At 65.7% G+C, this 221,411-nt stretch carries 222 protein-coding genes, 4 tRNA genes and 1 pseudogene (2 of these 227 running past the window's edge); 91 read left to right on the forward strand and 136 right to left on the reverse strand.

All coding sequences use genetic code 11. The annotated features are described in order from the left end of the window. Nucleotides 1–958: the 5' portion of a glycoside hydrolase family 16 protein gene (locus tag JQ617_RS16630; RefSeq protein WP_212027228.1), read on the reverse strand. 44 nt of this gene lie to the left of the window's left edge; 958 of the gene's 1,002 nt are visible here — the first part of the coding sequence; its start codon is at nt 956–958; its stop codon lies off the left edge, out of view. A gap of 256 nt (nt 959–1,214) precedes the next feature. On the opposite strand from JQ617_RS16630, the gene JQ617_RS16635 reads away from it, so the two are divergent. After that, nucleotides 1,215–2,456: a glycosyltransferase family 87 protein gene (locus tag JQ617_RS16635; RefSeq protein ID WP_212027229.1), complete on the forward strand. Its 1,242-nt coding sequence runs from the start codon at nt 1,215–1,217 to the stop codon at nt 2,454–2,456. On the opposite strand, the pseudogene JQ617_RS16640 reads toward JQ617_RS16635, so the two are convergent. Further along, nucleotides 2,453–3,327: pseudogene (locus JQ617_RS16640) on the reverse strand (DMT family transporter). The gene JQ617_RS16635 and the pseudogene JQ617_RS16640 sit on opposite strands and share 4 nt — an antisense overlap. Before the next feature lie 157 nt (nt 3,328–3,484). Between JQ617_RS16640 and JQ617_RS16645 the strand changes: the two are divergent. The 3 genes from JQ617_RS16645 (at nt 3,485) to JQ617_RS16655 (ending at nt 6,535) form a co-directional block, all read left to right on the forward strand. After that, nucleotides 3,485–3,706 (forward strand): dodecin, encoded by a 222-nt coding sequence (locus JQ617_RS16645; protein WP_063694685.1) that lies wholly within the window; start codon nt 3,485–3,487, stop codon nt 3,704–3,706. 164 nt (nt 3,707–3,870) lie between these two features. Continuing rightward, nucleotides 3,871–5,775 carry a sensor domain-containing diguanylate cyclase gene (locus JQ617_RS16650; protein ID WP_212027230.1) on the forward strand — a complete coding sequence of 635 codons (1,905 nt, stop codon included), beginning with the start codon at nt 3,871–3,873 and terminating at the stop codon, nt 5,773–5,775. A 112-nt stretch (nt 5,776–5,887) separates the two neighbouring features. Then, nucleotides 5,888–6,535 carry an HAD family hydrolase gene (locus tag JQ617_RS16655; protein ID WP_212027444.1) on the forward strand — a complete coding sequence of 216 codons (648 nt, stop codon included), beginning with the start codon at nt 5,888–5,890 and terminating at the stop codon, nt 6,533–6,535. A 102-nt stretch (nt 6,536–6,637) separates the two neighbouring features. Here the strand turns inward: JQ617_RS16655 and JQ617_RS16660 are convergent, their stop codons facing one another. The 6 genes from JQ617_RS16660 to JQ617_RS16685 form a co-directional block, all read right to left on the reverse strand. After that, nucleotides 6,638–7,606 (reverse strand): ABC transporter ATP-binding protein, encoded by a 969-nt coding sequence (locus tag JQ617_RS16660; protein WP_212027231.1) that lies wholly within the window; start codon nt 7,604–7,606, stop codon nt 6,638–6,640. Then, nucleotides 7,603–8,598 (reverse strand): ABC transporter ATP-binding protein, encoded by a 996-nt coding sequence (locus tag JQ617_RS16665; protein ID WP_212027232.1) that lies wholly within the window; start codon nt 8,596–8,598, stop codon nt 7,603–7,605. Before JQ617_RS16665 ends, JQ617_RS16660 begins: the two co-directional genes overlap by 4 nt. Next, nucleotides 8,598–9,515 carry an ABC transporter permease gene (locus tag JQ617_RS16670; protein WP_212027233.1) on the reverse strand — a complete coding sequence of 306 codons (918 nt, stop codon included), beginning with the start codon at nt 9,513–9,515 and terminating at the stop codon, nt 8,598–8,600. Before JQ617_RS16670 ends, JQ617_RS16665 begins: the two co-directional genes overlap by 1 nt. Next, entirely contained in the window at nt 9,481–10,440 is a 960-nt protein-coding gene (locus JQ617_RS16675; protein ID WP_063694690.1) for an ABC transporter permease, read from the reverse strand. The genes JQ617_RS16670 and JQ617_RS16675 overlap by 35 nt, the downstream gene beginning before the upstream one ends. Nucleotides 10,441–10,469: 29 nt before the next feature. Continuing rightward, a complete protein-coding gene (locus JQ617_RS16680; protein ID WP_212027234.1) occupies nt 10,470–12,260 on the reverse strand; it encodes a peptide ABC transporter substrate-binding protein in 1,791 nt (596 codons plus the stop codon). A 261-nt stretch (nt 12,261–12,521) separates the two neighbouring features. Further along, complete coding sequence (locus tag JQ617_RS16685) at nt 12,522–13,940, reverse strand: M20 family metallopeptidase (RefSeq protein ID WP_212027235.1); 1,419 nt, start codon at nt 13,938–13,940, stop codon at nt 12,522–12,524. 287 nt (nt 13,941–14,227) lie between these two features. On the opposite strand from JQ617_RS16685, the gene JQ617_RS16690 reads away from it, so the two are divergent. The 3 genes from JQ617_RS16690 (at nt 14,228) to JQ617_RS16700 (ending at nt 16,620) form a co-directional block, all read left to right on the forward strand. Next, nucleotides 14,228–15,199 (forward strand): S1C family serine protease, encoded by a 972-nt coding sequence (locus JQ617_RS16690; protein WP_145669945.1) that lies wholly within the window; start codon nt 14,228–14,230, stop codon nt 15,197–15,199. Nucleotides 15,200–15,260: 61 nt separating this feature from the next. Continuing rightward, on the forward strand, nt 15,261–16,331 hold the full coding sequence (locus JQ617_RS16695) for a carboxylesterase family protein (RefSeq protein ID WP_212027236.1): 1,071 nt from the start codon (nt 15,261–15,263) through the stop codon (nt 16,329–16,331). A gap of 82 nt (nt 16,332–16,413) precedes the next feature. After that, nucleotides 16,414–16,620 carry a hypothetical protein gene (locus JQ617_RS16700; protein ID WP_145669949.1) on the forward strand — a complete coding sequence of 69 codons (207 nt, stop codon included), beginning with the start codon at nt 16,414–16,416 and terminating at the stop codon, nt 16,618–16,620. Nucleotides 16,621–16,695: 75 nt separating this feature from the next. On the opposite strand, the gene JQ617_RS16705 is transcribed toward JQ617_RS16700, so the two are convergent. The 3 genes from JQ617_RS16705 to JQ617_RS16715 all read right to left on the reverse strand — a co-directional run bounded on the left by JQ617_RS16705 (nt 16,696) and on the right by JQ617_RS16715 (nt 18,453). Beyond that, nucleotides 16,696–17,358 (reverse strand): DsbA family protein, encoded by a 663-nt coding sequence (locus tag JQ617_RS16705; RefSeq protein ID WP_212027237.1) that lies wholly within the window; start codon nt 17,356–17,358, stop codon nt 16,696–16,698. A gap of 177 nt (nt 17,359–17,535) precedes the next feature. Then, a complete protein-coding gene (locus JQ617_RS16710; protein WP_212027238.1) occupies nt 17,536–18,021 on the reverse strand; it encodes a PaaI family thioesterase in 486 nt (161 codons plus the stop codon). A gap of 3 nt (nt 18,022–18,024) precedes the next feature. After that, a complete protein-coding gene (locus JQ617_RS16715; RefSeq protein ID WP_212027239.1) occupies nt 18,025–18,453 on the reverse strand; it encodes an acyl-CoA thioesterase in 429 nt (142 codons plus the stop codon). Nucleotides 18,454–18,553: 100 nt separating this feature from the next. Between JQ617_RS16715 and JQ617_RS16720 the strand changes: the two genes are divergently transcribed. Then, entirely contained in the window at nt 18,554–19,102 is a 549-nt protein-coding gene (locus tag JQ617_RS16720; RefSeq protein ID WP_212027240.1) for a TetR/AcrR family transcriptional regulator, read from the forward strand. Between the two features lie 65 nt (nt 19,103–19,167). Here JQ617_RS16720 and JQ617_RS16725 read toward each other — a convergent pair whose 3' ends face one another. Beyond that, nucleotides 19,168–19,659, reverse strand: coding sequence for a hypothetical protein (locus tag JQ617_RS16725; RefSeq protein ID WP_063694699.1), 492 nt, complete (start codon nt 19,657–19,659; stop codon nt 19,168–19,170). 224 nt (nt 19,660–19,883) lie between these two features. On the opposite strand from JQ617_RS16725, the gene JQ617_RS16730 reads away from it, so the two are divergent. Beyond that, a complete protein-coding gene (locus tag JQ617_RS16730; RefSeq protein WP_063694700.1) occupies nt 19,884–20,156 on the forward strand; it encodes a PsiF family protein in 273 nt (90 codons plus the stop codon). Nucleotides 20,157–20,257: 101 nt separating this feature from the next. After that, nucleotides 20,258–21,343, forward strand: a complete 1,086-nt coding sequence (locus JQ617_RS16735) for an AbrB family transcriptional regulator (RefSeq protein WP_212027241.1) — start codon at nt 20,258–20,260, stop codon at nt 21,341–21,343. Between the two features lie 3 nt (nt 21,344–21,346). On the opposite strand, the gene JQ617_RS16740 is transcribed toward JQ617_RS16735, so the two are convergent. Then, entirely contained in the window at nt 21,347–21,886 is a 540-nt protein-coding gene (locus JQ617_RS16740; RefSeq protein WP_212027242.1) for a disulfide bond formation protein B, read from the reverse strand. A gap of 164 nt (nt 21,887–22,050) precedes the next feature. Between JQ617_RS16740 and JQ617_RS16745 the strand changes: the two genes are divergently transcribed. Then, nucleotides 22,051–22,135: transfer RNA gene (locus JQ617_RS16745), tRNA-Leu, on the forward strand. 146 nt (nt 22,136–22,281) lie between these two features. Continuing rightward, on the forward strand, nt 22,282–22,584 hold the full coding sequence (locus tag JQ617_RS16750; protein WP_212027243.1) for a hypothetical protein: 303 nt from the start codon (nt 22,282–22,284) through the stop codon (nt 22,582–22,584). A gap of 34 nt (nt 22,585–22,618) precedes the next feature. On the opposite strand, the gene JQ617_RS16755 is transcribed toward JQ617_RS16750, so the two are convergent. Then, nucleotides 22,619–23,080, reverse strand: a complete 462-nt coding sequence (locus JQ617_RS16755; protein WP_212027244.1) for a DUF6314 family protein — start codon at nt 23,078–23,080, stop codon at nt 22,619–22,621. Nucleotides 23,081–23,204: 124 nt separating this feature from the next. Here JQ617_RS16755 and JQ617_RS16760 point away from each other — a divergent pair, with 124 nt between their 5' ends. Beyond that, complete coding sequence (locus tag JQ617_RS16760) at nt 23,205–23,438, forward strand: hypothetical protein (protein WP_212027245.1); 234 nt, start codon at nt 23,205–23,207, stop codon at nt 23,436–23,438. Between the two features lie 7 nt (nt 23,439–23,445). Here JQ617_RS16760 and JQ617_RS16765 read toward each other — a convergent pair whose 3' ends face one another. Continuing rightward, nucleotides 23,446–24,405, reverse strand: a complete 960-nt coding sequence (locus JQ617_RS16765; protein ID WP_212027246.1) for a helix-turn-helix transcriptional regulator — start codon at nt 24,403–24,405, stop codon at nt 23,446–23,448. 295 nt (nt 24,406–24,700) lie between these two features. On the opposite strand from JQ617_RS16765, the gene JQ617_RS16770 reads away from it, so the two are divergent. The 4 genes from JQ617_RS16770 to JQ617_RS16785 all read left to right on the forward strand — a co-directional run bounded on the left by JQ617_RS16770 (nt 24,701) and on the right by JQ617_RS16785 (nt 28,012). After that, nucleotides 24,701–24,943 (forward strand): hypothetical protein, encoded by a 243-nt coding sequence (locus tag JQ617_RS16770; RefSeq protein ID WP_063693651.1) that lies wholly within the window; start codon nt 24,701–24,703, stop codon nt 24,941–24,943. 25 nt (nt 24,944–24,968) lie between these two features. Beyond that, nucleotides 24,969–25,217, forward strand: coding sequence for a GCG_CRPN prefix-to-repeats domain-containing protein (locus JQ617_RS16775; protein WP_212027247.1), 249 nt, complete (start codon nt 24,969–24,971; stop codon nt 25,215–25,217). A gap of 192 nt (nt 25,218–25,409) precedes the next feature. Next, nucleotides 25,410–26,093 (forward strand): response regulator transcription factor, encoded by a 684-nt coding sequence (locus JQ617_RS16780; protein WP_212027248.1) that lies wholly within the window; start codon nt 25,410–25,412, stop codon nt 26,091–26,093. Then, the gene (locus JQ617_RS16785; protein ID WP_212027249.1) at nt 26,090–28,012 is read left to right on the forward strand and encodes a sensor histidine kinase; all 1,923 of its coding nucleotides are present in this window, start codon (nt 26,090–26,092) and stop codon (nt 28,010–28,012) included. Before JQ617_RS16780 ends, JQ617_RS16785 begins: the two co-directional genes overlap by 4 nt. A gap of 133 nt (nt 28,013–28,145) precedes the next feature. Here the strand turns inward: JQ617_RS16785 and JQ617_RS16790 are convergent, their stop codons facing one another. Beyond that, nucleotides 28,146–28,436 (reverse strand): hypothetical protein, encoded by a 291-nt coding sequence (locus JQ617_RS16790; RefSeq protein WP_212027250.1) that lies wholly within the window; start codon nt 28,434–28,436, stop codon nt 28,146–28,148. A gap of 236 nt (nt 28,437–28,672) precedes the next feature. Between JQ617_RS16790 and JQ617_RS16795 the strand changes: the two genes are divergently transcribed. Further along, complete coding sequence (locus tag JQ617_RS16795) at nt 28,673–28,897, forward strand: cysteine rich repeat-containing protein (RefSeq protein WP_212027251.1); 225 nt, start codon at nt 28,673–28,675, stop codon at nt 28,895–28,897. A gap of 54 nt (nt 28,898–28,951) precedes the next feature. Here JQ617_RS16795 and JQ617_RS16800 read toward each other — a convergent pair whose 3' ends face one another. The 4 genes from JQ617_RS16800 to JQ617_RS16815 all read right to left on the reverse strand — a co-directional run bounded on the left by JQ617_RS16800 (nt 28,952) and on the right by JQ617_RS16815 (nt 32,027). Continuing rightward, nucleotides 28,952–29,644: a hypothetical protein gene (locus tag JQ617_RS16800; protein WP_212027252.1), complete on the reverse strand. Its 693-nt coding sequence runs from the start codon at nt 29,642–29,644 to the stop codon at nt 28,952–28,954. 142 nt (nt 29,645–29,786) lie between these two features. Then, complete coding sequence (locus tag JQ617_RS16805) at nt 29,787–30,512, reverse strand: hypothetical protein (RefSeq protein WP_212027253.1); 726 nt, start codon at nt 30,510–30,512, stop codon at nt 29,787–29,789. 131 nt (nt 30,513–30,643) lie between these two features. Continuing rightward, nucleotides 30,644–30,892, reverse strand: a complete 249-nt coding sequence (locus JQ617_RS16810) for a hypothetical protein (RefSeq protein WP_063693639.1) — start codon at nt 30,890–30,892, stop codon at nt 30,644–30,646. Nucleotides 30,893–31,061: 169 nt separating this feature from the next. Next, nucleotides 31,062–32,027, reverse strand: coding sequence for an NAD(P)H-dependent flavin oxidoreductase (locus tag JQ617_RS16815; RefSeq protein ID WP_212027254.1), 966 nt, complete (start codon nt 32,025–32,027; stop codon nt 31,062–31,064). Nucleotides 32,028–32,133: 106 nt separating this feature from the next. Here JQ617_RS16815 and JQ617_RS16820 point away from each other — a divergent pair, with 106 nt between their 5' ends. Continuing rightward, nucleotides 32,134–33,696 carry an AMP-binding protein gene (locus JQ617_RS16820; protein ID WP_212027255.1) on the forward strand — a complete coding sequence of 521 codons (1,563 nt, stop codon included), beginning with the start codon at nt 32,134–32,136 and terminating at the stop codon, nt 33,694–33,696. 533 nt (nt 33,697–34,229) lie between these two features. On the opposite strand, the gene JQ617_RS16825 is transcribed toward JQ617_RS16820, so the two are convergent. The 7 genes from JQ617_RS16825 to JQ617_RS16855 all read right to left on the reverse strand — a co-directional run bounded on the left by JQ617_RS16825 (nt 34,230) and on the right by JQ617_RS16855 (nt 39,948). Then, nucleotides 34,230–35,003, reverse strand: a complete 774-nt coding sequence (locus tag JQ617_RS16825; RefSeq protein WP_212027256.1) for a thioesterase family protein — start codon at nt 35,001–35,003, stop codon at nt 34,230–34,232. 145 nt (nt 35,004–35,148) lie between these two features. Beyond that, nucleotides 35,149–36,117, reverse strand: a complete 969-nt coding sequence (locus tag JQ617_RS16830) for an NAD(P)H-dependent flavin oxidoreductase (RefSeq protein ID WP_212027257.1) — start codon at nt 36,115–36,117, stop codon at nt 35,149–35,151. A 264-nt stretch (nt 36,118–36,381) separates the two neighbouring features. Further along, complete coding sequence (locus JQ617_RS16835; RefSeq protein WP_063693627.1) at nt 36,382–37,782, reverse strand: aspartate ammonia-lyase; 1,401 nt, start codon at nt 37,780–37,782, stop codon at nt 36,382–36,384. A gap of 36 nt (nt 37,783–37,818) precedes the next feature. Then, nucleotides 37,819–38,358 (reverse strand): hypothetical protein, encoded by a 540-nt coding sequence (locus JQ617_RS16840; protein WP_212027258.1) that lies wholly within the window; start codon nt 38,356–38,358, stop codon nt 37,819–37,821. 46 nt (nt 38,359–38,404) lie between these two features. Beyond that, nucleotides 38,405–39,007, reverse strand: coding sequence for a YqaA family protein (locus JQ617_RS16845; protein ID WP_212027259.1), 603 nt, complete (start codon nt 39,005–39,007; stop codon nt 38,405–38,407). Nucleotides 39,008–39,043: 36 nt separating this feature from the next. Next, nucleotides 39,044–39,448 carry a phosphoribosyl-ATP diphosphatase gene (gene hisE / locus JQ617_RS16850; RefSeq protein WP_212027260.1) on the reverse strand — a complete coding sequence of 135 codons (405 nt, stop codon included), beginning with the start codon at nt 39,446–39,448 and terminating at the stop codon, nt 39,044–39,046. Nucleotides 39,449–39,579: 131 nt separating this feature from the next. Beyond that, on the reverse strand, nt 39,580–39,948 hold the full coding sequence (locus JQ617_RS16855) for a hypothetical protein (protein WP_212027261.1): 369 nt from the start codon (nt 39,946–39,948) through the stop codon (nt 39,580–39,582). 228 nt (nt 39,949–40,176) lie between these two features. Here JQ617_RS16855 and JQ617_RS16860 point away from each other — a divergent pair, with 228 nt between their 5' ends. The 6 genes from JQ617_RS16860 to JQ617_RS16885 all read left to right on the forward strand — a co-directional run bounded on the left by JQ617_RS16860 (nt 40,177) and on the right by JQ617_RS16885 (nt 47,811). Next, nucleotides 40,177–41,226 carry an ABC transporter substrate-binding protein gene (locus JQ617_RS16860; protein WP_212027262.1) on the forward strand — a complete coding sequence of 350 codons (1,050 nt, stop codon included), beginning with the start codon at nt 40,177–40,179 and terminating at the stop codon, nt 41,224–41,226. A gap of 84 nt (nt 41,227–41,310) precedes the next feature. Further along, nucleotides 41,311–43,107: a glucan ABC transporter ATP-binding protein/ permease gene (locus tag JQ617_RS16865; protein ID WP_212027263.1), complete on the forward strand. Its 1,797-nt coding sequence runs from the start codon at nt 41,311–41,313 to the stop codon at nt 43,105–43,107. Nucleotides 43,108–43,295: 188 nt separating this feature from the next. Further along, the gene (locus JQ617_RS16870) at nt 43,296–44,747 is read left to right on the forward strand and encodes a D-alanyl-D-alanine carboxypeptidase family protein (protein WP_212027264.1); all 1,452 of its coding nucleotides are present in this window, start codon (nt 43,296–43,298) and stop codon (nt 44,745–44,747) included. Between the two features lie 193 nt (nt 44,748–44,940). Beyond that, nucleotides 44,941–46,626: a long-chain fatty acid--CoA ligase gene (locus tag JQ617_RS16875; RefSeq protein WP_212027265.1), complete on the forward strand. Its 1,686-nt coding sequence runs from the start codon at nt 44,941–44,943 to the stop codon at nt 46,624–46,626. Between the two features lie 15 nt (nt 46,627–46,641). Further along, complete coding sequence (locus JQ617_RS16880) at nt 46,642–47,217, forward strand: DUF924 family protein (RefSeq protein WP_212027266.1); 576 nt, start codon at nt 46,642–46,644, stop codon at nt 47,215–47,217. 108 nt (nt 47,218–47,325) lie between these two features. Next, nucleotides 47,326–47,811 (forward strand): peroxiredoxin, encoded by a 486-nt coding sequence (locus JQ617_RS16885; RefSeq protein WP_008543132.1) that lies wholly within the window; start codon nt 47,326–47,328, stop codon nt 47,809–47,811. Between the two features lie 174 nt (nt 47,812–47,985). On the opposite strand, the gene rnhA is transcribed toward JQ617_RS16885, so the two are convergent. The 3 genes from rnhA to ispH are packed head-to-tail and all read right to left on the reverse strand — an operon-like array spanning nt 47,986 to nt 50,405. Further along, nucleotides 47,986–48,450, reverse strand: a complete 465-nt coding sequence (gene rnhA, locus JQ617_RS16890; protein WP_212027267.1) for a ribonuclease HI — start codon at nt 48,448–48,450, stop codon at nt 47,986–47,988. Beyond that, nucleotides 48,447–49,430: a homoserine kinase gene (locus JQ617_RS16895; protein WP_212027268.1), complete on the reverse strand. Its 984-nt coding sequence runs from the start codon at nt 49,428–49,430 to the stop codon at nt 48,447–48,449. Before JQ617_RS16895 ends, rnhA begins: the two co-directional genes overlap by 4 nt. A gap of 6 nt (nt 49,431–49,436) precedes the next feature. Beyond that, a complete protein-coding gene (gene ispH, locus JQ617_RS16900; protein ID WP_212027269.1) occupies nt 49,437–50,405 on the reverse strand; it encodes a 4-hydroxy-3-methylbut-2-enyl diphosphate reductase in 969 nt (322 codons plus the stop codon). Between the two features lie 254 nt (nt 50,406–50,659). On the opposite strand from ispH, the gene JQ617_RS16905 reads away from it, so the two are divergent. Then, on the forward strand, nt 50,660–51,355 hold the full coding sequence (locus JQ617_RS16905; protein ID WP_212027270.1) for a DUF1013 domain-containing protein: 696 nt from the start codon (nt 50,660–50,662) through the stop codon (nt 51,353–51,355). 104 nt (nt 51,356–51,459) lie between these two features. On the opposite strand, the gene JQ617_RS16910 is transcribed toward JQ617_RS16905, so the two are convergent. From JQ617_RS16910 to JQ617_RS16930, 5 genes are all read right to left on the reverse strand, one after another. Next, entirely contained in the window at nt 51,460–52,206 is a 747-nt protein-coding gene (locus JQ617_RS16910; protein ID WP_212027271.1) for an OmpW/AlkL family protein, read from the reverse strand. A gap of 191 nt (nt 52,207–52,397) precedes the next feature. Next, on the reverse strand, nt 52,398–52,667 hold the full coding sequence (locus JQ617_RS16915; protein ID WP_145666821.1) for a hypothetical protein: 270 nt from the start codon (nt 52,665–52,667) through the stop codon (nt 52,398–52,400). A 176-nt stretch (nt 52,668–52,843) separates the two neighbouring features. Next, nucleotides 52,844–54,754, reverse strand: coding sequence for a propionyl-CoA synthetase (locus JQ617_RS16920; protein ID WP_212027272.1), 1,911 nt, complete (start codon nt 54,752–54,754; stop codon nt 52,844–52,846). A 338-nt stretch (nt 54,755–55,092) separates the two neighbouring features. Further along, nucleotides 55,093–56,478, reverse strand: a complete 1,386-nt coding sequence (locus JQ617_RS16925; RefSeq protein ID WP_212027273.1) for a tetratricopeptide repeat protein — start codon at nt 56,476–56,478, stop codon at nt 55,093–55,095. A 187-nt stretch (nt 56,479–56,665) separates the two neighbouring features. Continuing rightward, a complete protein-coding gene (locus JQ617_RS16930; protein ID WP_212027274.1) occupies nt 56,666–57,430 on the reverse strand; it encodes a tetratricopeptide repeat protein in 765 nt (254 codons plus the stop codon). Nucleotides 57,431–57,500: 70 nt separating this feature from the next. Between JQ617_RS16930 and JQ617_RS16935 the strand changes: the two genes are divergently transcribed. Continuing rightward, the gene (locus tag JQ617_RS16935; RefSeq protein ID WP_212027275.1) at nt 57,501–59,078 is read left to right on the forward strand and encodes a cation:proton antiporter; all 1,578 of its coding nucleotides are present in this window, start codon (nt 57,501–57,503) and stop codon (nt 59,076–59,078) included. A gap of 94 nt (nt 59,079–59,172) precedes the next feature. Continuing rightward, nucleotides 59,173–59,943, forward strand: a complete 771-nt coding sequence (locus JQ617_RS16940) for a hypothetical protein (protein ID WP_212027276.1) — start codon at nt 59,173–59,175, stop codon at nt 59,941–59,943. Nucleotides 59,944–60,016: 73 nt separating this feature from the next. Here the strand turns inward: JQ617_RS16940 and JQ617_RS16945 are convergent, their stop codons facing one another. The 5 genes from JQ617_RS16945 to JQ617_RS16965 form a co-directional block, all read right to left on the reverse strand. After that, nucleotides 60,017–60,823: an SDR family NAD(P)-dependent oxidoreductase gene (locus JQ617_RS16945; protein WP_212027277.1), complete on the reverse strand. Its 807-nt coding sequence runs from the start codon at nt 60,821–60,823 to the stop codon at nt 60,017–60,019. A gap of 89 nt (nt 60,824–60,912) precedes the next feature. Then, nucleotides 60,913–61,290: a DUF1850 domain-containing protein gene (locus JQ617_RS16950; protein WP_349630622.1), complete on the reverse strand. Its 378-nt coding sequence runs from the start codon at nt 61,288–61,290 to the stop codon at nt 60,913–60,915. Next, entirely contained in the window at nt 61,287–63,404 is a 2,118-nt protein-coding gene (locus JQ617_RS16955) for a TRAP transporter permease (protein WP_212027278.1), read from the reverse strand. The genes JQ617_RS16950 and JQ617_RS16955 overlap by 4 nt, the downstream gene beginning before the upstream one ends. A 202-nt stretch (nt 63,405–63,606) precedes the next feature. After that, the gene (locus tag JQ617_RS16960; protein WP_212027279.1) at nt 63,607–64,554 is read right to left on the reverse strand and encodes a TAXI family TRAP transporter solute-binding subunit; all 948 of its coding nucleotides are present in this window, start codon (nt 64,552–64,554) and stop codon (nt 63,607–63,609) included. A 373-nt stretch (nt 64,555–64,927) separates the two neighbouring features. Further along, entirely contained in the window at nt 64,928–65,407 is a 480-nt protein-coding gene (locus JQ617_RS16965) for a hypothetical protein (protein ID WP_063693563.1), read from the reverse strand. A gap of 195 nt (nt 65,408–65,602) precedes the next feature. Here JQ617_RS16965 and JQ617_RS16970 point away from each other — a divergent pair, with 195 nt between their 5' ends. Beyond that, nucleotides 65,603–65,905, forward strand: coding sequence for a hypothetical protein (locus tag JQ617_RS16970; protein WP_212027280.1), 303 nt, complete (start codon nt 65,603–65,605; stop codon nt 65,903–65,905). A 134-nt stretch (nt 65,906–66,039) separates the two neighbouring features. Here the strand turns inward: JQ617_RS16970 and JQ617_RS16975 are convergent, their stop codons facing one another. Both JQ617_RS16975 and JQ617_RS16980 read right to left on the reverse strand, forming a co-directional pair. Then, nucleotides 66,040–67,254 (reverse strand): hypothetical protein, encoded by a 1,215-nt coding sequence (locus JQ617_RS16975; RefSeq protein ID WP_212027281.1) that lies wholly within the window; start codon nt 67,252–67,254, stop codon nt 66,040–66,042. Between the two features lie 73 nt (nt 67,255–67,327). Next, the gene (locus tag JQ617_RS16980; protein WP_502754882.1) at nt 67,328–67,957 is read right to left on the reverse strand and encodes an NUDIX hydrolase; all 630 of its coding nucleotides are present in this window, start codon (nt 67,955–67,957) and stop codon (nt 67,328–67,330) included. Nucleotides 67,958–68,024: 67 nt separating this feature from the next. Between JQ617_RS16980 and JQ617_RS16985 the strand changes: the two genes are divergently transcribed. Next, nucleotides 68,025–68,450, forward strand: coding sequence for a PaaI family thioesterase (locus JQ617_RS16985; protein ID WP_212027283.1), 426 nt, complete (start codon nt 68,025–68,027; stop codon nt 68,448–68,450). Between the two features lie 100 nt (nt 68,451–68,550). Here the strand turns inward: JQ617_RS16985 and JQ617_RS16990 are convergent, their stop codons facing one another. Continuing rightward, complete coding sequence (locus tag JQ617_RS16990; RefSeq protein ID WP_212027284.1) at nt 68,551–68,688, reverse strand: hypothetical protein; 138 nt, start codon at nt 68,686–68,688, stop codon at nt 68,551–68,553. Between JQ617_RS16990 and JQ617_RS16995 the strand changes: the two genes are divergently transcribed. The 6 genes from JQ617_RS16995 to JQ617_RS17020 all read left to right on the forward strand — a co-directional run bounded on the left by JQ617_RS16995 (nt 68,687) and on the right by JQ617_RS17020 (nt 75,438). Further along, nucleotides 68,687–69,697 (forward strand): aldo/keto reductase, encoded by a 1,011-nt coding sequence (locus tag JQ617_RS16995; protein ID WP_212027285.1) that lies wholly within the window; start codon nt 68,687–68,689, stop codon nt 69,695–69,697. The two genes, JQ617_RS16990 and JQ617_RS16995, sit on opposite strands and share 2 nt — an antisense overlap. Before the next feature lie 15 nt (nt 69,698–69,712). Next, nucleotides 69,713–71,026: a tetratricopeptide repeat protein gene (locus tag JQ617_RS17000; protein ID WP_212027286.1), complete on the forward strand. Its 1,314-nt coding sequence runs from the start codon at nt 69,713–69,715 to the stop codon at nt 71,024–71,026. Nucleotides 71,027–71,057: 31 nt separating this feature from the next. Continuing rightward, nucleotides 71,058–71,876: a CoA transferase subunit A gene (locus tag JQ617_RS17005; protein ID WP_212027287.1), complete on the forward strand. Its 819-nt coding sequence runs from the start codon at nt 71,058–71,060 to the stop codon at nt 71,874–71,876. 4 nt (nt 71,877–71,880) lie between these two features. Continuing rightward, nucleotides 71,881–72,624 carry a CoA transferase gene (locus JQ617_RS17010; protein ID WP_212027288.1) on the forward strand — a complete coding sequence of 248 codons (744 nt, stop codon included), beginning with the start codon at nt 71,881–71,883 and terminating at the stop codon, nt 72,622–72,624. Nucleotides 72,625–72,837: 213 nt separating this feature from the next. Continuing rightward, the gene (locus tag JQ617_RS17015) at nt 72,838–73,440 is read left to right on the forward strand and encodes a hypothetical protein (protein WP_212027289.1); all 603 of its coding nucleotides are present in this window, start codon (nt 72,838–72,840) and stop codon (nt 73,438–73,440) included. Between the two features lie 141 nt (nt 73,441–73,581). After that, nucleotides 73,582–75,438 (forward strand): sensor histidine kinase, encoded by a 1,857-nt coding sequence (locus JQ617_RS17020; RefSeq protein WP_212027290.1) that lies wholly within the window; start codon nt 73,582–73,584, stop codon nt 75,436–75,438. Between the two features lie 34 nt (nt 75,439–75,472). Here JQ617_RS17020 and JQ617_RS17025 read toward each other — a convergent pair whose 3' ends face one another. Both JQ617_RS17025 and JQ617_RS17030 read right to left on the reverse strand, forming a co-directional pair. Beyond that, on the reverse strand, nt 75,473–77,056 hold the full coding sequence (locus tag JQ617_RS17025) for an oleate hydratase (RefSeq protein ID WP_349630623.1): 1,584 nt from the start codon (nt 77,054–77,056) through the stop codon (nt 75,473–75,475). Between the two features lie 81 nt (nt 77,057–77,137). Beyond that, entirely contained in the window at nt 77,138–78,952 is a 1,815-nt protein-coding gene (locus JQ617_RS17030; RefSeq protein ID WP_212027292.1) for an AMP-dependent synthetase/ligase, read from the reverse strand. Nucleotides 78,953–79,064: 112 nt separating this feature from the next. Here JQ617_RS17030 and JQ617_RS17035 point away from each other — a divergent pair, with 112 nt between their 5' ends. From JQ617_RS17035 to JQ617_RS17045, 3 genes are all read left to right on the forward strand, one after another. Next, on the forward strand, nt 79,065–79,412 hold the full coding sequence (locus tag JQ617_RS17035) for a DUF3088 domain-containing protein (RefSeq protein WP_212027293.1): 348 nt from the start codon (nt 79,065–79,067) through the stop codon (nt 79,410–79,412). 166 nt (nt 79,413–79,578) lie between these two features. Beyond that, nucleotides 79,579–80,148, forward strand: coding sequence for a cysteine hydrolase family protein (locus JQ617_RS17040; protein ID WP_212027294.1), 570 nt, complete (start codon nt 79,579–79,581; stop codon nt 80,146–80,148). Between the two features lie 162 nt (nt 80,149–80,310). After that, nucleotides 80,311–80,625 (forward strand): hypothetical protein, encoded by a 315-nt coding sequence (locus tag JQ617_RS17045; RefSeq protein ID WP_212027295.1) that lies wholly within the window; start codon nt 80,311–80,313, stop codon nt 80,623–80,625. 79 nt (nt 80,626–80,704) lie between these two features. On the opposite strand, the gene JQ617_RS17050 is transcribed toward JQ617_RS17045, so the two are convergent. From JQ617_RS17050 to JQ617_RS17060, 3 genes are read right to left on the reverse strand one after another with little or no spacing between them, the layout of a single operon-like run. Further along, nucleotides 80,705–81,976 carry a flavin monoamine oxidase family protein gene (locus JQ617_RS17050; RefSeq protein WP_212027296.1) on the reverse strand — a complete coding sequence of 424 codons (1,272 nt, stop codon included), beginning with the start codon at nt 81,974–81,976 and terminating at the stop codon, nt 80,705–80,707. Between the two features lie 10 nt (nt 81,977–81,986). Then, nucleotides 81,987–82,697, reverse strand: a complete 711-nt coding sequence (locus tag JQ617_RS17055) for a RibD family protein (protein WP_212027297.1) — start codon at nt 82,695–82,697, stop codon at nt 81,987–81,989. 20 nt (nt 82,698–82,717) lie between these two features. Next, nucleotides 82,718–83,380: an FABP family protein gene (locus tag JQ617_RS17060; protein WP_212027298.1), complete on the reverse strand. Its 663-nt coding sequence runs from the start codon at nt 83,378–83,380 to the stop codon at nt 82,718–82,720. A 137-nt stretch (nt 83,381–83,517) separates the two neighbouring features. On the opposite strand from JQ617_RS17060, the gene JQ617_RS17065 reads away from it, so the two are divergent. Then, nucleotides 83,518–85,638, forward strand: coding sequence for a hybrid sensor histidine kinase/response regulator (locus JQ617_RS17065; RefSeq protein ID WP_212027299.1), 2,121 nt, complete (start codon nt 83,518–83,520; stop codon nt 85,636–85,638). Between the two features lie 87 nt (nt 85,639–85,725). On the opposite strand, the gene JQ617_RS17070 is transcribed toward JQ617_RS17065, so the two are convergent. After that, entirely contained in the window at nt 85,726–85,905 is a 180-nt protein-coding gene (locus JQ617_RS17070) for a hypothetical protein (RefSeq protein ID WP_212027300.1), read from the reverse strand. 137 nt (nt 85,906–86,042) lie between these two features. Beyond that, on the reverse strand, nt 86,043–86,549 hold the full coding sequence (locus JQ617_RS17075; RefSeq protein ID WP_212027301.1) for a hypothetical protein: 507 nt from the start codon (nt 86,547–86,549) through the stop codon (nt 86,043–86,045). A 274-nt stretch (nt 86,550–86,823) separates the two neighbouring features. On the opposite strand from JQ617_RS17075, the gene JQ617_RS17080 reads away from it, so the two are divergent. The 5 genes from JQ617_RS17080 (at nt 86,824) to JQ617_RS17100 (ending at nt 92,033) form a co-directional block, all read left to right on the forward strand. Further along, entirely contained in the window at nt 86,824–87,642 is an 819-nt protein-coding gene (locus JQ617_RS17080; RefSeq protein WP_212027302.1) for an AfsR/SARP family transcriptional regulator, read from the forward strand. Between the two features lie 207 nt (nt 87,643–87,849). Then, nucleotides 87,850–88,107 (forward strand): hypothetical protein, encoded by a 258-nt coding sequence (locus JQ617_RS17085; RefSeq protein ID WP_212027303.1) that lies wholly within the window; start codon nt 87,850–87,852, stop codon nt 88,105–88,107. Nucleotides 88,108–88,120: 13 nt separating this feature from the next. After that, nucleotides 88,121–89,419: a hypothetical protein gene (locus tag JQ617_RS17090; RefSeq protein ID WP_212027304.1), complete on the forward strand. Its 1,299-nt coding sequence runs from the start codon at nt 88,121–88,123 to the stop codon at nt 89,417–89,419. 192 nt (nt 89,420–89,611) lie between these two features. Then, nucleotides 89,612–91,285 (forward strand): TIGR02594 family protein, encoded by a 1,674-nt coding sequence (locus JQ617_RS17095; RefSeq protein ID WP_212027305.1) that lies wholly within the window; start codon nt 89,612–89,614, stop codon nt 91,283–91,285. A 31-nt stretch (nt 91,286–91,316) separates the two neighbouring features. Further along, a complete protein-coding gene (locus tag JQ617_RS17100) occupies nt 91,317–92,033 on the forward strand; it encodes a hypothetical protein (protein ID WP_212027306.1) in 717 nt (238 codons plus the stop codon). A 62-nt stretch (nt 92,034–92,095) separates the two neighbouring features. On the opposite strand, the gene JQ617_RS17105 is transcribed toward JQ617_RS17100, so the two are convergent. From JQ617_RS17105 to JQ617_RS17150, 10 genes are all read right to left on the reverse strand, one after another. Beyond that, on the reverse strand, nt 92,096–92,344 hold the full coding sequence (locus tag JQ617_RS17105) for a hypothetical protein (RefSeq protein WP_063693523.1): 249 nt from the start codon (nt 92,342–92,344) through the stop codon (nt 92,096–92,098). A 175-nt stretch (nt 92,345–92,519) separates the two neighbouring features. Continuing rightward, nucleotides 92,520–92,595: transfer RNA gene (locus JQ617_RS17110), tRNA-Phe, on the reverse strand. A gap of 175 nt (nt 92,596–92,770) precedes the next feature. Further along, the gene (gene yacG / locus JQ617_RS17115; RefSeq protein ID WP_063693503.1) at nt 92,771–92,953 is read right to left on the reverse strand and encodes a DNA gyrase inhibitor YacG; all 183 of its coding nucleotides are present in this window, start codon (nt 92,951–92,953) and stop codon (nt 92,771–92,773) included. Between the two features lie 156 nt (nt 92,954–93,109). Further along, on the reverse strand, nt 93,110–93,739 hold the full coding sequence (locus tag JQ617_RS17120; protein ID WP_063693500.1) for a Maf-like protein: 630 nt from the start codon (nt 93,737–93,739) through the stop codon (nt 93,110–93,112). 155 nt (nt 93,740–93,894) lie between these two features. Next, on the reverse strand, nt 93,895–94,362 hold the full coding sequence (locus tag JQ617_RS17125) for an arsenate-mycothiol transferase ArsC (RefSeq protein WP_212027307.1): 468 nt from the start codon (nt 94,360–94,362) through the stop codon (nt 93,895–93,897). Between the two features lie 6 nt (nt 94,363–94,368). Further along, the gene (locus JQ617_RS17130; protein WP_063693493.1) at nt 94,369–94,866 is read right to left on the reverse strand and encodes a UPF0262 family protein; all 498 of its coding nucleotides are present in this window, start codon (nt 94,864–94,866) and stop codon (nt 94,369–94,371) included. Beyond that, nucleotides 94,863–96,158 (reverse strand): histidinol dehydrogenase, encoded by a 1,296-nt coding sequence (gene hisD, locus JQ617_RS17135; RefSeq protein ID WP_212027308.1) that lies wholly within the window; start codon nt 96,156–96,158, stop codon nt 94,863–94,865. The genes JQ617_RS17130 and hisD overlap by 4 nt, the downstream gene beginning before the upstream one ends. A 151-nt stretch (nt 96,159–96,309) precedes the next feature. Next, entirely contained in the window at nt 96,310–96,759 is a 450-nt protein-coding gene (locus tag JQ617_RS17140) for a DUF2948 family protein (RefSeq protein ID WP_212027309.1), read from the reverse strand. A gap of 81 nt (nt 96,760–96,840) precedes the next feature. Next, nucleotides 96,841–97,500 carry an NAD-dependent epimerase/dehydratase family protein gene (locus JQ617_RS17145; RefSeq protein WP_212027310.1) on the reverse strand — a complete coding sequence of 220 codons (660 nt, stop codon included), beginning with the start codon at nt 97,498–97,500 and terminating at the stop codon, nt 96,841–96,843. 26 nt (nt 97,501–97,526) lie between these two features. Beyond that, nucleotides 97,527–98,465, reverse strand: coding sequence for an SDR family oxidoreductase (locus JQ617_RS17150; RefSeq protein WP_212027311.1), 939 nt, complete (start codon nt 98,463–98,465; stop codon nt 97,527–97,529). A gap of 84 nt (nt 98,466–98,549) precedes the next feature. Between JQ617_RS17150 and JQ617_RS17155 the strand changes: the two genes are divergently transcribed. After that, nucleotides 98,550–99,191 (forward strand): TetR/AcrR family transcriptional regulator, encoded by a 642-nt coding sequence (locus JQ617_RS17155; RefSeq protein WP_212027312.1) that lies wholly within the window; start codon nt 98,550–98,552, stop codon nt 99,189–99,191. Between the two features lie 182 nt (nt 99,192–99,373). Here the strand turns inward: JQ617_RS17155 and JQ617_RS17160 are convergent, their stop codons facing one another. The 5 genes from JQ617_RS17160 to JQ617_RS17180 form a co-directional block, all read right to left on the reverse strand. After that, entirely contained in the window at nt 99,374–100,198 is an 825-nt protein-coding gene (locus JQ617_RS17160; RefSeq protein WP_212027313.1) for an alpha/beta fold hydrolase, read from the reverse strand. Nucleotides 100,199–100,313: 115 nt separating this feature from the next. Then, nucleotides 100,314–100,823, reverse strand: coding sequence for a hypothetical protein (locus tag JQ617_RS17165; RefSeq protein ID WP_212027314.1), 510 nt, complete (start codon nt 100,821–100,823; stop codon nt 100,314–100,316). Between the two features lie 303 nt (nt 100,824–101,126). Further along, nucleotides 101,127–101,435, reverse strand: coding sequence for an EthD family reductase (locus JQ617_RS17170; RefSeq protein WP_212027315.1), 309 nt, complete (start codon nt 101,433–101,435; stop codon nt 101,127–101,129). Nucleotides 101,436–101,651: 216 nt separating this feature from the next. Next, on the reverse strand, nt 101,652–103,358 hold the full coding sequence (locus tag JQ617_RS17175; RefSeq protein WP_212027446.1) for an FAD-dependent oxidoreductase: 1,707 nt from the start codon (nt 103,356–103,358) through the stop codon (nt 101,652–101,654). 53 nt (nt 103,359–103,411) lie between these two features. Further along, on the reverse strand, nt 103,412–103,597 hold the full coding sequence (locus JQ617_RS17180) for a hypothetical protein (RefSeq protein ID WP_212027316.1): 186 nt from the start codon (nt 103,595–103,597) through the stop codon (nt 103,412–103,414). A gap of 318 nt (nt 103,598–103,915) precedes the next feature. Here JQ617_RS17180 and JQ617_RS17185 point away from each other — a divergent pair. Next, nucleotides 103,916–103,990: transfer RNA gene (locus JQ617_RS17185), tRNA-Thr, on the forward strand. A 1,844-nt stretch (nt 103,991–105,834) separates the two neighbouring features. On the opposite strand, the gene JQ617_RS17190 is transcribed toward JQ617_RS17185, so the two are convergent. From JQ617_RS17190 to JQ617_RS17210, 5 genes are all read right to left on the reverse strand, one after another. Continuing rightward, nucleotides 105,835–106,293 carry a WapI family immunity protein gene (locus tag JQ617_RS17190; protein ID WP_212027317.1) on the reverse strand — a complete coding sequence of 153 codons (459 nt, stop codon included), beginning with the start codon at nt 106,291–106,293 and terminating at the stop codon, nt 105,835–105,837. A gap of 143 nt (nt 106,294–106,436) precedes the next feature. After that, nucleotides 106,437–106,913 carry a cyclic nucleotide-binding domain-containing protein gene (locus JQ617_RS17195; RefSeq protein WP_212027318.1) on the reverse strand — a complete coding sequence of 159 codons (477 nt, stop codon included), beginning with the start codon at nt 106,911–106,913 and terminating at the stop codon, nt 106,437–106,439. 171 nt (nt 106,914–107,084) lie between these two features. After that, nucleotides 107,085–107,723, reverse strand: coding sequence for a ferric reductase-like transmembrane domain-containing protein (locus tag JQ617_RS17200; protein WP_212027319.1), 639 nt, complete (start codon nt 107,721–107,723; stop codon nt 107,085–107,087). A 10-nt stretch (nt 107,724–107,733) separates the two neighbouring features. After that, nucleotides 107,734–108,237, reverse strand: a complete 504-nt coding sequence (locus JQ617_RS17205) for a peptidase associated/transthyretin-like domain-containing protein (RefSeq protein WP_212027320.1) — start codon at nt 108,235–108,237, stop codon at nt 107,734–107,736. A 196-nt stretch (nt 108,238–108,433) separates the two neighbouring features. Further along, nucleotides 108,434–108,610, reverse strand: a complete 177-nt coding sequence (locus JQ617_RS17210; RefSeq protein ID WP_186467634.1) for a hypothetical protein — start codon at nt 108,608–108,610, stop codon at nt 108,434–108,436. Nucleotides 108,611–108,868: 258 nt separating this feature from the next. On the opposite strand from JQ617_RS17210, the gene JQ617_RS17215 reads away from it, so the two are divergent. Beyond that, the gene (locus JQ617_RS17215) at nt 108,869–109,876 is read left to right on the forward strand and encodes an LLM class flavin-dependent oxidoreductase (protein ID WP_212027321.1); all 1,008 of its coding nucleotides are present in this window, start codon (nt 108,869–108,871) and stop codon (nt 109,874–109,876) included. Nucleotides 109,877–109,895: 19 nt separating this feature from the next. On the opposite strand, the gene JQ617_RS17220 is transcribed toward JQ617_RS17215, so the two are convergent. Genes JQ617_RS17220 through JQ617_RS17250 form a run of 7 tightly spaced genes read right to left on the reverse strand, consistent with a single transcriptional unit; the run spans nt 109,896 to nt 116,225 of the window. Next, on the reverse strand, nt 109,896–111,581 hold the full coding sequence (locus JQ617_RS17220; protein WP_212027322.1) for a tannase/feruloyl esterase family alpha/beta hydrolase: 1,686 nt from the start codon (nt 111,579–111,581) through the stop codon (nt 109,896–109,898). 27 nt (nt 111,582–111,608) lie between these two features. Then, nucleotides 111,609–112,484, reverse strand: a complete 876-nt coding sequence (locus tag JQ617_RS17225; RefSeq protein WP_212027323.1) for an amidohydrolase family protein — start codon at nt 112,482–112,484, stop codon at nt 111,609–111,611. Between the two features lie 12 nt (nt 112,485–112,496). Then, complete coding sequence (locus tag JQ617_RS17230; protein WP_212027324.1) at nt 112,497–112,892, reverse strand: RidA family protein; 396 nt, start codon at nt 112,890–112,892, stop codon at nt 112,497–112,499. A gap of 24 nt (nt 112,893–112,916) precedes the next feature. Beyond that, nucleotides 112,917–113,720 carry a 2-oxo-hept-4-ene-1,7-dioate hydratase gene (gene hpaH, locus JQ617_RS17235; protein WP_212027325.1) on the reverse strand — a complete coding sequence of 268 codons (804 nt, stop codon included), beginning with the start codon at nt 113,718–113,720 and terminating at the stop codon, nt 112,917–112,919. Nucleotides 113,721–113,723: 3 nt separating this feature from the next. Continuing rightward, on the reverse strand, nt 113,724–114,584 hold the full coding sequence (locus JQ617_RS17240) for a fumarylacetoacetate hydrolase family protein (protein WP_212027326.1): 861 nt from the start codon (nt 114,582–114,584) through the stop codon (nt 113,724–113,726). Nucleotides 114,585–114,637: 53 nt separating this feature from the next. Then, complete coding sequence (locus tag JQ617_RS17245) at nt 114,638–115,255, reverse strand: flavin reductase family protein (protein WP_212027327.1); 618 nt, start codon at nt 115,253–115,255, stop codon at nt 114,638–114,640. 4 nt (nt 115,256–115,259) lie between these two features. Beyond that, nucleotides 115,260–116,225, reverse strand: a complete 966-nt coding sequence (locus JQ617_RS17250; RefSeq protein ID WP_212027328.1) for a Bug family tripartite tricarboxylate transporter substrate binding protein — start codon at nt 116,223–116,225, stop codon at nt 115,260–115,262. A gap of 131 nt (nt 116,226–116,356) precedes the next feature. On the opposite strand from JQ617_RS17250, the gene JQ617_RS17255 reads away from it, so the two are divergent. From JQ617_RS17255 to JQ617_RS17265, 3 genes are all read left to right on the forward strand, one after another. Further along, nucleotides 116,357–117,148: an IclR family transcriptional regulator gene (locus JQ617_RS17255; protein WP_212027329.1), complete on the forward strand. Its 792-nt coding sequence runs from the start codon at nt 116,357–116,359 to the stop codon at nt 117,146–117,148. A 220-nt stretch (nt 117,149–117,368) separates the two neighbouring features. Next, nucleotides 117,369–118,664, forward strand: a complete 1,296-nt coding sequence (locus tag JQ617_RS17260; RefSeq protein ID WP_212027330.1) for an O-acetylhomoserine aminocarboxypropyltransferase — start codon at nt 117,369–117,371, stop codon at nt 118,662–118,664. A 4-nt stretch (nt 118,665–118,668) separates the two neighbouring features. Next, nucleotides 118,669–119,451 carry an alpha/beta fold hydrolase gene (locus JQ617_RS17265; RefSeq protein WP_212027331.1) on the forward strand — a complete coding sequence of 261 codons (783 nt, stop codon included), beginning with the start codon at nt 118,669–118,671 and terminating at the stop codon, nt 119,449–119,451. Between the two features lie 142 nt (nt 119,452–119,593). Here the strand turns inward: JQ617_RS17265 and JQ617_RS17270 are convergent, their stop codons facing one another. Together JQ617_RS17270 and JQ617_RS17275 are read right to left on the reverse strand one after the other, a co-directional pair. Beyond that, nucleotides 119,594–120,547, reverse strand: coding sequence for a sulfonate ABC transporter substrate-binding protein (locus JQ617_RS17270; protein ID WP_212027332.1), 954 nt, complete (start codon nt 120,545–120,547; stop codon nt 119,594–119,596). 20 nt (nt 120,548–120,567) lie between these two features. Further along, on the reverse strand, nt 120,568–120,789 hold the full coding sequence (locus tag JQ617_RS17275) for a hypothetical protein (protein WP_212027333.1): 222 nt from the start codon (nt 120,787–120,789) through the stop codon (nt 120,568–120,570). On the opposite strand from JQ617_RS17275, the gene JQ617_RS17280 reads away from it, so the two are divergent. Both JQ617_RS17280 and JQ617_RS17285 read left to right on the forward strand, forming a co-directional pair. Beyond that, a complete protein-coding gene (locus tag JQ617_RS17280) occupies nt 120,788–120,946 on the forward strand; it encodes a hypothetical protein (RefSeq protein ID WP_212027334.1) in 159 nt (52 codons plus the stop codon). The genes JQ617_RS17275 and JQ617_RS17280 overlap by 2 nt on opposite strands. A gap of 248 nt (nt 120,947–121,194) precedes the next feature. Then, entirely contained in the window at nt 121,195–121,926 is a 732-nt protein-coding gene (locus JQ617_RS17285; protein WP_212027335.1) for an SDR family NAD(P)-dependent oxidoreductase, read from the forward strand. A gap of 418 nt (nt 121,927–122,344) precedes the next feature. Here JQ617_RS17285 and JQ617_RS17290 read toward each other — a convergent pair whose 3' ends face one another. From JQ617_RS17290 to phnG, 9 genes are all read right to left on the reverse strand, one after another. After that, nucleotides 122,345–122,956 carry a pyridoxamine 5'-phosphate oxidase family protein gene (locus JQ617_RS17290; protein WP_212027336.1) on the reverse strand — a complete coding sequence of 204 codons (612 nt, stop codon included), beginning with the start codon at nt 122,954–122,956 and terminating at the stop codon, nt 122,345–122,347. An 83-nt stretch (nt 122,957–123,039) separates the two neighbouring features. After that, nucleotides 123,040–123,636, reverse strand: coding sequence for a phosphonate metabolism protein/1,5-bisphosphokinase (PRPP-forming) PhnN (phnN, locus tag JQ617_RS17295; protein ID WP_212027337.1), 597 nt, complete (start codon nt 123,634–123,636; stop codon nt 123,040–123,042). Continuing rightward, complete coding sequence (locus JQ617_RS17300) at nt 123,633–124,790, reverse strand: alpha-D-ribose 1-methylphosphonate 5-triphosphate diphosphatase (protein ID WP_212027338.1); 1,158 nt, start codon at nt 124,788–124,790, stop codon at nt 123,633–123,635. The genes phnN and JQ617_RS17300 overlap by 4 nt, the downstream gene beginning before the upstream one ends. Before the next feature lie 12 nt (nt 124,791–124,802). Continuing rightward, nucleotides 124,803–125,501, reverse strand: a complete 699-nt coding sequence (gene phnL, locus JQ617_RS17305) for a phosphonate C-P lyase system protein PhnL (RefSeq protein WP_186467635.1) — start codon at nt 125,499–125,501, stop codon at nt 124,803–124,805. A gap of 8 nt (nt 125,502–125,509) precedes the next feature. Continuing rightward, nucleotides 125,510–126,307 (reverse strand): phosphonate C-P lyase system protein PhnK, encoded by a 798-nt coding sequence (gene phnK, locus JQ617_RS17310; RefSeq protein WP_212027339.1) that lies wholly within the window; start codon nt 126,305–126,307, stop codon nt 125,510–125,512. Then, nucleotides 126,300–127,196, reverse strand: a complete 897-nt coding sequence (locus JQ617_RS17315) for an alpha-D-ribose 1-methylphosphonate 5-phosphate C-P-lyase PhnJ (RefSeq protein WP_212027340.1) — start codon at nt 127,194–127,196, stop codon at nt 126,300–126,302. Before JQ617_RS17315 ends, phnK begins: the two co-directional genes overlap by 8 nt. After that, nucleotides 127,193–128,296 carry a carbon-phosphorus lyase complex subunit gene (locus JQ617_RS17320; RefSeq protein WP_212027341.1) on the reverse strand — a complete coding sequence of 368 codons (1,104 nt, stop codon included), beginning with the start codon at nt 128,294–128,296 and terminating at the stop codon, nt 127,193–127,195. The genes JQ617_RS17315 and JQ617_RS17320 overlap by 4 nt, the downstream gene beginning before the upstream one ends. Before the next feature lie 4 nt (nt 128,297–128,300). Next, nucleotides 128,301–128,909, reverse strand: coding sequence for a phosphonate C-P lyase system protein PhnH (phnH, locus tag JQ617_RS17325; RefSeq protein ID WP_212027342.1), 609 nt, complete (start codon nt 128,907–128,909; stop codon nt 128,301–128,303). Between the two features lie 4 nt (nt 128,910–128,913). Then, a complete protein-coding gene (gene phnG / locus JQ617_RS17330) occupies nt 128,914–129,378 on the reverse strand; it encodes a phosphonate C-P lyase system protein PhnG (RefSeq protein WP_212027447.1) in 465 nt (154 codons plus the stop codon). A gap of 119 nt (nt 129,379–129,497) precedes the next feature. Between phnG and phnF the strand changes: the two genes are divergently transcribed. Continuing rightward, nucleotides 129,498–130,226, forward strand: a complete 729-nt coding sequence (gene phnF / locus JQ617_RS17335) for a phosphonate metabolism transcriptional regulator PhnF (protein ID WP_212027343.1) — start codon at nt 129,498–129,500, stop codon at nt 130,224–130,226. Between the two features lie 195 nt (nt 130,227–130,421). Here phnF and phnE (JQ617_RS17340) read toward each other — a convergent pair whose 3' ends face one another. From phnE (JQ617_RS17340) to phnC, 4 genes are all read right to left on the reverse strand, one after another. Next, on the reverse strand, nt 130,422–131,270 hold the full coding sequence (gene phnE, locus JQ617_RS17340) for a phosphonate ABC transporter, permease protein PhnE (RefSeq protein ID WP_212027344.1): 849 nt from the start codon (nt 131,268–131,270) through the stop codon (nt 130,422–130,424). Then, nucleotides 131,267–132,151: a phosphonate ABC transporter, permease protein PhnE gene (gene phnE / locus JQ617_RS17345; RefSeq protein WP_212027345.1), complete on the reverse strand. Its 885-nt coding sequence runs from the start codon at nt 132,149–132,151 to the stop codon at nt 131,267–131,269. Before phnE (JQ617_RS17345) ends, phnE (JQ617_RS17340) begins: the two co-directional genes overlap by 4 nt. A gap of 77 nt (nt 132,152–132,228) precedes the next feature. Continuing rightward, a complete protein-coding gene (gene phnD / locus JQ617_RS17350; protein ID WP_212027346.1) occupies nt 132,229–133,164 on the reverse strand; it encodes a phosphonate ABC transporter substrate-binding protein in 936 nt (311 codons plus the stop codon). A 65-nt stretch (nt 133,165–133,229) separates the two neighbouring features. Further along, nucleotides 133,230–134,039 (reverse strand): phosphonate ABC transporter ATP-binding protein, encoded by an 810-nt coding sequence (phnC, locus tag JQ617_RS17355; RefSeq protein WP_063693381.1) that lies wholly within the window; start codon nt 134,037–134,039, stop codon nt 133,230–133,232. A 176-nt stretch (nt 134,040–134,215) separates the two neighbouring features. Here phnC and JQ617_RS17360 point away from each other — a divergent pair, with 176 nt between their 5' ends. Genes JQ617_RS17360 through JQ617_RS17370 form a run of 3 tightly spaced genes read left to right on the forward strand, consistent with a single transcriptional unit; the run spans nt 134,216 to nt 136,785 of the window. After that, nucleotides 134,216–134,878, forward strand: coding sequence for an LbetaH domain-containing protein (locus tag JQ617_RS17360; protein WP_212027347.1), 663 nt, complete (start codon nt 134,216–134,218; stop codon nt 134,876–134,878). Further along, nucleotides 134,875–136,068, forward strand: coding sequence for an alpha-D-ribose 1-methylphosphonate 5-triphosphate diphosphatase (locus tag JQ617_RS17365; RefSeq protein ID WP_212027348.1), 1,194 nt, complete (start codon nt 134,875–134,877; stop codon nt 136,066–136,068). The genes JQ617_RS17360 and JQ617_RS17365 overlap by 4 nt, the downstream gene beginning before the upstream one ends. 18 nt (nt 136,069–136,086) lie before the next feature. Continuing rightward, nucleotides 136,087–136,785 carry a DUF1045 domain-containing protein gene (locus JQ617_RS17370; protein WP_212027349.1) on the forward strand — a complete coding sequence of 233 codons (699 nt, stop codon included), beginning with the start codon at nt 136,087–136,089 and terminating at the stop codon, nt 136,783–136,785. 118 nt (nt 136,786–136,903) lie between these two features. Here JQ617_RS17370 and JQ617_RS17375 read toward each other — a convergent pair whose 3' ends face one another. The 7 genes from JQ617_RS17375 to JQ617_RS17405 form a co-directional block, all read right to left on the reverse strand. After that, complete coding sequence (locus JQ617_RS17375; RefSeq protein WP_212027350.1) at nt 136,904–137,497, reverse strand: hypothetical protein; 594 nt, start codon at nt 137,495–137,497, stop codon at nt 136,904–136,906. An 83-nt stretch (nt 137,498–137,580) separates the two neighbouring features. Then, a complete protein-coding gene (locus JQ617_RS17380) occupies nt 137,581–138,981 on the reverse strand; it encodes a selenium-binding protein SBP56-related protein (RefSeq protein WP_212027351.1) in 1,401 nt (466 codons plus the stop codon). 389 nt (nt 138,982–139,370) lie between these two features. Further along, nucleotides 139,371–140,309: a dihydrodipicolinate synthase family protein gene (locus tag JQ617_RS17385; protein ID WP_212027352.1), complete on the reverse strand. Its 939-nt coding sequence runs from the start codon at nt 140,307–140,309 to the stop codon at nt 139,371–139,373. Nucleotides 140,310–140,431: 122 nt separating this feature from the next. Further along, nucleotides 140,432–142,513 carry a methyl-accepting chemotaxis protein gene (locus tag JQ617_RS17390; protein WP_212027353.1) on the reverse strand — a complete coding sequence of 694 codons (2,082 nt, stop codon included), beginning with the start codon at nt 142,511–142,513 and terminating at the stop codon, nt 140,432–140,434. Nucleotides 142,514–142,636: 123 nt separating this feature from the next. After that, nucleotides 142,637–143,407, reverse strand: coding sequence for an enoyl-CoA hydratase (locus tag JQ617_RS17395; RefSeq protein ID WP_212027354.1), 771 nt, complete (start codon nt 143,405–143,407; stop codon nt 142,637–142,639). A gap of 10 nt (nt 143,408–143,417) precedes the next feature. Beyond that, nucleotides 143,418–143,873, reverse strand: coding sequence for a MarR family winged helix-turn-helix transcriptional regulator (locus JQ617_RS17400; RefSeq protein ID WP_212027355.1), 456 nt, complete (start codon nt 143,871–143,873; stop codon nt 143,418–143,420). A gap of 47 nt (nt 143,874–143,920) precedes the next feature. Further along, entirely contained in the window at nt 143,921–144,580 is a 660-nt protein-coding gene (locus JQ617_RS17405; RefSeq protein WP_212027356.1) for a TetR/AcrR family transcriptional regulator, read from the reverse strand. A gap of 90 nt (nt 144,581–144,670) precedes the next feature. Here JQ617_RS17405 and JQ617_RS17410 point away from each other — a divergent pair, with 90 nt between their 5' ends. Beyond that, on the forward strand, nt 144,671–145,921 hold the full coding sequence (locus tag JQ617_RS17410) for an HlyD family secretion protein (protein ID WP_212027357.1): 1,251 nt from the start codon (nt 144,671–144,673) through the stop codon (nt 145,919–145,921). Next, nucleotides 145,863–147,488, forward strand: coding sequence for an MDR family MFS transporter (locus tag JQ617_RS17415; protein WP_212027358.1), 1,626 nt, complete (start codon nt 145,863–145,865; stop codon nt 147,486–147,488). Before JQ617_RS17410 ends, JQ617_RS17415 begins: the two co-directional genes overlap by 59 nt. 114 nt (nt 147,489–147,602) lie before the next feature. On the opposite strand, the gene JQ617_RS17420 is transcribed toward JQ617_RS17415, so the two are convergent. The 5 genes from JQ617_RS17420 to JQ617_RS17440 all read right to left on the reverse strand — a co-directional run bounded on the left by JQ617_RS17420 (nt 147,603) and on the right by JQ617_RS17440 (nt 154,730). Continuing rightward, on the reverse strand, nt 147,603–149,264 hold the full coding sequence (locus JQ617_RS17420; protein WP_212027359.1) for a tannase/feruloyl esterase family alpha/beta hydrolase: 1,662 nt from the start codon (nt 149,262–149,264) through the stop codon (nt 147,603–147,605). A gap of 89 nt (nt 149,265–149,353) precedes the next feature. Next, a complete protein-coding gene (locus JQ617_RS17425) occupies nt 149,354–150,808 on the reverse strand; it encodes a GntP family permease (protein ID WP_212027360.1) in 1,455 nt (484 codons plus the stop codon). Between the two features lie 3 nt (nt 150,809–150,811). Continuing rightward, nucleotides 150,812–151,831 carry a patatin-like phospholipase family protein gene (locus JQ617_RS17430; RefSeq protein WP_212027361.1) on the reverse strand — a complete coding sequence of 340 codons (1,020 nt, stop codon included), beginning with the start codon at nt 151,829–151,831 and terminating at the stop codon, nt 150,812–150,814. 109 nt (nt 151,832–151,940) lie between these two features. Further along, complete coding sequence (serA, locus tag JQ617_RS17435; protein ID WP_212027362.1) at nt 151,941–153,185, reverse strand: phosphoglycerate dehydrogenase; 1,245 nt, start codon at nt 153,183–153,185, stop codon at nt 151,941–151,943. A 312-nt stretch (nt 153,186–153,497) separates the two neighbouring features. Beyond that, nucleotides 153,498–154,730: a rhodanese-like domain-containing protein gene (locus JQ617_RS17440; protein ID WP_212027363.1), complete on the reverse strand. Its 1,233-nt coding sequence runs from the start codon at nt 154,728–154,730 to the stop codon at nt 153,498–153,500. A gap of 182 nt (nt 154,731–154,912) precedes the next feature. Between JQ617_RS17440 and JQ617_RS17445 the strand changes: the two genes are divergently transcribed. After that, nucleotides 154,913–155,578, forward strand: a complete 666-nt coding sequence (locus JQ617_RS17445) for a hypothetical protein (protein ID WP_212027364.1) — start codon at nt 154,913–154,915, stop codon at nt 155,576–155,578. Between the two features lie 57 nt (nt 155,579–155,635). Here JQ617_RS17445 and JQ617_RS17450 read toward each other — a convergent pair whose 3' ends face one another. From JQ617_RS17450 to JQ617_RS17465, 4 genes are all read right to left on the reverse strand, one after another. Further along, nucleotides 155,636–156,829, reverse strand: coding sequence for a PepSY-associated TM helix domain-containing protein (locus JQ617_RS17450; RefSeq protein ID WP_212027365.1), 1,194 nt, complete (start codon nt 156,827–156,829; stop codon nt 155,636–155,638). Beyond that, on the reverse strand, nt 156,822–157,850 hold the full coding sequence (locus tag JQ617_RS17455; RefSeq protein WP_212027366.1) for an extracellular solute-binding protein: 1,029 nt from the start codon (nt 157,848–157,850) through the stop codon (nt 156,822–156,824). The genes JQ617_RS17450 and JQ617_RS17455 overlap by 8 nt, the downstream gene beginning before the upstream one ends. A 2-nt stretch (nt 157,851–157,852) precedes the next feature. Next, entirely contained in the window at nt 157,853–160,189 is a 2,337-nt protein-coding gene (locus tag JQ617_RS17460) for a TonB-dependent siderophore receptor (RefSeq protein WP_212027448.1), read from the reverse strand. 199 nt (nt 160,190–160,388) lie between these two features. Continuing rightward, complete coding sequence (locus tag JQ617_RS17465) at nt 160,389–161,273, reverse strand: dihydrodipicolinate synthase family protein (RefSeq protein WP_212027367.1); 885 nt, start codon at nt 161,271–161,273, stop codon at nt 160,389–160,391. Between the two features lie 169 nt (nt 161,274–161,442). Between JQ617_RS17465 and JQ617_RS17470 the strand changes: the two genes are divergently transcribed. Next, entirely contained in the window at nt 161,443–162,855 is a 1,413-nt protein-coding gene (locus JQ617_RS17470) for an FAD-binding oxidoreductase (protein WP_212027368.1), read from the forward strand. 12 nt (nt 162,856–162,867) lie between these two features. Beyond that, entirely contained in the window at nt 162,868–163,548 is a 681-nt protein-coding gene (locus JQ617_RS17475) for a GntR family transcriptional regulator (protein ID WP_212027369.1), read from the forward strand. A 5-nt stretch (nt 163,549–163,553) separates the two neighbouring features. Here JQ617_RS17475 and JQ617_RS17480 read toward each other — a convergent pair whose 3' ends face one another. From JQ617_RS17480 to JQ617_RS17490, 3 genes are all read right to left on the reverse strand, one after another. Continuing rightward, nucleotides 163,554–163,718 (reverse strand): hypothetical protein, encoded by a 165-nt coding sequence (locus JQ617_RS17480; RefSeq protein ID WP_212027370.1) that lies wholly within the window; start codon nt 163,716–163,718, stop codon nt 163,554–163,556. Nucleotides 163,719–163,879: 161 nt separating this feature from the next. Beyond that, nucleotides 163,880–164,824, reverse strand: a complete 945-nt coding sequence (locus JQ617_RS17485; protein ID WP_212027371.1) for a DMT family transporter — start codon at nt 164,822–164,824, stop codon at nt 163,880–163,882. Between the two features lie 68 nt (nt 164,825–164,892). Next, nucleotides 164,893–165,078, reverse strand: a complete 186-nt coding sequence (locus JQ617_RS17490) for a hypothetical protein (RefSeq protein ID WP_212027372.1) — start codon at nt 165,076–165,078, stop codon at nt 164,893–164,895. A gap of 156 nt (nt 165,079–165,234) precedes the next feature. Here JQ617_RS17490 and JQ617_RS17495 point away from each other — a divergent pair, with 156 nt between their 5' ends. Both JQ617_RS17495 and JQ617_RS17500 read left to right on the forward strand, forming a co-directional pair. After that, nucleotides 165,235–166,101, forward strand: a complete 867-nt coding sequence (locus JQ617_RS17495) for a beta-keto acid cleavage family enzyme (RefSeq protein WP_212027373.1) — start codon at nt 165,235–165,237, stop codon at nt 166,099–166,101. An 84-nt stretch (nt 166,102–166,185) separates the two neighbouring features. Beyond that, entirely contained in the window at nt 166,186–168,207 is a 2,022-nt protein-coding gene (locus tag JQ617_RS17500) for a YgiQ family radical SAM protein (protein WP_063693303.1), read from the forward strand. Nucleotides 168,208–168,223: 16 nt separating this feature from the next. Here JQ617_RS17500 and JQ617_RS17505 read toward each other — a convergent pair whose 3' ends face one another. Beyond that, nucleotides 168,224–168,517 carry a DUF718 domain-containing protein gene (locus JQ617_RS17505; RefSeq protein WP_212027374.1) on the reverse strand — a complete coding sequence of 98 codons (294 nt, stop codon included), beginning with the start codon at nt 168,515–168,517 and terminating at the stop codon, nt 168,224–168,226. A gap of 281 nt (nt 168,518–168,798) precedes the next feature. On the opposite strand from JQ617_RS17505, the gene JQ617_RS17510 reads away from it, so the two are divergent. Together JQ617_RS17510 and JQ617_RS17515 are read left to right on the forward strand one after the other, a co-directional pair. Then, complete coding sequence (locus JQ617_RS17510; RefSeq protein ID WP_212027375.1) at nt 168,799–169,257, forward strand: Rrf2 family transcriptional regulator; 459 nt, start codon at nt 168,799–168,801, stop codon at nt 169,255–169,257. Continuing rightward, complete coding sequence (locus JQ617_RS17515; protein ID WP_212027376.1) at nt 169,257–169,967, forward strand: class I SAM-dependent methyltransferase; 711 nt, start codon at nt 169,257–169,259, stop codon at nt 169,965–169,967. Before JQ617_RS17510 ends, JQ617_RS17515 begins: the two co-directional genes overlap by 1 nt. A 58-nt stretch (nt 169,968–170,025) precedes the next feature. Here JQ617_RS17515 and JQ617_RS17520 read toward each other — a convergent pair whose 3' ends face one another. After that, entirely contained in the window at nt 170,026–170,361 is a 336-nt protein-coding gene (locus JQ617_RS17520; protein WP_249157148.1) for a hypothetical protein, read from the reverse strand. Between the two features lie 174 nt (nt 170,362–170,535). On the opposite strand from JQ617_RS17520, the gene JQ617_RS17525 reads away from it, so the two are divergent. Both JQ617_RS17525 and JQ617_RS17530 read left to right on the forward strand, forming a co-directional pair. Then, the gene (locus JQ617_RS17525; RefSeq protein ID WP_212027377.1) at nt 170,536–171,654 is read left to right on the forward strand and encodes an AraC family transcriptional regulator; all 1,119 of its coding nucleotides are present in this window, start codon (nt 170,536–170,538) and stop codon (nt 171,652–171,654) included. Between the two features lie 9 nt (nt 171,655–171,663). Next, nucleotides 171,664–172,686, forward strand: coding sequence for an LLM class flavin-dependent oxidoreductase (locus tag JQ617_RS17530; RefSeq protein WP_212027378.1), 1,023 nt, complete (start codon nt 171,664–171,666; stop codon nt 172,684–172,686). 39 nt (nt 172,687–172,725) lie between these two features. On the opposite strand, the gene JQ617_RS17535 is transcribed toward JQ617_RS17530, so the two are convergent. Continuing rightward, a complete protein-coding gene (locus JQ617_RS17535) occupies nt 172,726–173,568 on the reverse strand; it encodes a hypothetical protein (RefSeq protein ID WP_212027379.1) in 843 nt (280 codons plus the stop codon). A gap of 438 nt (nt 173,569–174,006) precedes the next feature. Here JQ617_RS17535 and JQ617_RS17540 point away from each other — a divergent pair, with 438 nt between their 5' ends. From JQ617_RS17540 to JQ617_RS17550, 3 genes are read left to right on the forward strand one after another with little or no spacing between them, the layout of a single operon-like run. After that, the gene (locus JQ617_RS17540; protein ID WP_212027380.1) at nt 174,007–174,543 is read left to right on the forward strand and encodes a hypothetical protein; all 537 of its coding nucleotides are present in this window, start codon (nt 174,007–174,009) and stop codon (nt 174,541–174,543) included. A gap of 59 nt (nt 174,544–174,602) precedes the next feature. Beyond that, the gene (locus tag JQ617_RS17545) at nt 174,603–174,956 is read left to right on the forward strand and encodes a hypothetical protein (protein WP_212027381.1); all 354 of its coding nucleotides are present in this window, start codon (nt 174,603–174,605) and stop codon (nt 174,954–174,956) included. A gap of 39 nt (nt 174,957–174,995) precedes the next feature. Continuing rightward, on the forward strand, nt 174,996–175,424 hold the full coding sequence (locus JQ617_RS17550; RefSeq protein WP_212027382.1) for a hypothetical protein: 429 nt from the start codon (nt 174,996–174,998) through the stop codon (nt 175,422–175,424). Between the two features lie 67 nt (nt 175,425–175,491). Here JQ617_RS17550 and JQ617_RS17555 read toward each other — a convergent pair whose 3' ends face one another. Together JQ617_RS17555 and JQ617_RS17560 are read right to left on the reverse strand one after the other, a co-directional pair. Then, nucleotides 175,492–175,947, reverse strand: coding sequence for a hypothetical protein (locus JQ617_RS17555; protein WP_212027383.1), 456 nt, complete (start codon nt 175,945–175,947; stop codon nt 175,492–175,494). A gap of 10 nt (nt 175,948–175,957) precedes the next feature. Continuing rightward, entirely contained in the window at nt 175,958–176,176 is a 219-nt protein-coding gene (locus JQ617_RS17560) for a hypothetical protein (protein WP_212027384.1), read from the reverse strand. A gap of 214 nt (nt 176,177–176,390) precedes the next feature. Here JQ617_RS17560 and JQ617_RS17565 point away from each other — a divergent pair, with 214 nt between their 5' ends. After that, nucleotides 176,391–176,717, forward strand: coding sequence for a hypothetical protein (locus JQ617_RS17565; RefSeq protein ID WP_212027385.1), 327 nt, complete (start codon nt 176,391–176,393; stop codon nt 176,715–176,717). Nucleotides 176,718–176,738: 21 nt separating this feature from the next. On the opposite strand, the gene JQ617_RS17570 is transcribed toward JQ617_RS17565, so the two are convergent. From JQ617_RS17570 to JQ617_RS17590, 5 genes are all read right to left on the reverse strand, one after another. Continuing rightward, nucleotides 176,739–177,782 (reverse strand): zinc-binding dehydrogenase, encoded by a 1,044-nt coding sequence (locus tag JQ617_RS17570; RefSeq protein WP_212027386.1) that lies wholly within the window; start codon nt 177,780–177,782, stop codon nt 176,739–176,741. A 13-nt stretch (nt 177,783–177,795) separates the two neighbouring features. Further along, nucleotides 177,796–178,461: a class I SAM-dependent methyltransferase gene (locus JQ617_RS17575; RefSeq protein WP_249157149.1), complete on the reverse strand. Its 666-nt coding sequence runs from the start codon at nt 178,459–178,461 to the stop codon at nt 177,796–177,798. Nucleotides 178,462–178,600: 139 nt separating this feature from the next. Further along, nucleotides 178,601–179,626 (reverse strand): tripartite tricarboxylate transporter substrate binding protein, encoded by a 1,026-nt coding sequence (locus tag JQ617_RS17580; RefSeq protein ID WP_212027450.1) that lies wholly within the window; start codon nt 179,624–179,626, stop codon nt 178,601–178,603. 22 nt (nt 179,627–179,648) lie between these two features. Next, nucleotides 179,649–181,736 carry an acetate--CoA ligase family protein gene (locus JQ617_RS17585; RefSeq protein WP_212027388.1) on the reverse strand — a complete coding sequence of 696 codons (2,088 nt, stop codon included), beginning with the start codon at nt 181,734–181,736 and terminating at the stop codon, nt 179,649–179,651. Between the two features lie 3 nt (nt 181,737–181,739). Then, entirely contained in the window at nt 181,740–182,531 is a 792-nt protein-coding gene (locus tag JQ617_RS17590) for an enoyl-CoA hydratase/isomerase family protein (RefSeq protein ID WP_063693273.1), read from the reverse strand. Between the two features lie 195 nt (nt 182,532–182,726). Here JQ617_RS17590 and JQ617_RS17595 point away from each other — a divergent pair, with 195 nt between their 5' ends. Further along, a complete protein-coding gene (locus JQ617_RS17595) occupies nt 182,727–183,503 on the forward strand; it encodes an IclR family transcriptional regulator (protein ID WP_212027389.1) in 777 nt (258 codons plus the stop codon). 9 nt (nt 183,504–183,512) lie between these two features. Here the strand turns inward: JQ617_RS17595 and JQ617_RS17600 are convergent, their stop codons facing one another. Continuing rightward, nucleotides 183,513–184,415: a hypothetical protein gene (locus JQ617_RS17600; RefSeq protein WP_212027390.1), complete on the reverse strand. Its 903-nt coding sequence runs from the start codon at nt 184,413–184,415 to the stop codon at nt 183,513–183,515. A 103-nt stretch (nt 184,416–184,518) separates the two neighbouring features. Next, nucleotides 184,519–185,232, reverse strand: coding sequence for a tetratricopeptide repeat protein (locus JQ617_RS17605; RefSeq protein WP_212027391.1), 714 nt, complete (start codon nt 185,230–185,232; stop codon nt 184,519–184,521). Between the two features lie 397 nt (nt 185,233–185,629). Here JQ617_RS17605 and JQ617_RS17610 point away from each other — a divergent pair, with 397 nt between their 5' ends. The 4 genes from JQ617_RS17610 (at nt 185,630) to JQ617_RS17625 (ending at nt 192,011) form a co-directional block, all read left to right on the forward strand. Then, nucleotides 185,630–190,453, forward strand: a complete 4,824-nt coding sequence (locus JQ617_RS17610; RefSeq protein ID WP_212027392.1) for an NAD-glutamate dehydrogenase — start codon at nt 185,630–185,632, stop codon at nt 190,451–190,453. A 69-nt stretch (nt 190,454–190,522) separates the two neighbouring features. Next, complete coding sequence (locus tag JQ617_RS17615) at nt 190,523–190,843, forward strand: hypothetical protein (RefSeq protein WP_145667121.1); 321 nt, start codon at nt 190,523–190,525, stop codon at nt 190,841–190,843. A gap of 211 nt (nt 190,844–191,054) precedes the next feature. Then, nucleotides 191,055–191,525, forward strand: a complete 471-nt coding sequence (locus JQ617_RS17620) for an aminoacyl-tRNA deacylase (protein ID WP_212027393.1) — start codon at nt 191,055–191,057, stop codon at nt 191,523–191,525. Nucleotides 191,526–191,594: 69 nt separating this feature from the next. Continuing rightward, the gene (locus tag JQ617_RS17625; RefSeq protein ID WP_145667126.1) at nt 191,595–192,011 is read left to right on the forward strand and encodes a CBS domain-containing protein; all 417 of its coding nucleotides are present in this window, start codon (nt 191,595–191,597) and stop codon (nt 192,009–192,011) included. 102 nt (nt 192,012–192,113) lie between these two features. Here the strand turns inward: JQ617_RS17625 and JQ617_RS17630 are convergent, their stop codons facing one another. Next, a complete protein-coding gene (locus JQ617_RS17630; RefSeq protein ID WP_212027394.1) occupies nt 192,114–192,488 on the reverse strand; it encodes a hypothetical protein in 375 nt (124 codons plus the stop codon). Nucleotides 192,489–192,691: 203 nt separating this feature from the next. After that, nucleotides 192,692–193,330: a response regulator transcription factor gene (locus tag JQ617_RS17635; protein ID WP_212027395.1), complete on the reverse strand. Its 639-nt coding sequence runs from the start codon at nt 193,328–193,330 to the stop codon at nt 192,692–192,694. A 289-nt stretch (nt 193,331–193,619) separates the two neighbouring features. Between JQ617_RS17635 and JQ617_RS17640 the strand changes: the two genes are divergently transcribed. Continuing rightward, nucleotides 193,620–193,985: a response regulator transcription factor gene (locus JQ617_RS17640; RefSeq protein WP_212027396.1), complete on the forward strand. Its 366-nt coding sequence runs from the start codon at nt 193,620–193,622 to the stop codon at nt 193,983–193,985. A gap of 1 nt (nt 193,986) precedes the next feature. On the opposite strand, the gene JQ617_RS17645 is transcribed toward JQ617_RS17640, so the two are convergent. The 4 genes from JQ617_RS17645 to JQ617_RS17660 all read right to left on the reverse strand — a co-directional run bounded on the left by JQ617_RS17645 (nt 193,987) and on the right by JQ617_RS17660 (nt 203,159). Next, nucleotides 193,987–199,506, reverse strand: coding sequence for a trifunctional serine/threonine-protein kinase/ATP-binding protein/sensor histidine kinase (locus tag JQ617_RS17645; protein ID WP_502754883.1), 5,520 nt, complete (start codon nt 199,504–199,506; stop codon nt 193,987–193,989). 347 nt (nt 199,507–199,853) lie between these two features. Further along, on the reverse strand, nt 199,854–201,245 hold the full coding sequence (locus JQ617_RS17650; protein WP_349630625.1) for an ABC transporter substrate-binding protein: 1,392 nt from the start codon (nt 201,243–201,245) through the stop codon (nt 199,854–199,856). Nucleotides 201,246–201,317: 72 nt separating this feature from the next. Next, nucleotides 201,318–201,394 (reverse strand) — tRNA-Arg (locus tag JQ617_RS17655). Between the two features lie 265 nt (nt 201,395–201,659). Continuing rightward, entirely contained in the window at nt 201,660–203,159 is a 1,500-nt protein-coding gene (locus tag JQ617_RS17660) for an ATP-binding protein (protein WP_212027398.1), read from the reverse strand. A gap of 347 nt (nt 203,160–203,506) precedes the next feature. On the opposite strand from JQ617_RS17660, the gene rpmH reads away from it, so the two are divergent. From rpmH to dapE, 11 genes are all read left to right on the forward strand, one after another. Continuing rightward, nucleotides 203,507–203,641 (forward strand): 50S ribosomal protein L34, encoded by a 135-nt coding sequence (rpmH, locus tag JQ617_RS17665; protein ID WP_008542748.1) that lies wholly within the window; start codon nt 203,507–203,509, stop codon nt 203,639–203,641. A gap of 27 nt (nt 203,642–203,668) precedes the next feature. After that, the gene (gene rnpA, locus JQ617_RS17670; RefSeq protein ID WP_212027399.1) at nt 203,669–204,094 is read left to right on the forward strand and encodes a ribonuclease P protein component; all 426 of its coding nucleotides are present in this window, start codon (nt 203,669–203,671) and stop codon (nt 204,092–204,094) included. A 16-nt stretch (nt 204,095–204,110) separates the two neighbouring features. After that, nucleotides 204,111–205,964 carry a membrane protein insertase YidC gene (gene yidC / locus JQ617_RS17675; protein WP_212027400.1) on the forward strand — a complete coding sequence of 618 codons (1,854 nt, stop codon included), beginning with the start codon at nt 204,111–204,113 and terminating at the stop codon, nt 205,962–205,964. Between the two features lie 167 nt (nt 205,965–206,131). Continuing rightward, on the forward strand, nt 206,132–206,785 hold the full coding sequence (yihA, locus tag JQ617_RS17680; protein WP_063693244.1) for a ribosome biogenesis GTP-binding protein YihA/YsxC: 654 nt from the start codon (nt 206,132–206,134) through the stop codon (nt 206,783–206,785). Beyond that, nucleotides 206,785–207,150: a DUF423 domain-containing protein gene (locus JQ617_RS17685; RefSeq protein ID WP_186467659.1), complete on the forward strand. Its 366-nt coding sequence runs from the start codon at nt 206,785–206,787 to the stop codon at nt 207,148–207,150. Before yihA ends, JQ617_RS17685 begins: the two co-directional genes overlap by 1 nt. A 206-nt stretch (nt 207,151–207,356) precedes the next feature. Next, entirely contained in the window at nt 207,357–208,244 is an 888-nt protein-coding gene (gene argB / locus JQ617_RS17690; RefSeq protein WP_063693238.1) for an acetylglutamate kinase, read from the forward strand. Between the two features lie 149 nt (nt 208,245–208,393). Next, complete coding sequence (locus JQ617_RS17695; protein ID WP_212027452.1) at nt 208,394–209,380, forward strand: DUF1036 domain-containing protein; 987 nt, start codon at nt 208,394–208,396, stop codon at nt 209,378–209,380. Between the two features lie 174 nt (nt 209,381–209,554). Then, complete coding sequence (locus JQ617_RS17700) at nt 209,555–210,280, forward strand: pyrimidine 5'-nucleotidase (RefSeq protein WP_212027401.1); 726 nt, start codon at nt 209,555–209,557, stop codon at nt 210,278–210,280. Between the two features lie 173 nt (nt 210,281–210,453). Further along, a complete protein-coding gene (dapD, locus tag JQ617_RS17705) occupies nt 210,454–211,299 on the forward strand; it encodes a 2,3,4,5-tetrahydropyridine-2,6-dicarboxylate N-succinyltransferase (protein ID WP_212027402.1) in 846 nt (281 codons plus the stop codon). A gap of 227 nt (nt 211,300–211,526) precedes the next feature. After that, a complete protein-coding gene (locus tag JQ617_RS17710; protein ID WP_212027403.1) occupies nt 211,527–212,180 on the forward strand; it encodes a DUF805 domain-containing protein in 654 nt (217 codons plus the stop codon). After that, a complete protein-coding gene (dapE, locus tag JQ617_RS17715) occupies nt 212,177–213,343 on the forward strand; it encodes a succinyl-diaminopimelate desuccinylase (RefSeq protein WP_212027404.1) in 1,167 nt (388 codons plus the stop codon). The genes JQ617_RS17710 and dapE overlap by 4 nt, the downstream gene beginning before the upstream one ends. Before the next feature lie 190 nt (nt 213,344–213,533). Here the strand turns inward: dapE and truA are convergent, their stop codons facing one another. The 3 genes from truA to def all read right to left on the reverse strand — a co-directional run bounded on the left by truA (nt 213,534) and on the right by def (nt 215,972). Next, a complete protein-coding gene (gene truA / locus JQ617_RS17720; protein ID WP_212027405.1) occupies nt 213,534–214,271 on the reverse strand; it encodes a tRNA pseudouridine(38-40) synthase TruA in 738 nt (245 codons plus the stop codon). 113 nt (nt 214,272–214,384) lie between these two features. Continuing rightward, nucleotides 214,385–215,308, reverse strand: coding sequence for a methionyl-tRNA formyltransferase (gene fmt / locus JQ617_RS17725; RefSeq protein WP_212027406.1), 924 nt, complete (start codon nt 215,306–215,308; stop codon nt 214,385–214,387). A 139-nt stretch (nt 215,309–215,447) separates the two neighbouring features. Then, a complete protein-coding gene (def, locus tag JQ617_RS17730; protein WP_212027407.1) occupies nt 215,448–215,972 on the reverse strand; it encodes a peptide deformylase in 525 nt (174 codons plus the stop codon). 171 nt (nt 215,973–216,143) lie between these two features. On the opposite strand from def, the gene JQ617_RS17735 reads away from it, so the two are divergent. Together JQ617_RS17735 and JQ617_RS17740 are read left to right on the forward strand one after the other, a co-directional pair. Beyond that, on the forward strand, nt 216,144–217,343 hold the full coding sequence (locus tag JQ617_RS17735; protein ID WP_212027408.1) for a DNA recombination protein RmuC: 1,200 nt from the start codon (nt 216,144–216,146) through the stop codon (nt 217,341–217,343). 177 nt (nt 217,344–217,520) lie between these two features. Next, nucleotides 217,521–218,885, forward strand: a complete 1,365-nt coding sequence (locus JQ617_RS17740) for an AmpG family muropeptide MFS transporter (protein ID WP_212027409.1) — start codon at nt 217,521–217,523, stop codon at nt 218,883–218,885. A 152-nt stretch (nt 218,886–219,037) separates the two neighbouring features. Here the strand turns inward: JQ617_RS17740 and JQ617_RS17745 are convergent, their stop codons facing one another. From JQ617_RS17745 to JQ617_RS17760, 4 genes are all read right to left on the reverse strand, one after another. Further along, complete coding sequence (locus tag JQ617_RS17745; protein ID WP_212027410.1) at nt 219,038–219,475, reverse strand: hypothetical protein; 438 nt, start codon at nt 219,473–219,475, stop codon at nt 219,038–219,040. Between the two features lie 26 nt (nt 219,476–219,501). Then, on the reverse strand, nt 219,502–220,104 hold the full coding sequence (gene recR, locus JQ617_RS17750) for a recombination mediator RecR (protein ID WP_027561562.1): 603 nt from the start codon (nt 220,102–220,104) through the stop codon (nt 219,502–219,504). 1 nt (nt 220,105) lies between these two features. Further along, nucleotides 220,106–220,435, reverse strand: coding sequence for a YbaB/EbfC family nucleoid-associated protein (locus JQ617_RS17755; protein ID WP_063693207.1), 330 nt, complete (start codon nt 220,433–220,435; stop codon nt 220,106–220,108). 112 nt (nt 220,436–220,547) lie between these two features. Next, nucleotides 220,548–221,411: the final stretch of a DNA polymerase III subunit gamma/tau gene (locus JQ617_RS17760; RefSeq protein ID WP_212027411.1), read on the reverse strand. 975 nt of this gene lie beyond the right edge of the window; the window shows 864 of its 1,839 coding nt (coding positions 976–1,839); its start codon lies beyond the right edge, outside the window — the gene reads right to left on this strand; its stop codon occupies nt 220,548–220,550.

Here is a 221,411-nt window from a genome sequence, read left to right on the forward strand (position 1 = left end):
GGTCGATCTCGAAGGCGACGCTCGGCGGCGATTCCGCGTCGACCGGCCCGACACCGACAAAGAATTTCGATCCGATCGCGAGATTGACGATCATGTACATGGGATCGTCGAAGCCGATCGGCACCTTGATGTCGGAGACCGGCCGGCGGTCGATGAAATAGACCAGGCGATCCTCCGCCCACAGCACACCGTAATTGTGGAAGGTGCTCGACGCATCGCCGACCGAAAAATCGAAGCCGCAAGACTGGATCTTCTGGGTCGACGGGATCCGCCAATGCGTGGTCATGACCAGATCGCCCGGCCGCTCGCCGCGCCCCTCCAGCACGTCGACCTCCGGCGGCCAGCCGCCGTCGTCCGCCAGCATCCAGAACGCCGGCCACACCGCATGGCCGACCGGGACCTTGGCGCGGATCTCGAAATAGCCGTGCTTCTGCGCGAACGTGCCTTGTGTCGTCAGGATCCCGGAAATGTAGTCGTTGTTGAACAGCACCGATTTCAATTCCGGCGGCGTGCGGCTGGCAACGATCGACAATACGCCGTCCTTGACCTTGAACGGATCGAGCCCGAGCGGCGCGGCGCCGCGCCCGGCGTAGCGCGGATCGACATAGATCTGCTGCTCGCCATTGGCGCTGGTCTTGCGCTTGAAGTCGGAACCGTCACCGCCCCAATAGCGTGCCTCCGGCCACGCCGCGCCGCCGGCATAATGCGGCACCCAACGCCCCGTCGCGAGCGGGTGCTCGTCGAAATCATCGTTGAACGTCCGGCGCAGCGACAGGAACGCGAGCGAGGTGGAATTGACCGTCTCCAGCTTGCGGCACTCGATCGTGGAGGGATCGGTGGTGATCTGCAGCGACATCGTGCCAGGCGCATCGCCGAGATCGTCCTGCGCGGCGACAGGTGCCGTCACGGCCGACAGACCGATCGCGACCAGAGCGCCCTTCGTCCAACGGTCGATCATCGCTGCACATCGCACATTTAAGGAAGCGCGCCGAAATTACCTCGCCTGTCCCTGAACCGGCAAGCGCACCCGGCCGACGCCCGCGGGCGATTTCGAAAAGGCATCGCGACTGATCGCGCGAGTCCGGGGGCGGCACCACCCGCCAAAATCCTTCCGGATTCGTTACCGTCCCTTAAGGCTCCAATGGCAGTTTGGCAGGGATCTGCGGACCTGCCCGCCCGGCCGACAATCCGTCAGGTACGAGGTTGCAGCCGCCATGCTGGCCGACACACTGGAACAGGTTCAGCTCTCGCCGTCGAAGCGGGCGACCTATGTGCGTCTGGTGCTGGCCGCGCTGACGGCGATCGTCGCTTTCAAGACGTTCTGGTTCGCCCGCTGGGGCGGCTGGGCCGACCGTGAGCTCGCCGATTTCGACGCCTTCCACATCGTCGCGCAGCGCGTCTGGCGCGGCGACCTCGACCAGGTCTATCACTTCGCGGCGCTGCTGAAGATGCAGCTCGAGGCCGCCGGCGGCGCGACCGGCTTCATGCCCTGGACCTATCCGCCGCAATACGCTCTCCTGCTCGCGCCGCTCGCCTTCCTGCCGGTCGGGCTCGCCTATCTCCTGTTCGCGGCCGGCACCCTCGCGCTCTATCTCGCGGTGCTGCGCAGGATCGCGGATGTGAATTTCGCGCATGTGCTGGTGATCCTGTTTCCGGCGCTGGCGATCACCATCGGCTCCGGGCAGAACGGCTTTCTCACCGGCGCGCTGATCGCGCTCGTCTGCCTCAACGTCGAACGGCGGCAGCTTCTCGCAGGCCTTGCCCTCGGCGTGATGGTGATCAAGCCGCATCTTGCCATAGCCGTCGGCGTCTATCTGCTGGCGACGCGGCGCTGGATCGCGCTCGCGACGGCTACAGCCGTCGTACTGGCGAGCTCGCTGCTCTGCACGCTCCTGTTCGGCTGGCAGATCTGGACGGCGTGGCTGGGCGCGATCAAGGAATCGGCGAGCTATCTCGAGCAGGGCTTCTATCCGCTCTATCGCATGGTCTCGGCCTATGCGGCGCTCTACCAAGCCGGCCTTTCGGCCAACTTCTCCTTTTGGGGACAGGTGATCGTTGCGGCGCTGGCCTTGTGCGCGGTCCTGTTCGCCACGGCACGCGCCACGTCATCCAGTTTCGCACTCGGCATCGCGGTGACGGTGTCGGTGATGATCAGCCCTTACGCCTATGATTACGACCTGCCGATGCTGGGGATCGGTCTTGGATTGATCCTGCCCGATCTCGCCGGGCTGGCGAGCCCGCGCATGCGGAGCTGGATGTACGGGTTGATCCTGCTCGCCGGCGCCTATGGGTTGCTGCAATCGGCTCGGCTTGCCGTGCAGAAGCCCGGTCAGGACTTTGCGCCCGCCTTGGGCGGCTTCGCGCTGATGGCGCTGCTGCTTCTCCTGCTGGGATTGCTGTGGAGACAAGCACAACTCGCACCGGCTTCGCCGCAAGCCGCGCAACAGCGCCTCTAGGCCCGCTGCAATGCCAGCGTCACGCCGCCGAGCGTGAGCGCCATCGCCATCCATTCGCGATAGCCCAACGGCTCGCCCAGGATGATCGCGGCGGAGATCACGCCGATACAATCAGCATGCCGGTCGAGGCGGTGGTCGGCGGCAGGCGGCGCAACGTCTCGAACCAGGTGACGTAGCAGAGGCCCATCGGCACCAGCGTCATATAGACGAAACATCCCAGTCCCAGCGGGGTGATCGCCGAAACATTGGGATGCTCGAACAGCACGCCGAGAACCAGCATGGTGACGCAGCCGAGCCCGACCTGCCAGGCGACGACGACCAGCGGCGGCATCGGCAGCGGCTTGCGGTTGAGCACATTGCCGAGCGCGAACAGGATGGCGCAGGACAGAGCAAGTGCAATTCCGAGCAGCTTGTCGGCGCTGAATGCAAAGCCGTTGCCGCTCAGCAGCAGCGCAACACCGGCGACGCCGAGGACGAGCCCGCAAACATCCCGCAGGGTCGGCCGCGTGTGCAGCACCGGCCAGGCGAACAGCATGGCCTAGATCGGCATGGTGTAGGCGAGCAGCGCACCTTCGCTCACGGTCACGTATTTCATCGCGACCGTGCCGAGCCCCATCCAGGCGAAGACATTGGTGAGGGTCGCAAACAGCAGCCGCGGGATTGCCTCGCGCGGCACGGCGAACGACTCCTTCCGGCTCAGCGCGAGGCCCCCGAGAATGAGCGAGGCACAGACGCCGGCAAGCCCGCGGGCGAACAAGGGCGGCCACTGCTGCAGCAACAGCTTCATCAGCGGCCAGTTCAGCGCCCAGCCGAACGCGGTCACGCAGAGGCAGAGAGAGCCGATCGTCCTGTCGCGCCGCGCCGAATCCATGCCCCGCGCTTAGCAGCTAGACGCTGGCCACTCCACCTCGGCTGGTGCATGCTGGCCATCGCCGGACACGGAACCCGGCGCACAGGTGCCCGTTCACAGTGAGGCCCGACCGCGGGAGCGGTATCCAGGCCTGCCACAGCACAAGGGGAGACACCTCATGCCCACAGCCGAGAAGGATCACGTCTACAAGATCCTGGAACTGGTCGGATCATCCGAGACCTCGATCGAGGATGCGATCAAGAACGCGGTCGGCCGCGCCGCCAAGACCGTCCGCGACATGAAATGGTTCGAGGTGGTGCAGACGCGCGGCCATATCGAGAACAACACCGTGCGACATTATCAGGTGACGCTGCGCGTCGGATTTACCCTGGAGGGATGACGCAGCCGACGCGAGGCGCCATCGCCGCGCCACGGCCTGGCTAACGTCCGCCGGCGCGGGTGGCGACGCTCCGGTTGAGTACGGAACGCGCACAATCAGCGCGGAAGTTGCAACGGGCCGTTAAGGCCAAGGTGAGAGGTTTGCTCCGATTTGGAGCAAGCCCGATGGCCACGAGCCGGGAACTCGGCAAGACGCGCCTTCCGCTCTCGGCGGCGGGATTCGTCGTGCTGATTTGCCTGGCAATCCTCGGCTTGAGCGCCTGGCGCGAATGGGAATCGCGCAATGCCGAACTCAGGAACGCCGAGACCGACGTCGCCAATCTGGCACACTCGCTGGTCCAGCACGCGGACGATACGTTCGAGCTCGCCGACACGATCCTGGTCGGGCTGGTCCACCGTCTCGAACTCGACGGGATGGGCCCCGATACGATCGCGAAGCTCCAGACCTATCTGCCGACCCGCAAATCAACGGACCGCGTCCGCGGTATCTTCGTCTATGACGAGACCGGCCGCTGGCTCGCCACCACCGAGCAAATCGATTTCTCCAAATTCAACAACAGCGACCGCGAATATTTCCGGCAGCACCGCGACTCCCCGGACAAGGGCACGCTGATCGGACGACCCGTCAAGAGCCGTTCCGGCGGCCAGTGGGTCATCACTGCGTCGCGCCGGATCGACCGGCCCGACGGCAGCTTCGCCGGTGTCGCCCTGCTCACGATCGACGTCGCCTACTTCGTCAAATTCTACGAGCGTTTCGACGTCGGGCCGAACGGCTCGGCGTCGCTGCTGAACAATGACGGCATCATGCTGGCGCGCAGCCGCGACGAAAGCGGCGTCTTCGTCGGGCGCGACCTTTCGAACGCGCCGTTGTTTAGGGAGTGGAAAAGCCGGCCGGCAGCAGCCGTCTACTATTTCAAGTCGCCGCTCGATAGCGTGCAGCGGCTGAGCTACTACCAGCGCAGCAGCCGATATCCGCTGATGGTGCTAGCAAGCAAGTCGCAAGACGATGTGCTGGCGCCCTGGCGACGTGCGGCGGTCACGCGCGTGACCTTCGTCCTCGGCCTCGTCCTGTTGATCGCGGTGATCGGCTACTATCTGGTCCGACAGCTGTTGCAGCGGCAGCGCATGGCACAGGCGCTGGTCGCCAACGAAGCACAATTCCGCCTGCTCGCCGAGCAATCCAGCGACATGGTGACCCGGATCGGGCTGGACAACCGCCTGCTCTACGTCTCTCCGTCATGCCGACGCATGATCGGCTGGTCGTCCGACGAGCTTCTCGGCACGTCGGCCGTGGCCGGCATCCACGAGGAGGACATGGAACGGGTCGAGCAGACCATCACCGCGCTGAAGAACGGCGAAGCCGAGGAGGCGAGATTCGTCTACCGCCAACGCCATCGCGAGAAGGGCGATATCTGGGTCGAAGCGGCCCTGCACGTGACACGCGCCTCCGACAGCGGCGAGATCGACGGCGTCGTTGCGGTCGTGCGCGACATGACCGAGCAAAAGGATCTTCAGGACAAGCTCGCCGCACTTGCGGCGACCGACGGCCTCACCGGCCTTGCCAACCGGCGCGCCTTCGATGAACGCCTCGTGGACGAATGGGCCCGTGCCCGGCGCGACGGCACGCAGCTCTCGCTTCTCTTGATCGACGTCGATCATTTCAAGAAGTTCAACGACCATTACGGACATCTGGCGGGCGACGGGTGCCTCCGCGCGCTGGGCCGGATCCTATCCGACCACGCCAGGCGTCCGGCCGACCTCGCGGCGCGCTACGGCGGCGAGGAGTTCGCCATGCTGCTGCCGAACACCGGCCCGGACGGCTGCGCCGAGGTCGGCGAAGCGATTCGAAGGGCGCTGCACGATCTCGCCATGCTGCATGCGCAAAACCCGCCCTCTCGCCTGGTGACCGTCAGTGTGGGCGCCGCCGCAAGCCTCCCAACGGAAACCACTGCGGACTCGAGCACGCTGGTCGCGGCCGCTGACCGCGCGCTCTACGCCGCCAAGGATAGCGGCCGTGACCGGCTGGTGATGTCGGGACAGGTCGTGTCCTGGCCCGCGAAGACCGCGTGACGGGGAGGACCGCTCACCAGACGTAGCTGACACTGCGCCGCGCAACAACCGTAGAGACGGTCCAGGGTTTGTCCTCGGTATTCAAGCCGGATATGACTGCAGTCACGGCCGGATCTTCGGCCAATCCGAGAGTGTTGCCGTGACTGATGCAATGAAGCTTGTCCTGTTCGACATGGACAACGTGCTCTGCGACTATGACAGGGCAAAGCGCGTCGCCTGCCTGGCAGAGCTGGCGGGAACGACCACCGCGTTCGTCCACGCGGCGATCTGGGAGAGCGGCTTCGAGGCGCTCGGCGATTCCGGCGCGCTCGACGCTGCCGACTATCTGCGGGGCTTTGGCGAACGCATCGGCTATGCGCTGTCGCTCGGCGAATGGGTGGAGGCGCGGCGGCGTTCGATGCAGGCCGATCTCGCCATGCTGGAGATGGCCCGCCGCCTGGGCGAGACCGTCGATGTTGCCGTCCTGACCAACAACACCACGCTGGTCGCCGATCATATCGACACGCTGTTGCCGGACTTGCGGCCGCTGTTCGGCGCGAAAATCTACGCCTCCGCCCAATTCAAGACGGCGAAGCCGGACCCGGACTGCTATCGCCGCTGCCTGTCGGAGCTGCGGGTGGCGCCGGAGCACGTCCTGTTCGTCGACGATCTCGCCGCCAATGTCGCGGGAGCGCGCGAGGCGGGGCTGTTCGCGCATCACCACACGTCGGTGGAGGCGTTCAGGCAGGCGCTTTCAGCGCACGGCCTGTTTCCGCGATGAAGATGCCCGGGGTGGGCAAAGGCGCGTCGCGCCGTGCCCATCGTCCGTCGCATGAAAATGGTGGGCACGCTTGCGCTTTGCCCACGCTGCGAGGTCAGCACACTAAGCCAAGTGGCACGCCACGAAGTGTCCGCCCGCCCCTTCCTTCAGCTCGGGTGCGCTTTCCGCGCAGCGCGGCTGGGCGATCGGGCAGCGGGTATGGAAGTGGCAGCCCGACGGCGGCTTCATCGGGCTCGGCACGTCGCCCTTGAGGCGAATGCGCTCGCGCTTGAGCTTTGGGTCGGGCACCGGCACCGCCGACAGCAGCGCCCTGGTGTAGGGATGCTGCGGGTTGCGGTAGAGGTCGCTGGCCTTGGCGAGCTCGACGATGCGTCCGAGATACATCACCGCCACGCGGTCGGAGATGTGCTCGACCACCGAGAGGTCGTGCGCGACAAACAAATAAGTGAGGTTCAGCTCGGCCTGGAGGTCCTCCAGCAGGTTGATGACCTGGGCCTGAATCGAGACGTCGAGCGCGGAGACCGGCTCGTCGCAGACGATCAGCTTCGGCTCGACCGCGAGCGCGCGCGCGATCACGATGCGCTGGCGCTGGCCGCCGGAGAATTCGTGCGGATAGCGCCGCATGTGCTCGGCCTTGAGCCCGACCTTCACGAGCAGGCCCGCAACGCGGTCCTCCCGCTCCTTGGCGGAGGATGCGAGATTGTGGATGGTGAAGGCCTCGCCGAGAATGGCGCCGACCGTCATGCGCGGATTGAGCGAGGCGAACGGATCCTGGAACACCAGCTGCATGTTCCGGCGCATCGCGCGCAGGTCGGTGCCGCTGAGCTCGCGCACGTTCTGGCCGTCGAAGGTGACCTCGCCATCGGTAGGCTCGATCAGGCGCAGCACGCAGCGGCCCGTGGTGGACTTGCCGCAGCCGGATTCGCCGACGAGACCGAGCGTCTCGCCGCGATTGACCGAGAACGACACGCCGTCGACGGCGTAGACCGTCCCGACCTGGCGCGACAACACGCCACCGAGCACGGGGAAATGTTTCTTCAGGCCGCTGACGCGGAGCAAGGGTTCGCTCATGAGGCGGCTCCCAACTGCGCATCTCCCAGGTGACAGGCCATCCGATGGCCGGGCTTGACCTCGCGGAGCAGCGGCTCCTTCTCGATGCAGACGTCCATGGCAAACTTGCAGCGCGGCGCAAAGCGGCAGCCGACCGGCGGGTTGATCAGGATCGGCACCGAGCCGCCGATCGCCTCGAGCCGCGTCTTGTGCTCGCTGTCGAGGTCGATGCGCGGGATCGAGCGGATCAGGCCCTGGGTGTAGGGATGGCGGGGATCGCCGAAGAGATCATCGACCGGCGCCTCCTCCACCACCTTGCCGGCATACATCACGACGACGCGCTGCGCGGTCTCGGCGACGACGCCCATGGCATGGGTGATCAGCATCACCGCCATGCCGAAGCGCTCCTTCATGTCCTGCAGCAGGTCGAGGATCTGCGCCTGGATGGTGACGTCGAGCGCGGTGGTCGGCTCGTCGGCGATGATCAGCTTCGGCTTGCAGGCGAGCGCCATCGCGATCATCACGCGCTGGCGCATGCCGCCGGAGAACTGGTGCGGGTAATTGTGCACCCGGCCTTCGGCGTTGGGGATCTGCACCAGCTTCAGCATCTCGACGGTGCGCTCGAGCGCCTGCTTCCTGGTCAGCCCCTCATGGCGGCGCAGGCTCTCAGCGATCTGCTCGCCGATGGTGAGCACCGGATTGAGCGAGGTCATCGGCTCCTGGAAGATGAAGCCGATCTCCTTGGCGCGGATATCGTCGAGCTCGTTGCTCGTGAGCGGCACGAGATCGCGGCCCTCGAAAATGATCTGGCCGGCCGCAATGCGCCCCGGCGGCATCGCGATCAGCTTGAGGATCGACATTGCCGTCACGGTCTTGCCGCAGCCGGATTCGCCGACGACGCAGAGCGTTTCGCCCTTGTTGATGGTGATGTCGACGCCGTCGACGGCCTGGAGGATGCCATCGTCGGTGGAGAAGTGGGTCTTGAGACCCTTGATCTCGAGCAGCGGTGCCATCAGATCACCCGCCGCGCGTCGAGCGCGTCCCGCAGACCGTCGCCGATGAAGTTGATGGCGACCACCGCGATGAAGATCGCGCCGCCCGGGAACAGCGCCCAGTGCGGACCGATATCGAGGAAGTCCTTGGCGTCGAACAGCAGCCGCCCCCATGTCGGTGTATCCGGCGGAAAGCCGAGGCCGAGGAAGGACAGCGTCGATTCCGCGATGATGGCGGCGGCGACGTCGATGGTGCCGGCGATGATCACCGGACCGAGCGCATTGGGCAGGATGTGCCGCACCACCTGGCGCACCGGGCTTGCGCCGAGCGCGCGGGCGGCCTCGACGAACTCCTTTTCGCGGATCGAGAGGAATTGCGCGCGCACGAGACGCGCGACCGGCATCCAGCGCAGGCCGCCGATCACGAGCACGATCAGGACGAAGATGCCGCCCTCGGCCCCGAACACCTGCTTCAGCCCGTCCCGGAAGAGATAGATCAGCAGCAGCAGCAGCGGCAGTTGCGGCAGCGACAGGAACAGATCGGTGAGCCACATCAAGCCATGGCCGAGCGCGCCGCGCGACATGCCGGCGAGCGCGCCGATCAGGACGCCGATGAAGACCGACACCAGCATCGCGGCAAGGCCGACCGCAAGCGAGATGCGGCCGCCATAGATCATCCGCGCCAGGATATCCTGACCAAGATCATCGGTCCCGAAGGGATGCGCAAGCGAGGGCCCCTGCATGCCGGCGATCACGTCGATGTCGTTGATCTTGACGCGCCAGACGAACGGCCCGACCACGACGGCGAGGATGAGAACGAGGAGCAGGAAGGCGCTCACCACGGCGAGCTTGTGGCGGCTGTAGCGCCGCCACATCTCGCGCCATGGCGAGTAGACGCCCCGCTCAGCGGAGGGAGATGCGAGGGTCAAGCCAGCCATAAAGGACGTCCGCGATGAGGTTGAACAGCACCACGAGGCACGCGAAGACGAAGGTGACGGCCATCACCACCGGCGTGTCGTTGGAAAGGATGGAGGAGATCAGCAGCGAGCCGATGCCGGGAATGCGGAAGATCTGCTCGGTGACGATGGCGCCGCCGAACACGGCGGGCATCTGGAGCGCGATCAGCGTGACCACCGGGATCATGGCGTTGCGCATCACGTGCTTGACGATGACCGTGGCCTGTCCGAGGCCCTTGGCCCGCGCCGTGGTGACGTAGTCGAGCCTGATGACATCGAGCATCGCCGAGCGCACGAAGCGCGTCATCGACGCCGCCTGGAACAGGCCGAGCACCGCCACCGGCATGATCGCCTGCCGGATCATCTCGAGCACCCAGTGGATGCCGGTCGCCTTGACGTCCGTGGTGTAGACGAAAGGCAGCCAGTCCAGCGTCACCGAGAAGATCAGGATGAACAGCAGGCCGGTGAAGAAGGTCGGCAGAGAGAACCCGATGAAGGCGAACGTGTTCGCGATCTGGTCGAACAGCGAATAGGGCTTCGTCGCCGCATAGACGCCGACGGGAATCGCGACCAGGAGCGCCAGGATCTGCGCCGAGCCGATCACATAGAGCGTGGCCGGCAGGCGCTGGAGGATCAGCGTATCGACGTTCATCCGGCTGACGAAGGAGAAACCCCAGTCGCCGTGCATCATGGCGTTGAGCCAATGCAGGTAACGGAGATAGATCGGATCATCGAGGCCGAACTTGGCCCGAAGCGCGGCCTGCACTTCGGGCGGCACGTTCGGATTTGTCGCCAGCTCCGAGAACGGATCGCCGGGCGCGAGCGCGAGCACGACGAACAGCACGACCGAGATTCCGAGCAAGCTCGGAATCGCGATCAGCAGGCGACGCAGGACGTACTGACTCATTGGGGAGGATCCCGTCTAGAGCTGGGGGATCATTCCTCGCGGTACCAGTCGTGCAGATTGTCGGTTTCGTTGGCCCAGCCGCTGATAATCGGGCGCAGATTGTTGGCCGCCGCCTCCACCTTCAGCCGGTGCTGCACCGGAATGAACACGGTGTCCTGGAACATCAGATCGTTGGCCTTGATGTAATGCGAGGCGCGCTTGACCGGATCCATTTCGCTTTCGGCGGCCTCGATCGCAGCGTCGTACTCCTTGTTGACCCAGCGCGGGAAGTTCGTTCCCTGCCACTTGTTCTCCTTGGTGGCGACGTTGGTCGACAGATAGCGGCGCATGTGCTGCGACGGGTCCGGCTGGCTCAGCGGGATCTGGAACATCTCGAGGTCAGCGTAGAAATGCGCGTAGGTGTCGGGGTTGGCGACGTCGGAAGAGAAGAACACGGAGGCCACCACCGACTTCAGCTCGACGTCGATACCAGCCTTCTGGCAAGCCTGCTTGATGATCGCCTGCGTCTTCTGACGCGGCCCGTTGATCGAGGTCTGGTAGAGCAGCTTCAGCTTCTTGCCGTCCTTTTCGCGGATGCCGTCCGCGCCCGGCTTCCAGCCGGCGTCGTCGAGCAGCTTCGAGGCTTTCTCGATGCTGAACTCCCAGGAGGTGTTCTTCGAGACGAATTTCTCCGGGCCGTTGAGGAAGTTGGCAGTCGTGCGGCCGGCGCGGCCGTAGATCGCCTTCTTCACCGACTCGCGATCGACCAGCATCGACAGCGCCTTGCGGACCGCGGGATCGGAGAACAGCGGGTGCTTGGTCTTCATCGACGAGCGCTCGCCGTCCACCTCGGTGTTCGGATCGGTGAAATTGAGAGCGATGAACTCGGTGTCGCCGCCCACGGCGTAGATGGTCTTGCCCTTGCCGCCCTTCTCCAGGCGCAGCAGCACGTCGTCCTCGACCTGGATGTTCCAGCCGAAATCATATTCGCCGGTCTGGATCACCGCACGCGCGGCCGAGACGGCGTCGCCGCCGCCCTTCATCTCGACCGTGTCGAAATAAGGCCGGTTCGGCATGTGGTAGTCGGGATTGAGCTGGCCGCGGACGAGATCGCCCGGCTTGAACTCGACGAACTTGTAGGGACCGGTGCCAACCGGCGAGAGGTTGGTCGGCGCCTCCCGCGATTTGGACCCCTTGTAGTCCGCGAACAGATGCTTGGGGATGATGGTGTTGGGCGCGCCGACGAAGGCGTCGGCCCAGAACGGCGTCGGCTTGTTGAAGCGGATGCGGACCGTGAGATCGTCCACCTTCTCGACCGTGATGTCGCGATGCGTCGCGATCGTCAGCGCCGAGGTCGCCGGGTCCTTCGCGTATTCCCAGTTGAACACGACGTCGTCGGCGGTGAACGGCTTGCCGTCATGCCATTTGACGCCGGGCTTCAGCTTCCATGTCACCGACTTGCCGTCGGCGGTCAGGCCGCCGTTCTCGAGCGAGGGGATTTCCGCCGCCAGCACCAGCTTCATGTTGCCGTCCGGATCCCAGCAGGCCAGCGGCTCATAAAACAGGCGGGAGCCGTCCTGGTCCTTGGTGCCGGTGGCGAAATGTGGATTGAGCAGGGTCGGGCCCTGCCACCACAGCAGCTTCAGCGCACCGCCGCCGCCGCGCTTGGTCGGCTTGTAGACCTGGGCACCTTCCGCCATGGCGACGCCGCCAAGCGCGAGGATCTGGTTGGCGAGGGGGGCGGTGAGGCCGACCGCGGCCATGCGCTTGATGAAGGCGCGGCGATCCATCCGCCCGTCCTTCACCTCACCGATCATCGAACGCAGTTCTTTATCCAGCATGGTTGTCCCCCGTCTGGTTCCCGTATGGATGCAGGCGGCCGCGAGCGGCCGCCGGGTTTTCTCTGACAGTAGATGGCACACCGAATAGGCTGCCCGTCAACTGCGACCGTGTGTGTGCAAACGGTGTTCTGGCTGTCCGTTGGGCAAAACTTTGTTTCGCAGCCCAACCGTTCGGCAATCCGGCGTCAAAACACGCCGGATTCCACGTTGCACTGCAGAAAATTTGTTCGCCGGATCAGACGAAAGTATCGAGGCGAAATTCTACGCCACGGACATAGTCAGCGGCGGCTCCACGTGGTCCGGCAACGGACACACGTAAGGCGTCTTGGTCGTCCGCTTTTGCAGGTCCGCCTTGGCGGCCTTGATCAGCTCCGGTTCCGTGAGCGCCTTGATACCGAGCCCGGCCATCGCCTTGGCCGCCTGCACCATGGCCTTGTGGGCGTGCGGGCTCTTGCCTTGCGCCACCACCTGCCAGGTGTGGAAGGGCGTGCCGATCGCAACCGTCGGTGCGTGAACCTGCACGGTCGGCACCACCCAGCTGACGTCGCCGACGTCGGTCGAGCCGACAAGCGGGTTGCGCTTGGCATCGAGCGGCACCAGGAAGTCGGCCAGCGGCCGATCGGTCTGCTCCATGCCGATCGCGTAATAGACCGAGGCGATGTCCTTGTCGCTCAGCGTCGCGCGGATCTGGGCGGCGAAGCCCTTGTCCGTATCGTCGAAATGCGGCGGTCCGAGCTCTTCCATCACCCGGTGCAGCGCCTGCTCCAGCGGCGTGTTCGGCAGGATGTTGGAGACCGCCGAGATGATCTTCATCTCGACCTTGGTCTCGGTCATCAGCGCCGCGCCCTCGGCGATCTTGCTGACGCGTCCGACCAGCTCGTTCATGCCGGGCAGATCGCGGGCACGGATCGAATAGCGCACGCGCGCATGCGCCTGCACCACGTTGGGCGCGATGCCGCCGGTGTCGAGCAGCGCGTAATGCACGCGGGCATCGCTCGGCATGTGCTCGCGCATGTAGTTCACGCCGACATTCATCAGCTCCACGGCATCGAGCGCGGAGCGGCCGAGATGCGGCGAGGCGGCCGCATGCGAGGTGCGGCCGGTGAAGATGAAGTCCGCGCGCGTGTTGGCGAGCGACGGCGTCACCGCCACTTCCCAGAAACTGTGCGGATGCCAGGTGATGGCGATGTCGGCGTCCTCGAACGCGCCGGAGCGCACCATGAACGCCTTGGCCGCGCCGCCTTCTTCGGCGGGGCAGCCGTAATAGCGCACGCGGCCCGGCACCTTGTTCGCGGCGAGCCAGTCCTTGACCGCGGTCGCGGCGAGCAGCGCGGCGGAGCCGAGCAGATTGTGACCGCAGCCATGGCCATGGCCGCCGGTTTCGACCGGACGATGTTCCGCAACGCCCGCCTCCTGGCTGAGACCCGGCAGCGCGTCGTATTCACCCATGAAGGCGATGACCGGCCCGCCCTCGCCCCATTCGCCCATCAGCGCGGTCGGGATGCCCGCAACGTTCTCGGTGATGCGGAAGCCCTGATGGCGCAACTCGGCGAGATGCTCGGCGGCGGACCGCGCTTCGGTGTAACACACCTCGGGCATGCCCCAGACCTTGTCGCTGAGGTCGATGAAACGCGCCTTGATCGTGTCGACGCCACGCCAGATGTCGCTGCGGTTATCCATGCTTCGGTCCGTGATCTCTTGGTCAAACGAAGCGGCAATGGTTAGCAGCTTCATTGCGGCCCGCCTAGCACCTCGCGGGACGGCAGCCATGCAGCCGGTGCCGGATCACGCCGGTCATCTGCCTGTGACCAAGGCGTTTCCGTGCCTTTCCAATATTTCACACGGCGTTCTCTGCAATAGTTGGCGAACGAGGCTTTCAAGACGGCCATCTCCGGCATAAATTATGCGTGCTTCGAGGCGTCGTCCTGCCAGCTGTGGCGACCCAATTGCTCAGCGAGGAGAACTCCATGCCCGCTCTGACCGAATGGAGAGTGCCGCCGGCCAATCAGCCGCGAGCGAGCGATTACGGCTTCGATCTCGACCGCGCGCTCGCCTCCGTCGTGGGCCTGCACGCCATCATCCCGCCGGACGCTTTCAGCGCCGAAACATTGGGCACCGAGCGTGCCGGCAACGGCGTCGTGATCGACGACGGGCTGGTGCTGACGATCGGCTATCTCATCACCGAAGCGGAATCGGTGTGGCTGCACCTCGCCGACGGGCGGGTCGTCGAGGGGCATGCACTCGGATTCGATTCCGTCACCGGCTTCGGCCTGGTGCAGGCGCTCGGCCGTCTCGACGTCGAGCCCTTGCCGCTCGGCAACTCGGCCGACACGCGTGTCGGCGACCGCGTCGTGGTCGGCGGCGCCGGCGGCCGCACCCGATCGGTGGCGAGCCAGATCGTCGCCAAGCAGGAATTCGCCGGCTACTGGGAATATCTGCTGGATGAAGCCGTCTTCACCTATCCCGCGCACCCGAACTGGGGCGGCACCGGCCTCCTCAACGAGCGCGGCGAGCTGATCGGCATCGGCTCGCTCCAGCTCGAGCGTGAGCGCGACGGCAAGGCCGAGCACGTCAACATGATCGTTCCGATCGACCTGCTGAAACCGATCCTCGAGGACCTGCGCAAGTTCGGCCGCGTCAACAAGCCGTCGCGGCCCTGGCTCGGGCTCTACTCGACCGAAATCGACAATCGCGTGGTGGTGATCGGCATCTCCGCCAACGGCCCGGCGGCCCGCGCCGAGCTCAAGACCGGCGACGTCATCCTAGCCGTCGACGGCGAGAAGGTCACGAGCCAGACCGCCTTCTACAAGAAGATGTGGGCGCTGGGCGCCGCCGGCGTCGACGTGCCGCTGACGGTGCATCATGAAGGCGTCACCTTCGACGTCACGGTGACCTCGACCGACCGCTTCAAGCTGTTGAAGGCGCCGAAGCTGCACTGATCCCGCGCCGAAGAACGCGACCAAGGGAAGCCGCCAAGGGAAGTCGCCAAGGGAAGCTGCAATGAGCGAGGCCGTGATCGACGACATCGTGGCCGTGCTGCCGCCGCTGCTCAATGCCCTTGAAGCGCTCGGCTTCTTTCAGCGGCATCTGCACCCGCCGGCCTTCGCCTCGGTGATAAATGCGATCGGCACGCCGGACGAAGCATTGCAGAAGGCACACACGGCGATCGGAGACTGGCCGGAACAATTCGCCGGGCTGCGCGAACGGCTCGACCGCGCCTGCAGCGAGACGCTCGCCGCGTTCGCCGGCATTCGCGAGGTCGAGCGCGGCAATGGCGATCTCGTCGCCGTGTTCCGCGCGCTGCGCCACGTCCCGCGCGCGCAGGAGGCGCTGTATCCGCTGGCGATGCAGTTTCCGCCGGTGAGCAGCTTCTTCCTCAACGACGCCAATCGCGAGAACGGCGACCTGCTCTCGCGGCTGGAAGTCGGCGCAGGCGAGCACACCGGCATCTTACACGACCACAACGAGCCCGGCAGCCGCGGCGGCTTCTCGGTCTACGTGCCCGAATATTACAGGCCCGATCGCGCCATGCCGCTGGTGATGGCGCTGCATGGCGGCAGCGGCAACGGCCGCGGCTTCCTGTGGAGCTGGCTGCGCGACGCGCGCAGCGTCGGCGCGATCCTGGTGGCCCCGACCGCAACCGGGCCGACCTGGGCGCTGATGGGCGACGACGCCGACACGCCAAACCTGATGCGCATCCTCGAGGCGGTGCGCAGCCGCTGGAGCATCGACGCTTCCCGCATGCTTCTGACCGGCATGAGCGACGGCGGCACCTTGTGCTACGTCACCGGCCTCGACGGCGCCTCGCCCTTCACGCATCTTGCGCCGGTTTCGGCGACCTTCCATCCGCTGATGGCGGAGATGGCGGATGCCGAGCGAATGCGGGGCCTGCCGGTTTTCATCACCCACGGCAAGCTCGACTGGATGTTTCCGGTGCAGACCGCACGTCAGACCCAGGCCGCGCTCTCCGCTGCCGGCGCTGACGTCACCTACCGCGAAATCGACGATCTCAGCCACACTTATCCGCGCGAGATCAACGCGAAGCTGCTGCAATGGCTGAATGGGGAATGAACGACCCGTCCATAGATGCGCCGCATGGCCGCGGAACCATCGCACGGTGCCGACGTTATCGGCGCGTCACCGGAGGTTCGCTATGAGAACGTTTTTTGGAATGATTTTGGGCGCCTTGCTTCTTGCCGGCGGCGTCTATGTCTACGACTCCATGCAGACCTCGTCCGTCGCCAATGGCGAGGTCGCGACGACCAATCGCACCATCGTGAACTGGGATGTCGCCAAGGCCGATTGGGACGCGCTGCGTGATCGCGCGCACAAGGACTGGGTCCGCATCTCGCAGAAATAACGTCCCCGACAAATGAACAAGGCGCCGTCGCGGATCCGCGGCGGCGCTTTTGTGTTGGCGGCAATCGATGCCGCGTCAGTTCATCTTGGCCTTGCGGGCATCGGCGATGACCTGCTCGAACTCGGTCATGCTGAGCACGCCGGGCACGCGGTACTTGCCGACGATGAAGGACGGCGTGCCGCGGAAGCCGAAAGCCTCGGCCTGGTCGTTGTTGCGCTTGAGGAGCGCATCGATGTCGCTGCCGTGGCCGGCGAGATCGCGCTTCAGGCGGTCCATGTCGACGCCGGCGGCCGCGAGCAGCTCGTTGATGCGCGGCTCGGTCAGGCGTGAGCTGACGCCCATCATGGCGTCATGGGCCTGATGGTACTTGTCCTGGTATTTCGCCGCGAGTGCGATCCGCGCCGCCGTGACCGACACCGGCCCGAGGATCGGCCAGTCCTTCATCACCAGCCGCACCTTGCCGTCGTCCTGGACGACCTGGCGCAGCTCGGGCTCGAGCTTGCGGCAATAGGGACAATTGTAGTCGGACCATTCGACAATGGTGATGTTGCCGTCGGGATTGCCGGCGACGGGCGTATCGGGATCGCGAAGCACCTTGGTTTCGGTCAGCACCTCGTCATCATCGGCGGCTGCCAGAGCAGAGGTGATGCCGCCGGCCGCGAGCGCGCCCGCCCCGATCAGAGTCAGCGCCGAACGCCGCGTCGTCACCAGGCGGCTCTTGTTTCCAGATCCAGTCATATCTCGTCCCGTTTCGGTCCCATCCTCGCCAAATACGGCTCAGGACCGGGAATTGTTACCCACCATATAGAGTGTCGCGGCGGCGATGTCATCGCACCAGCAGAGTGGCCGCGAGCGGGACCAGAAACGAGGCCTGCGAGCATGACCGCGGCATCCGGGAATGCGGCGGCAGGCGTGTCAATCGCCGCGCCGGGCGGGGGACATGCGCGGCGTCTGCGGTGCCTCGCGGGGCAGCATCGCCATCAGCGTTCCGCTCATAGTGGCAATCAGCGTGGTCTTGCCATCGTGCTCGGCGAACGCCCTGGCCTCGCAGAACGTGAGCGTGCGGCCGGGCTTGACCACCTCAGCCTTGAACACGAACCGCTCGCCGCGGGCAGGGGCCAGCAGCGTGGTCTTGAACTCGACGGTGAGGATGTCGGCCTCCTCCGGCATCAGGGTGAAGGCGGCGACGCCGCAGGCATTGTCGAGCCCCGCCGTGATGATGCCGGCATGAATAAAGCCGTTCTGCTGCGTGAAGGCGGCAGAATGCAGCATCGCCAGCTCGACCTCGCCCGGCGAGAGACGAACGATCATGACGCCGAGCGTGCGCATCGCCGGCTGGGCGTCGAACATGGCAATTGTCGCCGCACGGTAGCCCGGGCTTTTCGGCTCGAACGCGGCCATGGCTCAGACCTCGGCGGGCTCGGCGAGATGCCTCATCGCGATCTCGCGAATGACATCGGTGAACGGCGCGGACTTGCGCAGCTGGCGGTCCATATGCACGCCCGTGATCTCGCATGTCGCGGCGATCTCGCCGGTCTCTGCATTCCGCATGTCGTGCCGGAAGCGGATCGACTTGTCGCGAATCTCGAGCAGGTGGCTGCGGATCTCGACGATGTCGCCGGCAAGCAGTTCGCGCTTGTAGGCGATGTTCTGCTGGACCGCGGCCATGCCGCGCCCGGAGCTGCGCAGGTAGCTCGGCGTCAGCCCGAGACGGGCGAACAGATTCCAGTTGGCTTCGTCGAATTTGCCGACATACCACATGATGTTCATGTGGCCGACATGGTCGCATTGCCACGGATAGACCGTGCCGCGATAGCTCGCCTCCTGCTCCATCGGCAATCCTCCCGCTTTTTCATTTTTGATACGGTAGCGTATCAGGCGCGTCCTGCGTTAGCAATACGGCACCGTATCAAGAACCGGTGAGGTTTCCTCCATGAGCGACGGCAAGGGCGATGTCTGGGTCGAGGCGGGATTTGCCGAGCTCGCCCGCTCGGGCGTCGAGGGTGTCAGGGTCGAGGTGCTCGCCAAGAATCTCGGCGTCACCAAGGGCGGCTTCTACCGCCGCTTCGCCGATCGCGCCGCGCTGCTCGGGGCCATGCTGGAACGCTGGCGCGAGGGGCGCGCGGCGTCGATCGCGCAGCAGACGAGCCTCGACGGGCAGGCACCGCGCGAACGGCTGAAGGCGGTGATCCAGCTCTATTCCGAGCGGCTCAACCCGGAAGGCATGGCGATCGAGCTCGCGATCCGGCAATGGGCTCGCTCGGACGAGAATGCCGCGGCGGCCGTGGCGAGCGTCGATGCGGCGCGGCTCAAGCACGTTGCCGAGCTCTATCGCGCGACCGGCCTCGACGCCGAGGCGGCGGAGGCGCAGGCCTTCCTGTTCTATTGCTTCATCTTCGGCCAGAGCCTGCTGTTCGTCGAGCGCGGGCCGCGCAAGCGCTCGCAACTCGTGGCGAAATCGGCCGAGAAGTTGTTGGACTAGGCGATCGGGACCAACGAAAATGGCCGGAGCGGTGCTCCGGCCATCGCGTCACGTCGCCTCGAAGCTCAGGCCGCGCCCTTCAGCTTCTTGTTGCATTCGCTGTAATAGCCGCCGCCCTTCTCGATCCACTTCATGCCGCCATTTCCGTTGGTGGTCTTGTTGGCATTGTACTGATCGACGCAGGTGTGCAGGCGGGCCTTGCCGGCGGACTCCTTGGCGTATTTCGGATCGACCGCGTTCGGATAGATCGCGGGGCCGGCCGGCAGCGTCGGCGCCGCAGCGGGGGCCGCCTCCTTCTTGGCCTGCTTCGGTTCGGCGGGAGCCGCAGGCGCGGCCGGAGCCGCGGCGGTCGGCGCAGCGGCAGGGGTCGCATCGGCACCGCACTGGGCCTTGCGGAAGTCATTCCACTTCATGGTGCCGAGCGAGCCGTCCTTCTTGGCGGCCTGGTATTTCGCGCTGCACTCCTGCGAGGTCAGAGCCTGGGCCGGCGCGGAGACGGCCAGCATGGCGAAGCCCGACACCGCAACCGCACACAACAATTTTGCTTGAATGGTCATCCGTTGTCTCCTCCTTGGTCTTCCCATGACCTTCCCCTGGACTTTCCCTTGGGGAAGTGAAACGAGGATTGCTATCCTAGCGTGCCGCCCGCTCGCGACAAGGAAGCGACGGCTTTCGCCGCAAAAATATAGTGATCGCGCCGTTCAAATCATTCATGTCGCGTTCAGCATCGCGAGCCGACGTTCCCAGCTCTTCGCAATTCCCCCAAGAAGAGTGCAACATCATGACCCTCGCCTCTCGCCTCGCTGCCGTCGCTCTCGCCTCCCTGCTCGCCTCCGGCGCCGCCTTCGCGCAGGCCACCGCGCCTGCCGCCAAGACCGATGCCGCCGCCACCGCCGACAAGAAGGCGCCGAAGGAGCGCTCGGCCGAGTCGCTCGAATGCTCCAAGCAGGCGGACGCCAAGGGGCTGAAGGGCAAGGAGCGCAAGAAATTCCGCCGCGAGTGCATGAAGGAAGCGAAGGCCGGCACCGCTGCGCCCGCTGCCGACAAGAAGTAAATCCGTCGCAATACGGTTCGCGAGCATCTGCGAGAGGCGTGCGCATTGCGGCATGACGTAGCCGCAATTGTGCGCCTCTCGCTGATTTGCGATAAGGTGGCGTGAAGCAAATCACCGCCTCCCTGCCCATCGAATGGCCAAGCCGTGCCAAGATCCTGAGCACGGTGGAGACGCTTGCCATCGGCACCGCCGGCGGTCTCGTATTTCTCTTCGCACACCTTCCCGGCGGCCTGATCTCGGGCTCGATGATCGCGGTCGGCATCGCCGCGATCGCCGGCCGCCAGCTGTCGTTGCCGCCGATCCTGACCCAGACCGTGCTGGTGCTGCTCGGCATCTCGCTGGGCTCGGTGGTCTCGCGCCATCTGATCCAGCAGGTCAGCGCCTACCCCCTCACCATCGGGTTGCTCGCACTCGCCACGTTCTGCTCGACCTTCGGCTCGAGCTATTACCTCCAGCGCATCCATGGCTGGGACCGCACCTCGGCCTTCCTTGCCGGCAGCCCCGGCGCGCTGTCGCAGATCACGATCCTGGCGGTCGAGCGCGGCGCCGACCTGCCGGGCATCGCGGTGGTGCAGACCATGCGCGTCATCATCCTCACGGCGGCGCTGCCGATGGTGCTCGCGATCGCGGGCGTGGCGCCTTCCGCCGCGCCGTCGCTGACGAGTACGATCGCCTCGCCACTCGGGCTCGCGGCGCTGGTCGCTGCCTCACTGGCCGCGGCGCTCGTTCTGCGGCTGATCAAGTTTCCGGCGAGCTGGATGTTCGGCGCCATGATCGGCTCCAGCGTGCTGCACGGCGCCGGCTGGGTCGAGGGCGGCCTGCCGGACTGGGTGCGCGGCGTGGCCCTGGTCGGCATCGGCGCTCTGATCGGCAGCCGCTTCGCGAAGATGCGGATCAAAACGCTTGCCGGTCACATCAACGCGGCGCTGGGCTCGTTCGCGGTCGCGATCGCCGTCTCCGCCATCTTCGTCGGCATCGTCGCCCTCGCCACGCAGGTGAAATTCTCCGACGTCGTCGTCGCCTTCGCACCGGGTGCGATGGACGCGATGCTGGCGCTGGCCCTGACGCTGCACATCGACCCGATCTTCGTCGGCGCCCATCATCTGTCGCGCTTCGTGTTCGTCACGATCGCAACGCCGGGCATCGTGCACCTGTTCGGGCGCACGCAGGATGATGTGGATGATTGAAGTCTAGCGCTTCGCCGTCCGCACAAATCCCCACGCGGCGATCGCCGCCATCAACAGTGAGATCAGCACGTTGTAGCCGGCGAGCGAGAGGCCGAGGAAGCGCCACTGCACCTCGTCGCAGCGGACCACCTTCACGGTATCGAGCTTCGAGAGCAGATCAGCAGCGTTGCCGAGATTGATGACGGGACCGGAGCAGTCGGTCGGCCCCTTCCAGAATCCCCATTCGACGCCGGAGTGATAGGTGCCGAGGCCGGCATTGGCGAGCGTCGCCAGTACGAGGATCGCGAGCCCCGCCAGCAGCAGCGGCCGTGGCGCGCCGCTCCGGGCAGCAAGCGCCGTGAGCGCACCGACCGGGATGACGAGGTAGTAGGCGTAGCGCTGCTCCAGGCACAGCGGACAGGGCAGGATCTCCAGCACGAGCTGGAAGAACCAGGCGCCCGCGATGGTCGCTGCCGCGATCAGGGTGACCGCAAGCGAGGCGGCCAGCGCGGGGCGGGTGGCCGCCGGCTTGAACGCAGGTACTGCAGCACTCTGGGTGGTCACGGCAGCCTCTTTCCGATCGGTCGCGCTCCCATGCCTCTAGCCCCGGCCCAGGCGGCTGTCGAGAACGGCCGGCATCACTTTGGCGCGGGTTGACCCCGCCATGCCCATGGCTATAGTCCGCCGGCTTCGCGACGCCCTCCCCTTAAGGAAGGGGCCGACCGAGGGCCCCTGTGGCGGAACTGGTAGACGCGCTCGACTCAAAATCGAGTTCCGCAAGGAGTGCTGGTTCGATTCCGGCCAGGGGCACCACGCTTCGCCCTTCGGGCTTCGCGTGGCGCGGCCCTAGCGAAAGCGCACGACGGTCTCGGCATGGCTGAAGCGCTCCCCCGCCCTAGCAACCGTCACATCCCCACTGTATAAGCCGGTAGCTTCTTCTGTAGCTGAAGGAGCTCATCATGAACGACCTGCACGCGTGGCTTTCCGAACAGCACCACGGCCTGCGCACCTTCCGGACATTTCAGCAAAAGCTCGAGACGATCGGCCGGGACGATCCCGCCCAACGCGGCCTGTGCCGTGTGTTGAGCAGTCTTGTCGGCAGCTATGTCGAGGCCTTCGACGAGGCCCCGCTGCCGGTCGAGGTCGCTGACGGCGCCTATCAGCGCCTGCTGGCGCTGGTCGCGAGCATCGATGTCCACGGCAACTCCGACCGCCGGCTCGCCGACATCAACCGCGTGGCGGAGAGCGAGCTCTGGCAGTGAAGGGCGGCCCGCCGTCGCCATCGCGCCGGCCTGGTCACGCCAGACGTGTGTAGGTCGTGTCCATCGTGTAGTCCTTGGCTGGACCCGACACCACATGGCGGACGACGAACGTTCGATCCGGCAGAAACATGTAGGCCGATCGATACTCGTCGCGCCTGCAAAGATGGCGCGCATGTCCGCTCAGCCCTCCCCCGGCTGATGCGGACAGTGAAATCTCGTGAAACAGCCGCGGTGGGTCTTCCTTGAAGAAGACCTTGAATCCTCCGTCGCTGCGGCTGAAGACATATTCACGCTCGGCCTTAACCGTGGTGCCGTTCGCAAGCTTCAGATCTCCCTGCTCGCGATAGGCCAGCCATTCCCTGTCCAGTGGCGTGAAGGTCGCGATGCCTTGCATCGTGGCCTGGCTTTGGATGACCCGGTTGAGGGACCACGAGCCGATCAGCTCTTGCGTGATTTGACCGATGTCACCCCAACCTTCGATCGTGGCTTCGTTCATTTTTCCAGGCCTGCGCGTTAACCAACCGATCCGGCCTGACAGGATCAGGCAGCCGGGAATTCGACTTCAGCAAGCCGATACCTATATCCTACCGCAACGAATGGTGACGCAGCGAGCAGCTTTGATGGCCAGGAGACGCACGAGCGAAGCGGACGCCGACGACCTCCCCCGCTTCTTCGTCTGGGTCCGGGGCCTCGACGGCCCCGAGCCGCAGAAGTGGATGACGATGGATTTCGGCGTCGGTGACTGGAAGCGGCCGCTCGTGCTGGCCTTTCTGGAGCTGCCGGAGGGCGAGCGGCATCTGCCGTTGTCGGCGCTGGCGCGGCGCTATCCGCCGCCGCGGGTGGACGTCTTGTAGGCAGGTCTCACTTCCCCCGCGCCGCGGTCGGCGTCAGCCCGAACCGGCGGCGGAAGCAGCGGTTGAAATAAGACAGATCGTTGAAGCCGCAGGCGAAGGCGATGTCGCTGATGCGGCCCTCGCGATGCGTGAGCAGGTCGGCCGCCTTGCGCAGGCGGAGCTCGTTGAGACGGGTGGTGAAGCCGGCGCCGGCCTCGAACAGCAGCTCGTTGACATAGCGCTCGGAGAGGCCGGCGGCAGCGGCAAGCTTCTGCGCGGAAAAATCCGGTTCGTGGAAACGCGCCTGAAGGATCAACATCACCGCCTTGAGCCGCACCGCACGCAAGCCGCGCCGGCGCGCAGCGGCGGCGATATCGTTGCGGGCGCCGAGACCGATCGCCGTGAGATCGAGCAGGTGGGCGGCGATGGCCATGCCGGCCTCGTCCGCGGCGACGGGATGGTGCAGCAGGAGATCGCTGTAGTCCATTGCCAGCGTCAGCGCGCCGCCCGGCTCGAGCTCGCAGCCGACGAGATCGTCGACGTCGGGCACCATCGCACGCAGCGTATCGACCGGAAGATGCACGTTGGTGAAGCGCTTGTGGCTGGCGCCGTCGGCGGCGAAGAACGGCTCGTCCAGCTTGAGCAGCACCATCGATCCCGGCCGCATGGTGAACTCACGCCCGCGATGGATCACTTGCGACGGGCGGTCTCCCGTATTGCGCGCAAGGCAAAAGCGGTCGTCGCCGGTCTCGATCACCTGGCGCTTCTCGCGACGCACCGTGACGAAGCTGCCGTCGCAGCGCCCGAGCATGGTGGTGCCGATGTGGATCGAGTTCATCGACGCGCGAAACGGCACGTCCGATGCCGGGTCCAGCTCGCCGGTGTTGGAGAAATGCTCGAACAATTCGGCGAAGCGGATGAAGCGCTGCCGGTCGGACAAGTCTTGCGGCAGCATGTCGGTCGAGAGCGACTTTCGGGTGACGGACATCGAAAGGACTTCCAGGAAGGCTTTTTTCGAAAAAACGTCGTGCACGAAACCGGCCGAACATCGCGGGCAGGACATGAATGCACGCTGAAGGCGACCGCGACAGGCTATCAGCACGCCAACGTGAATCAAGCTGCGCCGGTCAGTCCAAGCCGGCGGGCGTCCAGCGCCGAACAGTCCAAGACGAGGCGCGCGCGCCACCCCTATTCAGGCGGCGGATGCGGCAGCCCGCCACAGACGGGACCGAATCCGGGCAACCGGGCGGCCCGGCCTGACGCCCGCTGGAGGAGACGATCATATGCGAACCTCTCTACCCCGCAGCCTCGTGCTCGGCGGCGCCATCGCGACCAGCCTCTGCGTCGGTTACGCGCTCGGCGCGCAGCCCCACATGGACGAAGCCATTGCGATCCTGCAGTCGGCTCGCGTCGAGCTCGGCAAGGCCGAGCCCAACAAGGGCGGCCACCGCGAGAAGGCGATCGGACTGATCGACCAGGCGATCGGCGAAGTGCGCGCCGGCATCGCGTTTGCCGCCGGCCGCTGACGCAACGGCATCGGGAGAACCAGACATGATGCGTATCGTGTTCGTTGCATGCCTCGCGCTCGGCGCGATCACAGGCTCTGCCCAGGCCATGCCGCTGGCTTCGCTCACCGGCGGGAACGGCGACATCGTCGCGGTCGCCGGCGGTTGCGGCAAGGGCTGGCACCGCGGCCCCTATGGCGGCTGCCTGCGAAACTACGCCAACCCCGCCGCGCATGCCTGCCCTCGCGGCTACCATATCGGTCCCGGCGGCGCATGCCGCGGCAACGGCCGGTAAGGACTGAGCGACCTCTCCCCGCGTTGCGGGGAGAGGCGACCTCGGAAACGGCCCACTCCCGCCAGGACGCCGATCCACAACGGACACGAGGGATGCCTGACCGCCCCCATGATTATGGGTGTCGCGGCTAGCGCGCCGCGGCTAAACTTGGCCTTGCGCCGCGGGGGACACGCGGGTGCGGGACGATGAAGCATGAGCGAACAGGGCGAGACGGGTGAGACCGTCACCATCCTCCTCGTCGAGGATGATGCGCCGACCTGCTGGCGGCTCCAGGACGCGCTGGTCAAGGCCGGCTACGAGGTGCGCAGCGCCGGCACGCTGGCCGAGGCCCGCACCGCACTGGCCGGTGCCCCGCCGCGCGTGCTGCTCACCGATCTCAGGCTTCCCGACGGCCACGGCGTCGAGCTGATCCGCGAGGTCCGGCAGCGCTTTCCCGACACCGAGATCATGGTGATCTCGGCGCTCGGCGACGAGGAAAGCGTGATCTCGGCGATCACCGTCGGCGCCACCGGCTATCTGCTCAAGGACGCCTTCCCCACCGACATCGCCACCACCGTGCGCGATCTCGTCGCCGGCCATTCCCCGATCTCGGCCTCGATCGCCCGCTTCATCGTGCGCCGGACGCAAGGCGCCGCGCAGAGTTCGGCCGGAGCGGCGCCGGGTCCGGCGCTCAACACGGCGAAGCTGACCCCGCGCGAGATTGACATCCTCTGGGGCATCGCAAAGGGCTTCAGCTATGCCGAGATCGCCAGCCATCTCGGCCTGTCCAGGCAGACCGTGCCCGGGCACATCAAGAACATCTACCGCAAGCTCGAGGTGCACACGCGCAGCGAAGCGGTGTTCGAGGCGGTGCAGCAGGGCCTGATCAAGCTGTGAGCGAGATCGCGGCGAAGGCCCCCACCCGTCCGCGGCGCCGGCTCATCGTGTCGCGGCTGGTGCCTTATCTGCTGCTCCAGGCGCTGATCGTGATCGCGACCATCCTCGGGCTGCGGCTGCTCCAGCCCAGCGACCCCGAAGATTTTGCGCTGAGCCAGTTTTCGCTGCGCGAGGACGGCGTGACACGCCCCGTAACGCTGCCGCACTTCACCTCGTCGCGCTATTCGCTGGCAAATCCTCCGCTCTACGCCGGCGCCTTCACCTTCAGAAGCGCCGATGCGGGAGCCGGTTGGTCCGTGTATCTGCCGCGCTTCAGCAACGCCGTGGAGGTCGCCGTCAACGGCGTCGTCGTGCTCGACTCCCGCCGCGATGCTAATGCCAACCGGCCGGATCGCAACACGCCGCAGATCGCGGTCATTCCCGCCTCGCTGCTGCGTGACGGCAGCAACGAGATCACGGTACGGCTGTTCGTGTGGGGGCCGCTCAAGGGCTTTCTCGACACCGTCTATGTCGGACCGGACGCGGCCCTGCGTCCGTCCTACGAGACGCGCACGCTGCTGTTCGTGACGCTGCAGGTAGCGTTCTCCGCCTGGCAGTCGATCCTCGCCGTCATCCTCGCGATCATGTGGCTGATGCGGCGGCGCGAGCCGGTCTATGGCGTACTGGCCGTCGCGATGGTGCTCGGAGTGATCCAGGCATTCATCCCACCGCCGGTGCCGCCGGCCGCCGTATCGCGGCTTGCCGCGGTGCTGCTCGCGTCCGCGCCGACCGAGAGCGCGCTGATCGTCGCCTTCGGCGTGCTGTTCTTCGGCTGGCGCTGGCCGCGTTACGGCATGCTGCTGTTCGCGCCGGGCCTCATCGTGTTCGTGGTCGGCCTGATCGCCGGCCCCCCGCTGCCGCGCATTCTGTTTCTCGTGCTCGGCATTCCCACCGTCGGGATCTGCCTGTTCCTGATGGCCTGCGTGACCGCGACCGCGGTGGTACGGCGGCAGGATGCCGCCAGCTTCACGATCGGCTGCGCGGTGACCATCGTGCTGACCTGCTGGGTCCACGACATGCTGTCGGTGTTCGAGATCGTTACCAATGAACGCATCTTCGTCTCGCGCCTGTCCTATTCGGCGATGCTGGTCGCGATCGGTGCAGGGCTGACCTGGCGCTTCGCCCGCGCGCTGAACCAGGTCGACAGCTTTGCCGGGCAATTGGTGACACGGGTGCGCGAGGCCGAGGAGCGGCTAAAGGCGAGCTTCGCCCGCGAGGAGGAGCGCGCCCGCGCGGCCGCGCTCGCCAATGAGCGCACAAGGCTGATGCGCGATCTGCACGACGGCCTCGGCGGCCAGCTCGTCAGCATCGTCGCGCTGTCCGAGCGCGGCCATGAGGGCGCGACCATCACGGACGCCGCGCGCGCGGCGTTGAAGGATCTGCGCCTCGTCATCGATTCCATGGACGACATCGGTGGCGACCTCATGCTCGCGCTCGGCTCCTGGCGCGAGCGGGCGACGGCGCAATTGCGGCCGCACGACATCGCGCTCGACTGGCGTGTGGCAACGCCGCAAGGCGTGCCGCTGCATCCCGAGCTCAGGCCATGGCACGTGATCCAGATCGTGCGGATCCTCGACGAAGCCGTGACCAATGCCGTCAAGCACGCACAGGCCCGCAACATCGCGGTCACCATCGAGACGCTCGACGGAGCTCAGGGACCGTATGGCGTGATCAGCGTAACCGACGACGGCTGTGGTTTCGCGCGAGCCGAGAACGGCGAGGCCGCCGGCGCGAGCCAGACCGCACGGGGCCTGCGCAACATGAAAAGCCGCGCCGCACGCTGTGGTGCGATGCTCGACCTCAGCTCGGATGCCCAGGGCACGCGGGTGCGGCTGCAATTGCCGCAGGTCTTTCCCGACAGCGACGCTGCCGGGGGCTGAAAAGCCCCCTCTCCGAACGTGTGGGACGCGCGGAGAGAGGGAACGGGCGGGATTGTCTGCCTGCGGAGGACGGGGGGTTCGTCCGCAGCTCCTGCGCCCGAAACGATGCAATCAACTCAATCGAACGAGACCGTCAGCGAACACCGACGCGATTGACCGGACCGCCGCGATTCATCGGCGTGCCCGCGCGCACGCCGACGCCGGGCGCACCGACGCCGGGAGTCGCAACCGCAGCCGCCGCGACCGGTGCTCGCGGCGCGACCACCACCGCCGCCGTCGGCCGCACCACGCAGCCCTTGGGCACGCCGACCGTCTTGCAATAGACCACCGCCTGGGCCGGGCTCGTGCCCAGCGACACCATCGCCGCACCCGCCAGCACCATGACCGTCAGCCCGGCACCCAGCGCTCCCGTTGTTTTCGACATTCTTGCTCTCCTGCTTCCCGTTCGGCGCCCGATGCAATTCACCGGGTCTCGCAGCCGACGTGCAGCCTGAATGGCAAAATGCGGCGCGCGGATACATGCCATGAAGATGGGGGTGCGGCGGCCGAGGCGGCGCGCCGATGCCATGAACATGGCATGGACCGCTACCCGCCCTTCGCGACATGGTCCGCCCGCTTGATCCCGAACGGGACGTCCGACAATTCCAAAAGAGGTGCTTTATGAAGATTTCGGTTCTTGCCGCGCTGCTGCTTGCCGCCACCGCCCTGCCCGCCGCAGCGCAATCCGGTCCGACGCCGCAGGAGCAGATGGCCTGCCGCAGCGATGCCAGCAAGTTCTGCGCCGAGCACATCGGCAAGCCGCCGCAGATGAATGCCTGCCTGCGCGAGAACAAGTCGAAGCTTTCGGATGGCTGCCGCAAGGTCGTGGAGTCACACGGCGGCTGATCGTTACGAAAGCAATCGCGCGCTCAGCGAGGAAGCTGGGCGCGCCGACATACGCTAATCGTCGTCGGCCCCGAACAGCCTGATCTGCGGGAAGCCGCTGCGCGGGCGGTTCGCATAATCACGCGACTCGGAATCTTCACGAACGTTGCGGGCCACGTCGTCCCAATCGGTACGGTCGCGCATGGCGCGCGGGTCGCGGGACTCATAGTACCGACGCTCGGCCCAGCGCTCGCGCCGCTCGGTCCGGCGCCGCTCACTCGCGGCGCGCTTCACGTCGGAGTCTCTCGCCTTGGCATAGGCGTCCTTGGCAGAGGCGTTGTCGGACGAGGAGGGCTGGCTCGTCGAAGCCTGCTGCTCGGCAGGTTTCCCAGATGATGCCGGTGCCGGTTTCGGCGGCTCGACCGCGGCCGCCTGCGAAGGCGGCGGCGCTGGCGGTTCGGCGTTCGCCTGGGTGGCCTGCGTGTCGGGCTTTGCGGCTTCAGGTTTCGCTTCGGCCTGGGCCGGCGCAGCGACGACCGTGCCGAAAGCCTGCGATCCCGTCAGATATTGCACGCGCTCGGACGGCGTATTGGTCTGGGCCGGCGCGCTGGCGGCATCCGTGCGCTGCGCCATCTTGCTGGCATCCGCACCCTGCTTGGGCGCGATCGGATTCATGATGTTGCCGGCAACGATGCCGCCGCCGAGACCAATGGCAATGGCCACGATGATAGTTCCGGCACCGACGAAATAGGCTGTCGAGGCGCGCATTGATCCACTCCCTCTTTCGAGGCGGGCAACGCGCGGCGATTACCAGATGTTCCTGATAGCTTGGGGTTCCACGAGCGCGATGCGACCCATCGCGCTTCGGCTCATGCCTTGAGCATCGATCCGTTCAGGAAACCGGCCCGTGTCAGATCTGCTGCGCGACCTTCTCGAGCCCGATGAGGCGGGCGAGCTTGCGCACTTCTTCCTTCTGATCGTCACGCAGCTGGAACAGCAGCGGCATCGCGGCCGACTTCAACTGCTGCACCTCGTCGCAATTCGGGTCGATCTGCGCGCTGGGCGGCGCGTTCGGATTCGACAACTTGTTCGCCTGCATCCTGCGCGCGACGTTGCGCAGCGCGGTCTCGACCGAAGGCCAGTAATATTCCTGCGACGACGACAGCTTCAGGCGATCCTTGATGCCCGAGATCTGGACGTCGGAGAGCAGCGAATAGGATTTCTGCGGCTGCGGCTTGGCGGCGACCTTCGGCTTGGCCGGGACCTCGACGGCGGGAACTTCGGCCGCGGCGGGAGCCTCGTTGACGCCGGCCGACGAACCCTTCTTCGGCAGCGGGAAATCGGACGGCGTTGCGGCGGCAAAGGCCTGGCGCAGCGGCTCGGTCAAGACCGGCGCCTGGGCAAGCCTGTCCGCGGGCACCTGGACCGGCTCGATCGCGGCCGAGGCCAAAGCCAGCGTCGGAACCAGACGATCGGCCTTGGCGGCACGGTTGGTGGCAAGCGGCTTGGCCGGCGGGGCTTCGGTGATCATCTCGGCGCTGACGCTGGGGACGCTGTCGCGGCCGAGAATGGCGGTGGTGGCGGCCCCAAGGACGAGGAAACAGGTCAGCACAACGATGGTGATGGCTTTGGACAAACGTCCCTCCGCGTCCGACTTCAAGTCCATGTGATCACTGCCGTAAAACTGGGCGGTAAATAAGGCTTAACCGTGCCATGGCAGCGGCAATCGCGCGGACTGCGGCGACATCGCCGAAAACTCCAATGAAATCAGGCAGCTGCCGCCAGGTCGTAGGCGTCCTGGATGTCGGCGACGATCTCGGAGGCTTCCCAGACGGCGCGCGGCTCGACCGATTGCAGCGTCACCGTCCAGTTGCCGCCGCGGCGGGTGCGGGGGACGCTGACGATGTCGAAGCGCACGTTGCGGCACAGTGGATGGCGGGCCAGCGCATGGGCGACGCGGACGCGGATCTCATCCAGCGATGCCGCCGTCTTGGCGTTGAGATAGTCGAAGTCCATCGCCTGTCCCTCTCGTCCTGATTGGCGGCCGTGAGGGGGATTGTTGGCTGGCCTTGGTTAATCCGCCGTTAAGTGAGCCGGGCCCGAGGCATGCGGAATTAACTGTGATCGATGCGATGGTGTCGGCCCTCCCTCCCCCCGTTGTCGCGGGGCGAGCTGCAGGAAGCACCTATCGCCCGCCCGCCTCGCGATACTCCGCGATGGTCCGCGCAACGAGATCGCCGGCCGCCGGCACGTCGGTCACGCCCGAGGTCGAGTGCCCGCCGCTCCAGATGTCGCGCCAGCGCTTTGGCCGGTTCTCGCGCGCGGCGACGTCGATATCCTTGGCGATGTCGATCGCGCCGCGCGCCGGCAAGTCATCAGGGTCGAGGCCCGCAGCGACGATCGACGGCCTCAGCATGCTGGTCCGAAGGCCCGTGAAGGCGGTGGTCAGCAGGATGTCGTCCGCGCTGCTCTCGACCAGCATCCGCTTGTGACGGTCGTCGGCCATGCTCTCGCGCGTCGCGATGAACTTGGTGCCCATGTAGCCGAGATCGCAGCCGAGCACCTCGGCGGCACGCAAGCTGCGGCCGTCGCTGATGCCGCCCGCGAGCACGATGATGCCGTCGTAGAATGCGCGCACCGCGCGGACGAAGGCGAACGGGTTGAGCCAGCCGGTCTGCCCGCCCGCGCCTGCGGTGAGCAGCACGAGCCCGTCGGCCCCAGCGTCCGCGGCGCGCTCGGCGTGGCGGATCGTGGCGACGTCCGCCAGCACCAGCGCACCGGCATCATGCAGCGGCTTCAAGACCGGCCCCGGCGAGCCGACCGAGGTGATGACGATCTCCGGCTTGTGCCGCAGCAGCGCGGCGAGATCCTGCTCGAGCCGCACATTGGAGCGGTGCACGATCAGGTTCGGGCAGAGCGGCGCCGCCCTGCGGCCGGCCTGTTGTTCGTGCTGCAGCAGCCGCGCTTCGATCTCACCGAGCCACGCATCGAGCTGTTCCGTGCTGCGGCAATTCGCGGTGGGGAAGCTGCCGATCACGCCGCTCCCGCAGGCCGCGACCATGAGCTCGACGCCCGATACGAGAAACATCGGCGCTGCGATCAGCGGCAGGGCGAGACGATCGCCGAAAATTTGCAGTCGGTCTGATGTCACGCATGCCTCCCTCGCGCGGGCTGTCGTTTCCTCCCGCATTCCCTGTGCTAGCGTTGCGACAAACATTGGCACGTCAGAAGCCGATGACAAAGCAACGAGGAAACATATGGCCGATCCGCTCCATGCATCGTCCCCGACTTGCGCGCAGACGCTACGCGCGCTGTCGCGCTATCCCGGCCGCACCGCTTTCGCCTGGCCCGGGGGATCGCTGAGCTATCAGGGCACGATCGACCTGATCGGGCGGATCCAGGGCGTGTTCATGCGGCTCGGCTTGCAGCCCGGCGCGCGCGTCGCCTTCCTCACCGCAAACCGCGCCGACACCTGGTGCGCCGGCGTCGCCGCGCAATTGTCGCGCCTCTGCATCACCTGGCTGCATCCGCTGGGATCGCAGAGCGACCAGCTGTTCCAGCTCGAGGATTCCGAAGCCGAGATGCTGGTGGTCGATGCCGCCGCTTTCCGCGATCGCGGCGGCGAGCTCGCTGCCAAAGCGAGCATGCTCAAGGCGGTCTTCACCATGGGCCCCGCCGATTACGGCGTCGATCTCTTGCAGGCCATCGAGATCGAAGGCCACGCCAGCCCGCTCTGCCTCGCCGGGCCCGACGATCTCTCCACGCTCAATTACACCGGCGGCACGACCGGCAAATCCAAGGGCGCGCTGCGCTATCACCGCGAAAACAGCGGGGCTGCCGGCGCGATCCTCGCAGACTTCGAAATCCCTGAAGGTGCGCGCTATCTCACCGTCGCCCCGATCAGCCATGTCGCCGGCACGAAAGTGCTGCCGACCCTGATGCGCGGCGGCACCGTGCACATGCTGAAAGGCTTCGATCCCGAAGCCGTGCTGGCCACGATCGCGCGCGAGCGCATCAACTTCACGCTGTTCGTGCCGACCATGATCTACGTGCTGCTCGATCACCCCGCGCTGGGCAGGACCGACCTGTCCTCGCTCGAGCTCGTGCTCTATGGCGCGTCCGCGATGTCGCCGAGCCGGCTGGTCGAAGGCATCGAACGCATCGGCCCGGTGTTCTCGCAGCTCTACGGCCAGACCGAATGCTATCCGATCTCCGTGCTGCGCAAGAGGGATCACGATCCCAAGACGCCGGAGCTGTTCCTGTCCTGCGGCTTCCCGATCGCGGCCTGCGAAGTCAAGCTGCTCGACGAGGACGACCAGGAGGTGAAGACGGGCGAGGCCGGCGAGATCTGCGTACGCGCGCCGCATGCGATGGCGGAATACTGGAAGCGGCCCGACATCACCGCCGAGACGCTGAAGAACGGCTGGGTCCACACCGGCGACATCGCGCGCAAGGACGAGCGCGGCTACATGTTCATCCTCGACCGCAAGAAGGACATGATCGTCTCAGGCGGCTTCAACATCTTTCCGCGCGAGGTCGAGGACGTGCTGTCGCAACACGCCGACGTCGCGATGGTCGCAGTGGTCGGCATTCCCGACGAGAAATGGGGCGAGGCCGTTACCGCCGTCGTCGTCCCGCGCGAGGGCGCCACGCCCGATGCCGATGAGCTGATCAATCTCGTCAGGTCACGCAAGGGCTCGGCCCATGCGCCCAAGCAGATCCAGTTCGTCAGGCAGCTGCCGATGACCGGCGTCGGCAAGGTGGACAAGAAGGTACTCCGTGCGGGCTTCTGGAGCGGACGGGACCGGATGGTGGGTTAAATACCCCGGGATTTCACGGGCGCGTTGTGGCCCCGGCACCACAGCGCGCCACGGAGTGCACGCCGGCGCTGCCCGCCCGATTGCCCGCGAATCAGGGAATCAACTAGACCCGCTGACGGGGCTGGGAAGCGGAGTAAGGCATGAGAGTCGCTTCCCTGGAAAGTGCAGTCGCCGCGGTTACGTTGATCACGGCTATCATCGTGGTGCTGTGGGAGATCAAGATCTTCTACGGTTTGTGAACTGGCAGGATGCAGCGTCGCACACGGCCAAGCATCCCTTCCGCGGCGGCGGAAGCCTGCCGTTCAATTGGAAGGAGCCATTACGGGCTCCACCGTCACGCTCAAGACTTCTCGATCACCAGACCCGACGACACAACAGGTGTCATCGCCCGGCTTGACCCGGCGGTCCAGTACTCCGAGACGGCTGTGATTGAGCGATAGGCCGCGGCGTACTGGATGCTCCGCCTTCGCGAGGCATGACAGAGAGAACGAGGCGGGGACGTCGCGCTCCTCTTCGCCCGGCGCGCTATTGCCCTACCGCTTCTCGATCACCAGGCTCTGCACCGCGCGGCCGAAATAGCCCTGTCGGTCGGCAAGCCGCGACATCGCAAGGCCCGCGCCATCGGGGCCGATCCAGGAATCGCCGTCGAGCAGGATCCACTCGCCGACCGGCTGGCGCGCAAAGCTCACGGTGAGATCGGCGTTGATGTAGGTCCAGGCGCGGAAGTCGAGCGTCGAGGCGGTGCCGTTGGAGAAGTCGGCCGCGACCACGGCGCGCATCGCCTGCGAGATGGCTTCGCCTTCGATCAGCGGATGATCGACGCGAAACCAGATCGCGCCGGCGCCGGCCTGGCCGAAGCGGCCGCGCGCGGCGCGCATCGAGACCGACCGCACGAACGGACTGGTGGCGGCGTGACCGTCCTCGACCAGCGAGTCCTCCGGCGCGGGCAGCGTGACGGGCAGTTCCTTGACGTCATCCGGCAACGCCTGCGCCTGAGCCTTGATCTTGAGCACGGTGGCGCCGACGACCTGCACGCCGTCGGCGAGCAGCTTGATTCCGCAGAGCTGGATCTTGCGGCCCTCGCGCAGCACTTCGGTGGCGATCGTGAGCGGCGCCACCGGCACCGGACGCATCAGGTCGATGGTCACGCGCGCGATGTTCATCGGCACTTGTGTCGGAACGCGCTCGGCCGCCCATGTCACCAGCGACGCCGGCGCCGACCCGTGCTGCATGCGTCGGTCCCAGGGACCTGCGGCATCCGGGCTGGTGACGACGTTGTTGCCGTCGACGCGGTAGATGGGGGGCATGTTTGTTCGCTATCTCGGCTGGCGTTCCCCGGACGCAGCGCAGCGCCAAAGCGGTGCGCTGCTGGGCCGGGGTCCATCGTTGCAATGGGTCCCGGCTCTGCGCAGCAGCGTTACACGCTGCAGCGCGTCCGGGACACGAGAGCGATCACAACGGCGGATCGATCGCTTCGTCGTATTCCTTCTTGAAGCGCGCGATCATCTCGGCGGCACCGACGATGCCCTCGACGCTGCCGATGCCCTGGCCGGAGCCCCAGATCTCCTTCCAGGCCTTCGGCTTGGCGCGCTCGCCGGAGGCGTCGGTGCCGAAATTCATCTTGGAGGGATCGGAGGTCGGCAGGTTTTCCGGATCCATGCCGGCGGCGAGGATCGAGGGCTTCAGATAGTTGCCGTGCACGCCGGTGAAGAGGTTGGAATAGACGATGTCGTCGGCCGTCGAGCCCGCGATCATCTCCTTGTACTTCTCGACCGCGTTGGCCTCCTTGGTCGCGATGAAGGCCGAACCGATATAGGCGAAGTCGGCGCCGAGGATGCGCGCGGCGCGGATCGCCTTGCCGTTGCCGATGGCGCCCGACAGTGCGATCGGACCGTCGAACCATCTGCGCGTTTCGGCGACGAAGGCCAGCGGCGAGATGGTGCCGGCATGGCCGCCGGCGCCGGCCGCGACCAGGATCAGGCCGTCGGCGCCCTTCTCGATCGCCTTGTGTGCAAACTTCTGGTTGATCACGTCGTGGAAGACGATGCCGCCCCAGTCGTGCACGGCCTGGTTCAGCTCCTCGCGCGCGCCGAGCGAGGAGATGACCATCGGCACCTTGTACTTGGCGCAAAGCTGCATGTCGTGATCGAGCCGGTTGTTCGACTTGTGCACGATCTGGTTGACTGCGAACGGGGCCGAGGGCCGTTCCGGATGCGCGCGGTCATGGGCCGCGAGTTCTTCGGTGATCCGCGCCAGCCATTCGTCGAGCAGTTCGGGCGGCCGCGCGTTCAGCGCCGGAAACGAGCCGACCACACCCGCCTTGCACTGCGCGATCACCAGATCGGGCACCGAGATGATGAAGAGCGGCGAGCCGATCACGGGGATCGACAGGCGCCCCTTGAACAAGGCGGGCATGGACATTGCGGAACGATCCTCTTCTGGCGGTCAAATCGACGTCGGGAGCCATACCAACAAGGCAATCTTTCCACTGTCAAGTATTGCGTTTTGGCGCCGCAGCGGAAGCCGTTACCGCAATTCCAAGCAGCGGAATTCCGGTAGCTATGGCCTCTCCGTCATTGCGAGCGAAGCGAAGCAATCCAGTCTCTTTTCCGTGGAGACGGTCTGGATTGCTTCGTCGCAAGGGCTCCTCGCAATGACGAGGCGAGAGTTGCGGATCACCACGACCTACCCGATCAAATCCGGATTGATGAGCCGCTCGAACGAGAACATCTCGTCCCATTTCTCCTGCGTCAGCAGCTTGCGCTCGACCACGACGATCTGGTGCAGCGACTTGCCGCTCTTGTAGCCCTCGCGCGCGATCTCGGCGCATTGCTTGTAGCCGAGCAGCGGCTTCAGCACCGTGACGATGCCGAGCGAGTTGAGCACCATGTTGCGGGTATGCTCCTCGTTGGCGGTGATGCCGACGACGCAATTCTCGCGCAGGCTGTTGACCGCGCGCTCCATGGTGCGGATCGAGAAGAACAGCGCGAATGAAATCACCGGCTCCATCACGTTGAGCTGGAGCTGGCCGGCGCTTGCGGCGAGCGTCACCGTGGTGTCGAGGCCGATGACGAGGAAGCTGGTCTGGTTGACGACTTCAGGGATGACCGGATTGACCTTGCCCGGCATGATCGAGGAGCCCGGCTGCAACTGCGGCAGGTTGATCTCGTTGAAGCCGGCGCGCGGGCCCGACGCCAGCAGACGGATGTCGTTGCAGATCTTCGTCAGCTTGCTCGCGGTGCGCTTCAACACGCCAGAGAGCTGCACATAGGCGCCGGTGTCCGAGGTTGCCTCGACGAGGTCGCCGGCCAGGATGAAATCGACGCCGGTGAGCGCGCTCAGATGCCGGACCGCGAGTTTTGGATAGCCGACCGCTGCGGTGACGGAGGTGCCGATCGCGGTGGCGCCGAGATTGATCTCGCGCAGCAGCGCCCGCGCCTCGGAGATGCGATCGACCTCCTCGCCGATCGTCGTGCCCCAGCCGCGGAATTCGGCGCCGAGCGACATCGGCACGGCGTCCTGCAGATGCGTGCGGCCCATCTTGAGCACGCGGTCGAACTCACGCCCCTTGGCAAAGAACGCCTCCTGCAGCTGGCGCAGCGCGGTCATGTAGCTCTCGAGCCGCAGGATCAGCGCGAGGCGGAAGGCCGTCGGATAGGTGTCGTTGGTGGACTGGCCGTAATTGACGTGGTCGTTGGGGCTGACGTGCTGATAGTCGCCCTTCTTGAAGCCGAGCGATTCCAGCGCGAGGTTGGCGATCACCTCGTTGGCGTTCATGTTGGTCGAGGTGCCGGCGCCGCCCTGGATGAAGTCGGTGACGAACTGATCCATCATGTCGCCGGCGATGACGCGGTCGCAGCCGAGGATGATCGCGTCGGCCACCTTGGCGTCGACCGCCCCGAGGTCGCGGTTGGCCATCGCGGCGGCCTTCTTCACGTAACCGAGCGCCTTCACGAAGTAAGGCTCCTGGTTCATGGGAATGCCGGTGATGTGGAAGTTCTCCTTCCCCCGGATGGTCTGGACGCCGTAGTAGATGTCGTCGGCGATCTCACGCTGTCCGAGGAAGTCCTGCTCCGTACGGCTCATGGGCACTCCTTGTTGCATGCGCGCGACGTCGTCACGTCAGTTCTGGCACAGCGCGCTGGTCACGAAAGTGTCGGTGCGGCAATCGTCCGGTTTGCGTTGCCTGCCCGGGATGAGAACCTTGGCCGAGCATTTCTCGGCGGAGTCGGCGTTGACGCCCTTGCCTTCCTTGTAGCCCTTGCTCTGGCAGAGCTGGTCGGCGGCCTGCTTGCAGTCGGGCGCACCGTTCGACGAGGCCGGGCAGGCTACGCGCCCCGACACCATGGTCGAGGGTTTGGCCAGTCGCGACAGGTCATTCATGGTCTCGCCGGGGCTTTTGATCGGCGGCAGGATCGAGGGCAGCTTGTCGAACAGCTTGCCCATTTCGTTGATCAGCCCGGGATTTTCCTCGCGCTCCGGCTGCGCCGATGAAGCCGGCGTCGACGGCGGAGGCGCGGCCTGCTGCCCCTGCTCCCGCAGACCGAGCGACGGCGGCGACGATTGCGGCCATCCCGCCCCGCCGGCACCGAGCAGGATCAGCGCCGCGACTGACATCAGCGTCCCGAGCCGCACGGCCGGATTGCCGGATCGAACCATCATGATGGCAACCGTAGCCGAAGCCGGCGCGGCGGCAAAGCGCAGACGTTTAGATCAGCTTGACCGCCACCACGAAGCCGAGCACCAGCACGACGGCGCCGAGCGTGACCCACAGCCCCAGATGCTCCTCGAGCTTGTGCCGGATCCAGTCGCCGTAGCGGTTGAGCAGGATCGCCACGATGAAGAAGCGTCCACCGCGCGCGACGATCGAGCACAGAATGAAGAGAATGAGATTGTAGCCGGCAAAGCCCGAGGTGATGGTGACGAGCTTGTAGGGGATCGGCGTCAGGCCCTTGAGCAGGATGATCACCGCGCCCCACTCCGCATAGGAGGCGCGGAAGGCATCGACCTTGTCGCCGAGGCCGTAGACCTGGATCAGCCAGTGACCGACCGAGTCGAACAGCAGCGCGCCGATGGCGTAGCCGAGCAGGCCGCCGAGCACCGATGTGACCGTGCAGACCGCGGCATAGACCCAGGCGCGCTGCGGGCGCGCCAGTGACATCGGGATCAGCATCACATCCGGCGGGACCGGAAAGAAGGAGCTTTCTGCGAAAGCCACGGCTCCCATGATCCAGAGCGCGTAGGGCTTGTGGGCGGCGTCGATGCACCAGTTGTAGATACGTTTCAGCATGGCGCCGCGATGAAGCACCATAGGACGGATTTGTCCATCGCGAGTTTTGTGAAGCTTTTAATGGCGCTTTCGGGCCGTGCGGCTCTCGAGCGCGACAATTGGCCGCCTGGCCGCGACGCGCGGTGACGCAACTTTGGGCAGCTTCATCTGTGATTTCGGCAGCTTCTCGGCAATGCCGAGCATGTCTTCCCGCCGTGTCATCTCGCGCCAGACGTCCTCGGGACGCACGCCGGCCGAAGCCCACAGCACGGTGAGATTATAGAGCAGGTCCGCGCTTTCCCGGATCACGGCCTCACTGTCGCCGTTGACCGCATCGATCACGACTTCGATGGCCTCTTCGGCCAGTTTCTTCGCCATTTTGGAGGGTCCGCGCTGAAACAGGCGCGCGGTGCGCGATGTTGCCGGATCAAGATCCCTGGCCGCGAGCACAGCCAGATATAGCCGCTCAAGCGAATCACTCATGGTACTAAAAACTACTCTAAACCAATGGCGAGCGCGTTAACGCCCGGCAATAAAGGCGAAAACAGGCCGGTGCGGCAAGCGCGACGGCCTGTTTTGGTCAACCTTTGGTAGCCAGGGGCTGCTAGCCAAGCCTAGTAGCAGTTCTGGTAGTAGCCCTGGCCGCAGAGCTCGGACGGGGCGGTGCCGCCATAGCGCTGATACTGGTAGTTCGGGCCCGGGCCGTAATAGGGGCCGTAGGCAGGGGCACTGTAATAGGCGGGACCGCCGTAATAGCCGTAGCCCGGACCGTAGTCATAGGCATAGGAGTCGCGGGTCGCAGCGATGGCGAGACCGGTGCCGATGGCTGCGAAAGCGGCTGCGGCCGCGGCACCGCCACCACCGCCATGCCAGTGGCGGCCACCTGCGTAAGAGGCCGTCGGAGCAGCCGCGGTCAGCGCCAGCACCGCAGCCGTCGCGAAGATGGCCTTACGGCCGGTAAGGCTCGAAAATCTGTCAAACATGTCCTGGACCCTCCTTGGGACCTCGAATGGTGCCTTTGAGACAGGCTCATGTCTCTCAAACACCTGTCACCTAAGTTAGGTTCCCCAACCCCAACGCAAGCTGAACGAGGTTGCGTAACGATGCCGCAACCGCTGCTCATCCGCCGTTCATGTTGACGCGCGCACGGTCCAAGCCGGCCGGCGCTGCGAGCGTCACGAACCACAACAATGCGGGACCGGCGCAAATCGATGTCACGATTCAGGACGATCATTCTTCGCAGCCTGCTGGCCCTTGCGATCCCGCTCGCCGCGCTGGCTGCACGCGATGCTACAGCGGCCGAGAGCGCCGCGCCTTCCACGGCGATCCACTTCACCTTCGACCGTCCCATCGATTCGAGCATGGCGCCGTTCTTCCTGGCCGCGAAGGACGGCAAGTTCGGCGCCGAGCGTCTCAACGTGTCCTTCAACATCGCGCCCGGATCGCCGGAGGCGCTTGCGCGTGTAGCCAAGGGCGACAGTGAGCTCGCACTGGTCGACATCAACGAGCTGATCCGCTTCCGCGACAAGGAGGATGCCGCACCGATCAAGGCGGTGTTCGTGCTGTTCAACCGCGCGCCCTACGCCATCGTGGCGCGCAGGAGCCGCGGCATCAACCTGCTGCCCGACCTCGACGGCAAGACCGTCGGCGTCGCCGACGGTGATCTGACGATGCGGCTATGGCCGGCGATCACGCAGCAGAACAACATCAACACCTCGCGGGTGAAATTCCACAAGATCAGCGCCGCGGTGCGCGAGCCGATCCTGTCCGCGGGGCAGGTCGATGCGGTCGCCGGCTTCAGCTATCTTTCGGCGGTGAACCTGCGCGACCGCGGCGTGCCCGGCGGTGATCTCGTCGTGCTGCGCTTCGCCGATTACGGCTGCGAGGCCTATGGCTTCGCGGTGGTGGCCAACCCCGCCTTCGCCGCGGCGAAGCCGGATGCGGTGAAGGGATTCGTCCGCGCCTTGATCGCAGGCATCAACGCGACGGCCAAGGAGCCGGCGCGCGCGGCGGAAGAGGCCGCAAGCCGCATCGACGATGGCGACCGCGATCTCGAGCTGGAGCGCCTGCGCATCGTGCTCACCGACAACATCCTGACCGACGAGGTCAGGCGCAACGGCCTCGGCGGCATCGACCCGGCGCGCCTGGAGCGTTCGTTCGACCAGATCGCCAAGGACTTCAAATTCCGCAAGCGGCCGTCAGCCGGCGATATCTTCGACGACCAGTTCCTGCCGCCGGTGGAGAGCCGGCTCGTCAATTGAGCAAAACCGGAAGCTTCCGCTGTATCTCGCAGGCGATCCCGGCTTAGAATACGAGCCCCATCAGCTGCCCGAGTTGCCGTCCGCATGTCCATCCTCCGTCTCTACACCCGCGTTCTCGAACTGCTCGGCAAGGAGGCGCGCCTGGGCTGGCTGCTCGCGATCGCCAATCTCTTGCTGGCGGCCTCGCAATTCGCAGAGCCCGTGCTGTTCGGCCGGATCGTCGACGTGCTCTCCGGCAAGTCGGTGGCGGGTTCCAGCTCGGCCTGGCCGTTCCTGGCCGCCTGGGTGGCGTTCGGCCTGTTCACGATCGCTTGCAGCGCGCTGGTCGCGCTGCAAGCCGACCGGCTCTCGCACCGCCAGCGCCAGGCGGTGCTGACCGACTATTTCGAGCACATCCTGCAGCTGCCGCTAACCTTCCACTCCGGCACCCATTCGGGCCGGCTGATGAAGGTGATGCTCAACGGCACCGACGCGCTGTGGCGGCTCTGGCTCGGCTTTTTCCGCGAGCACTTCGCCGCGATCCTCTCGGTCGTGGTGCTGCTGCCGCTGTCGCTGTATCTGAACTGGCGGCTCGCGATCCTGCTGTTCGTGCTCTGCATCGTCTTCACGGCGCTGACGACCTTCGTGGTGCGCAAGACCTTCGGCATGCAGATGGAGGTGGAGGAGCACTATAGCGAGCTCTCCGCCCGCGCCTCCGACGCGCTCGGCAATGTCGCGCTGGTGCAGAGCTTCGTGCGCGTCGAGTCCGAGGTGAAGGGACTGCGCTCGGTCGCCGACGATCTGCTCGCCGCGCAGATGCCGGTGCTGTCCTGGTGGGCGCTGGTCACCGTGATCACGCGCGCCTCGACCACCATCACGGTGCTGGCGATCTTCACGCTCGGCATCGCCCTGCACGACCAGGGGCTGACCTCGGTCGGCGAGATCGTGATGTTCGTGAGCTTCGCGACCATGCTGATCCAGAAGCTCGAGCAGGTCGTGAGCTTCATCAACAACGTGTTCATGGAGGCCCCGCGCCTACGCGAGTTCTTCAACGTGCTCGATGCCGTGCCGGCGGTGCACGACCGTCCCGACGCGATCGATGCGGGGCGCCTGTCCGGTCTCGTCGAGTTCAACGACGTCACCTTCTCCTACGACGGCAAGCGCCCGGCGATCGAGGACCTCACCTTCACCGCCCTGCCCGGCCAGACCATCGCGCTGGTCGGCCCGACCGGCGCCGGCAAGTCCACCGCGATCGCGCTGCTGCATCGCGCCTTCGATCCGCAATCCGGGATCATCAGGATCGACGGCATGGACGTGCGCGGCGTGACGCTGACCTCGCTGCGGCGGAACATCGGCGTCGTGTTCCAGGAAGCGCTGCTGTTCAACCGCTCGATCGAGGAGAATCTGCGCGTCGGCAAGCCGGACGCGACCGAGGCCGAGATGCGGAAAGCGGCCGAGCGCGCGCAGGCGCTCGACTTCATCGAGCGCAGCGGCGGCTTCAACACCAATGCCGGCGAGCGCGGCCGCATGCTCTCCGGCGGCGAGCGGCAGCGCCTGTCGATCGCCCGCGCGCTTCTGAAGGACCCGCCGATCCTGATCCTGGACGAAGCCACCAGCGCGCTCGACGCCGTCACCGAGGCCAAGGTGAATGCCGCTCTCGACGAAGTGATGAAGGGCCGCACCACCTTCGTGATCGCCCACCGCCTCTCCACCATCCGCAACGCCACGCGGATCCTGGTGTTCGAGAATGGGCGGGTGATCGAAAGCGGAACTTTCGATGAACTCGTGGCCAAAGGCGGCCATTTTGCCGAGCTGGCCAGGGCCCAGTTCATGGTTCAGGAGACCGCACGGGCCAGCGTGACGGCGGCCGAGGCTGCCGCGACAGCAGCCAAATCCCCCTAGCAAGTCCCGGGAGGACCGTCGAAATTCGGCCTATTTCATTGCGGAATACCGCACCGGTCCCCCTATTCTCGACGCATCAGCCGGTATAGGTTTGCGACGCCGCAAGCGGCGGCGCCGGATTTCAAACCCGAACTCAGATCACGAGAACCGTCCGTATCAGGCGGCTCTCCAAGGACCGGAATCGGATAGTGCACGCCCTTCGCCCGCTGCTTCGCAAATCCCTGTTCAACCTGTTCGCTGCCTCCCTCGCATGCGCCGCATTGCTTGCGCCGCGCGTCGCGAATGCCGAAGCGCTGCTGCTGATCGAAGCCGAGAGCGGCAAGGTGCTGCAGGCGGAGAACGCGACGATCCCGTGGTATCCCGCCTCCGTCACCAAGATCATGACCGCCTATGTGACGCTGAAGGCGGTGAAGGACGGCAGGCTCACGCTCGACACGCTGCTCACGGTGTCGCCGACGGCCGCCTCGCAGTCGCCGTCGAAGATGGGGTTCCGGCCGGGAACACAGCTCACCGTCGACAACGCGCTGAAGATGATGATGGTCAAATCGGCCAACGACATGGCCGTGGTGCTCGCCGAAGGCGTCGGCGGCTCGATCGACGGCTTCTCGGCGATGATGAACGACACCGCGCAGAAGCTCGGCATGACGCAGACGAGCTACGTCAATCCGAACGGCCTGCCCGCCGACGGCCAGATCACCTCCGCCCGCGACCTCGGCATTCTCGCCCGCTCGTTCCTGCGCGACCTGCCGGAATACGAATATTTCGTGCACATCCCGGCGATCCGCTTCGGCAAGCGCGTCACCGGCAATTTCAACAAGCTGATCGGCCGCTATCCCGGCGCCGACGGTTTCAAGACCGGCTTCATCTGCGCCTCCGGTTATAATCTCGTGGCCTCCGCCACGCGCAACGGCCGCCGGCTGATCGCCGTCGTGCTCGGCGCCAATTCCGGCACGGCCCGCGCGGTGAAGGCGGCGCAGCTGCTCGAGCGCGGCTTTGCCCAGGACAATCTCACCTGGCTCCGTCCCTCGCTCGGTACCGTCGACAAGCTGGTGCCGGTCGACGCCTCGCCGCCGAACCTGCGCGAGGACATGTGCGGCGGCCATCGCAAGCGGCCGGCCAGCGACGACGACGATGCCCTGATCGCCACCAATGGCGGCACCAGCGGATCGGCCTCGGCCACCGGCGGCGAAGCGCAGGTGACGTTCTTCACGGCCGGCCTGCAGCCGCCTTTGATGAAGGCTTCCGAGCTGATGGCCACCGCGGCGGCGCCGGCTGAACCGGTGCTGGTCTATACCGGCCCGACCCGCACCGGCACCGCCCTGATCGCGGCGGTCGCAGCCGACGCCGACCAGCAGACCGCCTCCAAGCCGCGTGGCAAGAAGTCGCGCGTTGCCAAGAAGCCTGACGCGGCCGACAAGCCCGCGGACAAGAAGGACGCCAAGACGGCGACAGCCAAACCGGCCGACGCCAAGAGCGACGCCAAGACCGCGGCCAAGCCGGCCGGCACCAAGCATGCCGCCGCCAAGCACGATGCGGCGGCGAAACCCGCCGAGAAGCCGGCGAGCGGTGATCCGGCGGCCAAGCCCAAGCCCAAGGCCGCGACCAAGCCGGCCGCCGCCAAGCCTGCCAACAACAGTTAACGCGCCTCGGAAATCAAACCGCACCCCGCGCTTCGCACCTGCGGCAACGCGGTTTGCGACGATTCCAGTAGCCTCCCCCCGGCCTTTGCCCTAAGCCTCGACGACTTGCCACCCGTTCCGGCAGGCTCGATACTGGCGGCAATGAGGCAAGCCCGAGACACAACGGGCTCTGGTAAATTGAGGGGAGTTTTCCATGGAGCGCATCTGGCTCAAGCAATATCCGCCCGGCGTGCCTGCTGATATCGAGCCGACGCAGTACGCATCGCTGGTCGACCTGCTGGAGGAGAGTTTCAGCAAGTTCGCCGATCGCAAGGCGTTCATCTGCATGGACAAGTCGATCAGCTATCGCGACCTCGACCAGATGTCGCTGGCGCTCGCCGCTTATCTGCAGGGCCGCGGCCTCCAGCGCGGCGCGCGCGTCGCGATCATGATGCCGAACGTGCTGCAATATCCGGTTGCAACCGCGGCGGTGCTGCGCGCCGGCTTTGCCGTCGTCAACGTCAACCCGCTCTACACCCCACGCGAGCTCGAGCATCAACTCAAGGATTCCGGCGCCGAAGCCATCATCGTGCTGGAGAACTTTGCGCACACCGTCGAGCAGGTGATCGCCAAGACGGGCGTGAAGCACGTCATCGTCGGCAGCATGGGCGACCTGCTCGGCTTCAAGGGCGTGATCGTCAATCTCGTCGTCCGCCGCGTCAAGAAGATGGTGCCGGCCTGGTCGCTGCCGGGCGCGGTGTCGTTCAACGACGCGATCTCGGCCGGCCGCGGGCAGACCTTCAACAAGCCAAAACTGTCGCCGGGCGACGTCGCCTTCCTGCAATACACCGGCGGCACCACCGGCGTCTCCAAGGGCGCGACCCTGCTCCACCGCAACATCGTCGCCAACGTCCTGCAGAACGACGCCTGGCTGCAGCCGGCGCTGGCGCAGCCGCCGCATGTCGAGCAGCTGATGATCGTCTGCGCGCTGCCGCTCTATCACATCTTCGCGCTGACGGCCTGCTACCTGCTCGCGGTGCGCGCCGGCGGCTGCAATCTGCTGATCCCGAACCCGCGCGACATCGCGGGCTTCGTCAAGGAGCTGGCGAAATACCAGGTCAACAGCTTCCCGGCCGTCAACACGCTCTACAACGGCCTGATGCATCATCCTGATTTCAAGAAGCTCGACTTCTCCAAGCTGAAGATCTCCAACGGCGGCGGCATGGCGGTGCAGCGCCCGGTGGCCGAGCAGTGGAAGGCGGTGACCGGCTGCTTCATCGCCGAAGGCTACGGCCTGTCCGAGACCTCGCCGACGCTGACCTGCAATCCCGCGACCACGAACGAGTTCTCGGGATCGATCGGCATCCCCGTGCCCTCGACCTGGATCTCGATCCGCGACGACGACGGCAACGAAGTCCCGCTCGGCCAGCCCGGCGAGATCTGCGCCAAGGGCCCGCAGGTGATGTCGGGCTATTGGAACAGGCCGGAAGAGACCGCCAAGGTGATGACGCCGGACGGCTATTTCCGCACCGGCGACATCGGCGTGATGGACGAGAAGGGCTACACCAAGATCGTCGACCGCAAGAAGGACATGATCCTGGTCTCCGGCTTCAACGTCTATCCGAACGAGATCGAGGAAGTGATCGCGAGCCATCCGGGCGTGCTCGAATGCGCCGTGATCGGCATCCCCGACTCCAAGTCGGGCGAGGCGGTGAAGGCCTTCGTGGTGAAGAAGGATCCGAACCTCACCGCGGAAGCCGTGATCAAGTTCTGCCAGGAGCAGCTCACCGGCTACAAGGTGCCCAAGCACATCGAATTCCGCAGCGACCTGCCGAAGACCAATGTCGGCAAGATCCTGCGCCGGCAGCTGCGCGACGAGAAGAAGGCGGAGGCGGCCTGAGGCTGCCTTTGAAGCATGACTGACGTTAACGACACCACGCCATCGGGCATTCTCGCTTTCTGGCGCGAGGCCGGCCGCGAGCGCTGGTACGAGCACAGCGACGCCTTCGACGCGGAGGTCCGGCGCCGCTTTCTTCCGCTGTGGCAGAAGGCGGCCACCGGCGAGCTGGCAGCCTGGGAGGCGAGCGACGACGGCGCGCTCGCGCTCGTCATCGTGCTCGACCAGTTTCCCCGCAACATGTTCCGCGACGATCCCCGGACGTTTTCCAGCGATGCGTTGGCACGCGAGGTCGCGCGCCGGGCCATCGATCGCGGCGCCGACCGCAGGGTCGACCCCGTGCTGCGCGAATTCCTCTATCTGCCCTTCATGCATTCCGAGCACCTGCCCGACCAGGAGCATTGCGTCGCGCTGTTTCAGAATGCCGAGAATGTCGCCAACGAGGCTGACAGTGCCGAGAACCTGAAATACGCCCGGGTGCACGCCGACATCATCCGCCGGTTCGGCCGCTTTCCCCACCGCAACCGCGTCCTCGGGCGTCCGACCACGGAGGAAGAGCAGGCCTTCCTCGACAATGGCGGCTTTTCCGGCTGATGACATCGCGGTGAAGGGCGGCCACCGCCGCCGCTTTCCCCGCCGGCAATATTGTGCAGGCCCGCGGCCCGGTCTAAAAAGCGGGACCGATTTTCAGGGAGACTGACGATGGCGATCCAGACTGGCGACAAGCTGCCCGAGGCGAAATTCCGCGTGATGACGGCGGAAGGCCCGCAGGTGAAGACCACCGACGATATCTTCAAGGGCAAGAAGGTGGCGCTGTTCGCCGTGCCCGGCGCCTACACCGGCACCTGCCACAAGATGCATCTGCCGAGCATCTTCCTCAACGCCTATGCCATGAAGGACAAGGGCGTCGACACCATCGCGATCGTCTCCGTCAACGACGCCTTCGTCATGAACGCCTGGAAGCGCGACACCGACCAGCGCGACGAGGCGATCTTCCTCGCCGACGGCAATGCCGAATTCGCCAAGGCGATCGGCATGGAGCTCGATGCCTCCGCCAACGGCCTCGGCATCCGCTCCAAGCGCTATTCGATGCTGGTCGAGGACGGCGTGGTGAAGAAGCTGAACCTCGAGGCGATGCCCGGCAAGGTCGAGGTCTCCGGCGGCGATACGCTGCTCGGGCAGCTCTGAGCTTTAGCCCCTCTCTATCCAAGGACGACGTCATGCCCGGGCTTGTCCCGCCTGCGCGGCCGAAGCCGCTTCGGCGAGGCGAAGGCCCGGGCATCCACGTTCTTGGCTCCGCGCGGCAAGGCATGGATGGCCGGGTCAAGCCCGGCATGACGAATGGAGAGAGCGAGCCCCTCGCTACTCGCTGATCCGCGCCTGCGTCCGCGCCTTCACGATCCCGTCCCGCGCCAATTGATCGGCGCGCTCGTTCTCGGGGTGGCCGGCGTGGCCCTTGACCCAGTGCCAGCGGACCTCGTGCGCCTTCAGCGCCGCATCCAGGCGCTGCCATAGCTCGACGTTCTTGACCGGCTTCTTGTCGGCGGTGCGCCAGCCGTTGCGTTTCCAGCCGTGGATCCAGCCGGTGATGCCCTGCCGCACATATTGGCTGTCGGTGTAGAGATCGACGGTGCACGGCTTCTTCAGCGCTTCGAGCGCGGAGATCGCCGCCATCAACTCCATCTGGTTGTTGGTGGTGTGACGCTCGCCGCCGTTCAGCTCTTTTTCCTTGTCGCCGAACTTCAGGATCGCGCCCCAGCCGCCGGGCCCCGGATTTCCCGAGCAGGCACCGTCGGTATAGATCGTGACATTGGGAAGCTCGCTCACGCGACCAGTCCTGACGGCATCAGCCCGTAATCGCGCACGCTCGTGACGCTCTGGTGGAAGCGCAGCTTGCGGACATATTCCAGCGGATCCTTCGGCTTGACCAGCGCGCCCGGCGGCACGTTGAGCCAGTCCACCAGCCGCGTCAGCAGGAAGCGGATCGCAGCGCCGCGCGCCAGCAGCGGCAGTGCGGCCTCTTCGGCTTCGCTCAGCTTGCGCACGCGGCCATAGGCGTTGAGGAAGGCACGCGCCTTGGTGACGTTGAAGGAGTGATCCGGCTCGAAGCACCAGGCGTTGAGGCAGATCGCGACGTCATAGGCCAGCATGTCGTTGCAGGCGAAGGTGAAGTCGATGATGCCCGAGAGCTTGTCGCCGAGGAAGAAGACGTTGTCGTTGAAGAGGTCGGCGTGGATCACGCCCTCCGGCAGATTATCCGGCCAGACGCCGCCCGAGAGATAGTCGAGCTCGGCGGCGAGGAATGCGCGCAAGCCCGGCTGCACCTCGTCGGCGCGGCTCGCGGCTGCATCGAACAGCGGCCGCCAGCCCGCAACCGAGAGCGCATTGGCGCGACGGACCGCAAAGTTCGCGCCGGCCAGATGCATCCTGGCCAGCCCTTCGCCGACACCCGCGCAATGCGTCGCGTTCGGCTTGCGCGGCCAGACGCCTTCGAGAAAGGTGATGATCGCAGCCGGACGGCCCGACAGCTCGCGCAGCGCCTCGCCGTCCTTCGCCCTCACGGGAAGCGGGCAACTGACGCCATGCTCGGCGAGATGCGTCATCAACGCGAGGAAGAACGGCAGGTCGTTCTTCGCCACGCGCTTTTCATAGAGCGTGAGGATGAACGAGCCTTTGGTCGTGTGCAGCAGGAAGTTGGAGTTCTCGACGCCCTCGGCGATGCCCTTGTAGGAGAGCAATTCGCCGAGATCGTATTGATTCAAAAAATCCGCAAGCTCGTCGGCGGCAACGTCGGTGTAGACCGCCATAAAAGCTTACTCGGCGGCAGCTTCGGGGCGCACCTGACGCGGCAGCGGGAAGAACTCGTTCTCTTCCGCGGCCGAGACCGTCTCCACATGCAGCGTGTAGCGCTCGGCGAAGGCGTCCATGATCTCCTCGACGATCACTTCCGGCGCGGAGGCGCCCGCGGTGATGCCGAGGCTCGCGATGTTGCCGAACTTGCTCCAGTCGATGTCGGTGGCGCGCTGCGCCAGCACCGCGATCCTGCAGCCCTCGCGCTCGGCGACCTCGCGCAGGCGCTGCGAGTTCGACGAGTTCGGCGCGCCGACCACGATGAGGGCGTCCACCACCGGCGCCACCTTCTTCACCGCGAGCTGGCGGTTGGTGGTGGCGTAGCAGATGTCTTCCTTGTGCGGCCCGTTGATGTTCGGGAAGCGCTCCTTGAGCAGCGCCACGATCTCAGCGGTGTCGTCGATCGACAGCGTGGTCTGGGTCACGAAGGCCAGGTTGTTCGGGTCCTTCGGATTGATGGTCTTGGCGTCCTCGGCGGTCTCGATCAGGGTCACGGCGCCGACCGGAAGCTGGCCGAGCGTGCCGACCACCTCGGGGTGATGGGAATGGCCGATCAGGAAGATCTCGCGGCCGCGCTTGAAGTGGATCGCGGCCTCGCGGTGCACCTTGGTCACCAGCGGGCAGGTCGCGTCCAGCGAGAACAGATTGCGGGACTGGGCGTCGGCCGGAACCGATTTCGGCACGCCATGGGCCGAGAACACCACCGGCGCGGTGGTGTTTTCCGGGATTTCCGCCAGCTCCTCGACGAAGATGGCACCCTTCTTTTTCAACCCGTCGACGACGTATTTGTTGTGCACAATCTCATGGCGAACATAGACGGGGGCGCCGTACTTATCGAGCGCCCGTTCCACGGTGTCGATCGCCCGGACCACCCCGGCACAGAAGCCGCGGGGAGAACAAAGCACGATCTTGAGGTCTGGTTTGGCTGACATTGAGCGATCTCGGGACCGAATCACCTCGCCAAATGGGCGGGAAAGCGGTCGGATGGATGAATAGGGCTTAGGTACGGGCTTACGGGACTAGAGAGGGAATTGGGCCCCCTTTCGGGCGCTGTCAAGGCACTATCTATAGCAGAACCATTGCGTGGCTACCCCCTCCGGGCTTATATAGCGCGAATTCCCTGTCATCGCTGATGACCACCGGTTTCGCCTCCAGAGGGGTGGGCGAAGCACAAAGGAGATTTGCCATGAGCAACGCACCTCTGATGCCCAAGGCGACCGCCGTCTGGCTGCTCGACAACACCGCGCTGACCTTCGACCAGGTCGCCGATTTCACCAAAATGCATCCCCTCGAGGTGCGCGCCATCGCCGACGGCGACGCCGCCCAGGGCATCAAGGGCATGGACCCCCTCTCCAACGGCCAGCTGACCCGCGAGGAGATCGAGAAGGGCGAGAAAAACCCGGATTACCGGCTCCGCCTGCAGGAGAGCAAGGTGGTGCTGCCGCCGCAGCCCAAGCGCAAGGGCCCGCGCTACACCCCGGTCTCGCGCCGCCACGAGCGCCCCAGCGCCATCCTCTGGCTGCTGCGCAGCCATCCCGAGCTCAAGGACGCCCAGATCATGCGTCTGGTCGGCACCACCAAGAGCACGATCGCCAGCGTGCGCGACCGCACCCACTGGAACACCTCCCAGCTGACCCCGATCGACCCGGTCACCCTGGGCCTCTGCTCGCAGATCGAGCTCGATTTCGAGGTGCAGCGCGCGGCCAAGGAAAAGCCGATCGACGCGGCCTATGGCGGCGCCACCCTGCTGCCGGCCTCCGAGACCACCCGCAAGGACGAGTACGAGCCCGCGGAGAAGTCCAGCGACGACCTCAACGTCGACGCCGTGTTCGCCAAGCTGAAGACGCTCGGCGGCAAGAAGCAGGAGGACGAGGAGGAGTAATCCACTCTCGTTCATTCGTCATCGAATGCAAACGCGGCGGGCAAAACCGGCCGCGTTTTTGTTTGTCAGAACTCGCCTCACCCTCGGTGTCGTCCCGGCGACGGCTAGAACTTGTACGTCACGCCAGCGCCGACCAGCCACGGATCGATGTGCGCGGTGCCGGTCACCGGCAGGCCGCTGACGGTCGCGCTGTAGTCCGGCCGCAGCCAGAGCTTCTTGACGTCGACGTTGAGACCCCAGTGCCGGTCGAGCATGTAGTCGAAGCCGAACTGCACCGCGCCGCCCCACGCGTTGCTGACGTGCAGGTTCGTGGTGGTGGCGACGATCGCGGGCGGACCGGCGATGGCGGCCGGCGAATTCGCAGCCGAATTGTTGAAGAACACGGTGTAGTTCACGCCTGCGCCGATATACGGCTTGAACGCGCCGAAATTGTCGAAGTGATATTGCAGCGTCAGCGTCGGCGGCAGCAGCGTGGTCTTGCCGATCGGCAGGCTCGCGAGCGAGCCGGTGCCGCTGATCGAGTGCCGGGTCACGCCGAGGATCAATTCCGCCGCGATGTTCTTCGTGAAGAAATAGCTGATGTCGAGCTCGGGCACGACCTGATCGCTGATCGAGAGGCCGGAGTTCGGCGACGACAGCGACGGCACGCCCGCGACATTGACGGTGGAGCCACCCGCATCCGGCAACACGCCGAGCACGCGCAGGCGCACCATCCAGGGATTGAACGCCTCCACTGGCGGCGGCGCCTTCTTGTAAACGGGCAAATCGGCAGCCTGCGCCGAGGCAAAGGTCCCCGCGAGCATCGCGCCGAGTGTCGCGAGCCGCGCCCAGTTTCTTATCGTTCCGTCCATTGCATTCCCCTTCAGCCATAGCCGCGCGTCGTTGCGCGACGTGAGCGTCAGAGCAGAAAGGCAATGGTGAAGGATTTGACGCCGATCAAATCAGGACAAACGCGAAACGATTTGGCCGTCGCGTTGCAGATGTGTCACGTGATGCGCGATTGCGGGCGGGACGGCGCGGCAGGATAATTCCGCGCCCGTGCTTACGGCCGATCAGGATGGTTCAGCATGTACTCGCCGAGATCGCGCTGGCGGCGGTCGGCGCGGGCGGTTGCGGCATTGCGCTGGACGTCGCGGTCCTTGCGGCATGCCACGTATTCCGGCGAGCCCTGCGCATAGCCGCGGCTTTGGCAGACCGCGTCGTCGTCGTCGCCGCCCACCGCCACCGGCGTCTGATAGCGCGCCGAGCAGGCGGAGAGAGCGATGGCGAGAGTGACGGCTGCGAGCAGGCGCGGCGCGATGGCGAGTGGCATCGAGGGTCCCTTGTTGTCCGCCCCTGTTTAGCGCGGAATGCGGAGATTGTAAGTCGGCAAGGCCGTCATTCCGGGGCGGTCCGCAGGACCGAACCCGGAATCTCGAGATTCTCAGGGGCGCAATTGCGCCCCATAGTTCGATGCTTCGCATCGCCCCGGAATGACAGGCCCAAACCTCACACCCGCCCCTTCAGCGCCTCGCCGATCTCGTCCAGCACCTTGGGATCCTCGATCGTCGCCGGCATGGTCCAGGCCTCACCGTCGGCGATCTTCTTGATGGTGCCGCGCAGGATCTTGCCCGAGCGCGTCTTGGGCAGGCGGCCGACGGTGATGGCGAGCTTGAAGGCGGCGACCGGGCCGAGCCGGTCGCGCACCAGCGCGACGATCTCCTTCTCGATCTCGGCAGGCGCGCGCTTCACGCCGGCCTTGAGCACCAGGAAGCCGCAGGGCACCTCGCCCTTGATCGCATCCTTGACGCCGAGCACGGCGCATTCGGCGACATCCGGATGTGAGGCCAGGATCTCCTCCATGCCGCCGGTGGAGAGGCGATGGCCTGCGACGTTGATGATGTCGTCGGTGCGGCCCATCACGAAGACATAGCCGTCCTCGTCCTTGTAACCGGCGTCCGAGGTTTTGTAATAGCCGGGGAATTCGCTGAGATACGCCTCCTTGAAGCGCGCGTCCTGATTCCACAGCGTCGGCAGGCATCCCGGCGGCATCGGCAGTTTTATCACTATCGAGCCCATGGTGTTCGCGGGCACCGGCTTTGCCGCCTCATCGACCACGTCGACCTGATAGCCCGGCATCGGCACCGTCGGCGAGCCGTGCTTCACCGGCAGCATGCCGAGGCCGACCGGATTGCCGGCGATGCACCAGCCGGTTTCGGTCTGCCACCAATGGTCGATGACCGGCACCTTCAGCTGCTGCTCCGCCCATTCGACCGTCGGCGGATCGGCGCGCTCGCCGGCGAGGAACAGCGTGCGGAATTTCGACAGATCGTATTGCCGGATGAATTTTCCTTCCGGATCCTCTTTCCGGATCGCGCGGAACGCGGTCGGCGCGGTGAAGAAGGCGACCGCCTTGTGCTCGCTGATGACGCGCCAGAACGCACCCGCATCGGGCGTGCCGACCGGCTTGCCCTCGTACATGATCGAGGTCGCGCCATGCAGCAGCGGGCCGTAGATGATGTAGCTGTGGCCAACCACCCAGCCGATGTCGGAGCCGCACCACCAGACCTCGCCCGGCTTGACGCCATAGAGATTGAACATCGACCATTTCACCGCGACCAGATGGCCGCCATTGTCGCGCACGACGCCCTTGGGGATGCCCGTCGTGCCCGAGGTGTAGAGGATGTAGAGGGGATCGGTGGCGGCGACGGGCACGCACGGCGCTTTCTTGCCGTCATTCATCGCCTTGCGGCGCAGGCTCGCCCAATCGTAGTCGCGGCCCGGCGTCAGGTCGCAGGTGAGCTGCGGACGCTGCAGCACGATGCAGGCCTTCGGCTTGCTGCCGGCCAGCCTGATGGCTTCGTCGAGCAGCGGCTTGTACTGCACGATGCGGCCGGGCTCGATGCCGCAGCTCGCCGAGAGAATGAGTTTCGGCTGCGCATCGTCGATGCGCGTGGCGAGCTCCTTTGCGGCAAAGCCGCCGAACACCACCGAATGCACCGCGCCGATCCGCGCGCAGGCGAGCATCGCGACCACCGCTTCCGGCACCATCGGCATATAGAGGATGACGCGGTCGCCCTTGCCGACGCCGAAATCCTGCATGATGGCGCCGAGCGCCTGCACCTCGCCCAGGAGCTCGGCATAGGTCAGCTTCGTGATCGAACCCGTGAGCGGCGAATCGTGGATCAGCGCGACCTGATCGGCGCGGCCGCGTTCGACGTGGCGGTCGAGCGCGTTGTAGCAGGTGTTGACGACGCCGCCGGTAAACCAGCGGCCGTAGACGCCCTGGGAGGCGTCGAAGATCGTCTTCGGCGTCTCGATCCAGTCGATTTCCGTGGCCGCCTCGGCCCAGAAACCCTGGGGATCGGCCAGCGAGCGCGCATGGACCTCGTGATAGAGACTCTTCCCCTGGACGTTCATTCCCGCGCTCCCGTTCCCTTTGTTGCCTGGCCCTGACCATGTGGCAGGACAACCGTCCCGCCATGACCCGGATCAAATGCCGGCCTTGTTTGAGAGCTATTTTCCCGGGAACGGGCCGCGGTTCAAGCCGAAAAGAACAGGAGATGTTCTCCCTCTTCCCGTTCTTGCGGGACTCGGAAGCTTCCACGGCGTCATGGCCGGGCTTGTCCCGGCCATCCACGTCTTGTTACGGGGCGCGAAGAACGTGGATGCCCGGGACAAGCCCGGGCATGACGATCTCGTGCCGATGAAAATTTGCGATTTCCCACGACAGGCGGCGAGAGGCGAAGAACCCCGCCTCAGCTCTCCATCGCGTTCAGCTTCTGCAACCGTTCCTGCATGATCTTCCGGAGATCGTAGCCCGGGCGGCCGAAGCTGGCATTGCGGGTGGAGAGGAAATCGCGCTGGGTCTTGCGCAGGTAGGTCGCCGAGCTCTTGCTCGCGGATTTCAGCACGCGCTCGTAAGTCTCGGCGATCTGGCGGTCGAGCACGCCGAGTTGCGGATCGGCGCAGATCACCTTCTCGACCTCGCGCCTGGCGGTCGCGCATTCGAACGACGGACCGTTGCCCGAATTCGCCGCGAGCGGCCGCTGCGGGGCGTCGCCGAATTTCGCGATCTCCGCGATCATGATGCGGCGGCCGTTGGCGGCGTTGTCGTTGCCGGGATCGAGCTTCAAAGCGGTCTCATAGTCGGCCAAAGCCTTCCTGCGCTCGCCCATCTTCTTGTAGAGCACGGCGCGGTTGTTATAGGTCTGCGCGAAATTCGGATCGACCTTCAGCGCGGATTCGTAGTCGCTCAACGCCGCTCCGAGCTCGCCCTTCATCTGGTAGGAATCGCCGCGATTGGTGAAGAAGTTCGGCTTGGGCGCCAGCCGCAGCGCCTGGTCGTAATCGGCGATCGCCTTGTCGTACTGGCCCATCGCGGCCAGCGTCAGGCCGCGATTGTCGTAATATTCGGGGATCTTCGGATCGAGCCTGATCGCCTCGCCGTCGTCCGCGACCGCCTTGTCGAGCTGGCCGAGCTTCTTGTAGGCCGCGCCGCGGTTGGTGTAGCTGCGCGGCCGGTTCGGATCGAGCCGCAGCGCCTCGCTGAGATCGCGGATCGCCTTGTCGTTGTCGCCGCCGAGATAATAGGTGACGCCGCGGTCGGACCAGGCCTGCGCATTGTCCGGCTTCAGCTTGATCGCCTGGTCGTAATCGGCGAGCGCGCGGTCGAGCCGGCGCTGAGTGGTGTAGACCACGCCACGCAATTCAAAGGCCTCCGCATCCTGCGGATCGAGCTCGATCGCCTTGCTGAGATCGGAAGCGGCGCGGTTGAGGTCTCCGCCGGCCTCGCGCAGGAGATCGCCGCGCAGGCGCCAGGCTTTTGCATTCTTGCCGTCGAGCGCGATGGCGCGGTCGATATCGCGCAGCGCCTGGGTCAGGCCGCCCGAGGTCCGCGCATTGGCGTCGGCCCGCACCAGCAGCGCGGCGGCGCGATCCGAGGCCGGATTTGCGGTCTGGTCGATGACGGCCGCGCAGGACGCGATGAGTTCGGCCGGAGGGGCCTTGCTGCCCGCGACGCAGTCGACGGCGGCCGAGGCCGGGCCTGCGAGAACGAGGCTCATGGCCGCGCTGAAGAGGAAGGTGCGCAGCGAGGATTTGGCAAACGGGAACGTTTGCGCGGAAGGATGCGTGCCGCACATCGGGAAGGCTCCGTGACAACAGGTTTCATCGTTGTCGCCGCGGGGAAGGCATGGGTTCAATTTCGGGGCGTGTCCACGCCGTCATGGCCGGGCTTGTCCCGGCCATCCACGCCTTGGCCGTAGCCCCGGAGCACGTGGATGCCCGGGACAAGCCCGGGCATGACGACCTCTTACGAGGCGGAGAAACTCAATACCCGTCCACGCCGTTGATCCGCTGCAGACGTTCCTGCATCGCCTTCTTCAGGTCGTACCCCGGCCGGCCATATCCCGCATTGCGGCGGGCGATGAACTCGTCCTGCTCGCGCTGCAGCGCCTTGGCCTCCGCGGGATTGCGCGCCTCCCGGACCGCGCGCGCGTTCGACCCGAAGATCTCGCGGTCGAGATCTGCGAGCTCGCGATCCCTGCAGATCGCCTTCTCCACCGCGCGGGATGCGCGGGCGCAATTGAAGCTGGGTTTGCCGGCGACCGCCATCTGCGCGCCGATGCGCTCCAGCTCGCGCGCCATCGCCTTGTGATTGGCCTTGGCCTTCTCGTGGTTGGGATCGATCTTGAGCGCGGCGCCGAAATCCTGCACGGCCTTCGGCTTGTCGCCCTTTTTCAACCAGAGCTCGCCGCGCGCGTTGAAGACGTCGGCGAGCGTGGGGTCGAGCTGGAGCGCGCGGCTGTCGTCGGCAATGGCACGATCGATCTGGTCGTGCCGCGCCAGCAGCGCGCCGCGCGCGACCAGCGCCCTGACCAGGTCCGCCTTCGCCGTCTTCTCGTTGTCGATCACGGCCGCGCAGGCGGCATTCGCCTTGTCCATGTCGTCGGCGGCGCTGGCCGCCAGGCAGGGCGCGATATCGACCTGCGCGACGGCCGCGGGCTCGCCGCCGGTCGCACCGAGGGCCGTGGCGGCCGAAAGGGCCGAAAACATCGCGGCTGCCGACCATTGGATGAGTTTTTGAAAACGCATGCTTGTTGCAGTGAGAATGTCTTGCTTTGAGGACGCACTATCCATCATACGGCCGGATTGGTGCTAGCTTGTGGCGCCAACCAAAGCGGTTTCGGGGACGATTGTGTCGACATTCGAATGGATCATCGCGCTGCTGCTCGGCGCCGTTGCATTATCGGCGCTGGCGCGGCGGATCAAGGTCCCCTACCCGACCTTTCTCGCCATCGGCGGCGCGCTGATCGCTTTCGTGCCGCACAGCCCGACCTGGACGCTGGAGCCTGATCTCGCCTTGGCGCTTTTTGTCGCACCGGTCCTGCTCGATGCCGCGTTCGACACCTCGCTGCGGGACCTCCGCAACAACTGGGTTCCGGTCTCGACCCTGGTGGTCGCCGCGGTCGGCCTGACCACGGCGGGCGTTGCCTACGTCGCGCACCGGCTGATGCCCGACATGCCCTGGGCTGCCGCCATTGCGCTGGGGGCCATCGTGGCGCCGCCGGATGCCGCGGCCGCTGTCGCGATCCTCAGCCAGGTCAAGCTGCCCCATCGCATGGTGAAGGTGCTGGAGGGCGAAAGCCTGCTCAACGACGCCAGCGCGCTGCTGATCTATCGCATCGCCGTCGGTGCGGTCGTCACCGAGCATCTGAGCTGGAGCCAGGTCGCGCCGACCATGGCGCTGGCACTGGTCGGCAGCGTCATCGCCGGCCTCGTCGCGGCGCGCATCATTCCACCCATCATGGAACGGGTGACGGAAGCGCCGAGCGCGATCATCGTCCAGTTCGCCACCACCTTCCTGATCTGGATCGCCGCCGAGCATCTCGGCCTCTCCGGCATCCTCACCATCGTCGTCTATGCCATCGCCCTGGCGCGCACCGCAGGCGAGCGCATGCCGGCGCGGCTGCGGGTGCCGTCCTACGCGGTGTGGGAGACGACGGTGTTCGTGCTCAACGTGCTCGCCTTCATGCTGATCGGCATGCAGATGCGGCCGATCTGGACGCGGCTGGATACCGACGTGCGCTGGGAATATTGCGTGGCGGCGGCCTGGATCCTGCTCACCGTGGTCCTGGTGCGCCTGTCCTGGGTGACGTTCTATCGCACGACGTTGCGCGTGCTGATCGCGCACAACCTCTATCATCCCAAGGACCCGAAGCAGGTCGCCTCGCCGAAAGGCGGTCTCATCATCTCCTGGTGCGGCATGCGCGGCCTCGTCACGCTGGCCACCGCCTTCGCGCTGCCGGAGAACTTCCCCTTTCGCGACTTCATCGTCTTCATCGCCTTTGCCGTGGTGCTGGGGTCGCTCATCATCCAGGGCCTGACGCTGCGGCCGCTGATCCTCGCCTTCAATTTGAAGGACGACGATCCCGTCGGCATCGAGGTCGCGCGCGGCCGCGCGGTGGCCTATCGCGCGGCGCTCGATGCGATCGAAAGCGATCCGTCGGAGGAGGCGGAGATCCTGCGGCTCGAATATCGCGCCCTCCTGATGCAGGCCGAGACCGATCCGAACGGCGGCATCGCCAGCGGCGAGCTGCCGGCCGATCCCCTGCGCCGCCGCGCCATCGTGGCCGCGCGCCAATCCCTGTTCGACCTCCGTGCCACCGAGGTGATCGGCGACGACGCATTCCATCGGCTCGAGGAGGAGCTGGATCGCGCGGAATTGAGCGCGGGGGGATAGTCTGGTCGTCCCGGTCTAGGCGCGCAACTGCGCGCGGGGGGCCGGGACGACAATGCGGCTTGAACCAAACGCCACTCCTCCAGACTCATCCTTGATGACAACCCTGATCGACGACCGTCGTGTACGCGCGCGTGATGCGTCGCCTGCACGATATTTTTATTTCCACATGGCCCTGGCCTGCGCGGCCACGGCTTTTCTGGGTTTCGCGCCGACCTATTGGGTGCCGCTCGCTCACCGGACGTTCTCTGCAAGCCCCGTGATTCATTTTCACGGCCTGTTGTTCTTCACATGGTCTCTCTATTTCGTGATCCAGACTTGGCTCGCGGCCTCGGGCCGCGTGGTCAATCACCGCTCTCTCGGCATTGCCGGCGTCTCGCTCGCGACCGCGATGACGATCTTCGGCTTCCTCGCCTCGGTGCACGTGATGCAGCACGCCGCTGCGCTCGGGCAGAAGGATGCCGGCATCGTCTTCTCGGTCGTGCCGATGACCGGCATCGCGTTCTTTGCCGTCGTCTTCGTGCTGGGAATCATCAACACGCGCAGGCCCGAAGTTCACAAGCGCCTGATGCTGCTCGCCGCGGTCTCGATCCTCGACGCCGCGATCGCGCGCTGGTTCCTGACCTTCCTCGCGCCATCAGGACCGCCCGGCCCGCCCCCGGTGCCCGTCACCATCGCGCCGGCCGTGGTCGCCTCGCTCCTGCTCGTCGTCGCCATGGTGCGCGACTGGCGCACTGAAGGCCGCGTGCATCCAGTCTACATTTACGGCACGCTCGCGATGCTGGCGGTGAAGTTCTTGAACTGGCCGATCAGCGAGACGGCCGCATGGCACTCGTTTGCCGGCGGGATTTTGGCCCTGGCGCAGTAGGTCGCTAAACACGTTCCACTGTCGTCCCGGACAAGCGAAGCGCAGATCCGGGACGACAACCGAGAAGCGGCGACTACGCCCCCGCCTTGCAGGTGATGCCGCCGTCCACCACCAGCTCGATGCCCGTCACATATTTCGACTCGTCCGATGCCAGGAACAGCGCGGCATTCGCGACGTCCCAGGCCTCGCCCATGTGGCCCATCGGCACCTGCGCATCGCGGGCGCGCCACATCGCCTCGACGTCGCCCTTGGCGTAGCTGTTGGCGAGGCCGGCTGAATGCTCCACCATCGGCGTCTTCATCAGGCCGGGCAGGATCGCGTTCACCCGCACATGGTTCTTCGCGAACTCGATCGCGGTGGAGCGCGTCAGCTGGTTCATCGCCGCCTTGCTGGCGTTGTAGCTGACGTAGGAAATCCCGACATGGCGGATCGAGGCGATCGAGGAGATGTTGATGATCGAGCCGCCGCCCTGCTTCACCATCACGGGGATGACGTGCTTCATGGCGAGATAGGAGCTCTTGAGGTTGACGGTGAAGACGCGGTCCCAGCTCTCCTCGGCAACATCGACGACGCTGCCCATCTCGGCGATGCCGACATTGTTGTCGAGCACGTCGATGCGGCCATAGGCCTTCAGGCACGCCGCCACCATCGCCTCGATCTCGCTCGCCCGGGAAACATCGGCGGTGAACGCCGTCGCCTTGCCGCCCTCGCCGGTGATGATCTTCGCGGTCTCCTCGGCGGCCGCGCCGTTGCGATCGACGCAAAACACCTGCGCGCCCTCGCGCGCGAAGGTCACCGCGGTCGCCTTGCCGTTGCCCCAGCCGGGTCCGATCGAGCCGGCCCCCACCACCATCGCAACCTTGCCCTTGAGCCGATCCATCGTGGTCTCCCTTTATTGTTCTTTGTAGCCCGGATGAGCGCAGCGATATCCGGGAATAGTGGCCCCGGATGTCGCTGCGCTCATCCGGGCTACGGATCGCTGCAAACTTTCATCGTCGTGACGTTAGCACCGACGTGATGGCCGACAATCTCCGAAAGCGTCTGGCAGCTTCCCTCATGGCACAGCCGCCATTCGCCCGCCGCGCCGGAATTGCCGAGTACCACCTCCGGCATCGGTGCGCGCTGCGGCTTCCATTGAAACCAGCCGTCGACCAGCCGCGCCTCGGGCGGCGGCTCCATGCCGGGGCCGGTGCCCTTGACGCGGGCCTGCACCAGTTCGAGGCCGGCAGGCGTGACGCGCCAGTCTTCCTGCCAGTCCACCTTCGCGATCGAATGTGTCCACACCAGCGTGAACGCCGACAGCGCCAGCGCCTTCGTCGCCCCGGCTGTTGCGAGGCAGAGGCTCACACCGCCTCGACCGGCGCCGGCGGCCGCTGCCGCCACTGCCACAGCACGAGCGCTGCCGAGAGCACGAAGCCCGCGGTGTCGCTGAACGGGAAGTCGCCGAGCAGGCACATCGCGGCGCCCAGCGCCACGACACGCTCGAGCAGCGTCAGCCGCGTGAACAGGAAGCCGATCGCGACCATGCCGAACAGCGCGATCGCCACCAGCGCCTTCACGGTCGCCAGCGCCACCGCGCCATAGAAGCCGAGCTTGGCCGCCATGGGATCGCCCGCCTGCAGCATCAGCGCCGGCGAATAGACGAAGATGAAGGGGATGACATAGCCGGCGAGCGCGATGCGCATCGCCTCCCAGCCGATCTTGTCCGGATTCTCCTTCGCGATCGGCGCCGCGGCAAGCGCAGCGAGCGCCACCGGCGGCGAGAGGTCGGCCATGATGCCGTAGTAGAACGCGAACATGTGGCTCGCGATCAGGGGCACGCCGAGCTTGGCCAGCGCCGGTGCTGCGAGCGCGGCGGTGATGATGTAGGTCGGGATGGTCGGAATGCCGGTGCCGAGCAGGATCGACAGCAGCATGGTCATGATCAGCGCCAGGAACAGGCTCTTCTCACCGAGCCCGATCACCCAGCTGCCGAAGATGGTGCCGACGCCGGTCTGCGACATCATGCCGATGATGACGCCGACGATGGCGCACGCCATGCCGACGGTGATGGCGGATTTCGCGCTCTCTGCCAGTGCGTCGCGGCATTCGCGCAGGGCCTTGAATCCACCACGGACGAACGCGGTGATCACGATCAGCCCGACCACGACACTCGCGACGGGCACAATCTGGAGGCCGTCGCGCGACAGCGCGGCGACGACCAGCGCAAGCCCGACCCAGAAGATGATGCGGATCACCATCGAGGACGCACCCGTCGTGATGGCGGTGCCGAGGATCAGCGTCACGGTGAGCGCGAGGCCCATGCTGCCGGCATAGAGCGGAGTAAAGCCCTCGAACAGCATGTAGACGAGGGCGGCGAGCGGCAGCACGAGGTACCAGCGCGTCACCAGCGCCCTCCACGCGCTCGGAATCTCCGAGCGCTTCATGCCGACGAGGCCGTGCTTGCCGGCTTCCAGATGCACCATCCAGAACGCCGACGCGAAATAGAGGATCGCCGGGATCGCCGCCGCCTTGACGATCTCCGAGTACTGGACGCCAAGCGTCTCCGCCATGATGAAGGCAACCGCGCCCATCACCGGCGGCATGATCTGGCCGCCCATCGAGGCCGTGGCTTCGACGCCGGCCGCGAAGGCGCGGCGGTAGCCGAACCTGATCATCAGGGGAATCGTGAACTGGCCGACGGTGACGACGTTGGCGACACCCGAGCCGGAGATCGTGCCCATCATGCCCGAAGCGAACACCGCGACCTTGGCGGGACCGCCGCGGGTGCGGCCGAACAGTCCGAGAGAAACGTCGGTGAAGAGCTGGATCATGCCGGCGCGCTCCAGGAACGAGCCGAACAGGATGAACAGGAATATGTAGGTCGCCGAAACGTAGATCGGCACGCCGTAAAAACCTTCAGTGCCGAACGACAGATGCGTGACGATCTGGTCGAAGTCATAGCCGCGATGGTTGAGCGGCGACGGCAGGTATTGCCCGAAGAACCAGTAGAGCAAGCAGGCGCCGCACATCAGCGGCAGCGCCGCACCCATCAGCCGCCGTGTGCCCTCGAAGATCAGCACTGCGAGCAGCGTGCCGACCACGAGATCGAGCCGGGTCGGATCGCCGTCGCGCGCGATCAGGTCGGCATAGAAGATCCACTGATAGAGCCCGCAGAAGAAGCCGGCACCGCCGATCACCCAGCCGAGCGCGCGGCCGGCATTGCTCTTCGCGGTGAAGTTGGCGATCAGGCCGAAGGTGAGCAGCACCAGGAAGCCGACATGGACGCCACGCACCACCTGGCTCGGCAGATAGTTGAAGGCGGCGACATAGAGCTGGAAGGTCGCAAAGGCGATGCCGACCCAGTAGGCGAGCGTGCCCCACCAGCCCGGGCCGAAACCTTCGGGGAAACCGTGCTCGAAATTGTCGAACTCGACTTTGACCTTCTCGGGCGCAGCGGCGCCCTCTGCCTTTTCCAGCATCTCAATTGTCCCCAGCCGCTCAACGCTTATAGGTTGGCACGGTCCACCCGCGCCGTCATGCCCGGGCTTGCCCCGGGCATCCACGAACACTCTCTTCCGTCATTCCGGGGCGATGCGAAGCATCGAACCCGGAATCTCGAGATTCCGGGTCTGGTCCTTCGGACCATCCCGGAATGACGACACAGGACGGAACGGGCCGACCCTACTTGATCAGCCCCTTTTCCTTGTAATAGCGGATCGCGCCGGGGTGCAGCGGAACCGGGCTGCCGGTGGCGGCGGACTCGAGCTTGATCTCCTTGCCGGCCGCGTGGGCATTCTGCAGTTCCGGCAGCGACTCGTAGACCAGCTTCGTCATCTGGTAGGCGAGGTCGTCGGAGACGGCGGAAGAGGTCACGAGATAATTGACCACGGCCGCGGTCGGCACATCCTTGTCCTGGCCGGTATAGGTGTTGGCGGGAATGGTCGCCGAGATGAAGGGCGGGCCGATCTTGTCGACGGTCTCCTTCGGCACCGACACGACGGTGATCGAGGCCGAGGTCGAGAGGTCCTTCAGCGAGGCCACGCCGAGGCCGGCGGACTGAAGGGTCGCCCCGAGCTGGCGGTTCTTCATGAGATCGACGGATTCGGCGAACGGCAGGTACTCGACCTTGCCGAGGTCCTTGTAGCTCATGCCAGCGGCACCGAGGATCGCGCGCGAGTTCAGCTCGGTGCCCGACTTCGGCGCGCCGACCGACAGGCTCTTGCCCTTGAGGTCCGCGAGCGTCTTGATGCCGCTTTCGGCGGTGGCGACGATCTGGATGTAGTTCGGATAGATCGCGCCGATGGTGCGCAGCTTGTCCAGCTTGGTCTTGAAGCCAGCCTCCTCCTCGCCCTCCCAGGCGGCCTTCAGCGAGTCGCCCAGCGTGAACGCCAGCTCGCCGCGGCCCTGCTGCAGCAGGATCAGGTTCTCGACCGACGCCTTGGTGGCCTGCACCTGCGTCTTCACGTTCGGAATCTTGTCGCCGTAGATCTTCCCGATCGCGACGCCGAGCGGATAGTAGACGCCGGAGGTGCCGCCGGTCAGCACGTTGATGAAGGATTGCGCATGCGCGCAAGGTGCCGACGCCGCCAGAGCAAAAGCCGCGGCCACGCCGAAAATCGAACGTTTCATGGTTGTTGTACTCCCCAAACCGGCGGGGAAATTGGCCGGATGAGGCAGGCGGGTCAACCCATCCAAAAGGCAAAACAGGACTGCGGTAAATGGCCGTTCCGGCTCGGCTTTTGGGGAACCCGGCGGGTGCGGCGAGGTGGCGCAGTCAGGATGATGAGCGGGCTCAAGTGAGGGGCGATCGCTCGTGCCCTAGGCTCGGTGCAACCTCTCCCGCTTGCGGGAGAGGTCGGCGCGCAGCGCCGGGTGAGGGCTTTCTCCTCTAGGGGATTGTCCCGTTGCGGAAACACCCTCTCCCGAACCCTCCCCCGCAGGCGGGGGAGCGAGCGCATCTCCTACGAGGAGGCGTTCGGGCGCTCCTCTCGCTGGCGCACCCTCACTGGAAGGTCATATCCAGGCACTTGGAGATGTCGGAGCCGAGGCCGGAGGAGATGGTGATGCAGCCGCGGATCTTCTGCGCGTTCATGTCGGCGGCCCAGATCGAGTAGCCGCCGGGGCCGAAGAACGAGTTGGTGTTCGGCGGCTCGGTCTCGGTGGCGTCGAAATCGTAATGGCCGTCGGTCTCGAAGATGCGCGGCTTCTTGGTGCAGCCGCCGTCGGTCTGGACGTTGATGACCTCCTTGTTGTCACGGGTCAGCGCCAGCGAGACCTGGCAGCGGAAATATTCCGAGGTCCTGGTGTTGAAGAGATAGGTGTAGGACTTGCAGGTCGCCGTGTTCAGCTTGCCCGGGGCAAGGCCGCGGCTGCAGGAAATCCGCTGGTTATGGCTGAGCTGGTAGTCGTCGGCCCGGGCAGCCGGCGCCAGCGCCGTCAGCGACAATGCAGCAGCCCAGCAAAGTTTGATCACATGGCGCATCCGAATCATCCCCACCAATATTTTTGTCGAATTGCGTTCTAGACGGAAAGCGGAACATAGTCGCGAGGGGACGAAGGGAAAATCACAAACTGCTGGGCAAGACGTGATGCGTTGCGGCGTTTTGCGAATTGACCCGAAAATACCGTTCGTGATTTGTTCAAGACGGGCCCCCAAGGATGGGGAGGATGGAAAACCATGGCATTTTCAATGAAGACATTTGCAATCGCAGCCGCGCTCGCGGCGTTCGCAGCACCCGCATTGGCGCAAACCGCGCCAACGCCCTGGGAGCTCAAGCCCGACACCGGCTATGCCTATGACAAGGAGGGCAAGACCTACTCCTACAAGATGGGCACCAGCAATGCCGGCGAGCTGCTGAAGGGCGCCAAGAAGGTGCCGAAAGGCACGCTGTTCTTCATCGGCCACAACGGCCAGCTCTACATGCGCAGCGGCCCGTATCTCGAAGGCGACGGCAAGTTCAAGTTCGGGTCGGATCAGTAGGGGCGGCTCTCGCCACAAGCGAAGCTGCCGTAGGGTGGGCAAAGCGAAGCGTGCCCACGATTTCGATCAGAATGTACAGATGGTGGGCACAGCGCTAACGCGCCTTTGCCCACCCTACGGCAGTCCGCCAGTCGCTAGAACGCCCCTGCCAATTCCCTTGCGCCGGGTTTGCTGCTGTTCGAATCCATCCGATCGTCGGTCACCGCGAGCAGCTTGGCCACCGTGTTGTGGCGGATCGCGACCGGGTTGCGCTCGTAGCCGCCGCGCTGGAAGAAGTTCGAGGTCGGCACCTGCTCCCGCATCGCCTGCGGCATCGTCACCATGTCGAGGCCGGTGCCGTCGCCGGTGAGGTTCATCATCTCGAGCTCGGCCGCGCTGAGCGGACGGCTGTAACCCTTGGCGCGGGCGAACAGCACCGACGTCAGCAGCTTGTGGGTCTGCAGCATCGGCCCGATGTCGATATCGAGCACCATCGCATGCATGGCCCAGCCCTGCGCGGTGTTGCCGATCTTCTCGTGCTCCGACCAGGTGTCGGGCACCGATTTCGCGTGCGCCACCATTTTCTTCAGCACCGCGAGCTTGTGCTCGAGCCCCTGGCGCGCCGGGCCCGAGGTCCGCGCCACCTTGTCCGAGAGCGCACGGATGAACTCATGGCCCTGCTCGGCCAGCAGCTCGACGCTGTTGGTGGTGAGCAGCTGGTTGTAGCCCATCGCCGTCGAGATCGCGCGCTTGCCGCCATGCTCGATGCCCGCCTGCACGTCGTAGCTGCCGGTGCCGCCGGTCTCGAACGAATAGACCCGCACCGCCTGCTCGCGCGTCAGCCCCGACGCCAGCGCGTAGCGTGCATAGGCGCGCTTGAACTCGACCTCGCTGGACGGGCGCTGCGGCGTGAACTGGTAGAGCTCCTGCGCCGCGCGCAGCAGATCGGAAACGACGGGGATCGGCTTTTTGGTCGGGCGCTCCGGCGTTTCTTCCGGCTCCGGATTCACCGGCCGCTTCGGCCCGGTATAGAGCGGCGGATGCTCCAGCACGTAATCGTCCAGCGTGACCTGCTGTCCGCTGCGCCGCTTGGCGTTGCGGCCTTTCCGCTTCTCGGAGATCTGGCTCCAATAGGCGCCGGCCTCCTCGTCGAAGGCCGCGCGCGCCGCCTGATACTCCTGCAGCTTGCGGCGATATTCGAGCACGGCGGGCGAGGCCCCGCCTTGCGCAAAGAACTGCGACAGCAGCTGGGCATTGGCATTGCGGACGGACGGCGGCAGCGCGTCGGCCTCGCCGCCGCGCGCGGCGGGCGCGAGCAGGAGAAACGCGAGCGGAACCAGCGTCAGCGGGTTTCGAATCGAATGATGCATGCTGCCCTCTTAGCAGGCATCCGGTAACCGTCACGTTAACGTGCCGTTTACCTTATTTTTTTCGTCCTTTGCCTCACTTCCAGGCGAAAACTGGCTGTTCCAGGTCGGTGACGCGGGTGTGCCGTCCCGCCAGCACCTCGCGGAACTGGTAGATCAAGGCGGCCGTCGGCGCATGGATCAAGCTCATCTGGTGATGGAAGCGGATCACGCGGCGGGTGCTTTCGGGGATGGCGGTGAAATCGAAGGCCTCGTCGCGTTCGATCGTATCGAGCGCGATGCGATGGACCGAGGCCACCTCGTCCGGGTTCGGACGGATCGCGGCACTATCCGCGGCCCAGACCACGACCGGCGTGATCAAATAGCCCGAGCGTGTCGGATAGTCGTCGAGCGTGCCGAGCACGTCGGCGGCTGAAAGCTTGAGCGCGAGCTCTTCATCAAGCTCGCGCAGCGCCGCCTCCACCGGCGTCTCGCCGGCATCGCAGCGACCGCCCGGCAGCGCCCATTGACCGCGATGCGAACGCAGACTCGATGCGCGCTTGGTGAGCAGGAAGGCGGTGTCGTCGCGGTCGTTGGATTCGGTCAGCGCCAGCACTACCGCGGCGCGCTTCAGCGTCGACGGCTCGGCCATCTCGGGCAGCCGCGCGAATGCGGCGCAGGCCTCTGCGATATTCCGTCTGGTGGCATCGTCGAAAGCTCTCATGATGCTTGACTACACCAGGACCGCATCTGATGAAACGAGGAGAGACAGCGTTGCAGGGATGGACGGAGAGATGACGAGCAAGGCCGCCGCAAGGCTCAAATCAGAGGGCTGGAGCATCCTGGAGACCACCGGCTTCATGCACCTGATCGGCCCGTTGTGGGAGCGCAAGGTCGACGGCCAATACGAATTCGCACTCGCCACCGAGGACAAGCACCACAATCGCCGCGGCATGGTCCAGGGTGGCGTGATGATGACCTTCGCCGACCGCACCTGCGGCATGGCCGCCCGCTACAGCTCCGGCAAGGAATACATGGCGACGGTGCAGCTCGACACCCATTTCGTCGAAGCCGGCCAGATCGGCGACATCCTGATCTCCCGCCCCCGCGTGGTGCGCTCGACGCGCAGCCTGATCTTCATGAGCACCGAGGTGACGGTGGACGATCGCTGCATCGTGATGGCGAATGGCGTGTTCAAGATCTTGAAGGGGCCGGGGTAGGTACGCGTCAGACGGCCCGCATTGCCACCACACCCACCGCTGTCATTCCCCGCGCAGGCGGGGAATCCAGATGACACCGATTGCAGAGCACCGGCGTACCCTACACCGTCATTGCGAGCGCAGCGAAGCAATCCAGCATCTTTCCGCGGACGCAGTTCTGGATTGCTTCGCTGCGCTCGCAATGACGGAACTGGGCGGCTATGGTGCCCTCCATCGAAGTATCGAGGAAATAGCCCATGCAATACCGCCAGCTCGGCCGCACCGGCCTCAAAGTCTCGCCGATCTGCCTGGGCACCATGATGTTCGGCGGGCCGACCGATGAGGCCGCATCGAAGCGGATCATCGACAAGGCGCGCGGCGCCGGCATCAATTTCATCGACACCGCCGACGCTTATTCGAAAGGCGCGTCCGAGCAAGTCGTCGGCCGCGCCATCGCCGGCCATCGCCAATCCTGGGTGCTCGCGACGAAGCTTGCCAATCCCATGGGCGACGATCCCAATCGCGTCGGCCTGTCGCGGCGCTGGGTGCTGCAGGCGGCCGACGAAAGCCTGAAGCGGCTCGGCACCGATCACATCGACATTTATTATCTGCACAAGGAAGACCATGCGACGCCGCTGGAGGAGACGGTGCGCGCGATGGGCGATCTGATCCGCGCGGGCAAGGTGCGCTATTTCGGCGTCTCGAACTACCGCGCCTGGCGCGTCGCCGAGATCTGCAACATCTGCGACCGGCTCGGCATCGACCGTCCCGCGGTGAGCCAGCCCTATTACAACGCGATGAACCGCATGCCCGAGGTCGAGCATTTTCCGGCCTGCTCCTATTACGGCCTCGGCATCGTGCCCTACAGCCCGCTCGCGCGCGGCGTGCTCACCGGCAAGTACAGGCCCGACGCAGCCCCCGACAAGGAGACACGCGCGGGCCGCAACGACACCCGCATGATGCAGACGGAATGGCGGCCGGAATCGCTCCAGCTCGCGCAGGAGATCAAGGCTCACGCCGAGAAGAAGGGCATCACTGCCGGCCAGTTCGCGGTCGGCTGGGTGCTGAACTCCGCTTTCGTCTCCTCGATCGTCGCGGGGCCGCGCACCGAGGAGCAGTGGGACGGCTACATCAGCGCGCTCGACTATCGCTTCACCGCCGATGACGAAGCGCTTGTCGACCGGCTGGTCGTTCCGGGCCATCCGTCAACGCCGGGCTACAACGACCCGGCCTATCCGATCGAGGGCCGCCGCGCGCGAACGACGTAACATCGGGAGACCACGATGGCGCATGAGGATCGCTACGGACTGCCGCTTTCCACCGCATCCGATGAGGCGGCATCCGCCTATCGCGAGGGCGTCGACCTCATGCTCGCGGGCTGGACCGGCACGGCGGAGACGCTGGAACGCGCGATTGCGGCGGATCCGGATTTCGCGCTTGCCCAGATCGCCCGCGCCCGCGTGCATGCCTTCTACCAGCAGGGCGACCTCGCGCGGCAGAAGGCCGCGCGCGCGAGAGAGATCGTCGCCACGCGTGGCACTGAGCGCGAGCGCTCGCATGTCGAGACGCTGGCGCTGGCGATCGAGGGCCGGCTGCCCGACGCCATCGCCGCGATGTCCCGGCATGTCGAGGCATGGCCGCGCGATGCCGTGGTGCTGTCGCTGCCGCTCGGCGCCTTCGGCCTGTTCGCCTTCTCAGGCATGCCCGACCACGACCGCGCAAGGCACGAACTGTGCGAGCGCGTCGCGCGGCACTACGACGAGGACTGGTGGTTCCTCACCATGTCCGGCTGGGCGATGACCGAGAACGGCGACGTCGCGCGCGGCCGCGCCGTCACCGAGCGTGGCTTCAATCTGCGCCGCGCCAACGCCCACGCCGCGCACGCGGTGCTGCACGCGATGTTCGAGGACGGCTCGATCGACGAGGCCGACCGCCTCGTCGACGAGTGGATCCCCACTTACGGCCGCGCCGGCATCCTGCACGGCCACATCCTCTGGCACCAGGCGCTCGGCGCGCTGGAACACGGCGATGCGGCGAAGGCGCTCAGGATCTACGCCGACGTGCTGCAGCCTTCGGCGACGCAGGCCCCGCCGCTCAACATCGTCACCGACAGCGCCTCGCTGCTCTGGCGCCTTGCGGCCTACGGTCATTCCGTGCCGCAGGCGCTGTGGCTGGAAGCCGACGGCGCCGCACAAAAACTGTTTCCGAAATCGAGCCTGCCGTTCGCCGACGTCCACATGGCGTTGTTCGCCGCCGCAACCCAGAACCGCGAGGCGCTTGCCGCCCGGCTCGCCGTCATCGAACAGCGCCTCGCCGAGGGCAAGCTGCCGGCCGGCCCCGTGGTGCCGGCGATCTGCCGGGCCCTGGCGGCCTTCGCGGATGAGGATCATGCAGCCTGCGTGCAAGCGCTCGCGCCCGTCCTTGGCGAGGTCGTCCGCATCGGCGGCAGCCACGCCCAGCGCGAGCTGATCGAGGACACCTTCATCGTCGCGCTGATGCGCAGCGGCGACCTCTCGCGCGCACGCACCCTGCTCGACGCCCGCCTGCACCGCCGTCCCTCCATGCGCGATACGCGCTGGCAGGCGGCGATGGCTTGAGGCAGGATCAGGAAAACACCGGAGGACGCCCATGACCGAGATCGTTGCGCTGGAAGCGCTGGCCGCGCGCGTGGCATCGGGGCAAACGCTCGCCGTTCCCGTGGACCGCTCCGGTGTCGCGATGGCCGCGACCGCGGCGATCATCTCGGCCGGCATCGACGATCTTCATCTGGTCTGCGTCCCCATCAGCGGCATGCAGGCCGATCTCCTGATCGGCGCAGGCGCCGTCAAGACGCTCGAGACCAGCGCCATCTCGCTCGGCGAAGCCGGCGGCGCGCCGCGTTTCGGCGCTGCGGTGCGAGCCGGCACCGTGACGCTCCGCGATGCCACCTGCCCCGCGATTCACGCCGGCCTGATCGCGGCGCAGCACGGCGTGCCCTTCATGCCGATCGCCGGCATCATCGGCAGCGATCTGCTCGAGGTGCGGCCCGACTGGAAGGTGATCGACAGTCCGGTCGGCGAACCGCGCAAGGTGGTGGTGGTGCCCGCCATCGAGCCGGACGTCGCGCTGTTTCATGCACCGGAGGCCGACCGTGCCGGCAATGTCAGGATCGGCCGCTTCCGCGAGCTCGCCACCATGGCCTATGCCGCCAAGCGAACGCTGGTCACCGTCGAGCGCATCGTCGACCACGATCTGTTCGAGACCGAAGAGTCCGCCGCCGGCGTGCTGCCCTCGATCTATGTCGACGCCATCGCGGTGGCCGAGAGCGGCGCCTGGCCGCTGGCGCTATGGGACGAATATCCCGCCGACGAGGCCGAGATCGCGCGCTACGTGGCGATGGCGCGCAGCGAGGACGGCTTCCGCGCCTATCTCTCGACGTTCCTGTCCCATCGCAAGCAGGTGGCCTGACGCCATGGCCTCCGAACACGAACGCCGCGAAATCCTCATCGCCACCATCGCCGATCTGCTCGACGGCATCCGCCACGTCGCGGTCGGCGCGTCGTCGCCGATTCCGGCGGCCGGCGCGATGCTGCTGCGCGCGCGCAACGAACTCTGTGGCAAGCCGCCGGTGCGCATCTCGATCCTGGGTTCGCAGCGGCACAATTTCTTCACCAATGGCGGCGTCGAGCTGTTCGACTGCGCCGCGCAGGGCCGGGTCGACGCGTTCTTTCTCGGCGGCGGCCAGATCGACGGCGCGGGCAATATCAACCTCGTCGGTACCGGTGACTACCCGAAGACCGACGTGCGCTGGCCCGGCTCGTTCGGCTCGGCCTATCTCTATCACCTGATCCCGCGCGTGATCCTGTTTCGCGAGGAGCATTCGCCGCGCGTGTTCGTGCCGAAGGTCGACTTCGTCAGCGCCAGGGCGGTTACCCCTGAGGTACCCCGCCGCGGCGGCCCCCATGCGCTTCTGACCAACATGGCGCTGTTCGATTTCGATCGCGACGCAGGCAGGTTCGCCTTGCGCTCGGTGCACGCGCCGTTCACGCCGGCCGACATCCGGGAGAACACCGGCTTCGACTATACCGAGCCGGAGGTCGTACGCGAGACGCCGCGGCCCGACGCCGCCACCCTGGAGCTGCTGCACGGAAAGATTCTCGACGAGCTCGCCGAGACTTATCCCGCTTTTGCCCGGACCATGAAGCAGGCGGCATAACCGCCATCCGCCTTCGCCACGAAAAAAACACCGGCCTGGCGGCAAGTGCCCGCCGGGACGATGGGGCGATTTGGACGAATCGCCAGGGGTGGTGCGGTGGTATTCCAGACGGCAGCGCGAACGGGGTCGCAACCAATTTGCGATTCGATGGTTATGAAGCGGACCTTCGCCGCGATCCCGTTATCCGTGGTCCACTGGCATACGAGCCTGACGATGCGCCTTCGCCGACCGGTCCTCGCAGCAACCCTCACAGCGTTCGCCGTGGCTTCGGCAAGTGCTTGGACAAGTCCTTGTTTCGCCGAAGATTCCAAACCCATTGCGGTCAACAATCCGCCGGCCCAGCAAACCGCCTTGATCGACCTGCTGGCGCTGATGTCCGGCCACTGCAAGACGCTGACGGTCGCGGGCCGCACCTATGCCTGCAAGGCCGTGGCCTATGCCCATGCCGACAAGGGCCGGGTCAATTTCGCGGTCGCCGTGGACGATCCGAACGACGAGAACCACGTCGTGTCGTTCTCCGGCGAGAACGGTAAGCGTGCCGACGACAATTCCTACGAGCTGCCGATCGACCGCATGCTGCTCAACTCCAAGGACCGGCCCAAGGTCGACGGTCTGCCGGTACCGGCCGAACAGGCCTCCACCGGTGTTTGCCGCCAGACCGGCAACTTCGCAGCGAAGAAGGTGAACGACGTCACCTGCACGGCGACCGACAATGAAGGCCGCCGATATGAACTGCTGTTCGTCTCCGACGGTACGCCGGTGAGCGTGCGCCGTATCCGGCAATCGTCGCCGTCGATCCAGGACCCGTTCAAGTAGCGGCACTCGCCCCGCATTGCGTGATCGCACTGTCGGCTGCGCATCGCTCCGTTGAAACTTCAGGTCAGGCTTGTATGCTCGCGCGCGCGTCCTCATCGAGGAGGTGCGATTGCAACCGGAGGCGGGGCCGAGAGTGCAACAATGCGTGTGATCGCCGGGCTCGTGCGCATCCTGATCGTCTGCCTGCTCGCAAGCCTGTCGCGTGAATGCATCGCAGCCGACGGCCCAAGGCAGCGTTCGATCCTGGTGCTGGAAGAAGCCGATTTCCGCTCGCCGTTCTATCTCGAGATCTTTGCCGGCATCCGTGCCGCCGCGAAGCAGAACGGAAATGCCCACACGGTGATCTTCGGCGAGAGCCTAGATCTCGCCCGCTTCCCGGGACAGGATTACGAAGAGAGCCTGATCGGTCACCTCAAGACCAAATATGCGCAGCGGCCGATCGACGTCATCGTCTCGATCGGCGTCTCCTCGGCAAAATTCCTGCAGCGACGGAAGCAGGAGATCTGGCCGGCCGCACCGGTCGTCTACGGCTTCGTGCCCGATCTGCCCGAGACGCGCGCGCTGTTTCTGCCCAACTCGACCGCCGTCTTCGCGAGGGTGAGACCCGCGCAGCTCCTGACCGCCGCGCGCGCCGTCGTTCCCGACTTGACCCGCGTCGTCCTGGTGGGCGAGGCCTGGAAGAACCCGCTGACATACGGGCACTGGAAGCAGGACTTCGCGGCGGCAATGCCCGATCTCGAAGTCACCGACCTCTCCGGCGCGGTGCTGCGCGACGTCCGCAAGCAGGTCGCTGCCCTGCCCGACCGCTCGGCGATCCTGACCTCGGCGATGTATTCCGACGGCGAAGGCACCTATTATTCCCCCGCGGCGGCGCTTGCGCGCGTTGCCGAGAATGCGAACCGCCCGATCATCATCACGTCGGACACGTTCCTCGGACGGGCGGGCGTGGGCGGCTTCCTGCTGATGCCCGAAATCATCGGGCGGGAAGCCGGCGAACTGGCGATGCGGATTCTCGATGGCGAATCGCCCCAGAGCATCGCACCGTTCGGCGGGAATAACGTGAAGCCGGTCTTCGATTCGCGGGAGCTGAAGCGCTGGAACGTGGACGAAGCCAACCTGCCCCCCGGCAGCGAGATTCGTTTCCGCGAACCGAGCTTCTGGGCGCAGTACTACTGGCACTCCCTGATCGTCGCGAGCGTGATGCTGGTGCAGGCGCTGATGATCACCATCCTGCTGCGCGAGCGCCGCCTGCGCTTCGTGGCCGAGGTCGAGGCACGCCAGCGCATGTCCGAGCTCGCCCACATGAACCGCCGCGCGACCGCGGGAGAGATGTCCGTCTCGCTCGCCCACGAGCTGAACCAGCCGCTCGCCGCCATCCTCATCAATGCCGAAACGGCCCAGCAGATCTTGAAGCATCCAACGCCCGACCTCCGGGAGATCAAGGACATACTGGACCACATCCGCCGCGACGATCAGCGGGCGGCCGAAGTCATCGGCCGGCTGCGCTCGTTCCTGAAGCGGGACCCGACCGAACGGCGCGAGCTCGACTTCAATGCGACGGTCGGCGAGGTCTTCCGATTTCTCTCCGTGCAGGCCCTGACCCATGATGTCGAGCTCGTGACGCAGCCGTCGCCAGTGGACATCCGCGTGAAAGGCGACAAGGTTCAGCTCCAGCAGGCCATCCTGAATCTCGTCGTGAACGGCATGGATGCCGTGGCCCATCTTCCGGACGATCGGCGCCGCGTCGTCGGCCGCACCAGTCTCGCCGACGGCAATCTGGCCGTCGTCTCCATCGCCGACACGGGCGACGGCATCCTCGCGGAGAAGGTCACCGACATATTCAAGCCGTTCTTCACGACCAAGGCGCAAGGAATGGGCATCGGCCTCTCGATCGCGCATACGATCATCGAGGCACATGGCGGCCGCATCTGGGCTGAAAACGCGCCGGGAGGCGGCGCCGTCTTTCACGTCAGCCTGCCGCTGGCAGCGGCGCGATAGCAACTGCCGTATGTGCCGGCGACGCCGTCCCGGCTCAGGCGAACGCTTTCTCCAGCGTCGCGAAGATCACCGCGAGCGACTTGTCGTGACGGGTCACCGGCGGCACCGGCCGGTCGAGCTTCATCAGCTGATAGACGGCCATCTGCGCCGCGCGCACCGAATATTCGACGGTGAAGACGACGTCGTCGGGGATCTCGACGAACTGGCTGACGAAGGCGAGGTTGACCGAATTTTTGGGCACCGGCAGCGGCCGGTCGGTCAGATTGCGCGGCATGAACATGCTGGTGATGTAGGGCATGCGGCAGGGAATGCAGGTCGCAGTCTCGAACAATGCACGATCGAAATTCAGGTGCCCGCACAGCTCGTGCAGGATGTCGGCGCCGCCGCAATCGGACATCGGCTTTCCGACGAAATTGCCGACGCGATCGGGATGCAGCGCGTACCCCCAAAACACCTGCACGTCCTTCGGCTGGCCCGCGAAATGCGGCTGGTGATACAGCACGACCGACATCAGCCAGTTGGAATCCCTGAACGTGACCAGCCCGCCGGTGCCGGCCTTGTTGCCGGAGAACGCCTCCATCTTGTCGAAGAAGCCCGAGTCGCGGCAGGTGACCGTGAAGGACAGCCAGTAGGATTCAGGAATCGAGGTGTTGAACGCGGACGGGTTGCCGAATTCGGGACGTCCTTGCGCGATGCTCTCCCACAGCGCCCAGCCCTGGCTGTCCTTCCCGGTCAGGTGCGGCGGCGGCTCGATCATGGTGCCCAGGCTCGAGGCATCCGTCATCGAGCCGTTCTGGAAGAACACAAGGTCGCCGTCATCGAGGCGGACATTGGCGGTGCGGCCATCGCGGTCGAGCATGAGCTGGCGGACACGGACGCGCCCGCCCTCGTCCTCGAGCGTCATGTCGGTGACGCGGGTACCGCGCACGAACTGCACACCCTGCCGCTTCAGCCAATCGGCGAGCGGCCGCACGATCGCGTCATACTGATTGTAGACCGTGCGCTTGACGCCCGCGAGGGTCTCGATGCGCGGAAACTCGTTCATGAAGCGGTGCAGATAGCGCTTCAGCTCGACCGCGCTGTGCCAGGGCTGGAAGGCGAAGGTGGTCTGCCACATGTACCAGAAATTCGACTCGAAGAATTTCGGCGACAACCAGTCGGTGATGCGGCTGTTGCCGAGCGTCTCCTCCGAGGCCTCGGTGAGCCGCAGCAGCTCGAGCCGGTCGCGCGCCGAAAAGCCCATATGGGTGACGTCGATCTTGAAGCGGTTGCGGTCGACCAGCCGCGCTTGCGAATGCGCCGGATTCTCCAGGTTGAACGCGATGGTCTCGTCGCGCACGCTGAGGCCGGGATGTTCGAGCGAGGGAATGCTCGACAGCAGGTCCCAGGTGCATTCGTAGTGATCGGTGGTGAGCATGCGCCCGCCGCGCAGCGAATAGGCGCCGCTGGCGAGCAGCGCGCCGTCGAGGCTGCCGCCGACCAGCGGCTGCGCCTCGTAGATCACGATATCGCGCCCCGGCAGCTGAGCGTCGCGAATCAGGAACGCCGCGCCCGCGAGCGATCCGATGCCACCACCGATGAAATACGCCTTCATGACCTGCCTCGATTGCAATTCCACGTTCGAAGCGACATTGCATGGCGGGGCGCAGGCAAAGTTGCGCTGGATCAAGCGAGGCGAGAGGCGGGAATCACATCGACGTTATTGTCGCGGCTTCTTCGCGTAGATCTGATCGATCTCGCTCGCGAAGCGGCGCTCCAGCGCGGGGCGCTTGTTCTTCAGCGTCGGCGTCAGCAGACCGCTGGCGATGGTCCAGGGCTCCAGCGTCCACCACACCGCGCGCGGCGTCGCGTAGGACGGATAGGCTTTCACAGCCGCCGCGATCCGCGCCAGCAGCGCGGCCCGCTCCGCCGCGCCGCCTTTCTTGCCGCTCGCAGCCAAGGTTTCCTTCTCCTGCGCCCAGGCCTTGGCGTTGAGCACGACCAGCGCGGTGAGGAAGGGGCGCTGCTCGCCGACCACCAGCGCCTGCTCGAACAGGGGATCGGCGAGCATCGCGGTCTCCAGATCAACCGGCGCGATCTTCTCGCCGGTGGATGTAACGAGAATGTCCTTGATGCGGCCGGTGATGGTGATGCGGCCGTTCTCGATGCGCGCCTGGTCGCCGGTATGCAGCCAACCGTCGGCTTGCTTCACGCGGCGGGTCTCGTCAGGCTTGCGCCAATAGCCGAGCATCACGCTGCGGCCGCGGACCAGCAGCTCGTCATTCTCGCCCAGCCTGACCTCGACACCGTCGAGCACATGGCCGACCGAATGCGGATCGTTGACCTCGGGCGTGTTGACGGAAACCACCGGCGAGGTTTCAGTCATGCCGTAGCCCTGGAGGACGTCGAGGCCCAGCGCGAGGAACAGGCGAATGACCGGCTCGGCGATCGGCGCGCCGCCGGAGACCGCAACGCGCAGCCTGCCGCCGAGCTGCGCCAGCACCTTGTCGGCGACGAGCCGCTTCAGCAGCGGCCAGAGCAGCCGATCCGGCAGCGGCGGCGGGCCGCGCCGCTGCCGCGCATCGAAGCGCCGGCCGCCGACGGCGATCGTGAGGTCGAGCAGCACCCGCTCGATGGCGCGACCCGATGCGCGACGCTGCATGATCAGCGCGTAGATGCGCTCATAGATCCGCGGCACCGAGATCAGCACCGTCGGCCGCACATGCCGCAGATCTTCCGACAACAGCGGCACCGAGCGCGCATAAGCGACGCAGGCCCCTGCGGCGACCGGATAGTAATAGCCGCCGGTACGTTCGAAGGTGTGCGACAGCGGCAGGAAGGACAGGAAGACATCGTGCGGTTCGGCGGCGATCCGCCGCGCGATCGCCTGCACATTGGCGATCACGTTGTCGTGGGTCAGCATCACGCCCTTCGGCCGCCCGGTCGTGCCGGAGGTATAGACGATGGCGGCAAGATCGTTCGACTCCACTGCGACATCGGCCAGCGGCGCGGTTGCGACCGGTGCTTGTGCCAGCCAATGGTCGAGCCCGACGATGCGCGCATCAGGCGTGATCAGCCCGTCTGCATCGGCGCAGACGACGCGCTTGAGATGATCGAGCGGCTGGCCGGTGGCGACAATCGCCTGCCAGCGCTCAAGTGTATCCACGAACAGCAGCAGCGCGCCGGAATCGGCGAGGATGTAGGCGATGCTGTCGGGGTTGTCGACCGCATGCATCGGGACCGGGACGAGCCCACGCGACAGCGCCGCCTGGTCCATCGCAATGTGCGGAATGCCGTTCGGCATCAGGATGGCGACACGCTCACCCGGCGCAAGGCCCTCGGCCGCAAGCGCCCGCCGCCAAGTCTCGAATTCCGCGTCGATCTCGTGCCAGGACTGGCTGACCCAGCGCGCGGCCCTGGCGTCGAAATGGCGATAGGCTTCCGCCGCAGGCGTCGCCTTGATGCGCCAGCGCAGCAGCTCCGGCAATGTCCTGACGTCTGCGAGCGTCTGCGGTTGACTGACCGGCCCCGGCATGGCGTCCTTTCCTGGCCCGATTGATTCCACCTCAATCTGGGACTTCGACACTAGGCCGGCCAGTCCTTGCTGCCTTGATCCTCGGCAAGGCGGCCATGCCCCGGAGCGATCCATGATTCGCGACCGCCTGTTCCTGCTGCGGCACGGCTTCGAGGACCCCGCCTATCCGGGGCAACTCTTCTATTGCTGGCATTGCGCGCTGATCGAGGGCGTACTCGCCTCGTTTCCGGCCCTTGCCGAAAGGCTCGACGTCGAGCGCATTGCGTGGCCCAAGCCGAGGCAGGCGGTGATCGCGCTGGTCGGCGCGGAAAATCAGTCGCTGCCCCTGCTTGTCCTGGCGGACGGGACGACCTCGCCGCACCAGACCGGCAGCCATCAGGGCCGTGCCTTCATCGCCGACAAGGATGCCATCCTTGCCGCGCTCTCCGAACGCCACGGCTTTCCCGATCCGCACCCGTAGGGAGGTCCTGTAGTCCGCATGAGCGCAGCGACATGCGGGATCAGCGGCCCCGGATATCGCTTCGCTAATCCGGGCTACGGGTCACGTCGCGAAACGAGGGAAGATTGGCATTGCGCCCTCCCGGTCGCTGCGCATAGTCGGCTCGACAAACGTCTGAAGGCCCACCATGCCCACGCCCCTCCCCGCCCTCATCGTCGTCGACGTCCAGCGCGCATTCGATGAATGGGAGGCGGCGGGCAAGCGGCGCAACAATCCCGATGCGGTCGCGCGCATCGCCGATCTGCTCGCGGCGTTCAGGACCAGCCGCGCGCCGATCTTCCACATCCGCCACGAAGGCACCAGGCCGAATTCCTCGTTCCTGCCGTCGCGCCCCGGTTACGCCGTCAAGGACGAGGCACGCGAACAGGACGGCGAGCCCGTCATCGTCAAGCAGGTCAACAGCGCCTTCATCGGCACCGACCTCGAGCAGCGCCTGCGCGAGGCCGGCATCACGACACTCGTCATCTGCGGCGCCACCACCAATCATTGCGTGGAAACGACGACGCGGATGGCCGGCAATCTCGGCTTCGATGCGCGTCTCGTGCGCGATGCGACCTGGACGTTCGACCGGATCGGCCCCGACGGCGATGCGCATTCCGCCGAAGCGATCCATGCGATGACGCTGTCGAATCTCAACGGCGAATTCGCGCGCATCGTCACGACCGCCGATGTGATCGCACCGTTCGCGGCGAAGTGATGGCAACGATGCGATCAATCCAGACGATGCGACAATAAATCTCACGACGCGCGTTCATTCGCATCGTTCAAGCCTCGCGCGCTGCGTCGTTTCGACGCCCGCACTCGCCGGAACGCATCGAACACCCATCTGTTGTCACACGACATCAACTGGAGTGACGACATGAAGTATCTCATTGCCGCGATCGCTATCGGTGCTGCGGCGCTTGCCGGCGGATCGGCGGCAAACGCGGCCAACAACACAAGCGCGAAACAGAACGCGCGGGCGCCGACCGACATCAGCGCGCAGCACAGGCACCATCATCATGGCCACCGCCAGCATCATCACTGGCGCCAGCACCACCACGGCTACCATCGCCCGCATTACCGCAGCTACGGCTATTACCCGCGGCACCACGGCTATTACGGCGGCGGACCGTACGGATATTATGGCGGCGGTCCGAGCGTGAGCTTCGGCTTCGGCGGCGGCCGCTGGTGAACCTGAACGGCCCGCAGAGATGCGGGCCTTTCATTTGCCGGCCCGCCACGGCCGGCTTGTCCCGGCCGTGGCGAAAGACTTACCCGCGCAAGATCATCCCCGCCGTCTGCAGTCCGCTCGCGAGTGCCGCCTCGACCGTCCCCATGTCGCGGCCGCGATAGAGCGCTTCGCCGGAAAACAGCACCGGGCCGTCGGCGCCGGCGAGGATCGTCTGCGCCGCGCGCGTCTTCGGCGTTGCCCAGGAATAGGCGCCGCGTGCGAAGGGATCGTGCCCCCAATTGGTCGCCGTCCCAGTCACGAGCTCGCGCGCGACGTCGTCGTGCGGCAGGCCGAAGATCGCGGCAAGCGAAGAGAGCCCCGCCTCGATCAGTTCCCGCTCATCGAGATGCGACAGCTCCGCCGTTCGGGGCCCGCCGAACCAGCCGGTGAGCACGGGGTGCTGGTCCGGATAGCGCGTCCACCACACCGGGATGGTCTGCTCCGACAACAGGAAGGTCATGTCTGCAAGATCCTGCCTCTGCTCGCGCCACCATGGCCGTGCGAAGCGCAGCAGGATTTTGATCACGCAGCCGAAGCCGATGTCGCCGGCGGCCGCGGCCTTGGTCCGCGCAGACGCCGGCAGAGCGATGTCCCGCAGCAACGGCAACGGAACGGTGACGATCGCGCGATCGCAGCAATGCACGTCACCGCCGGCACAGCGGACCGCGAGCGCGCCGCGCTCCTCCGCGATCGCCGACACCGCGCAGCCGAGGCGGATCGTGGCGCCGTGCCTGCGACACTCCTCCACCAGAAATTCGATCAGCGCGCCATAGCCGCCGACGATCCGCGCCTGCGAATGATGCCCGCCGTCCATCCATTCCTCGCGCAACGCCAGGATCGAGGCGCGCTCCGTATCGGCGGCATCGTAGCCTTCGACCATGCGCTCGATGGAATGGCGCAGCCGGCCATATTCGGGCCCGGCAAAATGACGGCGCAGGAAATCGGCGACGGTGAGGTCGTCCTTCAGATCCCCGAGCACGGCGTGCAGCTCCGCTTCATGCGGATCATGGCGTTCCTCGTGCGAGAGCCCCGTGCCGTCGAAGCTCCATTGCGTGCCTTCGATCTCCTGGGCGGACAGCCCCGCCTCGCGCAGCAGCGCGCGCGTGACCGGCGCTTCGCCATGAATGAATTCGGCGCCGCCATCGGCGGGGTAGCCGAACTGCTCCACCGGCAGCGGATGGATGCGCCCGCCGCAGCGCTCGCGTGCTTCGAGGATGGTCACCTTCTTGCCGCGGCGCGCAAGCTCGCGCGCCGCAACCAGGCCAGCCGCCCCCGCACCGACAATGACGATGTGCTCTGAGATGTCAGACATGACCGGCGCTTCACCCAGCAGATTCGTGCGGATCGTTCTTGATCAGATAGCGCAGCAGCAGCACGCCGCCGCCGAGCTCCCGCACGCTCTCCAGCGTCATCGCGGTGAGCGGCGCGCGCTTGCCGCCGTCCGCAGCCGTCGAATCGAACACGAACGGCGCGCCGCTGGCGCCATCGATGGCGGGGCTGAGGATCAGGTTGAATTCGTCGATGAGACCGGCACGCAGGAAGGCGCCATTGGCGACGCCACCACCCTCGACCAGCAACCGCTTCACTCCCAGCTCGCGGTTGAGGATGTCGAGCGCCAGCGCCAGATCGATCTCGGACTTGCCCGCGAAGATGTAGGACACGCCCTCGCCGCGCAGCCCTGCGAGATGCGAATCCGGCACGCTCTCGGTCAGCACCGCCACGATCGGATCGCCGCCGATGTCGGAACGGCCCCATCCGATCTTGCCCTGTGCATCGAGCACGACGCCGTAGGTCTTGGCATCGCGCCGCGCGAACCAGTTCTCGCGCGAAAACTTTTCGCCCGAGATTTCGGGATAGGGCTTGCCCTTGGCGAACTCCGACCCGGTGACGCGGCCGATCACCCAGGCATCGCCGCCGAGCTCCTCATGGATCTTCTCGAACCAGTCCGTGCCGGCGCCTTTCGGGCGCCAGCGGCTCGGATGCGTGCGGCCATCGAGGCTCGAGTGCATCAGGCAGATGACATACGGCTTCATGCAAATCTCCGGACAGCGTCTCAGCTCGCGGGGCCACCGCTCTTGGCGCGATCATTCACGATCACGGCGAGCGGGTTGAGCTTCGGCGGCGCGATGAGCTGAAGCGTGTTGGTGTCGTGATGGTTGAACGGCGCGCCGCGGACGAACAACTCGGTCTGGATCAGGTAGGTCCAGCTGCCGTCGTCGTTGAAGGTGATGTCGCAGCGATAGGAGTCGGTGCGGAAGGCCTGTTCCAGGAAGTCGGTCGAGCAGATGCCGTAAGCGGTGTCGCCGCGCTTGGCGGTGACCGCGATCTTCCTGTCGTCCGGTCCGGCCTTGCCGGAGGCCAGCAGCACCTGCCCGCGCGGGATCGCCAGCGTCTGCATGATCAGCCCGGTCGCGGGCTCCCACAGCCAGTAGCCGACCTGGTCGTGGAAGGTGATATCCTCTTCCGGCGTGTTGATGTGGATGTGATAGCGCAGGCCATAGAACAGCTGCGGGCCGTTGGCCTGGGGGTCGATCGGGTCCATCCGGATGTGCTCGATGAAGGTCCGCCGCTCCGGCCCCTCCGCCTTCGGATTGATGTCGATCCCCTTGTTCGCCTGCCACGTTCCGGCAAGGCGGCGAAGCGGGCCGAGATTGGCAAGGGCGTCGGGCGAGACGTCCTCGGGCTCTGTGAAGATGTCGGCGGGAATGGGGAGCATGGGGGACCTCGCATCGTTGCGGGGGCAGCAATAGCACAAGGCCGGCGCAAAACTACCGGAATGGAACTGGAGGCCGTGCCGGGCGTTGTCGGCCGTCGAGCCCTCGAAATACGGGCTCGGTGTGGGCAAGGCCGCCCATGTCTAGCGTCGCGGGGAGTCCGGTGCTGTCTGAGAAAGCTGCTCGGCAGTCAACTGACGTGAGCTTCCTCGCCGACGGTGGCGAGCTGGGCGCGATGATGCGCGCCCTCAACTGGTCGGGCTCGCCGCTCGGTTCCCCCGATCATTGGTCCCAGGCCCTCAAGACGACGGTCGGCATGCTGCTGGCGGCGCAGGCCCAGATCGTCCTGTTCTGGGGGCCCGATTTCGTCGCGCTCTACAATGACGCCTATGCGCCGGGCATCGGCGCCAATCATCCCCGCGCCCTCGGCCGTCCGGCGATCGAGAATTGGGGCGAGCTGTGGGACGATCTCGAACCGCTGCTGGCCGGCGTCCGCCGGACGCGGACAACCTTCGCCGCAAAGGACCGCCCCTTCTACGTCGAGCGCCATGGCTACGGCGAGACGAGTTACTGGGACGTCTCCTACTCGGCCATACCTGACGACGACGGCTCGGTCGGCGGCGTGCTCTGCATCGTCTCCGAGACGACCGAGCGTGTTCTCGGCGAGACCCAGCTGCGGGCCAGCGAGGCGCGCTACAGGGAGCTCAATGCCACGCTCGAGCAGCGCGTGGCCGAGCGCACCGCCGAGCGGCACCTGCTCGCCACGATCGTGGAGACCACCGACGGGCAGATCCAGGCCCTCGATCTCGACTATCGCTGGCTCGCCATCAACGCCTCCTGCGCCGATGCCTATGAGCGCATCTACGGCAAGCGGCCGAAGGTCGGCGAACGCCTGCATGAATTCCTCGCCGACCGGCCCGAGCACCTCGCTGCGGCCACGGCGATATGGAGCCGCGCGCTGGGCGGCGAAGCCTTCACCACCATCGAGGAATTCGGCGACGCCCGCTTCGACCGCCGCGTCTACGAGATGAAGTTCGAGGCGCTGCGTGCGCCGGATGGCACGCGGACCGGCGCGTTCCTGACCGGCATGGACGTGACCGATCGCCTCGAGGAACAGGCGCGGCTCGCACAGGCGGAGGAGGCGCTGCGCCAGGCCCAGAAGATGGAGGCCATGGGCCAGCTCACCGGCGGCGTCGCGCACGACTTCAACAATCTTCTGACGCCGATCGTCGGCCTGCTCGACATGTTCCAGCGCAGGGGCATCGGCGGCGAGCGCGAGCACCGCCTGATCGCCGGCGCGGCGCAGGCGGCCGAGCGCGCCAAGACGCTGGTGCAGCGGCTTCTCGCCTTCGCCCGCAGGCAACCGCTCCAGGCCGTGCCGGTCGATATCAGCCGGCTCGTCGCCGACATGGGCGATCTGATCTCGAGCACGACCGGACCGCAGATCCAGGTGACGGTGGACGCACCGGAAGGCCTTCCCGAGGCGATGGCCGATCCCAACCAGGTCGAGATGGCGATCCTGAATCTTAGCGTGAATGCGCGGGATGCCATGCCCGACGGCGGCAAGCTGCGCATCTCGGCCAAGGCGCGCAGGGTCGAACGTCCGCACGAATCGGGACTGATGCCGGGCACCTATGTCTGCATCGCAGTCGTCGATACCGGCATCGGCATGGACGAGGACACGCTGGCTCACGCGGTCGAGCCGTTCTTCTCGACCAAGGGCGTCGGACAAGGCACGGGTCTCGGCCTGTCGATGGTCCACGGCCTTGCGTCGCAGCTTGGCGGCGCGCTCACGATCACCAGTGCCGTGGGATCGGGGACGACGGTGGAATTGTGGCTGCCGGTGAGCTACGCGACCCCGGGCACGGTCGATGCCGTCCCCGAGCCGAGCCTTCAGCCGCTTGCCGCCGGCACGGCACTCCTCGTGGACGACGAACCACTGGTGCGCATGAGCACCGCCGAGATGCTGAGCGAGCTCGGCTACAGGGTGGTCGAGGCGGGCTCGGCGGAGGATGCCCTGCAATATGTCAGGCAGGGCCTTCGGCCGCACCTGCTCGTCACCGACCATCTCATGCCGGGCATGAGCGGCACGGATCTCGGCCTCGCCCTGCGCAAGCAATATCCCGAGCTGCAGATCCTCGTCGTCTCGGGCTACGCCAACAACGAAGGCATCACGCCGGATCTGTCGCGGCTGACGAAACCATTCCGGAGCGACGAGCTGGCGGCGAGCCTGGCCAACCTCACTAAGGTGGCGCGCTAGGCCGCGCAGCGAAACTCCCACCCTTCGAGAGCATGAACGCGAAGCGGAGCCGAACCGGCCTGGTTCGGCTCCGCCTCCGGGGCGCGCTTAGTGGCGATGATCACGAATCTCGGGCTGCTTGCGATGGTCCCGCACGATCGGCTGATCGCGGTGGTCGCGCACAACAGGCGGATCGCGATGGTCGCGGACGATGGTGCGCGCGCTCGACGGCGTCGCCACGCCTGCCACGGTGATCGCCGCGAGAGCCACGAGAATGGTATTGCGCATGAGTCTGGTCCTTTGCCAGGTGGATCACTGCGAGCCACCTGACATCAGGCTAGATCGATCGGCCGGAATGATATGTGCCGACGATCACGCGGTGACGATCCATGCGCGGGCGAACCTCGTGCGCCCTTGAGCCCACGTCAACGCCAGCCCGCCGCCAGCGCCACGCTGCTGCAATAGGCCGAGGTCTCGCCCGACCGCCAGCCGGTGATGCGCCCGGCTTCCTTGCACTCGTCGTAGCTCTTGTAGTTGCCGACGTTGCGGCACGTGGCCGAGTACACGCCGCCCGTCGCGTTGCAGCCGACCCAGGGCTGAGTGGCGGTCTTGAAGCTCGACTGGCAACCACCGACACAGCTGCCGGTGGCGGCGGCGAGTTTGGCGAGCTTTGCGGCATCCGACGTCGGTGCAGCCGGGACCGTTGCCGGGACCGGCGAGGTCGCGGCGGACCTGGTGCTGCGGCTGGCGGCGCGATGTGCCGGCTTGTGCGGCTTCGCCATCTGCTTCGGCGCCTCCACCGCGATGCCTGGAATCTGGGTGTCGGTGGGCGTCGGTTGCGACATGGCCGCGCCGCCCTGGCAAAGCAGCACGAGCGCGACCGACGGCAGCGTGACAGAAAGACGTGCAACGAAGCGTGACGACAACGTCATGACCATGTCCCTTTCCGGATGCGAGGACGGTCGATCCCGTCCCGAGGCAAGGATATCACGCCGGGCAGCGAGTTGCATCATGACCTCGCACAACCTCGCACCGCCCGGCAAACTAGCCTTGGCCGAATCCACGTCGGACCTGCGATGCACGGCAGACACAATCATAGATATATCTGCAATCGGGAGCTTGACTCTCGGCAGAGTTTCGTCAGGCTACAATTTTAGGGTGAATTTCTAAAAGACCATTTTTAAGTGTGCGTTGGGGGCGGCCGTGTTGACGATCAGCCTGCTCGGGTCCAGCCGAGTTGCGAGTAACCACGAACATATTTGGGCAGAACTCGGACCAGCCGGGCGGCGGATGGCCGGTTTTCTCTTCACTTTCCCGGATCGTCCGCATCGCCGCGAAAGACTGATCGACCTGTTCTGGCCGGATATGGACGCCGAGAGAGGACGCCGGGCCATGAACTCGGCAGTCTGGCGCCTGCGGAAACTGCTGGCGTCGTCACCCGAATGCACGAGGGACAACCATCTCAGGACCGTGGGCCCCGAGACCATCCTGGAAAAGTCCGCCTGGCTCGACGTCGACACCTGGGCCCTGCTGCAGACCGCCCAGACGACGCTCAGCTCCGTGGCCGAGCTCGAGCCGTGCGGAATCAAGGACATCCTGTCGGTCCTGTACCGCTACGAGGGACCGTTCCTGGATGGAGAGGAGGCCGATTGGGTGCTGGAGGAGCGTGAGCGGCTCCATTCCGTTTTCGTCCAGACCGCCCTCATCGTCGTCCGGCATCTTGGACAGCAGGGCCGTCATCACGAGGCCATCCAGCTCGCCCGTCACGCGCTTCGTTTCGATCCCTACAGGGAGGAGCTGGTGCGCTACCTCCTGATCGTGCTCGCGCTCGACGAGCGACGCAACGACGCCATTCGATATTACGATCATTGGATCGGCCTGATCCGGAAGGAGCTTGGCATCTCGCCGCTTCCGGCCACGCGAGCGACCATCGAAGAGATCAGAAACCTGCACGATGTCGAAACCCTGCAGCATTTGCGCGCGCGGTTGTTCGGCACCGATGGCCGGCAGCGCTCCCTGAGCTGAGCACTTCTTCACTATCAGCGACATCGTAGAACGGATGCGGTCGGCGCCGACCGTACGCCTGCGCGGCCGCGCGGTCGTGCCGTGATGGCGCCGTGATCAACGGACGATCTCTCCGCGAGCCGTCCGCAGGCCGACCGGGATTGGTCACCGTCAATCCCGAGATCATCGCCGGATCGTTCCGAGTTCGGACCATGCCAACGTCGCGGCATGAGCTTGCAAAGACCACTGCTTGATCCGGTTTTCATCCTGCGATTCTGGCGGGAGGCGCTCGACGGCAGCGGCAAGGCTCGCTGGCGGGTGCAGATCCGCAACATCAACACGGGTCGCCGCGACGTCGTCGACGACGTCCAGGACGCCTTCACGATCGTCACGGCCAATTTGAACGCTGCCGAGGAGCACGAGCACTCCGAGGAGCCGAGGACCGGAACACCAGGCGATGATCTCGACGACAAGTCACTTTGCTGAGACGGGGGCGTGCATGCGCTATGTTGTGAGGTGGGCGGCGTGTCTCGCGATGGCGCTGTTGTCCGCCGGCTGCGACCTGAGCTCCACGCAGGGCGTCGGCACCAGGCTCTATCCCGCCGATGTCGCGGCGCAGACCGACCTGCAGAATGCCTATGTCGGTGAGATCTGCCAGCAGGCCGGAATTCTGCCGACGGCTTTCGATGGCGTGACCAGCTGCGGCCCCAATCCATACGATGCGGCGACATGGTGGCTGTTCGTCCAGGCCGGCATGAACGACATCGACCAGCGCTGCGACGCCTATCTGGCCTGGCTCGACGATGCGCAGCGCTCGCGCGAGCCGGTGCTCAACGAGCTGGCGCTGGCCAGCGCGACGGCGCAGACGATCATGCGGTCCACCGGTGTCGGCGCCAATCCGATCACCATCGCCGGTGCCGCTTTCGGGCTCGCGGCCGGCACGTTCACCAATGTCCAGTCGCGCCTGATCCTCACCATGCCGCACTCGACGATTCAGGCCGTCGTGCTGAGCCGGCAGAAGGAGTATCGCGATCGGCTGATCGGCACGACGACGACCAAGGCGGTCGCCATCGTCAGCAGGCCGGCCGCCCTCTATGCGCTGCGCTCCTATCTGCGCCTGTGCATGCCGATGACGATCGAGACCGAGATCAACAACACCATCGCCACGTTCGAGCGCAATGGCGCCGACGGGCTGGAAAAGGGTTCGCTGATCTCGCCCAGGAGCGCGGGCGTGCCGTTCACGCCGGCGAGCGTGGTGCAGCAGCAGAAGCGCGCTACGGTCGTGCCGCCTGATGCCGATGTTGCGCCGTTCTTCGCCGAAAAGGACCTGAGCAAGGCCGAAACGGAAACCACCTTGAACGCGCTTTGTTTCGACAAGAACAAGGACATCGGTCTGCCCCGGAAGGATCTTATCAGAGAGCTCGTTGCAATTTATGAGGCGAGCGATGACGGAGAAGGTGCTCCGCCGAAGGCCGATGGCATCATCGACCGCATTGAGCGTCTCGCCATCAACAAACAGTTGAACTGCAACGCAGCGAGGAATTATTTCGAGAGAATCGTATTTGCAAATACGCAATCGCCCAAGAAAAAGGAATCGAGCGCAAAGTCGTTCACCAATCTGATCACCGCGTTGACGAAGTCGACTGCCGGAAACCCGCTTACGGGCTCGCCTGCACTCGATAGCAAGGATTTGCGCGACAAGGTCCGGGCGGTCCGCACGGCGTCCGGGTTGAACGACGTTGCGCCGCAGTTGAGCACGCATATCACCGCCGCTCTCATGAGCAAGTTGCCGCAATAGAAACTGATTGGGATCAACATGACGGTTTATCTGGTTACAGGCTTTCCCGATCTACTCGATAAGCCCGGCGGCACAGCCATACGGGGCCTGTTCGGGAACATGACTGTCGTTGGCACGGGAAACGTCTCGGACAACTTCGTCGAGGTCAAATTTCGAGATCAAACCGGGTGGGTATCGAAGGATAACCTGCTCGTGAAAGATCGCGACACTTTGGACGAGACGGCTTTTGTTCGCGAATGCATCGTCGTGGAGCGCGCCGTGAACGCGCTACAGCAGACAGCGCCCTGGTTCGTCTCGGCCGACTACGTGATTGCGCGTGCGATTTTCGAAAGCGAGGACGTCGGTCAAAAGCTTGTCAACGCCGGCAACAAGATCCCCGGGACAGATGCCGTCGGATCGCTCCAAGTCACCACCGCCGAATGGCGAAGGTTTCTCGACAACGGCGGCGAGTTGTCCGTCGGATTTGAGAAAGTAAGCCCGGACGACTACCTTGCCCAGACCTGGTGCGCAGCATTCACGATGTTCACGGACGCCAAGGCGATTACCGTCGCGAAGCGGGCCGCAGGTCAGGGCAGCGACGCCGAGCCGCCGCTGCCGAGCTATCTGGAAATCTTCCTCGCCTATCTGACTGTCAGCCCGAAAGTCGCGATCGCGCTCGCCGCGGCGGCTGCAACGCCGGCGGATAAGGGCCAGGATCCAGCGGCCACAGCAGCGACGGCCGGGTCCGACGGCGCCAGCAAGCTCAATGATTTCCTCAAGACCAAGGCCGGCCTCGCCGACGACCAGATCGCGGCCCTGTTCAAGGCGCGCCCTGGCCTCACGGGCACCAATGACGCCGGCGCGAAGACGGTTGCGGATTTCGTCAACGGCGTCAGCACGCGGCTGGCGCAGGGGCTGAAGGACGCCTTCGATCTCATCAACAAGAACGCGCCGGAAACGATCGTCGCGGTCGTCGGCTCCGGCAAGGCGCCGTGGTTCGATATTGCCCGGCAAGAGCAAAGCAAGAACATCAAGGAGGGCGTCGGAAACAGCGACGCCGAGATCCTCAAATATTTCAAGTCGATCAACTTCGACACCAATACGTCGAAGACCCCCTGGTGCGCGGCCTTCGTCTCGTTCTGCATGAAGACCTCGGGCGATCCGGTCGCCGCCGCCAGCGTGCCGAAAACCAATCCGGCACTGGCCGCGTCTTGGAAGAGCTGGGGCGATCCGCTGCCGATCAACGGCACCAACACGCCGCCGGGCGCGGTCGTGGTGCTGGCGCCCACGGAAAATCACGACGTCTCCGGTCACGTCGCCCTCTACGTCAAGGGCGACGCGAACACCATCACGCTGCTGGGCGGCAACCAGTCGGATGCGGTGAAGGAGAGTACCTATGCGCGCTCGCGCGTCGCGGCTATCCGCTGGCTGGACGTGGCAGGGCCTCCCGACGGGCCTGCTGCCGTCGGCAACATCAATCTCAGCCACTTCAACGCCCAGCAGCAGAATGCGGCCAAGATCATCATCAAGGCCTTTGCCGATGCCGGCTTCAGCCGCCTCCATCAGATCACGGCGGTCGCCAACGCGTGGCGGGAGTCGAGTCTCGATCCCGGCCAGCAAACCCACACGTCGAAAGAGGACAGCATGGGGCTGTTTCAGCTCAACATGAGAAGCGGCCTCGGCGTTGGCCACGCGGTGGGCGACCTGCTCGATGCCGAGAAGAACACCGCCATCATCATCGGCGTCTGCAAGAAGGTCCCCAGCTTCGTCAAGGCGACGGACCTCGAGCAAGCCGTGACCGCCTTCGTGCGTTTCGTTGAAGTTCCGGCCAATCAAACCGCTGAGATCGCCGACCGGCTGCACAAGGCCAATTCGCTCATGGCCTGATGCCGGACCACCGGTCGACCTGGAGGAAGAAATGGACGTCATCCAACCCACGACGAGCGTCATCCATGCGCTGCTCACCGGCGGCGTGTCGAACCTCGCGAATCTCGTCACGGCCATCGGCGCGCTTGGCGGCGCGTCCATGGGATTGGTCGACACGACAAAGATGTTTCGCGGCGGGCCGTCCAATATCGGGTTCGGCCACATCGAAGACGGGCTCGCCCCGTTCCTGAACGCGATCGCCTCGAACCCGGCGCCCTTCGGCAAGTACGCGATCCTGCGGACGCTGAAAGGCGACTGGCTGAACGGCGCGGCAAAGCCCGACCAGAAGGCCAAGGCCAAATCGCTCATCCAGCTCGCCCTGTCGCAGGCCAATGCGGCGGCGCTCGCCAATGTCGCGGCCGTCGATGCCGACGCGTTGCAATCCGCGGTGCAGAAGAAAGCCGACGGAGGAGAGGCTGCGGCCGCAGACACCAGTGCTCTCGCGCAGTTCGAATCCGTGCTCACGGCGGTGATCGACGAGGCCTATGAGCGCGGCGACCAGAAATATCGCAATGCCGCGAAGACCCTCGCCATGGTGACATCAGTCGTGCTGAGCGAAATTGCCGGCATGTCGATCTGGGGCATCACGCAGGAGAACCTGGTCTTCTTCCTGGTCACCGGCCTGATCGCAACGCCGCTGGCGCCCATCGCCAAGGACGTTGCGAGCGCACTCCAGACGGCCGCCACCGCGGCAAGCGCCATCAAGTAGGGGGGGCCGGCACCAGAGCGATCCGGTCAGGAGGCGAAGTCGCTGACCGAGGGACCGGAGGCTCAGGCGGCTTCGGACTCCGATCTCGCACGCCGCTCGAGCACGCCGAGCGTCGAGACCAGATTGTCACGCCGCGCGCGAAGGTTCAGCGCCAGCAGCGGATAGTCCGGCTGCTGCGCGTCGAACACTCCCGCTTTGGCCTCTTCCTCCAGAATGTCGGCGTTGAGCAGCCGAACACGCCACCACAAATCGGCGATCAGACCATCGAGCCGGGGCTCACCGGCAGCACCAGAACGGGACACTTCCTGCATCACTTGCCTCAACCTGAAACGGGCCTCCCTGCCGGAGCCCGACTTTGGCTGTGACTGAGCAAGCGGAGTGCCAAAGGGGGTGGGCGCGATCTGGCCCCGGGACCGGCGGCACAGCGTGCCGTGCTTGGTCGTCGGCGCGAGCCGGCGGATCAAGAGCTGATGCTTAAGGGAAGGATGGTGCCCAGGGGCGGAATCGAACCACCGACACTGCGATTTTCAGTCGCATGCTCTACCAACTGAGCTACCTGGGCGTGCTCCAAGAGAGGGGCCAAAGCCCATCGAGCGGGCGGTTTATAGTGGGCTCGGGGCTGCCTGTCCACCCAGCTTTGCCAAGAGGTTTCGCCGGGCGCGCCCCAGCTGTGTACAAGCTGGGGCCGGCTGGCCGGGGCGGGTCGAGCGCCCGCTCAAGCAATTGATATTATTCAATTATTCGACATCATCGACTTCGTCGTCGCGGCCGGGGATGACGTAGCCGCCCTTCAGCCAGCGGTTCAGATCGACGTCGCGGCAGCGCGAGGAGCAGAACGGGCGGGTGGCCTGCGCCTGCGGCTTGCCGCAGATCGGGCAGGTTTTGAGCGGCCCGGCGGGCCTGTTGACCTGGTCGTCCATGAGTGTCGCGCAGCTTTACACAGTGAGCACGTTCAAGCGCCTCTCGACGAAGGGGTTCCCGCAACGGCGGCACATGCGGCGCCGCGTGGGCCTGGCCGGGCCATTCTACTGTGCATGGGGTTGTTTTCGAAGTTTTTGTCGGCGCGGCCCTGGCGCTCACACCGCGGTGGAGTTGAGCCAGCCGAAGCGGGTCGGAAAGCCCTCGCCGCCGAGCAGCGTCGTGGTCTCGTACAGCGGCAGGCCGACGACGTTGGTGTAGGACCCGACCATCTTCACCACGAACGAGCCGGCGATGCCCTGCACCGCGTAGCCGCCGGCTTTGCCGCGCCATTCGCCGGAGCCGATATAGGCCTGGATGTCGTCCTCCGAGAGGCGCTTGAAACGGACACGGGTCTCGACCAGGCGCTGGCGGAAGGCCTCGCGCGGCGTGACCAGGCAGATCGCGGTGTAGACGCGATGATTGCGCCCCGACAGCAGCCGCAGGCACTGCGCGGCCTCGTCCACGAGGTTGGCCTTGGGCAGGATGCGGCGGCCGACCGCCACCACCGTGTCGGCGGACAGGATGAAGGAGCCGCGCAGCTCGTCGTCGAGCTGCACCGATTTGAGCGCCGCATCGGCCTTGGCCCGCGCGAGGCGGTTGGCGCAGGCGCGCGGCAGCTCGCCCCGCTTCGGCGTCTCGTCGACGTCGGCCGGCCGGAGCGCGTCCGGCTCGATGCCGGCCTGGTTAAGCAGCGACAGGCGTCGCGGCGAACCGGAGGCGAGTACGAATTTGGGGCGGCCGAGCATCAGGTGATTTGGGGATGAGGCAGGGGGTGAATTGCGCGCGGAACCTATCGGAAGGGGGCTGATTTCACAACCCGGGAACCCGGACTTTGCTGATTCGAGGTTTCCGACATGGCTGTGCCCTCGATCTGTGACGCGGGTGTTACGCCCGCCTCATGCTACCCGCTCGCCGCGCCGACCTTGGCAAACCGGCGGCGGATGCGCATCAGCAGCTGGTCGCAGACCTCGCGGTAGGCGGCGAGCTTCTGGTCGCGGCTGCCCTCGATCGTGGTGGGATCGTGTGTCGGCCAGTACTCGACGTCGGCGGCGAGCGTGCGCGTCAGCTCCAGCGCCTTGTGATGCGCCTCGGGCGAGAGCGTGATGATGAGATCGAAGTTCAGCCCCTCCCAGTCCTCCAGCTCCTCGAAGGTCTGCGGCTTGTGGGTGGAGATGTCCTGGCCGAGCTCGGCCATGATGGCGATCGCGAACGGATCGAGTTCGCCCTTCCTGGCGCCGGCGGACTTCACATAGAGGCCCTGCGGAAACATGTGCTGCAGCAGGCTCTCGGCCATCGGCGAGCGCACGCTGTTCATCGCGCAAGCGAACAGCACCGACTGCGGATTGCTTGCGCGTGGGGGCGCAGCCATCCGCGATTAGCCTTTCCAATGCAGAACAGTGATGAGCGTGAACAGCCGGCGCGAGGTCTCGAAATCGACCCGCACCTTGCCCTTCAGCCGCTCCTGGAGCGTACGCGATCCCTCGTCATGGATGCCGCGGCGGCCCATGTCGATGGCCTCGATCTTGTCCGGCGTCGCGGTGCGGATCGCCTGGTAGTAGCTGTCACAGATCATGAAATAGTCCTTCACGATCCGCCGGAACGGCGTCAGCGACAACAGATGCGCGACCACGGGCGTGCCGTCCTCGCGGCGGATGTCGAACATCAGCCGGCTGCCGGTGATGCCGATATGCAGCGTGAACGGCCCCTTCCCGTCGGCGCCGTCCGGCGCGAACAGGTTCTGCTCGATCAGGTCGTAGATCGCGATCGCGCGCTCATGCTCGATGTCAGGCCCGGAACGACCGATCGAGTCCTCGTCGAGGGTGACCGCGACGATGCGATTGCTGGAGTCGTCCTGTTCGGGCGGCTTTGTCATGACAGATTGAGGCGCAATCCAATCGAACGCGAATGGGCATCCAGCCCCTCCGCCTTGCCGAGGGTCATCGCGGCAGGTCCCAGCGCACGCAGCTGATCCGGGCCGCATTTCAGGATCGAGGTGCGCTTCATGAAGTCGTGCACCGAGAGGCCCGAGGAGAACCGCGCCGAGCGCGCCGTCGGCAGCACGTGGTTGGAGCCGCCGACATAGTCGCCGATCGCCTCAGGCGTATGGCCTCCGAGGAACACCGCGCCGGCGTTGCGGATCCTGGCGGCGAGCGCGTCGGGATCGACGGTCATGATCTCGAGATGCTCGGCCGCGATCGCATCCGCGAGCGGAATGGCGTCGTCGAGGTTCTTCACCATGATGATGGCGCCGAAATCGGCCCACGAGGTGCCTGCGATCGCCGCGCGCGGCAGCGTCTTCAGCTGCGCCTCGACGGCCTTCTCGACATCGGCGGCAAGCCGCGCCGAGTCGGTGATCAGGATCGATTGCGCGCTGGCGTCGTGCTCGGCCTGCGCCAGGAGATCGGCGGCGATCCAGTCGGCATTGCCGGTGTCGTCGGCGATGACAAGCACTTCGGAGGGACCGGCGATCATGTCGATGCCGACCTTGCCGAACACCAGCCGCTTTGCGGCGGCGACATAGGCATTGCCCGGGCCGACGATCTTGGCGACCGGCGCGATCGTCGCGGTGCCGTGCGCGAGCGCGGCCACGGCCTGTGCACCGCCGACGCGATAGATCTCGGTGACGCCGCCAAGATGCGCGGCCGCCAGCACCAGCGGATTGAGCTTGCCGTCGGGCGAAGGCACCACCATCACGAGGCGCGAGACGCCGGCGACCTTTGCCGGCACCGCATTCATCAGCACCGAGGACGGATAGGCCGCGGTTCCGCCGGGAACATAGAGGCCGGCGGATTCGATCGCGGTGTAGCGCCAGCCGAGCTCGACGCCGAGCGGATCGGTGAAGCGCTCGTCCTTTGGCAACTGGCGGCTGTGGTAGGTCTCGATGCGGTCGCGGGCGAGCTTGAGTGCATCCAGCGTCGCGGCATCGCAGGCCTTCACGGCCGTCTCGATCTCGGCCGCCGTGATACGCAGGCCGGATGCGTCCAGCTTCAAGCGATCGAACTTGGCGGTCGCCTCGAGCAGGGCGGCGTCGCCGCGCTTCGCCACATCGTCGACGATGGCGCGCGCGGCGGCCTCCACGTCGGCCGAGACCTCACGCTTGGCGGCGAGGAAGGCCGCGAATCGCTGGTCAAAATCGGCGCTGCTGCGGTCGAGACGAACGGGCATTTCTGGCTTGGCTTCCGGCTGGTCTTTGGGGCGGATTGGCTCACCCGGGCCCCTGCTCAATGGCGCGCCGGCCCCCCGCCGTCAACCCTTGGAAGGCGGGTCCCGGCTTTCGCCGGGACGGCGGCGGAATGCGCGGCGTTGGCATACCACCTCACCCCTCCCCCTCGGTCTCCAGGCCCGTCCCCAAATCATCCATCCCGAGATCGGTCAGCTCGCATTCCAGGCATTCGACGTCGAGCCGGATGGCGCCGCCTTCGGCGAACAGCAGCAGGGCGCTGCCGCCGGGCTCCTCGGCGCGGCCGTCCTGGGGGTGAAACTCGATGCCGACGAGGTCCAGGACCTTCTCCGGGGATCCCAGGTCGATGTTGCGCGATTTGCAGGCGAGCACGCGGTCGAAGCGGAGGGCGGCGACCAGCCGGCGCGGCTCGGCCGTGCCATCCAGCGTCTGCTCCCAGTCCAGCCGGCTCATGCCGACCACCAGCCGCTTTTCCCCCTGCCGCCAGACGATGTCGGCGGCCTGCACGCGGGCGTCCTGGACATGGGTGGAGATGACGGCGAGATCGTCGGCATCGAGCGCGATCATTTTGAGCTGGGGAGACATCGCCGGCGCTTCTCCTTCAGGGCGGATGGGGTTTAACGCGCGCAGGCGCGGAAATTTCCCCACAACTAACGCCCTGGCCGGCTAGATGCCATTGATATCCGCCATCTCCAGCACCTTCCGCGGATACCCCTGCCGGGCGACATGGATCATGGCGCGGCCCATCTGCTCGGTCGAGGTGACGAGGGAGGGCGAAATCCGGCGCAGCACCGACCAGAGCGGCGAGGTTGCGGTATACACCGCCTGCACCCAGGCGGTCTTCGAGCGGGCCCCGTGCAGCGGCTGGATCGCACCGGGCCGGAACATGTAGGCCGCCTTGAACGGCAGCTTGAGCAGGTCGTTCTCGGTCTTGCCCTTGACCCGCGCCCACATCCGCGGCCCCTGCTCGGTGGAGTCGGTGCCGGCGCCGGTGACATAGGTGAACGTCATCTGCGGATTGAGCCGCGCCAGCGTCGTCGCAGCCGCGAGCGTGAGGTCGTAGGTGAGATGACGGTAGCGCTCCTCGCTCATGCCGATCGAGGAGACGCCGAGGCAGAAAAAGCAGGCGTCGTAGCCTGTGAGCTCTGCTTCGATCGCCGAATAGTTCAGGAAGTCGTCGTGGATGATCTCGGCGAGCTTGGGGGCGTGCACGCCGGTCGGGCTGCGGCCGACCACGAGCACGCGCGCGATGCCGGGATCGATCAGGCACTCGCGCAGGACGCCCTGCCCGACCATGCCGGTCGCACCGAAGATGATGACTCGCATCGCGACGTCCCCAGCAGTGTCGCGGCTCATGCGGCGACCGCGATCTCGTCGAACGATACACCGGTCAGCGTTGCCGAGACATCCCACAGCATCGCTGCCGCGGCGAAGTCCTTCGCCTGCGGCATGATCCTCGCCGGCGCCGGCGGGCCCTTCAACTCGTAGAATCCGTGCGGACCGTAATAGCCGCCAGGCTCGGCGGCCGGCGAGGTCGCGGCGAACAGCGTCGGCAACGCGCCCTCGGCCGCGGAATGGCTCATCAGCGGCTGGAGCCACCGGCCGACCCGCGACTGGAACGAGCTGGTGCCCGGCCCGTTCGCAATGAGATCGGTCCGCGCGTAGCCGGGATGCGCGGCGAGGCTCGTCACGCCCCAGCCGCTAGCGAGGCTGCGGCGCTGCAATTCCAGGCTGAACATCAGCATCGCGAGCTTGGACTGGCAGTACGCGCGCCAGGGACGGTAGGAATGCCTGGCTTGCAGATCGTCGAAATTGATCGCGCCGGAGCGGTGCGCGAGGCTGGAGAGGTTGACGACGCGCGGCGCCCTGGCGCGGCGAAGTTGCGGCAGCAGGCGCGCCGTCAGCGCGTAATGGCCGAGATAGTTGGTGCCGAGCTGCATCTCGAAACCATCCTCGGTCTGCTGCCGCTTCGGCAGCGCCATCACGCCGGCATTGTTGACGAGGAGATCGAGCTGCTCGTTGCTGGCGGCAAAACGCCGGGCGAAATCGGCGACCGAGGACAGGCTGGCGAGATCGAGAGGCTCATAGGCGATCAACGCATTGGGAAACCGCTCGCAGATGCTCTCGATGGCGCGCAGGCCCTTTGCGTCGTTGCGCCCCGTGAGTATGACAATGGCACCGGCGCCTGCCAGCGCTAATGCCGTCTCGTAGCCGAGGCCGCCGGTGGCACCGGTCACGACCGCGGTCTTGCCGCTGAGAGAGGAAATGTCTGCCGTGCTCCAGTCGGTCATGCCGCGTCTCCGTTCGGGGCTGGAATAACGCCCGCGACGGGTCTAAATGTGCACTGAGTGCAAATTTGCAAGAGGTGAAATAATTTGAAGGTTTCGAAGCCTGCCAGGACAAGCGCCAAGCCATTGACGCGGGGGGAGAAATCGCCGGCGGCGCCGGGCCTTCGCGAGCGCAAGCAGCAACAGACGCGCGAGCGGCTCAAGCGCGCGGCGATGGCGCTGTTCCTGGAGCGCGGCTTCGAGGCCACGACCATCGACGACATCGCGGCCGGGGCGGAGATGTCGCGCCGCAGCTTCTTCCACTATTTCGCGTCCAAGGAGGACGTCGTCGCGGCCTGGCAGGAGGATGCGGCAAGCGCGCTGGTCGCCGAGATCCTCGCGCGTCCCGCCGACGAATCCATGCTGACCGCCGCCGAGAACGCGATCGCCGCGGCGGTGAAGCGGATCGATCCAGCGGAAGCCGCCGCGATGTCGCGGCTCAAGCGCGACAACCCGGCGCTGCACGCCCGCGACCAGCTCAAATACGAAAAGCTGGAGCGCGCGCTGGCGGAGGGGCTGGCCCAGCGCTCGGGCCGCAAAACGGACCGGCAGAAGGCCCGTCTCGTCGCGATGATCGCCACCGGCGCGATGCGCGTCGGCGGCGAAAGCTGGATCGGCGAGGGTGCGCGCGAGAAGCCGGAGACGTTCGTGAAGCGCACCTTCGATACGATCCGGGCGATATTGGAGTGAGAGGCTCTTCCTTCTCCCCTTGCGGGAGAAGGTGGCGCGAAGCGCCGGATGAGGGGTTGCTTCAGCGCATTCAAGCGCAAGAGACTCGCGGAGAGAGACCCCTCACCCGTCTCGCCGCTACGCAGCGAGCCACCCTCTCCCGCAAAGGGAGAGGGAAGACAGCATCGCGGCCCGCACCCGTATCATTCCTTGAAGAACGCCAGCAGATCCGCGTTGATCGTCTCGGCATGCGTGGTCGGCATGCCGTGGGGGAATCCCTTGTAGGTCTTCAGGGTGCCCTTCTTGAGCAGCTTGGCCGAGAGCGGACCGGAATCGGCGTAAGGCACGATCTGGTCGTCGTCGCCGTGCATCACCAGGACCGGCACGTTGATCTTCTTCAGGTCCTCGGTGAAGTCGGTCTGCGAGAACGCGACGATGCCGTCGTAATGGGCCTTCGCGCCGCCCATCATGCCCTGGCGCCACCAGTTCTGGATCACCGCTTCCGACGGCTTGGCGCCGGGACGGTTGAAGCCGTAGAACGGGCCGGAGGCGAGGTCGCGATAGAACTGCGTGCGGCTGGCGGCGAGCTGCTTCTGGAGATCGTCGAACACGCTCTTCGGCAGGCCGCCGGGATTGGCCGCGGTCTGCACCATCAGCGGCGGCACCGCCGAGAGGATCGCCGCCTTGGCGACGCGGCTCTCGCCGTGACGGGCGATGTAGTGCACGACTTCGCCGCCGCCGGTGGAATGGCCGACATGGATGGCGTTCTTGAGGTCGAGATGCGCGGTGACCGCCGCGAGATCGTCGGCGTAATGATCCATGTCGTGACCGTCGGCGACCTGCGACGAGCGGCCGTGGCCACGGCGGTCATGGGCGATGACGCGATAGCCGCGCGTGACGAAATACATCATCTGCGCGTCCCAGTCGTCCGACGACAGCGGCCAGCCATGGCTGAACACGATCGGCTGACCCGAACCCCAATCCTTGTAGAAAATCTCGACGCCGTCCTTGGTGGTGATGGTGGGCATGAATGGCTCCTTCAGTGAAAATCAATCCGGGACTCGCCAAGATGCGAGCCGGTGATCCAGAGATGGTCGTGCGATATCACGAGGTCGATGCCGCGCATCGACCGGAAACGTGCGTTCAAGCAAACGTCATCGGCTTGTAGCGGCGCCAGGCGCCGATCGTCAGCACCACGAAGAACACCAGCACGATGCCCTGCACCACCGCGAACACCGGACCGGAGGGCGGCGCCGGCGCCACGGCGGGCGCGAGCGCGGCGAGCGCCGGAATCTTCAGGAACGACTGGATCACCAGCACGAAGACGTTGAAATAGAGCGAGATCATCGCGGTCACGATGTAGACCGGACGCCACACGCCAGCGAGTTTCATGCCGTAGAGCGCGAAGCAGGCGATCGCAAGCAGCACCAGCGAGATGATGCCGATGATGTGCGAGGGCAGCAGCTCCTTGAACGGAAACAGGAAGCCGGTGGCGCTGGTGAGGATGGTGAACAGCAGGAAGATCGCGGTGAGGCCCGGCATCGGCTTCGAGCCGAGCAGGCCGAACATCACGACGAAGCCGGCGACGATCGCAATCAGGCTGATGACGACATGGATCAGTGTAATCGCAGACAGGCTCAATCCAAACATCATCTCACTCTCTCCGTCGGGAAACTGCGAGATGGTATTACGGCCCTCATTGAATGGCTACACACGCAATGTCACAGGATCGCGCGGAGCCATGCGCCGTCGTGCGAATCGACAAACGCATGACTGAATGATTTGCAGCGTTGGCGCAAACGACGGCAGTTTCAGTGTGTAGGCCGGATGAAGCGAAGCGAAATCCGGGAATTGTGCCACAAGCAACAGCGGCCCCGGATTACGCTGCGCTTCATCCGGGCTACGGGCTTGCTCCATCCGGGCTACGAAGCGTTCGACGAAAGTTGAATCGCTCCGTCACACGTCCTTGGTGTCGAAGATCAGGAGGTCGGCGCCGCCGCTGGCGAATTTCGGCACGTCGCCCGCGGCCGCCTTGCCCGCGTCGCTGCCGAAGGCCTTCTGGATGTCGGCCACGCTGTCGAAGGAGAGAATTGCGACGAGGTGAATGCCTGACGGACCGGCGGGCGAGCCGACCGGGCCGGTGCTGACGGCGTAGTTCTTCAGGCCGGGCAGTTTCTTGGCGAGCGGAATGTGGGTCTCGGCATAGTGCTTGTCGAAGGCAGCGGCGTCTTTTGGCGTTTTGTAGAGCACGACGAGTTCGGCCATTTAGTCCTCCCTTGTGAATCCTTGTTTTGTCTCAAGCCCTCATGGCGAGGAGCGTGCGGAGCACGCGTCTCGAACCATAGAGGCCCGGTTGATCGTTCCGGGCCTTCATCCTTCGAGACGCGCTGCGCGCTCCTCAGGATGAGGGGAGATAGTCACGCATGACACTACGCGATGGCAAGCCTCATTCGGCTTGCCATTCCCTTGCCTTCTGCTTGGCTAAAGCGCCGGTTTTGCGGCGTCGCCGAGATAGCCGTGCAGGGAGGCCACGACCTGGGCGCCTTCGCCGATGGCGCCGCCGACGCGCTTGACCGAGCCGGAGCGGACGTCGCCGACGGCGTAGACGCCGGGTACCGAGGTCTCGAGCGGCGCCACCAGCTTGCCCTGGTTCAGCTCGGATTGCGCGCCCGTGACGACGAAGCCGCCGCGATCGAGCGTCACGCCGCAGCCGTCGAGCCACGAGGTGGCGGGATCGGCGCCGACGAACAGGAACAGGTTGCGGATGTCGGCGGAATCCTCGTCGTCCGACAGCCGGCTCTTCCAGCGGATCCGCCGCAGCAGCGAGGTGTCATCGCCCTCGAGCGCGGTGATCTCGGTGTTGAACATCAATTCGATGTTCGGCGTCGCTTCGATGCGCTCGATGAGATAGCGCGACATGCTGGCCCCGAGGCCGCCGCCGCGGATGATCATCAGCACGCGCTTGGCGTGACCCGACAGGAACACCGCCGCCTGGCCCGCCGAATTGCCGGCACCGACCAGCGCCACCTCCTCGCCCGCGCACAGCTTTGCCTCGACCGGGGATGCCCAGTACCAGACGCCGCGGCCCTCGAACTTGTCGAGGTTTTCGATGTCGGGACGGCGATAGCGCGCGCCGCTCGCGACCACCACCGCGCGCGAACGCAAGGTGTCGCCGCAATCCAGCGCCAGTGCGAAGCTGCCGTTGGCGCGCGAGCAATCCAGCGAGCTCACCGACATCGGGATCATGATCTCGGCGCCGAACTTCTGCGCCTGGGTGAAGGCGCGGCCCGCCAGCGCCTGGCCGGAGATGCCGGTCGGGAAACCCAGATAGTTCTCGATGCGCGCGCTGGCGCCGGCCTGGCCGCCGAAGGCGCGGGTGTCGACCACGGCGACCGAGAGGCCTTCCGAGGCCGCGTAGACCGCGGTCGCGAGCCCCGCCGGTCCGCAGCCAACGATGGCGACGTCGTAGATGCGGTTGTCCTTGGCACCGCCGATCATGCCGATGGCGCGGCCGAGCTCGGTCTCGCTGGGATTGCGCAGCACCGTGCCGCCGGCGGTAACGACCAGCGGCCAATCCTCCGGCTTCGGCGAATAGCGCGCGATCAGCTCGGCGGCATCATGCTCGCTGGCGGGATCGAGCAGATGATGCGGCTGGCCGTTGCGGGTGAGAAAGCCCTGCAGACGCACCACGCCGGCGGAGTTCGACGGCCCGATCAGCACGGGGCCGCCGATGCCGCCCTGGATCAGATTGACCCGGCGCAGGATCAGCGCGCGCATGATGCGCTCGCCAAGCTCGGCTTCGGCCACCAGCAGCGCGCGCAGCCGGTCCGGCGGCACCAGCAGCACCTCGACATCGCCCTCGGCACGGCCGTCGACCAGCGCCGGCCGGCCCGAGAGCTGACCGAGCTCGGCGAGAAACTGTCCCGGCCCCTGATCGATCACCGGGGTGACGTGACCGAGACCGTCGCGCTGGGTGATGGCGACGTGCCCCGCCAGCACCACGAACATGCCCGGCCCGGGCTGGCCGGTTTCGAACAGCAGCACGCCGTCCTTATAGTGCTGAACCTCGCCGAAATGGCGCAGGCGCTCGATCTCGGCAGGTGTCAGCGTCGGAAAGGTCTGCTCGGGACGCGTGAATTGCGCCATCAGCGCCTCCCTGTCGGTTCTCTGCACCTCGTCCTGCGCCATCGTCATTCCCGTCCATTCAAAAATCTAGCCGCCGGCATCCATTCGCCGGGACTTCAATCGCCAGTCTTGCCGGCGGTCCCCTCATCTAGGGAACCATCGTCATTCTGCGAGGGCTCGGCGGCGGCGCGCTCGCGCGCCTGCAGCTTCCGCCGCTTCAGGTTCTCACGCAGCGCCGATTTCAGCCGGTCGTCCCGGGATGACCCGCCTTGTTTCGCGCTTCTGTCGTTCCGGTCAGTCATCAAAGGTCCATTGCAGCGAGCGGCCATAACATGCCCAACGAACATGGCAGCTCAAGAGGCCGGACGCGAACCGATCGTGCGAAACTCGAAATGGATCGAATCCGCGCCCCGGGCCAACTGGCCAGTTGGGCGGGGACATCGGCCCGCAAATCGGGGAAAAGTCCGCCGTTTCGAACGAAAACGGGCATTTTGGCCTCGATATCGGCCCGATTTTCTCGTTTTGACCGGCCTTGCAAGCTTGCACAGGAGGGGGGCTTGTGGCAGATATCGGCCCGCTTGGTTAGGCCCCTGTGGCGGCCGATTCTGATCCCAGCACATGCTGCCGTAGCTCAGTGGTAGAGCACTCCATTGGTAATGGAGAGGTCGACAGTTCAATCCTGTCTGGCAGCACCATTCTCCTCGGTTCAATCGGACATGATTCAGCGTTCTCGCGGCACTCGGCGCCCGAGTTTTGCTGTTTTCCTTGACCCTCCTCTGTGAAGAGGGCGCAGGGAAGACCGGGTGCCGGCTGGCACCCACGGTCCACTGTGCGAAAGCACACGCAGAAAACTGCACAGCGGCATACAGGTGAAGCCCAACACACGGCCTTCCCTGCGCAGTGGTTTGACGGCTTATGCCTGCTCTCCCCGGAGCCGAGTTCCTTCTGGCCTCCGTCGCCTCGCGAATTGACGATGTCTCCAGACCCGGTTGAGCCCAAAGCCATCTCCGCAAGGCTTGACCGTAGCAACGACGGTCAGGACCACATGGTTTTGCCGTACGCTGGCGGCGCCGTCCGTCTGCACGCCGGCCGACCTCACGAGGTTCATCTCGCCCTGGTCTCGCCTTCGCGTGCCCGACGCAGCCCACGTCCACCGCACCCCGATCCACGCTCGCTGCGACGTACGATCGCCCCTCTCCGGGGACCGGGATGGCGAAGCAATGCCGCGATTCCGAATTTCGGTAAAGCGGAATATTTTTGATGGGAGGGATTGACGGGATTCGGGGTGTTTTGCCCGACGGGCAGATCCGCCATGCATGGGAAGGCAAGCCCGCCGATCCATCCGAAGCTCGTAGGATGGGTAGAGCGCAAGCGAAACCCATCGAGGGCTTGTTCGGTGCCGAGGCATGATGGGTTTCGCTGCGCTCTACCCATCCTACGCACGCCGATCTATCCGAAGACCGGATGCCGGCGTCCTGGCCGCCCAGGTAAGGTTAATTCTTCCTTTCGATTGTCGGTAAAATTTTATCTATTATCGTCTTCGTCATCGATGACGAACCAGAGGCTCCAATAGTGATTGCGTGTTGCCTGATCGTGACTGGGACTGCGCTGCTTCTCTCCGGCCTCGTTGCCTTCGGCCTTCATCGAAACTCGCTGCACTCATTGGCGTTGCTGTAGCTGTAGCCCGGAGCGAAGCGCAATCCGGGGCCGTCAGCCGCGGAGGCAGTCGTCCCGGATTGCGCTTCGCTCCATCCGGGCTACGAGCTCGCGGGATGGATAGGCGTAAGCGAAATCCATCGAGGGCTTGTTCGATGCCGGGGCATGATGGGTTTCGCAAGCGCTCTACCCATCCTACGCACTGCCATTTCCGGTGAAAGCTCGTCAGCCTCACTGTTCGATCAGCTCGTTGGGGTGAGCGAGGACACCGTAGCCCGGATGGAGCGGAGCGCAATCCGGGAGGGTCGCATCCGCGGGCGACAACCCCGGATTACGCTTGCGCTCCATCCGGGCTACGAACCTGCTGCATCGCAACTCGTAGCAAGCCGTTCGGGACGCTGCGGTCGCATGTCCGTTTGCCCTCCAAATTCATGGTGATAGTCTCATGTCTCGCGGTCCTGTCCGGGAGGACACAATGGGATGGTTTGACGGGCTGTTTGGAAGGACGTCGGCGTCTGCGACCCCACTCTTTGCGAGGTTCAGGCGGAAATCGCGGGCACCGACCGATCCTGATCTTCTGAAGATTGCCAAGGATCGAAAAGGGCATGTCTCGAAGAGAGCCGTGAGAGACGAATATAATCGGCTGCTGCTGGAGAAGTACGCGCACGACAAGTCGTGACGTCCAGCGCCGCGACTGCGCTGCTTCTCTCCGGCCTCGTTGCCTTCGGCCTTCATCGAAACTCGCTGCACTCATTGGCGCTGCTGTAGCTGCGCCGGCGAGCCGGCCCGCAGCTCGTAGGATGGGTAGAGCGTAGCGAAACCCATCAAGCGCTTGCTCGGTGCCGAGGTATGATGGGTTTCGCAAGTGCCTTGCTCATCCGCGCTACCGCGTCGCCCGCTGTGGGTATTGCTTCAATTCGGCGCGCAACTGTTGCGCAGCCGACCTTAGGTCGATTTCTCCTATCGGAAATTCGACCCAAAGATCTTCCAATCCGGCACCCGGGTTCGACGCCCATGACGGCCGCGCTTCGAGGTTGAAGTACACCCGGAGCACTGGTTGTTCGAGGTTCAACAATGCTCGAAATTCGAGATTGGGCTCGATGAAACCACAAGTATCAGAACATGAGCCGGTATCCGCTACCGCATCCATCCAGGTTGCCAGCCCCGCGGCTTCGTAAGTGAGAAGGCACGGGTGAGTGAACCGCCACGATCCCCTTGAATGGCCAACCTCGCCAGCGACGACCAGCCAATTTGAATCGTATTCGGCCGTCTCAAAATGAGGAAATTCATACCCAAGGATTTGAAGTTCAAAGGATTGCCCGTCGCGACTAACGAGTTTCATGGCCTCACATCGGTCTTACCGGTTGCAAATTTGGTGACGTAGCCCGGCCGGAGCGAAGCGTACTTGTTCGGTGCCGAGGCATGATGGGTTTCGCTGCGCTCTACCCATCCTACGCACTGCGCTCTACCCATCCTACGCTACGATCAATCGTCGTCCCGCTCCAGCCGCCCGGCGAAGCGATCGTCGGAACGGCGCAGCCTTCTGCAGAGCTCGCGATTGATGTTCTGCAGGACGATCACATAGGCGTGGATGTCTGTCTTGTAGCAAGCATAGAGATTCTGCGCGGTCAGCTCGTACAGCACCGTCGGTGCTTCCGCGAGCACGGTGGCCGAGCGGTTCTGCATTTCGATCAGCGTCATCTCGCCGAAGAAATCGCCAGCCGACAGAACGGAAATCGGGACAACGCTTCCCGCGGTCGCCCGTTTGCTCACCGCGAGGCGGCCGGATTTGACGATGAACATCGAACGTCCTGCCTCGCCTTCCGCGACGACGGTCGCGCCGGCATCGAAGCGACGCTCGACCAGCATCGAGACGAGGAGGTCGAGGCTCGGCTCCGGAAGACCGCCGAAGAACGGCGTCGCGAGCAGGAACGCCTTGAGATCGGGAGCAATGGCAACCATCGCGCGACGTTACGCCCCACCGCAAACTGCGGCAAGGAAAGCCTACATCGGCGCTGACGCCGTCGATGCGTTTGAAAGGCGGCGTAGCCCGGATGGAGCGAAGCGTAATCCGGGGTCGTTCATCGCGGACGCTGGCCCGGATTGCGCTTCGCTCCATCCGGGCTACGAGCTTTATTGCCGCGCGGTGCCCTCCCCGCGCAGCGCCCGTCGCTTTCGCCACACCTGAAGGTCGATCATCGCTTTTGCGGTCGCCGCGAGCACGAGGGTGCACAGCGCGGCCTTGGAGATCGTCTCCATCGTTCCCTCGATCAGCAGGCAATGGGCGACGCTGCCGACGACGATGACGAGCGCGAGCGGCATGTGAAGGAAGCGCCAGGTTCGTGGCCGCAGGCCCAGTCGTCGCCGCAGCGACGCGAGCAGCGCGACGAGGAAGATGGCCCACATCGCGGTCACGCCGAACGGCGAGAACGGCGTCGGCGATGCGTAGGTCAGCGCGTCGATCATGTCGGGCGGGCTGGTGATCCAGAGGCCGGCGACATGGATCACCACCGCGAGGACCAGCGCGCCGCCGATCCAGTGATGGGCCCTCCGGCCGCGATAGGCCGCGAACCCCGGCAGATATCCGCCGATCAGCAGAGGCTGAGCCAGCACGAGACCGAGCGCGACGATGCCTGCAAAGCCGGCGAGAATGTAGACCGGACCGCGCCATGCGAGCTGCTCGCTTCCCGCAGCGAACGCGATCGGCACGCCAATGGCCACGGCAAGAGCGGCCCAGATCAGGATCACCCGGGCCAGTGCCCACCCCGTCATTCGCAATCCGTCAGGCGGTCTGCAGCACGAAATGCGCTTCGAGACTGGTGTCCTTCGGGCTGCGCATCACCGGCCGCAGAAAGACGGTCTTGAACTCGCCGCTGTCATAGGCGAGATGGCCATGCGGCTGGCCGAAGATCGGAATGATCTGCGGCATCTCGAGCCGGAATTTGCCGTCCTTGTCGGTGAGCGTGGCACCGTGACTCTGCGGCTCGTGCTCCTGGCCTTCGACGGTGTGCGCCCAGATCTGGATGCGCTGCCCGGCGAGCGGAGCGCCGTCGCCGGCGCGGCGGACGGTGCCGCTCATCCAGAAGCCGCCCTTGCCGATGCGGTCCACGATCGCCGCGCCCTTGCGGTAATTGTTCGCCCCGCCCGACATGGTTTCGGTCGGAGCGAGACCGTCGGCGCGGGCGGGCAGCAGCAGGCCGGGAACGCCGGCTGCCAGGACGCCGGTTGCGAGGACGGACCCGCCGGCGACCAGGAGATTGCGGCGGTTGAGTACGACAATCGTCATGTCAGATCCTCCGGGCGGGCCTTGCAGTGGCACCGCCAAGGGTACAGCAACAAACGCAAAACGCCCAGTTGAGACCTTGGGCGCCATGGGCCGCAATAACAGTGTTGTGAACGGGCATGCAGGCCGCGTCGCCGCAGTCGGGCGGCGGGGGTGTTTCCGGAATACGCCCTTGTCCAACCGCCGGGAACGGCGGCGCTCAGCTACGCTTGCCCTGTTGTCGTTCGAGGCGGAGCCGTTGTGCCCGCATACGCTTTATCTCCGCGTTGAGAGCATCGGTTTTTTCGTCGAGGCTCGAATTCTCTGATTTCGGCTCGTCACGCTGACGTATCTTTTCCAGCGCTTTCTCAACCGAGAGCTTGGTCGGATCGGCCATCATACCTCTCCAGCAAGGACATCGAGGCAAGCAATGCCGGAACTGAGGATGAGGCGAGGTCTCGCATGTTGACGTAGGTCAAACCTGCGCCGAATGCCCGCCGGGCAAAACAGCATCCGGGCGGTTCGCCGGTCACCCACGACAATTCCGAATGGCATCCTTGCGCCCGTGTCCCGTCCGCACTGCAACGCTAACATTCGGGCCGGACGCTATTACATATGCAGCCCCGGCGCGTTGCGCTCCTCACCGGTACCTCGCATGATCCCCTTCTCCGTGCTCGACCTCGCGCCCATCCGTCAGGGTGGCGATGCCGCCCAGGCGTTCCGCAATTCGCTCGATCTGGCCCAGCATGCGGAGACATGGGGTTTCAAGCGGTTCTGGCTGGCCGAGCACCACAACATGACGGGGATCGCGAGCGCGGCGACATCGGTGGTGATCGCCCATGTCGCAGGCGGCACGAAGACGATCCGCGTCGGCTCCGGCGGGATCATGCTGCCGAACCATTCGCCGCTGGTCATCGCCGAGCAGTTCGGAACGCTGGAGTCGCTCTTTCCCGGGCGGATCGATCTCGGGCTCGGCCGCGCGCCAGGCACCGACCAGTTCACCGCGCGGGCGCTGCGGCGCGACCTTGCCACCACGTCCGAGAATTTTCCGCATGACGTGCTGGAATTGCAGGCGCTGCTCGGCGATGTGCAACCGAACCAGGCGATCCGCGCCGTGCCGGGCATGGGAACGAAGGTGCCGCTGTGGATCCTGGGATCGAGCACGTTTGGCGCGCAGCTTGCGGCCATGCTCGGGCTGCCGTTTGCCTTCGCCTCGCATTTCGCGCCGCAGCTGATGATGCCGGCGCTGCGCGAATATCGCGCGCGCTTCGAGCCGTCAGCGCAGCTCGACAAGCCCTATGCGATGGTCGGCGTCAACGTGTTCGCGGCGGACAGCGACGCCGAGGCGCGGCGCATGTTCACCTCGCTGCAGCAGCAGTTCATCAATCTGCGCCGCGGCACGCCGGGACCGCTGCCGCCGCCGGTCGACGACATGGACGCGCTGTGGTCGCCGGTCGAGAAGTCCATGGTCGGCGAGTCGCTGTCCTGCACCGCGGTCGGCACGCCTGACATCGTCGAAGAGAGGCTCAGGGCGCTGATCGCCGATACCGGCGCAGACGAGTTAATGACCACGGGACAAATCTACGACCACGCCGCGCGGCTGCGCTCGTTCGAGATCGCCGCCGAGGTGCGGGATCGGCTGACGAAGCGGCCGGTGGGGTGAACCTCGCACGCCGCGAGCCTCACGGCACCTCAAGGGCTGTGCAGGCGAAGTTCTCGGCCTGCTCGATGCTGCCATGGCCGAGATAGCGGGCCTGGCGCGGATAGGGGCATAGCGGCCGGCTGCGCTCCGGCCAGGGCGTCGTCGCGCCCGCGCGCGCCGCGATGCTGTCGGGCGCGCGGCCCTGCTCGACCCAGTTCACCAGCGGGGTGAGCACGTCGAAGCTGTCGGTGGCAGGCCCGCCCGAGCAATGGTTCATGCCGGGCACGAGGAAGAGCCTCGCGAATCCGGCCGTCTCCTTCTCCCCTCCCGCCACATTGGTCAGCCGCTTGTACCAGTCGAGCGTATCCAGCGCAGAGAAGGTGGGATCGCTGACACCGTGATAGAGCAGCAGCTTGCCGCGCCGTGCGCGGAAGGCGGAGAGATCGACTGAATTCGCCGAGATCGTCCGCACGGAGGACTCCGGCATCGCCGCGCTCGTGCCGAAGATGCGCGCATGGGCGGCCGTGACGTCGACGGTGCGGTAGAAATCGTAGACGGCATCCGCATCATTGGCGAGCGGCGCGTGCGGCGGCGTCATGTAGAGATAGGCCAGCGTCGCGCCAAAGGACACGTTGAAGGCGTTGACGCGGCTGTCGGGCGCCGTGCCGAGAATCCAGCGCCGCCATCCGGCCGTGGCGAGGCCCGAATCATAGGGATAGGGCGCATAGACGCGGCGCCCCTGCGCCGTGGTCGGCCCCTGGAAATGGTGTTCCAGCGCCGCGACCTGTTCAGCGGAAAGACAGCTTGCCGTCTTCTCGCCGGTACATTGCAGGCTGCGCGGCGAGAAGCGACAGGCGGGCCCATTGTCGATGATGCCGTCGGCAAGGCCATCGCCGTCATCGCAGGACTGAACCACCGCCTTCGCCAGCAATTCCATGTCGGCCTGAGACAGGGCCTGCGCCAGGATGGGGCGGCCGTCCGGCGCCTTCGGCGCGATCGCCGCAAAGCCCTGCGTCGAAGCGGCCCCGGCAAGACCCTTCTCGGGCATGCGAAAGGCCGGCGCGCCGGCGGCGACGCCGTCGAAATGCCCGGGGAAGCGCTGCGTCATCACCATGCCGTGCCGCCCGCCGTTGGAGCAGCCCAGGAAATAGGAATAGCTCGGCAGGCGGCCGTAATAGGCCTCGATGAATCGCTTGGCCTGCCGCGTCACGACGTCGTCGGCGCGATAGCCGAAATCGATCCGCGCCTGCGGGTCGAGGCCGAAACTGGCGCCGCCGAGGGGACCCGCCGCATTGCTGTGACCGGCATCCGTCGTCACGGTCGCATAGCCCTGGTTGAGCGCGCTCGGCTGTCCGCCACCGGGCTGCGCATGGCCATTGCCGAGAACGCCGTCGGTGCCGCCCTGTCCCTGGAACACGAACCGGCCGTTCCATGTGTCGGGCAGTCTCAGATGCAGGCCGATGGCAAACGTCTGGCCCTCGGCGCCGGACCGCTCATCGAGATACGCGATCACCTCGCAATGCGCGGCAAGGCCGCCCGCCGCCGGCCGGGGCTGCGCCTCGCTGATGCGCATCGCCGGACCCGCTTCCGCTCGCAGCCGCTCGCATGCGGTCACGGGCGGGAAGCTGTCGTTGCCGGCCGCCGCAGGAGCGGCGGACGCAGCGCTTGCGATGCAGGCTAGCGCCGCACCAAGCCGAACTCTTCGTTGCGCCGAGACGATCACCATGCAGCCCCCCGATCGTGGACGCCGCGACTAGTCCGGAAAGCCGAACAGCTTGGCCGGATTGCTCACCAAAATCTTCTTCAGCTCGGCCTCATCCGCGACATAGCGATACATCAGCTCGAGCAGATCGGCGTCGTTCGGCGGCTGCTTGACGGAGACCGGGTGCGGCCAGTCGCTGGCCCAGACGCAGCGGTCGACGGCGGCCTCGATATAGGCGCGCGCGATCGGGATCACGTCGTCGTAAGGCGCGCCGGTCTGCGAGGTCTTCTCTCCAAGCGACAGCATGACCCAGAAATTGCCCTTCTTGAGCAGCTCGAGCATCTTGCACAGGTTGGGATCGTCCTTGCCGTTCGAGGGCAAGGGCCGCGCCATGTGATCGATCAGCACGGGCACGTCGAGGTTCTCGTACTTAGCGACGCTGGAGACGATGCCGTCCTTCTCCGGCTGGATCTTGACGTACCAGCCGAGCTCGCGGATGCGCGCGATGGCGCGGGCGAAATCGGCATCGGACAGCACCGCGCCGAGCTCCTGGCGGAAGCTGAAGCGCGCGCCACGCACGCCGGCATCATGCAGCTTGGACAGATAGGAATCGTTCGCTTCGGCGAACACCAGCGCGTTGGCGCAGCCGCGATAGTTCGGGCCCATCGCGGCGAGGCCGTCGAGCACGACGGCATGGTCGGCGCCATAGGTCGTGGTCTGCACGATGATGCCGCGCTCGATGCCGAGCGTCTTGTGCATGCGCAGCGCCGCTTCCCAAGTCGCGCTCGGCATCCGGTAGGCCGCGCCGGGACGCTCCGGATATTTCTCGATCGGCCCGAGCACGTGAAACTGGCTGTCGATGGTCTTGGGCGGCGGCGCCTTGCTTGGGCGGCGCGGATTGGGATCGAACGGCAGATAGGTCGGCATGCGCAAAGCTCCTCAGTCGATCACAGCGGTGAAGTCGCACTGCACCAGCGCGCCGCCATCCATGTTGTCCATCGGCAGCGCGTGGCGCGCCGGGCGCGAATGCTCGTCCGGAAACATCTTCAGCCACTCGACATTGACGGGCCCGCGCTGCGTGCGGTCCTTCAGCCACACCGTCATCTTGATGATGTCGTCCGTGGTGCCGCCGGCGGCCTCCACCGTCGCCTTCATATGCGCGAACATGTTGGCGCATTGCGCATCCAGGCTTTCCGGCATCGCGTTGGTCGCGGGATCGCGGCCGAGGATCACGCCGGACATCACGAGATTGCCGATCCGGCAGGCGTTCGGAATCGGATTGACGTGCTTGAAGCCGCCGATGTGGATGCTCCTGCGCCGCGATTGACCGGTCATGATGCGCTTCCTCTTGTTATTGGTTCAGACGAACTGGCAGGACACCGAGCCGAAGGCGCCGTAGTCGGCATGGAAGGTGTCGCCGCGGCGGATGTCGACGGGACGCGTGAACGATCCCGCCAGCACCACCTCGCCGGCGGCGAGATATTCGTCGTGCGGCGCGAGGCGGTTGGCGAGCCAGGCGATGCCGTTGGCGGGATGGTTGAGCACGCCGGCGGCAAGCCCGGTCTCCTCGACCTCGCCGTTGCGAAACAGCAGCGCGCCGATCCAGCGCAGATCCGCATCCATCGGACGGATCGGCCGGCCGCCGAGCACCAGCGCGGCGTTCGCGGCGTTGTCCGAGATGGTGTCCATGACTTTTCGCGTCTTGCCCGTCTCGGGGTCGACACGATGCATGCGCGTCTCCAGGATCTCCAGCGCGGGCGTCACGTAGTCGGTGGCGTTGAGCACGTCGAAGATGGTGCAGCCGGGTCCGCGCAGCGGCGCCTTCAGCACGAAGGCGAGCTCGACCTCGATGCGCGGCGCATGGAAGCGGTCGAACGGGATCGGCTGGGCGTCGGCATAGAACATGTCGGCGAACAGCACGCCGTAATCGGGCTCGTTGATGCCGACCGCGTTCTGCATCGCCTTGGAGGTCAGGCCGATCTTGTGTCCCTTGATGACGCGGCCGCGGCCGAGCTGGAGCCTGGTCCAGGCGCGCTGGGTGGCATAGGCGTCCTCGATGCTGAAATCGGGATAGTCCTTCGTGAACATGTTGATCAGCGTCTTGGTGCGCTCGGCTTCGTCGAGGCGCGCGGCAAGGCGTTCGATCGTGGCGGCGTCCAGCATGGTCTACTGCTCCGCGGCGACGGTGTTGCGCAGCACGCCGATGCGGCTGGACTCGACCTCGACGACGTCGCCGACCTTCAGCCAGCGCGGCGGATCGAAGCGGACCCCCGCCCCGGTCGGCGTGCCCGTCACGATCATGTCGCCGGGCTTCAACGTGGCGAAAGTGGAGAGATAGGAGATCAGATAGTCGAACGGAAACATCAGTCGTTCGGTGGTGTCCTGCTGCCGCACCTCGCCGTTGACGCGGGTGATGATGTCGTGCGGTCCACGCGGATCGAGTTCGTCCGCGGTGACGATCCAGGGACCGATGCTGCCGGAGCGATCGAAATTCTTGCCCTGCGTGACGTTGAACTTGCCGTGGCGCAGCCAGTCGCGGATCGTGCCTTCGTTGCACAGCGTCATGCCGAAGATGTGCGACCACGCCTGCTCGCGCTTGATGTGGCGGCCGCCGTGCCCGATCACGATGACGAGCTCGCCTTCATAGTCAAGCTGCTCGGAAACCTTCGGCTTCTCCAGCGTCTGTCCGGAGCCCGTCATCGAGGACATGCTGCGCACGAACAGGCTCGGATATTTGGGCAGGTCGGAATTGTCCTTGTATTCGGCGTTGCGCTCGGCGTAGTTGACGCCGATGCACCAGAGTTTTTCCGGCGCCAGCACCGGCGGCAGCAGGACGAGCTTGTCCAGCGCATGGTCCGGCTTCTGTCCGGCGACGGCTTCCTGCGCGTCGGCGAGCGCATTGGCCGCGATCAGCGCCTTCACGTCCGAATAGTCGCGGCCGATGCGCCGGGTCAGATCGACCACGCCGCCGTCAACGGCCGCGCCATAGCGCGCCTCGCCGTCCAGCAGATAGCTCAGGAGTCGCATTGTGATTTCCTCCGATGATCTTGAGGCGGCTGGGCGGATCGGCCGGCCCGCGCTCAGTCTTTCGATTTGGGCGTCTGGAACACGGTGTTGAGCGTCACGATCTCGCCGAGGCGGGCGTAGCGCGGCCCGCCGATGCGGGCGATCGGGTCGAGCGCCTTGGTCTCGACCTTGCCGTCGTTGACGAGGCCGTCGCGCACATGGAACATCACGACCTCGCCGACGATGAGCCGGCTCTTGGCGTCGCCGAATTCGAGGCATTGCCGGAAGCGGCATTCCATCGCCACGGGCGCGGCGGCAAGGCGCGGCACCCTGATACGCTCGCTCTGGATGGTCTCGAGCCCGAGATGCTCGACCTCGCTGATCTCGGGCGGATGCTCGACGGAGCTGTCGTGCACCGCCGACATCAGCGGGGTATCGGCGATGTGGATCACATATTCCTCGGTGTCGAGGATGTTGTGCGCGGTGTCCTTGTAGTCCGCGCCCTTGCGGCCGACGCTGATGGCCAGCATCGGCGGCTTCTGCGAGACGAAGGTGAAGGCGCTGAACGGGGCGAGGTTGAGCACGCCCTTGCTCGACAGGCTCGTGACCCACGCGATCGGGCGCGGCACCACGATGCCGGTCATCAGGCGGTAGATGCGCTCCGCGCCAAGCTCGGTGGGATCGATCCGCATGCGATCAGTCAGCCTTGATGTTGGCCTTGCGCACGACCGGAATCCACTTGGCGTCCTCGCGCTCGAGATAGGCCCTGAACTCGTCCGGCGTCATCGGCGTGGCTTCGCCGCCGAGTTTCTCGAATTTGTCGACCACGCCGGGGTCCTTCAGGATCGCGACCAGGGCTTCGTGCAGCTTCTCCACGACCGGCGCCGGTGTGCCCGCGGGGGCGAACAGGCCGGTAAAGGTCTGGCCGTCAAAATCCTTGTAGCCGAGCTCGGCGAAGGTCGGCACGTCGGGCAGCGACTTCAGGCGATGCGGGCTGGTCACCGCGAGCGCGCGGAACAGGCCGGCCTTGATGTGCTGGAGGCTGACCGTGAGCTGGTCGAATGCGAACTGCACTTGGCCGCCGAGCAGATCGTTGATCGCCGGCGCATTGCCGCGGTAGTGCGCGGTGACCCATTGCAGGTCGAGGTTCGACTGCATCAGCTCGCTGAGGAGATGGTTGGTGGTGCCGGGACCGGGCGAAGCCATGGTCAGCTTGCCGGGCTCGCGCTTGGCGAGGTCGATGAATTCCTTGAAATTGTTGGCCTGCACCGAGGGATGCACCTCGAGCACCAGCGGCGTCATCGAGATGGTCGAGATCGGCAGGAAGTCCTTCTTCCAGTTATAGGCGTCGCGCTTGTTGATCTCGGTCGCGAACAGCACCGGGCCGTTGGCGCCGACGAACAGCGTATAGCCGTCGGGCGCGGACTTCGCGAAGGCCTCGCCCGCGATCATGCCGCCGGCGCCGGCCTTGTTCTCGATGATGAAGGGCTGGCCGAGCTTCTCCTGCAGCTTGTCGGCGACGATGCGCGCGGCGCTGTCGACATTGCCGCCGGCGGGATACGGCACGATCAGCTTGACGTTGCGCGCCGGCCATTGCTGGCTAGAGGCGGGGCCCGCCAGCATCGCAGTTGCGACAGCGATGGCAATCCAGATTAATCTCATGTTAACCTCCCAGCAGCCCTTCCAATTCCATACCGGGTGCCGATGACGTCGCGCACGGCATCCCGATCGCGGCGCAATCTCCAGATGCGCACTTTACCTGTCGAGAGAATTGTGGCGTTCTCGTCCATATTATGGACAGAACCAGATTGGCCCGCAATGCTATGGAACCGCGACAGGGCGCGCAGGCGATCCGGCGCGCGCTCGCGGTGCTGCGCATTCTTGCCGCAGGCCGCGAGGACGGTGTGCCATTGGCCGAGGTGGTGCGCACGACCGGCCTCACCCGTCCGACCGTGCATCGCATCGTGCATGTGCTGATCGAGGAAGGCATCGTCGAACGGCACGAGCGTACCGGCCGTTACGCGATCGGCAACCAGGTCCCGGAGCTCGCGCTGGCACGGCCGCGGCCGTCGCGGCTGCTGGTTGCGGCAAATCCCTCGCTGCGCCGCGCCTCCGCGGAGATCGGCGACACGCTGTTCCTGACGGTGCGCACCGGAAACGACACGCTGTGCGTCGACCGCAGGATCGGAATCTATCCGATCCAGGTGCTGTCGATCGAGGTCGGTGCGCGCCGCCCGCTCGGTGTCTCCAGCGCGGGCGTCGCCATCCTCGCCGCCATGCCGGCGCAGGACGCGCGAAAAATCGTCGCAGCCAACGAGAAGCGCTTCGAATCCTACCGGACCGACGTCGCGACCGTGATGGGCGAGATCACCGCAGCGAGGCGGCTCGGATACGGCATGCGAGAAATCGGCCTCGTGCAGGGCACGAAGTCGATCTCGACCTGGATCAAGACGCCGGATGGACGCCCCGCGGCGGCGATGACTGTCTCCGCCGTTCGAACGAGGCTCGGCCCCCGCCGCGAGCAGGAAGTTGTCGAGATCCTGCTGCGGGAGGCGCGGATCATCGAGCAGGCGATCGGGGGGTAGGCCAAACTTCTTCCGCGTCTGGAGCGTTGGGCGCACCAGAGCTGCCACAGCGTCATGGCCGGGCTTGTCCCGGCCATCTACGGCTCTCTCGCGGCACAAAGAACGTGGATGCCCGGGACAAGCCCGGGCATGACGACCTCTTGTGAGGTGTCAATGGCTGACGTGACACGCCATTTTGTGGCACAAGAGCCGCCTCGCCGACCGACCAACGAGGCCACGCATGCCCGCACCGAAACCGCCTGCCTTCGAGACCCTGAGCCTGCATGCGGGCCAGCATCCGGATCCCACGACCGGCGCCCGCGCGGTGCCGATCTACCAGACCACGTCTTACGTGTTCCAGGATTCCGACCACGCCGCCGCGCTGTTCAATTTGGAGCGCGCCGGGCACATCTACACGCGCATCTCCAATCCGACCACCGGCGTGCTGGAGGAGCGGCTCGCGGCGCTCGAAGGCGGCGTCGGCGCGATCTGCACCGCGAGCGGCATGGCCGCGCTACATCTCGCCATCGCCACGCTGCTCAATGCCGGCGACCACATCGTGGCCTCGAGCTCGCTCTATGGCGGCACCATCAATCTGCTGGCACACACGCTGCCACGCTTCGGCATCACCACGACCTTCGTGAAGCCGCGCGATCTCGAGGCGTTCCGGGGCGCCATCAAGCCGAACACCAAGCTCGTGATCGGCGAGACCATCGGCAATCCCGGACTGGAAGTCCTCGACATCCCCAAGATCGCGCAGATCGCGCACGACGCGAAGATTCCGCTGCTGATCGACAACACCTTCGCCACGCCGTACCTCAGCCGCCCGATCGAACTCGGGGCCGACATCGTCATGCATTCGGCGACCAAATGGATCGGCGGCCACGGCATCGCGATCGGCGGCGCCATCGTCGACGGCGGAAACTTCGACTGGCGCGCATCGGGCAAGTTCGGCGTGCTGACCGAGCCCTATGGCGGCTATCACGGCATTGTCTTCGACGAGCAGTTCGGCACGAGCGCCTTCATCATGCGCGCCCGCACCGAGGGCCTGCGCGATTTCGGCGCCTGCCTGTCGCCGACCAACGCGTTCCAGCTGCTGCAAGGCGTCGAGACGCTCGGCGTTCGCATGGACCGGCATGTGCAAAACACGCATCTGGTGCTGGAGGCGCTGAAGTCCAACAAGGCCGTGGACTGGGTGCTGCATCCCTCGCTCGAGGACCACACGGACTATCAGCTCGCCAAGACGCTGCTGCCGCGCGGCGCCGGCTCGATCGTCTCCTTCGGCATCAAGGGCGGCCGGCCCGCCGGGCGTAAGTTCATCGAGTCGCTACGCATGATCAGCCATCTCGCCAATGTCGGCGATGCCAAGACGCTGGTGATCCACCCGGCCTCGACCACGCATCAGCAGATGGACGCCGAGCAGCTGAAGGCCGCCGGCATCGGCGAGGAGCTGGTGCGGCTGTCGGTCGGCATCGAGACCGCCTCCGACATCATCGACGATCTCAACCAAGCGCTGCGCATCTCGCAAAAGGCCTGACACCATGAAGCTTTCCGTCAACGGCAACGATGTGTTTGTCGCAACCGGCGGCCGCGACTTCGACAAGTCCCTGCCCGCGGTCGTGTTCATCCACGGCGCCGGCTTCGACCGTTCGACCTGGGCGCTGCATACGCGCTGGTTCGCGCATCATGGTTTCTCCGTTCTCGCGCCCGACCTGCCCGGCCACGGCCGCACGGCCGGCCCCTCGCTCTCGACCATCGCGGAGATGGCCGACTGGACGGCCGCGCTGATCGATGCGGCGGGCGTCGCGAAGGCGCATCTGATCGGTCATTCCATGGGATCGCTGATCTCGCTGGAAACCGCGGCGCGGCACCCCGACAAGGTCTCCGAGCTGAGCCTGATCGGCACCGCCGCGACCATGACGGTCGGCCCGGACCTGCTGAAGGCAGCGGAGGCCAATTCGCAGGATGCCAACGACATGGTCTCGATCTGGGGCCTCGGCTTCAACGCCGAGCTCGGCGGCAGCCTCGCGCCGGGCCTGTGGATGCATGGCGGCGCGCAGTCGGTGCTGAAGGCGTGCGAGCCGGGCGTGCTGTTCAGGGATTTGTCGGCCTGCAATGCCTATACGAATGCGCTTGCCGCCGCGGGAAGCGTGAAGGTGCCGACGACGCTGATCCTGGGCGAGCGGGACATGATGACACCGGCCAAGGCCGGCAAGGCGCTCGCCGCCGCGATCCCGCATGCGAAGACCGTCGTGGTGCCTGGCGCCGGTCACATGATCATGGCCGAGCGGCCGGACGAATTGCTGGCGGCGCTGACAGGCTGAGCCGCTTCAGGAGACGATGGCTATCGCATGACCCGATAGCCTCCACGGGCGTCATGGCCGGGCTTGTCCCGGCCATCCAGGCCTGGCCGCAAAGAACGTGGATGCCCGGGACAAGCCCGGGCATGACGACATCTCGTTTGCCTCAGGACCCCGGCGTCCATTTCCAGACGACATCGGAGACGCTGACCGGCTTCGGGATCAGGCCGAGCTTTGCAAAGCGATCGGCGACTGCCTGCTGGGTTTTGATCACCTCGGCATCGAGCGGAACCACGCTATAGCTGGAGCGATTGACGAAGCGCCTGACGGCTTCGATGTCGACACCGGTCGCCTCGGACTGGGCCTTTGCGACCTCCTCGTGATGTGCTTCCGCCCACTTGCCTTCGGACGCAAACGTCGTGTTCAGCCTGGCGACCAGCGACGGATATTTTTCGACGAAATCCGTGTTGGCGATGTAGAAGGCGTTTGGCTTATGGATGTCCTTGTCGAACACGAGGACCCGCGCGCTCTCCTTCAGCTCGGCAAGCGCCAGATACGGATCCCAGATCGACCAGGCATCGACCGAGCCCTTGACGAAGGCCGCCGTTGCATCCGCAGGCGCGAGCGGCGCCGGCGTGATGTCGGACCAGGACAGGCCGGCCTTTTCGAGCGAAGCCACGAGGAGATTGTGCGCGCTCGAGCCCTTGCCGAAGGCGACACGCTTGCCCTTGAGATCGGCGAGCGACTTGATGGGCGAATCCTTCGGCACGATGATCGCCTGGTTGTCGCCTTCGGACTTCACCGCCGCGACGTAGCGGATCTTGGCGCCGCCGGCCTGCGCAAAGATCGGCGGCGTATCGCCAACGAAGCCGAAATCCACGCTGCCGACATTGATCGCCTCAAGCAGCGGCGGACCGAACTGGAAATCGATCCACTTGATCTCGATGCCGAGCGGCTTGAAGGCGCTCTCGAGCGTCTGGCGTTGACGCACCGCAGGGAAGAAACCGCCCTTCTGCGTGCCGATGCGGATTTCCGCCGGCTTGTCCTCGGCGCGAGCGGGAGCCGCGAGGGCCGTCGCAAGCAACAGGGTCGTTGCCAGAATGTGTCGTCGGGTGATCATGACGCGGTCCTTTCGGTGGGTCAGTTGGCGAAGAGGTGGGAATTCGCGCGGCGGCTGCGTTCGGAGAACACGGCGCGCGCCGCTCGCTCGGCCTCGCGCGCGGAGCGGAACTGGCGGCCTTCGAGGCTGTCGAACAGGCGCTCGGAGGAGAAGAAGCGGAAGCCGCGCTCATCTCTCGTGATGATGCCGGCGGCGCGGTCGTGGATCTCGATGATGTAGGCGTTCGACTGGGTCTGGGACATGGCTGCTCGTTCGCCGAAACTCGGCGTTCCTGTCTTAGAAGTTCAAGTCTTGGAATTTTGGTATGAGGTGCTGCTGGGAGATGATCAGCAACAACAACAGGCGCCCGTTGCCGCCGAGAAACAGCGCCGCGTCATGCATGCCTGCATGTCGTTCTGATTGCGCTGGTGATCGGTTCTCATGGTGCGGCTTGGGCCTGAGGAGCAGTTTCGATGCTTCGACTATCGAGCGGTCGGCGCGATTGGTCAATGAAATGCCTATCCATATTTGAAGGCCCCACGCCGGGCCGCTTCTCCCGCGGCAAGCACCGGCAGCCGGATTCATCTCGCGATGAGTTCAACGCCCGCGCGCGGCTGGTGTGATACGTTTCCAGCAGCCACGGAACAAAGGAATCGGGAGGTGCAGAGATGGCGAACGATCTGAAAGGGCGCACTGCGCTGGTGACCGGCGGCTCGCGCGGAATTGGCGCAGCCGTCTGTCGCGCGCTGGCCGCATCGGGCGCGGCGGTGGCGATCAACTGCCGCGAGCAGATCGGCCAGGCCGAGCAGCTTGCCGGCGAGATCGTCAAGCAGGGCGGCCGCGCCATCGTGGTTGCCGCCGACGTCTCGAAAGCCGAGGCCCTGGCCGGCATGGTCGAGCGCGTCACGGCCGGGCTCGGGCCGATCGACATTCTCGTCAACAATGCCGGCATCGCGATCACGCGGGGGATCGACGATTTGAGCGAGGAGGATTTCGACCGCACCATCCTGGTCAACCTGAAATCGGTCTTCCTGTGTACGCAGGCCGTGCTGCCCTCGATGCGCGCGCGGAAATGGGGCCGCATCGTCAACATCTCCTCCGGCGCCGCGCGCGGCGCCGGCTCGATCGGACCGCACTACAATGCATCCAAGGCCGGCATGGAGGGACTGACGCGCGGCTATGCCGCGCGGCTGGTGAAGGACGGCATCACCGTCAATGCGGTGGCGCCGTCGCTGATCGAGACCGACATGATGAGCGGCCAGCCCCAGCTCGTCAGCCGCATCCCGCTCGGCCGCTTCGGCACGGCGGACGAGGTGGCGAAAGCCGTGATGCTGCTGGTGGACAACGCCTACATGACCGGCCAGACGGTCGCGCTGAGCGGCGGCATGGCGTTCAATTAGAGAGCATACACGCCGTCATGGCCGGGCTAGTCCCGGGCATGACGATCGCCAGAGGCGCAGTTCCGTAGGGTGGGCAAAGCGAAGCGTGCCCACGATTTGCGTGTGATTGGTGAGAATGCGTGAGCACGGCGCAAGTGCGCCTTTGCCCACCCTACAAAGTCGAATCAGCGGAAGATGGTCGCTCACTAGACGGGAGCGGAAGCGGCAATCTCCGTTCCCTTCTCCCCTTGCGGGAGAAGGTGGCGCGAAGCGCCGGATGAGGGGTTTCTATCGGCGTGCAACACTTCTCGTGAGGAGAGATACCCCTCACCCGTCTCGCCGCTTTGCCATAGCCGACGCAAAGCATCGGCGTTCTAAGAACGGCGGCCGAAGGCCGCCTATGCCACCCTCTCCCGCAAGGGGAGAGGGTAAGTAACCTTCACCACATCGTCGCGGCCGCACGCTCGGGCCAGATGCGGTCGTACTCCGCGCCGCCGACCGTGTTCTGGCTCATCTCGGCGAGGATCTGGCCCGGCGTCGGCAGCGTCTTGGGATCCACGCGCTTGTCGGGATTCCAGAGGTCGGAGCGGACGATGGCGCGGGCGCACTGGAAGTAGATCTCGTCCACGTTCATCACCATCACGCTGCGCGGCGCCTTGCCCTCGACCTTGAAGGAGTCGAGCAAGCCTGGATCGACCGAGAGATGCGCGCGGCCATTGGCCCGCACCGCATTGCCCGAGCCGGGGATCAGGAACATCAGCGACACGCGTGGGTCGCGCACGATGTTGCGCAGGGAATCGACCCGGTTGTTGCCGCGGCGATCCGGCAGCATCAGCGTCTTGGGATCGTGGATGCGAACGAAACCGGGCAGGTCGCCGCGCGGCGAGCAGTCGATGCCCTCGGGCCCGATGGTGGCGAGCGCCGCAAACGGCGCCTTCTCGATGAAGATGCGGTAGAGCGGGGTGACGTGGTCGGCGACTTTCACGGTCGAGGCGTCGTTGGTGGCGCCGTAGATGGCTTCAAGCTGCTCGACCGTTTCGATCACCGTCATTCCGCTCTCTCCTTGTTGTACCGGCAACTTGTTTCGACGCGTTTTCTTCACGCGAACCGGTATCCACTTCTCTTGAAAACGCTCTACTCCTGCCAGCCTTCGCCCTTGATGACGCGCACAAGCTGGCGGCTGTGATACTCCGCGCTGCCGGCATTGACGATGGTGACATCGGCCTGCGCCGACGCCTCGTCGACGCTGCGCGACAGCCGCTCGGAGATGTTGCCGTCGCTTTGCCGGGCGCGCGCGGCAAGCCGCTGCGCCAGCACCTCCGGCGGCGCCGTGATCGCGACCACCACGACATTGGCATAGGCCCGGCGCAACGCGGCGATTACGGTGCGCGAAACGTTGGCGACGACCGCACGGCCCGCGCGGATGTCGTCGTTGATGTCGCGCGGCAATGCATAGGCGTGTCCGTGTGCCTCCCAGTGCACGGCGAAGCCGCCGTGCTCGCGCGAGCGGCGGAATTCGTCGGGGCTCACCGCGACATTGTCCTCGTCGGCGGAGGAGGCGCGCGTCACGATGCGGCGCGGGAAGACGATGTTGGGATCGTCGCTGCAGGCCGCCTGCGCGAGCCGCAGCAACGTGTCCTTGCCGGCGCCGCTCGGGCCGACCACGAGCACGAGACGGCCGGGGCCGATCGCGCCCGCCTCGTCCCGCGCCATGGCCGCCGTCTCGCTCATGCGACGCGATGTCCTTCGCGCCAGACGCTGCGGACGACGGGAACGGTGCCCGCGATGTGCACGCGGATCAGGTCGGCGCGCTTGCCGGTCGCGACCTCGCCGCGGTCGGTGAGGCCGACCGCCTCGGCCGGCGCCTTGGTCACGGTCTGAACCGCCGCCGGAAGGCTGATCGCGGGCACATGCTCGGGCAATTGCAGCGCAGCCATCAGCAGGCTCGACGGAATGTAGTCCGACGACAGGATGTCGAGCAGGCCCTCGCGGGCGAGATCGACCGCGGCGATGTTGCCGGAGTGCGAGCCGCCGCGCACCACGTTGGGCGCACCCATCAGGATGCCGATGCCGGCCTGATGCAGGGCGCGTGCGGCCTCCAGCGTGGTCGGAAACTCTGCCACCGAAACACCATCGCGCAGCGCGTCCGCGACGTTCTCCTCGGTGGTGTCGTCGTGGCTCGCCAGCGGAATCCTGTACTCATGCGCCAGCGCCACGATCTCGCGCATGTTGGCCGCGGCATAGAGCCTCTGATATTCGAAGCGCTTCGCGAACAGCTCGTCGAGCTCGGCGTCGGTCTTGCCGCCGCCCTTGCCGCGGTAGTAATCGCGCAGCTTGACCTCGTCGCGGAACTGGCGCTGGCCGGGCGTGTGGTCCATCAGCGACATCAGCTTGACGTCGGGGCGGTCAATCAGCTCCTTGGCCTCCTCGACCACGCTCGGCATCGGGATCTCGCAGCGCAGATGCAGGAAGTGGTCGGCGCGCAGCAGGCTGGCCTCGCGCGCGGTGGTGATCGCGGCGGCGAGCACGCCGGCGCGGCCGTCGACTTCCTCGGCGCCGTCCTCGCGCCAGACCCGGAGCGAATCGAACACGGTGGTGATGCCTGAGGTGGCAAGCTGCCCGTCGTAGGAGATCACGGCCGCGACCGGATTCCAGAACACTTTTGGGCGCGGCACGTAATGCGCTTCTAGATGGTCGGTGTGGAGCTCGATCAGGCCGGGCATGATCAAATCGCCGCCGGCATCCTCGGCACCCGCGGGCGCCCTTCCCTCGCCGATCTCGGCAATGCGTCCGTCGGCAAGAGCAAGCCAGCCCTGCTCGATCACCCGGTCGGCCAGCACGATCCTGGCGTTGGCGATCACGGATTCCTTCGGCTTGGCGTTCATTTCCCTCTTCCTTCAGGCGGCGGCGGCAAAGCTGGTGACGTCGACGATACGATCGGCAATCAAATGACGGATTTCGTCGTCATGGACAATGGCGACCATGGCGACGCCCTGGCGTTTCTTCTCGGCGACCAGCTCGACCACCACCGCGCGATTGGCGGCATCGAGCGAGGCGGTGGGCTCGTCCAGCAGCAGGATCGGCAGGTCCGAGATGAAGCCACGGGCGATGTTGACGCGCTGCTGCTCGCCGCCGGAGAAGGTCGCGGGCGGAAGCTGCCAGAGCCGCTCGGGGATGTTGAGACGATGCAGCAGCTCGCCGGCGCGCGCCTGGGCATCGGCCCGGCTCACGCCGTTCACGATCAGCGGCTCGGCGACGACGTCGATGGTGGCGACCCGCGGCACCGCCCGCAGGAACTGGCTGACATAGCCGATGGTGGAGCGGCGGACGTTGAGCACCTGCCGCGGCTCGGCGGTGGCGAGATCGATCACCGCGCCGCGATGGCGGATGCCGATGCGGCCGCTATCGCAGCGGTAATTGCCGAAGATCATCTTTAGGATCGACGACTTGCCGGCGCCGGACGGCCCCGACAGCACGACGCATTCGCCCGGATTGACGTTGAACGTCACGCCGCTGACGACGGGCAGCTCGATGCCGCCCTGCAGGTGCATCGTGAAGGTCTTCTTCGCGTCGGTGACTTCGATCATGGCGGTCATCGGAGAACTCATGGCGGTAGAATCGAGGAGACGAGAAGCTGGGTATAGGGCTCGCGGGGATCGTCGAGCACCTGGTCGGTGAGACCGGTCTCGATGACGCGGCCGCCCTTCATCACCATCACGCGGTGCGACAGCAGGCGCGCCACCGCGAGATCGTGGGTGACGATGACAACGGCGAGGTTCAGCTCGGCGACGAGGCTGCGCAAGAGGTCGAGCAGGCGCGCCTGCACGGAGACATCGAGACCGCCGGTCGGCTCGTCCATGAACACCAGCCGCGGCTCGGTGACGAGGTTGCGGGCGATCTGGAGGCGCTGGCGCATGCCGCCGGAATAGGTGCGCGGCGCATCGTCGATGCGCGCTGTGTCGATCTCGACGCGGGTAAGCCAGTCGGATGCGGTGTCGCGAATACGGCCATAGTGATTCCAGCCCACCGCCATCAGCCGCTCGCCGACATTGGCGCCGGCCGACACCGCCATGCGCAGGCCCTGCGCGGGATCCTGGTGCACGAAGCCCCAGTCGGTGCGGAACAGGAAGCGGCGCTCGGCTTCGCCCAGCGTCGTGAGATCGCGGGCAATGCCGTCGCGCATGCGATAGGAGACGTGGCCGGCGCTCGGGGTGAGCTGGCCCGACAGCATCTGCAGCAGCGTCGACTTGCCCGACCCGGATTCGCCGACGATCGCCAGCACCTCGCCCGGATAGAGCGAGAACGACACGTCGCGGCAGGCAGCGATGCGGCCGAACGACTTGCTGAGCGACTCCGCGACCAGCAGCGGCTCGTCGTTTTCAAGCGCGGCTTGATCAACCATTTGATTTCTCCTGCGCCTTCTCCTTGTACGGCGCGGCGCTGAGGCTGCCGTGATGGCCGGCGGCCTGGCGGCCCTCGCAATAATCGGTGTCGGAGCAGACGAACATGCGGCCGCCCTTGTCGTCAGTGACGATCTCGTCGAGATAGGAATTGTCGGCACCGCACAGCGCGCAGGGCGCGTTGAAGCGATAGGGCTCGAACGGGTGATCCTCGAAATCGAGCGACACCACCTGCGTATAGGGCGGGATCGCGTAGATGCGCTTCTCGCGGCCGGCGCCGAACAATTGCAGCGCCGGGCAATTGTCCATCTTGGGATTGTCGAATTTCGGCGTCGGCGACGGGTCCATCACGTAGCGCGCATTCACCTTCACCGGATAGGCGTAGGCGGTCGCGATGTGGCCAAAGCGGGCGATGTCCTCGTACAGCTTGACATGCATCAGGCCGTATTCGGCGAGCGCATGCATGCGCCGGGTCTCGGTCTCGCGCGGCTCGAGGAAGCGCAGCGGCTCGGGAATCGGCACCTGATAGACCAGCACTTGATTTGCGTGCAGCGCCGTCTCCGGGATGCGATGGCGGGTCTGGATCACGGTGGCCTCGTCCGTCGCCGTCGCGGTGGCGACGCCGGCGGTCTTGGCGAAGAACTTGCGGATCGAGATCGCGTTGGTGGTGTCGTCGGAGCCCTGGTCGATCACCTTCAGCACGTCCTGAGGACCGAGGATCGCGGCCGTGACCTGCACGCCGCCGGTACCCCAGCCATAGGGCATCGGCATCTCGCGGCTGGCGAACGGCACCTGGTAGCCGGGGATCGCGATCGCCTTGAGGATCGCGCGGCGGATCATCCGCTTGGTCTGTTCGTCGAGATAGGCAAAATTGTAGGCGGGCGCGTTCATTCCGCGGCCTCCTTCATGGCATCGGGCGCGTTGGCCTCGGCAAACTCCTTGCGCAGCTTGCGGAGCAGGCCGAGCTCGGACTGGAAGTCGACATAATGCGGCAGCTTCAGGTGCTCGACGAAGCCGGTCGCCTGGACGTTGTCCGAATGCGACATCACGAACTCCTCGTCCTGCGCCGGCGCGAGTGCCTCTTCGCCGAGCTCGCGGGCGCGCAGCGCGCGATCGACCAGCGCCATCGACATGGTCTTGCGCTCGCTCTGGCCGAAGGCAAGGCCGTAGCCGCGGGTGAAGCAAGGTGCTTCGGTCGCAGAGCCCTTGAACTGGTTGACCATCTGGCACTCGGTGAGCTCGATCGCGCCGAGCGGCACGGCGAAGCCGACGTCCTCGGCGAGAAATTCGACCTCGACCTCGCCGAAGCGGATCTCGCCGACGAAGGGATGGTTGCGGCCATAGCCGCGCTGGGTGGAATAGCCCATCGCCAGCAGAAAGCCCTCGTCGCCGCGCGCGAGGTTCTGCAGGCGCAGGTCGCGATCGGCGGGGAAGTTGAGGGGTTCGCGGGTGAGATCGCCGACGACGGCACCGTCCTCGGCCTGCGGCGATGTTTCGATCAGCCCGTCGCGGCCCAGAATGTCGGTGACACGCGGGGTCGGCGCGGTGGAGGCTTCTGCCGTTGCCGGCGCCTCCGGCACGAAACCCTGGCTAAGCGAAGGATCGAGCAGGCGGTGCGTGTAGTCGAAGGTCGGACCCAGGATCTGTCCGCCGGGGATGTCCTTGAAGGTCGCCGACACCCGGCGCTCCACGCGCATCGCGCCGGTATCGACCGGCTCGCTGGTGCCGAAGCGCGGCAGCGTGGCGCGGAAGGCGCGGACCAGGAAGATCGCCTCGATCAGATCGCCGCGCGCCTGCTTGATGGCGAGCGCCGCGAGCTCGCGGTCATAGAGCGAGCCTTCGCTCATGACGCGGTCGACGGCGAGGCCGAGCTGTTCCGAGATCTGGTCGAGCGAGACTTCCGCAACGCTCTGGTCGCCGCGCCGCTTGTGTGCGAGCTGGCGATGGGCGTTCTCGATGGCGCGTTCGCCGCCTTTCACTGCGACATACATGCTTCTAGCTTCCCTTGCTCACGACGCGAATGGTGCGGGGGATCGCGACCACGGCGTCATCGGCGACCAGCACCACGTCGATGCCGCGCGGAAACAGCGCCTCGTTCATGCGCAGGCGCTCGAACAGGTCGAACGGCTTGATCGACGCCTGCAGCGCAGCGGCCCCGTCGATGCCGGGGCCGCGCAGCTCGAAGCTGCGCCCCGAGGTCAGGCTGTCGACCTGGATGATCACCGTGGTCGAACGGTCCGGATATTCGCTGGAGCCGAGCGCAAAACGCTCGAGCGAGGGCAGCGCACCGCCATCGCTGACGAGCGCGAACGCGGCGATCGAGGAATCCTGAACGACCGGCGCGCCGGTGTGGAACTTCAGCCACTTCGTGACGTCGATGCTTTCCGACAGCCGCGCATCGAGCCAGAGCGGCGTGTCGTGGTCGAACAGCGTCAGCGCGATCGCGGCGGTGCCGCGCATCATCATGCCGGGCGCACCCGCCATCGGCACGATGCGCTGCACCGAGCCCGGCCGCGCCATCGCGTCCATGACCGAACGAAAGGTCGATTGCGCCGACAGCACCTTGTCGGCGAATCCCGGCGGCAACTCCGCAATGGTGGTCATGATCTCACCCTTCACCGCGCACCATGGTGTAGAAATCAACCTTCGTCGCGGCGGTCTCTGCCGCCGCCTGCTTCTGCCTGACCGTAAGCTGCTCGCGCAATGGCGCGATGACGTCACGCTCGACGGCGGGGCCGAAATCACGCGACTGCACCAGCGCATCACACAGCGCGATCAGCCGCGCCTTCTCACCGTCGCGCCCGAGCGTGTAGCCGAAGCCGACCTCGCCGCTCGCGAGCCGCACCGCCGCGCGCGACACCGTGGCTTCGCCGAGATTGAACGGCGCGCCGTCGCCGCCGACCCGGCCGCGCAGCATCACGAGGCCGTTCTCCGGCGTGCGCAGGTCCTGATGGGCTGGAAGCGCAAGGTTGCGGAGGCGAGCGGCGATCTCGCCCGCCTCCGCGTGCGCCAGCACGGCCATGGCGGCCTTGCGCTGGGCTTGCTGGGTATTGTGAGGGGTCACCGGATCCACCGCGCCTTTGACGAAACTTGCCGAACCGAAGTTGTCTATGATAATAGACAACTTCATAAGGGAGCGCCATGACTGTTTCGTGACAAAGGTGTGATTTCTGAGCTAGCTTGGCCGACGACATGAGCATGCAGGACACAGCCTCCTCGGGCGTCGCGCTATGGCGCCTCGTCGCCGACGGCATCGAGCGCGGCATCGCCGACGGCCGCTTTGCGGCCGGCGACAAGCTGCCGGGCGAGATGGAGATCGCCGAAACCTATCGCGTGAACCGCCACACCGTGCGGCGCGCGCTCGCAGCCCTTGCCGAGCGCGGCCTGGTGCGCGCCGAGCGCGGCAGTGGAACCTATGTCGAGGCGCAGAAGCTCGCCTATCCCTTGCGCTCGCGCACGCGCTTCTCTGAAATCGTCGGCGCAGACGGCCGCGAGCCGCATGGCCGGCTGATCGAGGCGACCGAGGACGTCGCGACCCGCGAGCTCGCGCGCGAGCTGGGGCTGAAGACCGGCGCGCCGCTGGTGCGGATCGAGGCGATCCGGCTTGCCGACCACACGCCGATCTGCGTCTCCACGACGTGGGTGTCATCCGAATTGTTTCCGGGCGCAGGCGAGGTGTTCGCCGCGACGCGCTCGATGACGAAGATGCTCGAGCATTACGGCGTCCGCGACTACCGCCGCGGCGCGACCCGCATCACCGCCGGCATCGTGGATGCGACCGATGCCGCGCGGCTGGATCTTCCGCTGGGACGGCCGATCCTGGTGGTCGATGCCACCGACCACGATCTCGAGGGCAAGCCGCTGGTGACCAAGCATTCGCGGTTTGCGGCGGAGCGCGTGGAGTTTCTGGTGGAGCCGTAGACTCTCTCCACGAAACCCGTGCCATAGGGTGGGCAAAGGCGCGTTTGCGCCGCGCCCACGATCTTTCTCAATTGTTAGAGGTGGTGGGCACGCTTCGCTTTGCCCACCCCACGGCTGTGAGTTTGCGGAGACATACCCCTCATCCGGCGCTTCGCGCCACCTTCTCCCGCAAGGGGAGAAGGGAAGAAAGAAAGATCAGGCGACAGCTCGCCTGCCAATGATCGCAAACCGCAGCTTGCTCGAGATGAAATCGATCGCGGCGACGGCGACCAGGATCATCAGGATCAGGAACGACACCTTCTGCCATTCCAGCACGCGGATCTGCTCGGCGAGCTGGAGACCGATGCCGCCGGCGCCGACGATGCCGATGATGGTAGCCGAACGGGTGTTGGACTCGATGAAATAGAGCACCTGGCCGGCGATGACGGGCAGGACCTGCGGCAGCAGGCCGAAGCGGATCTCGTGCAGAGCGCTGCCGCCGGAGGCGCGGATGCCTTCGACCTGCTTCTGGTCGGCCCCCTCGATCGCCTCCGAGAACAGCTTGCCGAAGGCGCCGAAATCCGACACGGCGATGGCGAGCACGCCGGCGAACGGCCCGAGGCCGACGACGTTGATCCACACCAGCGCCCAGATCAGCGTGTCGACGCCACGGATCGAATCGAGGAAGCGCCGCACGGGAAAGCGCACGATCTGCGAGGGGATGATGTTGCGCGCGGCCAGCAGGCTGACCGGAAGCGCGAACACCGCCGCGAGCGTGGTGCCGAGCAGCGCGATCGAGAGCGTTTCGCCGAGCGCCTTCAGATAGATCGGCAGCGAGGAGCCGGGATCCGGCGGGATCATCATCAGGCTGATCCAGCCGAGCTGGCTGAGGCCTGCGAAGAAGCGCGACGGCGAGAAATCGAGATCGACGAGGCCGTAGACCAGGATCGCCAGCGCCGCGACGATCATCGCCGGCATCGCGAGCCGTGCAGAGGCCGGCCGATCGAAAATGTCGGGGTAGCGCGCGCGCATCTCGTGCGGATCGACCTGCTGCGGCGGCGTCATGTCCGCGCCTCCTTGCCGAACAGGCGGCCGCGCAGCCAGCCGGTCGTGATGTCGATGATGAAGACCGTGACGACGATGGTGAGCAGGATGGCGCTGACGTCCGAATAGTAGAACTTGCGGATGGCGACGACGAGTTCCTGGCCGATGCCGCCGGCGCCGACAAAGCCCATCACGGAGGCTTCGCGGACATTGATCTCGAAGCGGAGCAGCGCGTAGCTGGCATAGCCGGCCGTGACCTGCGGCACGATGGCGAAACGCATGCAGGAGAGCCAGCTCGCCCCGGTCGAACGGATGCCTTCGACCGGCTTCATGTCGGCGTTCTCGACGATCTCGGAAAACAGCTTGCCGAGCGCGCCGGTGGAGTGGATCGCGATCGCAAGCACGCCGGCCATCGGTCCGAGCCCGAACGCGATGACGAAGACCAGCGCGAAGACGATGCCCGGCACGGTGCGGGCGAATTCGAGCAGACGGCGCACGACGAAGCGCAGCCAGGGCGCGGGCGAGGTGTTCTCGGCCGCGAAGAAGTTGAGGGCAAAGGCGAAGATCGCGCCGATCAGCGTGCCGACATAGGAGATCAGCAGCGTCTCGCCCAGCATCTTCAGCCATTTGCGCCAGCCCCAGAGCCACTCGCCGAAATCGGTCCAGACGCGCTGGCCGCTCTCGAGCGTGAGGATGCGGTCGAAATAGCTGACGAAATTGCCGAAATGGGCGAACAGCGTGCGCAAATTCACTTCGGCGCCGACCGCGGCGAGAGCCAGCGCTGCGGCGAAGATGACGGCGCCCAGCAGCAGACGAAGCCGCCTGCGCGCGACCGCCTCGCGATAGGCGGCGTTGAGCGCGGCCAGCTGCTGCTCGGGGAGGATCGAAACCGCGACGGTCATGGGGTCAGGGTGAGTGGTCGTTCAAAAGAGAAAGAGCCGGGTCCGTCGACCCGGCTCGAGTAGCTCGTCCCGAAAACTCAGGACGCCTTCTTCTTACGCAATGCGTCGACGAACTTGATCAGCTCGATCGTGCCATCCCAGTCCTTGGTGGTGGCGTGATTGAAACCCTTCTTCTGGCCGTCCTGGAGGCGATCGAACGCCGCTTTGTCCTTCGCCGGTGCGTCGAAGAAGGCCTTCGCGATGGCGGCCTTGGCGTCATCCGGCAGGTCGGAGTTGTAGGCGTAGGGGCCGTTGATGATCGGCGCCGACTTGTGGATGATGCGGAAGTCGTCCTTCTTCATCGCCGAGCCGTCGGCATTCTTCAGCATGCCCTTGGTCAGCATCTGCGCCAGCGTCGAATCGTCATCGGTGGTCCACTGGTTGGCGGCGACGTCGACCGTGCCCTGCGCCAGCGCCAGCATCGCGTTCTCGTGGCTGCCGGTGAAGACGACCTTGCTGAAATAGCTGTCGGCATCCGGGATGCCCATCTTGTCGAGCTCGAAGCGCGGCACGTTGTTGCCGGAGGTCGAGTTCGGATCGACCAGGCCGAGATTCTTGCCCTTGAGGTCGTCGATCTTCTTGTAGGCGCTGTTCGCCTTGACGAAGAACACCGAGTAGTAGCCGGTCGAGCCGTCGGCGTTGATGTCGTTGGCGAAGGCGTCGGTCTTGACGCCGGTCAGGCGGGCGCGGGCGAACGAGGCCGACCCGTAGCTGGCGATATGGATGTTGCCGGCGCGCTGGCCTTCGATGACAGCGGCGTAGTCGTTGGCAATACGCAGCGTGACCTTCACACCCAATTCCTTGGAGAGATAGCTCATGAACGGCGCCCAGCGCTCGGTGACGCCGGAGGCGTTCTCGGCCGGGACGACCGCGAAGGTCAGCTCTGGATACTTTGCCTTCCAGTCCTCGGCGGAAGCCGAAGCGGTGAAGGCGAGCGCGGCGGCGCCGGCAAGAATGAGTCTGCGAGTGATCATGATACCCTCTTCATCGGTTGGGGTCGGTTGACGCAAATCTGGCAACTGAACAGGTGCGACGCGGCTCAGGCGGCCGCGGCGGTTCCGAGCGCCGGCACGCCCTCGGGCGCCGGGACAGGCAGGCCGCCCATGACGTCGGCGGCTTCGAGGTCGTAGAGCTCGCGCGCGACGTGGTCGGTCAGCGCGGACGGCGCGCCATCGAACACCACGCGGCCGGCGGCCATGCCGATCAGTCGGTCGCAATAGCTGCGGGCGAGATCGAGCGAATGCAGGTTGCAGAGCACGGTGATGCCGAAGTGCTTGTTGATGCGCAGAAGCGCATCCATCACGATCTTGGTGTTACGCGGATCGAGCGAGGCGATCGGCTCGTCGGCAAGGATGATGTCGGGCTGCTGCACCAGCGCGCGGGCGATCGCGACGCGCTGCTGTTGGCCGCCGGAGAGCTGGTCGGCGCGCTGGGCGGCGAGCGAGGCGATGTCGAACTGCTCGAGCGCCGACATCGCCAGCGCCTTGTCCTGTTCGGGCCAGGTCTGCGTCAGCGAGCGCCAGGCCGGCATGGTCGCCAGGCGCCCCATCAGCACGTTGGTCAGCACATCGAGGCGGCCGACCAGGTTGAACTGCTGAAAGATCATCGCCGAGCGCGCACGCCACTGGCGCAATTCCTTGCCGCGCAGCGCGGTGACGTCGAGGCCGTCGAACAGGATACGGCCCTGCGTCGGCGTCGCGAGGCGATTGATCATGCGGAGCATGGTCGACTTGCCGGCGCCGGATCGTCCGATCACACCGACGAATCCGCCGGGCGAAACTTGAAACGAAGCGTCGTCCACCGCCGCTTTTGCGCCAAAGCGGCACGTCAGACCTTCAACCACCAGCATGCAAGGCTCCAGAGTAGCTGGAGCCAACCGCTAACGCCGACGCTTGACACTTGTGTGACACACGCGTTGCGGTGCGGCGATCCTACACACCTCATCCCCTGTCATCGCCGTGTCATGACATTGTCATCGAGCCACTCGAAGAGGATGGCCCGCCCCTCGAACGTTCGGACGCAAACATGGCCGGCAAGGTGCTCTCAATCCAACCGACCATCGAAGCCTCCGCGAAGCTTCATGAGACCCGGCTCGGCGCCTATACCGAGGTCGGCGCGCGCACCATCCTGCACGAGGTCACGATGGGCGATTACTCCTATGTCGTGAACGACGCCCAGATCACCTACACCACGATCGGGAAGTTCTGCTCGATCGCGGCGATGACGCGCATCAACCCGGGCAATCACCCGATGCACCGCGCGACGCAGGCCCACTTCACCTATCGCTCCAGCGCCTACTTCCCGGGCGAGAGCGACGACACCGAGTTCTTCGACTGGCGGCGCCAGCACCACGTCCATATCGGCCATGATGTCTGGATCGGTCACGGCGCGGTCGTGCTGCCGGGCCGCAACATCGGCACCGGCGCCGTGATCGCGGCCGGCGCCATCGTCACCAAGGACGTGCCCGCCTATACCATCGTCGCCGGCAATCCGGCGCGGATCGTGCGGCGGAGGTTCTCGGAAGACATCGCCGGACGGCTTGCGCGGCTCGCCTGGTGGGACTGGGATCACGACAAATTGCGTGAAGCCTTGCCTCATTTTCGCAAGCTCGGGATTGAAGATTTCCTCGCCACATATGAAGCACGGACGGCTTCCCCTCGCACCAGCAAGAAAAGCGCCATCGCGTGACAGACATTTTCCTTGAAGGCGGCCGGGCCCTGACCGGTACCGAGATCGTCGAAGCCTCCCTGAGCGTGTCCGGAACTGACATCGTGGACATCGGCGGCTCGCGCGGCCGGGCGCGGCTGGCGATCGATGCGCGCAACCTGCTGGTCCTGCCCGGCATCGTCGATCTGCACGGCGATGCGTTCGAGCGACAGATGATGCCGCGCGCCGGCGTCGACTTCCCGATCGACGTCGCGCTCGCCGACAGCGATCGCCAGGCGATCAGCAACGGCATCACCACGGTGTTCCACGCCACGACCTGCTCGTGGGAGCCGGGCCTGCGCAGCGCCGGCAATGCGCGCGGCCTGATGGAGGCGATGGAGCGGCAGCGCCCGCAATTCGCCGCCGATACCCGCTTCCACCTGCGTCACGAGACCTACAATCTCGACGCCGAGGACGAGATCGCGCAATGGCTCGGCGAGGGCCGCGTCGACCTGTTCGCCTTCAACGACCACATGGATGGCACCGTCGCCGACATGGCCAAGCCGCGCAAGCGCAACCGCATGGTGGAGCGCACGGGGCTGTCGTCCGAGGATTTCGACGGCCTGGTCGATCGGGTCGTCTCTCGCGCCGCTGACGTGCCGGCTTCGGTGTCGAGGCTGGCCGCGGCGGCCCGCGCGGCCGAGGTGCGGATGCTGTCGCATGACGATGCGACGCCGGCGATGCGCCAGGAATTCCGCGAGCTCGGTGCCGGCATCGCGGAGTTTCCGATCAACGAGGAGACCGCGCGCGCCGCGGCGAGCCACGGCGATGCCATCGTCTATGGCGCGCCGAACGTCGTGCGCGGCGGCAGCCACACCGGCTGGACCAGGGCGTCCGACATGATCGCCAAGGGGCTCTGCTCGGTGCTGGCGTCGGACTATTACTATCCCGCGCAACTGCTCGCCGCTTTCCGCCTCGCCGCCGACGGCGTGGTGCCGCTGACCGCGGCCTGGGATCTGGTCTCCGCCGGGCCCGCCCGCGCAACCGGCCTGACCGATCGCGGCATCCTTGCGCAAGGCCGCCGCGCCGACATCCTGCTGGTCGACGACACCATGCCGCTGCGCCCGCGCCTGATTGCGGTGATCTCGGGCGGCAAGCTCGTGCATCTCACCGATGCCTCGCGGTTGCTCGCGGCGGTGACGGCGCCGCGCGAGGCTGTCGTCGCGGCATAAACTGGTTATGCTGAAGCGATGACAGGTTTTCCCCGCTACGCGATCTATTTTGCCGCAGGCAGCGACAGCCGCCTCTCCCGCTTCGGCGCCGAGCTGCTCGGCTATGATGCCTATACCGGCGACGAGCTTTCGTTTCCGAAGGACGCGCTGCATGTCGCACCGGACTGGCGCGACATCAGCAGCGATCCCCGCAAATACGGCTTTCACGGCACGCTGAAGGCGCCGATGGCGGCCTCGCCCGGAACGACCGAAGCCGACCTGATCGGAGCCTGCACGGCATTCGCGGCCAAGGCGCGGCCCATTCCGGTGATCCGCCCCATCGTCGATGCCATCAGCGGCTTCATCGCCGTCATTCCGGCCGAGCCGGTCGACGCGCTGCAACAGCTCGCTGCCGATTGCGTCCGCGATTTCGACGCTTTCCGTGCGCCGCTGACGGCGGACGATCGCGCACGGCGCAAGCCGGAGAAGCTGAGCGAGCGGCAGCGCGACTATCTCGACCGCTGGGGCTACCCTTACGTGATGGAAGAATTCCGCTTCCACATGACGCTGACGGGGCGGCTGGATGCGGAGCGGCGCGGCCCGATCCTGGAGATGCTGCGGGCGCGGTTTGCGGCGCTGAAGCTCGAGACGCTTGCGATCGACCGCATCGCACTGTTCAAGCAGGATGATGCCAGGGCGAAGTTCCGCATTGTCGGCGAGTGGGCGTTAGCAAGATAGTCACCACGTCCGCCGTCATTGCGAGGAGCGAAGCGACGAAGCAATCCAGGCTGTTTCCAAAGAAAAAGCCTGGATTGCTTCGCTTCGCTCGCAATGACGTTGGGGAGACGTTCTCAGCCTAGCGCCAGCTCGCAAGATTGAGGCCCAGCGCCACCGCGCCGACCACAACGAGGCTGGTCGCCCAGACTGCGTCGAGATTGAACCAGCTTCGCGAGACGAACTTCAATCCCAGATGGCGGTAGACCAGCCACGCCAGACATCCGCCGGCGCCGACCATGGCGGTGACGTGAACCAGCGACACCAGCACCGCCATTCCGAGACTTGCCTGCACCAGCGTGCCTGCCGCCTCATGGCCGGCATCGAGCTCGAAGGCCTGACATAGCCCGAGATAGATCGGCACGAGCATCAGGGCGGCGCCGTGAGCAATGGCGACGGCAAACGACCAGAGCGCCAATTGCGTCGGCGGGATTCGTGCCAGCGCGCGCGGATGGCGCCGGTCGATCAGCCGATAGACGCCGAAGCCGATGACGAGCAGGCTCGCACCGATCTGAATCGGACGCTGCCATTCGGCCAGCACGAGCAGGAAGGCGAACGGCAGCAGCACGAGAAATGTTGCCAGGAGATGCCCGGCCGCCAGGGCCCACAATGCACGGAGGAGCGCGCGCGGGCTCTTGTCCATGAGCCCGGCGGAAACGGCGAGCGGCCATCCCATTCCCGGATTGATCCCGTGATAGAGACCGCTCGCAACAAGCGCGAGCCACAGCCAGCCAAGCGCCGGGCTCGCATGCGTTCCATCTAGACCGACGGGTAGCAAAACGAGTCGGTCGAACAATCACCGCCCTCGAGCCTGATCTGGTGCGCACGATATCCGTCGGGGAAGCTCACGAAGTAGTTCTTGTCGAGCTCGAGGCCGCCGTTGCGGCCGACATTGGCCATCACCTCCACGCCCGGAACCCCCTCGGGATAGAACTGGTCGTCCCAGGTGGAATACAGCGAGTTGGTCCAGTACACGCGCCTGCCGTCGCGGCTGATCTCGACCATCTGCGGGCCTGCCGCAAAGGCTTTGCCGTTCGGATGGGGCGTGCGGCGCGCGATGCCGCCGATATGGACCGAGCCCGCGAGCTTCGGCTTGCGGGGATCGCTGACGTCGTACTGGCGCATCTCACCCGTGCCCCAGCACGAGACATAGAGAAACCGGTCGTCCATCGACAGGTCGATGTCCGTCACCAGCGGCGGCACGGCGCCGAATCCCTGCAGCAGCGGCGGCAGCTTCTCCTTCGGTGCGGGTTCGGGAGGGATCGTGGCAGTCTTTTCGGCATGGAATTTTCCACCCTCGCGCCACCAGGTCCAGATCGATGCTTCGAGGTTGGTGGTGTCGACCACGACGCCGACGAAGCCGTACTCGCGAACCGGATCGTGCGCCGGCCGCACCTCCAGCGCCATCTGATGATTGGCGCCGAGATCGATGGTCTGGACGTTGCGGCGGGCGCGAAGGTCCCAGAAGTGGAGATGATGACCGTATTTGTTCGCAAGCAGATCTTCCGGGACGATCCCGTTCTCGAACTGCGGCGGCAGCGCCCATTCGCTGGTCACCATGTAGTCGCGCGGCAGGTTCCACCAGAAATCATAGTGCCGTGTCTGCGGGCCGCGGTCGATCTCCCATCGTCCAAGGACCTCGAAAGTCTCGCAATCCATGATGAAGACGCCTGGCGGTCCGTTGGTGCCGTCCTTGCCGCCGCCGCCCAGCGTGCTCACATAGATGCCGTCGGGCCCGCAATGGATGGTGTGCGGCCGCGAGTAGCCGGTCTTCCTGAAGACCTCCTCCGGTTCGATGATCTTGTGGATCTTCGCCTTCGTCGGATCCGGCTTGGTATCGATGATGTAGATCCGCGACGAGCGCAGCCCGGGAATGATGAGATAGCGTCGCTCGACGAAGGCGTGTCCAGTGAGAGGCGACAGCGCAGAGGAGCAGGCATTCCAGCCGAAGTGATGAAACTCGTCGCCCTTGTTGGGCATCGTCACGGTGTGGACGATCTGGCTATAGGTCGGCGATCCCGGCTTGACGTCGATGACCGCGAGAGCATCCGGCTTTGAGAAATCCGGACTGAGCAGCAACGTGTAGGCAAAGTTCTCCGCAGGCGCTTCCATCGCAAGCTTGGGCGATGCGTGAAAGGTCGGATCCGGCCTCATCGTCATGGCACTGCCTCCCTGTTCTGTCGGTTCGCTCCAACCTGGCTCGGGATAACGGCATAATGAAGAGGTGTTACGCGATGTCCTGGGATGCTCCGCAGGGCTGGTTGGCGGACGCAGGATATGTCATCGCCGGACCGGAGGAAACCGGCGGAATTGCGCCAATTCGACGCCGTCGGCTGAAATGCAGGCTCATGAGATGAGCTGGAGCGCGTGCCACACACTCCGTGTCGTCCCGGCCTTCGCCGGGACGACACCGGAAAATCCAACAACAGCTCTCGTAGGGTGGGCAAAGGCGCGGAGCGCCGTGCCCACGATCTTTCTCAATGGCAACAGATGGTGGGCACGCTTCGCTTTGCCCACCCTACGATTGCTCGCAATGACGGCGGAGAGATCTACTTCCCCCACCGCAGCGCCAGCGCGTCGCGCTCCTTGGCGAGCTCCAATAGCCCGGCGCGCGTCGCCGGGTGCAGCGGCTGCAAGGGATGGCGCACGGCTTCCGACTTGATCACTCCGCCGGCCTGCATCATCGCCTTGCAGGCGATCAGGCCGCATTGGCGGTTCTCGTAGTTGATCAGCGGCAGCCAGCGCTCATAAGCGGCCTTCGCCTTCTCGCGATCGCCGGCGAAATAGGGATCGATGATCTGGCGGATGCCGTCGGGATAGCCGCCGCCGGTCATGGCGCCGGTGGCACCCGCATCGAGATCGGCGAGCAGCGTGATGGCTTCCTCGCCATCCCATGGACCCTCGATGTCCTTGCCGCCCGCCTCGATCAGGCTGCGCAGCTTCGAGGCCGCGCCCGCCACCTCGATCTTGAAATAACGGATGTTGGCGAGCTCACGCGCCAGCCGCGCCAGCAGCTCGACCGACAGCGGCGTGCCCGCCACCGGCGCATCCTGGATCATGATCGGAATATTGATCGCGCCCGAGAGCACCTTGAAGAATTCGACGATGCCCTTCTCGGGCACGCGGAAGGTCGCGCCGTGATAGGGCGGCATCACCATCACCATGGCGGCACCCGCGGCCTCGGCCTGCTTGCTGCGCGCGGCGCACACGGCCGAGCTGAAATGCGTGGTGGTGACGATGACGGGAACCCGGCCCGCGACATGCTCCAGCACCGCATGCATCACCGTCTCGCGCTCGGCGTCGGTGAGCACGAACTGCTCGGAGAAATTGGCGAGAATGCAGAGGCCGTGCGAGCCGGCGTCGATCATGAAATCGATGCAGCGGCGCTGGCCTTCGAGGTCGAGTTCGCCGCGCTCGTCGAAGATGGTGGGCGCGACCGGGAACACGCCGCGATAGGGGCGCTGGGCCTTGTGTGGGGTGACCGGCATCGAACTCTCCATCCCTGATGTGGCTTAAACGTCTGCTGCCGCGTGACGCGGCGGCACAGATGTAGCCGCCGCGCGGGATGGCGGCAATGCCCGCGCGACGTCAGGATGGAGGATGAACGAAGTTACGCGGTCTTCACGGCTCCCAAAAAGCCCTCGACCGCCACGCGGAGACGATCGGCGTCCGCCGACATCTTCTTCACGGAGTCCGACAGCACCGTGCCGGCATTGCCGGTCTCGTGGTTGAGCTTGGCGACGCTGCCGATGGTGTCGGTGACTTCGCGGGTGCCTTGCGCGGCCTGCTGGAAGTTACGCGAGATCTCGGTGGTGGCCGCGCGCTGCTGCTCGACGGCGGCGGCAATCGCCGTCATCTTCTCGTCGATGCCGCTGATGGCGCCGCCGATGGAACGGATCGCGGAGACCGCCTGCCCGGTCGCGCCCTGGATCTCCTCGACCTGGCGCGAGATCTCTTCCGTTGCGGTCGCGGTCTGCGCCGCGAGGCTCTTGACCTCGCCGGCGACCACCGCGAAGCCGCGGCCGGCCTCGCCGGCACGCGCCGCTTCGATGGTTGCGTTCAGCGCCAGCAGGTTGGTCTGGCCGGCGATGGCGTGAATCATCTTCACGACCTCGCTGATCCGGCTGGCGGTCTGATCGAGGATCTCGACCGTTGCATTGGTCCGCTCGGCCTGCGAAACGGCTTCACGCGCCTCCTGCGCACTGGACTGGACCTGCGCGGAGATTTCGCCGACAGAGGCGGACAGCTCTTCGGTCGCGGCGGCGATGGTCTCGAGATTGTTGGTGGCCTGCTCGGCCGCGCTGGAAACCGCAGCAGTCTGGCTGCTCGATTCCGACACCAGCGTGCGCACATCGGTCGCGGTGGCATCGAGCTCCCGCGCCGACGCAGCGACGCTTTGAATCACTGCCTGCACCGTGTCGTCGAAACTGCGGCAGGCCTCGTCGACCGTACCGGAGCGGGCAAGCTGCAGCGCCTGCTGCGATTCGCGCTCCTGGCCGAGACGTTCGGCGGTCGCCGCGCTTTCGCGCAGGCTCTCCAGCGCCGCCGCCATGGTGCCGAACTCGTCGGGATAGCGGGACTGCGGAACCGGCGTCGCGTAATCGCGCGCGCTGATCCGCGCGATGGCATCGAGGATGGCGCGGACCGGGCGCATCAGGCGATTGCGCACGACGTAGACGCCGGCGAGCGTCACGGCCAGCGCGAGCAGGAACGCGAGCGACTGCACGATGAGCTTGGTGAGCGCCGTCGCCTGGACGGCCTCGGCGCGCGCGATCGACTGATCGAGTGCCTTGGTCGCCACGCCGACGATGAGCGGGAACGGCGACTGGCAGAGCGTGTTCCACTCCGAAGCGGACATCGCAGGCTTGCCGCTGCCGTCGAAATTCTTGGTGAGATCGCCGATCTGCTTGAGGACGCCGTCGGTCTTGGCCTTGGCGTCCGACGCGGCCGTCACCAGCTCCGCCGTCACGTCGGGCGCGGCCAGCAATTCGGCCATGCCGGCCCAGCCGGAGGTGATGGTGCCGTCCCATTGTGCGACCTGCCGCTTCTGCGCGTCGTCGAGCGGCTTGCTGCCGTTGACGTTCGAGCGCAGCGACGAGCAATGGATGCCGTAGCGGTCGCGCACCTGCCAGGCGAAGCGGCGGACCTGGATCATGCGGGCGATGTAGGGATCGTTCATCCAGGCGCGGTTCGACACCGCGGTGGAGGCGAGGTTCGCGGTGTCGATGACCTTGGTGACGGCATCGTACCAGGAATTGGTCCGCTCGATCTTGCGCTCGGCGCGCGGACGCTTGGCTTCGTCGTAGAACAGCTGGAACTGCGGCGCGGCGTCGCTCCAGCGCTGCTTCAGCGTGCCGGCGAGCTCGTCGCGGCGCGCAAAATCGACGGTCGCGAGCGCGGTCATGATTCCGTCATAGCCGGCCTGCTCGGCCTTTTCGGCCTCAGTGAGCTTTGCCTTGGGATCGTCCTCGCCGAGGATCGCGCTCTGGGCATCGCCGCGATTGTTGCGAAGCGCGAGCACGCCATGGAAGATCGCCTTGTCGGCGGCGGCAAGCCGGGCCGTCTCGAGGCTGTCATTGTAGCGGCCGAAGGCCCCGACCATCTGGATCGCCGTGCTGGTCAGTGCGCCCACCGCCAGCAGGGCCATCAGCACCAGAAGAAGCGTGCTTACCGATTTCTTAAAAATGGACATGGGGTCAAGGGCCTACATTTCACGTAAGCAGGACCTTGCACCGCGACATGCCAATGTTTCGTTAAGGTTTGAATTGAATTGGGGCGGTTCCGGTTGCACGCATTCGGACCCGCCCGCAATCCATCATGCGACCTTGGTGAAGTCAGGCGGGCGGCGCTCTGCGAACGCGGTGAACGCCTCGCGCGCCTCGGCAGTGCGCAGCCGCTGGGCGAACTGCTCGCCCTCGGCCTGCATCTGCGCGACCAGCGCCTCGCCGTTGCGCATCAGCTTCTTGGTGGCGGTGAGCGCGCCGGCCGGCTGACGGGCGAGCCGCTGCGCCAGCGCCAGCGCCTCGGCATAGAGCCTGTCGAGCGGCACGACGCGGTTGGCGAGGCCCCATTCCAGCGCGGCCTTGGCCGGCACGGTCTCGCCGAGCGCGAACATCTCGTAAGCACGCGCATAGCCGATGCGCGCCGGCATCAAGAGGCTGGACGCGGCTTCCGGCACGAGGGCAAGGCTGACGAAGGGCGTCGACAATTGCGCGTTGTCGGCGAGCACGACGAGGTCGCAATGCAGCAGCATCGTGGTGCCGACGCCGACGGCGCGGCCCTGCACCGCCGCGACCAGCGGCCGCGTGCAGCGCGCCAGCGACTGGATGAAGCGGACGACGTTGCGGCTGCCTTCCGACTTGCCGGATGCGACGGCCGCGAACTCGCCGACATCGTTGCCGGCGGTGAACATGTCGCCCTCGCCGCGGATCAGGATCACGCGGGCGGACGGGTCGAACTCGGCGGATTCGATGGTGTCGGCGAGCTTGCCGTACATCGCATCGGTCAGCGCGTTCTTCTTGTCGGGACGCGCCAGCGTGAGGGTGAGAATGCCGTCGTTGTTCTCGATGCGGACGTGATCGGTCATGGGTCTCTCCTTAGTCCTCTGAATCTCTTGCTCTTGGAAACTTGTCCTGAACGCTTGCCAGCCAGCGCGCGACGACGTCGATCTCGGCAGCTGTGAATCCTTCCGTCAGTGCCGCGTTGATCGCGGCCGCGTCGGTCTTCGCCTGCGCCAGCACGCCACGTCCCTTCGGCGTCAGCCACACCCGCCAGGCGCGGCCGTCCTCGCGATCGGCCCGGCGCTCGACCAGCCGCGCCGCGGCGCTGCGATCGACCAGTCCGGAAATGCCGGCCGGGCCCATGTCAAGCGCGGCGCCCGCCTCGCCCATCAGCACGCCGTCCTGCCTGCCGAGAATGAACAGCAGCCCGGCCTGCGCCGGCGTCACCTCGCTCGAGGGCTGCGCCGCCATCCAGCGTTGCAGACGGCGCTGCGCGACGTTGAGCAGATAGATCAGCCGATGGTGCCTTGCCGCGGCCTCGTTATTTCGCATGCGAAATATATAGCCCAACCCCGGCGGCTTGTCAAAGCCTGCCGCCGCTAGGCCGACGGCCCGCGGCAGCCGTCGAGGAGGATCGCGGCGCAAATCCGCGCCCGCTTCTCGATTTCCTTGCGCGAGGGCAGCGTCCGGCTCGCATAGATCGCCGCGCGCTGCGGCGCCGACACCATCATGCCGATCATCATGCCGGCGGCTTCGTCAACGTCGTCGAGCACGATGCGCTTCTTCTTCACCTGGTCGCGGAGCCAGCCCGCGAGCGCCGCCGCCGTGCGGGAGATGCCGTCACGGTAGAAATTCGCGGCAAGGTCGGGGAACGTGGCCGATTGCTGCAGCACCATGCGCTGCAGCGCCACGACCTCGGGATCCAGCGCAAGATCGGCACAGGCGACCAGCACGGCAGCGAGATTGGTTTCGATGTCGGCCTGGTTGCTGGCCTGAAGATTGACGTCGGAGAGCAGCCGGTCGAGCCGGTCCGCGCACATCGCCTCGAACAAGGCCGCCTTGCCCGGAAACAACCGATAGAGAGTCTTGGTGGAGATGCCGGCGCCGCGCGCCAATTCCTCGGTGCTGGTCGCAGCATAGCCCTCGACCGCGAAGGCGTGCCGTGCGGCCTCGATGACGATTTGCTTCGTCTCCTCGTCGCTGCGCACCGGCGGCCGGCCGCGCGGGCGGCCTTCTGATGACGGTTTTGCCTGAGCCATGTTTTTAGATGATGACTGTCATTCCATTGACTCTTCCCAAGCTAGTCCTAATTTGGAAATCGTCAAGTTTCCTAATTCAGGGATTCGGCCATGACCGTGCACACCAACCCGTCTAAGAGCGAAACCAGCGTGGTCCCGACAAGCGCGCCGGAAGGCATCCTGCCCGCGCCGCCGGCCCCCGCCCCGCGCCGAAAGCTCAACCTTCGCAAGCTGTTGCTGGCGGGCGTCGCCGCCGCGGCCCTCGCCGGCGCGACTCTGTACGGCTACGATTACTGGACGGTCGGGCGCTTCCTCGTCTCCACCGATGACGCCTATGTGAAGGCCGACAACACCACGATCGCGCCGAAGGTCAGCGGCTATCTGGACCGCGTCCTGGTCGGCGATAACGAGCATGTGAAAGCCGGCCAGGTGCTGGCCCGGATCGACGACCGCGACTTCCGCGTCGCGCTCGACCAGGCCAAGGCCGACGTCGCCGCCGCGAACGCGACGGTGACGAGCAAGCAGGCGCAGCTCGAGGTTCAGGAGGCCGTGATCACTGCGGCGCAAGCGACCATCGATGTCGACACCGCCGCGAAGGTCTTCGCCCAGCAGGAGAACAAGCGCTACAGCGACCTCGCCAAGACCGGCTATGGCAGCGTGCAGAACGCGCAGCAGGCACAGGCGCGCGATGCCGGCGCCGACGCCGCGATCGCACGCGACAACGCCAACCTCGTCTCCGCACAGAAGCAGGTCGACCTGCTCAAGGCCGAGATCGTGCAGGCGAAAGCCGCGGCCGCCCGCGCCGTTGCGCTCCAGCATCAGGCCGAGCTCAACCTCGGCTACACCACCATCGTCTCGCCGATCGACGGCATCGTCGGCAATCGCACCCTGCGCGTCGGCCAATATGTGCAGGCCGGCACGCAGCTGATGGCGATCGTGCCGAGTGACGGCGCCTATGTCGTCGCCAATTTCAAGGAGACCCAGCTCACCCATGTCCGCGCCGGCCAGAGCGTCGAGATCGAGATCGACACGTTCCCGGGCCAGGTCGTCCACGGCCATGTCGATTCCATCGCGCCGGCCAGCGGCCAGGAGTTCGCGCTGCTGCCGCCCGACAACGCCACCGGCAATTTCACCAAGATCGTGCAGCGCATTCCCGTGAAGATCGCGCTGGACGCCGAGACCGCGTCTGCGATCGCGCTGCGGCCCGGCATGTCCGTGATCCCGACGATCGCAACGCGTTCGGCGCCGACCGCGCAAGCCGCAGCGACGCTCAAAGCCAAGCCCGTTTCCGGAGGGTCGTGCCATGTCAAACAGCCTCTCAATATCGACGCCAGCACCCGCCATACCGACCGCGACGCCTGAGCGCGCCGCAACCGCTCCGGATCGCGCCAGCGCCACGGTCTGGATCGCCGTGTTCGCGGCGATGATCGGCGCCTTCATGGCGATCCTGAACATCCAGATCACCAACGCCTCGCTGCTCAACATCGAGGGCGGCATCGGCACCGGCGCAGACAACGGCTCCTGGATCTCGACGTCCTATTTGATCGGCGAGATCATCGTCATTCCGCTGACCGACTACCTGTCGCGGGTGTTCTCGTTCCGCAACATCATGCTGAGCTTCGCCTCGCTGTTCGCCGCGTTCTCGGTCGCCTGCGCCTTCACCCACGATCTGCCCTCGATGATCGCGATGCGCGGCTTTCAGGGCTTCTTCGGCGGCGTGCTGATCCCGATGGCGTTCACGCTGGTCTTCACCAGGCTGCCGAAAGGCCAGCAGCCGATCGGCCTTGCCATGTTCTCGCTCGCCGTGACCTTTGCCCCGGCGATCGGCCCGACCATCGGCGGCTATCTCACCGAGAATTACGGCTGGCAGACCATCTTCTATGTCAATGTGCTGCCCACAATCGTGATGGTGAGCATCCTCTTCTTCACCCTGGAGCGCCAGCCGATGAACCTCGGCCTGCTGCGCGAGGGCGACTGGTTCGGCATAGCCACCATGGCGATCGGCCTCGCCTCGCTGCAGGCCGTGCTGGAGGAAGGCAACAAGGACGACTGGTTCGGCTCGCCATTCATCGTGCGGCTCGCGGTCATCGCCGCGATCAGCCTGTCGCTGTTCATCGTCAACGAGCTCGTGGTGGAGAAGCCGCTGCTGCGCCTGCGGCTGCTGACGCAGTGGAATTTCGGCATCGGCACGATTGCCGCCGTCTTCCTCGGCTTCGCGTTGTTCGGCTCGGTCTATCTGCTGCCCGCCTATCTCGGCCAGGTCCAGGGCTACAATGCCGAGCAGATCGGCAACGTGCTGGCCTGGACCGGCCTGCCGCAGCTCCTGCTGATCCCGCTGGTGCCGAAGCTGATGCAGCGCTTCGACGCCCGCTATATCGCGACCGTCGGCCTGCTGCTGTTCGCCGCGAGCTCCTTCATGAACATCATGATGTCGCTCGACTATTCCGGCGACCAGTTCTTCGTCCCCAACGTCGTGCGCGCCGTGGGTCAGGCGCTGACGCTGGCGCCGCTCTCGGCGCTCAGCCTCGGCAGCGTCGCGCCGCAGGATGCGCCCGCTGCCTCCGGCATCTCCAACATGATGCGCAATCTCGGCGGCGCCATCGGCACCGCGGTGCTCGCCACCATCGTCACCAAGCGCGAACAGTTTCACTCCAACATCATCGGCCATTCCGTCACGCTCGGCCGCGAGGAGGTCCGCGCCCGCATCGCGCAGATGACGGATTATTTCATGGCCCACGGCGTGCCCGACCCCAACGCCGCGCGCGAGCAGGCCATCATCGCACTCGGCAAGACCGTGAAGCGCCAGGCGCTGGTGATGGGCTATTCCGACACCTTTGCCGTGATCGGCGTGGTGCTCGTGCTCGCCGCAATCGCGGTGCTGCTGACGCGGCGGGTGAAGGCGGCGGGCGGAGGGGGCGGCGCGCATTAGCGGGAGGTCGTCATGCCCGGGCTTGTCCCGGGCATCCACGTTCTCTGTGCGGCGAGTTCATACGTGGATGGCCGGGACGAGCCCGGCCATGACGGCGAGGAAGCAGGCGGGGCCCTACGGCGCGCAGGTAAAGCTCGCCGCCTCCGTCACCGGGCCGCTCTTGTAATGCGGCCAGGACGGCCAGCGGCACAGCGGCATCGCGCGCGTCACGGCGAATGACGGCGCCTCGACCTTCTGCTCGGTGACTTCCAGGTCGTCGGGCGCCTTGCCCTTCTCGACCCAGTCGGTCAGCACGCTCAGCATGTCGACATTGGCGGGCGCGCCGGAGCCGACATGATCGACGCCGGGCGCGGTGTAGAGCCGCGCGAACTCCGCCGTCTCGGCCTTGCCCATCTTGCGCTCGACGCTCTCGAAATAGCGGATGCCGGCATAGGGGCTCTGGGCGTAGTCGGCCATGTGCTCGAGCATGATGAGCCGGCCGCCGCGGGCGCGGAAACGGCTGAGATCGGGATCGGTGGAATCCATCAGGCTGGAGACCTCCAGCAGCCGCGCCTTGTGGTCCTCCACCTTGTAGGTGGTGACGTCGAGCTTGGGATCGCGCGCGAACACATATTGGATGCCGCCGGCGCCGTAGATCCAGGCGATACCGTTGTTCGGTGCAGGCGGCTGCGCCGGCGGCGCGGTGCCGAGCCACCACGCGGTCCAGCCACCGGTCGGGCCTGCCGCCGGCGTGTCCTCGCCCGAGACGCCCCAGCCCGGATAGTCATCGAGGCCGTTGGCGAGCGCGAACGGGAATTTGTAGGTCCCGTGCAGCGTGTTCACGGCCTTGATCTGCGGGTCGGTGAGACACTGATCGCCGCTCTTGCCGTCCGCGCAGCGCAGTGTCTCGACCTTGAAGGCCGCCTTGCAGCCGACGGGATCCTGCACCAGCGCATCGTCGGAGCCGTCGGCCTTGTCGCAGGCCGCGCGCACGGCATCGCCGACGAGCTTCACCTGCGCCGGATTGAGCCAGCCCTCGCCCATGGTCGCAAGGCCCGAACGCGTGCCGGCGTGCTGCAGGCCGACCCAGTTGATCACGGGCACGCGCGAAAAGATGCCGTCGAAATCATCGGGGTAGCGCTGTGCCATGGTGAGGCCTTCGCGGCCGCCCTCGGACGAGCCCATGAAATACATCTTTTGGGGTTTCTTGCCGTAGGCGCGCTCCATCAGCGTCACGGCGACGTCGCGCACCTTCTTGTAGGCGCGGTGGGCAAAATTCTCGAAGGCTTCGTCGTTCAATGCGAACAGCTGCGGCAGCTCGCCCGGCTTGGTCTCGTGCCCCGAGTCGGTGCCGTAGGTGACGAAACCGCGCGCCAGCGGCGACGGCTTGTCGAAGGGATAGGCGGGCGGCAGCGCGAGACCCGTGATCAGCACACCGTTGAAACCGCCACCGCCATATTGCACCGAGCGCCCGTTCCATTCGATCGGCAAATTGACCTGGAATTTGATCGGCGGCGCCTTGGGATCGACGGGGTCGATATGGCCGAGCACCTTGCAGAAGCCGGGATTGGCGGGCGTGATCCGCCCCGACGGCGTCGGGCCGCGCTCGGCGACAGCGAGCGGCGATGGCGACTGAAACGTCGTGGCATCGATCTTCACGGCGTCAGTGCCGCCGACCAGCCCCTTGCAGACCGTCTCGGCATCCTCGGCCAGCGTCAGCGCCGATACGCCGTGCGCGCTCATTGCGGCTGCCGTGCCCACGAGCCATGCGCATAGCTTCGCCCTGTTTCGCTCCATCGTTTCCACCCGGCTTGTCGTGTTGCGTACCAACGTTGGCCTGCATTCAATGCAAGCTTCGCCCGTCCGTCAATCGCCGAGGCGGCCTTTCAGAACGATCCCAGCGCACTGCCCAGCGCGATCACGGCCACCAGCGCCAGCAGCGACGTCACGATGCCGACCATGACGATGTCGAAATAGCTGTCCCGGTGGGTCAGGCCGCAGATCGCGAGCAGGCTGACGACCGCGCCATTGTGCGGCAGGATGTCGAGGGTCCCCGCGCCGATCACCGCCACGCGATGCATCAGCCCAAGATCGATGCCGGTCCGCGTGGCAAGCTCGACATAGGTCGGGCCGAGAGCGTCGAGGGCGATGGTCAGGCCGCCCGACGCCGACCCTGTCAACGCGGCCAGGATGTTGGTCGCGACGGCGAGCGAGACCAGCGGTCCGCCTTCGATCGCGAGCACCCAGTCGCGCACGATCGTGAATGCCGGCAGCGATGCGACGACCGCGCCGAAACCGACGAGGCTGGCGACGCTGAACGCGGGCAGGACCGACGCATTGGCCCCGGCGTCCATGGTCCGGCGCAGCGCCGGCAGCCGCGCCCAGTTCAGTGCGATGGTCGTGACGATGGCCGCGGCCAGCGCGACCGCGACCGACCAGACGCCGGCAACGGCCGCAAGCGACGTGGTGCCGAAACGTTGCTCGGCGAGATAGCTGACGTCGAGCCGCGGCAATATCACCAGCGACATCATGAGATTGACGGCCACGACGACGACCAGCGGTGCCATGGCGCTCACGACCGGCGACGACCGGTCGCTGCGCTGACCGCGCTGCAGCTCGGCCGGGTCGAATTCGCGGGCGGTCGTCGCGCGCTCGCGCACGAGCTCGTCGGCGGCGGCCTGCTCGATCGCGCCGTCGGCACCGTCGCCATAGCCTTCGCCGGCGCGGCGCGCAGCGGCTTCGGCGCGATGCAACCACCACAATCCCGTGCCTAACATGATGAGCGAGGCAATGATGCCGAGCGCCGGCGCGGCGAACGGCGTCGTGCCGAAGAACGGCATCGGGATGGCATTCTGGATCGACGGCGTGCCTGGCAAGGCCGACATCGTGAAGGTCGACGTTCCCAGCACGATCGCAGCCGGGATCAGGCGGCGCGGGATGGAAGCCGCGCGAAACAGCGAGCGGGCCATGGGGACGATGACGAAGAAGGCAACGAACAGGCTGACGCCGCCATAGGTCACCATCGCGCCGGCGAGCACGACCGCCAGGATCACGCGCCGCTCGCCGAGACGCTCGGCCATGAAGGCGGCAACCGACGTCACCGCGCCGCTGTCGTCCATCAGCTTGCCGAACACGGCGCCGAGCAGGAAGATCGGGAAGAACTGCGCCAAAAATCCCGCGGCGTTGATCATGAATACCTGGGTCAGGTTCGCCAGCAGCGGCTCGCCGCCGAACAGCGCGGCAACGAGTGCGGCGAACGGCGCGAGCAGCAGGACGCTCCAGCCGCGAAACGCAAACAGCACGAGCAGACCGAGCCCGACGAGGAGGCCGAGGAGACCCATGCCTCAGCACTCCGACAGGAGGATGTCGAGATCGGCGGTCGAGCGGTGGCCGAGATCCGCGCCGTGCTCGCGGAGAAAGGCGTCCGCGGCCATGCGCCCCTCGGCGCGCAGCATCGAGACGAACTCCCACTCCGCGTTGAGCTTCGAGGACGCCCCGAATTTCGCCAGCATGTCGCTCTTGATCCGGTGGGTCCGCATCTTCGCCCAGCGCGCGCCCTCGCCGCTGCCGGGGTCTGCGGCCTGGCGCAGCAGCGCGATCATGCGCAGCTCCTTCATCAACGGCGAGTTGAAGGAGATCTCGTTGAGCCGGTTGAGGATCTCCGCGGCGGTCCGCGGCTCCTCCAGCCGCTCGGTCGGATTGATCTGGACGAGGATGGTGTCGTGCGCGTCGCTTTCGCGGACCAGCGGCGTGATCGTCGGGTTGCCGGCGAAGCCGCCGTCCCAATAGGGCTCGCCGTCGATGTCGATGGCGCGGAACATGGTCGGCAGGCAGGCCGATGCCAGTAGCACATCCGCTGTGATCTCCGCGTTGCGGAAGATGCGACCCCGCCCGGTGCGCACGCGTGTCGCGGTGATGAACAGCTGGATCGGCGAGCGCGCGAGGCGCTCGAAATCGATGCTCTCCGCCAGCACCGCGCGCAGTGGATTGTAGCCGGTCGGGTTGAGATCGTAGGGCGACAGCACGCGCGACATCAGGTCGGTGAAGATGTAGAACGGCGAGGTATCGAGGGTCCAGCGCCCCATCAGGCGGTCGAGCGGCGAACGCTGCAGCAGGCTGAAGGCCGCCGCCTTGGAAACACGGCGCCAATATTGTTCGAGCGCCTCACGCGCGCCCTCCGCGCCGCCGGCCGTCCAGCCGTCCGCAAGGACCGCGGCATTCATCGCGCCCGCGGAGGTTCCGGAGATCGCGGCAATCTCAAGCCACTTCTCTTCCAGCAGGCGATCAAGCACGCCCCATGAGAAGGCGCCGTGCGAACCGCCGCCCTGAAGCGCGAGATCGATCAGTACGGCGTCCCGTTCCATGGCGGACACTCACGCGACTGAAGCTCAAATTCGACATGATTGGTACATGCCGAATTCGACCGCAGTGTGGGAGCAGTTGCCACAAGATGCAACCCGAACGTGGGGTTGTTTAGTGCTCGAATACCAGCCTTGCGCCGACCGTGCCGTCGAGGGCGCGGATCTGCGCCAGCAGCGCCGCCGAGTCCTCGCCGCCGAGATCGGCGTCGAGCACGACGTAGCCGAGGTCGCCCGCGGTCTCCAGATATTGCGCGGCGATGTTGATGTCGCGCTGGAGGAAGACCTCGTTCAGGCGACGCAGCATGCCCGGCACGTTGCGATGGACATGGCTGAAGCGCGCGCCGGAGGGACGCAGGTGCAGCTGCACTTCCGGGAAATTCACCGCGCCCATGGTCGATCCCGTGATGAAATAGTCGACCAGCTTGCGCGCGACCTCGCCGCCGATGCGCTCCTGCGCCTCCTCGGTCGAGCCGCCGATATGCGGGGTGAGGATGACGTTACCGATGCCCTGCACCGGGCTCGTGAAGCGATGCGCGTTCGAGGACGGCTCGACCGGAAACACGTCGATGGCCGCGCCGGCGATGTGGCCGTCGCGCAGGGCGCCTGCGAGCGCGTCGAGATCGACCACGGTGCCGCGGCTGTTGTTGATCAGGAACGAGCCCGGCTTCATCGCCCGCAGCTCCTTCTCGCCGATCATGCCCGCGGTCTCCGGCGTCTCCGGCACGTGCAGGCTGACGACGTCGCTCTGCGCCAGCAGCTCGTCGAGCTTCTCGACCGGCTCGGTATTGCCGTGGCGCAGCTTGTCGGTGCGGTCGTAATAGATCACGCGCATGCCCATGGCCTCGGCCAGCGTCGAGAGCTGCGAGCCGATATTGCCGTAGCCGACGATGCCGAGGGTGCGGCCGCGCACCTCGCGGCTGCCGGCCGCGGACTTGTCCCAGCCGCCGTCATGGGCGGAGACCGAGCGCGGGAAGATCTGCCGCAGCAGCATCACGATCTCGCCGATCACGAGCTCGGCGACGCTGCGGGTGTTCGAGAACGGCGCGTTGAACACGGGAATGCCGCGCTTGCGCGCCGCCAGCAGATCGACCTGGTTGGTGCCGACGCTGAAGCAGCCGACCGCGAGCAGCCCATCGGCGGCCGCCAGCACCTCGTCGGTGATCTGGGTGCGCGAGCGGATGCCGAGCAGCGAGACGCCCTTGAGCGCCCGGCGCAGATCCTCGCCGTCCAGCGCCTTGGCAAGCCGCTCGACATTGGTGAAGCCCGCGCTCCGGAACAGGTCCACGGCGCTGTCATTGACGCCTTCGAGCAGAAGCGCCTTCGCGCTCCTCTCAGGGCTTTGGCCTGGGGCTGGCATGGAATCTCCTGAAATGGCGGCTTTGCCGCAGCTCATAGACCGCGGACGAGGCCGAGCACAATAGGGTTCGGATACGGGGAGAAGATGGCGGGTGGTGGGCTTGGCATGCCACCAGCTCCATCATCCCCGCTCGCAATAACCGTCCCGTCATCCTGAGGTGCGAGGCATGCGACGCAAGGGCGTCGCATGGGGAGCCTCGAAGGATGAACGGCCCCCGATGCCGCCGATAGCCGGGCCGTCGCCCTTCGAGGGCCGCCAAGTGGCGGCCACCTCCAGCGACAACCGCTTCGCGGTTGCGCGGGGGTGACGGATCTAGATCACGTAAAACCCGTGCGTGCCGTCGAGCCGGAGCTGCTCGACGAGGCCGTACTCCCAGTCGAGATAGGCCTGCATCGCGCGTTCGGCGACGTCGGTCCCCTCATAGGGCCGGCGATAGCGGTGGGCCGGGTCGGGCTTCGGCAGCACCTGGGGCGGGCCGACGTCCAGCGCGCCGTCATAGCCGCCCTCGAGCACATAGACCTCCCAGCCCATCTGCGCGAGCCACGACGCGGTCATGTCGGCGCGCACGCCCTTGTCGTCGGTCAGCACAATGCGCGCGCCGCGCACCGGCGCGGCCATGTCGGTCTCCTGGACGAGCTGGCCACCGGGATAGTGACGGAAGCCCTTGAGATGGCCGGCCGCATAGTCCTCGGCGTCGCGCACGTCGAAGCGATAGAGCGTGCGGCCGGTCTCTGCGACCAGCGCCGACATCTCGCGTGTGCCGATGCGGCGGACACCGGCGCGATAGGCGACGTCGCGGGCGTTGGCGGGACCGCCTTCGAACGGCCCGATCGCGCCGCGCCGGTCGGCGCCGTGATTGAGCGTGTGCCGCGCCAGCGTCCAGCCGATCGTGCCGTTGCGCAGCGCGCGGACCTTGTTCGGCACGCCGGCATTGATCAGCGACTGCGTGCCGATGATCGAGCGGGTGCGCCCTGCGCAATTGACGATGATGGTGGTGTCGGGATCGGGCGCCGCCTGCCCCGCGCGCAGCACCAGCTCCGCGCCGGGCACGCTGACCGAGCCCGGAATGTTCATGGTCGCATATTCGTCGAAGCGGCGGACGTCGAGGATGGCGATATTGGCCTTGTCCGCGATCAGCTTTGCCACCTCGTCGGCGCTGAACGAAGGCGTGTGGCGGCGCGCCTCGACCAATTCCCCGAACGCCTTCGAATAGGAATTGACGTCCTCGAACATTTGGTAGCCGGCATCGCGCCAGGCCTTCAGGCCGCCGTCGAGTGCACGGACGTTGGTGTAGCCGAGCGCCGCAAGGCGTTCGGCGCCGGTCGCGACCAGCCCCTCGCCGTCATCATAGAGCACGATCGCCACGTCCTTGCGCGGCAGCCGTATCTCGGCCTCGATCGCGATCCGGTCCGCGGCCATGTTGGCGGCGAACAGCGGATGGCCGGTGGCAAAGGCGGCCTCATATCTGAGATCGAGCAACGCGATCTCCTCGCGCAGCAGCAGCGCGCGGCGGATGTCGGCGGGGGTGACGGTCGGGATCGTCATTGGACATTCAGCCTTCGAAGTTTGAACAAGCGCTTTTGGCCGATTGCGGACAGCTTGACCAGCCCGACAAGGGGCATGCCCTCCCGCCCTGCAGCGTGCAAATCCAACGCAGCCGCGGAACGAAGCATGTTGTCCGCCGTCGTGGGACGGGTAAAGTTCCGATTCGTGCATTGGGGGGCGGCATGCGGATCATGAAATTTTTGGTGGTATTTCTGGTGCTCCCGGGTGCGGCCCTGGCCGCGCTGACCAATGCGGAGCGCAAGTCCCAGTTCGAGCGGGCGATGGCGTCGATCATAGCGGCGACGACGCCGGCCCTGAGAACCCCTCGCGATGTACTGGTCAAGGACTACGTCGCCTGCAAGCCAAACAAGGGACAGGCGGTGGAGCTCGTAGGCGCGAGCTATTTTCGCTCCTGCGAGCATGATGATGCATCCGTCACCGGCGATCGATCGCTCGAAGCGTGCCAGCTGCGCTATGGCAAACCGTGCGCTCTGATAGCGGTGAACGAAGAGATCGTCGTGGAAGGCGAGTTAGCCTCGAAAGACATGCCGCGCCTGCACTATACCGGCAAATACGACCTATCCCAGATCCCGATCATCCGGCAGATCACGCGACAACGCCCTGACGTGCAGAACTACGACAAGGCGATGGAGCCCAAGGCCATGGCTATCCACCCATGGGGGAAGCTGTTCATCTCGGCGGGCGACCCGAGCCTGGGAGATGCCCAGGCCGCCGCACTTGCAAAATGCAACAGCGATCCGACGCGGAATGGCCGGGACGGCGGCTGCTTCGTCTACGCCGTCAACAACGACGTCGTCATCGGTGAACGGCGCATGCAGCCGAAGTGACATGTCGAGCAGATCGCGTCATTCGATCCAGGCGGGCTTGAACGGCGGCCGGTCAGATCACTCGCCGGGAACGAGGCGCCCGAGCGGCGGCTGCGCGGGGCGGCGCAGCTTGCGGCGCGACAGATAGAGCAGAATGCCCGTGACCGAGAACAGCGGCATCAGCGCTGCGGCGATCATGAAGGCGAGCTTGCCCGGCCAACCCAGAAACGCGCCGCGATGGATGTCGAGCACGTTGGCGATGATCTTCTCGCCGAACGTCTTGTCGGCATAGCGCTCGGCCGAGATCACCTGCCCCGAGAGGGCATCGATGCGGAATTCGTCGCGCGTGGTGTCGAGCGTCGAGCCCTTCGGCCACGACCGGATCCGGATCACCGTCCCCGGCCCGCTGGGCAGCGTCAACAAAACCTTGGAGAAACGGCCAGCCTCCTCGCGCTGGATCGTCGTCCAGGCACGATCGAACCCGACCTGCTGAGCCTGCTCGTCACGGGCGGCGGCGCGCGGCGCCTTGGCAGCCGTCTTCGGCTGCATCTTTGCTGCAGAAACTTCCGGACGCGACAGCAGCCAGACCACGCCGTCCTTGTACCAGTCGAACGAGTACCACAGCCCGGTCAGCGTCATCACCAGATAGACCGGCAATACCCACGTGCCGATGACCGCGTGCAGCGAGCGATGCAGCCCGCGGCCGCTCAGACCGAGATTGGGTTTCAGCCACATCTTCACGCTGCCGGCACGGCGCGGCCAGCGCAGCACGAGACCCGTGATCAGCATGACGATCAGGCCGAGCGCGGCAATCCCCGTGATCGGGCGTCCCCAGCCCTTGGCCTCGCCGGGAATGAGCAGCCAGCGATGCAACTGGCGGACGGTGACGAAGAACTCTTCGCCGCGCGGCGCGCCCAGCACGCGGGCATCATAGGGATCGACATAGAGCGAGCCGCGCCGGCTGCCCTGCTCGTCGCGGCCGAAGCGGACACGCACCGCCGCCGCCGGATCGCTCGACAGCGTCACGGATGCGACCTTGCCGATATCAGGCATCCCCTGCAGCCGCGCGACCAGCTCGTCGGGCATCAGCGCCGGCGTCTGGCGCGGCGCGACCTGCATGATGCCGCTGTTCAGATAGTCGCCGATCTCGTCCTCGAAGCTCATGATCGCGCCGGTCAGCGCGATCAGCGCAAGCAGTAGCGCAAGAACGAGACCCGCGATGGAGTGGATCTGGTGCAGGACGGCCTTGATGGTGTGCCCCATCCTACTCATCGAAGCCGGCCTTCCTGATGAGCGCGATTGCGGCCTGCTGCTGTGCGGCGACCTGATCGATCGGCAGCGCATCGGCGGTGAACGACCCCATCGCGACAACAATGGGCGCACGCTCCGCCGCCGGGAGAACAGGATATTCCAGCTCGGCCGCCGCGAAGATCCGCTGGGCGGCCGGCGTGACCAGGAATTCGAGGAACTGCCGGGCCAGCGCCGGATGCGGCGCATGCTTCGCGATGGCCGCGCCGGTGAGGTTCACATGCGTGCCGCCGCCCTTGAAGGTCGTCGGCACCGCCTTGACGTCCATCGCCCAGGCGCGCCAATCGGCCCCTTCCCGTGCGTCACGCAATTGCGCCAATGCCACGGTGTTGCCGATGCCGATCTCGCAAGTGCCTTGCGCGATCTCGCGGATCACATCGTTATCCTTGCCGGCAGGCTTGCGAGCAAGATTGGCCTTCAGGCCGGCGAGCCAGCCTTGCGTCGCCGCCTCGCCGTGGTGGGCAAGATATGCAGCAACCAGCGCGACGTTGTTCTGATGCAGCGGCGAGCGCATGCAGAGCTTGCCCTTCCATTGCAGGCCCGCGAGGTCCTCGTAGTCGATCGAGGCGAGCGCACTCCGCATTCGTACGAACGCAATGCGTGGGCGGATGGCGAGCGCGATCCATTGCGCATCGCCGCCGCGAAGATTGGCCGGAACGGCCTGTTCGAGGCGCGGCGATAAAAGAGCCTGCGCGAGACCGCGCGCCGGGAGTTGCGTCGTCTTGTCCAGCCCGATCGTCAGCAAAACGTCCGCCGGCGATGCCGCGCCTTCCGACGACAGGCGCTTGACCAGGCTGTCCTCGATGAAGACGACATTCACCTTGATGCCGCTGGCTTCCGTGAAAGCCGTAACGACAGGCGCGACCAGAGCGGCCTCCCTGGTCGAATAGAGCGTGATCTCTTCGGCGCGGGACGCTCCTGCGGCGGCAAGCCAGGCGGCCGCCAGCGCGACCAGAACCGCCATGGCTTTGTGCCGCGCCAGCATGGCTAGAACTTCACCGTTGCCGAGAGCGAGAAGCGCCGCGCATCGCCGATGGCGACGTTGAGATTGTTGACGGCGGAGGGATAATAGACGGTGTCAAACAGGTTCTTGACGTTGAACTGATAGATCACCGGCGTGTTCTGGTATTTCATCTCATAGGTCGCGAAGACGTCCGCGACGACGTAGGACGGCAGGAAGAAGCTGTTGATCGCATCGCCGGGTCGGTCGCCGACATAGCGCGCGCCGCCGCCGAGCCGGAGCTGGCCGGGCAACGCCGTGCCGAAATCATAGACCAGATAGAGCGAGGCCGTATTCAGCGCGACGTTCTGCAACTTTCTGCCGAGCAGCGTCAGATCCTCGGACGCCGTCACCCGCGCGTCGGTATAGCCATAGCTGCCGATCAGGGCCCAGCTGTCGGTGAGCCTGCCGGTGACGTCCAGCTCGACGCCGCGCGAGCGGGCGCGGCCGACCGTGTGGATCTCCACGATCCCCGCGCTGTTGGTCTTCGTCGTCTGAACGTTCTTCTTGTCGAGATCGTAGAATGCCAGCGTACCGGAGATGCGCTTGTTCACGTCGAACTTCAGGCCAGTCTCGTAGGATACGCCTTCTTCCGGCGCGACATTCGAGCCGATCACGATGCCAATTGGCGCGATGGTCGAGTTCGGCTTCAGCGATTCGGTGTAGCTCGCATAAAGCGACAGCTCGTCCGTCAGCTTGAGGATGGCGCCGCCGAGCGGAAGCACCTTGTCCTGGGACACGTTGGTGTTGGTGACGAACGGCTTTCCTCGTCCGGCGATCTGGTCGTAGTCCATGTAGCGCACGCCGCCGACCAGCGCGAACCGCTCGGTCAGATGCAGCGTGTCCTGGACGAACAGCGACCACTGGCCGAGCTTGTCGGTCTGGGCGCTGTCGCTGTTCGATACCGTCGTGCCCGGTCCGATCAACCCGTAGATGGGGTTGTAGATGTTGATGGCGGGCGTTGCCTGCCGGATCAGGTTGTCGCGATAGATGGTGCGATACTGACCATCGCCGCCGAACACCACCTCGTTGCGCATGTTGCCGAACCAGAAGCTGCCCGAGACGTAGGACGTTCCGTAGCTGGCATTGCTGAGCGAGCCCCGCGTGCCGTCGTTGCTGCGCGTCTCGTTGCCGGTCGTGAAGTTGATGCCGGTGATGCGGAGCTGGTTGGCGCTGAAGGTTTCGGTGTTGTAGCTGTAGCCGGCGTAGAGCTTCCAATCCTGGTTGAAGCGATGCTCGATCGACGCCTGCATCAGGTCGGAGGTGCCCCAGGTGTTGTTGAAGGGCTCGTCGAGCCGGCGATCGGCGGGAACTGCCAGCGGCGCTTTCGTCACCGGATTGAACGCGGTGCCGCGATCGAACGGATAGATGAACTCGCGGTGCTCGTAGTTGAGCTGCACCGTGGTGTTCTCGCCGTACCAGGCGAGCGACGGCGCGACCAGCATCTCGCGATGGCGGCCGAAATTGCGCCAGTAATCCTCGCTAACCCCGTAGCCGATGAAGCGATAGGCGAGGCCCTGGTCGCCGATCGGACCGGTGACGTCGAGCAGGCCGTCGGCGCCGGTCTTGGAGGCATTGAAGGTCGAACCGAGCAGCGTGACCGAACCGTGTTGGTAGAGCTCGGGGCGCTTGCTGATGGTGTTGACGATGCCGCCGGGGTCCATGATGCCGTAGAGCAGCGAGGCCGGCCCCTTCAGCACTTCGACGCTCTCGACCGCGGGATTGAAGCTGCGGCCCTGCACCAGCGGCATGCCGTTGCGCATGATCGAGCCGTCGCGGTTGTCGCCGAAACCACGGCGGATCACCGCGTCCTGGCTGCCGGCAAGTGTGTTGGTCTGGGTAATGCCGGAAATATTGATCAACGCATCGTCGATGTTGCGCGGCAGCTGGTCCTTCAGCACCTGCTCGGGCACGATGTTGACGGCCTGGGACGTATCGAGCGGCGAGGCGCCGCTGCGCAGCGTCGTCGAACTCGGCATCGCGCGGTAACCCAGCTTTGCGGCTTGCTGCGCGACAGCGGCCGCGGCGGCGCGCTCCGAGAGCGTAGGCACCGCGGGGGCGGCGGTGGCATTGCGATTGGACTGGCGGCGCGCGGCGGCTTGCGTGCGGCGTGGCGTTTCTCCCGAGGCACGTGCCGGTTTCGACCGCGGCACTGGGGCTTCCACCGTCACCGGCGGCAGCGCCGATTGCGCCTGCGCGCTCGTCGTGGTGGAGGGAGTTTCGGCGAGCAGCACGGCTGCTCCGATGAGAAGACCTGCACGGCTCTTGCCGGCACGAGTTCGACGGCCGCTGTCGCAGCCATCCACGAGGGCACGCACTTTTATTCCACTTCACGTCAAGAACGTTGAAGTGTGCGCCTGTAACAGTCGGTTCGCGCGAAGAGAACCGTAAGGCGACTTGAATCGCTCTAGTGTTGAATCGTTCTAAGCGCCGAGGGCACCGAACATCAATCTCCGATTGATCTCACGGAAATTGCGACACGCTGCGCGAGAATGCGCGGCAGCATGTCGCAATGTCGTGATCTCACGCGACGGCGGGAGCAATCAACTCGTCGAGCTTACGCTTGAGCGCCGCACCATCGGACGAGGCACGCAGCGGCGGGCGCACGCGCAGCCAGGATGCGTCTCCCGTCTGCGCCGCGAGGATCGCCTTCAGCGTCGCGGTGAACGAGGGTGTCTTCAGCACGATGTCGATCGCGGCCTGCATGCGCGCTTCGACGTCCTTGCCGTCGACCATGCCCTTGACCAGCCCGGGCACGGCATTGGCCATGCCGCAGATGGTGCCGGCGCCGCCGGCGGCAATGGCGCGGGTGATGTCGGCTTCGTTGCCGACGGTGATGGCGAGTTCGGGCGCGGCGGCACGGAACGCCTGAAACTGCTTGAAGTCGCCGCTGGAGTCTTTCAGGCCGGCGACAACCTTGCCGTAGCGCTTGCGCAGGCTTGCGGCGACTGTCGTCGGGATCGCGACGCCCGAGGCCTGCGGGATGTGATAGAGATAGGCGCGCAGGCGGTCGTCAGCGACACCGTCGAAGATCGCCGCGAACGCATCCTCGATGCCCTCGGGCGAGACGCCGCGATCGAAATAGGGCGGCAGCATCAGCACGTGGCGCAGGCCAAGGCCGAGCACCGCGCGCGTCAGCGCGATGCTGTCGGTGATGGCGGGAAAGCCGCCGCCGATTCCGATCCGCTCCGGCGCGACGCCCGCCTTGAGCACGGCCTCGATGGTGGCGACACGTTCGGCGGCATTGAACGAGGTGCCTTCGCCGGTGGTGCCGAACAGCACGACGCCGTCGACGCCCTTGCCGAACAGATGCTTGGCGTGTGCCGCGAGCTTGGCGGAGTCCACACTGCCGTCGGCCGCCAGCGGCGTTGCCGATGCCACCCAGAACCCGCGAATTGCCTCCGTCATCAGACCCGCCCTTTGCTGCGATCCCGGACCGGCCTCCGATCATCTTAGGGCCGTTCCGAGTGATTGTTTTTGCTTTACTTTTTATCTTGTACCTTACATACAAGACGAACGCAAATCCTTTCCACCGTCACGGCGCGCATGAGACGCAGCCGAATTCAGGAGGTCTCGCATGAACATGGTGAGCCCCATCGAGCGTCCCGACCAGGTGCTCGGCGCCCTGCGCGACCGGCTCGGCGCGACCGCCGTGCTGATCGGCAGCGAGGTGCCGGCGCGCAATTGCAACGACTGGAGCGCGAGCCTGCCGCAGACACCGCGCGCGGTGATCCGCCCGCTCGACGCGCAGGGCGTTGCCGACGCGATTACCACCTGCCGGCAGGCGCGCCTGCCCTTCGTGCCGCAGGGCGGATTGACCGGGCTGTGCCGCGGCGCCTCGCCTGAAACAGGCTGGGTTGCGATCTCGCTGGAACGCATGACCGGCATCGAGGAGATCGATCCCGCCTCGATGACGATGACCGTGAAGGCGGGCACGCCGCTGGAGACGATCCAGAAGGCCGCGGACGAGGCCGGCTTCTTCTTTCCGCTCGATCTCGGCTCGCGCGGCTCCTGCGCCATCGGCGGCAACCTCTCCACCAATGCCGGCGGCAACCGCGTCATCCGCTACGGCATGACCCGCGAGCTGGTGCTCGGCCTCGAAGTGGTGCTGCCCGACGGCACCATCATCACCAATCTCAACAAGTTGATGAAGAACAACGCCGGCTACGATTTGAAGCATCTGTTCATCGGGTCGGAAGGTACCCTCGGCATCATCACGCGCGTCGTGCTGAAACTGTTCCCGAAGCCGCGCTCGACCATGGCGGCGCTCTGCGCGCTGAAGGACTACGCGGCGGTGATCGACCTGCTCGGTGCCGCGCGCAGCGGGCTCGGACCGCTGTTGTCGGCGTTCGAGGTGATGTGGCCGGATTATTGGGACGTGATCACGAATCGCGCCGGCGTGAAGCCGCCGGTCGCGCCGGGCCACGGTCTCTACGTGCTGGTCGAGGCGCAAGGCACCGACGAGAGCATCGATGCGCCGCGTTTCCAGGCCTGGCTCGAAGAGCTGATGGAGCGCGGACTGCTCGCCGACGCCGCCGTGGCGCAATCGCTGGCGCAGACGCAGGCCTTCTGGCGCGTGCGCGACATCTGCGCCGAGTTCAGCCAGGTGCTGGGGCCGCACATCTCCTACGACATCGGCCTTGCGGTGTCGCGCATGGACGAGTTCGTCACGCGCTGCAAGGCGGCGCTGGCTGACGGCATCAAGGGCTGCGAGAGCGTCTATTACGGCCATATCGGCGACGGCAACCTGCACTTGGTCTCCTGGGTCACCGGCCTCACGGTCGAGCAGCAGCCGAAGGAGGAGATGGACGCGATCATCTACGGTCTCGTCCGCGAGATGGGTGGCAGTGTCTCCGCCGAGCACGGCATCGGCACGCTGAAGAAGAAGTGGCTGGGCCATGCAAGGAGCGAGCCCGAGATCGCGCTGATGCGGACGCTGAAGGCCGCGCTCGATCCCGATCATCTGCTCAATCCCGGCAAGGTCATCTGAGCGGAAGCGCGCATGCGGTCACTCAAGCTCGATACGCCGAAATCGCTGTCGCAGCGCGTGATGCAGCGCCTCCGCCAGGCGATCATCGAGGGCGAGTTTGCGCTCGGCGCGACGATCTCGGAAGAGATGGTGGCAAATTCCTTCGGCGTCAGCCGCACGCCGGTGCGCGAGGCTTTGGGTCAGTTGCAGGCGCAGGGTCTCGTGGTGATCCGTCCGCAGGTCGGCAGTTTTGTCTTCACGCCAAGCGCGGACGACATTACCGCGCTCTGCACCTTCCGCATCGCACTCGAGCCCAAGGCCGCCGAGCTCGCCTTTCGCCACGACCGCGACGGCGCGATCGCCGCGATGAACGATGCGATCGCGGCGATGGAGCCCGCGATCGCGGCCAAGGACAACATCGCCTATGGCCGCGCCGATGCCGCGTTCCACGAAGCGCTGTTCACCCATTGCGGCAACCGCTATCTCGCCGAGTCCTACCAGCTGGTCGCAGGCCGCGTCGCCGCGCTGCGCACCAATCTGACCTCGCCGATCGACGTGCGCACGCGCACCTCCTTCGACGAGCACCGCAAGCTGCTCGATCTGTTCGCGCGCGGCGAGTTTGCCACGTTCGCGGCGAGCATGACCACGCACATCACCAATTCGGGTGTGGTCTATGCCAAGGCCTTGAAAGTGGACGCGTTGAAGGTGGACTGAGCGGATTACCGCGCGTCCCTCGATCCCGGCCTGTCCAGAAAATCCAGCGCGGTGTTGATCTGTTCGAGCTGGTGCTCGATCTTGTCGCGGTCCTCGACCGAGGCCGCCTTCTCGAGCTGTTCCACGAGCTTCTGCTTTCGCGACAGCAAGTTCTCTATGACTGTACTCACCGCTCCCCCATCGCCCGGTGGCGAATATCGAGGCAGTCCAGGCTTTGGACCAAATCTTGGGCGCGAACGCGCGCGGACCGGGTCCGCCGCAAACCCTCCATCAGGAATGTTCGCCACGGCGGAAGGTTCCTGCGCGTGAACCATAATGTGTGCCGATGGCGCTATCGCCGCAAACTGGCCCAGACACCGCCGAGGATCAGCAAGCCGCCGACAAGGTGGATCAATCTGGGCGGCTCGCCCAGGATGGCGAATGACAGCAGGGCGCTCGCGATCGGCCCGAGATAGAGCACAAGCGAGGTGCGCACCGAGCCGAACTTGCCCCCGAGCCAGGCAAAGCCGGCATAGGCGAGCAGGCCGGGAACGATCCCGGCGAAAACATAGGCCGACAGCGCCTTTGTGCTAAAGACCAGCGCCGGCATGGTCCACATCTCCCAAGCCGCGAGCGGCAGGGAGAACAGAGCGCCGGTGGCCGAGAACAGGCTCATGCGCGCCAGCAGCGAGGCCTTCGGCGCGGCGCGCGATTGCAGCAGCGTGTAGCCGGACCAACCGAGCATCGCGATGACGACGAGGCCGTCGCCCGATGCCGTCTCCAGCGCGAACAAGGTCTCCGGATGGCCGCCGGAAATGATGAGCAGCGCGCCCGACAGCGCGAGTGCCGTGCCGAGCCATTGCAGCGGGCCGACATGCTCGATGCCGAGTACTGCCGAAATCATCAGCACCGTGATCGGCGACAACGCCATGATCAGCGCGATGTGGATCGCCGTCGTCGACACGCCCGCGGCATAGACGGGTCCGCCGCACAGGAACATGCCCATGAAGCCGGCCGCAAAGATCGGCCAGAGATTTTTCCCCAGCGGCACGCGGCCGTCGCGGATCTCCCTGAATGCGATCGGCGCAAGCCCGATGGCGACGATGCTCCAGCGGAAGAAGGCGAGCGCGAAGGACGGGACCGATCCTGCAAGCCCGCGCGCGAGAATCTGGTTGGAAGCCTGTGCGGTCGCGACCAGGATGAAGCCGATCAGCGCGATCGCGCCAAGCCAGGCGCCGGCGGACAATGCCGTGCCCGCGGCCGCCCCGCTGCGATCGTCTGATGTGCCCTTGCCCATGGAGTGACCGAATACTCCATGGCAGCGACAGTGAGAACTGGGATCGCCGCATGCGACGATTGCAGCGCTCAATGGGTCGAAACGACGCTCGCAATCTGCACCGGCGCGAGGTGGGGCCGGACCACGGCGACCGAGAGCACTGCAAACAGCACGCAGACCATGCCGAGCCGCATCCGCACCGTCCTGCGATCGCTGATCGGCAGGAACAGGAAAAACAGGATCGCCAGGACCAACAGCACGTCGATCAGGAACATGGATCTCTCCCTCGAAACTGGGGCGAGGATGACGCGATGGAGCCGGGCGGTATGTGGGCGGCGTCACATAGCCGACGGCGCTGATTTCGCGCGACATGCATGATACGGTCGCGCAAAACAGATTCCGGCCGTTCCGGCGGATCAGGGAGGCGCGCCATGCACAAGGTCTGGATCGAAGCGGCGTTGAACGGACCGTGGAGCCGCGCGCTGCAGCCCGGCATCCCCGACACGATCGAGGCGATCGTCGCCGAGGGCATCGCCTGCGCGAAAGCGGGTGCTGCGATCATTCACACCCATGCCTATGACGGCGGCGGGCCGCAGACTTTCGATTGGCAGGTCTATGCCCGCATCATCGAGGGCATTCGCGCCAAGGTCGACGTGCCGGTCTACCCCTCTATCCCCGGCCTCGATGCGCGCGGCAACGTTGCCGACCCCAGGGCGCGCTTTGCTCATATCGAGGCGCTGGCCGAGCGCGGCCTGCTCGAATTCGCGGTGGTCGATCCCGGGAGCGTCAACTTCACGCTGACATCGGCCACGGCGGAGGCCAGGCCGGCGGAGACCTATCTCAATCCGGAAACTCATATCCGCCACGGGCTTGCCGTTGCCGCGCGCCACAACATCCATCCTGCTTTCGCGATCTACGAGCCGGGCTTCATCCGCGCAGGTGCGGCGCTGGCGCGCGCGAGCGGCGTGAAGTCGCCGGTCTACCGCTTCATGTTCTCGCAGCAATTCGCGTTCTGCTTTCCGCCGAAGCCCTACGGCCTCGCGGCACTGGTCACGCTGACTGAGGAGGAAGCACCTGGTGCGCCCTGGATGGTCTCCGGCCTCGGCGTCGACATCACGCCGCTGATCGGCGAGGCCGTGGCGCGGGGCGGCCATATCCGGGTCGGGCTCGAGGATGCGCTCTTGGGCTCGACGGCGACCAATTCCGGCCTCGTCGAGGACGCGGTCCGGAGGGTGCGCGAGCATGGCGGGGAGCCGGCCACCACGGCCGAGGTCCGGCGGGCGCTGGCGAAGGGTTAACGCGCCCGAACGACTACGGAACCTCAATCTTTTCACGCGTCCGTCGGTTGAATTTGGGGGCCTGGAGTCCTATCCCTTGGCCCCATGGACATCCAGATCATCGCCGCCGAAAAGCCCCTGATGGCCCAGGCGCGCCCGCGCAAGCCGGCGCCGTTCCTTCCCATGAGCCGCGCCGAGATGGACGCGCTCGGCTGGGATGCCTGCGACATCGTGCTGGTGACCGGGGACGCCTATGTCGACCATCCGAGCTTCGGCATGGCCATCATCGGCCGCCTGCTCGAGGCGCAGGGCTTCCGCGTCGGCATCATTGCCCAGCCCGACTGGCAGTCGGCCGAGCCGTTCAAGGCGCTGGGCAAGCCAAAAGTGTTCTTCGGCGTCACCGGCGGCAACATGGATTCCATGGTGAACCGCTACACCGCGGACCGGCGCATCCGCAGCGACGACGCCTACACGGCCGGCGGCGAAGGCGGCAAGCGGCCGGACCGCTGCACCATCGTCTACGCCCAGCGCTGCCGCGAGGCGTTCAAGGATGTGCCGATCGTGCTCGGCGGCATCGAGGCCTCGCTGCGCCGGATCGCGCATTACGACTACTGGTCCGACAAGGTGCGCCGCTCGGTGCTGGCGGACGCCAAGGCGGACCTCCTGCTCTACGGCAATGCCGAGCGGGCCGTCGTCGAAGTCGCGCAAAGGCTTGCTGCGGGCGAAGCGCCGCGCGAGCTCGACGACGTCAGAGGCGTCGCGCTGTTCCGCCGCGTGCCGGAAGACTACACCGAGCTGCACGCCGACGATCTCGATTCCGCCGATGAAGGCGCCACGCGCCAGAAGGGCGCGACCGTGATCCGCCTGCCCGCACTGGAGCAGGTCGAGCAGGACAAGGAAGCCTATGCCCGCGCCTCGCGCGTGCTGCACCGGGAGAGCAATCCCGGCAATGCGCGGCCGCTGGTGCAGCGTCACGGCGACCGCGACCTCTGGCTCAACCCGCCGCCGATCCCGCTGACCTCAGACGAGATGGACGCGGTCTACGACCTGCCTTACGCCCGCGCGCCGCATCCCTCCTATGGCGATGCGAAGATCCCGGCGTGGGACATGATCAAGTTCTCGGTCACGATCATGCGCGGCTGCTTCGGCGGCTGCACCTTCTGCTCGATCACCGAGCACGAGGGCCGCATCATCCAGAACCGCTCGGAGGGTTCGATCCTGCGCGAGATCGAAAAGATCCGCGACAAGACGCCGGGCTTCACCGGCGTCATCTCCGACATCGGCGGCCCCACCGCCAACATGTACCGGATGGCGTGCAAGGACCCGAAGGTCGAGGCCGCGTGCCGCCGGCCGTCCTGCGTCTTCCCCGAGATCTGCCCGAACCTCAACACCTCGCATGACGATTTGATCCGGCTCTATCGCAAGGTGCGCGAGACCAAGGGCATCAAGAAGGTGATGGTCGCCTCCGGCGTGCGCTACGACCTCGCGGTCGAGAGCCCCGAATACATCAAGGAGCTCGTCACCCATCACGTCGGCGGCTACCTCAAGATCGCGCCCGAGCATACCGAGCGCGGCCCGCTCGACAAGATGATGAAGCCGGGCATCGGCGCCTACAACAAGTTCAAGCGGATGTTCGACGAAGCGGCCGAGCGCGCCGGCAAGAAGTACTATCTGATCCCCTACTTCATCGCGGCGCATCCGGGCACGACCGACGAGGACATGATGAACCTCGCGCTGTGGCTGAAGAAGAACCGCTATCGCGCCGATCAGGTGCAGACCTTCCTGCCCTCGCCGATGGCGACGGCGACCGCGATGTACCACACCGGCGTCAACCCGCTGCGCGGCGTGCGCCACGGCGGCAGCGACAAGGTCGAGGCGATCAAGGGCCTGCGCCAGCGCCGCCTACACAAGGCGTTCCTGCGCTATCACGACCCCGACAATTGGCCGGTGCTGCGCGAGGCCTTGATCGAGATGGGCCGCCGCGACCTGATCGGATCGCAGCCGCACCAGCTCGTCCCCGCGCATCAGCCGCCCGGCACCGGCAAGGCCGCCGGCACCAGGCGCCCCGTGCGCCCCGGCGGCAAGACGCAGAAGTTCACGACCAAGGGCCTGCGGGTGATGAAGTAGCGGCGCTACGCGCCCGCTAGAGATCGAGCACGGCCTCTCCCGAAACGGCATCCGTCACGCCGCGTCCGTTGCCCTGGTCCTCGAGCACGGACCTGAAGCTGTCGAGTGTCTTGATCATCGCGGGTCGCGCCGCCATCAGCGCGTCCTGGCTGGCCCAGGTGCCGATCAGGCAAAAGGTCTGCTCGCCGGTCTTGATGATGACGCCGTGATCGAGGCCCGGCCATTTGGCCTTGCCGCCCCGGTGCGCGTCGAGGAAGGCAGCTTCCTCGCCCTGCTTCACCTTGAACTTCACCACATTATAAACTTGCATGATGCGCCTCCCGAAAATGGATTGATGAAAACGAGGGCCGTTCGAGGTTGAGGACGAAACGTCCCATCGGTCGCCTCGGCCAATTGTTGCCCCCGCGCGCTGTGCCGTCACCGCGACAAATCATCATGCCGACGAGGGAAATCGCAAGGCCCACGCAAAAGTGTCGAAAACAACCCCATGCACAGTAGACGGCATGAGCGGGATCAAGGGCTTAGGCGCTTCTGCAAAATGTTGCCCTCCATCGGTTGATCTCGGCGCCGATATGTAACATATGAAGTTACATGAGACGAGACAGTCGACTATCCGGCGTGCTGCACGTCCTGCTCCACATGGCGCAGCAGCCCGGCCCCTTCACGTCCGACACGCTGGCAAAGGCGATGGACACCAATCCCGTCGTGATCCGCCGCATCATGGCGGGCCTGCGCGAACTCGGCTACGTCCGCTCCGAGAAGGGGCACGGCGGCGGCTGGACGCTGGCCTGCGATCTTTCCAGGGTGACGCTGCGCGACGTCTACACCGCGCTCGGCAGCCCGCAGCTGCTGGCCATGGGCAACCGGACGGAGGCGCCGGGTTGCCTGGTCGAACAGGCCGTCAACGCCGCGCTGGACCGGGCCTTCGCCGATGCGGAGACGCTGCTGCTGTCGCGCTTCGGCGAGGTGACGCTGGCGATGCTCGCCGACGATCTGCGCAAGCGGCTCGGATCACGAAGGCATCAAGGCATCGACGCGCATCACGCGTGATGAACTCCAGTCAGCAGGACGACATCGTGACCGACATTCAAAGCGCGTTCGCCGATCCGCAGATGGTGGCCAAATACACCGAGGGACCGCCGCGGTTCGTTCCCGGCTACAATTCCATGCTCTCCATGGCAGCGATCCTTCTGGCCGAACACGCGCGTGAGGATGCACGAATCCTCGTGCTCGGCGCCGGCGGCGGACTGGAGCTGACGGCCTTTGCGCAGGCGCAGCCGCGCTGGACTTTTGACGGCGTGGACCCGTCCGTGCCGATGCTCGACCTCGCGAGGCACACGCTCGGCCCGCTGGCGCCGCGCGCACATCTGCATCAAGGCTATATCGACGATGCGCCAGAAGGACCGTTCGACGGCGCGACGTGCATCTTGACCCTGCACTTCGTGAGCGCCGCGGAGCGGCTGCGGATCGCCTGCGAAATCCGCCGCCGTCTCAGGCCGGGTGCACCGTTCGTCGCGGCTCATTTCAGCATTCCCAATGGCGACGAGGAGCGGCCGGTCTGGCTGTCCCGGTATTCCGCGTTCCTGGCCGCGGCCGGCGTCGAGCCCGACAAGGCCGCCGCCGCCCGCAAGGCGGTCGACGGCCAATTGAGCATTCTGTCGCCCGAGCAAGATGAAATGATTTTGCGTCAGGCCGGCTTCTCGAACCCGACCCTGTTCTACACCGGCTTCACGTTCCGCGGCTGGGTCGCGTACGCCTGAAGCGATGCACGCGCTTCTTCGCGACGGGAGTTTCGGCTGAACGCGGCATTGCCGGCCGTCAGAGTTCGCCGACAGCACAGAGCGACGGCACTTCCGCAAGACGGCTCGCTTGCGTAGCAAAGTCCTCGAAGGCTGCGACCGCATCGCGCATGTTATGGCAACCGCGACTGTCGCGCGAGGCGTCGACGCGAAGGTCGAACAACTCCATCCAGAACAGAGGGCTGTCAGGCAAGCCGGCTCCCAACGCCTCGAACATGCTGATCTCGCAATCCCCGACCCGTTCGAGCGCAATCGTTCGGGAACCATGGACGATATGAGGAATTCCGAGCAATTTTCCGTAACCTCGCAATATCTTCACGTTGATGGGCGGCGCGACGCCGTCACTGCTGGACATCAGACCTTCGGTGGTTTTGGAGAGAATGGGGCGCCCCCGAGGACAAAGGACCAGTCTGAGGGCAGCGACTGATTTAAGTCACACGGCAAGGGCATTCTTGTTATCTTGAGCCAATAACTTGATTTTACGTGCCGCGATCGCGCCCCAACAACAGAACGACCAAAGGGGTTCGCTGTGCCTGCCGCCCGTTCGCATCAGTTCCAATCGCTACCCAGCGCCACCGGCGGAATCGCACGCCTGGTCTGGGCCCGCCTGCTGGAGGCCGGCATCCAGGCGGACAATCTGCTGGCCAAGGCCGGCTTGACGCGCGCGCAGATCGAAGATCGCAAGGCGCGCCTTGGCGCCGAAAGCCAGATCCGATTGCTGGAGCTTGGTGCCGAGGCGCTGCAGGACGACACGCTCGGATTTCATCTGGCACGGGACTTCGACCTGCGTGAAATCGGCCTGCTGTACTATGTCGCCGCGTCCTCCGGCACGGTTGCCGAAGCCTTGTCCAAGGCGGAGCGCTATTGCCACCTCGCCAATGAGGGGGTTTCACTGCGATTTGCCGCGAAGGAGATGAAAATTGCGCTGAGATATGTCGATATGGACCGGCGGTCGGACCGGCACCAGATGGAATTCTGGCTGACCACCATCATTCGAATCAACCGCGCCCTGACCAATCGCCGGCTGGTCCCCAGCCAGGTCCGGGTCGCGCATCGCCGCCGCACGACGCCCGCGGCCGTCAAGTCGTTCATGGGCTGCGAGATCGAGTACGGTTGCGACGCCGACGAGATCATCTTTCCTCAATCAACGGGCCTCATCCCGATCGAGAGCGCCGATCACTATCTGAACGATCTGCTGGTCACCTATTGCGAAGAGGCGCTGGCGCACCGCAACTCGCGCGCGACCTCGCTCAGATCGAGCGTCGAACATGCGATCGCTCCCCTGCTCCCGCATCGCGAGGCACGGGTCGAAGAGATCGCCCGCCGCCTGGGCATGAGCCATCGCACGCTGGTGCGGCGCCTCGCCCTGGAGGGATTGACCTTCAGCGGCGTCCTTGACGAGATGAAGATCGACCTCGCCAAGAGCTATCTGAAGAACGATGAACTGCCCATTTCGCAAACCGCCTGGCTGCTCGGCTACGGAGAAGTCAGCGCGTTCACCCATGCCTTCAAGCGCTGGACCGGCATGACGCCAAGGCAATGGCGTGCCCTGGACGTCCCCGAACCGGACCATGACGCAGGCGACAGGCCTGCTCGCGACGCCGTTTCCTCCGAGATGCCCATCGCAAATCGCCGCGACCATCCCTAAATTGCCTCCATGAAAAAGATCGGATTTCTGTCCTTCGGACACTGGACCCCCTCGCCGCAATCGCAGACCCGCTCGGCCGCGGACACGCTGCTGCAATCGATCGAGCTTGCCGTCGCGGCGGAACAGCTGGGAGCCGACGGCGCCTATTTCCGCGTGCATCACTTTGCGCGCCAGCTTGCTTCCCCCTTCCCGCTGCTCGCCGCCGTCGGCGCCCGGACAAGCAAGATCGAGATCGGCACCGCCGTGATCGACATGCGCTACGAGAACCCGCTCTACATGGTGGAGGACGCCGGCTCCGCCGACCTCATCGCCGGCGGCAGGCTGCAGCTCGGCATCAGCCGCGGCTCGCCCGAGCAGGTGATCGACGGCTGGCGCTACTTCGGCTATCGCCCGGCCGAGGGCACGAGCGACGCCGACATGGGCCGCCGTCATGCCGAAGTCTTCCTCGACCGCTTGCGCGGCGAGGGCTTTGCCGAGCCCAACCCGCAGCCGATGTTTCCGAACCCGCCGGGCCTGTTGCGCATCGAGCCGCATTCACAGGGCCTGCGCGAGCGCATCTGGTGGGGCGCCGGCTCCAACGCGACGGCGGTGTGGGCGGCCAAGCTCGGCATGAACCTGCAGAGCTCGACGCTGAAGAACGACGAGACCGGCGAAGCCTTCCACATGCAGCAGGCCGCGCAGATCCGCGCCTATCGCGCGGCGTGGAAGGAAGCCGGCCACACCCGCGAGCCCCGCGTCTCCGTCAGCCGCAGCATCTTCGCGCTGATGAACGACCGCGACCGCGCCTATTTCGGCGGCGAGCGCGGCGGCGAGGACCAGATCGGCTTCATCGACCCGCAGACGAGGGCGATCTTCGGGCGGAGTTATGCCGCGGAGCCGGATGCGCTCGTCGAGCAGCTCCGGCAGGACGAGGCGATCACGGAGGCCGATACGCTGCTGCTGACGATCCCGAACCAGCTCGGCGTCGCCTACTGTACGCATGCGATCGAGGCGATCCTGACGCATGTGGCGCCGGCGCTGGGGTGGCGGTGAGGTGCATCGCCGACTTGCGGAGGCCCGCGATTGAGGGCTTCAGACCATCGCGGCGACTTTAGGAAAGAGACGACTGAGTACATCCCTGTCGACGCCATCCGCACCTCGCCACCAGATGACCGGGTAGGTCCAGTCGTTGGCGCGATCGGGAGGCCGGTCCCGAAGCTCATCGGCTGTAAACGCCTGCAAAAAGCCGTTGCGGCCTGCCGGCTTGAGAACGCCGCAATAGCCGAGAATCTGGATGAGGACGCACCGCTCCGCGCGGTTCGACTTGATCACCTTGCCGAGGCGCTTTTCCAGCTCTTTCGGCCTCGCGACCGAAGCGAGAGAAGTGGCAGTGTCGAGTATCCGGGCCAGGATCGAACAATCCTCTTCTGTCGGTTCGATCAAATCAGCCTTTTCGAACTGCGTCAGGTCGAACCAGGAATACAGGGGATCGGCATGACGAATGCCGCCCCATCTCCACCTTTCGAAACTCAGGATATTCAGGTCCTGCTGCTCGGGACTAGCATGACCATAGCGCCCGCAGATGAGGCAATTCAACCGGCCGCTCGGCACTCGTCGTGCGGTCTGTTCATCGAGTCCATGAATCGGAAATTGCGCGGCGTAGGCGAAACTGCCCAGGGCTGAGCGCAACTCGAGGCGGCGCGTGCTGAGGCTTGCGAGGAATGCGTCCGCGACCCGTTGCAGATTCACGCGGGCGCGAACGGAAACGAGCCCTGCGACGATGTCGTCATGCGCCACGACGACGGGATCGAACATGTAGCCCGCCCGACGAGCATATTCGAACTCCGCCCGATCGACCGTTTCGTCTCGCTTCCAACCCTTGGGCGACCAATAGGTATCGAAGAGTATGCGAAGAGCCTTCTTGTCGTCAGACACGAGCGCCTCCTGCGCACGCACCGATAGCCGCTCGAAGCGCCGATCGGCAAATCCTGGCGGGCGCAGTCTTGCACCAAAATGGCGTCGCCCGGAACAAAATCGCGACGCGAATTCAACATGACACCGCCGGTGTCTCCCCCTCTTCCGGCTGACACGCGAAACGATCGATCGCAGACCGACACTGCACATCCGCAACAGGCTTGGATAACAGGCTTGGCGCCACCTCCCGCAAGCGCGGGAGAGACATCGGCTTGTCCTGCCGTCGCACATGAACCGCAAGTGAACAGGCACGATCATTTGTGCCCGCGGCAGATTCATTTCGGAACTACGTGCATTGCAGCGCGCGTCGATGTGTCCGGCGCAGGAACGTTTGCCCATTTGCATATTTATCCCGTGCCTGACTTGGCGATTTTTTGAAAACCCCTGGAGGAGATGGACATGAGGATCCTGAAGCTTTCTGTGGCTGCGGCTGCGCTGCTGGCCGGCACGGCGCTCGCCGTTGCGCAATCGAGTTCGACGGTCGGTACGGGCGGCTCTTCGGCCGGCGGCGGCACCAGCAATTCGACAGTCGGCACCGGCGGCTCTTCGGCCGGCTCGGGCAGTGGATCGGGCTCGGCTTCGACGCTCGGCACTGGCGGCTCGTCGGCAGGCGGCGGCACCAGCAGCTCGACCGTGGGCACCGGTGGCTCCGCGGCCGGCAGCGGCTCGGGTAGCGGCTCGGCCTCGACGCTCGGCACCGGTGGTTCGTCGGCCGGCGGCGGCAAGAGCTCGTCCAGCGTCGGCACCGGCGGCTCAGCTGCGGGCAGCGGCTCCAACTCCGCATCGACGGTCGGCACCGGCGGATCGTCGGCCGGCGGCGGCAAGAGCGGTTCGACCGTAGGCGCGGCCGGCTCGTCCGCGGGCCATGCCAGCGACATGGGCATGGAGAAGGGCAAAGGCCACCACAAGGGCGAGATGAAGAAGGACAAGGATTGATGCCTTGAGCGAGGAGCGGCAGCGATGCCGCTCCTCGTCCTTGTTGAAGGAGAATTCGCATGAACAGATCCATCATTGCGATCGCAGCGCTGGCCTTGATGAGCAGCGCAGCTCAGGCGGCCACCATGGAAAAGACCGGCAAGACGGCATCGGGCGAGACCTGCAAGGTCACGGTCGAGAAACATGCAGACGGCAGCATTTCGGCGGCCGGCGCATCGAGCTCGGGCACAACGGGATCGACCGCGTCGAGCGGCTCGCTTTCGAGCTCGAGCTCGGCGGGCGGATCGTCGGTGCATGTGCAGGCAGGCGGCGGCAACGTCTCGAGCTCGTCGTCGACGGCGGGCGGCCCTGGCTCCACCAGTGCCAGCACCATCACCGTCAACGGCTGCACGATCTCGACCTCGTCGCCCTAGCCACCTGAACGCATCGTCATCAACACAGAGGATTGAAACATGAGAACGCTTGTCACGACCTCGGCGGTCGCGCTTCTGCTTGCCGCCGCTTCACCCGCGCTTGCACAGAAGAGCATGACCGGAGGAACGGGCGGCTCGGCCGCGGTGGGCGGCACCTCCGCCTCCACCGTCGGCACCGGCGGCACCTCGACCTCGGCGACGGGCGGCACGGGCTCGTCGATCGCAGCCGGCGGAAGCGCCGCTGCCGCGAACGGCAGGGCGCAGACCGGCGTCAGCACCAACAAGGGCAACGGCCCCGTGCTCAATTCAAACGCCCGCGCACAGGCCCATGAGGGCGGCACGTTCAGCCGCTCGCATACGCGCACCAAGGTGAAGGCGGGCGAAGAAGTGGGCTCGACGACCAAGACGATGTCGCACACGCCAGGTTCGAAGCCGACCATGTCCACGACGTCGACGACCGCGCGCTAGACGAACCGCTGTATTCCTCACCACCTGCTGCCCGACCCCGTCGGGCAGCTTTTGTTTCGCCGTCGCTTCAGCCGCCGCTCAGGCTGTGGCTGATGCGCGTCACGATGCGGTCCCATTGCCGCTTCTCCGCCGCGGGGTAGTTGATCAGCACGCAGTGAACGTAGCGGCGTGAGAAGTTGCAGCGGTCGTACCAGATGGCACCGCGCTTGATGCTGGAGACCACGAAGAATTTTGGCGTGATCCGCTTGTAGACCATGCCGGACGGAGGATTCTTCCGGGCCAGAAATTCGGCCGGCGAGAGGCCTTGATCGGGAACGGCCTGCACGGTGAGATCCGCGCTGCCGTCCGAGTTTCGAAACCGTTCGCCGTAGCCGTCCGGTTTTCCGGCCGGCTCGGTGAAGACCGAGGTGGGAATGTCGACAGCAGTCCCGGATTCCACGATCCGGTAGGTGGTCCAGCTCTCCGCCCGGGCAGCGGACGATGCCGCGCAGAGTGCAACGATTACGGCAGCTGCGATCTTCATGTCGTCCTCATCATTGGCGCGGCGCCAATTGCAATTCCATCAAGGCGATCCGCTGCAGGGCGACGGGATCGCGCTCGCCCGTGCCGGCCGTGCGCAGGATGGATTCGGCGAGTGCATTGACGTGCGAGGAATGCACGGGCTCCGGCAGGGTCGCGACCGCAGCCTCCAGTGCGGCGGTCATGAGCTCGATCACCTCGGGGGAAAATGCGGCGTTGGACAAGTTCTTCATCGCTCGGACCGGCCGCGGCTGCGGGCCGTCTGTTCAATGCCGGGAAAAAATGGAAGTTCCTGCGTGACGCTGGAATCCCGTGGCCGCCTTTCTCGCCTTCGGGAGTGCGACAAAACACGGCACCGGCATTGTGGGAACTGACGCCGGGCCACGGCATTTTGCGTCGGCTACGCCGATCGGCCCCTCGCGTTCCTTCGCATCGAAGGGAGTTCACATGCCGACCAAGCCGACCATCGCGCGCATCTGGCGCGGACGTACCCGGCGCGACGCCGCCGACGCCTACCAGGCTTACCTGCAAGCCGAAGGCATTCCGCCGCTGATGAAGACGGCCCTTGGCGTGCAGCAATTGCGCGAGGACCGCGATGCGGAGACGTGGTTCACCACCATCTCCTACTGGGCGGATATCGACGCGATGTCGGCATTCACCAGAGGCGAGCCGAGCAAGGTTCACCATCTCGCGCGCGATCCGGAATTCCTGATCGAGCTGCCGGAGCGCATCGAGATCCACCGCGTCCTGATCGACGAACAGGGGCTACGCTGAACGCCGCCGTGCATCTCCCGCTCAGCTGACGTTCAGAACGATCCGCCCCGACTCGCCGCTGCGCATCAGATCCAGCGCGTCGTTGATGTCGTCGAGCGCGAACTCGTGCGTGACGATGCCGCGGTAGCTGACCTTGCCGGCCTCGTCGAGACGAACGAGGCGCGGGATATCGCGCGCCGGCTGGCATTGCCCGCCTTCCGAACCCTTCAGCACCTTCTCGAAATGCAGGGGCAGCGTATAGATCTCGACCTTCTCGCGGGGAACGCCGACGAGGATGCAGCGGCCCTTCTTGGCGGTGACCTCGTAGGCGAGCTCGATCAGCTTCCTGACGCCGGTGGTCTCGACCACCTTGTCGGGTCCGTCGGGCCCCGCGATGCCGCGAACCGCGGCGACGACATCCTCCACTGCGTCGGAGTTGATGGTGTGGGTGGCGCCGAACTGCCGCGCCATCTCCAGCTTGTTGTCGAGCCGGTCGATCGCGATGACCGGATGGGCGCCGACCATCGCGGCGAATTGCACGATGTTCAATCCGACGCCGCCGACGCCGAACACGACGACGGCCTCGCCGATGGCGATTTGCGCATCGTTGTTGACGACGCCGAGCGCGGTTGTGACTGCGCAGCCGAGCAGCGGCGCGCTGGTGCGATCGATCGAGGCCGGCACCGGCGTGACGCGATTTTCCGACACCACGGCATATTCGTTGAACGTGGTGACCCAGCCGGCGTTGAGGCGTTTGCCGCGCCAGGAATAGACCGGCGTATTGGACTGAATGCCCTTGCCCGGCCGCCAGTGCATGACGACGGTGTCGCCCGGCTTGCAGGAGACGACGCCGGGTCCGGTGTCGACGACGGTCGCCAGTGCCTCGTGCCCCAGCAGGTGCGGCAGGAACTTGTCGACGCCCTTGACGGCGTCGATCTCGTTGATCTGTGCGCCGCAGATTCCCGACGTGTGCACGTGGACCAGCACCTGGCCGTGCTCGAGCGTGTCAGGCAGATTGATCTCGTCGACGATCAGCGGCTTGCCCGATTCGACGAGAATCGCAGCCTTCGCAGTCTTGATATCCATGGGGAGCGTCCGGTCACTCGAAATAGATGAATTCGTAATCGCCGGTGTAGCCGAGCTTGCCGTACAGCCAGATCCATTCCGAGGTGTGCAGGATCGACTCCGCCGTCAGCGCCCAGCATTCGAGATTGTGCAGCTCGGCGACGTTTCGGTAGCCCTCGACCATCACGTATTTGTTCTTGCCGACCCGCTCGATCTCCTTCAGGGCCGCATCGAGCTCGTAGAGCCTGAGATTGTGCAGCGTGCCGAGCGAGATGACGAGGTCGAAGCTGGAATCGCCATAGGGATAGACGTCCTGGGCGCGATAGTTGAACAGATAGGGCTTCACCTGCTCGTGCGCGTTGGCAAGGCCATGCTTGGAGATGTCGAAGCCAGTAACCTTCAGGCCCGGCAGGATCTTCTGCATCTCGTACAGCAGGAAACCCTTGCCGCAGCCGACGTCGAGCACGCTGGAGCCGTCCTTCAGGCCATAGGTCTCGATCAGCGCCCTGGCGACCGGCGCCCAGCGCCCTTCGATGAAGCGGTAGCCGCCATAGCCGAAGCGGCGGTCGCCATCCCAGTAATCGACCTCGTATTCCCGCGCCTTCAGCGAGCAGCCGATCTTGTCGTCGTTCATGCGACCCATGTAGTCGCGCTTGGTCGCAGCATGCAGTGGCGTCACGATATTCAGCAGTCGTCCCATTGAGCCCTCGGATTCCATCACGCGCTGTCTTGGGGCCCTAAGGGCCTTGCGTCGTGATCCGCGACTCAACCCTAGCACTTTCGCCGGGGGCCTTGGTTGTTTCAGATCAATGACCTGACATGGGCGACGCCGATGCGCGCTATTGCACCTCGATGTTGGCGTCCTTGACCAGCTTGCGCCAGCGTTCCTCCTCCCCGGCGACATAGCGATCGAGCTCGTCGGGCGCGCTGCCGACCATGATGAGGCCTTCGTTGGCCTCGAGCTGCTTGAAACCGCCGGACTTGACCGCCTTTGCGACCGCCTGGTTGAGGCGCGCGATCACCGGCGCGGGCGTCTTTGCCGGAGCGTACAGGCCATACCAGGACTCGGCGGCGTAGCCGGGCACCCCGGCCTCGGCGACGGTTGGCAGTTGCGGGAACGCGGCCGAACGCTCGGTGGACGTGACGGCCAGCGCCCGGAGCTGCCCCGCGGCCACCAGCGAGGCCGCGCTTGCGACGGTCGTGAACATCACGTCGATCTGCCCGCCGAGGAGGTCGCTGATGGCAGGCGCCGCGCCCTTGTAGGGCACCGCCGTCATCTTGACCTTCGCCATGGCATTGAACAGCTCGCCGGCGAGATGCGCCGAGGTGCCGGTGCCGAACGTGCCGAAATTGAGCTTGCCCGGATTGGCCTTTGCTTCGGCAATGAGATCGGCGATCGAGTTGATCTTCGATGCCGGGTTGACGACGACGATATTGAAGGAACGCGCGATCAGCGAGACCGCCGCGAAATCCTTGTGCGGATCGAACGGCAGCTTGTTGTACAGGCTCGGATTGACCGCATGCGCGAAGGTCGCCATCAGCAGCGAATAGCCGTCGGGATCGCTCGTCGCCACCGTCTGGGTGCCGATGATGGTGCCTGCGCCCGGCTTGTTCTCGATGATGACGGATTTGCCGAGGTCGGTCTGGATTTCCTGCGCCGTCGTCCGCGCGATGATGTCGGTCCCGCCACCGGCTGCGAAGGGCACCACGATCTTGATGATCTTCTCGGGATACTCGGCCCATGCCGGCGCCACGCCAAGGCCCGCGACCACAGCACAGGCGAGGATGGCGAGGCTCAGCCGGCGCCGCACGGCAAAACCCTTCTGGCGAGCGCTGTTGTGATTGATGATGTCGCCGATGGCCATCTGGAGCTCCATGCGATTCTGTTCAGACATTGAGAACGACCAATCCGTCGGCGGCCTTCACGCCCTGGCCCGCCGGCAGCACGAACACCGGATTGATCTCGGCTTCGGCGAGGCGGTCGCCGAGTTGCGCAACCATGCGCGAGAAATCGACGATCGCGGCGGCGAGCGCCTCGACATCGCATTTCGGCCGGCCGCGAAAGCCGTCCAGCAGCGGCCAGGTGACGAGATCGCGTGCCATCGCGCGAGCGTCGGCGAGGCTGAGGCCGCCCTCCGGCGGAAGCAGACGCATCGTCGTGTCCTTGAACAGCTCGGCGGTGACACCGCCCATTCCGAGAAGGATCGCGGTGCCCAGGGGATCGCGATGCATCCCGAGAATGATTTCGATGCCGCCTGAGACCATCTCCTGAACCAGGAACCGGTCTGGCCGTTTCCCGGTCCTGCGCGCGACCTCGTCAGCCATCGCCGTCAGGCGATCGCCGATCGTCTCGGCCGTCAGGCCCACCGCGACGCCGCCGACGTCGCTCTTGTGCGCGATCTCGCGCGAGAGAATCTTGAGCACGACCCGGCCGCCGAAGTCGCGCGCGGCTTGCTCAGCTTCTTGGGGCGTTGCGACCACCTTCTCCGCAGCGATGGGAATCCCGAAGCGGGCGAACAGCGTTTTGGCCTGCGCCTCATCCAGCGATCCCGCCGGGAGGTCGCCGATGTCGACCGTGGTCCCGATCGCGGTCGATGCCTGGGCCTGTTCCGGCATTCCCACCCGCAGGAGTCCGTCGAGCGCGGAGGCGCAGCTTTCGGCGGACGTATAGGCCGGGACGCCTCGCCGGGTGAGGACGGAGACCACGTCGGGTGCGTAGGGACTCACATAGGCCATGACGGGCTTGTCGCTGAGCGGCAGGCAGTCGTGGATGGCATCGGCCATCAACGCGGGCGATCCCACGGCCGACGAGCCGGCAATGACGACCAGCGCGTCGTAGGAGGGACTGGCGAGCAGGATGCGGATGGCGGCGCGCAGCAGATCCGGCTGCAGGCCGGCCAGCGTCACGTCGATCGGATTGCGATCGAGCATGGCCTGCGATCCCGACTGCAAGGCGCGCAACTGCGCGGCCGTCTCCGCGTCGGGGGCCGGCGTTGCAAAGCCTGCGACGCCGAGACTGTCGGACACGATGGTGCCGGCACCGCCGGTCGAGGTGAGGATCGCCACGCGCCTGCCGCCGAGCTTCCGTCCCGCCGCAAGGGCTGCGGCGATGTCGAGCAGGTCCTCGAACGTCTTCGCGCGGATCACGCCGAGCTGGCTGAACAGGGCGTCATACATGCGGTCGGAGCCCGCAAGCGCGCCCGTGTGCGAGACGGCCGCCTTCGCACCCGCCTCCGATCGCCCGATCTTGAAGGCGACAACGGGCTTGCCGGCGCGGCGCGCCTTGAGCACCGCCGCGCGGAAGCGAAGGGAATTCCGGATCGCCTCGATATAGAGCGCAATGACTTTGGTCGCGCTGTCGTCGGCGAGAAAGTCGATGACGTCGGCGAGCTCGAGATCGGCTTCATTGCTGGTCGACACCAGCTTGGACAGCCCCACACCGCGCGCCGCGGCGCGCGACAGCACGGCGCCGAGAATGCCGCCGCTCTGCGAGACCAGCCCGATCGGGCCGGCCGGGAAGCGATCCATCGCCAGCGCGCCGGATGCGGATAGCACGATATTGTCGGTGAGGTTGACGAGGCCGATCGTGTTCGGCCCGAGCAGGCGCATGGATCCGGCGGCCTGCATGAGCTGCTGCTGGCGCGCGGCGCCTTCCGCCCCGGTCTCGGTGAAGCCGCTGGCGAGAACGATCGCCGCCGCAGTCCCGCGCTCGGCCAATTCGCGCACCGCGACGTGGGCGCGTTCGGCGCCGAGCAGCACAAGGCCGACATCGGGCACGTCAGGCAGCGAGGCGATGTCGGCGTAACATTTGAGGCCGCCGATCTCGGCGACCTTGGGATTGACGGGGTAGATCTTGCCGGCAAAGCCGTGCTTCTGCAGATAGGAGATAGGCCGCCCCGACGTCTTGCTCGGGTCCGCGGATGCGCCGATGACGGCGATGCTGCGCGGCCGGATCAGGCGTTCGATCGCGCTCATCGCTCAATCCTTCGACGCGGATTGCGCGAGGAACGCCGTCACGGCGTCGCGATGCTCCGCGCTGGTGTAGCAGATCGCCTGCGCCTGGCTGCCGAGATTGAAGATGTCGTGCGCGGAATGCTCGAAGGTCTCGTTCAGGATCTTCTTGCTGAGCGCCAGCGCGGTGGGAGAGCCCTGCGCCAGCTCGGCGGCCCAGGCCTGCGCGGCCGGCAGGAGGTCGGCCGCCGCCACCTTGCGATCGACGATGCCGAGCGCGACCGCCTCGTCGGCCTCGACGACGCGTCCGGTGAAGATCAGCTCCTTGGCCCTGGGAAGCCCGACCCGGCGCGGCAGGAAATACAGCCCGCCGCCGTCGGGGATCAGACCGCGCTTGATGTAGGACCAGGTGAATTTCGATCGCTCCGTGCCCATGACGAAGTCGCAGGCGAGTGCGGTGTCGGCACCGAGGCCCGCCGCGGCGCCGTTGACGGCGGCGATCACAGGTTTCGGCAGGCCCAGCAGCAGCGCCTGCACGTGATGCACGCCCTGCTGGCGGCTCCATCCGTTGAAGGCGACCTCACCCTGCGGCGCCGCGAGCCGGCGCTTCATTCCACTGATGTCGCCGCCGGCGCAGAAGGCATTGCCGCGCCCGGTCAGCACCAGGGCCTTGATCGCCTTGTCGCGGGCAACTGTTTCGAGCGCGCTCGCGAATTCGGCGCGCATCTCGTCGCTCATGGCGTTGCGCCGTTCCGGCCGGTTGAACGCAATCGTCGCGACGCCGGCCTCGACGGAAAATTCGATGAGCTGATAGGACATGGCAAGCTCCTTAGGTGACGCCTGACCGATCGCCGCGAGACGACGCACAAGCTTTCGAATGCCGATTCAGGCGGTGCCGTTTCCTCGTCGCGCCGTCCGCAGCCGGGCATTCTTGTTTCCCGCTGCGTATATCGGCTTGCACCCGCGCAAACATCCCCCTAATTCCACTTAGTGGAAATGTCGGAGGAGGCTGGCTTGGCGCAGGCACGCACATATGCGGGCGGGGTTGACGGCAACCGGTCGCTCGAACGGGGCATCGAGATCCTCCGGGCGTTCCGGCCCGGCGTGGACACGCTCGGCAACGGCGAGATCGCGGAGCGGACCGGATTGCCGCGATCGACGGTGAGCCGGCTGACGCGGACGCTGGTGAATTCCGGGATGCTCGACGAGGTCCGCCTTGAGCGGACCTACCGCCTCGCGGCATCCGTCATCAGCGTCGGTCACGCGATGCGGACGGGATCACCGGTGCTCAACGCCATCGGCCCGATGATGCGCGCGGAATCGGCCAAGCGCCGGCTGAATGTCGGGCTCGCGACGGCGGATCGCACCATGATGGTCTATCTCGAATCGATCCGCTACAGCCCGCGCGCGGCGCTGCGCAATGTCGTCGCCGGCCAGCAGGTTCCGATGGAGCTGACCTCGCTCGGCCGTGCCTACCTCGCCGGCATTGCCGCAGGCGAGCGCGAGCGATTGCTGAAACTGTTCAAGCGGCGCAGCACGGCTGCCACCAAGGCGCTGCTGGCGGACGTCAGGAGATCGATCGCCTCCGTCGAACGCGACGGCTATTGCGCGGTGTCGTGGCAGCCCGCCGTTCTCGCCGTCGCAACGCCCATCGTGCTGGACGGGCTTCCGGTCTACGCCCTCAACATGAGCCTGCAAAATGTCGACCGCTCGGATGCGCTGGCGAGCGAGATCGGCGCGTACCTCAACGCCTTTGCGGCCAAGTGCAAGGAGGTGCTGGCGGGGAGGTGAAGCTGACCGCTACAGTTTCCCATAAACCCGCGCGGCGACCGCCTTCAGGAGCTCGACCGAGCCGGACTCGGGATGCGGCTTGACCGGGGCGAATACGATCAAAGCCTGCCTGCCGTTCTTCCAGACATAGATGGTGACGGCGTTGCCATTGCCCTTGGTGCAGGAATGCTCGCCGAAGGCTTCGCTGCCGAGTTCGGGGATCGCCACGTGCTTGCAGGGGGATGCGCGCTTCATCATGCTGACGACCGTGTCGCGCGACATCGCGATCACCGCGGCGGTCATGGTGTTGGCCTCGCGATCGAACATCATGCAGCTGCCTGCGCCGGTGCGCTGGACCGTCAGCGTGCTGTTGTCGAGGAAGCCGTCGGCATCCGCGGCCGTGAGCCATTCGCAATCGCCGAACCGCTCGCTGCTCTTGCCCACCTTGGCGATGGCAATGCGCGCGGCTTCGGTGATCGGCCCGAGCAGCGCACCGTCGGCACGCCGGCCGGTCGGATAGACGCTGATCTGCAGGATGTAGTCGCCGGACAGGACGACGACCGAGGCCTCCTGGCGCTCCGCACCGGCGGCGGTCGTTCCGCCCTGGCCTTCCTCGCCGATCCCTGCAGCCGCGTTCAGCGGCATGCGCTCACCGAGCGTCTTGACGAAGGTCGCGTACAATTCCTTGGCGCGGTCCTTGTCGGGATTGCGGAACACACTCAGCATCATCGTGTCGCCACGCCCGCCCTGGTAGATGCAGCCGCGGCCGTCCTGATTTGAAATCAGCGACCATTTCAGCGCCGGCATCGCGCCGGCGAGCTCCTGCGCTGTGATGAACGGGCAGGTTTCGGCCGCGCGCGCGGGAAGCGCCGGGACGGCCGCCAATGCAAGGAACAGAACGAGGCGGGAGAACAGACGAGCGATGGTGGGCATGAGACTACTTATTGCTTCGCCGTGGCGTTAGGAAACAGCAGTCGCACAAGCGATCAGGCCAAACAACCGGCGGCTGACTGCGATCCTGCGCGACGCCTCGTGGTCAACGGCCCTTCAACTCCTGTGCGACGCGCTCGACTGCCTTTGGGCCATCGGAATCGAACGGGGCCAGTTCGGCGTACTTCCTGAAATCCGCCAACGCGCGTTGCAGATCCTGCTTCCGTTCCCATGATTCGCCCCGATTGTAGAACGCCATGACGTAGTTCGGGTCGACCCGGATCGCCTCGTCGTAGTCCGCGATGGCGCGGTCGTACTGGCCTTTGAATTGATAGGCATTGCCGCGATTGCTGAACGCCATGGCAGAGTTCGGGTCAATCCGGATCGCCTGGTCAAAATCCGCGATGGACCGGTCATATTGGCCACTGCGCAGATAGGCGACGCCGCGATTGTTGAACGCGTTCGCGGAGTTCGGCTCGAGCCGAATCGGCTGGCTAAAATCCGCGATGGCGCGGTCGTGCTGCCCCTTGAGCTGATAGGCGACGGCGCGATTGGAGAACGCCGTCGCATCGTTCGGATTGAGCCGGATAGCCCGGCTGCAATCTTCAATGGCCTTGTCGCTGTCCTGCTTCTCGGCCCACGCCAGGCATCGATTGTTGAACAGCAAGGCAAGCTCGGCGCCGTCATATCGACCGGAATCGATTGCGCGCGTGCACATCGCGATGGCCTGGTCTGCGGACGCCTTCCCGCAGCTCTCGAAATCGTCGGCCGCGGCGGGCATCGCTGCCAACGAGACGGTCGACGCGAAGGCCAGAGTCACGAGTGCACTGCGAAGAATTGGCGTCATAGGATGTCTCGCATACCTGGCTTGGGATCGGCGACGCCTGACGGCCCGCCTGCATCTCATTCATGACTCTTTGGTCGCCAACACGCGGCACACGGTTCGAACTCATACACAATTGAAATTGCTTGTGATTTCTTCCTGTCCCAATGGTTCGACGGCTGTCGGGCCAACCTCGGCCTCACCCGCGGTCGTCGGGATTTCAGCGCGCCTCACAACAGCGTGCGCCTTTCGCTCCGGGATCGTAGTATTGTCGTCGGAAGCCGTCGGGGCTTCGAGACCGAGGAATTCGCGTTGATGCGCGATCGCGTGCGCTCGAAGAGATGCACTCCAGAAGCAAGCTGATGATCGCGGCTGCGGTCCGGCGGCGCGGCAAATGGAGGACATTATGGCGTGGCGTGACGACAACGCACGGGCAACCCTCATCCGCGATGCAGCAGGCAGCGTGCCGGCCGGCAAGAGCCCCCGGGCCTTTGCCGAGCCTTTGTTCGGCTACACAAATATCGAGGATCTTGCCAATTACGACGCCGCCTCTCTTGCGCTCCTGGCGGAGCAGGCCTGGGGGCACGTGCAGCGGCGCACGGCCGGCAGCGCCGACATCCGCGTCGCCAACCCGACATTGCCGAACGGGCGCGAGATTTCCGTGCTCGAGATTCTCAACGACAACATGCCCTTCCTGTTCGATTCCACCATGGCGGAGCTCGCCGAGCAGGGCATCGAAGTCACCCTTGTCGCTCACCCGATCATCGCCGTGGAGCGCGACGATGAAGGCAAGCTGCTGCGTTTCTACGGCGAGGCGCTGCCGGAGGGAGCAAGGGGCGCGCGCGAGAGCCTCATTCATCTCCACATCACGCGCCTCGACGCCGATGCCGATCGTCAGAAGCTGATCGACGGCCTCACCAGGACGTTGGGCGATGTCCGCGCCTGCGTCGCCGACTGGCGCGCGATGCGAGACCGCGTCGAGGAAGCGATCAAGACGTTCTCTTCCAATCCGCCGCCGCTGCCGATCGACGAGGTCGCCGAAGCCAATCAGTTCCTGCAATGGCTCTGCGCGGACAATTTCACCTTCCTCGGCGTGCGCGAATATCGCTTCTCACCCGACAGCGACGCGTCGGACGACATTACGACCGGCGAAGGCCTCGGCATCCTGCGCGATCCCGACGTGAAGGTCCTGCGCCGCGGCACCGAAATGGTGGTGATGACGTCGGAAATTCGCGAGTTCATGCACGAGCCGACCCTGCTGATCGTCTTCAAGGCGAATGTCTCCAGCCGCGTCCATCGCCGCATCCGGATGGATTATGTAGGCATCAAGCTCTATTCGCCCGACGGCCGGCTCGAAGGCGAGTTGCGCGTCGTCGGCCTTTTTACCTCGGGCGCCTACACCCGCTCGGTCCGGCAGATCCCCTATGTGCGCCACAAGGTGTCGCGGGTGCTGCAGCGCGCAGGCTTCGACCCGAACGGCCATTCCGGCAAGGCGCTGATGCATATTCTCGAAGACTATCCGCGTGACGAGCTGTTCCAGATCGACGTCGACACGCTCTACAATTTCGTCATCGAGATCCTGATCCTCTATGAGCGCCCGCGCGTCCGGGCGCTGGCGCGGGTCGACAAGTTCGACCGCTTCGTCTCCATCCTCACCTTCATTCCGCGCGACAAGTACGACACCGACGTCCGCACGCGCGTCGGAGCCTTCCTGGCGCAGGCTTACAAGGGGACCCTGTCCGCCTCCTATGTATCATTCCCTGAAGGCGCGCTTGCGCGCGTCCATTTCATCATCGGGCGTTATGAAGGCAAAACGCCAGTCGTCGAGGTCGCCACGCTCGAAGGCGGGATCAGCGCGATTGCCGCGACCTGGGTCGACAAGCTGAAGGCCGCGCTCACTGCGACGACCGATGGCATGCGGGCGCGCATGCTCACCAATCGTTATGCCCGGGCCTTTGCCGGTGGCTACACCGAAATTTTCAGCGCGGAACAGGCAATCGCCGATATCGCCACCATCGAAAAGCTGACGCCGGCCCGCCCGGTCACGATTTCGGCTCACCGCTCCGAGGAGCACGATTCCAAACACCTCGGCCTGAAGGTGTTTTCGGACGCCGCTCCGCTGTCATTGTCATACCGCGTGCCGGTGATCGAGAATCACGGCCTGCGCGTGGTCGACGAACGCACCTATCAGATCGTGCCCGGTAACCGGCCGGAACCGGTGTGGCTGCACGACATGACGATCGAGACCAGTGACGGCCAGCCCATCGAGATCACCCCGGAATTCAGCCAACGCCTGGAAGCCTCGATCATGGCAGTGGTCACCGATCGTGCCGAATCCGATGGCTATAACGGGCTGGTCCTGCGCACGGCTCTCGGCTGGCGCGAAGTCTCGACCATCCGGGCGCTGTCGCGCTATTTGCACCAGATCCGCGCTCCGTTCACTCAGGACTACATGTGGGAGACCCAGCGCAAGAACGCCGCGATCACGGCCAACCTGGTCGCGCTGTTCCAGACCCGCCTCGATCCGCGCCTCGCCCTGACGGATCGCGAGCGTTCGGCACGCGAGGCGGCCCTCCTTGCCGAGATCGAGGAGCAGCTCAAATCCGTCGCCTCGCTCGACGAAGACCGCATCCTGCGCCGTTTCACCAATCTGGTGCAGTCGGCCATCCGCACCAATTTGTGGCAGGTCGGCCGGGACGGACATCCGCGGCCGGTGATCTCCTTCAAGTTCGACGCGCGCCGGATCGAGGACCTGCCGCCTCCCCGACCGCTCTACGAGATCTTCGTTTATTCGCCCCGTGTCGAGGGCATTCACCTGCGTTTCGGCAAGGTGGCGCGCGGCGGACTGCGCTGGTCGGACCGGCCGCAGGATTTCCGTACCGAAATCCTCGGCCTGGTCAAAGCCCAGCAGGTCAAGAACGCCGTGATCGTGCCGGTCGGCGCCAAGGGCGGCTTCGTGCCGAAGCGCCTGCCGTCGCCTTCCAATCGCGACGCCTGGCTCGTGGAGGGCACCGAAGCCTACCGCATCTTCGTTCGCTCGCTGCTCGAGCTCACCGACAATTTCGAAGACGATGTCGTCGTGCCGCCCGACTCGACGATACGTCACGACGGCGACGACCCCTACCTCGTCGTCGCCGCGGACAAGGGCACTGCCACCTTCTCCGACATCGCCAACGCGATCTCGGCCGAGAAGAACCATTGGCTCGGCGATGCCTTCGCATCCGGCGGCAGCCAGGGCTACGACCACAAGAAGATGGGGATCACGGCGCGCGGCGCCTGGGAGGCGGTCAAGCGCCACTTCCGCGAGCTCGGCACCGACATCCAGACCATGGCGTTCACCGCGGTCGGCGTCGGCGACATGTCCGGCGACGTTTTCGGCAACGGCATGCTGCTCTCGCCGGCGACAAGGCTCGTGGCGGCCTTTGATCATCGCGACATCTTCATCGATCCCTCACCCGATCCGGCCGTCAGCCTGGCCGAACGCAAGCGCCTGTTCGACCTGCCGCGATCGAGCTGGCAGGACTACGACAAGTCGTTGATCTCGCAGGGCGGCGGCGTGTTCTCACGCCAGCTCAAGGCGATCCCGCTCACTCCGGAAATGCGCACCCTGCTCGATCTGGACAAGCCGCAAGCCACGCCTTTCGAGGTGATGACGGCAATCCTGAAGGCTCGCGCGGACCTCTTGTGGTTTGGCGGCATCGGCACCTATGTCCGCTCCTTCGGGGAAAGCGACGATCAGGTCGGGGACCGCGCCAATGATCCGATCCGCATCACGGGTGGCGATGTGCGTGCCCGGGTGATCGGCGAAGGGGCCAACCTCGGCGTCACCCAGCGCGGCCGCATTGAAGCGGCGCAGAAGGGCGTCAAGCTCAACACCGATGCCATCGATAATTCGGCCGGCGTGAATACGTCCGACGTCGAGGTCAATATCAAGATCGCGCTGGCGCGCCCCGAGCGCGAGGGACGCCTCAGTCCAGCCGACCGCAACAGCCTGCTCGCGGCGATGACCGACGAGGTCGGCGCGCTGGTGCTGCGCAACAACTATCTGCAGACGTTGGCGCTCTCGCTCGCCGAGCGCAAGGGCGTGGCCGAGACCGGTTTCCTCACCCGCCTGATGCAGTCGCTCGAACAGCGCGGCTTGCTCAGCCGCGCGGTGGAGTTCCTGCCCGACGACGCCGTGCTCGCCGAGCGCACAAGGCGCGGCCAGTTCCTGACGCGGCCCGAGCTTGCCGTGCTGCTCGCCTACGCCAAGCTGACCCTCTACGATGACCTGCTGCTGACCGGCGTGCCGGACGATCCCTATCTCGCCCGCAGACTGACCCTGTATTTTCCGCGCGAGATTGTCGACAAGTTCCCGGCCGCGGTCGAACTCCATCGCCTCCGTCGCGAGATCATCGCAACCAGTCTCGCCAATGCCGTGATCAACCGCGGTGGGCCGGCCTGCATCGTGCGCCTGACCGACGAGACCGACGCCGATATCCCGACCATCGTCATGGCGCAGGTGGCGGTGGACGCGATCTACGAGCTGAGGCGGCTTAATGACGCGATCGACGCGCTCGACACCCGCATCGACGGGCAGCTGCAGCTCGGCCTCTACGCCGCGATCCAGGATCTCCTGCTCTCCCGCATGGTCTGGTACGTGCGCAATGTCGATTTCAAGGACGGCCTCGAGGCGGTGATCGGACGTTTTGGCCCGGGTGTCCGCGAGATCGCGGCCTCCCTCGACACCACCCTGCCGCCGGACCTGCACGCCGCGCGCGGCAAGCGGCGCCAGGAACTCACCGATGCCGGCGTCCCGGCTGGCCTCGCCGGCGAGCTCGCCGATCTCGACGCGCTGATCGCGGCACCCGATATCGTGACGATCGCCGAGCGCACCGCCCGCGCCATCGGCGATGCCGCCGCAACCTTCTTCGCCGCCGAGGCGAATTTCCGTCTCGACCGCATCATCACCGCCGCACGCAGCGTGCCGGCGAACGATTATTTCGACCGTATGGCGATCGATCGCGCCGTCGAGCAGATCGCCGGCGCCGAAAGAAGGCTGGCCGCGGACATGCTGGCAACCGGCCAGTCCGGCCATGCGGCCGTCGAGACATGGCTCGCGGCTCACCCCGAAGCGACGCGGATCCGCCGCTCGGTCGAGGAAATTGCCGCCAGCGGCCTGACGCTCGCCAAGCTGACGGTGGCGGCGAACCTGCTGGGGGATCTGGTCAAAGCCTGAGAGCGTGCGAGGCAGCGAGGTGAAAAGTGCAGTGACAGCGCAGGATGCAGTCGTGAATGGAGGAATCCAATGATCCACGCCACTTGCCATACCGCCGACAACGTCCGCTGCATCGAGTTCGATGCCACACCGTGGTTCAGCGAGGCCGATGCTCCGAGCATTATCGATCTGGCCCAACGCGGCTGGACCAGCACGGCGATTGCGGATTCCCTCGAGCGCCGACGAGGGTACGAACGCCTGCACGACCTCGTCGAGTATGCGGCCAAGCGACTGCAACCGGAATCCCTGGAGGACCCGACCTGGGACACATTCGAGTGTGTCGTCGATGGACCCGAGGCCGTCGCCTGGCTCGAGAAAAACCGGCCCAACATTGTGGCAAGGATCCGCTAGGCCACGGGAAGCGCCGCAGAGGCCGCAATGGATCGGCTGCCTCGCGATCGCAGCGAGAACGGCGCGCCCCGGAACGATTTGAACGCCCGACCCGATTGCGGCATTCGAGGGCGAGGCCTATGCTGACGTCCGGCAATCACGCGGCCGCCCAACGTGCGGCGGGGGCAGCCTCACGGTGGATGGCTCGCATACCCATCCGAAAGGTAGCGCCATGACCATTGCCCCCACGCTCCACCGATACCTGGCTGCCGAGAACATCCAGTACACCGAGATCCCGCACGTCTTCACCATGACATCCGCGCGCACGGCGCAGGCCTGCCACGTCTCGGGCGACCGTTTCGCCAAGGCGGTCGTGTTGCGGCATGACGGCGGCTATATGCTCGCGGTCGTACCGGCATCGCACCATCTCAACCTGCCGGACCTGAAGGAGAGGCTTGGCGCGGATCTCGTGATGGCGAACGAAACCGAGATCAACCGGCTGTTCGCGGACTGCGTGCATGGCGCCGTTCCGGCGGTAGGCCGGTGTTACGGGCTCGATCTCATCGTCGATGACAGCATCCGGGCGCAGCCCGAGATCTATATCGAAGCCGGCGACCACGAGACGCTGCTGCAATTGACGCATGCGCAGTTCGAACGGCTGACGGCCAATGCACCGCATGGACGCTTCAGCATGCACGATTGACGCAGCGCTCGCGCCCGGTTCGTCGTATAATCGCATTACGGGGGCTGCGTTCGCAACGGAGGTCCTCCCATGAAGGTCAAGGACGTGATGCACAAGGGCGTCGACTGGGTCAGCCCGGACACCCCGATCACCGAGATCGCGAAGTTGATGCAAGGGCACGACATCGGCTGCATTCCGATCGGCGAAGACGACCAGCTGATCGGGATGGTGACCGATCGCGACATCGTCTGCAAAGGCCTCGCGAGCAAGAGCTTCAACGCGCGCATGACGGCGCGGGACGTGATGACCGAAGGCATCCATTGCTGCCGGGAAGAAGACGATCTGGCGAAAGCCATACATCACATGGAGACGCTGAAAATCCGCAGGCTGCCCGTGATCAACAAGAGCAAGCGGATGGTCGGCATGATCAGCCTGGGTGATGTCGGCCAATTCGCCACCGCCGATGTGTTGAGCCAATGCGTCAAGAGCGTGTCGGCCCATCATTGATGGCAACCGCCACGTCCGCGCCGGAACTTCGTCGCATCGCTCGCAAGCTTCGCTGCCGGCGAACGCAGCAACTGCGCAACTCATCCTGAACTAGTTCTCGAATTAGTTCTTGGCGTTCCGCATCTTGCTCGCTCCCCTGAGCGGGGCCGCCGGTGGCGGAGCTGGATTCGCCCAGCCCGTCATCTGCAAACAGGTGAGCAGATCGACATAGCTTGGTATTCCCGCTGCCGCAGCCTCGCCTTCGCAGCTGTCGCGAGCAGGCCCCGGAACGGTCAGCCAGGCCGAACTGAGCTGTTGCTGTGCGAGCGTCTCGTCGCGCACGCATTCGCCGGCGTCCTGCGCCAGGGCGAGTCCCGACGCCTTGTCGTCAGCAGAAACGTCCCTGCACATGGCTTCCACGTTGAAGACGGGCATGCGGTCCGAAACCGGCATCGCGGGCTGGCCAAGAAGCGGCAGGACCAAAAGCGCTGCTTTCATGAGATCCTCCCTCAAATCGGGTTGGAGAGGATCGAACGCTAAGCCTGGTTTGTTTCCGGCTGGCTTCATCCGGCCGGCAAGCGGTTTCGTCCCTGCCCCCGACGGCGCACGGTGGACGTCCCGAGGGACGCAGCGATACCGGGCCTGAAGGCCCACTTTCACGCCATGGTTGCCACCAAAACGCTGCTGGCGGGCCGGTGAAGTCAGCTCGCGCGCGAGGCCACATTTGGCAGCAGCTTGAGCCTGGCCGCGATGCGGCCGAGTTCGAGCAGCGAGCCGGCCTGCATCTTCTGCATGGCCTTGCTGCGATGAACCTTCACCGTGGCCTCGGCGATGCCGATGTCGAAGGCGATCTGCTTGCTCAGGCGGCCATGAGCCACCAGGATCACGATCTCGCGCTCTCTCGGGCTCAACGACTCGAAGCGCTCCTTGAGGACGGCCAATTCCCTTTCGCTCTCGCGCCGCGCGCGATCGCGAGACAGTCCAGTCTGGATGGCGTCGAGCAGCTCCTGGTCGCGCACCGGCTTGGTGAGAAATTCGATCGCGCCGCGCTTCATGGCCTGCACTGTCATCGGGATGTCGCCGTGCCCGGTGACGAAAATGATCGGGATCTCGTTGTTGGCCTCGGCCAGTTCGCGCTGGAGATCGAGGCCGCTCTGGCCGGGCAACCTGACGTCGAGCACCAGGCAAGCGGGACCATCAGGGGGATCGGAACTGAGAAACTCGGGTATCGACCCGAACAGCTGGGCATTGACGCCGACCGATCGCAACAGCCGTCCAATCGAAGCGAGGACATGCGGATCGTCGTCGATCACCAATACGGTCGAATTTGCGGAAGACATCGTATCGCTCGGATTCAAGACAAATCTCGAAGATCACTGCGCACGAGATTCTAGCTCCAATCGGTAAAGCTGGCCAGCCCAACTTGCTCGGGACGATCAACGAGGGGCATTTGGACACAGTTCGCAACACTCCGTCCGTGCCTGCAAACCGCGCAGAATTCGCGCAGGCTAAGCCAAAGTTTAGGGGGCCTGGCGCTGAACTCGTGGCATTATCTGGACTTCTAGTCCCATTTCACGGAGCGTGTCTGGCCCCCACCAGGCGGGTTAGCGAAGTGCCACAGGCCCGCATATGAAACAAAAGCTGGTATCGATCGTTGAGGACGATCGATTTTTTCGGGAGTCGATGGAAAGACTGCTGAGGTCGCTTGGCTACAAGGTCCACGCATTCCCGTCCGCCTCCGAATTTCTCTCGTCGCCTCATCTCGGCGAAACGGCTTGCCTTATCGCCGACGTCAACATGCCCGGGATGACCGGACTTGCGCTCTATAAGCAGCTTGTCGACACAGGCCGCAGAATTCCAACGATCCTCGTCACGGCGTTTCCGAACGACATTGACCGCGCGCGAGCGCTTGCCGACGGGGTCGCGCTTTATCTGGCCAAGCCGGTCGACCATTCGACTCTCACACAGTGCCTCAGCGAGATTCTCGCCCCGTGAATTACCTCCCGACAGCCAACTCCTCTTCGGCGTTGGGCAGTGTGAACCGGAACACGGCGCCGCGCGGCTCGTTGACCGACGCCCACAGCTTGCCGCGATGTGCATCGATGATGGATCGGCAGATGGCGAGCCCCATTCCCGTCCCGCTGGGCTTGGTGGTATAGAACGCCTCGAAGACGCGCTCGATATGCGCAGGATCGATCCCCGGTCCGGAATCCCGCACCGCCACGACGACCCCCGTCGGCTCACGCTCCGTGCTGATGAGCAGCTCCCGCGCGGCCGGCTCGACCGAGCCCATCGCTTCCACTGCGTTGAGGATCAAGTTCAGCATGACCTGCTGCAACTGAACGCGATCTCCCTGGACGGGAGGCAATCCATCGGCAAGCCGGATCTCGGCCAGGACGCCGCTGCGCACCGTCATGCTGCGCGCGAGCGCGGCCACCTCGGCAATCGCCGCGTTGAGATCGAAGCGATCCTTTCGCGGCGGCGATTTCCTGATCTGCTCGCGAATCCCGCCGATGATATCTCCGACCCGATCGGTATCCGATACGACCGAGGTGATCGCCTCGATCGCCTCGCCCAGATCAGGCGGCGCCATCTCCAGAAAATTCTGCGCCGCGCGCGCATTGTTGCGGGCGCTCGCGATCGGCTGCGTGATCTCATGCGCCAGCGACGCCGCCAATCCTCCGAGCATGCTGACACGGTTCATGTGGGCGAAATCGGACTCCAGCTGACGCAGCGCGTCTTCGGCGCGCTTGCGCTCGGTCAAATCAAGGACGAAGGATACGCCCTGGTTGCCGTTCTCCTCGAAGGTCGTGGCGCCGACGAGGACAGGCACGCGGCTGCCATCCCGTCTGAGGTATTCCTTCTCGTAGGGCTGTGCGACGCCGGTCTTTTTCAGATCGTCAACGCCCCGCGCGCTGCGATCGCGCCATTCCGGCGGTGACAGGCCGGTCCACAGCATGCGGGCGTCGGCAAGGTCCCGACGGTCGTAGCCGAGCATGCGGAGGAATGCGTCGTTGGCCTCCAGGATCCGGCCATCGAAATTCCACATGAAGATTCCGATGATGCTGGAGTCCGCCAGCCGGCGGATCTTGGCCTCGCGCTCTTCGAGGTCGCGGTAGAGCCTGGCATTCTCGAGCGAGATCGCGGCTTGCGAGGCGAGCAGCTTCAGAACCGCGATCCGCGCCGGCACGAAGGCGCGGGAGCTGAGATTGTTCTCGAGATAGAGCACGCCGATCAGCTTGGTCTGATTGATCAAGGGCAGGCAGAGAACCGAACGAGCCTGGTGCTGATCGATGTAGGGATCCGCGACAAACGGATTCCGGGCCGAGGCATCGTCGAGGAGCACGAGCTCGTGCGTGCGCTGGACATAATGGAGGATCGATTCCGGCAAGGCAGCCGCGCTGACGGCGACATCGCCCGACTGCACGACAATGGCGTCGTCGCCGGTCCTGGCCTCTGCGGCGATCCGCAATTCGCTGCCGAACGGCAGCAGCAGCAGCCCCCTTTCCGCGCCGGCCTGCTCGATCGCGGAACGCATCAGCGTGTCGAGCAGCTTTCCAAGCACGATCTCGCTCGAAGCCGTCTGCAGCACGTTGGTCACGGTGGCAAGGTCGAGATACTCGACCGGCACGCCGAACGTGCTTGTCGGGCTCCTCGGCTGTTGCTCCCCTGCGAGTTCGGGGTGCTTCTCGTCGAGCTGCATCACCTTGGCGGCAGCACCCCAACGGACATAGCAGTGCCGGGCATTGCGAAGGTAGGCGTGCGCACTCGTCTCCAGACCCAGCGTCGTGTAGAAATGCGACGCGATCTCGTTGGCGATCGCCTCGTTGTGGACGAAGCCGTTGGCGCGGGCGAGCCTCACCGCGCGCTCGTAGAGATCAATCGCCTCGCGGTCCCGTCCTCGCAACCGGGCGATCTCCGCTCCGACCAATGCGGCGCGGTGCTCGAAGTTTTCCGGGCAATTGCCAGACCATTCCTGAAGCTGATGATGGTGGGCGGCCAATGCGTCCAGATGCGCGTCGCGCTCCGCTTCGCCGGGCGCGCCGCAGGCAGCCGCCCGGGCCAAGGCCGCATAGAAATGATACTCCGCCCGCTCGAAGAACGCGGGCGATGTCCAGAGAAGGCGTTCCGCCTGTGCGGCCGCGATCATCGCGGCGGCATGGTCACCGGCGAGCACGCGGGCTTGCAGCTTCCGGATCCAGTACCAGCAGGCGGCCAGCGCGAGCCGCGAGTCCGCAGCCAGATGCTGCTCGAATCCCGCCTCGTCGAACCCGTCCTCATCGAAGCAGCCGAACGCCGGCGTCAGTCCGCGCAGCGTCCGGATCAACTGGCGCTGCCCGGTAATTCGATCTACGACAAGGCCGAAGCGGGATTGTCGCGCGAAATCGAGCCCTGCGTCGGCCGCGCGCTGCACCGCATCGAGCGGATCGCCGCAGGCCAGAAGATGCGTCACGAAGTGAGTCCGGCTAAAGGCTCCATAGGTGAGATCGCCGGCGTCGTGCGCCGCGTCCAGGGCCTGCTGCAGCAGCTCGCGGCTGGTGCGGATGTGCTTCGTCCACGGAATGATGTGGTGCCCGAAAGTCACGTAGATGCGCGCCTTGAAGCGATCAAGCCCGAGCTGCGTCACCAGCTTGAAGCCGAGCTCACCGAAACGGAACGCCGACTTGTAGTCGTTGAAGCGGCGACCCAGCACCGTGCCGAGAATGGCATAGCCGTAGCCCGACGCATCGCTGTTGCCGTGCTGCAGGCTCGTATTGGCCATGCGGCCAATGACGAGGCAGTAGAGGTTCTCGTCAGTGTACAGCGCGGGCGTGATCGCCGCGGCGAGCACCTCCATGGTCGCTTTCCAGACAGGGGCGTCCATTTGCGGCAGCTCGAACAGCGCCTCGATCGGACGCGAGCCGATCTGCTGCCAGATGCGCTCGTACTCGCGCTCGACGTCCTCGCTTGCCGGGTGGGCCGACCAGGTGATGTCGACGCCGCGCAGATAGTCGAGGGTGACCTCGACGCTTCGGTCGCTGCGATCGAGGGTCGTGTAAAGCTCGATCTGCAGACAGGTGATCGCAGCGCGGTCGAGCAGATCGCCAGCGCGCGCCGACAGCATCGCCAGGCGGCTTTCGGCGTCCGCGAGCGCTCCGGTCAGGAACTCGCATTCGGCGCGGTTCAGCGCGAGCGCAAAAGCGATGTCGGGCCGGCTTTGCCACCCCTGGTCACCCAGAAGTGCTTCACCGGCGACGAAATACCCCAACGCCGAATTGCTGGCCATCGTGGCCTTGGCCCGCTTTCCCGCGAGCAGATTGAGTTCGGCCAGCCGCTCACGTTCCTCGACCGCGGTCAGAAGCGCCGCGCCGCGGTTGAGGTGGCGAACGATATCGAAGACGGATTCTTCGGTCGCCGTCACCGCCGCGCGGGCCTCGAGCAGGCGACCGATCCGCAGATGCTCCTCAGCCAGATTGCTTTCGGGGATGAGACCGTAGCCGGCTTCCTGGACACGGTCGTGCACGAACCTGTAGAGCCCGTCTGAATGCACCACCAGCCCGGCCTGCATCGCGGCCCACATTGCAACGTCAACGGCTGCTTCGTCTCGATCGTGAACCGTGGCCAGCGTGCCGGCCGCCGCCTTGTTGCCGAGGCAGGCCATGAGTTGCAGGACGCGTTGCGTCTCCACGGGCAGGCGCTGCAGCTTGCCCAGCATGAGGTCCACCACGTTTTCGGTGTAACCCTTGTTCTGGATGCGCTCGAGCTCCCAGGACCAGCGCCTCTGGGCGTGATCGAACACGAGCAAGCCCTCTTCCGCGAGCGCCGTGAAGAACTCGACGGTGAAGAAAGGATTTCCGGCGGTCTTCTCGTGCACGAGCCGGGCCAGCGGCGAGACGAACGCCGGCTCGGAGCGCAACGCATCGGCGATCAGCCGTTCGACATCACCTAGCCGGAGCGGGCTCAGCACGATCTCCTGCACACGCCCGCCGGCGTTACGAATTGCCACCAGTCGCCGCATCAGCGGATGCGTATCCGTGACCTCATTGTCGCGGTAGGCGCCGACCAGCAGCAAGTTGCGCAATTCGGATTGGGTCGCCAGATATTCGAGGATATCCAGCGTCGCGATGTCGAGCCATTGCAGATCGTCGAGGAATAGCGTCAGCGGATGCTCCGGACGTGCAAACACGCCCAGCATGCGGCCGAACACCAGCTGGAAGCGGCGCTGCGCTTCCTGCGGCGGCAGCTCGGAGACGGGTGACTGCGGTCCGATCAGCGCCTCGAGGATCGGCACCAGATCCACCATGAGGTGGCCGTTCGGGCCGAGCGCCTCCCGCATGGCATCGCGCCAGGGCGCCAGCGCGGCATCGCTCTTGCCGAGCAGCGATCGCACCAGGCTGTGGAGTGCCTGGGCGAGCGTCGCATAGGGGATGTCACGATTGTACTGGTCGAACTTGCCCGCGGCGAACAATCCGCGGGGCAGCACCAGCACCTTGTGCAGCTCATTGACGACCGACGACTTGCCTATCCCCGAATAGCCGGAGACCAGCACGAGCTCGGCCGCACCGCTGCCGGTCGCCCGGTCGAAGGCGGAAAGCAGGGTCGTGATCTCTCGTTCGCGGCCATAGAGCTTTTCAGAGATCAGCAACCGGCCGGGCGTGTCCTGCTGGCCCAGCGGAAATTCGTCGATGATGCCCTGACGCTGCCAGTCGGCCAGGCAACGTTGCAGATCCTGCGCAACGCCGGCAGCGGTCTGGTAACGCTCCTCCGCGGTCTTGGCGAGCAGCCTCATGATCACGGCCGAGACCGGGCCCGGCACGGCCGGCGAACGTTCGGCGGGCGACAGAGGCTGCCGCGCGATATGACAATGTACCCACTCCATCGGATCGGTGGCGGAGAAGGGCAAGGCGCCGGTGCAGCACTGGTAAAGCGTAATCCCCAACGCGTAGAGATCGCTGCGCGCGTCGATCGATCGATTCATCCGGCCGGTCTGTTCGGGCGCCATGTAGGCAAACGTACCGGCGATCACCTCGGGCGGAGCCGGCACCTGGCGTTCGCGCGGCAGGCGCGAAGCGATGCCGAAGCCCGTCAGCCACACTTGTCCAGTGTCAGGATCGTAGAAGACGTTGGCAGGCTTGATGTCCTTGTGAATGATCCCGCGCTGATGCAATCCGTGCAAAGCGGCCGAAAGGTTGATCGCGAGCCGCAGGAATTTTTCGACATCCATCGCTTGCGCAAGATGCCTGTCGAGGAGCTCCCCGCCGGGATCTTCGAGAACGAGCATCGTCCGCCCGGCTTCGCGACTGAGCTCGATGGGCCTTGCAGCCCATGCGCGATCCAGCTCGTCCCTCAGCTCGTATTCATGCGCGAGACGATCGAGAACTGCGCGTGCCGGGTGCTCGACCGCGGGCATCGCGATCAAAATTGCGGATTGATCAGGGCCGCTTCGCCGCGCCCGCCTGTACAGGACGCGATCGGCGCCTTGCGACAAGAGCTCGAAACCACCAAGCCCATCGGCCCTGAAGACATCAAACGGCAGGCCGCTTGCAGGCGGAGTAACGGTCGAAGACATCCAGGCACCCCTCTGGTGCGCGTCCGATCCTCTTCCCCCTGCCGGCCGTTCGCATTTTCGCGACCAATACGCTCGCCCCTGGCCGGGTTGCGCAATGAAATGGATGCACGAAATCGGACAGCAACCTGTCCGACGGTGTGAGGTTAGGCCGCACCAACGCGCCACGATATACCGATCAATCGCGTCAATAGAAGCAGCTCGCCGTGCGAACTGACGATCACCGTGCGAAAGTGAAATTTATCGGTAGAACGTGCAAAGGGGCCCACCCGGTGCGCCAGCGCACCTTCCGGCCTGCTTCGTCCCGACCAGACGCGTCAGCGCGCAGCGAGCGGACAGCCGCCGTCTTTCAGCGCTTGAAAAGCCTGATCGCCCGGGATGGTCTTCATGATATTGTAGTAGTCCCAGGGCCGCTTGACGTCCGCGGCCGATTTCACCTCGGCGAGATACATGTCGTGGACGAGCCTGCCGTCCACGCGCAGCGGGGCGTTCTTGGCATAGAAATCGTCGACCGGCAGCTCGCGCATCTTCGCCATCACGGCCTTGGACTCGTCGGTGCCCGCTGCGCCAATAGCGCGCAGATAATGCCGGACCGCCGAGTAGATGCTCGCCTGGACCATCGTCGGCATGCGCCCCTGGCGATCGAAATATCGCTGCGACCACGCGCGCGTTTCCGAGTTGCGATCCCAATAGAACGCCGTGACGAACTTCAGTCCCGCGGCTGCTTCGATGCCCATGCTCTGGACATCCGATAAGAACACCAGAAGGGCCGCCACCGATTGACGTCCGGTGATGCCGAATTCTTTCGCCTGCTTGATGGCAGTGACCATGTCGCCGCCGCTGTTCGCGAGCGCGATCACCTTCGCGCCGGACGCCTGCGCCCGCAGAAGATACGAACTGAAATCCGACGTATTGAGCGGATGCCGCACGCTGCCGAGTACTTTGCCGCCGGCCGACCGCACGGCGTTCGCGGCACTTTCCTCCAGGGAATGGCCGAACGCGTAGTCGACGGTGACGAAGAACCAGGTGTCTCCGCCTTGCGCCACGATGGCCTTCGCCAGGCTGGTGGTCAGCGCATAGCTGTCGTAGACCCACGACGCCGACGTTTCGGTGCAGGATTTCCCGGTGAACGCCGTGCTGCCGACGGCGCCTGCGATCACGATACGATTTTGATCCGCGGCGAGTTGCTGCACGGCGAGCGCGACGGCGGAATTATCGAACCCGATCGCCATGTCGACCTTGTCGACTTCGAACCATCTGCGCGCAATGGCCGCACCGACATCAGGCTTGTTCTGGTGATCGGCGAAGACAACCGAGATCGGTTTGCCCAAAACCGTACCACCGGCATCTTCGACAGCCATTTTCGCCGCCGCCACCGAGCCGGGTCCGCCGATGTCGGCATAAAGACCGGATTGATCGTTCATGACCCCGATCCTGACGACGTCATCTGAGACTTGCGCCCGTGCCTGCGCGGCTGCCAAAGCCATCAGGCTCCCGATCATCGCGGCAATGAATCGATCGATTCGCATCTGGATCGCCTTCGGCAATGAGAGCTCGCGCGCAGGAGCGGCCGCCTCTTGCCAGGACCTTATCCAGCAACGTTCGACATCAACAGACGAGAGATGGCGGTCGAGCCAGATGATCCGGCGAAAACGAAAATTGAAAAGCTTGGTCGCTGACAAACTGACGAGCGCTGTTGCCGCGCCCATGGCAGGCCTGCGGCAACACGCGATAGCGCGCCCGGATGGGACCTAGGACAAATTCAGGAAATCAGAGCCGAATGGCGCGCCCGGAACGATTCGAACGTCCGACCCTCAGATTCGTAGTCTGATGCTCTATCCAGCTGAGCTACGGGCGCGTTTTTCGCTGACAGTGCGGGCATGACCCACACGCGGCCCCCGGCGAGGCCGGAGGGGGTGCGAAAGAGCGCTCTGACTAACCGCTCTTGTCCCGATTGGCAAGGTCCGGGATGCGGAGATTTTGCAGGGAGATGACGGTTGGCCCCCGGTCATTCCGGGGCTCTCGAAGCGAGAACCCGGAATCTCGTGCCTAAAACCTCTGGATTCCGGGTTCGGCGCTTTGCGCCGCCCCGGAATGACGGGTTCTGTCGGCCACTGGCCGACCTACGCCCTCTGCCGCTCGTTGCGGATGGAGAGGAGTTCCACGGGGCGGTCGGGGATGACGATCCGGAAAGTGGCGCCGAGGGTGCCTTCGACCAGGTGGATGTCGCCGCCATGGGCGCGGACCAGCTCGGCGGCGATCGCGAGGCCAAGGCCGCTGCCGCCGGGGCGGCCGGAGGTCTGGAAGGCCTCGAACAGGTGCTCCCGCGTCTTCTGGGGCACGCCGGGGCCGGTATCGGAGACCTCCAGGATGGCGACGGCGCCCTCGCGTTTGCCGGTGATCCGGATCTGCTGCGCTCCGCCATCGCCGGTCGCGTGGCTTTCCAGCGCCTGGGCGGCGTTGCGGACGAGGTTGAGCAGCACGCGGAACAACTGGTCGGGATCGGCGTCGATCGCGAGCCCGCGCTCGATCGCGGCAACCCAGGCAATCGAGGCGTCGGACGCAAGCCCCGCGGTCTCGCGCACCTCCAGCACCACGGGCTCGATCAGGATCATGCGGCGGTCGGGCGCAGCTTCCTGGGCGCGGCCATAGGACAGCGTCGACTGGCAGAAGGCGATGGCGCGCTCGAGCGAGCGCACGAGCTTTGGCGCAAAGCGCTGCACCCGCGGATCCGGCACGCTGGCGAGCTGGTCCGACAAGAGTTGGGCCGACGCCAGCAAATTGCGCAGATCGTGATTGATCTTGGACACTGCGAGGCCGAGCGCGGCGAGGCGGCTCTTCTGATGCAGCATCGACATCAGGTCGCGCTGCATGTCCGACAACTCGCGTTCGGCGACGCCGATCTCGTCGCTGCGCTGGCTCGGAACGATGATTCCCGCCGAACTTTCAGGGTTTTCGTGGAAACCGACCAGGCTCGCGGTCAGCCGCCGCATCGGCCGCACGAAGAGATAATGGAGCGCGAGATAGACGAGGCCCGCGGTCAGCACGCCGATGATCAGCGCGACCACCACGACGTTGCGGGAGAAACGGTACATCGACTGCCGCAGCGGCAATTCGTCGGTCACGATCTCGACGAACTGGGCGTTGCCGACGCCGGGGCCAACTATGCGGATGGCCTGGTTGCCGGTCTCCAGCATCATCTGGAACGAGCCGGTGATCGCCTCCCAGGCGGTCATGTCGCGCAGGTCGACATCATGCTCGATCGCGGCCGGCAGATTGTCGCTGGCGAGCAGCCGGCGCTGCTGGCCCATCTTGATGGCGACGGCGCGCGCATTGATGCTCTTGAGGATCTCGCGCGAGAGCGAATCGGGGACCATGCCGAGCGGGGCGGCATCCAGCACCAGCGCCGCCGTGTTGGCGGCCGCGACGCGGTCGTTGAGGCGGTTGACCCAGAAGTTGGCGATGGCGGGCACGTAGAGCAGGACGGCCGCGATCATGACCAGGGGGACGGTGAGCAGCAGCAGCTTGCCCGACAGGCCAAGACCGTCCGGCCCGCGCGGCCGCGTGACGGGCGGGTCCCGCTGGTCCAGATCCTGGCCCGACTGGAGGTCTGTCGCCGCCACGAAATTCGCCCTCGCTGCCTTGAAGAATGAAGGATGCGGTCCGCCCAAGCCCCGGTCAAATTACGGATCGCTAATCTGCCGAGGTGGGATGTAAGCGCTGATAGGGCGAGTCGCCACCTTCAGAGTTAAAAACCCCGCACAAACAGCGATATTCATCGGAATCGTGCGCTTGTGCGGCGTTGACGAAAACAAGACGCTCCCTTATAAGCCGCGCAAATTGTCCGCGATGACCCGGTGTGACGCCGGGAGCGGCTCTCTTGGGGCCGAAAAGGGCCCGTTTGGGCCGCATCTTCCGGACTTTACCATCAATTCTACAGGCAAATTGCCCGGTCAGCGGAGAAAAACCCGTGAAGCGGACTTATCAACCCAGCAAACTGGTGCGCAAGCGCCGTCACGGTTTCCGTGCCCGTCTCGCCACTGCCGGCGGCCGCAAGGTTCTCGCCGCCCGCCGCGCCCGCGGCCGCAAGCGTCTGAGCGCCTGAGCCGGACCCCCTTTTTGGGATTTCATCATGGATCGGCTGAGGCAGCGGGCGGATTTCCTCGCCGTTGCCAATGGCGCGCGGGCGAATAGTCCCGCGTTCGTCCTGCAAAGCCTTGACCGCAGAAGCCTTGGCCGCGACGACAGCGGCCCGATCCGGATCGGTTTCACCGTCACCAAAAAGAACGGCAACGCCCCCGAGCGCAATCGCATCCGGCGCCGGCTTCGCGAATTGGTGAAGCGGCTCGATCCGGTGTCGATGCAGCCCCATCATGATTATGTACTGGTCGGCCGAAGGGACGCGCTGTCGCGCGACTTCGCCACCATGCTCGACGATCTGCGCATAGCCTTCTCGAAGCCCGCGCGGCATACGGCCAGGGGGACTCACAAGGGACCCCCGAAGGGACGTGGCCAGAGGCCAGACGCCACTGCCCCTGCCAGCCGCAAACCGGATTGATGACGAGACATTAGAGATGACCGACAATCGCAATACCATCCTCGCCGTCATTCTGTCGGGCCTCGTCCTGATCGCCTGGCAGTATTTCTACAACGTGCCGGCGATGGAGAAGCAGCGCGCCCAGCAGCAGGCGCAGGCCGAGCTGCAGAAGACCACGCCGCAGCCGACCGCCTCCGCAACGCCGGGCGCGACGCCGCAGGCCGGCGGCGCGCAACCCACGACGCCCGGTGCGAGCCAGCAGAGCCAGCAGCCGGTCGTGGCCCGTGACGCCGCGATCGCCGCCAGCCCGCGCGTGAAGATCGACACGCCGCGCCTCGCCGGCAGCGTCTCGCTGAAGGGCGGCCGCATCGACGACCTCGCGCTGGTGCAGTACCGCGAGACGGTCGACCCGAAATCGCCGCCGATCGTCCTCTATTCGCCCTCGGGCACCGCAGAGCCCTATTACGCCGAGTTCGGCTGGGTGGCCGCGACCGGCGTGACCGCGAAGATGCCCGACGCCCAGACCGTCTGGCAGCAGGACGGCAGCGGCAGCCTGACGCCGACGACACCGGTGGTGCTGAAGTGGGACAATGGCGACGGCCTCACCTTCCGCCGCACCATCTCGGTCGACGACCATTATCTCTTCACCATCAAGGACGAAGTGAGCAATGTCGGCAACGCGCCGGTCACGCTCTATCCGTTCGCGCTGATCTCGCGCCACGGCGCGCCGCAGGTCTCGGGCTACTACATCCTGCATGAAGGCCTGATCGGCTATCTCGGCGACGAGAAGCTGCAGGAATATGCCTACAAGAAGGTCGACGAAGCCAAGCAGGTGAACTTCAACAACGTCACCAATGGCTGGCTCGGCATCACCGACAAGTACTGGGCGTCGGCGCTGCTGCCCGACACCAATGCCAAGCTGCAGGCGCGCTTCTCGTCGAACCCGTCCGGCAACCTCCACACCTACCAGACCGACTACCTGCTCGACCCCGTCACCGTCGCGATCGGCGGCACCGCGACCGCGAATGCGCGGCTGTTCGCGGGCGCCAAGGAAGCCGGCGTCGTCGGCGTGTTCCCGTTCGCCGGCCTCGGCGGCTACAACAAGGAGCTCGGCCTCAACCACTTCGATCTCTTGATCGACTGGGGCTGGTTCTACTTCATCACCAAGCCGATGTTCCTCGGTCTCGACTTCTTCTACCGCTTCTTCGGCAATTTCGGCATCTCGATCCTGCTCGTGACCGTGATCGTGAAGCTCTTGTTCTTCCCGCTGGCGAACAAGTCCTACGCCTCGATGGCGAAGATGAAGTCGATCCAGCCGCAGCTGCAGGCGCTGAAGGAGCGCTTCCCCGACGACAAGGTGAAGCAGCAGCAGGAGATGATGGAGATCTACCGCAAGGAGAAGATCAATCCGGTCGCCGGCTGTCTTCCCGTGGTGATCCAGATCCCGGTGTTCTTCTCGCTCTACAAGGTGCTGTTCGTCACCATCGAAATGCGGCACGCACCGTTCTTCGGCTGGATCAAGGACCTTTCGGCGCCGGATCCGACCAATCTGTTCAACCTGTTCGGGCTGATCCCGTTCGATCCGACGACGATTCCCGTGTTCGGCCATTACCTCGCGCTCGGCATCTGGCCGATCATCATGGGCATCACGATGTGGTTCCAGATGAAGCTGAACCCGACGCCGCCGGATCCGACGCAGCAGATCATCTTCAACTGGATGCCGCTGATCTTCACCTTCATGCTGGCCGGCTTCCCGGCGGGTCTCGTGATCTACTGGGCCTGGAACAATCTGCTCTCGGTGCTCCAGCAGAGCTTCATCATGCGCCGCAACGGCGTGAAGGTGGAGTTATTCGACAATCTCAAGGCGACGTTCGCGAGGAAGGCGACGTAGCCGTCCGATACTGTCAGGCAAGTGCCTCCACAGCGTCATGCCCGGGCTTGTCCCGGGCATCCACGTTTAGGAGGGTGCCCGGCAGAGCGACGTGGATGGCCGGGACATCTGTGCGAAGACGCGCTTCGCGCTTTTGCCCGGCCATGACGCGAGGGTAGACTTTTCAGATGACCGACAAGTCAGACGACAGACTGATCGAAGCCGGGCGAAAACTGTTCGCGCGGGACTGGCAGTTCATCTGGGCCTCGCCGTCGATCGCGACGCTGCCGCCGATGGACGGGCTCGAGGTCGCCTTTGCCGGCCGCTCCAATGTCGGCAAGTCCAGCCTGATCAACGCGCTCACCGGCCGCAACGCACTGGCGCGCACCTCGCATACGCCGGGCCGCACCCAGGAACTGATCTTCTTCGAGGTCCCCGGCAAGAAGGACCTGCGCCTCGTCGACATGCCCGGCTATGGCTATGCCAAGGCGCCGAAGAGCCAGGTCGCGTCCTGGACCGAGCTGATCCACAAATTCCTGCTCGGCCGCGCCTCGCTCGCGCGCGTCTATGTGCTGATCGACTCGCGGCATGGGCTCAAGGACGTCGATCTCGAGATCCTGAAGACGCTCGACCGCTCCGCCGTCAGCTACCAGATCGTGCTCACCAAGGCCGACCAGGTGAAGGCCGGCGAGCTAGAATCGCGCATCGCCGAGACCGAGGCGGCGCTGGCCAAGCATCCGGCCGCATTCCCGAGCGTGCTCGCGACCTCCTCGCGCAGCTCGACCGGCATGGAGAGCCTGCGCGCCGCGATGGCAAAGCTGCTGGAAGAGCGGGCCTCGTGATGGTGGCGCACCGCCTGCTGATCGGGCTTGCCGGTTTGATGGGCGCCGCCGGCGTCGCGCTGGCCGCAGCCTCGGCCCACGGCGCAGATGCGAGCCGGCTCGCCTCCGCCAGCGCCATGCTGCTGTTTCATGCAACTGCCATACTTGCGGCGATCGGATTGCTCGCGCGCGGCCTTCTGCACGGCGGAATTGGCCTCGTTGCGGCGGCTGGCTTCGTGATCGGTGCCGCGCTGTTCGCGGGCGATCTCACCTTGCGGCAATATGCCGGCCACGCGCTGTTTCCGATGGCCGCGCCGACCGGCGGAACGGTGATGATCCTGGGCTGGCTGGCGGTGACGCTCGCGGCAGTGGTGGCGAGGAAGTAGGTCTCGTGCCCCGGACGCAGCGCAGCGCTCCAGCGATGCGCTGCTGAGCCGGGGCCCACGCCGCTTTCTGGGTCCCGGCTCAGCGGAGCGGCACTACGCGCCGCACCGCGTCCGGGACACGAGAGCGGCATGGCAGCCACACTTTGCGCCGCGCCCGCCAATCGGATAGAACGCGGCCCGAGTATCCCGCCAGCGAGATCCGTGACATGACCGACATCTCCCCGCTCGACCAGGCCCGCATCCTGTCCGAAGCGCTGCCGCACATGCAGCAGTATGACGAGGAAACCATCGTCATCAAGTATGGCGGCCATGCCATGGGCGACGAGGAGACCGCGAAGAACTTTGCCCGCGACATCGTGCTGCTGGAGCAGACCGCGATCAATCCAGTCGTCGTGCATGGCGGCGGGCCGCAGATCGCGACCATGCTCAAGCGCCTCGGCATCGTCTCGGAATTCGCGGCCGGCCTCCGCATCACCGACGCCGCGACCATTGAGATCGTCGAGATGGTGCTCGCCGGTTCCGTCAACAAGCAGATCGTCGGCTACATCAACGAAGCCGGCGGCAAGGCCGTGGGGCTGTCCGGCAAGGACGGCAACATGGTGAAGGCGTCGAAGACGACGCGCACCATCATCGATCCGGGCTCGCATATCGAGAAGGCGGTCGACCTCGGCTTCGTCGGCGACCCCGAGAAGGTGGACCTCACCCTGCTCAACCAGTTGATCGGCTACGAGCTGATCCCGGTGCTGGCGCCGCTCGCGACCTCCAAGGACGGCCAGACGCTCAACGTCAACGCCGACACCTTTGCCGGCGCGGTGGCCGGTGCGCTGAAGGCCAAGCGCCTGTTGCTGCTCACCGACGTGCCCGGCGTGCTCGACAAATCGAAGAAGCTGATCCCGCAGCTCTCGGTCAAGGACGCGCGAAAACTGATCGCCGACGGCACCATCTCCGGCGGCATGATCCCGAAGGTCGAGACCTGCATCTACGCGCTCGAACAGGGCGTCGAGGGCGTCGTCATCATCGACGGCAAGATGCAGCACGCAGTGCTGCTCGAGCTCTTCACCAACCAGGGCACGGGAACGCTGATCCACAAGTGAGAGACGAGAAGACGAGAGACGCCGTCATGGCCGGGCTTGTCCCGGCCATCCACGATCTTTCGACCCGCGCCAAGAACGTGGATGCCCGGCACAAGGCCGGGCATGACGGAGGCAGACCACGCCGCCGCTCCCCCCTCACCCGCTTCCTGATGACGCTGCCGGCCGCGGCCGTCTCGTTCCTGTTCTCCTCGGCTCCCGCCCTGGCCGACCTCAAGATCTGCAACCGCATGTCCTATGTGGTCGAGGCCGCGATCGGCATCGACGACAAGGCGGCGACCGCGACGCGCGGCTGGTTCAGGATCGATCCCGCCACCTGCCGCGTGGTGGTGCAGGGCACGCTGAGCGCGGACCGCATCCTGCTCAACGCCCGCGCGCTCGGCATCTATGGCGCCTCCCCGATCCCGCAGAACGGCAACGACATGCTGTGCGTGGCGCAGGACAATTTCGTCATCGCCGCCGCGCGACAATGCCGCAGCGGCCAGACGCAGGTCGCCTTCACGCAGGTGACGCCGACACAGGGCGACGACGGCAACCTCGTCACCTATCTCGCCGAGGATTCCGAATATGACGACGAGCAGGCGCGGCTCGCCGGCATCCAGCGGCTGCTGGTGATCATTGGCTACGACGTCGGCGCGATCGACGGCGTCGACGGGCCGAAGACGCAAGCCGCGCTTGCCGCGTTCCTGAAGAGCCGCGGGCTGTCCTCCGACACGGTGTCGTCGCCGAATTTCTTCAAGACCATGGTCGATGCGACGCAGACGCCGTCCGCAAGCGGCCTGACCTGGTGCAACGACACGCCGCACAAGGTGATGGCGGCGATCGCCACCGACGACGGCAAGTCCGTGACCAGCCGCGGCTGGTACCGGATCGATCCCGGCAAGTGCCTGCACCCGGATGTGAGCGGCCAGCCGAAGCAGATCTTCAGCTTCGCCGAAGCGATCGATGCCGACAACCGCGTGATCAAGCTGAAGGACAAGCCGCTGAACTGGGGTGGCGACAAGCAGCTCTGCACGCGCGAGACCAAGTTCGAGACCAATGAGCAGATCGATTGCGCCGCGCGCGGCTTTGCGGCGGCCGGCTTCGGCGCGGTGGACATGAGCAGTGGCGGCAAGACGCTGCGGTTTGCGGTGCCGTGATGGGTGGCGCCACACACTCCGCCGTCGTCCCCGCGAAGGCGGGGACCCATAACCCAAGGGAGTGGTTGTGGCGCGAAGCTGGCAACCCCGAATCTTCGCCAAACCCCGTCCTGGGGCTATGGGTCCCGGGCTCGCGCTTCGCCCGCCGGGGGACGACGAGTTGAGAGAGACGCAATGACCTCCCCCCGCACATTTGGCCACGTCGACACCTGGGTGTTCGACCTCGACAACACGCTGTATCCGCATCACGTCAATCTATGGCAGCAGGTCGATGCGCGGATCGGCGAGTTCGTGTGCAACTGGCTGAACGTCGGTCCTGAGGAAGCGCGCAATATCCAGAAGGACTATTACCGCCGTTTCGGCACCACCATGCGCGGCATGATGACCCTGCATGGCGTCTCCGCCGACGATTACCTCGCCTATGTCCACAAGATCGACCATTCGCCGCTGGAGCCGAACCCCCAGCTCGGGGCCGCCATCGCAAAACTGCCGGGGCGCAAACTGATCCTGACCAACGGCTCGGTTGACCATGTCGATGCGGTGCTGGCGCGGCTCGGCTTCGCCGGCCATTTCGACGGCGTGTTCGACATCATCGCCGCCGGCTTCGAACCGAAGCCGTCGCCGCAGACCTACCAGAAATTCCTCGTCGACCATTCGGTCGATCCGACCAGGGCCGCGATGTTCGAGGACCTCGCCCGCAACCTCACCGTCCCGCACGAGCTCGGCATGACCACGGTGCTGGTGGTGCCGGACGGGACCAAAGAGGTGGTGCGCGAGGATTGGGAACTGGAAGGCCGCGATGCGGCCCATGTCGACCACGTCACGGACGATCTGGCGGGGTTTTTGGCGAGGCTCAGCACGCTCTCTCCAAGTCGTCCCGGCGAAGGCCGGGACCCATAACCCCAAGAGATCATTGGACGCGGGGAGCACACTCCGAGTCTTCGCCAAATTACACCCTGTGGGTATGGGTCCCGGCCTTCGCCGGGACGACGCCGGAGCCTTGACTCCGTCCCCCCAAATCCCGAAAAAGCGCCCAATCCCATCAAAATCCCCGATCCCAAGAGGAAATCCCGATGTCCCTGTCCGCCCTCGAATCCACCATCAACAGCGCCTTCGACGCGCGTGACGGCATTTCGACCTCAACCAAGGGCGAGGTGCGCGAGGCCGTGGACCAGGCGCTGGAGACCCTGGACAAGGGCGAGGCGCGGGTCGCCGAGCGCGGCGCCGACGGCAAGTGGAAGGTCAATCAGTGGCTGAAGAAGGCCGTGCTGCTGTCCTTCCGCCTCAACGACATGGACGTCATTGGCGGCGGTCCCGGCAAGGCGAGCTGGTGGGACAAGGTGCCCTCGAAGTTCGAAGGCTGGGGCCCGAACCGCTTTCGCGACGCCGGTTTTCGCGCGGTGCCCGGCGCCGTGGTGCGCCGCTCGGCCTTCATCGCCAAGAACGTCGTGCTGATGCCCTCCTTCGTCAATCTCGGCGCCTATGTCGATGAGAGCACCATGGTCGACACCTGGGCGACCGTCGGCTCCTGCGCACAGATCGGCAAGCGCGTGCACATCTCCGGCGGCGCCGGTATCGGCGGCGTGCTCGAGCCGCTGCAGGCCGAGCCCGTGATCATCGAGGACGACTGCTTCATCGGCGCGCGCAGCGAGGTCGCCGAAGGCGTGATCGTGCGCAAGGGCGCGGTGCTGGCGATGGGCGTGTTCCTGGGCGCCTCGACCAAGATCGTCGATCGCGAGACCGGCGAAATCTTCATGGGCGAAGTGCCGGAATATTCGGTGGTGGTCCCCGGCGCGCTGCCCGGCAAGCCCATGAAGAACGGCCAGATCGGCCCCAGCACGGCCTGCGCCGTGATCGTCAAGCGCGTCGACGAGCGCACGCGCTCGAAGACCAGCATCAACGAGCTGCTGCGGGATTGATCGGGCAAGCTGCCGCTCCGGTGTCGTCCCGGCGAAGGCCGGGACCCATACTCCCAGGCAGTGGTTTGGCGAAGACTCGTCGTTCGGTACTACTATCTCCCGTAGTCGATAGATCACGCGGTATGGGTCCCGGCCTTCGCCGGGACGACACTTAAGGCCGCATCGAACCCACCCTCCCTCCATCGCGACCAATCTTCGGGCGGCCCCGACCGCCCGGAGCCCTGCGCATGGACTGGACCTGGTATCTGTTCCGTTTCGACGGCCGCATCAACCGCGCCCTGCTGTGGCAGGCGCTGCTGATCGTCGCGCTGCTGGCGGGCTTGCTGGAGATCGCCGGTCAGGTCATCGGGATCATCGGAGGGACGAGGTCCACGCTCAAGCTCGGCATCGAGCTCGATTTCGATTTCGGCCTCGACGGCCTGTTCAAGCTGGTCGATCCCCGCGCCTCCCGCTCGCCGACATCCGCCGATCTCGCGACCGTGATCCTCAAGACCTCCGGCATGGCGCTGTTCTTCTGGATCTATCTCGCGACGGCGATCAAGCGACTGCACGATCGCGACAGGAGCGGCTGGTGGATCATTCCGTTCTTCTTCGTCCCCGGCCTGTTCAGCCAGTTCGCGGACCTGCTGCCCAAATCAAGCTGGGTGTTTTCGTTCAACCTGGCCGGCGCCCTCTTGTGGCTGTGGGGCCTCGTCGAAATGTACTGCCGGCCCGGCACCGCGGGCCACAACCGCTTCGGTCCCGATCCGCTTCTCGATATCGAGGACGATTCGGCATCCGCCGCGTCCCCTGCGAAAAACTGGGACCAGCAGCGCGAGATCGAAATTGTCCCGCCCAGCGCTAGCCCACCCGGCGGCATGCATGTTAATCGGGGCGCATGACCGATGCCCTCTCGATTGCCCGCGATCTCATCCGCTGCCCCTCAGTAACCCCGGCCGATGCCGGTGCGCTGGGAGTGCTTGAAAAAGCCCTCGGCGCCGCCGGATTCACCTGCCACCGCGTGACCTTCAGCGAGGACGGCACCGCCGACGTCGACAATCTCTATGCGCGCATCGGCACCGAAGGGCCGCACATCATCTTCGCCGGCCACACCGACGTGGTGCCGCCGGGCGACGAGACCGCCTGGACCGTCGGCGCGTTCTCCGGCGAGGTGAAGGACGGCGTGCTGCATGGCCGCGGCGCCGTCGACATGAAGGGCGGCATCGCCTGCTCGGTCGCAGCCGTGCTGGAGCATCTCGCCGCGAACGACGGCAAGCCGCGCGCCGACGGTGCGGGCTCGATCTCGTTCCTGATCACGGGCGACGAGGAAGACGTCTCCATCAACGGCACCATCAAGCTCTTGAAATGGGCCGCCGAGCGCGGCGAGAAGTTCGACCATTGTGTGCTGGGCGAGCCCTCCAATGTCGAGACGCTCGGCGACACCATCAAGGTAGGCCGCCGCGGCTCGCAATCCGGCACGCTTTATGTCGACGGCGTGCAGGGCCATGTCGCCTATCCGCACCGCGCCGCCAATCCGGTGCCGGATATCTCGCGCCTGATCGTCGCGATCTCCGACGAGCCGCTCGACCATGGCAGCGCGCAGTTCCAGGCCTCCAATCTCGAATTCACCTCGGTGGACGTCGGCAACAAGGCCAACAACGTCATCCCCGGCGAAGCCCGCGCCAAATTCAACATCCGCTACAACGACAATCACACCCAGGCGAGTCTGCGCGAGCTGGTCGAGACGCGCCTCGCCAAAGCCTGCGGCAACCGCATCAAGGCCCGCATCGTCTGGGAGCCCTCGAACTCCAACGTGTTCGTGACCAAGCCCGGCCCGTTCACCGATCTCGCGGTATCAGCCATCGAGGAGGTCACGGGCCGCAAGCCGGAGCTGTCGACCTCAGGCGGGACCTCGGATGCGCGCTTCATCTCCAGCTACTGCCCGGTGATCGAGTTCGGCCTCGTCGGCCAGACCATGCACCAGGTCAACGAGCGCGTGCCGGTGGCGGACCTGGAGAAGCTGACGAAGGTGTATCGCGGGATTTTGACGCGGTATTTTGGGTAGCCGGTAGTTTCTCGCCACCCCCGCCGTCATCGTCCGCCTTGTGCGCAATTGCGCACTGGGGCGGACGATCCAGTATTCCACAAGCGTTAGTGATAGAATCGACAGGCCGCGGCGTACTCGATGCCCCGCCTTCGCGGGGCATGACGCCGGGGGTGTGGCGAGAGCGAGCGTATCAAGCCCTCGCGCCCCCCTAATAATCCACCTTCATCAGATACAACCCCTCCGGCGGGGCGACGATGCCGCAGGCTGCGCGGCTCCGCGCATCCAGCGCTGCGGAGAGATCGTCCGCGGTCCAGCGCCCTTCGCCGACCCAGACCAGCGATCCCACCATCGAGCGCACCTGGCTGTGCAGGAACGAGCGGGCCGAGGTGATGACCGTGATCTCGCGGCCGTCGCGGATGACGTCGAGCTGGTCGAGCGTCTTCTCCGGCGATTTGGCCTGGCACTCGGTGTCGCGGAACGTCGTGAAATCGTGCTTGCCGAGCAGGCGCTGTCCCGCCGCGTGCATCGCCTCGGCATCGAGCTTGCGCGGCACGCGCCAGGCGTGACCGACGTCGAGCGCGAGGTTGGCGCGGGTGTTGACGATGCGGTAGCGGTAGTGGCGCTTCACGGCCGAGAAGCGCGCCTCGAAACCGTCGGGCACGATCTCGGCTTCCAGCACCGCGATCGGATGCGGACGCAGATGCGCATTGAGCCCGTCGCGGAAACGCCCGGGCGGAAACTGCTTCTCGATATCGACATGCGCGACCTGGCCGCGCGCATGCACGCCGGCATCGGTGCGGCCCGCACCGTGCACCCGCAAATCCGCACCCGTCATCGCCTTGACGGCGGCCTCGAGCGCACCCTGCACCGAAGGCAGCGTGTCCTGGATCTGCCAGCCGAAGAACGGCGCGCCGTCATATTCGATGGTGAGCTTGTAGCGGGGCATCGTATCCGGTGTCATCGTCCGCGCAGGCGGACGATCCAGTACGCCGTGACGGTTCGGTTCATCTCAGAAGTCTCGGCGTACTGGATACCCCGCCTTCGCGGGGTATGACAGCGTTAGGTGAATTTGGCTCCTGCCTTCACCGGCACGCCGCGCAAGAAGTCCGCGGCCTGCATCCGGCCCTTGCCCTCGCGCTGCAGCTCGATGATGCGGATCGCGCCCTCGCCGCAAGCGATGGTAAGGAGGTCGTCGAGCACCGCGCCCGGCTCGCCCGATCCCTTGGCGAGCTCGCAGCGCAGGATCTTCACGCGCGCATTGTCGAGCTCGGCCCAGGCGCCGGGAAATGGCGACAGGCCGTGGATGTGGCGCAGCACCGCGTGCGCGGGCTTGGTCCAGTCGACCCGCGCCTCGGCCTTGTCGATCTTGGCCGCATAGGTGACGCCGTCCTCGCTCTGCTTTTTCAGCTGCAGCCCACCCCGCCCGAGCGCCGCCATGGCGCGGACCATCAGATCCGCGCCGAGGCGGGAGAGACGGTCGTGCAGATCGAGCGCGGTCATGGTGTCGGTAATCGCAAGACGCTCGGCCATGGCGACGTCGCCGGTATCGAGGCCGACATCCATCTTCATCACCATGACGCCGCTCTCGGCATCGCCCGCCATGATCGCACGATTGATCGGCGCGGCGCCGCGCCAGCGCGGCAGTAGCGAAGCGTGAAGATTGTAGCAGCCGAGTTTCGGCGCATCGAGGATCGCCTGCGGCAGGATCATGCCGTAGGCGACGACGACGGCGGCATCGGCGTCGAAGCTGCGAAATTCTTCCAGCGCTTCCTCGGTCTTCAGCGTCTTCGGCGTCAGCACGGGCACGCCGAGTTTTCGCGCGGCCTCTTCGACCGGGGTCGGCTGCAATTGCAGGCCGCGTCGCCCGCCCGGCTTCGGTGCGCGCGTATAGACAGCCGCGATCTCGTGGCCATGCGCGACCAGCTCGAGCAGCGTCGGCACGGAGAAATCGGGCGTGCCCATGAAGATGAGGCGGAGGGGCATGTGGCGAGACAATCCTCGGACGCGAGCAAGGTACTCGTCATGGCCGGGCTTGTCCCGGCCATCCACGTTCTTTCCTGCCCGCGGCGCGAGAGAACGTGGATGCCCGGGACAAGCCCGGGCATGACGGCGGAGGGCTTGGCTACTCCGCGCGCTTGGCGGCTTTCTCGAACTTCTTCATCACGCGGTCGCGCTTGAGCTTCGACAGATAGTCGACGAACAGCACGCCGTTGAGATGGTCGATCTCGTGCTGGATGCAGGTGGCGTAGAGGCCCTCGGCATCCTCCTCGTGCACCTTGCCGTCGAGGTCGGTGAAGCGCACGCGCACCTTCGCGGGCCGTTCGACCTCCTCGTAATATTCGGGGATCGAGAGACAGCCTTCCTCGTAGACCGAGAGCTCCTCGGACGAGGCGATGATCTCCGGATTGATGAAGACGCGCGGCAGCGGCGTGGTCTCGCCGTTCTCGTCGCGCTTGGCGAGGTCCATGGTGATCAGCCGCAGCGGCTGCGCGATCTGGATCGCGGCCAGGCCAATGCCGGGCGCGTCGTACATGGTCTCGAACATGTCGTCGGCAAGCTTGCGGATCTCCGGCGTGACCTTCTCGATCGGCTTGGAGACCAGACGCAGCTGCTTGTCGGGCAGGATGATGATTTCTCTGAGGGCCATGGCCGCGATTTAAGCCCCGCGCCGGATGCGGTCAATGCGGCGAGGAACCCCGTTAACCCTCCGCTAACCATAAAACTTCACCTTTGGTTAACCATAAAAATTAGGGGGGCATTAACCCCGCACGTTCCCTCTTCGTTCGCGGATTCCCGCGAATCGGCTAGAAGGGCTGCCATGAACGAGATCATTTTCATGCTGGGCGACTGGCCGGTGCGCACGATCGACGCGCTGATCGGCTTCGGGGCCCTCGTCCTCATCCTGCTGGTGGTGATTGCGGTCGTGATCGCCAGATCCGGACGGCGCGGCGCGGAACTCGCCATGGCGAACGCGATCCGGGCCGACGAGCTCGAGGAGCGCCTCGCCCAGGTGCTGCACGCCCAGAGCGAGGCCGCCGGCCGGGCCGACGCCATGACCCAGGCACTGGCCGGCCGCCAGGCCGAGATGGCGCGAGCGGTCAACGAGCGGCTGGATTCGGTGACCCACCGGGTCGGCCAGTCGATGGAACACTCGACCCGCAACACCATGGAGAGCCTGCGTGCGCTGCACGAGCGGCTCGGCATCATCGACAACGCGCACAAGAACCTCACCGACCTCACCACGCAGGTGACCACCCTGCGCGACGTGCTCGCCAACAAGCAGTCGCGCGGCGCTTTCGGGCAGGCGCGAATGGAGGCGATCGTCCAGGACGGTCTCCCCAAGGGCTCCTACGAGTTCCAGTTCACGCTCTCGACCGGAAAGCGGCCCGACTGCGTCGTGTTCCTGCCCGACCAGCGCCCGCTCTGCATCGATGCGAAATTCCCGCTGGAGGCGATGACCGCGCTGCACGACGCCCGCACCGACGAGGAGCGGCGCGTCGCCACGCAGCGGCTGCGCGGCGACGTGATGAAGCATGTCAGCGACATCGCGGAAAAGTATCTCGTCACCGGCGAGACCCAGGAGATGGCGCTGATGTTCGTGCCGTCGGAATCCGTCTACGCGGAAATCCACGACGGCTTCGACGACGTGATCCAGAAGGCCTACCGCGCCCGCGTCGTGCTGGTTTCGCCTTCGCTGCTGATGCTGGCGATCCAGGTGATGCAGCAGATCATGAAGGACGCGCGCATGCGCGATGCCGCCGACCAGATCCAGACCGAAGTGATCAAGCTCGGCGACGATTTGGGTCGTCTCAGGGATCGCGTGGTCAAGCTGCAGAAACATTTTTCCGATGCGAACGAGGACGTCCGCCAGATCCTGATCTCCGCCGATAAGATCGAGAAGCGCGCCGGCCGGATCGAGGAGCTCGATTTCAGCAAGAGCGATACGGCGGCGGAAGGCCCGCGCCTGGTGGCGACCGCGCCGGAGCTGTTCCCGCGGAAGCTTCAGGCGGGGGAGTGATTTGCTAACCTCTCCCCGCCTGCGGGGAGAGGTCGGATTGCGCAGCAATCCGGGTGAGGGGGTACAGGTCTCGCGACCACCGCATGTGTGGAGAGAGGCCCCTCACCCCGCCCTCTCCCCGTAAGAACGGGGAGAGGGAGACGAGGCATCGCGGCCAGAATCTGCTAACACCACCCCATGACCGCACCCGACGCGACCTCCTCCGACGCGACTTCTGCTCCTGCGACCTCCTGGCGCGAGAGTCTGGCCGTTTACCTGCAGCCGCGGGTGCTGATCGTACTGTTCCTCGGCTTTTCCTCGGGGCTGCCGCTGGCGCTGTCGGGCTCGACGCTGCTGGTGTGGATGCGGGAAGCCGGCGTCGATCTCAAGACCATCGGGCTGTTCGCGCTGGTCGGCACGCCCTACACGCTGAAATTCCTGTGGGCACCGCTGGTGGATGCGCTGCATGTGCCGCTGTTCACGCGCGCTTTCGGGCGGCGGCGCGGCTGGCTGCTGTTCTCGCAGTTGCTGCTGATCGTCTCGATCGTGCTCTTGGCGCTCACCGACCCCGCGCGGTCGCCGTTCTACGTCGCGCTCGGCGCGCTGCTGGTGGCGACGACGTCCTCCACCCAGGACATCGTGGTCGATGCCTTCCGCGTCGAGAGCCTGCCGGAGAGCGAGCAGGCCGCCGGCATGGCAGCCTATGTCGCCGCCTATCGCATCGGCATGCTGGTCTCGACCGCGGGCGCGCTGTTCATCGTCTCGGGCTTCGAGGACGCCGGCATTGCGCGCAGCTCGGCCTGGATGTGGGGCTATGTGGTGATGGCGGCGATGGTGCTGATCGGCACCATCACCGCGCTGGTCGCGACCGAGCCCGAGCAGTCGGTGCGGGCCGAGGCCGCGACACAGACCGAGACCGCATTCGCGCGGGTGCTGCATGCCGCGATCGGCGCCTTCTCGGAATTCCTGTCGCGCAAGGATGCAGCCGCCGCGCTCGCCTTCGTCGTGCTGTTCAAGTTCACCGACGCCTTTTCCGGCACCATGACCGCGCCGTTCGTGATCGACCTCGGCTTCACCCGCAACGACTATGCGGCGATCGTGAAGGGCGTGGGCCTTGCCGCAACGCTGATCGGCGGCTTCGCCGGCGGTTTCGTCGCGCGGCGCTACCCGCTGGCGACCTCGCTCTGGATCGGCGGCGTGGTGCAGGCGCTGGCCAACCTGTCCTTCTCATGGCTCGCAATTGTCGGCACCAACCAATGGGCGCTGGCGCTCGCCATCTGCGCCGAGAATTTCACCAGCGCCATCGGCACCGTGATCTTCGTCGCCTATCTGTCGGCGCTGTGCCAGAACCCGCTGCACACGGCGACGCAATATGCGCTGCTCACGGCGCTCGCCGCGGTGGGGCGGACGTATCTGTCATCGAGCGCGGGCTTCGTGGCTGCCGCAACCGGGTGGCCGGCGTTCTTCGTGATCTGCGTGCTGGTGGCGATCCCGAGCCTGATCCTGCTGGCTTACTTGCAGAAGCGCGGGCATTTTGACGCGCTCGGGCCGGTGCGGGTGTGACGGTGCCGTAGGGTGGGTTAGCCCTGCAGATGCGCGAAGCGCATCTGCTCGGCGTAACCCACCAACGCCTCTTGCCGCGGATACAGAAGTGGTGGGTTACGCCTTCGGCTAACCCACCCTACGGCAGTTCGTCGTGAGGCGGCGGCGCCGCCCTACTGCTTCTTGATCAGGCTCCACTTCGTGATCACGGCTTCGCTCATCTGGCCGGGATCGCTGGCGCAGGCGACTTCGTCCACCTTGACCGAGATCGCCTTGCCGACGAACGATTTCAGCTGCGCGGCCTGCGCGTCGCTGGAGGTGACGAGCTGGAAGGTTTCCGGACCGGTCTCGAGATTGCACAGCCCGTTCGGCGCCGGCAGGCGGCGCGGCTCGGAGGTGATCTGGTACATCGCAACCCGCTTGCCGGCGTTCTTGACGTCGCGCACCTTCATCGCATTCAGCTCGCCCGAGAGCACTTCCCCGGCATTGATCGGCTTGCCGGGCTTCGACGGCGGCGGCGCACCGTCGTCCTGCTGCGCGGCGATGGCTGGCGTCACCAGCGCGAACATCGTCGCGGCCAAAGCCAGGCGTGTGGCGAAAAGTTTCGTCATGTCGTCCGTTCCGTAAGTCTGGATGGCTAGAAGAGTGTCCGCTGCCGCATGGCGGCCGATAGCGTACCCTCATCGAGATAATCAAGCTCGCCGCCGACCGGCACACCATGGGCCAGCCGGGTTACTTTTACGTTGGCGTCCTGAAGCAGGTCGGTGATGTAGTGCGCCGTGGTCTGGCCGTCGACCGTCGCATTCAGCGCAAGAATGATCTCGTGCACCTCGGCGGCATGCGCGCGCGCCACAAGCGCGTCGATGGTGAGATCCTGCGGTCCGACACCGTCGAGCGGCGACAATGTCGCGCCCAGCACATGGTAGCGGCCTTGCGTCGCATTGGCCCGCTCCAGCGCCCAGAGGTCGGCGACGTCGGCGACCACGACGATGATGGCGGGATCGCGCTTCGGATCGGTGCAGACCGTGCACGGATTTTGCGTGTCGATATTGCCGCAGGTCTTGCAGACCTGGACCTTGTCGAGCGCGACCTGAAGCGCCGAGGACAGCGGCATCATCAGCGCTTCACGCTTCTTGATCAGGTGCAGCGCCGCGCGCCGCGCGGAGCGCGGACCAAGGCCCGGCAACCGCGCGAGAAGCTGGACCAGCCGCTCGATCTCGGGACCTGCAACAGCGCCCATATTACTGGCCGAACAACCCTGACAGTCCCGGCGGCAGGCCGAGCCCGCCGGTGAGCGACTGCATCTTGTCCTGCACCGCCGTCTCCGCCTTGCGGCGGGCATCGCCGAGCGCGGTGACCAGCAGGTCTTCCAGCACCTCGCGCTCCTCCGCCTTCATCAGCGAAGGATCGATCTTGATGCCCTTCACGTCCATCTTGGCGGTCATGCGCACGGTGACGAGACCGCCCCCGGAGACGCCCTCGACCTCGACGCTCGCGAGCTGATCCTGCATCTCCTGCATCTTGGATTGCAGCTGCTGCGCCTGCTTCATCATGCCGAAAATATCGACCATCGGTGCTGTCCTTGGTTGGCACGATGAATCATCATCGCGCCTTGGCTTGTTGTTTTGGGCATGATCCCATCGGAAAACCGCTTTGCGCTACGCGGCGGCTCCGGATCATGCTCTAGAGATCGTCGCCGTCGGAACCGTCGGGCGGATCGTCGCTGCCATAGTCCGCGTTAATATTGGATTCCGGCGCCTCGGGGGCAAGCCTGCGGACCTCGACGACCTTCGATCCGGGGAAGCGCGACAGCACCTCCTGCACGCGCGGATCGGCCTCGGCGGTACGGGCATGTTCCTGCTTGGCGGCCTGGTTCACCGAGCGCAGCGTCGGCTGGCCCTGCTCGTTGGAGACGATCACGGTCCAGCGCCGGCCGGTCCACATCTCGAACTTTCGCGCGAGCTCGGTAATCATGGTCTTCGAGGCGTTCGGCTCGAGCGCGATTTCGAGCCGGCCCTCCTCGAAACGAACGAGCCGCATGTCGCCTTCCAGCGCGGCCTTGGTCATGACGTCGCGCTTCTGGCTGGCAACCGCGACGAGCTGGGTGAAGCTGGTGATGCGGAGCTGGGGCGCGGCACCTTGCGGATCCGGCGCGGGCGCAGCCATCTGCGGACGGGCGGCGCCGCCGAACGCCGATGGCGACGATGTCGGCATGCGAACCGGCGCCACGGACGCAACCGGCGCTGCGGAGGCCATGGGCGCGGCCGGTGCGCTGCTGCGCGCAGCGCCGCCGCCGCTCACGACCGGCGAGCCGCCGCCGTTCTGCTCCAGCATTTTGATCGCTTCGTCCGGCGTCGGCAGGTCGGCGACATAGGCGATGCGCACCAGCACCATCTCGGCCGCGGCCGCGGGCCGCGTCGCGGCCTGCACCTCGGTGATGCCCTTGAGCAGCATCTGCCACATCCGCGACAGCACGCGCATCGAGATCTTCGACGCGAAATCCTTGGCACGCACGCGCTCGGTCTCGCCATAGGCGACGTTGTCGGC

Source organism: Bradyrhizobium sp. KB893862 SZCCT0404, assembly GCF_018130885.1.
Taxonomy (GTDB): Bacteria; Pseudomonadota; Alphaproteobacteria; order Rhizobiales; family Xanthobacteraceae; genus Bradyrhizobium; species Bradyrhizobium stylosanthis.

Bases quoted from the DNA above. Each gene is read 5' to 3' on its own strand.
- JQ617_RS16675 (WP_063694690.1), bottom strand. From the start codon at position 10,440: ATGAGTCAGTACGTCCTGCGTCGCCTGCTGATCGCGATTCCGAGCTTG.
- JQ617_RS16705 (WP_212027237.1), bottom strand. From the start codon at position 17,358: ATGACTGGATCTGGAAACAAGAGCCGCCTGGTGACGACGCGGCGTTCG.
- JQ617_RS16755 (WP_212027244.1), bottom strand. From the start codon at position 23,080: ATGAACGAAGCCACGATCGAAGGTTGGGGTGACATCGGTCAAATCACG.
- JQ617_RS17260 (WP_212027330.1), top strand. From the start codon at position 117,369: ATGCCCGCACCGAAACCGCCTGCCTTCGAGACCCTGAGCCTGCATGCG.
- JQ617_RS16725 (WP_063694699.1), bottom strand. From the start codon at position 19,659: ATGACCATTCAAGCAAAATTGTTGTGTGCGGTTGCGGTGTCGGGCTTC.
- JQ617_RS17255 (WP_212027329.1), top strand. From the start codon at position 116,357: ATGGACAGAACCAGATTGGCCCGCAATGCTATGGAACCGCGACAGGGC.
- JQ617_RS16845 (WP_212027259.1), bottom strand. From the start codon at position 39,007: ATGGTGCTTCATCGCGGCGCCATGCTGAAACGTATCTACAACTGGTGC.
- JQ617_RS17000 (WP_212027286.1), top strand. From the start codon at position 69,713: ATGGCGCATGAGGATCGCTACGGACTGCCGCTTTCCACCGCATCCGAT.
- JQ617_RS17010 (WP_212027288.1), top strand. From the start codon at position 71,881: ATGGCCTCCGAACACGAACGCCGCGAAATCCTCATCGCCACCATCGCC.
- JQ617_RS17225 (WP_212027323.1), bottom strand. From the start codon at position 112,484: ATGCCGACCTATCTGCCGTTCGATCCCAATCCGCGCCGCCCAAGCAAG.
- JQ617_RS16645 (WP_063694685.1), top strand. From the start codon at position 3,485: ATGCCCACAGCCGAGAAGGATCACGTCTACAAGATCCTGGAACTGGTC.
- JQ617_RS17145 (WP_212027310.1), bottom strand. From the start codon at position 97,500: ATGCGAGTCATCATCTTCGGTGCGACCGGCATGGTCGGGCAGGGCGTC.
- JQ617_RS17615 (WP_145667121.1), top strand. From the start codon at position 190,523: ATGATCCACGCCACTTGCCATACCGCCGACAACGTCCGCTGCATCGAG.
- JQ617_RS17065 (WP_212027299.1), top strand. From the start codon at position 83,518: ATGTCTAGCGTCGCGGGGAGTCCGGTGCTGTCTGAGAAAGCTGCTCGG.
- phnH (WP_212027342.1), bottom strand. From the start codon at position 128,909: ATGACCACCATTGCGGAGTTGCCGCCGGGATTCGCCGACAAGGTGCTG.
- phnE (WP_212027345.1), bottom strand. From the start codon at position 132,151: ATGACCGTCGCGGTTTCGATCCTCCCCGAGCAGCAGCTGGCCGCGCTC.
- JQ617_RS16690 (WP_145669945.1), top strand. From the start codon at position 14,228: ATGCCCGCTCTGACCGAATGGAGAGTGCCGCCGGCCAATCAGCCGCGA.
- phnD (WP_212027346.1), bottom strand. From the start codon at position 133,164: ATGATCACTCGCAGACTCATTCTTGCCGGCGCCGCCGCGCTCGCCTTC.
- JQ617_RS16840 (WP_212027258.1), bottom strand. From the start codon at position 38,358: ATGATGGTTCGATCCGGCAATCCGGCCGTGCGGCTCGGGACGCTGATG.
- JQ617_RS16995 (WP_212027285.1), top strand. From the start codon at position 68,687: ATGCAATACCGCCAGCTCGGCCGCACCGGCCTCAAAGTCTCGCCGATC.
- JQ617_RS17060 (WP_212027298.1), bottom strand. From the start codon at position 83,380: ATGCTCCCCATTCCCGCCGACATCTTCACAGAGCCCGAGGACGTCTCG.
- JQ617_RS17755 (WP_063693207.1), bottom strand. From the start codon at position 220,435: ATGGTCGATATTTTCGGCATGATGAAGCAGGCGCAGCAGCTGCAATCC.
- JQ617_RS17275 (WP_212027333.1), bottom strand. From the start codon at position 120,789: ATGTCCCAGACCCAGTCGAACGCCTACATCATCGAGATCCACGACCGC.
- JQ617_RS17100 (WP_212027306.1), top strand. From the start codon at position 91,317: ATGGACGTCATCCAACCCACGACGAGCGTCATCCATGCGCTGCTCACC.
- JQ617_RS17020 (WP_212027290.1), top strand. From the start codon at position 73,582: ATGCGTGTGATCGCCGGGCTCGTGCGCATCCTGATCGTCTGCCTGCTC.
- JQ617_RS17240 (WP_212027326.1), bottom strand. From the start codon at position 114,584: ATGCGACTCCTGAGCTATCTGCTGGACGGCGAGGCGCGCTATGGCGCG.
- JQ617_RS17465 (WP_212027367.1), bottom strand. From the start codon at position 161,273: ATGACGGAGGCAATTCGCGGGTTCTGGGTGGCATCGGCAACGCCGCTG.
- JQ617_RS16915 (WP_145666821.1), bottom strand. From the start codon at position 52,667: ATGCCACTCGCCATCGCGCCGCGCCTGCTCGCAGCCGTCACTCTCGCC.
- JQ617_RS16910 (WP_212027271.1), bottom strand. From the start codon at position 52,206: ATGGACGGAACGATAAGAAACTGGGCGCGGCTCGCGACACTCGGCGCG.
- JQ617_RS16880 (WP_212027266.1), top strand. From the start codon at position 46,642: ATGACTGACGTTAACGACACCACGCCATCGGGCATTCTCGCTTTCTGG.
- JQ617_RS17515 (WP_212027376.1), top strand. From the start codon at position 169,257: ATGAACTCCAGTCAGCAGGACGACATCGTGACCGACATTCAAAGCGCG.
- JQ617_RS17300 (WP_212027338.1), bottom strand. From the start codon at position 124,790: ATGAACGCCAAGCCGAAGGAATCCGTGATCGCCAACGCCAGGATCGTG.
- JQ617_RS16800 (WP_212027252.1), bottom strand. From the start codon at position 29,644: ATGCGCGCCTCGACAGCCTATTTCGTCGGTGCCGGAACTATCATCGTG.
- JQ617_RS16885 (WP_008543132.1), top strand. From the start codon at position 47,326: ATGGCGATCCAGACTGGCGACAAGCTGCCCGAGGCGAAATTCCGCGTG.
- JQ617_RS17165 (WP_212027314.1), bottom strand. From the start codon at position 100,823: ATGATGTTTGGATTGAGCCTGTCTGCGATTACACTGATCCATGTCGTC.
- JQ617_RS16665 (WP_212027232.1), bottom strand. From the start codon at position 8,598: ATGGCACCGCTGCTCGAGATCAAGGGTCTCAAGACCCACTTCTCCACC.
- JQ617_RS17210 (WP_186467634.1), bottom strand. From the start codon at position 108,610: ATGGCCGATCCGACCAAGCTCTCGGTTGAGAAAGCGCTGGAAAAGATA.
- JQ617_RS16960 (WP_212027279.1), bottom strand. From the start codon at position 64,554: ATGAAACGTTCGATTTTCGGCGTGGCCGCGGCTTTTGCTCTGGCGGCG.
- JQ617_RS16820 (WP_212027255.1), top strand. From the start codon at position 32,134: ATGGCCGATCCGCTCCATGCATCGTCCCCGACTTGCGCGCAGACGCTA.
- JQ617_RS17580 (WP_212027450.1), bottom strand. From the start codon at position 179,626: ATGGCCATCGGCGACATCATCAATCACAACAGCGCTCGCCAGAAGGGT.
- JQ617_RS17630 (WP_212027394.1), bottom strand. From the start codon at position 192,488: ATGAAAGCAGCGCTTTTGGTCCTGCCGCTTCTTGGCCAGCCCGCGATG.
- JQ617_RS16970 (WP_212027280.1), top strand. From the start codon at position 65,603: ATGGCATTTTCAATGAAGACATTTGCAATCGCAGCCGCGCTCGCGGCG.
- JQ617_RS17425 (WP_212027360.1), bottom strand. From the start codon at position 150,808: ATGGGTCTCCTCGGCCTCCTCGTCGGGCTCGGTCTGCTCGTGCTGTTT.
- JQ617_RS17570 (WP_212027386.1), bottom strand. From the start codon at position 177,782: ATGGATATCAAGACTGCGAAGGCTGCGATTCTCGTCGAATCGGGCAAG.
- JQ617_RS17250 (WP_212027328.1), bottom strand. From the start codon at position 116,225: ATGAGATTAATCTGGATTGCCATCGCTGTCGCAACTGCGATGCTGGCG.
- JQ617_RS17200 (WP_212027319.1), bottom strand. From the start codon at position 107,723: ATGACGGGGTGGGCACTGGCCCGGGTGATCCTGATCTGGGCCGCTCTT.
- yidC (WP_212027400.1), top strand. From the start codon at position 204,111: ATGACCGACAATCGCAATACCATCCTCGCCGTCATTCTGTCGGGCCTC.
- hpaH (WP_212027325.1), bottom strand. From the start codon at position 113,720: ATGCTGGACGCCGCCACGATCGAACGCCTTGCCGCGCGCCTCGACGAA.
- JQ617_RS17170 (WP_212027315.1), bottom strand. From the start codon at position 101,435: ATGGCCGAACTCGTCGTGCTCTACAAAACGCCAAAAGACGCCGCTGCC.
- dapD (WP_212027402.1), top strand. From the start codon at position 210,454: ATGTCCCTGTCCGCCCTCGAATCCACCATCAACAGCGCCTTCGACGCG.
- JQ617_RS17195 (WP_212027318.1), bottom strand. From the start codon at position 106,913: ATGGTTGCCATTGCTCCCGATCTCAAGGCGTTCCTGCTCGCGACGCCG.
- JQ617_RS16760 (WP_212027245.1), top strand. From the start codon at position 23,205: ATGGCCAGGAGACGCACGAGCGAAGCGGACGCCGACGACCTCCCCCGC.
- JQ617_RS17490 (WP_212027372.1), bottom strand. From the start codon at position 165,078: ATGTTCCTGATCGACGTGCTGTTGGTCCTGGCGATCCTGTTTTTCCTG.
- JQ617_RS17735 (WP_212027408.1), top strand. From the start codon at position 216,144: ATGAACGAGATCATTTTCATGCTGGGCGACTGGCCGGTGCGCACGATC.
- JQ617_RS16825 (WP_212027256.1), bottom strand. From the start codon at position 35,003: ATGCCCCCCATCTACCGCGTCGACGGCAACAACGTCGTCACCAGCCCG.
- JQ617_RS16855 (WP_212027261.1), bottom strand. From the start codon at position 39,948: ATGTTTGACAGATTTTCGAGCCTTACCGGCCGTAAGGCCATCTTCGCG.
- JQ617_RS17175 (WP_212027446.1), bottom strand. From the start codon at position 103,358: ATGGCGCAGGACGAGGTGCAGAGAACCGACAGGGAGGCGCTGATGGCG.
- JQ617_RS16790 (WP_212027250.1), bottom strand. From the start codon at position 28,436: ATGTCGAAAACAACGGGAGCGCTGGGTGCCGGGCTGACGGTCATGGTG.
- phnE (WP_212027344.1), bottom strand. From the start codon at position 131,270: ATGACGCCGCCGCAGCAGGTCGATCCGCACGAGATGCGCGCGCGCTAC.
- JQ617_RS17450 (WP_212027365.1), bottom strand. From the start codon at position 156,829: ATGAGTAGGATGGGGCACACCATCAAGGCCGTCCTGCACCAGATCCAC.
- JQ617_RS17150 (WP_212027311.1), bottom strand. From the start codon at position 98,465: ATGACCGACTGGAGCACGGCAGACATTTCCTCTCTCAGCGGCAAGACC.
- JQ617_RS16695 (WP_212027236.1), top strand. From the start codon at position 15,261: ATGAGCGAGGCCGTGATCGACGACATCGTGGCCGTGCTGCCGCCGCTG.
- JQ617_RS17585 (WP_212027388.1), bottom strand. From the start codon at position 181,736: ATGAGCGCGATCGAACGCCTGATCCGGCCGCGCAGCATCGCCGTCATC.
- JQ617_RS17560 (WP_212027384.1), bottom strand. From the start codon at position 176,176: ATGAAGAACTTGTCCAACGCCGCATTTTCCCCCGAGGTGATCGAGCTC.
- JQ617_RS17395 (WP_212027354.1), bottom strand. From the start codon at position 143,407: ATGACCGATCACGTCCGCATCGAGAACAACGACGGCATTCTCACCCTC.
- yacG (WP_063693503.1), bottom strand. From the start codon at position 92,953: ATGGACGACCAGGTCAACAGGCCCGCCGGGCCGCTCAAAACCTGCCCG.
- JQ617_RS17565 (WP_212027385.1), top strand. From the start codon at position 176,391: ATGCCGACCAAGCCGACCATCGCGCGCATCTGGCGCGGACGTACCCGG.
- JQ617_RS17015 (WP_212027289.1), top strand. From the start codon at position 72,838: ATGCGCCTTCGCCGACCGGTCCTCGCAGCAACCCTCACAGCGTTCGCC.
- JQ617_RS17610 (WP_212027392.1), top strand. From the start codon at position 185,630: ATGGAGGACATTATGGCGTGGCGTGACGACAACGCACGGGCAACCCTC.
- JQ617_RS17475 (WP_212027369.1), top strand. From the start codon at position 162,868: ATGCGGTCACTCAAGCTCGATACGCCGAAATCGCTGTCGCAGCGCGTG.
- phnC (WP_063693381.1), bottom strand. From the start codon at position 134,039: ATGCTGGTGGTTGAAGGTCTGACGTGCCGCTTTGGCGCAAAAGCGGCG.
- JQ617_RS17120 (WP_063693500.1), bottom strand. From the start codon at position 93,739: ATGCTCGGCCGCCCCAAATTCGTACTCGCCTCCGGTTCGCCGCGACGC.
- JQ617_RS17485 (WP_212027371.1), bottom strand. From the start codon at position 164,824: ATGGGCAAGGGCACATCAGACGATCGCAGCGGGGCGGCCGCGGGCACG.
- JQ617_RS16650 (WP_212027230.1), top strand. From the start codon at position 3,871: ATGGCCACGAGCCGGGAACTCGGCAAGACGCGCCTTCCGCTCTCGGCG.
- JQ617_RS17270 (WP_212027332.1), bottom strand. From the start codon at position 120,547: ATGATCACCCGACGACACATTCTGGCAACGACCCTGTTGCTTGCGACG.
- ispH (WP_212027269.1), bottom strand. From the start codon at position 50,405: ATGTCAGCCAAACCAGACCTCAAGATCGTGCTTTGTTCTCCCCGCGGC.
- JQ617_RS17405 (WP_212027356.1), bottom strand. From the start codon at position 144,580: ATGGCTCAGGCAAAACCGTCATCAGAAGGCCGCCCGCGCGGCCGGCCG.
- JQ617_RS17430 (WP_212027361.1), bottom strand. From the start codon at position 151,831: ATGGAACGGGACGCCGTACTGATCGATCTCGCGCTTCAGGGCGGCGGT.
- JQ617_RS17035 (WP_212027293.1), top strand. From the start codon at position 79,065: ATGATTCGCGACCGCCTGTTCCTGCTGCGGCACGGCTTCGAGGACCCC.
- hisE (WP_212027260.1), bottom strand. From the start codon at position 39,448: ATGAGTGATTCGCTTGAGCGGCTATATCTGGCTGTGCTCGCGGCCAGG.
- JQ617_RS17040 (WP_212027294.1), top strand. From the start codon at position 79,579: ATGCCCACGCCCCTCCCCGCCCTCATCGTCGTCGACGTCCAGCGCGCA.
- JQ617_RS17415 (WP_212027358.1), top strand. From the start codon at position 145,863: ATGTCAAACAGCCTCTCAATATCGACGCCAGCACCCGCCATACCGACC.
- JQ617_RS17290 (WP_212027336.1), bottom strand. From the start codon at position 122,956: ATGACGGTGATCGAAACGGTCGAGCAGCTTGAAGCCATCTACGGCGCC.
- JQ617_RS16920 (WP_212027272.1), bottom strand. From the start codon at position 54,754: ATGAACGTCCAGGGGAAGAGTCTCTATCACGAGGTCCATGCGCGCTCG.
- JQ617_RS16685 (WP_212027235.1), bottom strand. From the start codon at position 13,940: ATGGATAACCGCAGCGACATCTGGCGTGGCGTCGACACGATCAAGGCG.
- JQ617_RS16990 (WP_212027284.1), bottom strand. From the start codon at position 68,688: ATGGGCTATTTCCTCGATACTTCGATGGAGGGCACCATAGCCGCCCAG.
- JQ617_RS17390 (WP_212027353.1), bottom strand. From the start codon at position 142,513: ATGTCCATTTTTAAGAAATCGGTAAGCACGCTTCTTCTGGTGCTGATG.
- JQ617_RS17090 (WP_212027304.1), top strand. From the start codon at position 88,121: ATGCGCTATGTTGTGAGGTGGGCGGCGTGTCTCGCGATGGCGCTGTTG.
- JQ617_RS16930 (WP_212027274.1), bottom strand. From the start codon at position 57,430: ATGCGTTTTCAAAAACTCATCCAATGGTCGGCAGCCGCGATGTTTTCG.
- hisD (WP_212027308.1), bottom strand. From the start codon at position 96,158: ATGCCCGTTCGTCTCGACCGCAGCAGCGCCGATTTTGACCAGCGATTC.
- JQ617_RS16905 (WP_212027270.1), top strand. From the start codon at position 50,660: ATGAGCAACGCACCTCTGATGCCCAAGGCGACCGCCGTCTGGCTGCTC.
- JQ617_RS17030 (WP_212027292.1), bottom strand. From the start codon at position 78,952: ATGCCGGGGCCGGTCAGTCAACCGCAGACGCTCGCAGACGTCAGGACA.
- JQ617_RS17625 (WP_145667126.1), top strand. From the start codon at position 191,595: ATGAAGGTCAAGGACGTGATGCACAAGGGCGTCGACTGGGTCAGCCCG.
- phnK (WP_212027339.1), bottom strand. From the start codon at position 126,307: ATGGTTGATCAAGCCGCGCTTGAAAACGACGAGCCGCTGCTGGTCGCG.
- JQ617_RS17495 (WP_212027373.1), top strand. From the start codon at position 165,235: ATGCACAAGGTCTGGATCGAAGCGGCGTTGAACGGACCGTGGAGCCGC.
- JQ617_RS16765 (WP_212027246.1), bottom strand. From the start codon at position 24,405: ATGTCCGTCACCCGAAAGTCGCTCTCGACCGACATGCTGCCGCAAGAC.
- JQ617_RS17540 (WP_212027380.1), top strand. From the start codon at position 174,007: ATGAGGATCCTGAAGCTTTCTGTGGCTGCGGCTGCGCTGCTGGCCGGC.
- JQ617_RS17125 (WP_212027307.1), bottom strand. From the start codon at position 94,362: ATGGCTGCGCCCCCACGCGCAAGCAATCCGCAGTCGGTGCTGTTCGCT.
- JQ617_RS17445 (WP_212027364.1), top strand. From the start codon at position 154,913: ATGCGGATCATGAAATTTTTGGTGGTATTTCTGGTGCTCCCGGGTGCG.
- JQ617_RS16670 (WP_212027233.1), bottom strand. From the start codon at position 9,515: ATGGCTGGCTTGACCCTCGCATCTCCCTCCGCTGAGCGGGGCGTCTAC.
- JQ617_RS16860 (WP_212027262.1), top strand. From the start codon at position 40,177: ATGTCACGATTCAGGACGATCATTCTTCGCAGCCTGCTGGCCCTTGCG.
- JQ617_RS17575 (WP_249157149.1), bottom strand. From the start codon at position 178,461: ATGGGACGACTGCTGAATATCGTGACGCCACTGCATGCTGCGACCAAG.
- JQ617_RS17550 (WP_212027382.1), top strand. From the start codon at position 174,996: ATGAGAACGCTTGTCACGACCTCGGCGGTCGCGCTTCTGCTTGCCGCC.
- JQ617_RS17280 (WP_212027334.1), top strand. From the start codon at position 120,788: ATGGCTGCTCGTTCGCCGAAACTCGGCGTTCCTGTCTTAGAAGTTCAA.
- JQ617_RS16750 (WP_212027243.1), top strand. From the start codon at position 22,282: ATGAACGACCTGCACGCGTGGCTTTCCGAACAGCACCACGGCCTGCGC.
- JQ617_RS16775 (WP_212027247.1), top strand. From the start codon at position 24,969: ATGATGCGTATCGTGTTCGTTGCATGCCTCGCGCTCGGCGCGATCACA.
- JQ617_RS16720 (WP_212027240.1), top strand. From the start codon at position 18,554: ATGAGCGACGGCAAGGGCGATGTCTGGGTCGAGGCGGGATTTGCCGAG.
- JQ617_RS17375 (WP_212027350.1), bottom strand. From the start codon at position 137,497: ATGGGATGGCCGCTCGCCGTTTCCGCCGGGCTCATGGACAAGAGCCCG.
- JQ617_RS17320 (WP_212027341.1), bottom strand. From the start codon at position 128,296: ATGTATGTCGCAGTGAAAGGCGGCGAACGCGCCATCGAGAACGCCCAT.
- JQ617_RS17650 (WP_349630625.1), bottom strand. From the start codon at position 201,245: ATGGGCGCGGCAACAGCGCTCGTCAGTTTGTCAGCGACCAAGCTTTTC.
- JQ617_RS17285 (WP_212027335.1), top strand. From the start codon at position 121,195: ATGGCGAACGATCTGAAAGGGCGCACTGCGCTGGTGACCGGCGGCTCG.
- JQ617_RS16865 (WP_212027263.1), top strand. From the start codon at position 41,311: ATGTCCATCCTCCGTCTCTACACCCGCGTTCTCGAACTGCTCGGCAAG.
- truA (WP_212027405.1), bottom strand. From the start codon at position 214,271: ATGCCCCGCTACAAGCTCACCATCGAATATGACGGCGCGCCGTTCTTC.
- JQ617_RS17220 (WP_212027322.1), bottom strand. From the start codon at position 111,581: ATGGTGATCGTCTCGGCGCAACGAAGAGTTCGGCTTGGTGCGGCGCTA.
- JQ617_RS16715 (WP_212027239.1), bottom strand. From the start codon at position 18,453: ATGGAGCAGGAGGCGAGCTATCGCGGCACGGTCTATCCGTGGCAATGC.
- JQ617_RS17075 (WP_212027301.1), bottom strand. From the start codon at position 86,549: ATGACGTTGTCGTCACGCTTCGTTGCACGTCTTTCTGTCACGCTGCCG.
- JQ617_RS16975 (WP_212027281.1), bottom strand. From the start codon at position 67,254: ATGCATCATTCGATTCGAAACCCGCTGACGCTGGTTCCGCTCGCGTTT.
- JQ617_RS17230 (WP_212027324.1), bottom strand. From the start codon at position 112,892: ATGACCGGTCAATCGCGGCGCAGGAGCATCCACATCGGCGGCTTCAAG.
- JQ617_RS16945 (WP_212027277.1), bottom strand. From the start codon at position 60,823: ATGGATCGGCTCAAGGGCAAGGTTGCGATGGTGGTGGGGGCCGGCTCG.
- JQ617_RS17215 (WP_212027321.1), top strand. From the start codon at position 108,869: ATGATCCCCTTCTCCGTGCTCGACCTCGCGCCCATCCGTCAGGGTGGC.
- JQ617_RS16835 (WP_063693627.1), bottom strand. From the start codon at position 37,782: ATGAGCCGTACGGAGCAGGACTTCCTCGGACAGCGTGAGATCGCCGAC.
- JQ617_RS16710 (WP_212027238.1), bottom strand. From the start codon at position 18,021: ATGGCCGCGTTCGAGCCGAAAAGCCCGGGCTACCGTGCGGCGACAATT.
- JQ617_RS17130 (WP_063693493.1), bottom strand. From the start codon at position 94,866: ATGACAAAGCCGCCCGAACAGGACGACTCCAGCAATCGCATCGTCGCG.
- JQ617_RS16780 (WP_212027248.1), top strand. From the start codon at position 25,410: ATGAGCGAACAGGGCGAGACGGGTGAGACCGTCACCATCCTCCTCGTC.
- recR (WP_027561562.1), bottom strand. From the start codon at position 220,104: ATGGGCGCTGTTGCAGGTCCCGAGATCGAGCGGCTGGTCCAGCTTCTC.
- JQ617_RS17380 (WP_212027351.1), bottom strand. From the start codon at position 138,981: ATGACGATGAGGCCGGATCCGACCTTTCACGCATCGCCCAAGCTTGCG.
- JQ617_RS17360 (WP_212027347.1), top strand. From the start codon at position 134,216: ATGGCCGGCAAGGTGCTCTCAATCCAACCGACCATCGAAGCCTCCGCG.
- dapE (WP_212027404.1), top strand. From the start codon at position 212,177: ATGACCGATGCCCTCTCGATTGCCCGCGATCTCATCCGCTGCCCCTCA.
- JQ617_RS17420 (WP_212027359.1), bottom strand. From the start codon at position 149,264: ATGGAGCGAAACAGGGCGAAGCTATGCGCATGGCTCGTGGGCACGGCA.
- JQ617_RS16730 (WP_063694700.1), top strand. From the start codon at position 19,884: ATGACCCTCGCCTCTCGCCTCGCTGCCGTCGCTCTCGCCTCCCTGCTC.
- JQ617_RS16965 (WP_063693563.1), bottom strand. From the start codon at position 65,407: ATGCGCCATGTGATCAAACTTTGCTGGGCTGCTGCATTGTCGCTGACG.
- JQ617_RS16680 (WP_212027234.1), bottom strand. From the start codon at position 12,260: ATGCTGGATAAAGAACTGCGTTCGATGATCGGTGAGGTGAAGGACGGG.
- JQ617_RS17315 (WP_212027340.1), bottom strand. From the start codon at position 127,196: ATGAACGCGCCCGCCTACAATTTTGCCTATCTCGACGAACAGACCAAG.
- JQ617_RS17590 (WP_063693273.1), bottom strand. From the start codon at position 182,531: ATGTCCTATCAGCTCATCGAATTTTCCGTCGAGGCCGGCGTCGCGACG.
- JQ617_RS16940 (WP_212027276.1), top strand. From the start codon at position 59,173: ATGACAACCCTGATCGACGACCGTCGTGTACGCGCGCGTGATGCGTCG.
- JQ617_RS17105 (WP_063693523.1), bottom strand. From the start codon at position 92,344: ATGCAGGAAGTGTCCCGTTCTGGTGCTGCCGGTGAGCCCCGGCTCGAT.
- rnpA (WP_212027399.1), top strand. From the start codon at position 203,669: ATGGATCGGCTGAGGCAGCGGGCGGATTTCCTCGCCGTTGCCAATGGC.
- JQ617_RS17205 (WP_212027320.1), bottom strand. From the start codon at position 108,237: ATGACGATTGTCGTACTCAACCGCCGCAATCTCCTGGTCGCCGGCGGG.
- JQ617_RS17555 (WP_212027383.1), bottom strand. From the start codon at position 175,947: ATGAAGATCGCAGCTGCCGTAATCGTTGCACTCTGCGCGGCATCGTCC.
- JQ617_RS17500 (WP_063693303.1), top strand. From the start codon at position 166,186: ATGGACATCCAGATCATCGCCGCCGAAAAGCCCCTGATGGCCCAGGCG.
- JQ617_RS17190 (WP_212027317.1), bottom strand. From the start codon at position 106,293: ATGAAACTCGTTAGTCGCGACGGGCAATCCTTTGAACTTCAAATCCTT.
- JQ617_RS17410 (WP_212027357.1), top strand. From the start codon at position 144,671: ATGACCGTGCACACCAACCCGTCTAAGAGCGAAACCAGCGTGGTCCCG.
- JQ617_RS17400 (WP_212027355.1), bottom strand. From the start codon at position 143,873: ATGCGAAATAACGAGGCCGCGGCAAGGCACCATCGGCTGATCTATCTG.
- JQ617_RS17180 (WP_212027316.1), bottom strand. From the start codon at position 103,597: ATGACTGACCGGAACGACAGAAGCGCGAAACAAGGCGGGTCATCCCGG.
- JQ617_RS17440 (WP_212027363.1), bottom strand. From the start codon at position 154,730: ATGACGATCCCGACCGTCACCCCCGCCGACATCCGCCGCGCGCTGCTG.
- JQ617_RS17745 (WP_212027410.1), bottom strand. From the start codon at position 219,475: ATGACGAAACTTTTCGCCACACGCCTGGCTTTGGCCGCGACGATGTTC.
- JQ617_RS16875 (WP_212027265.1), top strand. From the start codon at position 44,941: ATGGAGCGCATCTGGCTCAAGCAATATCCGCCCGGCGTGCCTGCTGAT.
- JQ617_RS17700 (WP_212027401.1), top strand. From the start codon at position 209,555: ATGACCTCCCCCCGCACATTTGGCCACGTCGACACCTGGGTGTTCGAC.
- JQ617_RS17545 (WP_212027381.1), top strand. From the start codon at position 174,603: ATGAACAGATCCATCATTGCGATCGCAGCGCTGGCCTTGATGAGCAGC.
- JQ617_RS16700 (WP_145669949.1), top strand. From the start codon at position 16,414: ATGAGAACGTTTTTTGGAATGATTTTGGGCGCCTTGCTTCTTGCCGGC.
- JQ617_RS17640 (WP_212027396.1), top strand. From the start codon at position 193,620: ATGAAACAAAAGCTGGTATCGATCGTTGAGGACGATCGATTTTTTCGG.
- JQ617_RS16660 (WP_212027231.1), bottom strand. From the start codon at position 7,606: ATGAGCGAACCCTTGCTCCGCGTCAGCGGCCTGAAGAAACATTTCCCC.
- JQ617_RS16810 (WP_063693639.1), bottom strand. From the start codon at position 30,892: ATGGACTTCGACTATCTCAACGCCAAGACGGCGGCATCGCTGGATGAG.
- JQ617_RS17055 (WP_212027297.1), bottom strand. From the start codon at position 82,697: ATGAAGCCGTATGTCATCTGCCTGATGCACTCGAGCCTCGATGGCCGC.
- JQ617_RS17245 (WP_212027327.1), bottom strand. From the start codon at position 115,255: ATGCGGATCGATCCCACCGAGCTTGGCGCGGAGCGCATCTACCGCCTG.
- JQ617_RS17740 (WP_212027409.1), top strand. From the start codon at position 217,521: ATGACCGCACCCGACGCGACCTCCTCCGACGCGACTTCTGCTCCTGCG.
- JQ617_RS17710 (WP_212027403.1), top strand. From the start codon at position 211,527: ATGGACTGGACCTGGTATCTGTTCCGTTTCGACGGCCGCATCAACCGC.
- JQ617_RS16985 (WP_212027283.1), top strand. From the start codon at position 68,025: ATGACGAGCAAGGCCGCCGCAAGGCTCAAATCAGAGGGCTGGAGCATC.
- JQ617_RS17455 (WP_212027366.1), bottom strand. From the start codon at position 157,850: ATGCTGGCGCGGCACAAAGCCATGGCGGTTCTGGTCGCGCTGGCGGCC.
- JQ617_RS16895 (WP_212027268.1), bottom strand. From the start codon at position 49,430: ATGGCGGTCTACACCGACGTTGCCGCCGACGAGCTTGCGGATTTTTTG.
- yihA (WP_063693244.1), top strand. From the start codon at position 206,132: ATGACCGACAAGTCAGACGACAGACTGATCGAAGCCGGGCGAAAACTG.
- JQ617_RS16770 (WP_063693651.1), top strand. From the start codon at position 24,701: ATGCGAACCTCTCTACCCCGCAGCCTCGTGCTCGGCGGCGCCATCGCG.
- JQ617_RS16925 (WP_212027273.1), bottom strand. From the start codon at position 56,478: ATGTGCGGCACGCATCCTTCCGCGCAAACGTTCCCGTTTGCCAAATCC.
- JQ617_RS17520 (WP_249157148.1), bottom strand. From the start codon at position 170,361: ATGTCCAGCAGTGACGGCGTCGCGCCGCCCATCAACGTGAAGATATTG.
- JQ617_RS17620 (WP_212027393.1), top strand. From the start codon at position 191,055: ATGACCATTGCCCCCACGCTCCACCGATACCTGGCTGCCGAGAACATC.
- JQ617_RS17160 (WP_212027313.1), bottom strand. From the start codon at position 100,198: ATGCCCACCATCACCACCAAGGACGGCGTCGAGATTTTCTACAAGGAT.
- JQ617_RS16955 (WP_212027278.1), bottom strand. From the start codon at position 63,404: ATGCTGGAAAAGGCAGAGGGCGCCGCTGCGCCCGAGAAGGTCAAAGTC.
- JQ617_RS17050 (WP_212027296.1), bottom strand. From the start codon at position 81,976: ATGTCTGACATCTCAGAGCACATCGTCATTGTCGGTGCGGGGGCGGCT.
- JQ617_RS17635 (WP_212027395.1), bottom strand. From the start codon at position 193,330: ATGTCTTCCGCAAATTCGACCGTATTGGTGATCGACGACGATCCGCAT.
- JQ617_RS17045 (WP_212027295.1), top strand. From the start codon at position 80,311: ATGAAGTATCTCATTGCCGCGATCGCTATCGGTGCTGCGGCGCTTGCC.
- phnL (WP_186467635.1), bottom strand. From the start codon at position 125,501: ATGACCGCCATGATCGAAGTCACCGACGCGAAGAAGACCTTCACGATG.
- JQ617_RS17265 (WP_212027331.1), top strand. From the start codon at position 118,669: ATGAAGCTTTCCGTCAACGGCAACGATGTGTTTGTCGCAACCGGCGGC.
- JQ617_RS16635 (WP_212027229.1), top strand. From the start codon at position 1,215: ATGCTGGCCGACACACTGGAACAGGTTCAGCTCTCGCCGTCGAAGCGG.
- JQ617_RS17385 (WP_212027352.1), bottom strand. From the start codon at position 140,309: ATGCCGGTCACCCCACACAAGGCCCAGCGCCCCTATCGCGGCGTGTTC.
- JQ617_RS17085 (WP_212027303.1), top strand. From the start codon at position 87,850: ATGAGCTTGCAAAGACCACTGCTTGATCCGGTTTTCATCCTGCGATTC.
- JQ617_RS17695 (WP_212027452.1), top strand. From the start codon at position 208,394: ATGACGCTGCCGGCCGCGGCCGTCTCGTTCCTGTTCTCCTCGGCTCCC.
- JQ617_RS17685 (WP_186467659.1), top strand. From the start codon at position 206,785: ATGGTGGCGCACCGCCTGCTGATCGGGCTTGCCGGTTTGATGGGCGCC.
- JQ617_RS17600 (WP_212027390.1), bottom strand. From the start codon at position 184,415: ATGCCCACCATCGCTCGTCTGTTCTCCCGCCTCGTTCTGTTCCTTGCA.
- JQ617_RS16795 (WP_212027251.1), top strand. From the start codon at position 28,673: ATGAAGATTTCGGTTCTTGCCGCGCTGCTGCTTGCCGCCACCGCCCTG.
- serA (WP_212027362.1), bottom strand. From the start codon at position 153,185: ATGCCAGCCCCAGGCCAAAGCCCTGAGAGGAGCGCGAAGGCGCTTCTG.
- argB (WP_063693238.1), top strand. From the start codon at position 207,357: ATGACCGACATCTCCCCGCTCGACCAGGCCCGCATCCTGTCCGAAGCG.
- JQ617_RS17470 (WP_212027368.1), top strand. From the start codon at position 161,443: ATGAACATGGTGAGCCCCATCGAGCGTCCCGACCAGGTGCTCGGCGCC.
- JQ617_RS17505 (WP_212027374.1), bottom strand. From the start codon at position 168,517: ATGCAAGTTTATAATGTGGTGAAGTTCAAGGTGAAGCAGGGCGAGGAA.
- JQ617_RS17530 (WP_212027378.1), top strand. From the start codon at position 171,664: ATGAAAAAGATCGGATTTCTGTCCTTCGGACACTGGACCCCCTCGCCG.
- phnF (WP_212027343.1), top strand. From the start codon at position 129,498: ATGAGCATGCAGGACACAGCCTCCTCGGGCGTCGCGCTATGGCGCCTC.
- JQ617_RS17370 (WP_212027349.1), top strand. From the start codon at position 136,087: ATGACAGGTTTTCCCCGCTACGCGATCTATTTTGCCGCAGGCAGCGAC.
- JQ617_RS17070 (WP_212027300.1), bottom strand. From the start codon at position 85,905: ATGCGCAATACCATTCTCGTGGCTCTCGCGGCGATCACCGTGGCAGGC.
- JQ617_RS17005 (WP_212027287.1), top strand. From the start codon at position 71,058: ATGACCGAGATCGTTGCGCTGGAAGCGCTGGCCGCGCGCGTGGCATCG.
- phnN (WP_212027337.1), bottom strand. From the start codon at position 123,636: ATGAGCGAGACGGCGGCCATGGCGCGGGACGAGGCGGGCGCGATCGGC.
- fmt (WP_212027406.1), bottom strand. From the start codon at position 215,308: ATGCCCCTCCGCCTCATCTTCATGGGCACGCCCGATTTCTCCGTGCCG.
- JQ617_RS16830 (WP_212027257.1), bottom strand. From the start codon at position 36,117: ATGTCCATGCCCGCCTTGTTCAAGGGGCGCCTGTCGATCCCCGTGATC.
- def (WP_212027407.1), bottom strand. From the start codon at position 215,972: ATGGCCCTCAGAGAAATCATCATCCTGCCCGACAAGCAGCTGCGTCTG.
- JQ617_RS17140 (WP_212027309.1), bottom strand. From the start codon at position 96,759: ATGTCTCCCCAGCTCAAAATGATCGCGCTCGATGCCGACGATCTCGCC.
- JQ617_RS17510 (WP_212027375.1), top strand. From the start codon at position 168,799: ATGAGACGAGACAGTCGACTATCCGGCGTGCTGCACGTCCTGCTCCAC.